Source organism: Rhizobium sp. 62_C5_N11_2 (assembly GCF_051811185.1).
In the GTDB taxonomy this organism is placed as follows: Bacteria; Pseudomonadota; Alphaproteobacteria; order Rhizobiales; family Rhizobiaceae; genus Rhizobium; species Rhizobium leguminosarum.
In genome coordinates, this window is the sequence record NZ_JBPWPW010000001.1 from 2178315 (window position 1) to 2403368 (window position 225054).

The following is a 225054-nucleotide window of genomic DNA, read 5'->3' on the forward strand; positions in this document are numbered from 1 at the left end:
TCGACAGAGCCGCCCTGCCCGCCGCCCATGGCGAGTTTGCGCTTGGCGTCAGCCAGTTCCTTTTCGAGCTTGCGGCGCTCGTCCATCAGCGCCTCGACACGTGACAGAACTTCGCCCGGCTGCACCTTCAGCGAGGCTGCAAGCGTCTTCACACGCTCGTCCTGTTCGGCCAGATATTCGCGCGCCGATTCGCCGGTGACGGCCTCGATACGACGAACGCCGGCGCCGACGGCGCTTTCACCGAGAACGCGGATCAGGCCGATCTGACCAGTGGCCCCGACATGCGTGCCGCCGCAGAGTTCGATCGAATAAGGCTTGCCGGCCTTGGCGCCACGCACGCCCTCGCCCATCGCCACGACGCGGACTTCATCGCCGTATTTCTCGCCGAACAGCGCCATCGCGCCTTCGGCGATCGCATCGTCGACGCTCATCAGCCTCGTGGTAACCGGCGAATTCTGCAGCACGATCTCGTTCGCCATATCCTCGACGATCTTCAGCTCCTCGGCCGACATCGGCTTCGGATGCGAGACGTCGAAACGCAGGCGCTCGGGCGCGACCAGCGAACCCTTCTGCGCCACATGGGTGCCGAGCACCTCGCGCAAAGCCTCGTGCAACAGGTGGGTCGCAGAGTGGTTGGCGCGCAGCCGCGAACGGCGGGCATGATCGACCGTCAGCACGACCGCATCGCCGTCCTTGACCACGCCGTCGATGACAATACCCTGATGCACGAACAGGCCTTCGCCTCTCTTCTGCGTATCTGAAATCTCGATCTTGGCGTGGTCGGACGAGATCACGCCGGTATCGCCCATCTGGCCGCCGGATTCGCCGTAGAACGGCGTCTGGCTGACGACGATCTGCACCTTGTCGCCGGCCTTGGCCTCGGTCGAAACCGCGCCATCTTTGACGATCGCCTGCACGACGCCTTCGGCCGTTTCGGTGTCGTAGCCCAGGAATTCGGTCGCACCGTGTTTTTCCCTAAGCTCGAACCAGACGGTTTCCGTCGCCTTCTCGCCGGAACCGGCCCAGTGCGAGCGGGCTTCGGCCTTCTGGCGCTGCATCGCATCGGTGAAGCCGGAGATGTCGACGCCGATCTCACGGGCACGCAGTGCATCCTGCGTCAGATCGAGCGGGAAGCCGTAGGTGTCGTAGAGCTTGAAGGCGGTCTCACCATCCAGCATATCGCCCTTGGAAAGATCCGTCGTCGCGTCCGACAGAAGCGACAGGCCGCGTTCCAGCGTCTTGCGGAAGCGGTTTTCCTCCAGTTTCAGCGTTTCCGAGATCAGCGCCTCGGCGCGCACCAGTTCCGGATAGGCACGGCCCATCTGCTGCACCAGCGTCGGCAGCAGCTTGTAGACCAGCGGTTCCTTGGCGCCGAGCAGCTGTGCATGGCGCATGGCGCGGCGCATGATGCGGCGCAGAACATAACCGCGGCCCTCATTCGACGGAAGCACGCCGTCGGCGATCAGGAAGGCCGAGGAGCGCAGGTGGTCGGCGATGACGCGGTGGCTGGCGCTGCCTTCCGCCTTGGCGCCCATCGTCTCCTCGATGGTGCCGATCAGCGTGCGAAAGAGATCGGTGTCGAACACGCTCTGAACGCCCTGCAGAATGCAGGCCATGCGTTCCAGCCCCATGCCGGTATCGATCGACGGGCGGGGCAGCGGGTTGCGAACGCCGGGTTCGGTCTGCTCGAACTGCATGAAGACGAGGTTCCAGAATTCCAGGAACCGGTCGCCATCTTCCTCCGGTGAGCCCGGAGGGCCGCCCCAAACATTCTCACCCTGGTCGATGAAGATTTCCGAGCACGGGCCGCAGGGGCCGGTATCGCCCATCTGCCAGAAATTGTCAGAGGTCGGGATGCGGATGATCTTGTCGTCGGAAAAGCCGGCGATCTTCTTCCACAGCGTCGCAGCTTCTTCATCCTCGGAATAGACGGTCACCAGCAGGCGGTTCTTCGGAAGGTCGAAGCCTTCGGTGACGAGCTTCCAGGCAAGCTCGATCGCATTCTCCTTGAAATAGTCGCCGAAGGAGAAGTTGCCGAGCATCTCGAAGAAGGTCAGGTGGCGTGCAGTATAGCCGACATTGTCGAGGTCGTTGTGCTTGCCGCCGGCGCGCACGCATTTCTGCGAAGTGGTCGCCGTCGAATAGGGACGCTTTTCGAGGCCGGTGAAGACGTTCTTGAATTGCACCATGCCGGCATTGGTGAACATCAGCGTCGGGTCGTTGCGCGGTACGAGCGGGCTCGACGGAACGATCTCATGGCCGTTCTTCTTGAAATAGTCGAGGAAGGTCGACCGGATTTCGTTCACACCGCTCATGCTATGCCCTTCAATGCTGCCGGAGGCAGGTAAATTTAAATTCATCGGCTTTTAACGTTCGCCCCCGCCACTGTCCAGCAGACAAACAAAACCGGCCGCATTCTCATCAGGAATGCGGCCGGTTGGAACTGTCCGATGAGTTTAAGCGCGAAAATTACATTTCCGCAGTGGCATCGCCATCGCCGTCATCCGGGTCCGGTCCGCCATTCTGCAGGAAGCGGTCGGCGATCAGGCCGGCATTCTGGCGCAGCGACAGTTCGATCTCGCGGGCGAGATCCGGATTATCGCGCAGGAAAGTCTTGGCGTTTTCACGGCCCTGGCCGAGACGCTGGCTGTTATAGGAGAACCAGGCACCCGACTTTTCGACGATGCCGGCCTTGACGCCGAGATCGACCAGTTCGCCGGTCTTGGAGACACCCTCGCCATACATGATATCGAACTCGACCTGCTTGAAGGGCGGCGCCATCTTGTTCTTGACGACCTTGACGCGGGTCTGGTTGCCGATCACCTCTTCGCGCTCCTTGACCGCCCCGATGCGGCGGATGTCGAGGCGCACGGAAGCATAGAACTTCAGCGCATTGCCGCCCGTCGTCGTTTCCGGCGAACCGAACATGACGCCGATCTTCATGCGGATCTGGTTGATGAAGATAACCATGGTGTTCGACTTGGAGATCGAAGCGGTGAGCTTGCGCAGCGCCTGGCTCATCAGTCGTGCCTGCAGGCCGGGAAGGCTGTCGCCCATTTCGCCTTCGATTTCGGCGCGCGGCGTCAGTGCGGCGACCGAGTCGACGACGAGAACGTCAACGGCGCCGGAGCGCACCAGCGTATCGGTGATTTCGAGCGCCTGCTCGCCGGTATCGGGCTGCGAGATCAGAAGGTTCTGCAGGTCGACGCCAAGCTTGCGGGCATAGACGGGATCGAGCGCATGTTCGGCATCGACGAAGGCGCAGATGCCGCCCTTCTTCTGCGCTTCGGCAATCGTCTGCAGTGCAAGCGTCGTCTTACCGGAGCTTTCCGGCCCGTAGATCTCGATGATGCGGCCCCTCGGCAGGCCACCAACGCCGAGTGCAATATCGAGGCCAAGCGAGCCGGTCGAGATCGTCTCGATCTCGACAACATTCTCGTTGGAGCCGAGTTTCATGATCGAGCCCTTGCCGAACGACCGCTCTATCTGTGAGAGTGCCGCTTCAAGCGCCTTGCTTTTGTCCACCGATTTGTCCTCTACCAGCCGCAATGAATTCTGAGACATCCGATCCACCTTTAGGTTATTGAAGCCGCTCAAGCAATGTCGAGTTTGTACCCTATTTGTTCCATTCTCGCAATAGGCGATCAAATAGTTGAAAGAAAAAGGTAAAACGACACGTGTTCTGCATTTGTTTTATCAATGAAAAGCAACGACTTAGGCCAAAAGTGCCGACTCGGCCGCGGCAGGGCGCACCGTATCGATTCGTCCTTCGGGCATCGGGAGAGCGGATCGGATGAAGAAAAAGATTCTTGTTCTCGGCGGTGCGCATATCGACCGGCGTGGCCGAATCTCGGGCGGGACGGCGCCTGGCGCCAGCAATCCCGGCACCTGGTTCGAGGAGCCGGGCGGCGGTGGCTTCAATGCGGCGCGCAACCTCGCAAGGCTTGGTTTTCAGGTGACGATGATCTCGCCGCGCGGCGGCGATCCGATGGGCGAGACGGTCGGAGAAGCTGCCGATTTCGCCGGCATCGACGACCGGCCCTTCGTCTTCCTCGACCGCAAGACGCCGAGCTATACGGCGATCATCGAGAAGGACGGCAATCTGGTGATCGCCCTTGCCGACATGGATCTTTACCGCTTCTTCGTGCCGCGGCGTCTCTCCATCCGCTGGGTGCGGGAGGCCTTCGCCGCCCATGATTTCATCCTCTTTGACGCCAACCTGCCGGAAGAGACGATCGCGGCGATCGTCGCAAAGGCGCATTCGCTCGCCAAGCCCGTTGCGGCAATCGCCATCTCGCCGGCCAAGGTCGTCAGGCTGAAACCCTGCATCGGGGATATCGATTACCTGTTCCTGAATGAGGCTGAAGCCGCCGCCCTTGCCGGTGAGCGGCCGGAGGAGGCTGCGGGCTGGCCGCCGTTGCTGAACGATATTGGCATCAGGAACGCCGTCGTCACCCGGGGCCGGCGCGAGCTCGTCGCGCTTTGCGATGGCCGCGCCGTGACGTTGCAGCCGCCGATCGCCGACACTGTCGCCGATGTCACGGGTGCCGGCGATTCTCTTGCGGCCGGCACACTCGCCGCCTTGATATCAGGCTTGCCGCTCGAAGAAGCCGTCCGCCACGGCACCGCGGCCGCGATACTGACCGTGCAGTCGCGGCACGCCGTCAACGAAAATCTGACGCCCGAGCTGCTGAATGGGGCGCTTGCCCTTGTTCCCAAGGTCAGAATTCTGCATTGAAGCGGCTAATTAAATAGTTGAGCATGATGTCGTCCGAAAACCGCTCACACTTTTCGGCATCATGCTCTGTCGATCACAGGACAAGACCATGACCAAGCCCATCTCCCCTCTTTTGCCGATCGCCTATTCGAAGGAAGTCGCCAGCGCCAAGCAGCGCGGCGCGCCTGTGGTGGCGCTGGAATCGACCATCATCACCCACGGCATGCCCTATCCCGGCAATATCGAGATGGCCCGCAGCGTCGAGGCGATCATCCGCGAACAGGGTGCAGTGCCGGCAACGATCGCCGTCATTCACGGCACGCTGCATATCGGTCTTGAAGCCGCGGAACTGGAGCAACTCGCCAAGGCGACCGAAGTGATGAAGGTGTCGCGCGCCGATCTCGCCTTCGCCATCGCCGAGCGCCGCACCGGCGCCACCACGGTCGCGGCGACGATGATCGCGGCGGCGCGCGCCGGCATCCGCGTTTTTGCCACAGGCGGCATCGGCGGCGTGCATCGCGGCGCCGAGGAAAGCTTCGATATATCAGCCGATCTCGAGGAACTGGCGCGCACCGGCGTCATCGTCGTCTGCGCCGGCGCCAAGGCGATCCTCGATATTCCAAAGACGCTGGAAGTGCTGGAAACCCGCGGCGTGCCTGTCGTCACCTATGAGAGCGAGGAATTCCCCGCCTTCTGGTCGCGCTCCTCGGGCATCCGTAGCCCGCTGTCGCTGAACAGCCCGGCCGCCATCGCCAATTTCCAGACGGTGCGCGAGCAGCTCGGCGTCGACGGCGGCATGCTCGTCGCCAATCCGGTGCCTGAGGCCGACGAGATCGCGCGCGAGGAGATGGAAATCTATATCGAGCGGGCACTCGACAGCGCCGAGCGCGACGAAGTGACCGGCAAGGCGGTAACGCCCTATCTTCTGTCGACCATCTTCGACCTGACGGACGGCCAGAGCCTCAAGACCAATATCGCGTTGGTTGAGAATAATGCGCGGCTTGCGGCTGAGATTGCGGTTGCGTTGAGTGAATGAAGGTTGACGGGCTGGCAGGTATCAATTTTTAGCAGAGAGGTGGTGCCGTTCCAGCCCCCCTCTGCCCTGCCGGGCATCTCCCCCACAGGTGGGGAGATTACAAGCGGCAAAACCTTCGCATCGCATCAACGTTTCGCCGAGCTGCATGGATATTTGGTTAGGGAGCCAGTGCACCCAGCCGATCTCCCTCCTTGTGGGGGAGATGCCGGCAGGGCAGAGGGGGATGCGGCACGGCACAGCGTGCCCTCCGACAGCACCTCACTCACCCATCCAGCGTCTCCTTCACCACAACAGCGAGCTGCTTCAGCGAGAAGGGCTTCGGTAGGAAGCCGAATTTCGCCTCCGGCGGCAGGTTGCGGGCAAAAGCATCTTCGGCATAACCTGAGACGAAGATGAACTTCATGTCGGGATAGGTCTTGCGCAGCTCGCGCAACAGCGTCGGACCGTCCATTTCGGGCATCACGACGTCGGAGACGACGATGTCGACCTTGCCGTCGAGTTCTTCCAAGATGCTGAGTGCCTCGACGCCCGAGCCCGCCTCGTGCACGGTGTAGCCCCGCGTTTCCAGCATGCGCTTGCCGCCGCGGCGCACAGCCTCCTCGTCCTCGACGAGAAGGATGACGGCCGATCCCGTCAGGTCCTCCGGCTGCTGCGGCGATACCGGCAGCGGCACCACTTCGGCCCCGGCGATGGCGCCGTCGATCGAGCCCGCTTCGGCGGCCACCGCCGGCTCCGGAATGTGCCGCGGCAGGAAGACGCGGAAGGTTGTGCCCTTGCCGACTTCGGATTCCGGCTGGATGTAGCCGCCCGACTGTTTGACGATGCCGTAGACCATGGCGAGGCCAAGCCCGGTGCCCTTGCCGACATCCTTGGTGGTGAAGAACGGCTCGAAGATCTTGTCCATGATCTCGGGAGCGATACCGGTGCCGTTATCCGCGACTTCGACCAGCACCATGTCCTCGGCCGGCATGTAGGAGTAGTTGAAGGCGGAGACCTCGGCGGCGGTCAGATTGCGGGTGCGCAGTGTCAGCGTGCCACCCTCGGGCATCGCGTCGCGCGCATTGACGCAGAGATTGATCAGCACCTGCTCGAACTGCGAAAGGTCTGTTTTGACAGGCCAGAGGTCGCGGCCATATTGCACGTCGAGTTTGACATTGGTGCCGGAAAGCAGCCGGTCGACCAGCATGCGCAGGTCGCCGACGACATCGGTCAGGTTCAGCACCGAGGGCCGCATCGTCTGCTTGCGCGAGAAGGCGAGCAGCTGGCGCACCAGCACGGCGGCACGGTTGGCGTTGCGCTTGATCTCTATCAGGTCGGCGAAGCTGGCATCGGCGGGCCGCGCCTGCAGCAGCAGATGGTCAGAGGAAAGCAGGATCGCCGTCAGCACGTTGTTGAAATCATGCGCGATGCCGCCGGCGAGCGTTCCCACAGCATTCATCTTCTGCGTCTGCGCCATCTGTGCTTCCAGCGCCTTCTGCTCGGTCACCTCGACAGCGTAGACGATCGCCGCCTCCTCGGGCGCCTCGTCGCTCTGGTCGATGACGGCATTGACATAGAAGCGGAAATAGCGCGCCTCGTCGGTCGGTGTGCGGGTGTCGAGCGGCGCAATGTCGCCCTGCCGGTCCTTGGCCGCCGCCAGCGCCGCGGCGAGCTGTGGCCGATCGCTCTCCTGCACGATGGTTTCAAGATGCGGCGCCTTTTCGAGGTCATCGCGCGAGACGACACCGGAGAACATCTTCAGGAATGGTGCATTGGTGCGCAGGATACGCCCGTCGCCGTCAACCGAGGCGATTGCCATCGGTGTGTTGTTGAAGAAGCGGGTGAAGCGCATGGCAGCGGCCGAAGCGGACTGGCCGCCGGCATCGCTCTTTTCACGCGCCAGCACGATCGTCCGGCTTTCGCCGGGTGCGCCGTCGCGCATCGAGGTAACGCTGTGGATGATCTGCACAGGCAGGCTCTGGCCATTGCTCTTGCGCAGGTCGAGATCGAGCGTCACGGTCTTCTTCAGGCCGGGTTCGGCCTGCACCGACTGAATCAGCGCCAGCCCCTCGCCCGCCACGACGTCGCCGATCGTCATCGAGCCCGGCACGAATTTGGTGAGGTCGAGGCCCAGCCACTCGGCAAGCGTCGCATTCAGGTAGAAGATCTCGCCCTTCCTGCCGGCAGAAAAGAAGCCGGCCGGCGCATGGTCGAGATAGTCGATCGCGTTCTGCAATTCCTTGAAGAAGCGCTCCTGGTCGTCGCGCTCCGTGGTGATGTCGGTGATCTGCCAGATCTGCAGCGGCCTGCCGCCGCTTTCCTCCGGCTGCAGCAGCCGCGCCTTCAGCCGGTACCAGTGGGCGCCGGAGCTGTTGCTGCCAGGCCCGACGGCACGCAGCAGGCGGAACTCCTCGCGGCCCTCCTTGCCCTCGCGCAGACCATTGACCAGCCTGTAAAGCGCCTCGTTGGATTCGCGATGGCGCGACAGCAGCGTTTCCAGCGTCTGCACCTCGGTCGCCTTGCGCGCGCCGGTCAGCGCGCCATAGGCCGCATTGGCATAGATGATCCGACCTTTTTCGTCGGTGATCAGCGTACCGTCGGGATGGCTGTTGAGGAAAGCGCGCGCCAGACTGTCGGACTGGCGCTGCGGCATCACCTCGATGAAGCCGATGACCGAGGATACCAGGAAGAAGATGCCGACCATGGCGAGCACGCCGAGACCGCCAAGCACGACCTCGTTGTCGAGCGACTTTTTGAAGAAGACGAAGGCGCCGGCGGCAGCGATCAGCACGAGCGCCAGCAGAAGAATGCGCAAGACCGTGCCAGAACGCCCCCCACGATCCACAAGCGGTGCGTTATAGTCGTCGGCCTGACGCGGTTTCGTCATATATTCCTCACATAAGCCCTCCCGCTTCGTAGCACGAACACGAAGCAGGAATCAGGCACTCTTTCCTTCTTAGCAATTTGCTGCGTCGGCAAAAACACCGCTAGCCGGCAAGACTGCTTGAATTCACAGGCAACAGCGCCATCTGCCCCAGAAGCCCAGCTGCTGCCCGTGCGCAAGGTCGCCGAGTTCCTCTAGCAGCGGAACACGAAATCGCGTTCACCCGTGACTGGACAGGATCGGCGGCCCTTGCCTAAGGAACGGAAAAGTCGTCAATGTGTGCCGAATGCGAAATGGAGTGAGTGACTATGTTGGATGATGTTGTCGGAGCTTATGGCAGCCGTTTCCTGCTTGCCGCCGGTGGCGTCGGTCTGGCGCTTCTCCTGCTCATCATCGTGCTCTGGGTGATCCGCAGCCGGGCGCCCTCGCCCTTCGTGCGCGGCGGCCGCAACCGGCAGCCCCGGCTGCAAGTGCTGGATGCCGCAGCCGTCGATGCCCGTCGCCGTCTGGTGCTGGTGCGCCGCGACGACGTCGAGCACCTGATCATGATCGGCGGCCCGAGCGATATCGTCATCGAGAGCCGTATCCTCCCCGCAGCGGCCGAACAGCCGGACAGTGCCAGCCGCCCGCAGCCCGTCGAGCAGCGTCCGATATCCGTCGCGCGGCCGGAAACGCCGCCGATCTCGCCACCACGCCCGCCGGTCGCAGCCCGTGTCGAGCCGGCCGCCGAACCCACTTTCTCTGCGCCGGTTTCGCCGGAGCCGCGCCCGCGCCCAGAGCCGTCGGCCCAACCACCGGCCCCGCCTGCCGTGGCACCGCCGGTGGTCACGAGCCCTCTTCCGGCAGAGCCTGTGACAGCTCCGCTGTCGGCCGAACGCGACAATCCTCTGCGTGCCGTCCCGCCCCAGACGCGCCCGCCGGAGCGCCCCGCCGCTCCCCCAGCCGCGCAGCCAGCACCATTTCACGATGCCTCAAGTGCCGCCGAGATCCTCGATGCCGCCCGCCAGCGCGTGCTGCCGCAACAGCGAATCGAACCCGAGGTCTCGGCCCCGTCTGTCCAGGACATGCCGGCGGCCGCACGCGCCGCACCTGCAACGGCCGAAGACGAGCCGGCTGCGCAGCCGGCAGCGGCGATCCGTCATGAATTCCAGCGGGTGCTGGAAGAGGAAATGTCGAACAATCTGACGGCCGAACGCATCGTGCCGGCGCCGGCAAACCAGGCGCCTCGCCAAGCGGTGCCGCAGCCGGGCAACCTGCCACGCCGTGATCCCGAGCTTGCCCCGATCACCGGCGCCGATACCGAGCTGCAGAAGGAAGTCGCCCGCATCTTCGGCGAAATGAGTGTCAATCGCGACAAGTGAAGGCAAACGCGCCTGCCTGACATCGGATTGCCAGAGCCCCCCTTCCTTCATCATCACGTTGCATAAATGCCGCATTGCCCTGGCTTTCAGCACACGAACGGCTTGGGGGCTGCCTTTCATGCCAATCATTTGTTATCCCTAGGGTTGAAGAGCGTTGGCGCACTCGAGGTGGCACTTTGCCTAAGTAAATACCGGTCTCACTCCAGTTTCACCCGTACTGCCGCAGAGCGACACGCTGGCGGCATGCGAACATGTTCATCGGGTGGTGGCGAGAGACCGGTTTGGCATTGTTACAATGTGCCATGTGCAGCTCCGCTGTCTCAGCTCTTCAGCCGCCCACAACATCGCCACACCGCGCCCGCAAGGGGTTTTCTCATGCACCATCTTGGTGGACTTCCGAACGGAAGACCAAGACGGTATGTGCAATACGCTTCAGGTCCGATGGACCATTATTCCCAAGACAGCTCCCCAGCCTTGGATTGCATGCGGTGGATGCGGAGGCCTGAGAGCCTTCCAATCCAGCGGCAAGATCCGGCTCAACGCCAACGGTCGCAAGCTTGATGCTTGGCTTATCTACAAATGCCTGACCTGTGAAAGGCCATGGAACCGGCCAATCATCGAGCGCCGCAATGTTCGCGACATCGACCCTGCAATCCTTGACGCGTTACAATCCAACGATCCGGACTGGATCCGGGCGGAAACCTTCAACCTGGATGCTCTCCGGCACAAGTCGCAACGTGTGGACGAGTTTGCTGAATTTGAAATCGCGAAAGAAATCCAGCGCGAAACTGCACATTGGACGAGTTTGGCAATCGAACTGATAGTCCCGTTTCCAACCAGCATACGGCTTGACCGTCTGCTCGCGTCCGAGTTGAAAGTTTCGCGCTCGCGGCTGCAGGCTCTTCATGATGAAGGCATGGTTCGCACAGATCCTGACCGATCAGACGTCATGCGGCGACGAATCAGGAATGGCACCCTTATCGTGATCGACCTCGCCATGCAGGCCGATCGAGAGCAATCGTGGAAACCTCTGGCATCAGGAGATCGGCTGTAATCACGGAATCTGCGGCCACAACGGCTCGATCCCGGGCCTTTGTGGCTTGTTCCCCAACACGCGAGGACAATGGATAACAAAAAAGCGCCGCGATCTGATCGCGGCGCTTATTCTGCTCTCATGCCTGCATGAAAACTCTCATTCGTCGCGATAGACCTTTTCGCGGCGTTCGTGACGCTCCTGCGCCTCGATCGACAGTGTCGCGATCGGGCGGGCGTCGAGGCGCTTGAGGCCGATCGGCTCGCCAGTTTCCTCGCAATAGCCGTAGGTGCCGTCTTCGATGCGCTGCAGTGCCGCGTCGATCTTCGAAATCAGCTTTCGCTGCCGGTCACGGGCGCGAAGTTCGATCGCCCGGTCTGTTTCCGACGACGCCCGGTCGGCGAGGTCGGGATGGTTTGCGCTTTCCTCGGCCAGATGGTCGAGTGTCTCGCGCGCTTCTCTAAGGATATCATTTCTCCATGCAACCAGCTTCGCCCTGAAGTAGGCACGCTGGTTTACGTTCATGAATTCTTCCTCTTCCGAGGGAACGTAATTGCTAAGATCGATCTTCTCACTCAACGCGATTCTCCTGAAGAACATCTCATCTGGCCGGGTGTATATCCCAAGCGCTAGTCGCGATTCAAGCCAAATACGACAGGTAAACAGATTTTTAAATCTGTCACAGTTTTCGGCTAACAGACTATTTTCTCATCATTATTCCGGCTTGCGTTTTTTGCTTCGCCTTCAAAACGCCGTGTTATCAGCCGCGTTTTGGGCAGCTGGAGCATCGCTGACGGTTGACGCCGGCCGATTGCAACCGCTACTGAAAAAGCCCGCTGGATCCTGGATTTGCCCATGACCGTACCCCTGCCTCCGCCCAACCGCATCTATCTCCTGCGCCATGCCGAGGCCGCCTGGGCCGAACCCGGGCAGCGCGATTTCGACCGGCCGCTGAACGAAAAGGGCTTTGGCGATGCCGAAATCATCGCCGACAAGGCCGCCGACAAGGGCTATCGTCCCGATCTTCTGATCAGTTCGACCGCGCTGCGCTGCCGCGATACCGCCGATGCGGTGTACCGGGCGATGGGCCTCACGCTCGAGGTTCGTTATGTTGACGCGCTCTATAATGCCACGGTCGACACCTATCTCGAGATCATCGATGCGCAGGACGAATCTGCCGTCATGCTGGTCGGCCACAATCCGACCATGGAGCAGGCGCTGGAGGCGCTGATCGGTCACGAGGCGATGGTAAGCGCCCTTCCCGGCGGCTTCCCGACGGCAGGCCTTGCCGTCGTCGATTACGATGCTTCCGCCGCCGTCTGGCGCCTCACCGATTTCGTGGTCGTCTGAAGACTTTCGCGCCGCTTCTTTTGCGGGCGGCGCGCCCTCCCTATATTGCGAGGCAGTCACCAACCGGAATCGCGCCTTGCCGCCACGCCTGACATCTTTTGCCGATGACGCCCGCATCGCCTTCGACAATCTCGCCGATCGGGCGAGCGGCCTCGTCAATCCGACCGTGCGGCTCGGCGTCACCGGCCTCTCCCGCTCCGGCAAGACGGTCTTCATCTCCTCGCTGGTCCACAATCTCTTGAATGGCGGCCGCCTGCCGCTGTTCGAGGCGGTGCAATCCGGTCGCGTCTCAGCGGTGCGGCTGGAACCGCAGCCGGACGATGCCGTGCCGCGCTTTCAATACGAGGACCATATCCGCGCACTGGTGAAGGACCGTATCTGGCCGGATTCGACCCGGGCCATATCCGAACTGCGCATCACGCTGGATTATCAGAGCGCCAGCGGCTGGAACCGGCTTTTTTCGCCCGGCCGCCTGTCGATCGATATCGTCGATTATCCCGGCGAATGGCTGCTCGACCTGCCACTGCTCGGCAAGGATTATCGTACCTTCAGCGAAGAGACGATTGCGCTTGCCGAAACCGGCGTCCGCTCCGAGCTTTCACGCCAATGGCTGGCGCTGACGCGCACCGCCGATATCCATGCCGGCGCCGACGAGATGGTCGCCCGCGATCTCGCCACCTCCTTTGCCGATTATCTCAAGGCCTGCAAGGCCGACGAGCGCTCGCTTTCCACCCTGCCGCCCGGCCGCCTGCTTCTGCCCGGCGATCTCGACGGGTCGCCGGCATTGACCTTCGCGCCGCTAGCGCTGCCGCCGGACGGACGTCCCGGCCGCGGCTCGCTCTGGACGATGATGGAGCGGCGCTACGAGGCCTACAAATCGGTCGTCGTCAAACCTTTCTTCCGCGAACATTTCGCCCGGCTCGACCGCCAGATCGTCCTGGTCGATGCACTGCAGGCGATGAACCGCGGCCCCGAAGCCGTGCAAGATCTGGAACGCGCGCTGACCGATGTGCTCGCCTGTTTCCGCCCTGGCACCAATTCGCTGCTCTCCTCCCTGCTCGGGCGTCGCATCGACCGCGTGCTGGTCGCCGCCACCAAGGCTGACCATCTCCACCATGAAAGCCACGACCGGCTCGATGCCCTGACCCGCCGCCTAGTGGATCGCGCCATCGACCGCATCGGCATGGCAGGCGCCGGAATCGACGTCATGGCGCTTGCCTCCGTGCGCGCCACCCGCGAAGCGACCGTCAAACGTGATGGCCATGAACTGCCGGTCATCGTCGGCACGCCGATGGAGGGCGAAACCATCGCCGGCGAGCGCTTTGACGGCCAGAGAAAGACCGCGATCTTCCCCGGCGACCTGCCTGAGGATCCGGAAAGCCTGTTCGATCGCCTCGCCGCGGGCGACACCGGTCTGCAACTGCCCGATGTCAACGTCGTCAGATTCCGCCCGCCGCAACTCGAGGAAACCGGCGGCGGCATCAAGCTGTCGGTGCCGCATATCCGCCTCGACCGCGCCATGCAGTTCCTGTTCGGAGACCGTCTCGCATGAGCAAGCCCCCGTCCGATCCGCCGCGCCGCGCACCCGCTGCCTTCACCTATGAGGACGAGGCTGCCGAGCTGCGCGACAACGGCCGGCAAGGAGAGCGGCGGCGCAAGCCGGAAAGCTTCTCCGAAAATATCGTTGTCATACCTGACGAGGACGATCCCTTCCTCAATCCAGAGAAGGATCTGAGCGCGGTCCCCGTTGCAACGCCGCTGAGACGTCGAACCTCCTTCGGCAAGATCGCCGCCGGCGCCCTCGGCATCCTGCTGTCGCTCGCCATCGGCCTCTGGACCGATAGCCTGATCCGCGATCTCTTCACCCGCGCCGACTGGCTGGGTTATGCAGCCCTTGCCGTGCTGGCAATCGGCATTCTTGCCGTGCTGGCCCTCGTCATCCGCGAAACATCAGGCATGATGCGCCTTGCCGCCGTCCAGAAGATCAAGGCCGAAGCCGAGGCGGCGATACTCGAGACTCGGCCGGCCAAGGCGCGCGCAGTCGTCGCCCAGCTGACCACGCTGCTGTCGGCAAATCCTGAGACATCGAAGGGTCGCGCGACGCTGAAGGCGACCGAAGGCGAGGTCATCGATCCCCCACATCTGATTGCGCTAGCCGAACGCGAACTGCTCGCTCCCCTCGATCGCAAGGCCAGGGCGCTCATCGTCAACGCCTCCAAGCGTGTCTCGATCGTCACCGCCGTCAGCCCACGCGCCGTCGTCGATCTGCTCTATGTGCTCTACGAGGCGGTACGCCTCATCCGCGCCATGGCCGAGCTGTACGGCGGCCGTCCCGGCACGCTCGGCATGTTCCGCCTGCTCCGTGACGTGCTGGCGCACCTGGCCGTCACCGGCTCGATCGCCGTCGGCGACAGCCTGGTCCAGCAGGTGCTCGGCCATGGGCTTGCCTCGAAGCTCTCGGCCCGACTCGGCGAAGGTGTCATCAACGGCCTGATGACCGCCCGCATCGGAATCGCGGCGATGGATCTCTGCCGCCCGCTTGCCTTCCACGCCCTGAAGCGGCCGGGAATCGGTGATTTCATCGGCGATCTCACCCCCTCCATGTCGCCTCGCGGCAACAATCCTTGAACGAAGCAGCGATTCCGCAGCTTTCGCCTCCCCTAGGGTAATGCCAGAGAAATTTTAGCAGATTCAATGCTCTAGTGACGACATTTTAAAATCATCACCGCGCAAAAACCCTGTATTGCCTTGCATTTCGGCACAATCGAAAGGAAGGATTAACCATTCTTCGGCAAAACTTGCAGCCAGTTCGTGAGTGGTGTTTGCCAAGGAAAATCCATGTATTCGCGCAAGTTTCTCATCGTATGCGGCCTGGCCGCCGCGGCATTGTCTCCCGTTGCAGATGTCGCTCCGGCAGCCACCGCTGCAACCCGTGACAAGGCCTTCTTCGATTCCGTCGCCGGCTCCTGGAAGGGCCCCGGCGAAATCGTCGCCGGCAAGTACAAGGGCACGAAATTCACCTGCAACCTGATCGGTGAGCCCACCGGCGACAGCAGCGCCGGCATCAAGCTCGACGGCACCTGCCGCGTCGGCGTCTTCAAGCAGCCGATGACCGCCGTCATCTCGCAGTCGGGCTCTAGCTACAAGGGCAAGTTCCTCGACGGTGCCGCCGGCAAGGGCCTTGACGTCGTCTCCGGCGCCGTCAGCGAGGATACCGTCGTTGTCGGCATCAACCGCGCCAAGCTGAATGGTGCGATGATCGCCCGCGTGCGCGACGACAAGACGATGAACGTCACCGTTTCGGTCAAGGTCGAAAGCCAGATGATCCCGGTGATCGGCCTGACGCTGACCCGCCAGGTCGACGAGATGGCCGTCGGTTCTATCCAGTAGACAAACCGCACAGCGGATTTTCCTGAAGCGGCGGGTTTCCCGCCGTTTTCCGTTTCAGCTTCCCTGCTTCAGGCGCTCCGCCACCAGTCTCGATTGTTGTCGGCAACCTCGATGCCGGTCACCTCGGCATCATCAAGCCAGTCACTCACCGCCCTGCCCCTGACGAGAAGACCCGGCGCGATATCGGCAAGCGGCATCAGCACGAAACCGCGATCGGTCATCCGCGGATGCGGCAGTTCCAGCCGCGGCGCGTCCTGGATCACGTCGCCATAGGTCAGCACATCAATATCCAGCGTCCGTGGTCCCCAACGCTCGATGCGTTCGCGTTTCATCTCACGTTCGATCGACAGGCAGACATCGAGTAAAGCCTCGGGCTCCAGGCTGGTCTCGACGGCAGCGCAGGCGTTGAAGAAGAAGGATTGGTCGGTCTTTCCCCAGGGGGGCGTGCGATAGAGCCGCGACACCGCCGTAACCCGGCAGTCGTCCCGCCCGTCCAACCTCTGCAGCGCGGCCGCCATCGCCTTCACGGGATCGCCGATATTGCCGCCGAGACCGAGTGTGGCGGATTGCAATGCGGCCTCAGGCAAAGTGCTCAACGCTCACCTGCACGAAATCGAGCACGCCGGGCACCGGTGCGTTCGGCTTGCGCACCGTGATCTTCGCCCGCCGGATCTGCGGGAATGTCTCGCAAAGCCCCTTGGCGATATCGAGCGCCAGCGACTCGATCAGGTAGCGCCGCTTGCCGGTGACGATCTGCTCGATCACGGTGAAGGCGATGCCGTAATTGACGGTATCGTTGATCGAATCGCTTTCCAGCGCCTCGCCGGCGACGACATCGAGTTCGGCATCGACGAAGAAGCGCTGACCGAGGAATTCCTCCTCGTCATGCACGCCGTGGCGCGCAAAGAAGGCGCAGTTCTGCAGCGTGATCGTGTAGGTGGTCATGTCGGCCGCTTCCTCTCGAATTCCTGGCGCGCATTGAGCATAGCATCGACGATATCGAGCGCATCCCTGTTGATTGCGACATTGTGCACCCGAAAAACCGCAGCCCCTTGAAGTCTAAGCAACGCGCTGGTCACAGCCGTCGCCGCATCCCTGTCCTGTGCCTCACGGCCCGTCACCGCGCCGAGGAAGCGTTTGCGCGACGTGCCGGCGAGCAGCGGCAAGCCGAAACGGGAAAGTTCAGAAAACCGCGCCATCAGCTCCAGGTTCTCCTCCGCCGTCTCCTTGGCGAAGCCGAAGCCCGGATCGAGTACGATGCGGTCGCGGTTGACGCCTGATGCAGCGGCGATCGCAAGCGACCGTTCGAGAAAATGTACCTGATCGGCAATCACATCGACGAGTTTTACCCTATCGCGGCCGGTGTGCATGATGCAGAGCCCGGCTCCGGTCACCGCGGCGATATTGGCGATATCGGGCTCCTTCTGCAGCCCGAAGACGTCATTGACGATATGGGCGCCAGCTCCGATCGCAAGCCGTGCCGTCTCGGCGCGATAGGTGTCGATCGAAATCAGCGCCTGGGTGCGCCCGCGTAGCGCCTCGATGACGGGCAGCACGCGCGCCTGCTCCTCGGAAGGGCTGACGGTTGCTGCGTTCGGCCGGGTCGATTCGCCGCCGATATCGACAATGCCGGCACCCTCGCTCACCGCCCGCAGCGCCTGCTCGACCGCCGCATCGACGGTTTCAAAGCGACCGCCGTCTGAAAAGGAGTCCGGCGTCACGTTGATGATCGCCATGATCGTCGAACGACGGCCGAGTTCGATCTCCCGGCCATGGCCGACACGCCATATACTGCCTTCGAGCCCTGTCACCAGACTTATCCCCTTGAGGACGAAAAAAGCGCCATCCGATATTGCGCTTGCGGTGGCTATGCCCCAAGCTCCTGTCGATTTCAACACGGGTTGCGTTCAGAATGCCGCTTGCAGTGCGTTATATGGTCCTTCCTATCGCCTTTTCCATTGCTCTTTCCCTTTGCAGCCCCGTGGCAGCCGAAGTGATCGCATCGAAAAGCTATTCCTATTTCGACATTCGCGGCAAAACAGCGGATGAGCTCGATCGCGAACTCAGCCGGCGGGGCCCGACGGCGAGCGGTTCCTCTGCCCGCCATCCCGGCGCCACGAAGATCCGCTTCGGCGGCGAGGCAACCTATATCCAGGATAACGGGCGCTGCCGCGTCGGCAACGTCAAGGTCACGGTCCACACCCAGATCATCCTGCCGCGCTGGAGCAGCCGCAAGGGCGCCAGCAAGGAGCTGTCGATGATCTGGGACGCGCTGTCGAGCGATATCAAGCGCCACGAGGAGCGCCATGCCGAGATCGCCCGCGATCAGGCCCGCGCCATGGAGCGCGCCATTCGCGCGCTGCGCCAGCAGCGCAGCTGCGAAGCCATGCAGGAACTCGTCTCCAACGAATCAGCTCGCGGTATAGAGGAGCACGACCGGCAGCAGGCGCGATTCGATCGGGTCGAGGCCGTCAATTTTCAGAAGCGAATGTTGAGGTTGCTAAATAATCGAATCAACGGTCGAGCCGGCGAAAAATAAGGCTTTTTCAATCTGGTTGCGAGCGGAAAACCTGAGCTGCACAACGAAACTTGTGCGAAACTTGCACCCTCCCCAGCGATTGAATGGTCATTTTTCATCCTGGCAGACTCAACCGGAACGCGTTAATATGAACACATTCGAAAGTTCAGCTACGGCATCTGCACTTTCATCGCTGGGTTCTCCTGGCGCGTTCCGAAGCCGCGGATGTTCCTCCCTCATCCGTAGGTAATGCGCCCGCCTCGCCTCGCTCGCTCAAGCGCGCGAGGCGTCTTTTTTGATATCGAATGTTTCGGCGACGTTTGAAGCGTAACGTGCTTCAGGCCTGGCGTTCCGGCACGTGGACCACGAGCCCGTCATAGACAGCCTTCATCCGGATCTGACAGGACAGCCGCGAGGTCGGGCGCACATCGAAGGCGAAGTCGAGCATGTCCTCTTCCATCGCTTCCGGCTGGCCGACCTTTTCCGTCCACTCCTCATCGACATAGACATGACAGGTCGCGCACGCGCAGGCGCCGCCGCATTCGGCCTCGATGCCGGGCACCGAATTGCGCACGGCATTCTCCATCACGGTGGAGCCTTGGTCGACGTCGAGGTCGAAGCGCGTGCCGTCGAAGGCGACGATGGTAAGTTTGGGCATCAGGACTATTTCCGGTCTTCAGGTGGGTGGGCGAATTTTCTTCCGACAATTCGACGCGTCAGTCAATATTGGCGAAATCCGCCATAGCCTCGCAGATCGGGCCTTCGCCCGCCGTCTTCAAAGCGTCATACGGGACGTCGCAAAAAGACCCGCGGTTCCGCAATGGAACAACGGGCCTCGTTAAAACACTATCTCCTGCACGTCGTCCAACAGTGTGCAGCGGTTTTGGGACAATGACATGCATTAAATAAAGACTTAGAGATCAGCCGCGGCAGAGCTTCAGGATGAAATTCTCGGCGTCGATGACGGCGGCACCCAGCGCTGCCGTCGCGCCGGCATCGCCGCCGGTTTCCTCGACCGCTTCCGCCGTCTGCGACACGCGGAACGCGCCGACTGAGCTTGCCGCGCCCTTCAGCCGATGCGCGGCTGCCCCGATACGGATGGTTTCACCGCTCGCAATATCCTGTAGACATGCACGGGCCTGGCGCGCAAACATCTGAAGGACTTCGATTTCCAGCGTCTTGTCGCCCATCGTCTGCTTTGCGAGATGGACCAGATCGATCGGCCGGACCTTCGAGGGACATGGTCCCTTTGCATTATCCGGCGCCTCGAATACGATGTTCAATGCTGCCATCTGGGCTGCCATTGCCAATTCTCCCGTCTCTGTCGTCCGCAGTTGCAACAGTTCTGCGTCAGGAGGGTGGCTATCACGTTAAATTCCGGCACACTCAGGGTGGAAATCTCGCCATATGGTTAACGTCCGTTAAACATCCCTAAATTATTGGTTTTTAAGCGGTGTCTAGGATTCAAAGATGTTAACAACGGGTTAACGGGCCGTGAATCTCAAGCCTTCATTAATTGTGTGAAGAGCCCAGATGTGTCACTACGATACTGGTGGAGCGGGTTTATGGTACGCGCCTTTGCCGAGCGAGTGGATAATGGTAGTGTTTTGATACCTTCCGTTTGAAAAAGCGGCTATCTACTCTGAAATGACATGCTTATCCGTCCTTCGTTGGGATGGGAGGCTGGAACGGCAAAGTTGTTCCCGGGTGAGGCGGAAGCCCCGGATGCGCGGTTGGGCCGGCTGACAGTAACGAGGCATACCCGAATGGCGAACAACAAATATAACGAGTCGATTGAGGACAAGGCGTTCAAGGCATTGGACGAGGCGCTCCAGATCGACTTCAGCAAGGATAACGTACCGTCTCGCCGCGGCGACGCGCCCCAGGCCCCGGAGGCTAATGTGTCTGATCCAGTGAATGCGCGCAATCAGCAGGCCCAGGAAGAAGCGCAGCGCCGCAGCCGCCGCGGTGCCGCCGGCGAGCAGGCTTCCAGGGGCCCGACCTTCGCGCCCGCCAACGATGCCAGCCGCAATACGCCCGCCTCGATCCTGAAATCCTTTGACGGCGCCTCCAGCCGCTCGGCGGTGCGTACCGCCACCCTGTTTTCTGTGCTTTGGGTCATGGCCGGCCTCGGTCTGATGTCGCTGCTTTATTCTCCGCAGATCTGGCAGATCCGTTCGCTCGCCGATCTCGTCGCCCTGCCCGGCGTCATCGCCGGCCTCGTCGGCATCGTCATTCCCATGATGATGTTCTATGCCTTCGCCATTATGATCTCCCGCGCCCAGGACATGCGCAACGCCGCCCGCTCCATGGCAGAAGTGGCATTGCGCCTTGCAGAGCCGGAAACCATCGCCTCCGAGCGCATCATGACGGTCGGCCAGGCCGTGCGCCGTGAGGTCTCGGCCATGAATGAGGGCATCGAGCGCACCATCGCTCGTGCCTCCGAGCTGGAAACGCTCGTCCATTCCGAAGTCAATGCCCTTGAACGTTCCTATGCCGACAACGAGTTGCGCGTGCGCGGTCTCGTCCACGAACTCGGCTCCGAGCGCGAAGCGATCGTCAACCATGCCGACCGTATCCGCACCTCGATCGGCAGCGTACACGATCAGTTGAAGGAAGAGCTCTCGCTTGCGACCGAAGAGATCGCGGTACGGCTTGCCACATCGGGCGAAGCCTTCGCCTCGCTCATCGATACACGCGCCGCGACGATCCTGGAAAAGTCGGACAGCGCCCTGCAGTCGATGGGCAGCCTGCTCGCAGCCAAGACAGATACCCTGTTGCAGACACTGAACGCATCGGGTTTTGCGCTGGCTACCGAATTCGACAACCGCCTCGAAGCCCTCTCCGTCAATCTCAACGATCATGGCGAAAGGCTGCTCAGCCAGTTCGAGACGCGCGCCTCGACCATGGACAGCAGCACGGAAAAGCTGAATGCGGCGCTGAACGAGCGTACGCACCAGCTCAATGAGATCCTGATCGCCCGCACCCGCGAGATCAACGAGAGCCTGACGTCAGGCGAACGCACGATCGGCGGCACGCTTGACGACGTGCTGTCGAAGTTGAACAGCGCGCTCGACGAAAAGGGTGCAAGCTTCCGCCAGAGCCTGCAAACGACCGCCGACGACGCCGTCATGGATCTCGACGTGCGCTCCGGCTTCTTCGAGGAGCGGCTGCAGACGACTGTCGCCCAGTTGTCGACCGCCTTCGACGAACGCGTCGCCGAATTCACCAGCGCCTTCGACAAACGCACAGGCTCGCTCGACACCAAGCTGATGGAGAGCCTCGCTCGTATCAACGAGACGCTGACCGGCGGCTCGGATTCGATCGACGGCATCCTGAATTCCGGCATCGACCGCCTTGGTTCGTCGATGACCGACCAGTCGCTGGCGCTCGCCACCACGCTCGCCACCGGCCACGAAGTCCTGGAAAGCACCCTCGGCAGCCGCGCGGACGAAATCACCACAGTACTCACCAGCCGCACCGGCGAACTGACCTCGGCGCTGCAGAGCGCTACGTCTGACATCGCGCTGACGCTTGCGACCGGTACCTCCGAGCTGCAGAACAACCTTCAGACACGCTCGGCCGAATTCCGCGACACTCTGCGCACCACCACCACCGATCTGACGACTGCCGTTGCCGCCGGCACCGAGCAGGTGACCACTGCCTTCGGCGGTCGCGCCGAGGAGCTAAGCGGCGTGCTTACTGCCCGTGCGGCAGAAATCAGCGAAGCGCTCGGCACGGCCCACGGCCGTATCGACAGCGTCATGGCAGAGCGCGGTGGCGCGCTGGTCGAGGCGCTGACCACCCATCACGGCCGCTTCGAGGAAGCCTTGGCGACGCGCTCCGACGCCATCATCAATGCCGTCTCCGGTACCCATGACCGTCTTGCCGAGACGCTCGACGAAAAGGCGATGACGCTGGCCATCTCTCTGAACGAGAGCCAGGCCCGCATCGAGGACACGCTCGAGACCCGCTCCGAAGCGCTGCTGCATGCGGTATCAAGCACGCATGACCGCCTCTCCGAGACGCTCGACGAAAAGGCGATGGCTCTCGCCATTTCGCTCAACGAAAACCAGGCTCGTATCGAGGATACGCTCGAGACCCGCTCCGAGGCCTTCCTCAACGCCGTATCAAGCACGCATGATCGCCTGTCAGAAACGCTGGACAGCAAGGCGGCCGCCCTTACGACCTCGCTCGACCAGCGCCATGCCCGCATCGAGGATGCGCTTGGAGCGCGCGCCGAGGCGCTGCTGAACACCGTGTCCGGCACGCGAGATCGCCTTGCCGAGACGCTCGACGAGAAGGCCATGGCGCTGGCCAATACCTTGAACGAGAGCCAGGCCCGCATCGAGGACACGCTCGAAACCCGTTCCGCGGCCCTTCTGAACGCCGTCTCCGGCACTCATGATCGTCTCTCGGAGACTCTGGACGGCAAGGCGGCAGCTTTTGCCACCTCGCTGAGCGAAGGCCAGGCCCGTATCGAGAATACGCTTGAAACCCGCTCCGCAGCTCTCCTGAACGCTGTCTCCGACACCCATGATCGCCTCTCCGAGACGCTGGACGAAAAGGCGATGACGCTCGCCATTTCGCTCAACGAAACTCAGACGCGTATCGAGGACACACTCGACGAAAAGGCGACGGCGCTCGCCGCCTCCCTGAACCAAGGCCAGAGCCGCCTGCAGGACACGCTGGAGAGCCGCTCGGAATCCTTCCTCAATGCGGTCTCCGCCACCCACGACCGCCTGTCCGAGACACTCGACGACCGGGCGATGGCGCTTGCCATCTCGCTGAACGAGAGCCAGAGCCGTCTCGAGGAGACGCTGACAACAGGCGCCGAAGCGATCACCAATGCGGTCTCCGGCACGCACGAAGGCCTGAACGGTGTGCTCGACCAGAAGGCCGCCGCCCTTGCCGCCTCGCTGAATGAAGGCCAGGCCCGCCTCGAGGAAGCCTTGGGGCACCGCACCGCCGCGATCATCGGCGCCGTGACGGCAACCCACGACCGGCTCACCGATACGCTCGATGAAAAGACCATGGCGCTCGCCATTTCGCTCGACGATAACCAGAGCCGCTTCGACAGTGTGCTCGAAGCCCGCAGCAACGCCATTATGGAGGCCGTCTCCGGTGCCGAGGCACGAGTCGCCGGCGCCTTCTCCGACAAGACCGATGCGATCCGCACCGCCTATACCGACAATCAGCAGCGGCTCGAAAATGCGCTTTCCGAACATAGCGCCGCCCTCTCGGGCGTTCTCGATACGGGCGGCGCCCGCTTCGAGGATCTCGTCGGCGGTTTGACCGGCCGCATCGAAGGCCGTCTGACCGATGCACATACACGGCTCGGAGGCCTCGCCGACGAGGCCGCAGCGCGCATCGAGGGTGGGCTCGCCTCTGCCCATGAGCGCATCCGCACGACGCTCGAAGACCGCGCCAACGCCATCGACCTATCGCTGAACCAGGCCCATGCGCTGATCAGCGATACGCTGGCCGAACAGGCTACCAGCATCGGCACATCGGTGGCGACGAGTGTCGGCATGCTCGAATTGTCGCTGGAGCACCGTGAAGCCGCGATCCGCCAGGCGATCGATGCCGGCGCCCAGACATTGGAAGATCGCATGCATGCCGGCGCCGGCCAGATCGCCAGCCGCTTCCAGGAGGCGGCACATGCGATTTCGAGCTCCACCCAGAATTTCTCCGCCCATCTCGATCGGTCGGTCGAAAGCCTGACGGGCCGTTTTGAAGAAACCGGATCACGTGTGGAAACCGGTCTCGCAGCGATCGAGACCCGCATCCGCGACGGCGTCGGCGGCGTTGCCGAAAAGGTCGAAGCGGCCACCGGCCAGCTGTCCGGCGTGCTTGCCGACGGCGTCTCCCGTCTCGGCGCGCTCAGCGACGATACCACTCGGCGCATCTCGGCGACGCTCGAAGGCAGTGCCGCAAACCTCACCCAGGCGATCGACAGCCGCACCGCCAATCTGGCCGAGACGCTGGACAGCCGCACCACCAGCCTGACGGGCGCCATCGAGGGCCGCACCGCGAGCCTCGGCGAAACGCTCGACCGCGGCAATGAACGCATTGAGGAACGCCTCTCCACCATGGACCGTGCGTTGACCGTCGGTCTCGAGGCCGTCAACCGCACCATCGAAGGCAAGGCCGCCGGTCTCGCCTCGACGCTGCGCAGCGCGGTTGCCGACGCGGCCCAGGGAATGGAAGGCGAAGCGACGAGAACCACCGAACTGCTTGGCAAGACCGGCCAGCAATTCGCCGAGGATCTCAATGCGAAAAGCGACGAATTCACCCGCACCATGGATGAGCGTTCGTCGCAGATCGTCACCCGTGTCGCTGAAGCTCAGAACCGGCTGGCAAGCCAGGCCGCTGCCGTCGCCCAGACCTTCTCGGAAGCCGGTAACGCCATCGTCAACAAGGTCGCCGAGGCCGAGACCATCGTCGGCACGCAGGTCAATGCCATCTCCAAGGTGTTGTCGGATGCCGGCCAGTCTCTGGAGACACGCGGCAATGCCATCCGCTCGACACTGTCGGGCGCCGGCAGCGAGATTTCCGCCACCATGGCGGATGTCGACCGGGCGCTCGAAGCGCGCAGCAGCGCCATTCGCACCAATCTCGAGGAGCGTGCCCGCGAGATCGATACGACGTTCTCCGACATCGACCGGGCACTGGAAACGCGCGGCAACTCGATCCGCTCGACGCTCGAAGAGCGCACCCGCGACCTCAACTCGATGCTATCAGGCCGTTCGGTCGAATTGACGCGCATCCTCGACGAAACGGCCCGCCCGATCATCGACCGCTATACCGATGCCGGCGAGCAGGCCGCCGCCCGCATCACCGCCGCGGCCAATCTCAGCGCCGACCGTCTGCGCGCCGAAAACGAAGCACTCGCCAGCGCCGTTGCCGCCCGCACCGAGAATGTCGCCAATGCCGTCAGCGCCATCGAAAACAGCCTGGTCGGCAACGTCAACGGCCTCGTCCAGCGCATGTCGGAAAGCAGTGCGGCGATGGCGATGATGATGAACCGCTCCGCCGAACAACTGGCCAGCGTCGACGGCCTTCTCGGCGACACCACCACGCGCTTTGCCGACTCCGCCACCAAGGCCGCTGAAATGGTCTCCGCCTCGACCAGGCTCCTCGAAGGCAAGATCGACCGCCTCTCCGACATCTCGGGCCAGACGCTGGCGCAGGTCGGCGGGATCATCGGCCGCTTCGACGAACACTCCAAGGTCCTGACTCAGGCCTCGCAGCTTCTCGGCGCCGCCCAGTCCAACCTCGCCTCGACGCTCGAAGAGCGCGAGAGCGCGCTGCAGACACTCTCCGTCGGCCTCGTCCAGCGCTCCGCCGAGATCGAAAAGACCATGCAAGGCCTCGGCAGCATGATCGAGACTGTGTTCGAGCGGGCAGAGCAACGCTCCAACCAGGTCACCGGCAATCTGCGCCAAGGTGTGCAATCCTCCTTCGCCGATATCGGCCGCATTCTCACCGAAACCGAGAAGCGTGCCCAGGAAGCGGCAGAGACGATGCGCGAGGCGATCACCCGCGCCGGCGACGAGGCCAATACGACGATCGACGGCACCTTCGCCAATGTCGAACGCCGTTCCGGCGATCTCTCCAATCGCATTCGCGGCGGTCTCACGGCCTCGCTGTCGGAAGTCGAGCGTATGCTCGGGGAAGCCGGCCGTGCCTCCGACGGTGCCGCCCAGAACATGCGGGAAGCGCTGCGCGAAGCGATCGATGATGCCGTCGGCCGCTTCTCCGGCGCCACCGAGGATATCCGCCGCTCCGCCGCCGACATCCGTAACGAGCTCGACGCCACTCGCGCCGAGCTGAAGCGTGGCGCCTTCGATCTTCCCGAGGAAGCCAAGGAAAGCGCCTCGGCCATGCGCCGGGCCGTCGCCGAGCAGATCAAGGCGCTGCAGGATATCTCCCAGCTCGTCGGCCGCTCCAGCCAGCAGCTCGAGATCTCCGAGCCTGTCGCCCGTACGCTCGCTCAGGTGCAGCCTGCCCCACGTCCCGCCCAGCCGGTCGCAGCCCAGCCGCCGCAGCCGGCAGCACCCCCGCCGATCGAAGCGGCAGGTCTGCGCGGAACGATCGCACCATCTGCGCCGGCTGCCGCTCCCCAGCGCGCCGCCCCGCAGCCTGTCCCCACTCGCCAGGAAACAGGCCGTCAGGAGCCGGCGCGTCCGGAAAGCGGCGGCTGGATCAGCGACCTCCTGCGTGGCGCATCGCGTGAGGAGGCCGCCGACGAGGCGGCTGCCCGCGTTCCGGCCCGCCCGGCGGAAACTGCCGCACCGGTCGCGCGCAGCAACGACAGCCGCAATCCACGTCACGTCGTCGAATCGCTGAACTCGCTCTCGGTCGATATCGCCCGCGCCATCGACCATGACGCCTCGGTCGATCTCTGGCGCCGTTACCAGCGCGGCGAGCGCGACGTCTTCACCCGCCGCCTCTACACGCTGAAGGGCCAACAGACCTTCGACGAGATCAAGCGCAAATACGACCGCGAACCGGAGTTCCGCACCGCCGTCGACCGCTACATTGGTGATTTCGAAAAGCTGCTCGCCGACGTCGCCCGCACCGACCCGAACCGGACGGTGACGCAGTCCTACCTCACCTCGGATACGGGCAAGGTCTACACCATGCTCGCCCACGCCGCAGGCAGGCTCGGCTGAGCCTGACTGGTGCCCGCAATTGGAAAGCCGCTTGACCACGTGTCGGGCGGCTTTCGCTCTTTGAAGCGCGAGTGTTGTCCATTCGCCATCCAGCCGCGGAAACCTCGCCCGAAATGACCAAGGCCCTTCTGATCATCGACGTCCAGAATGCCATCCTCTCCGGCAAAGCCTCGCCGGAGCGGCAACCTGATATTGATGCCGCACTCGACGAGACCGTCGCACGGCTGGCCGTGCTGCAGGAAAAAGCTCGGCAGGCGGGCGCGCCGATCGTGCTCGTTCAGCATGACGGCGACAGCGGCCATCGACTGGCCACCGGCACGCCGGGTTGGGCGCTGCGCGACGAGATCGCGCCGAGGCAGGCCGACGTCGTTGTGCGCAAGAAAAGCGCCGACTCCTTCTTCGAGACCGATCTTGCAGAACGCCTGGGCGAACGATCGGTCACACACCTCGTCGTCGGTGGATGCATGTCGCAATTCTGCGTCGACACGACAGTCAGGCGAGCCGTGTCGCTCGGATATGATGTGACGTTGATTGCCGATGGCCACACGACAGGCGACACGGCGACCTTCACCTTCTCCGAGATCATTGCCCACCACAATGAAACACTCGATGGTTTCGATGCGGGCAAGGCGACGGTAGAAATCCGCCTCGCCGCCGAGATCGACTTTTCATAAATTTTCAGACCACCGGGAACCGGGACCGTTTGGCGGTCCCGGTTCCCGATATCTCATCGATCGGCGGCTACGCTCCAGTTATAAATGCACCGATCGAGGCCGATGGCGATCTCAAGCACCAGCACGTCGTGGTCGACGGCCGCTCCCTTCTTCGGCTGCGACCGGTAACGCTGGGGAAAATCCGTGCGTCGCGAGATCGAGCAGACCTCCATCCACTTGTCGCCATTGTCGACCTCGATATCCATCGTCACCTCGGAATAGGCCGGCAGCCGATCGGAGGGTACGATCCGCGTCGGCAGATGGATCAGCGATGCGATCATGCGGCGGACCGGCTCGAGGCAGGCGGCGTGATAGTCGTTGCCGCTGTCGGCCGTGAAGGCGCACTGGAATTCGAGCTGCCAGAATTCCTTCAGCCGCATTTGCTTGGTCGGCTGCTCCTGCTCGCGACGATAGGATCTGCCGGCCTGCCAGACGCAGAGGGGCAGCCGTGTTTTCGAGTGATTGCCGAGAATATGCTGCATGTAGATGTAGGTCGACGGCGTCGTCTCCGGTCTCAGCACCAGCATAGTATCGCTGGCGGAGAGCTGTTCCTGAACCCAGATATCGGCGTTCGAATAGGCGCTTGAAACCAGCGACCGCGGCATCAGGGCCGGCGCCTCGACCCTCCTGACATCCCAGGCCGGATTGACGGATCTAAGAAAACTGCGGACCTCTTGCGAGAGGAAGCCGACCATATGATCGCGCAGATTGATCTCGCGCTCCTCCCAATGGACGAGCGAATTGACATGATAAATATTGAGCACGGTGCCTGTCTCCCTGGCAGCCTTGATTGACGTGGTGAGGGGCTTTACGTCCAGCAGCGCGCCGGACGCCTGAGCGCCCCAACGTCACAGCAGGACGCGAAGACCTCGTCCGCCAAAAGCGCGCGCGATCGCGACCTGCAGGCAGGTGCTGATATGACGGGAGAAAGGCGCGCGCTTCATGCTCATGGCGAGTTTTCTACGAGCCGAGCGCATCATTGTCAAAACCGAAGAGGGTGAGACAAAAGGAATCAGTTGTGGATGACCCTTTTTTATTGCCCCCTGTCCTTCATTCCGTCACAAACTTTTCTGATCCGCTCACATTAAAGCGAATGGCTCACTCCACCATCCAAACGATAGAGACAGCAACATTGATGACCAAGACGACATCCCGGCTCCTTGCCACCGCGCTCTCTTCCGTTTTCCTGATGGGCGCTTTCACTCTGGCTCAGGCAGGCCAGGCAAGCTTCGTCGTTGATGTGCAGTCCGGTCAGGTCCTTGAAGGCTCCAATCAGGACGATCTGAACTATCCGGCGTCGCTGACCAAAATGATGACGCTCTATCTCGCCTTCGAGGCCCTGCATGACGGACGCCTCAACTGGGATCAGAAGCTCACCATGTCGGAAAATGCCGAGAGCAAGGAGCCTTTCAAGCTCGCCGTCGGCGCCGGCCGCAAGGTGACGCTGCGCGAAGCGGTCGAAGGGATTGTCGTGCTGTCCGCCAACGATGCGGCTGTGGCGATCGCCGAGCAGCTTGGCGGCTCCGAACCGGCTTTCGCCAAGGCGATGACCGACAAGGCACGTCAGCTCGGCATGAAGGATACGGTCTTCAAGAATCCATCGGGCCTTCCCGATCCTGAGCAGGTCACCACCGCGCGTGATATGGCGACACTCGGCGTTTCGCTGATGCGCGACTTTCCAGAGGAGTTCAAGCTCTTCTCCATGCGCGGCTTTCAGTTCCGCGGCATGAAGCTGCGCGGACATAACAACCTCATGTATCGCTATAACGGCGTCGACGGCATCAAGACCGGCTACACCGACGCATCAGGCTACAATGTCGTGACGTCGGCGCTGAAGGATGGCCGCCGCGTGGTCGGCGTCGTCATGGGCGAAAAGACCGCGAGCATACGCGACGACAAGATGGCAAGCCTGCTGGACAGCACTCTCTCGCCGTCATCGACCGCCACAGCTTCCACGACACCGGGCAGCCAGCCGGGAGCGACGATGACGGATTCGCAGCCGACCAAATAGGCCCGATGAGCAGACACCTGCCGGCAGGTTTTTGCTAGCGCATCGGCCCGAAAATCGGAATCGATTTTCGGAAAGCACGATACGAGGATTGAAAGAGTTAGAGCGTCCTTAATGCGTCCGAAAGGACGCACGGCGCTCTAACGGGTTATCTGAAAGCCACTTCCAGATGCTGCCGGTCTTGCGCGATCACCCTGCAATTCGTTTCGAATCCTTCGCCTTTGATGGCCAGAATGAATTCCGAAGGAATGCCTGATGTATTGGAGACCGAAATGCCGGCGCTCTCCGATCCAATGGATTTGACTGTGCAGTCGATGGTCGAGCGTCGATCGTTGAACAGGATCGAACCCGCCTTCAGCACCCGCCGTCGAGCGCCAATGGCGTGATCGGCGTGGATGGAACTCCACGACACGCAACGATTCCGTCCGCCATGCTTGGCCTGATACATCGCCGCATCCGCCTGAGCCAGCAGGGTTTCGATCTCTTTGCTTACGATCGAGAGTGCCGAAGTTCCGAAGCTGGCTGTAACGGTCAGAGCGCCATGATCGCCGCGAATGATCTGAGAGGCGATGGCGGCTCTGAGTTTCTCGGCGACGGCGACGGCACCTTCCCGATCGACATGCGGCAGGATGACGGCAAATTCCTCGCCGCCAAGACGGCCGAACAGATCACCGGCTCGAAGGGTCGCCTTGCAGGTCGATGCCACCACCTTGAGAACCTCGTCTCCGGCGGCATGTCCATGCGTATCGTTCACCTTCTTGAAATGGTCGATATCGAAGACGATGCATGAGAGGTCGTGCTTGTGCCGCAGAGCGAGCGAAATGAGCTGATCGGCCTCCTGCTTGAAGGCACGCCGCGTCATCGCCTCGGTGAGGCTGTCGATGGCGGCCGACTGCATGAGCTCGATGCGGTCCATCGCAGCCCCCGCCAGTTCCTCGAGAATGCCGAGATCTCTGTTGCCGAACGATCGTGGCCTGCGGTCGATCGCGCATACCGTTCCGATCATGTGCCCGACTTTTGTTCTCAACGGCACACCGGCATAAAAACGAATATTGTCCTCGCCCGTCACCGAAGGATGCTGTGAAAACCGCGAGTCCTTGGTAGCGTCCTGCACGACCACGGGCCTTTCACAGTCCACGACGTAGCGGCAGAACGTGTCTTCGCGCGACACTTCGTCGGCCGGAAGGCCGGAGCAAGCCTTGTACCATTGCCGATGCGCATCGATCAGCGACACGATGCCGATGTCGATGGAAAAGATTTCCTTTATCAGGCGTACGATGCGCTCGAAGCCCTCGTCCCTCGGAGTGTCGAGGAGATCGAGCTGCTGCAGCGCAGCCAGGCGATCATTTTCGCGTTGGATCGCCTCCAATGACGATTTCCCGAATACTCGTGCAGCCACCATGCAGCATGCCTCCTGACAGCGATAACATGATGCGTTCCACAAATTCATGAAGAAATTGAATACGATGACGACCCCTATGCCATGGGATCAAATAATTTTCACAATCGACAACCCCCGATATTCACGGGGTGGCCTCGGAATTCCAGTTCAGATTGAGCGCAGTGTCCAACTGACGATCTCGGAGGCAACCGTGGAGAAGGCGCGGTCGAGGCCTTTGACGAAGCCGTCATTGTCGCCGCCGGCCGGCGCCATGGCGCGGAACACCTTCTGAGTGCGCACCGAGCCATTGCGATCGTTGAGGATCTTGGCGGAGATCTCGACCACCGCCTGGTTGCCGTTCGAAGCATCGATCTCGAAGGAGCGGATATCGGTGACGATCTGGTAGTCGATCGCCAGCCCCTGCCCCGGCATGCCGACGCCGCCGAGCTTGCCCGAGTTCTCGAAGGCTTCCACCAGCTTCGACTGCACGATGCGCGGCAGCTTGTCGCCCCACTGCGCCTTTGAGAGATACTGGATTTCCGAAGGCGAAACACGGATGACGATCTGCTCACTGTCGAGCGACCTTAGCGCTGTGGGACTGGCGATCAGGATCTGGCGGGATTTGGCCGCGGGTCCGCTGCCATCGACGGCGGCGGGCAGGTCGTAGGTGTCGTTCTTGGCCGCGGTGCCGCACCCCGAAAGAATCATCGCCGTCAGCGGCAGCGCGATCACCGTTCCCCTGATCCGAGAACGGCGCGACAACAGATGCGATGCGACCATATTAGGCTACCCTTGATTTCCCAGTTAACGCCGCGTCCGGCCGTCATATTGCTTCACCGTGTCCCCGCCGAAGATCAGGCGCTGCGGATTGCGGTCGAAGTTGGTGATCGTATCGTTCAGATTGCTCACGGTTCCGCGCATGTCGTTGACGAGAGTCTGCACGTCGCGCAAGCCGCCGCTCGAGAATTTCTGCAGATTGTCGGCAATCGGCCCAATGCGCGAATTCAGGTTGTCGGCGACCTTCTTGAAGGATTCCAGCGTATCGCGCGCTTCAGTGAACAGCGATTGCGTATTGTCGGTGCCGAGCAGCGCATCGACCTTGATGAGAATGCCGTCGATGCGGGTCGAGGCCGAATTCAGCTTGTTGGAAAGCTGCGACACGTCCTGGATCGTCTGGTCGATATCTTTCTGACGCGCCGAAACCGTGTTGGCGACATCGCGGATCGAGGCGACGGCGGCGCGCGCATCCTTGGTCGCCTGCGAGATATCGTCGACGGAGCCCTTCACCTTCGCCGGATCGATCTGGGCAACGAGCGTATCGACGCGGTCGAGTGTCGCCTGCGCCTGCTTGCCGAAATCATTGAAGGTGGTGGCCGTTTGGTCGAACTTCTGGATCGCGCCCTTGAGGTCGCCCGAGGCATCGGCGACATTGGCGGTAATCTTCTCGGCATTGGAAACGATGTTGTCGATCTTCTGCGCATCGACCGCCTTGACCAGCGATTCGACGGCTTGAAGCGTCGAATCAACACGACCGGAAACCGCCTTCACCGTCTCCGAGAGCTGGCCGACGCTCTGCAGGAAGGAGTCGATATTGCCGGAATTCTTGGCCAGTGCATCCGAGAACGTTTCGGCATTCTTGAACGTCTCGGTCAGCGGCCCGCGCGAATCCTCGATGAAACCTTGAAGTTCACCGACAGCGTCGTTGGCGCGATCGAGAATCTTGTCGGCCGTCGCCAGAAGATTGGTGACGCTCGACTGGTCGGCGACGATGACGGCGCGTTTGCCGTTGTCGATCGCATGCTGGAGGATGCTTTCCTCGCCCTTGCGGCCGCCTGACAGTTCGATATAGGCAGCCCCGGTCAAACCCTGGATTTCCAAGGCGGCCTTGGTGGAGGGGTAGATCGGCGCATCGGTGCGCACCTGGGTGAAGGCCAGCGAATATTGCGGATCGTCGGCATCGATCGACAGCGTTTGCACCGAGCCGATCTGGATGCCGTTGAAGCGCACCGGCGAGCCGACGCTGAGGCCGTTGGCCGAGCCCGGAATACGAACGATCAGTTCCGTCATCGGGCCGCCGCGGCCATATTCGGCCATCCAGTAGACGAAGCCGAAGGCAGCTGCGATCACCAGTACCGTGAAAAAACCGACAATCGTGTAATTGGCTTTGGTTTCCATCTTATCCGGTCACTTTCCGCTGCTGTCGTGCCGCGCGGCAGCAGCGTTCTGCGGCACGATCGACCGCGCGCGTTTGCCCTTGAAATAGGCCTGCACCCACGGATCGTCATAGGCCAGCATGTCGTCGATCGTGCCTTCCACCATTACTCGCTTCTTTCCGAGCACGGCAATACGGTCGCAGACCGAAAACAGGCTGTCGAGGTCGTGCGTGACCATATACACGGTCAATCCCAGACTATCGCGCAGGTTGGCGATCAATTCGTCGAATTCGGCCGCGCCGATCGGGTCGAGGCCGGAGGTCGGCTCGTCCAGGAAGACGAGTTCCGGATCGAGTGACAGCGCGCGCGCAAGGGCTGCGCGCTTGATCATGCCGCCGGATAGTTCGGATGGATATTTGTCGGCGGCATCGGCTGCAAGCCCGACCATACGGATCTTCAGATGCGCCAGCTCGTCCATCAGCGAGGTCGGCAGGTCGAGATACTCGCGCATCGGCACCTGAATGTTTTCCTTGACTGTCAGCGACGAGAACAGCGCCCCCTGCTGGAACAGCACGCCGAGCCGCATGTCGAGCGCGTTGCGCTGCGGCTCGTCGAGTTCGTCGAAATCCTGGCCGAGGATCTTGATCGTGCCGGAGCGGCGCGGCAGCAGCCGGAGCACGGTGCGCATCAGCACCGATTTGCCGGTGCCGGACGCGCCGACGAAGCCCAGGATCTCGCCGCGGTAGATATTGAGGTTCAGATTGTCGAGCACGACCTTGGAGCCGAAGCCGACGGTGACGTCGCGCGCCGACAGCACGATGTCCCTTTCGTCCTTGTCTTCCGTATCGATCGGTTTCTCGTCCACGCGGTCCGCCATCCTAGAAATCGATCGCTGCATAGAACATCGCAAAAAGCCCGTCCATCAGGATGACGACGAAAATCGCCTTCACCACCGCGGCCGTCACATGCTGGCCGAGCGATTCCGCGCTGCCACCAACCTTCAACCCCTCGACGGCGGCGACGATGCCGATGACCAGCGCCATGAACGGCGCCTTGATCATGCCTGAAAGCACCGTCGACAGGGTCACCGCCTCATGCAGGCGCGACAGGAAATTGGCGAAGGTGATGCCGGAATAGCCCCAGGCGACGGCGGCAGCACCCCCGAGCGAGGCGAAATTTGCGAGCACCGTCAAGAGCGGCAGCGCGATGGTCAGCGCCACCAGCCGCGGGAAGATCAGCACGCCGATCGGGTTCAGCCCCATCACCTTCAGCGCGTCGATCTCCTCGCGCATCTTCATCGAGCCGATTTCGGCGGTGATGGCGCTGCCCGAACGGCCGGCGATCATGATCGACGTCAGAAGCACGCCGATTTCGCGCAATTGCAGGATGCCGACGAGATCGACGACGAAAACCTCCGCGCCGAAATAGCGCAGCTGGAAGGCGCCCTGCTGGGCGATGATCGCCCCGATCAGGAAAGACATCAGCAAGATGATCGGAACGGCGCGAACGCCCATATGGTCGATCTGGTTGACGATGGAGGCTGGCGAAACGCCGCTGCCGCGGCCGAACTTCATCTGCGCGCCGCGCACCGCCGAGCCGAGGATATACATGGAGGCGGCGAAATTGTCCCAGAGGTCGTAGGTCATCTTGCCGATCGGCGCGAAGATGCGCGCGGCAAGCGATACTTTTTCCGTCTGCTCCGGCTCGGGCTTGGCCGGCTCCTCGGAAAACATCTCCAGCATTTCGTCGATATGCGGGTTGGTGCCTTCGAAGCGAACCGTACGCCCGCCAGCCTCTTCTTGTTTCTTCAGCCGGCACAGCAGCCAGATGCCGGCTGTGTCGATCTCCGCAATGTCCGAGAGGTCTACCGTCAGGTCGCCGGTCTTCTTCTGCAGGAGCTTTTCGAAATCGCGCAGCACCAGATGGATGTAGGCGCTGCGCCAATTTCCCTGAAGACGCACACGCTGTCCCGAGCCATCAGCCTGGTCGTCCACTTGCAGTGAGGCGGCGTTGCGATTCTCGGCGTTCAAGATACTTGTGTCTTTCAAGGCTTACAGCGACATTGCGCGAATCGCGAAGCAGATCGTTCGCCCGGCGCGTCAATATACAGAAGCACCGTGCAATTTCCATGCTTGCAGGAGAGCAATAATGCCGCGCACCCTCGATATCCAGATGAATTCCTTTCCGATTGCCGGGACCTTCACCATCTCGCGCGGGGCAAAGACCGAAGCCGAGGTCATCACCTGCACGCTTGTCGAAGAGGGAGCGCAGGGGCTCGGCGAATGCGTGCCCTATCGCCGCTACGGCGAGACGATGGAGAGCGTTTTCGCCCAAATCGAGGCGGCTCGACCGCTGATCGAGGCCGGCATCTCGCGCAGCGACCTGCTGTCCGCCATGCCGCCGGGTGCGGCCCGCAACGCCGTCGATTGCGCCCTCTGGGACCTCGAGGCGAAGCAGACAGGAGACAGCGTCGCCGCCCGCCTCGGCCTTTCCGCTCCGCAGCCGCTCACCACCGCATACACCATCTCGCTCGGCGAACCGGAGGTGATGGCCGCCCAGGCGCGCGAGCATGCCGGCCGCGCCCTGCTCAAGGTCAAGGTCGGCACCGGCGACGATGAAAGCCGCATCCGCGCCGTCCGCGCCGCCGCGCCCGATGCCGAAATCATCCTCGACGCCAATGAAGGCTGGCCGGAAGCGGTGTTGGAACGTCACCTCAATATCGCGGCGCAAGCGGGTGTGGCCCTCGTCGAGCAGCCGCTGCCGGCCGGCCGCGATGGGCTGCTTGCTGAAATCCGCCGCCCGCTCCTCGTCTGCGCCGACGAGAGCGTCCACCACACCGGCGATCTCGCAAGCCTTGCCGACCGCTACGACGCGATCAACATCAAGCTCGACAAGACGGGCGGCCTGACGGAGGCGCTGTCGATGAAGGCCGAGGCCGAACGGCTTGGATTCAGCATCATGATTGGCTGCATGGTCGGCACCTCGCTTGCCATGGCGCCCGCCGTTCTGCTTGCTCAGAATGCCGATTTTGTCGATCTCGACGGTCCGCTGCTGCTTGCCCGCGACCGCGAACCCGGTCTTCGTTACGCCGCTTCCCTGGTCTTTCCGCCCGAAACCACCCTCTGGGGCTGAAGATAATAGGCTGAGATGACGAGGCCGAGGCCGGAGAACGCGACCACGGCCATGACGTAATAGCTGACGACGCCGAGCCAGGCATAGAGATAACCCGACGCCAGGGTCATCAGCGCCATCGCCATGCCGACATAGAAGAAATAGGCGCCCTGCGCCGAGGATTCCTGCGTTTCCTGCACGGTCGCCACGATCCGCCGCTGCACGCCGGTATGCACGAAGGCGTAGGTAAAGCCATGGAAACATTGCAGCAGGAAGAAACCGGCAAAGCCTGTATTCATCGGAAACAGGATCCAGCGGCAGACGCTGATGGCGCAGCCGAAGCGGATCAGCGTCCAGGCATCGAAGCGACGGTTGAGACGCTTCGACAGGAAGAACACAGTCACTTCCGAAGCGACGCCGGCGCTCCAGAGCAGGCCGACCTGCGTGCCGGAGAAGCCGAGATGATGCCAGTAGATCGAGGAAAAGGCGTTCAGCACCGCATGGCTCGACTGCTGGATGGCGACGCCGATCAGAAGCAGCAGAAGGTGCGGCTCGCGCAGACCGCTGCCGGTGGCTGCCGGAATGTTGATCGGCTGGCCGCGCCGTCGCGTCGGTCCGATGCGCGGACAGAAGATCGCCATGACAACGGTCATGATAAAGCCGAACACCATGACCGGCAGCACCATTTCGCCGCCCCACCGGCTGATCAGCTGGCCACCGACCAGCGTCGAGACGATGAAGGCGATCGAGCCCCACACGCGCATCGATCCGTAATCGAGCCCCCAGCGGCGAACGCCCGAGATGACGATCGATTCGACGACGGGCACATAGGGCGCAAAGGTGGCGCCCTGCAGCGCATAGACGATCGTCACGGGCCAGAAGGTCGTCGTCCAGAACAGCGCGATCGCCGTCAGCAGCGACAGGCAACCCGACCAGAGCAGCACGTCGGCGCGCTCCTTCAATCGATCGGCGATCATGGCGACGACAGGCGCCACCAACACGCGAACCACCATCGGTATGGCAAGGATGATGCCGATCTCGTGGTCGCTGAAGCTGTGGGTTGCGAGCCACACGGGAAAAAACGGCAGGACGATGCCGTTGACGAGCAGCGGCGCGCAATAGGAAAGCGCGCTGAGCATGCGGAAGCGCGGAGGCGCTCCCTCACCCGTCGGGGAATTTTGAGCGGGAATCATGGGTGGACCTGAAGGAAACTGGACGTTGTCCTAACACACCACCCTGGAGGCGACTATTGCGAGAAATAGCCGTCCTGAAACGTTTTAGAAAATAAATAGGGCCTGTCGCCTAACGGTAACGGCTAAATTCGAGGGAGCGCAGGAGCGGATGCGCCGGCGCCAAAATCAGGCGGCCTGTGGAGCCAGTTCTGCGTCTTCCCGCTCGACGGCGGCAAGTGCTGTCACACTGCTGGCGAGCGCCCGCCAGGTGATCAGTTCGAACGTACCGTCCTCGTGCTCGGCGACCGCCGTGCAACTTTCCACCCAATCACCAGTGTTGATGTAACGGATACCGTCCATATCCTGGATGATGGCATGATGGATATGTCCGCAGATCACCCCATCGGCGCCATTTTTGCGGGCTTCCTCTGCCACGACGCGCTCGAATTCGCCGATGAAATTGACGGCATGTTTGACCTGCAGCTTCGCCCAGGCCGAGAATGACCAGTAGGGCATGCCAAGTCGACGCCGCACCGCCGCCAGGATGATATTGATGCGGATCGCCGTGTCATAGGCCCAGTCGCCGAGATAGGCGAGCAATCGGGCATTGCGGACCACGACGTCGAACTCGTCGCCATGCAGGATCAGGTATTTTCTGCCGTCGGCGCCGTCATGCATCATGCGCTCGACGACTTCGATGCCGCCAAAATGCATGCCCGGGAAGGCCCGCAGGAATTCGTCGTGATTGCCGGGAATATAGACGACGCGCGTGCCCTTGCGCGCCTTGCGCAACAGCTTCTGGACGACGTCGTTGCAGACCTGCGGCCAGTACCAGCTGCGCTTGAGACGCCAGCCGTCGACGATGTCGCCGACGAGCACGATCGTATCGGCCTCGTGGTGGCGCAGGAAATCCAGCAGGAAGTCGGCCTTCGCGGCCTTCGAGCCGAGATGGACATCGGAAATGAAGAGCGTGCGGAAATGTCTGGGTTCCATCATGTCTTTCACGAGCTGCCGCTCATGTCCCATCTTTCATCTAGCCTTCCAAAATCAGACTCGTGTTTCAGGAAGATGACAAGGCCAGGAAAAGCGCTGCAAACCTGTTCATTCCGCGCTGGCAGGATGCCTGTCGCCGCACGGGCAGGAGCCCCGTCGCCGCCAGGCCTACCGGCCATGTTGCCCTGCGCATTCAGGGCGTTCATGATGGCGGCGATTCATATCCGACAATGCGGGATGGCTGATGCGTCTTTTTCTCGTTCGCCACGGCGAATCCCTCGGCAACATCAACGAACAGGCTTACCGCCAATTCGGCGATCACAACGTGCCGCTGACGCAGTGGGGCCATCGGCAGGCACTCGAGGCAGGCGGCGTGATCGCCTCCTATCTCAAGGCATTGCCGAGCGCGGGTTTCGGCAAGCTGCAGATCTGGTACTCGCCCTTTCTGAGGACGCGGCAGAGCAAGGATGCGCTGCTCGAAGCCCTGCCGGAAAGCGTCGTCGGCGATATCAGGGAAGATTATCTGCTGCGCGAGCAGGATTTCGGTCTCTTCACCGAAATCTATGACCACGCCGAACAGAAGCAGAAGTTTCCCGAGGAGTTCGAGAAATGGGCGAGGCTGCGCAGCAACAGCGGCAAGTTCTACGCGCGGCCGCCGGATGGCGAAAGCCGGGCGGATGTGGCCCAGCGGGTGCGCCTGTTCCTGCAGACCGTTATGCACGATGCCGAAAATAGCGACCACAACGTTGTGATCGTCGGTCATGGCGTCACCAACCGGGCGGTCGAAATGAATTTCCTGCACCGCCCCGTCGAGTGGTTCGAGCGCTCCGACAATCCTGGAAACGCCGATATCACGCTGATCGAGGGGACGCGCTCGCAAGGATACGAGTCGATCCTGCTGCATCAGGCCGCCGACCGGCAGCGGGGACAGGAGGGCGAACTGCGCGATGCCTATGGCGCAGACGTGACGCTTACGCCGAAGCCCGGCGGTTAGCTCCTTACATCGAACCGCCGCAAAGGTCTGTGGCGGGTTGCGTAAGGCAACCCGCCAACTCTTCACCTCAGCTCGGCGACGTCACCGGCGCAGCTTCCTGCCCGGCCGGAGCCTCATCATTCACAGTCTCCGGCCGCTTCGTCCTCAAGAGGCGCAGCACGAAGACGAAGAAGACAGGAACGAAGAAGATCGCCAGCACCGTCGCCGAGATCATGCCGCCAAGCACGCCCGTGCCGATGGCATTCTGGCTCGCAGCACTTGGCCCGGTGGCGATCGCCAGCGGCACCACGCCCAAGGTGAAGGCAAGCGAGGTCATGATGATCGGCCGGAAGCGCAGACGGGCGCCTTCGATCGCGGCATCCATCAGCGATTTCCCCTCGGCAAAACCGTCCTTGGCGAATTCGACGATCAGGATGGCGTTCTTCGCCGACAGCCCGATGATCGCGATCAGGCCAACCTTGAAGTAGATGTCGTTGGACATGTCGCGGCTCATCACCGCGAGCACGCAGCCGATGACGCCGAGCGGCACGACCAGCATCACCGACAACGGGATGGACCAGCTCTCGTAAAGCCCCGACAACAGCAGAAAGACGAAGAGAATGCTGAGGCCGAACAGGAACGGCGCCTGCGATCCCGATCTGAGCTCTTCCAGCGACTGGCCGGTCCATTCGAAGCCGAAGCCTTCGGGAAGTTCCGAGGCCAGCCGTTCCATTTCGACAATTGCCGCGCCCGATGAATATCCAGGCGCCGGAGCGCCCGAAATGCGCACTGAGGGGTAGCCGTTATAACCGACGATCTGCGCCGGCCCTTTCTGCCATTCGGCGACGGCAAAGGACGACAGCGGCACCATGCCGCCGCTCGCATTGCGGACATTGAGCTTCATCAGGTCTTCCGCCTGGAGCCTGCTCTTGTCCTGCGCCTGCACGATGACGCGCTGCATGCGGCCCGAATTCGGGAAGTCGTTGACATAGCTCGAACCGAGATTGGCGGTGATCGTGCTGTTGATGTCGGCGAAGGCAACGCCGAAGGTATTTGCCTTTTCGCGGTCGATGACCAGCACGAGCTGGGCCGAATCAGGCATGCCCTCAGGGCGGATACCGGCGATGATGGGATTCTCAGATGCCTTGCCGAGCAGCATTCCCGCCGCCTCGGTCAGTGCCGCCTGGCCCTTCGCGCCACGATCCTGAAGGCGGAAGGTGAAGCCGTTGGTTGTGCCGAAGCCTTCGATCGGCGGCGGCGACAGCGCGAAGGATGTCGCATCCTTCAGGCCGAACAGCTGCATATTGGCGCGGTTGGAAATCTCCTGCACCGAATTGCCGGCGCCGCGTTCGGCCCAGTCCTTGAGCGTGACGAACACCAGGGCGGCGTTCGGTCCCTGCCCGGAGAAGCTGAAGCCCTGGATCGCGACGACATTGGCAACGGCCGGCTCCTTCTTGAAGATCGCCTCGATGCTTTCGAGCGAGGCCACCGTGCGGTTGCGGCTCGCCTCCGGCGGTCCCTGCACGTCGACGATCAGGAAGCCCTGATCCTCATCCGGCACGAAGCTGCTCGGCAGGTTGACGAAGAGATAGCCAAGGCCGACGAGCAGCGCGACATAGACGGCCATGACCCGCCAGGAGCGCTTGGCCAGTCCCCCGACGGTACGGGCATAACGGCCGGTCAGCCGGTCGAAGTTGCGGTTGAACCAGCCGGCGATGCCCTTCTTCTCGTGATGTCCTTTGATCGGCTTCAGGAAGGTGGCGCAGAGCGCCGGTGTCAGTGACAGCGCCAGGAAGGCCGAAAACAGGATTGAAACAACCATGGTCAGGCTGAACTGGCGATAGATGATGCCGGTTGAACCCGGGAAGAACGCCATCGGCACGAAGACGCAGGAAAGAACCAGCGTAATCCCGAGGATCGCGCCGGTGATCTGCCGCATCGCCTTCTTGGTGGCTTCCTTCGGTGACAGCCCTTCCACCGCCATCAGCCGCTCGACGTTTTCCACCACCACGATGGCGTCGTCGACGAGAATGCCGATGGCAAGCACCATCGCGAACATTGTCAGCACGTTGATTGAGAAGCCGGCGGCATACATGACAGCAAGCGTCCCGAGCAGCGCGACGGGAACGACGAGCGTCGGAATGATTGTGTAGCGGAAGCTCTGCAGGAAAATGAGCATGACGACGAAGACGAGCGCGACGGCTTCTGCGAGCGTATGCGCCACCTTCTCGATAGATGCCGAGACGAACGGGCTGGTATCATAGGGAACGGAATATTCAACTCCCGCCGGGAAGAAGCGTGAGAGCTCCTCCATCTTCGCCTTGACCAGGTTGGACGTGTTGACGGCATTGCCCGTCGACGACAGCTGGATGGCGATGGCAGCACTCGGCTGCCCGTTCAAGCGGGTGGAGAAGCTGTAGCTCTCGCTGCCCTCTTCAATGCGCGCGACATCCCGCAGCCTGACATTCGATCCGTCGGCATTGGCGCGCAGCACGATGTCTCCGAACTCCTTGATGTCGGTCAGTTGCCCCTTCACCAGCACCGTCGCCGTCAGGTCCTGCGAGATCGGATTGGGCGCCGCGCCGATCTGGCCAGCTGCGACCTGGGCGTTCTGCGCCGATATCGCCGCGCTGATGTCGGATGCGGTGAGGTTCAGGCCGACCATCTTGTCGGGATCGATCCAGATGCGCATCGCCCGCTGCGACGCGAACAGCTGCGCGCGGCCGACGCCGTCGAGACGGCGCAGCTCGCCGATGACGTTCCGGTTGAGATAGTCGCCGAGCGCCACCTCATCGGTCTTCCCGTCCGTCGAGGTCAGCGAGATGAACATCAGGAAGCCGGACGATGCCTCCTCGACGGTGATGCCCTGATCCTTGACGGATTGCGGCAGCCGCGGTTCGACGCGGCGGATGGCATTCTGAACGTCGACGGAGGCCTGGTCGATATCGGTGCCGGCCGCAAAGGTCGCGGTGACCGTCATTGCGCCCGATGTATCCGACGTCGACTCGAAATAGGAAAGGTGCTCGACCCCGTTCAGTTCTTCCTCGATCTGGCGGGTGACGCCCTGATAGATATCCTGCGGCGATGCGCCGGGATAACTGGTGGTTATACTGAGCTGCGGCGGCGCGACCTTGGGATATTGGGCGACCGGCAGGAACGGCAGCGCGATCAGGCCGGCGATGGAGATGAAGATCGCAAAGACCCAGGCCAGGATCGGGCGATCGATAAAGAAACGTGCCATCGACCTTACTCCGGCTTCTTGGCGTCACCGGACGCGAGCTGGCCATCCCGCCATTCTTCCGACGCGACCTTTGCGCCCGGCTGCAGTTTCTGCACGCCGTCGACGACGAGACGTTCGCCTGATGACAGGCCGCTTTCAACCACCCATTCATTGCCGGCGGATTGACCAAGCTCAACGTCGCGCGGTTGCGCCACGTCTCCCTCCTGGACGACATAGACCTGCGCCTTGCCGTCAGCCGTGCGGATGACGGCGCGCTGCGGGATAAGGATTGCCTTCTCCCGGACGGCCTGCTCGATGCGGACCCTGATATAAAGGCCCGGCAGCAGGTCGCCCTTGGGATTAGAGAATTCACCGCGAAGGGTGACCTGGCCCGTCGTCGCATCGACGCTGGCACTGCTAAAGAGAAGCTTACCGGCTTCGCCATAGACCGTGCCATCGTCGAAGACGAGCTTGATGTCGGCCTTGCCTGGTTCGGTCGATGTGAGGCGGCCGTTCTCGACCGCCCGCTTTAGCGCCAGCAGGTCTCCGGAGGATTGCGTGAAGTCGGCATAAACGGGGTCGATCTGCTGGATCATCGCCAGCGCGTTGCCGGCGTCGGCCGTCACCAGCGCGCCTTCCGTCACCAGCGCGCCGCCGATGATGCCTGATATAGGCGCACGAACTTCGGTATAGCCGAGATTGATCTTCGCTTCGTCGAGTGCGGCCTGCGCCAGCGCAACATCGGCATCGGCCTGGGCAAGGGCGACGGCTGCCGCATCATATTCGATACCGCTTGCAACATCGCGGTCGCGCAGCGACTTCTGCCGGTCCAACTGCTGGCGGGCATTCAGCTGCGTCGCCTTGGCACGCTCGAGGCTTGCCTCGGCACTTGCCACCCGAACCCGGAACAGCGCTGGATCGATACGGTAGAGCACATCGCCTTGCTGAACGAGGCTGCCCTGCTCGAAGATCCGCTGCTGCAGGATGCCCGAAACCCTGGACCGCACTTCCGAGACGCGCGTTGCGGCAATGCGGCCGGGCAGTTCGCTGACCACGGGAAGTGGGCGGGCACTAAGCGTCAGGACGCTGACGGCAGCAGGCGGCATCGCGCCGCCTTCCTGTGCGTGAGCCGGCAGGCCTGCGCCCAGAAAAAGTCCCAGCGTTAGCGCGTAACACAATGATTTCGTGTGAAGAAGCATGTTCAAAAGCCTTCCGATGGTCCCGCCGGGATCCAAAAAAGCACAGCCCGCCGAAATGACGTTCGGCGGGCCTCCTCAGCCGACAGATAGTCGATCTTTTTTCGCTTTGCAAGATACCTACCGGTCGGTATGATAGCATTATCATATTTGGAGTTCCCATGGCCCGGCGATCCCGGGAGTGATACTGATCCTCTCGGGCGCCTCGGCGCGAAGCTTATCTCGAACACAGGTCATGCATTGGTAGATAGCCCCCGCAACAGAAAGAAACAGCCGGACGTCGTGCGGCAAGCTCTTCTCGATTGCGCCACCAAGCTGGCGCTCGAGCATGGTCTGGCCGCCGTCAGCCTACAGGCGGTCGCCAGCGCAGCCGGCGTGACCAAGGGAGGGTTGTTCCACCATTTCCCCAATAAGCAGGCGCTTATAGAGGCCGTGTTCGACGGCATGATGGAAAACCTCGACCGCGAGATCGATCAGGAACTGGAAAGGGACAAGGGCGGCCACGGCACATTCACCCGCGCCTATGTCCGCACCCTGTTTTCTGACCGCGCCCTCAACAACAGCCCGTGGTCGGCGCAGACGATGACCGTGCTTGCCGACCCCTACTCTAAAAGCCTCTGGCATAGATGGATGAATGACCGGCTTGTCAGGCACGCCGAAACCGACGCCGGAATGCGGCTCGAAATCGTTCGCCTGGCGGCGGACGGAGCATGGCTTGCTCATGTTCTGAGGCCTGACGACCACACCGGTTCGGACGACACGGCGTTGTTGCAGGAATTGATCGAACTCACCGAAGGGTGACAAGCGATTGGCGCCTCATCCCGCGCCCGAGTTTATCACCCGAGCGCGGGGATGGTCGGGCTAGGCAGCTCGCACCGCCGCCATCGGTTTCACGTTCTGATTCATCCGGAACAGATTGTTCGGATCGTAACGCCGCTTGATTTCGGCAAGGCGACCGTAGTTGGCGCCGTAAGCACTTTCGACCCGATCGACCTCGTCTTCCGGCATGAAGTTGATGTAGGCGGTGCCGACCGAATGCGGCTTGGTTGCCTCGAAGAGTTCCCGCGCCCAACCGATACAGCTTCCATCCATCCCGGCTTCCCGCCAGCGCGCATGCACATTCATGACGAAATGCGAGCTTCGTTGCGGAAATGCGGTCGCCTCGGTGGGTACGCGGCCAGCGGCACCACCGACATGGCCGATGAAGATCTCGCACTCCGGTCCGGGCAGCTTGCGCACGGCGTTGAGCAGGACGTCGATCGCCGCATCCGAGAGAGAGGCGAAATCCTGGCTCTTCCAATAATTGCGCGCACCGGGCGTGAGCAGCGGGTCGAATGCCTGTTGCCAGCCGGTGAACGGCACTGGGCCGACGACGTCGGCAATCGGATTTCCGATCGCGCGCAATCTGGCCGTTGCCTTTTCGCCCGCCGCAATGTCTCCGCAATAGCACATGGCCAGCACCACGATCTCCTTGCCGTGCCATTCGGCCGGAAGGAACGGCAGCGGCGGCGCCTGACGCATCACCACCCAACAGGTCAGTTCGTCAGGGGCCGCCTCCAGCGCCTGCCGGTACTCCTTGAGCACCTTTTCAGCATCGGCGAAGGGATGCACGACGAGCCCGGCCAGAACCTCTGTGTTGAGAGGGTTGAGCTGGAATTCGAAAGAAGTCACGACGCCGAAATTGCCGCCGCCGCCGCGCAGCGCCCAGAAGAGATCCGGCATTTCTTTTTCGCTCGCCTTGACCAGCTCGCCATCGGCCTTCACCACATCAACCGAAAGCAGATTATCGAGCGTCAGCCCGAATTTGCGGGTCAGCCAGCCAAAACCGCCGCCGAGTGTCAGGCCGGCGATGCCGGTCGTGGAATTGATGCCGGTCGGCAGCACCAGCCCGAAGGCCAGCGTTTCCTTGTCGACGTCGGCGAGTGTCGCGCCCGGCTCGATCCTGGCGCGCTTGGTCTGTGGATCGACCCGCACCGATTTCATCGCTGACAGGTCGATGACGATACCGCCCTCGCAGACAGCATTGCCGGCGATGCCGTGGCCGCCGCCACGCACCGAAACGAGCAGATTATTGTCGCGTGCAAACCGCACCGCCCGCACCACATCGGCAGCACCGGCGCAGCGCGCGATAAGCCCGGGCCGGCGGTCGATCATCGCATTCCAGATCGTCCGCGCTTCGTTGTAATCCATGTCCTTACTGGTCAGGAGACTGCCGCGAAATCCGGCGGCAAAAGCATCGATGGCCACGTCATTGACCATCGTCTGCCCCCTTTGCAGGGTCGTGAGGTTCAAATTGTCCATGATTTCCTCCATGCGACCGGCGCCCCGCACCGTCGCAGCCGGCATCCTGCGCCTGTTGAGGTCGTCAAACAAGTTTTCCAAAAGGATTAGCCATTGGCATCAGGGTCGAATGGTCGTCCCGCGGGTCCCCCCGCCCATCTCACGAAAACTTCTCCCATCCCTCATTTCCATACTGTCGCCCGTATCCGATTGATGTATGGAGGGAACTCCCCAAAAGACGTGCACGGAGGCGGCGATGGATCACCCGGAAAAATCGAAGACGGAAAAGAATCTGACGAGCGGCGATCTCGACGAACAGGCGCTTTTCTTCCACCGCTATCCCCGCCCCGGCAAGCTGGAGATCCAGGCGACAAAGCCGCTCGGCAACCAGCGCGACCTGGCGCTTGCCTATTCGCCCGGCGTTGCCGCCCCTTGCCTTGCCATCCGCGACAATCCCGAAATGGCGGCCGAATATACCTCGCGCGCCAATCTCGTTGCCGTCATCTCCAACGGCACCGCCGTGCTTGGCCTCGGCAATATCGGTCCGCTCGCCTCCAAACCTGTTATGGAGGGCAAGGCGGTGCTCTTCAAGAAATTCGCCGGCATCGACGTCTTCGATATCGAGATCGACGCGGCAGGTGTCGACCAGATGGTCTCGACCATCGCTTCGCTGGAGCCGACTTTCGGCGGCATCAACCTCGAAGACATCAAGGCGCCGGAATGTTTCGACGTCGAGCGGCGCCTGCGCGAGAAGATGAAGATCCCCGTTTTCCACGACGATCAGCACGGTACTGCGATCATCGTCGCCGCCGCGATCCTGAACGGGCTGGAACTCGCCGGCAAGAACATCGCCGACATCAAGATCGTCGCCTCCGGTGCCGGTGCCGCCGCCCTCGCCTGCCTCAACCTGCTTGTCATTCTCGGGGCAAAACGCGAAAACATCTGGGTCCACGATCTCGAAGGCCTCGTCTATGAGGGCCGCACCGAGCTGATGGACGAATGGAAATCCATCTATGCCCAGAAGAGCGACACGCGTACGCTGGCCGAAAATATCGGCGGCGCCGACGTCTTCCTGGGGCTTTCCGCCGCCGGCGTGCTGAAGCCGGAACTATTGGCGCAGATGGCCGACAAACCGTTGATCATGGCGCTTGCCAATCCGACGCCGGAGATCATGCCGGATCTCGCCCGTGCTGCCCGCCCCGATGCGATGATCTGCACCGGCCGCTCGGATTTCGCCAATCAGGTCAACAACGTCCTCTGCTTCCCCTATATCTTCCGCGGCGCGCTCGATTGCGGCGCCGAGACGATCAATGAGGAAATGAAGATGGCGGCCGTACGCGCCATCGCAGCCCTTGCCCGCGAAGAGCCGTCGGATGTCGCCGCCCGCGCCTACTCCGGCGAGACCCCGGTTTTCGGCCCCGATTATCTGATCCCCTCGCCCTTCGATCCGCGCCTGATCCTGCGCATCGCGCCTGCGGTCGCAAAGGCCGCCGAACAGAGCGGCGTCGCGCGCCGCCCGATCCAGGATTTCGACGCCTATCTCGACCAGCTGAACCGCTTCGTCTTCCGCTCCGGCTTCGTCATGAAGCCGATCTTCACTGCGGCCAAGGCCGCCGAGCGCAAGCGCGTCATCTTCTCCGAAGGCGAGGACGAACGCGTGCTGCGCGCCGCCCAGGTGCTGCTCGAGGAAGGCCTTGCCGAACCGATCCTGATCGGCCGCCCGCAAGTCATCGAGACACGCCTGAAGCGCTACGGCCTGCGCATCCGGCCGCTGCAGGATTTCGAGGTCATAAACCCGGAAGACGATCCGCGCTTCCGCGAATATGTCGATCTCTATTTCTCCCTTGTCGGCCGCCGCGGCGTCATCCCGGAAGCCGCCCGCACCATCGTACGCACCAACACCACCGTCATCGGCGCGCTGGCGCTGAGACGCGGTGAGGCCGATGCGCTGATCTGCGGCCTGGAAGGCCGTTACGAGAAGCATCTGCGCGACGTCCGCCTGATCATCGGCAAACGCAAGGATGTCCGCGACTTCTCAGCCCTCAGCCTGATGATCTCGCAGCGCGGCGCCACCTTCTTCACCGACACCTACGTCACCTTCAATCCGAACGCCGAAGAGATCGCCGAGGCGACGGTGCTCGCGGCCGAGGAAATCCGCCGTTTCGGCATCACCCCGCGCGCCGCTCTGGTCTCGCATTCCAATTTCGGTTCGCGTGAATCCGAAAGCGCCACGAAGATGCGCAATGCGCTGCAGCTCGTGCGCGAAGCCGCACCCGACCTCGAGGTCGACGGTGAGATGCACGGCGAAAGCGCCATCACTGAAGCGTTGCGCAAGCGCGTCATGCCGGACACGACGCTGCACGACGAGGCGAACCTCCTGGTATTCCCGAACCTCGATGCCGCCAACATCACACTGGGTGTGGTAAAGTCGATGACGGACGGTCTGCATGTTGGCCCGATCCTGCTCGGCACCGCCCTGCCCGCCCATATCCTCGCCCCCTCGGTCACCTCCCGCGGCGTCGTCAATATGGCGGCACTCGCCGTCGTCGAGGCATCGCAACCGGCCTGAGCCGGCTCAGACTGCTGACAAAGTCGGCCACCCTTTCGTCATGCTCGGGCTTGTCCCGAGCATCTGCAGCCGGTTGATATGCAGCAGATATCAGGCCGGGGCCCGGGATAAAATCCTCTGGTGCGAGCGGCCCTTGAAGCCGCTCCGATACATGTCCTGATGCCATATCAGGCACCTCGTAACGACAGACGCCCTTTATCCGCAAGCGCATCCGCGCGCTCGTTGCCGGCAATGCCGGAATGGCCCTTGCACCAGGCAATGGTCACCAGACCATTCTGGGATAGTTGAAGATCGACCGCTTTCCACAATTCCGCATTGGCGATCGTTCGGCTTCGGGCAGTCCCGTTCGGATTGCTTTTCTTCCAGCCGTTGTTCTTCCAGATATGTCGCCGGCTGTTGCAGCCTTTGACGGCATAGACGGAATCGGACCAGATAGTCGCGGGCTCGCCGCTTGCTCCGCTGTTGATCCAGATTGCCGCCCGGAGGACGGCGGTCAATTCCATCGAATTATTGGCGGAATCCTCGACGCCACCGAAGCCGGAGGCGATCTCTGCGGCATCACGATAGGCGACAAATGCCCAGCCCCCGTGCCCGGAACCGGGTTCATAACAACCGTCCACGAAGAGGTGAAGGCCGTGTTGGGCTTCGGGTATCCCGACTGTCGCAGCAGGGGAGCGAAGTTCGTTGGAAATACCTGACATTTTCGCCGTCCTTCTCGCCTTCGCCGCGCCCACCGCAAGACCACTGCGGCTTGCGGCGACCTGCCCCATATCCCACGTCTTGATCACCTCCCGCGGCGGCGTCAACATCGAAGCACTGGCCGTGATCGAGGCGTGGTAAGTGCGGTATCATAAAGAATGCACCGTCTGTAACCTACCCGGCGCCAAGCGGCATTGCAGCGACCGGAGTTCTCCCTATCCCTCGTTGGGGGGGGTAGTGGCGGAGGTAGCTATGAAAGCTGATCTGGCGAGCGAGAAGAAGAATCAAGTCCCGGAAAATTGAAAGAAGAAAGTCCCGCTTTTGGCGGCACAACAAATTCTCCCCACAGATGGGTCGCCCGCATTTGCTGGATAAGATCGCGAAAATGCGCTAGGAATTTCTCCAAGCTTATTAAGAGAAACACGTTAAGAGACAACGCGCGGCGATCGAGGCCGCAATCGACCGATCGATTCTTTGCTCATTCCGGGACGACGCCGTGAAACGCCGAAACCTGTCTCTTGCCCTTCTCCTTGCCTTTGCGGCGCCTGCCGCCGCGCAAAACAGCGCCGTCTGTGAGGACCTGCGCGGTCGCCTTGCCGACTTGCCGCGATCGATCGGCAATGGCAACGGCCCGGAAGCCCGCCAATATTCCAGCGCCATGGCCGAGCAGAACCTCGAGCTGCGCAAGGTTCGCAACGAGCTGCGCAGCAATGGCTGCACCTCGGGCAGCATGGTGGTGATCGGCGGCGAGAATGACGATTATTGCGCCGAACTTTCGCAGTCCGAAGCGCGCATGATCGACAATATCCACTATCTCCAGGACCGCCGCAACGAACTGGCCGACCAGAACGGCGCCGATGACGACGCACGCCGCGAACTGGTCGCGGCTCTCGACCGCAATGGCTGCAACAGCGAAAACTTCTATGCCCCGAGCGATCGCAGCGCCGCCGACCCCGCGCCAAGCGTCGAGGAACAGGCGCTACGCACCGATACTTTCATTCCGCTCGGCGGCGGCGAAGAGGTCGATCCGCGTTACGGCCTGCCGCGGGCCGAGATGCTCTCGCCGGTCAGCACCATGTGCGTGCGCAGCTGCGACGGCGGCTTCTTCCCGATCAGCTCGAACGCCACGTCGGTCGATTTCGGCCGCGATGCTCAGACCTGCGCCAAGATGTGCCCGGGCATCGAGACCGAACTGTTCTATCGTGACGTGACGAGCACCGAAGCCTCGAACATGATCTCGGTCGCGACGGGCACGCCCTACAGCGCCATGAAAAATGCCTTTGCCTACAAGAACCGCACGCCCGGGGAAAAATCCTCCTGCGCCTGCAATCTCACAGCCTATTATGAGGAGATGCGCGGCAAGCAGGCGGTAAGCGAACCGCCGCAGCAGGGCTCGATCACCACCATCCGCACCAATCCCCCGGCGAAGGATGCCGCAGCCGCCGCGCCGCAACCATCCGTTCCCGAGCGCCCCTACGATCCCACACAGAACCGCGTCCGTCAGGTCGGCCCGCAGTTTCTGGCCGGCGATCAGGGCTCGATCGACCTCGCCAATCCGGCAACGCCAGGCCCGCAGCCACAACAGCAGCAGTGATTGAACAGCTGGAACTGCGGTGATGGAGCAATAGCGGCGTTGTGCCAGGCCGCATGAGATGACGGCGATGTCACGTGAACGTGCGGCGGGATGTGAATGCGGGTCGCTTGAGCATGGTCAGTAGGTCGTACGACCGCCGCTCAGGTCGAACGTCGATGCGGTCGTGAAGGAGTTCTCCTCGGAGAGCAGCCAGACGACCATCGAAGCGATCTCGTGAAGTTCAACAAAACGGTCGCGCGGAATGCGGACGCGCATATATTCGATAAACTCGGATGTCAGCCCGTCCAATATAGGTGTCTTTGCTGTGGTTGGCGTTACCGCGTTCACGGCGATTCCTGTCTTTGCGAGTTCCTTGCCAAGAGACTTGGTGAAGCCCAGCACACCAGCTTTCGCTGCGCTGTAGGCGGCGATGTTCGGATTTCCTTCTTTGCCCGCAACCGAAGAGATGTTCACAATCCGCCCGTAGTCGCGCTTTAACATGACCGGAACGACGTGCCGGCAACAATTGAAGGTTCCCGTGAGGCAGACATCGACGACGTCTTTCCATTCACCGAAATCGTATTCGATCGTGGGCTTGACCGGACCGGTAATCCCGGCGGAATTGACGAGGCCGTCGATACGGCCAAAAATCTCCTCGGTCGCCGCCGCCGCATTTTTCACTGATACGGGATCTGCGACGTTGACGCCGAAAGCGACCGTGCCAGATCCGAGAGCGGAAGCGCTGTCCTTCGCCATGTTTTCGTTCAGGTCCCAGATGGCCACCTTGCCACCGGACTGGATGACGCGCTCTGCGATAGCGTAGCCGATGCCGCGCGCACCGCCTGTGATCACGATGATCCGTTCCTTCAAGTCGATCATGTTCATTGGGCCGTTATCCTCCGAGTGAGCCACCGATAGCCGAATATCTATTGGAAATTCCGGGATTTCGCCTTCAGCGTATCGATATGAAGGTCAGGAATTTATCCCGAGTCCGAAACTATGCCGAGCCCATTCCCTAAAGCCCGAGATTTCCGGTAATCAAGGATTAAAAGCTCGGCATAATTTGAACGCTTTGGAAGACCGGGTATGCCCGAAGCGGAAATCTTTGTCTGCATCCGTTACTCCGAAAGGCATTCTGCAGCCCCCTTGTGTATAGACATTGGCGCACGCTATTCGAACAGTAGGAGATGCTATGAACAGCAATCTTAAAGAGCTATCGTTTCAACAGGTTGATGTTTTTTCCTCGGAGCGAATGGGTGGAAATCCACTTGCGGTGGTAGTGGATGCGGACGATCTTGATACATCAACGATGGCCAAGTTTGCCAACTGGACCAATCTAAGCGAGACGACCTTCCTCCTAAAGCCGACGGTCCCGGATGCTGATTATCGCGTCAGAATTTTCACGCCGCATCAGGAGCTACCCTTTGCCGGACACCCGACTTTGGGTAGCTGCCACGCATGGCTGACCTTGGGCGGAAAGCCAAAGCAGCCAGTTGTCATCCAGGAATGTCAGGCGGGTTTGATCCGGATCAGAAGAGACGGCGATATCCTCTCATTTCTGGCTCCAGATTTGATCAGGACTGGACATATCGATAACGATCTAATGAAACGAGTTATGAGCGGTCTAAGTCTGTCACCTGAGATGATAGTCGATGCGAGTTGGGTAGACAACGGTCCCTGTTGGATGGCCTTGCTCCTGAAAAGCAGAGACGATGTCCTACGCGTCCGTCCGAACTACCAGAGTATTTCCGGACTAAGGGTAGGCCTGATTGCACCATGTTTGGGGGACGTCGATGGTGTGGATTTCGAGGTCCGCGCCTTCACCGCCGCTGGTTACGAAGACCCAGTCACTGGTAGCCTAAATGCGGGTTTGGCAAAATGGCTCATTTCCGCAAATCTCGCGCCGCCTTCATACATAGCTGCGCAAGGGACGGTCTTGGGCAGGTCAGGGCGGGTACATGTCCGGCTCGAATCTGAAGATATTTGGGTTGGCGGCAATGTCGTTACCTGCATAAACGGAAAAGCTATCCTCTAAGACAGTCATCGACCTGAGGCCGATGACTGCAATTGGCGCTTTCCTGCCTACTGAAAGTTCCTCGATAATTGGTGGGGTCGGCATGGACGTCGCGGCCCTCACCGCGATGTCCCTAGCTCCGGCAGGGATCAGAGTTTGTCTAAAAACGCCAATAGCTTGTCGCCAGCCCTGAACCGGCCAGGCGATTGTCCATTATACGGATCGATCTTGGCTAGAGCGGCCTCCTTGATCCTGCTCTCATTGATCCTTTCACTTGGCAGCGCTTCGCGGTATAATTAGAGCGGGCTAAAATAGAAAATGGGACGGCCGTCAAAACAGAAAACCTTCCGTCTTTGGGCCGGGGATCAACTATGGGGGTCGAAAATGCTTAGCGGCTTTAGCAGGGCCTGCGCGCTAATCCTTTTGTCAGGGAACTTCGCTTTCGCCCAATCGGATCAGATAGAGCCAAACGCTGGAATGTGGAAGACGTGGGTAATCACGTCGGGCAAAGACTTCCGAGTCCCGCCCCCACCGGATACTTCTGCAACCGAGTTGGAGCAGGTCCGCGAACTTGTCGCAAAGAACGATGCGCAGGTCGCCGCCAAGATCACATTCTGGGACGCCGGTTCGCCCGGCTATCGATGGATTGACCTGGTCAACAACCGTCTTCTCGCAAACCAGACGATCCCCAATGCGCATCGCGTCTACACCTATTTGACGATGGCGGTCTACGACGCCACCATCGCGGCTTGGGAGTCGAAATACTTCTACAATCGCCCCCGCCCGAGCGAGGTGGATACGACACTGCCGACTGCGCTGCCTACGCCTCGGAGTCCCGCTTATCCATCCGAACACGCGGCCGCCGCCGCCGCCGCCGCGACCGTTCTTGCCTATTTCTTTCCCGACGAGGCGTCGTCGTTCCAGGCGATGGCCGAAGAAGCCGCACAGTCGCGTGTCCTTGCCGGTGTCCAGTTCCCAAGCGATTCATCCGCCGGCCTGGAACTGGGGCGACGCGTGGCAGAGCAAGTGATTGCGCGGGCAAAGGCCGACGGCTCCGATGCCGTCTGGACCGGCACCGTGCCGACCGGGCCGTGCATGTGGGTCGGAGACAAACCCGCCAATGCAACCATGCCAAACTGGAAGCCGATCCTGCTCGAGACAGCCGATGAATTCAGGCCACCGACTCCGCCCGACTGCAAGTCTGCGGCCGTGAAGGCCGAGACGGATGCAGTCCGCCAGTTTGAGCGAAAATTCCCCAACAGCTACAAGGCGTTCTACTGGCAAAGCCCATCCGGCCTGTTCACCGACTGGTATGACTATGCCAGCAAGTGGATGTTCGAGGACAAGACGGATTCGAACCCGCCGCGCGCCGCACGGGCTTACGCGATGCTCGCAACGGTCTACTACGACGCCTACATTGCAAGCAACGACGGGAAATACGCTTATTGGTACCTGCGGCCCAACATGCTTGACCCGAGCATCACTCCCCTGTTCGCAGTGCCGGCCCATCCCAGTTATCCGTCGAATCACTCCACGTTGTCGACTGCCCGATGCGAGGTGCTTGCCTATCTGTTCCCCGACCAGGCGGAGTTCATCCGAACGGTCGGCAAGGAAGCGGGCGATTCCCGCATCTGGGCCGGCATCCACTATGAAATGGACAACCGGGCCGGTGCCGCACTTGGCAAAGCAGTCGCCGGGAAATTCATCGAGCGGGCAAAAAAAGACGGGGCAGACTAGCGGAAGGGCCGCTAGCGCCTTTCTCCTGAAATGTCGCAATCCTAAGCGAGGGGTTCTCGGTGGAACGTTCCGTTCACTCAGCAGCCGACGTGCGAGGCAGCAACGTTTCTCAAACGATGCGGATGCGGCGCGTCACCTGGCCATTGCTTTCCCAGTATGTGTGCTTTTTGGCGATCAAGGGATCGTCCATCGCCGGTTGAATTTGCCCTGCGGTACTGATCGCGCGCGAGGTCACCGTGTGTTCTCCAGGCGAGGGATTTGGCCAATCCAGTGACCAAATCTTCCAGGCGTATTCGGCCTCCTCGCTGTGATCGATGACTGCCGGCATCCAGGGCCCTTGATCAATTTTCAGTTCGACCCGGTCGATCGGTGCACCCCAGGCTGCGCCGACGACCCGGTGACCCGAGTCGTTGCGCGTGACCTTGGCGGGCGCGGATTTCAGCAAGGCCCGGCCGACCGAGGTCTCGGCCCGCACGGTCTCGCCGTTGTGCTCTTCCTCCCGGATGGTGACATAGTCGCGGCCCATCAGCAGGCTCATGAAGCGGGTGTCGCGAACCTCGATGCCCTTCAGCCACTTGACGTTGGCAATCCCGTACCAGCCCGGAGTTATCAGCCGCAGCGGGAAACCGTTGGGGGCAGGCAGGGTCGCCCCGTTCATTTCGTAGCAGAGCAGATTGTCGGGGTTCATCGCGTCGGCGAGCGACATGCTGCGAGCGAAGTTCTGTTGCATCTTGATGTCGCGAATCGTGACCTCGCCTTTGTCGGTGCCGAAGAAGACGACCTCTAGGTGTTCAGTCCCCATCCATCATGGAAGACGAGTTCATCGAGCGGCAGCCGCTGCCGCCAGCCTTTGACGGACAGTTCCGGCTCGTCATAGAGCCGGTCGACGAAACCGGCACAGAGCCAGGCGACCACCTCGACATGCTGGGGTATGCCGAGAATGCTCTTCAGCTCGCCTTCATGAAAGATGCTGACCCAGCCGATCCCGACCCCTTCCGCCCGCGCCGCAAGCCAGAGATTCTGGATGGCGCAAACTGTGGAATAGCTATCCATCCTGGGATTGTGCGTGCGCCCCAGCACGACGCTGCCGCTGCGGGTAGGATCGCAGGTCACGCATATGCCGAGCGGCGCCTCGACAATGCCTTCAAGCTTGAGCGAGCGGTAGACCTGCCGCCGTTCGCCTTCGAACATCAGCGCCGCCTCCTCGTTGGCCCTCGCAAAAGCATCCCGGACGCGCGCCCGCACGGTTGCGCTTTTCACCAGAATGAAATTCCACGGCTGCATGAAGCCGACGGAGGGTGCATGATGGGCTGCCGTCAGCAGCCGCTGCACAAGATCATCCGGCAAGGGATCGGGCAGGAACTGGCTGCGAACGTCGCGTCGCGTCATGATCGCATGATAGACGGCCTCGCGTTCGGCCAAGGAAAAACCGGACGCCGCTGAAAGGGCATCCTCATCAAAGGGTCGCATCGTCAAATCCCCAACAACGCAACCGCCCCGCCGTCCGCGCGGATCGGTCTATCTAGCCAGGCCGGTCTTCTGACTCGGCGTCATCCGTCTGCCGCAGCCTTCCCGGCGAGAAGCCAGTGGCGTGATGAAGCGGCAAGCGTCGGCCTTACAGCGTTGGGCACGTTCCGGCTTTGCACCGGATTCCCGATTCTCCCGCCTGGACGGCGGGCACCTGACAGCGCATCTATTTCAGGAAAGCGCGGCGGCGGCAAGCCGGCCCTCATACCGCCGACACGTTGCATGCGACATCGACTTCATGGACAGAGGCGCATCGCTGCCTTAGAAACAAACCGATCCTGACCGACGCCCATGGCGCCGCACTTTTTCTCTTTGCACTTTGGTTGCCCGTGCCCCGCCTCACGCCCATGATCCTTGCGGTCGCCCTGTTCATGGAACAGATGGATTCGACCGTGATCGCCACCAGCCTACCGGCGATCGCAGCCGATATCGGCACCTCGCCGATCGCGCTGAAGCTCGCCGTTACCAGCTATCTCGTGGCGCTGGCGATCTTCATCCCGATCAGCGGCTGGATGTCCGATCGTTTCGGCGCACGCAACATCTTCCGCATGGCGATCTTCGTTTTCATGATCGGCTCGATCGCCTGCGCCTTTTCCAATTCGATCACGGCCTTCGTCATCTCACGCCTGATCCAGGGCGCCGGCGGCTCGATGATGACGCCGGTCAGCCGCCTGCTGCTGGTCCGGGGAACGCCGCGTCACGAACTCGTCGATGCCATGGCCTGGCTCACCATTCCAGCGTTGATCGGTCCGATCATGGGTCCGCCGATCGGCGGCTTCCTCACAACCTACCTCACCTGGCACTGGATCTTCTGGATCAACGTCCCGATCGGCGTGCTCGGCATCATCCTCGTCACCCGTTTCCTGCCGGCGGTTGAGCCACGCAGTCCCCGGCCGATGGATTTCCCCGGCTTCTTCCTTTGCGGCCTAGGCTTCTCCGGCTTCGTCTTCGGCCTGTCGGTGATCAGCCTGCCGGCCGTGCCCGTTGTCTACGGTTATGTCACGGTTGCGATCGGCATCCTTGCCGGCCTCCTCTACCTCCTGCATGCGCGCCGCGTGCCCTATCCGCTTCTCGATCCGAAGATGTTCCGCTACCCGATGTTTCGGGCGGCGATCCTCGGCGCCTCGAATTTCCGCATGGGACTTGGCGCCCTGCCTTTCCTGATGCCGCTGATGCTCCAGCTCGGCTTCGGCCTGACGCCGCTGCAATCGGGCTCGGTCACCTTCGTCAGCGCGCTCGGCTCCATGGGCTCGAAATTCGCCGCCTCGCGCACCTTCAATGCCTTCGGCTTCCGCACGGTGATCTCCCTCACCACCTTGCTGGCGGCGATCTTCCTCGGCATCAACGGCCTGTTCACCGCCGAAACGCCACTGTTCCTGATCATGGCCTGCCTGCTGATCGGCGGCCTGTTCCGCTCCATGGCTTTCTCGGGCGTCAACGCCATGGCCTTCGGCGATGTCGATGGTGCCGACAGCAGCCAGGCAACCGCAATCAATGCCGTTGCCCAGCGTATCTCCATGGCGATGGGTGTGGCGATCGCCGGCGGCATCCTCGAAATTTCCAGCAGCTTTCACGACGGCAGGCTGCTGGTCTCGGATTTCCACATCGCCTTCTTCAGCGTCTCGGCGATTTCGGCGCTGGCCTGCATCACCTTCCTGCGCCTGCCCCACGATGCTGGCGCTGAACTGACGGCGCACGGCCGCAAGCGCCGGCACGTCGAGCCGGAAGAGGCCGTGGCTGAAAATAGCTGATCTCCCTGACGCCACGGAAACCCTGCTACACCCACCGGTTCGCAAGGCTCGGCGCCGGCGGGAGCAGGCGCGAATGGCACGCGTGTGCTCAGCATTCCTTTCTACTTTATGATTTATTCACACATCAAATACACACTGCGTTTGCGCGTTTTGGGTTGCTATCAGGACATGGGCATGAGCGCTCGTGATGCGACCGTCAGCGTCGATGCCCGTATTGATACGCCAGTCGGGAACATGTCCGACTGAGCCGCAATTCTAGGCCGCCGCGGAATGTTCCATTTTTTGAAAACGATGCCTCTGACAGCCAAGCTGGCGGCGATTATCGTTGCCGTAAACCTCTGCGGCATTTCCGCTTTCGCCACCTATACCTGGATGTACGAAACCCGGGCGTTGATCGATGGCGCCAAGGCGAACTGGTCCAAGGATGCGGAGCAGTTTGCATCTCTGGCCGCCGGCGGCGTGAAATGGGGGAAGGCGAACGCCGTTCGCGAGGCTTATTCGCTCTACCGCGACGACCCCTCGCTCGATCTTGTACAGTTTGCCGCATTCAACGCGGAACCGGCATCAGTCGATACGTGGACACGCGACGGCATCAACGGTTTGCCTGCACCCGCCGATCTGGCGAAGCGTCTCAGCGCGAAACCGGAAAAGACGACTGTCGATGATAGCGGAACATCCGCCGGCGTGGTCACGATCATCGCGCCGCTTCCGCTGGATAAGGCAGGCAAGGCCACCGGCTACATCGTCACGAACTGGTCTGTCGAAAAAATCGCTTCCGAAGTCAGGCAGAAAGTTCTCATTTCGTTGCTCACGCAGTCCGCGATCACCGCCATGGCCGTCGTTGCCTTCCTTCTCGCCATGCGCAGCCTGGTCGGCCGGCCCATCAGGGTGATCAGCGAACGAATTAGCGCGTTGCAGAATGGCGATCTGGTCTCTCCCGTCACCTACAGGGAAAATGGCGACGAGATCGGCTTTCTGGCGCGTGCATTGGAAGTTTTCCGTCACGAGGCGATTGCGAAGGTCGAGAGAGAGCAGGCCGCTGCCGAGCAGAGTGCTTCGCTCGACGCCGAACGGGCGCGCAACGCATTGTTGACCGAAGAGGCCAGCAACACGCAACGGCTGGTCATGAACGCTCTCGCAAATGCATTGGAAGGGCTCGCCGCCGGCGACTTCTCGATACACCTGGCCGATGTCGGTCCCGAATTCGATAAATTGCGGCAGGATTTCAACAACATGGTCGATGCGGTCGCGGCCGCTCTGACAGAGATCAAGACCGCTTCCGTGGCGGTTGAAACCGGCTCGAGCGAGCTGGCGACCTCCGCAGATCAACTCGCCAGGCGGACCGAGCAACAGGCAGCAGCATTGGAACAGACCGCCGCCGCATTGGATGAGGTGACCACGACGGTCAGAACATCGTCGCAACGGGCTGAAAATGCCGGGCAGTTGGTCGAGGAGACAAAGCGGAGCGCCCATGTCTCGGCGACGGTGGTGCGTGATGCGATCGGGGCGATGGACCGGATTCAAACCTCGTCGAGCCAGATCGGCCGCATTATCGGCGTCATCGACGAAATCGCCTTCCAGACGAACCTGCTGGCGCTGAACGCCGGCGTCGAGGCGGCGCGCGCCGGCGAAGCCGGCAAGGGTTTTGCGGTTGTCGCGCAGGAAGTGCGTGAGCTCGCCCAGCGGTCTGCAAATGCAGCCAAGGAAATCAAGAACCTGATCAATGTGTCGGGCGACGAAGTTGCTGCGGGCGTCGGGCTGGTGAACCAGACCGGCGATGCCCTCCTGAAGATTGAGGAGCAGATCAACCGCATCAGCGACAGCATCGCTTCCATCGTCCAATCCTATCGCGAACAGGCGACGGGCCTGCAGGAAATCAACAGCGCGATCAACCAGATGGATCAGACGACACAGCAGAACGCGGCAATGGTCGAGGAAACCAACGCAGCCTGCCACGAACTGCTGTCGCAAGGACGCCTGCTGCAGGACTCGGCCGGCAGGTTCATCGTCGGCGCGTCTGCGGCAAGCCAGCCCAAAGCCGTTCAACCCACCCGCCAATCTCGTCCCGAGCCGAGAGCCTTCGTGCAGCGGCATGCAGGAAATGCCGCCGTTGCCGCTGCTCCCGGGGCCTGGGAGGAGTTCTGACGTCGTCTTCGCCCGATAAGCCTTAGTTCTCAACAACCTATAATCAGGAAGGAAACAGTTATGAAGAAACTCGTGCCCGCATTTCTTTCGGCCTGCACCGCATTTGCCATGCCGATGGGCGTATCCCTGGCACAGGATGCCAAGCTTGCCCCGATCTCCGACTACGTGACGAGCGACGTAAAGCCCTGGCTGAACGACCCTGCCATCATCGAGGCCGTCAAGGCGCAGAATGCTGCCAACGCCAATCTCAGCGCTGCCGATATCGACGCCCTCGACAAGAAGTGGCGTGCCGAAGTCGATGGCTCCGACCACGCCATGATCGACGGCGTGCTCAACAATGCGCTGTCGAAATTCCTTCAGGGCAAGAAGGAAGCTTCTGGCGGCAAGATCACCGAGATCTTCGTCATGGACGCAAAGGGGCTGAATGTCGGTCAAAGCGACACCACATCCGATTACTGGCAGGGCGATGAGGGCAAGTTCCAGAAGTCCTTCGGAGCCGGCAAGGACGCCGTCTTCGTCGATGAGATCGAAAAGGATGAATCGACCCAGACGCTCCAGTCGCAGGCAAGCGTCACGATATCAGACGACACGGGAACGCCGATCGGCGCCATCACCGTCGGCGTGAACGTCGACGCCCTGTGATCTCAGGAACTGCGTTTTCTAGAACAGTGCGAATGACCGTCGCCCGAGAGCATCTTTAGAGCGACAGGTTTAAACAAAGCTTAGAGCGCGTCGCATGCACGAGATCGAGCGCGACGCGCTTCTTGCCTCGCCGGGGTATCCCTCCGTAGAAGCCGTTGCCGTCCCCCGGAGCGCTGGATTTTCAGACAGAAAATTCTACGTGACATCACACAGGCGTGGCGCTACATACGCCCCATGTCGATCACATCAATCAACGCCTTGGGATTTTATTGGTACCGCTGCTCTCAGCGGATGCGGGTCCATGCGTAACTGAATTCGACGCGACGACAACCCGAACAGCCGCTAGTCTACCTGGCGGCTTTTTTGTTCCGCACGGTATGACCAAACAGGAGCCATACCGTGTCTGATACCATTGATGATCTGCGTATCGTCGAGATCACCCCACTCACCAAACCTGCCGATATCATCGCGGAAATTCACCGCAATGCTACTGTCACGGACACCGTGACCAGCAACCGTGATGCGATCCATAAGATCCTCCAGGGCGAAGACGATCGCCTGATCGTCGTCATCGGCCCCTGCTCCATCCATGACCCCGTTGCGGCTCGGGAATATGCCGCACGGCTGGAGGAACAGCGACGCCGCTTCGCCGACGATCTCGAGATTGTCATGCGCGTCTATTTCGAAAAGCCTCGCACGACCGTCGGCTGGAAGGGCCTGATGAACGACCCGCATCTCGACGGCAGCTACCGGATCGAGGAAGGGTTGAGGATTGCGAGACGCCTGCTGCTCGATATCAATGCGATGGGCCTTCCGGCCGGCGTCGAATTCCTCGACACGATCACGCCGCAATATATTGCCGATCTCGTCAGTTGGGGTGCGATCGGCGCGCGCACGACCGAAAGCCAGGTCCATCGTCAGCTTGCCTCCGGCCTTTCCTGCCCGATCGGCTTCAAGAACGGCACCGATGGCGGCGTTCGCGTCGCGCTGGATGCCATCCTCGCAGCCTCGCAGCCGCATCACTTCCCGGCCGTCACCAAGGACGGCCAGGCAGCAATTGCCTCGACGACTGGCAATGACGACTGCCACATAATCTTACGCGGCGGCAAGCGGCCGAACTATGAAGCGGCCGATGTCGAAGCGGTCACCGGCGAAGCCATCAAGCTCAGTGTCGCCCCGCGCATCCTCATCGATGCCAGCCATGCCAACAGCGGCAAGGATCCGATGAACCAGCCGCTCGTCGTCAAATCCGTGGCCGCGCAGATTGCCGCCGGCAACAGCGACATCAAGGGCATGATGATCGAAAGCAACCTCGTCGCCGGCCGCCAGGACCTCGTTCCCGGCAAGCCGCTGGTCTATGGCCAGTCCATCACCGATGGCTGCATCGACTGGGATATGTCGGTCGCGGTGCTGGAAGATCTGGGAAAATCAGCCCGCGAGCGGCGCCGGACCTAGTCAGCCGGAAAATAGCGGACATAGGCCAATTCTTCGCCATCAGGAGACCAGCAGGGCACGTTGATTGTGCCCTGCCCCCCGAAGAGCTCGAACAGCGTCTTCAGATTGCCGCCGTCCATATCCATCAGCCGCAGCCGCACGTCGAGATCGCGCGGATGGTCGAAAACCGAGGGGTCGTAGGAGAGGATCAACACCTTGTCATTCGAAGGCGACGGATGAGCGAACCAGTTGCCCTGATTGTCGGAGGTCACCTGCTCGAGCCCGGTGCCGTCGGGGTGGATGCGCCAGATCTGCATCAGCCCGGTGCGGCTGGAATTGAAATAGATCCATTGCCCGTCGGCGGAATAATCCGGCCCGTCATTGCGGCCTTCGCCATGCGTCAGCCGCGTCTCGGCACCGCCGTCGACGGAGATGGTGTAGATATCGAAGACGTCGTCGCGGATGCCGCAATAGGCAAGCTGGCGCCCATCCGGCGACCAGCCATGCCAGTAGGACGGCAGGTTCTGAGTGACAAGCCGCGGCGTGCCGCCTTCGATCGGCAAGGTATAGATCGCCGACTTGCCGAATTCGGTCTTGTCGGAGATGACAATCTTCGTCCCGTCGGGCGAAATGCCGTGATCATTGTTGCAGTTGACGGCAAAGCCGGTATCGACCCTGACCATCTCGCCGCCATCGAGCGGCAACCGGTAGAGCAACCCGTCGCCGTTCAAGAGCAGGTAGGAACCATCGGGCGAGAAATTTGGCGCCTCGACCAGTTTCTCCGTCTGCCAGACCTCGCGGGCCCTGCCCGTCTTGACGTTGTAGATCTCGACCGAGCTGCGCATGTTTCCTCCCGATATTTCTATGGTCTCAGCGGTCCCGGAACCGATTGGTGATGGGATAGCGCCGGTCGCGACCGAAATTCTTCTTGGTGATCTTTACCCCCGGCGCCGATTGCCGCCGCTTGTATTCGGCGAGATAGAGCAGATGCTCGACCCGGTGGACGGTCGCAACATCATGGCTGCGCGCGACGATCTCCTCGACCGCCATTTCCTTCTCCACCAGGCATTCGAGAATATCGTCGAGAACGGGATAGGGCGGCAGCGAATCCTGGTCCTTCTGGTCGGGACGAAGCTCGGCCGAAGGCGCCTTGTCGATGATATTCTGCGGGATCACCTCGCCCGACGGCCCTAGCGCACCCGGCGGTACGTTTTCGTTGCGCCAGCGGGAAAGCGCATAGACCTGCATCTTATAGAGATCCTTAATCGGATTGAAGCCGCCGTTCATGTCGCCGTAGAGCGTGGCGTAGCCGACCGACATTTCCGACTTGTTGCCCGTCGTCACCACCATCGAGCCGAACTTGTTAGAGATTGCCATCAGGATGACGCCCCGCGCCCGGCTTTGCAGGTTCTCTTCGGTAATGCCACTGTCCGTGCCTTCGAAAAGGCTGGCGAGCGCGCTGCTGAAACCCGTCACCGGCTGTTCGATCGGCACGATATCGTAACGGCAGCCGAGCGCCTTGGCGCAATCGGCCGCGTCCTTCAGCGAATCCTCGGAGGTGTAGCGGTAAGGCAGCATGACGGTGCGCACCCGTTCTTCGCCAAGTGCATCGACGGCGATCGCGGCGCAGATCGCCGAGTCGATGCCGCCGGAAAGGCCGAGCACGACGGTTTTGAAGCCGTTCTTGTTGACGTAGTCGCGGAAGCCGAGCAGGCAGGCGCGGTAATCGGCTTCCTCGCGCTCTGGAATATGCGCCATCGGCCCTTCGGCACAGTGCCAGCCGCTGTCGCCGCGCTTCCATGTCGTCACCGCCAGCGCTGTTTCGAACTGGCTCATCTGGAAGGCGAGCGACTTGTCGGCATTGAAGGCGAAGCTCGCGCCGTCGAAGACGAGTTCATCCTGGCCACCGAGCTGGGCGGCATAGATCAGCGGCAGCCCGGTCTCGATCACCTGCTTCAGCACCACCTGATGGCGGATATCGACCTTGCCGCGATAATAGGGCGAACCGTTCGGCGACAGCAGGATTTCAGCCCCGCTTTCAGCCAGCGTCTCGCAGACGCCGAGATCGCCCCAGATATCCTCGCAGATCGGAATGCCAATGCGCACGCCGCGGAAATTCACCGGCCCCGGCATGGCACCCTGGTCGAAGACCCGCTTCTCGTCGAACTCGCCGTAATTCGGCAGGTCGATCTTGTCGCGCACCGCAATCACCTTGCCGCCGTCGAGCACGGCGACGGAATTGTAGCGCCCGGTCGCGTCCTGCCTGGGAAAACCGATGATGACGCCCGGTCCGCCATCGGCAGTGTCCGCAGCCAGGCTCTCGACCGCCTTCCAGCAGGCACGGATGAAGGCGGGCTTCAGCACTAGGTCCTCCGGCGGATAGCCGGAGATGAAAAGCTCGGTCAGGACGAGCAGATGCGCGCCCTCCCGGCCCGCGTCAATACGCGCCTCGCGCGCCTTGGCGAGATTGGCTGCGACATCGCCGACCGTCGGGTTGAGCTGGCCGATGGCGATACGGAAGATATCAGAAAGAGCGTTTTCCTGTGTCATGTCATTTATTTAGCCTGCGCTTTTCGCGACCGCAACACGTTCGCGTCGAAAGCGACACTTCGCGACGACGAAAATTTTATGAACGGATCGCGCATGGCGCAGCGCGGCATCGATACGCATTGCAATTTGTTAGCGGAGCGGAATACTGGCGCCGAAAGCGACCGTATCGACAACCGGCATCGGAAACAGGCAATGTCTAATCTTTCGGACTTCGTGCACCATCATTTCGACAAGCCGGCCGACGAACTCGGCGACGTCGAAAAGCGCGTGCTGGCGAAAGCGCACGAACGCAAGGTCATCTCGACCGACGTCAACGCCGCCTTCTCAGCCGACGCCTCCTTCGGCGAGCGCATCGCCGACAGCATCGCCCGCATCGGCGGCTCCTGGTCCTTCATCATCGCCTTTTTTGTCTTCCTCGTCGCCTGGACGGTGATCAACACCATCATTCTGGTGAGCGGCGCCTTCGACCCCTATCCCTTCGTCTTCCTGAACCTGATCCTGTCGATGCTCGCCGCCATCCAGGCGCCGATCATCATGATGTCGCAGAACCGTCAGGCCGAGCGCGACCGCTTCGAGGCCGCCAAGGATTACGAGGTCAATCTCAAGGCCGAGCTCGAAGTGCTCTCCCTGCATCAGAAGATCGACATGCATGTACTGACCGAGTTGACGGGGCTACGCGAGGACGTGGCCCGCCTCAGCGCCGCGCTTGCCGCCAAGGGTTAATGCATGTCTCCCAAAAGTGTGCAGCGGTGGGGATAACGACATGCATCACATAAAGACCTAAAGGGCGTCGCATGAATCCAATGCGACGCCCTTTAAGTCGGATTCACCGCATATTGCGGCAAGCCGTCCGATATCTCGTAGAAATCGCCCTTGTCGGCGCAGTAGATATGGTGGCCGAAGGCAAGGCCGCTCGGCGAGTCAAAGGCGCCAGCCATGACCGAAATCTCCGCCGATCCGTCCGCCTGCCAGAAGAGCGCGGAGCCGCAATTCGAGCAGAAGCCGCGCTGCGCCTCCTCGCTAGACCGGTACCAGCGGACCGCTTCAGTGCCTTCCACCGAAAGAGCCGCGCGGGCTACGTTGACCGCAGCGTAATAAAGTCCCGTCTGCCGGCGGCATTGCGAGCAATGGCAGCCGACGACAGGCCCGGGCTTTGCCGCACTTGAAAATCGCACGGCGCCGCAAAGGCAGCCGCCTGTATGCTGTTCGGTCATCGTCGCCCCGCTGTTTCCAAGGGAACGTTGCCGCCGATCTGCTCCGGCGTCAAATCCATTTCCCTGAACGAACCATCAGGAATCTTGAAGGCCGCCGGCCCTGTGCCAATCACGCCAACACTTCGGCGCGGAGCAGGAAGTAGCATTTCCTTATGCGCGCACCTCCCCAGCCAACACGGAAACACACCGCAGGTTGTATCATAAGGAAAATTCCTCAATAAAATGCTATTTTTCTAACAAAACAAAGGCACTTCATGATAATCTAATACATCCAAAACGTTTATTAGATAATCCAAAATTAACCTCCGCGGCTCTAGAGTCACAACCGTTGATCGATACTCTGCACGGTCAGCCTGCGAGGTGAAAAATGAGAATTTTCCAACGTTTCCCTTCGAACGAACGTGGCGCCGCAGCAATCGAATTCGCCATCGTCGCGCCGCTCTTCCTTCTGGTGGTACTGACGATGATCGCCTACGGCATCTATCTGAGCGCATCCCATGCAGTGCAGCAGCTGACCGCCGATGCCGCGCGCACCGCCGTTGCTGGCATGACCAGCCAGGAGCGATCGCAGCTGGTCAATGATTTCATCAGCCAGTCGACCATCGACCATCCGCTGCTCGAAAAGAGCAAGCTGCATGTCACCGTTACCACCGACCCCGGCAATGCCAACCAGTTCACCGTGACGGCGGAATATGACACCGTCAATCTGCCGATCTGGAACCTCTACACCTTTCCCCTGCCCGACCACATGATCCGGCGCTTCGCGACCATCCGGATGGGGGGCCTGTGAGATGCCGATGTTCAGGGCCCGCCTAAGTCGCTTCGCCACCGATGCATCAGGCAATATCGCCATCATGGCAGCAATCTCAGCCCCGCTCATCCTCTATTCGCTCGGCTTGGGCGTCGATTACGGCATGATGACGCTGCAGCAGCGCCGCCTGCAGCAGCTGAGCGATATCGGCGCCATCGTCGCCGCCGCCGACATCAGCCACGCCGCCGACAACCTCGTCGCCAATTTCGATCAGAACGGCCTCAACATCGCCGTCCGCACCAACACGGGTTATGCGACGAAGACGGGCTCGCTGCCGGCAACGGCTGATCTCAAGCAATTCGACGCCGTCGCCGAATTCACTCCCGGCACCTATCTCGCCGATGCCTCGGTGCCGCTCGGCAGCCGTTTTGCCGCCGGCATCCAGCCCTATGACGCCGTCAAGGTCGGCATCACTCAGAAGGCGGAGCTGATCTTCGCCACCGCCTTCGCCGCCGCTCCCAACCTCAGGGCGGTCGGCACCGCCTCGGCCTCCAAACTCGCTGCCTTCTCGATCGGCTCGCGGCTGGCAAGCCTCAATGGCGGCGTGCTGAACACGCTGCTCGGCAGCCTGCTCGGCACCAGTCTCTCGCTGAAGGTCGCCGATTACGAGGCGCTCACGTCAGCCGATATCAAGCTGCTCCCCTTCCTCGATATGCTGGCGACCGATCTCAACCTCACCGCCGGCACCTATGACGAGTTGCTGGCAACCGACATCTCCTATCCGCGCCTGCTGAAAACGCTCGGCAAGACTGGCGGCCTGACACTCACCGTCACCAAGGCGCTCGACGCGATCGAAAAGGCGCCCGGCACCTCGCAGGTCAAGATCAGGCTCGAGGATCTCTTCAACCTCGGCCCGACCGGCGAGCGCCTCATCGGCAGCGGTTCTCACCTCTCGGCCGAGGCGAGCGTGATGGATATTGTTTCGGCGGCAGCCGTTGCGGCAAACCAGGAGAAGCAGGTCGCAGCCAATCTCAACGGCTCCGTGCCTGGACTTGCCACGGTCAAGCTGACGCTTGCGATCGGCGAGATGCCGAAGGGCGCCGCTTCGAGCGGGATCGGCGCCACCGGCGCCACCGTCCGCACCGCACAGGTGCGCCTGGCTCTCGATGTTTCGGCGCTCGGCGCCAATTCGCTTGCCGGGCTGAAGGTGCGCGTACCCCTTCATCTCGAAGTCGCCCATGCCGAGGCCAAGCTTGCGAGCATCTCCTGTCTTGGCGGCGGCGCCAGAAACGCCAGCGTCGGCGTCGATGTCGTGCCCGGCGTCGCGGAACTGTCCCTCGGCGACGTCGATCCCAACGCCTTCGTCAATTTCGGCAGCGCGCCGCGTGTCAGCCGCTCCACGATGATGAACGCGCCGCTGCTCAGCGTCTCCGGACTCGCCCATGTCAACCTGGCCAATCTCAGCAAGACCAAGCTGACCTTCCAGCCGGCCGACATCGCGGCAAAGACCATCAAGAACGTTTCGACCAAGGACACGCTGACCTCTGCCATGGCGTCGCTGGTGAAGGAGACCGATATCCAGGTCAGTATTCTCGGCCTCGGCATCGGCCTATCGAAAACAGTGGTGCAAAGCGCCGTCGCCGATACACTCACGGGGTTGACCAAGCCGCTCGACGAGCTGCTCTTCAACCTCCTGACGCTGCTCGGCATCAAGGTCGGCGAAGCCGACGTTCGCGTCACTGACGTACGCTGCCAGCAATCGGTGCTGGTGCAATAAGACCCCTTCCATCACCCGTACCTTGTCGAAAATTGCAGCGGGAACCTGTTGCCTGTCGACAACACCCGCCAACCTCGTCCCATCGCTGCATTGAATCGGCGGCGGTTGTCGGCGATACTGAGGGTTCAATCAACCTCAGGAGACTGACATGAGAGCGAACCTGTCCAAACAGAAAGGAAACATCCCCCACAAGGACACTCAGCTTCATGAACATTCGGTTCTCCCGTGCGAGGAAAAACTCGCGACGCCATAACCCCTTCGTAAACCTCCTTCGCGATCATCCGATTTCCGCCGACCGTGGGCGGCGCTGGTCGCGCATGCACAAATTCCTCTCCTACTATCGCCCGCATATGCCTCTGCTGCTGGCGGATCTGCTTTGTGCCATCCTCGTCGCTGGCACGGCGGTCGCCCTGCCGCTCTGCGCCAATGTCGTCACGAGCCGGCTTCTGGCTCTACCCGATGCGCCGCAGGCCTTCGGACAAATCCTTGCCATGGGCGGCATCATGCTCGCCGTTCTGGCCGTCCAGATCGTCGCCATCTTCTTCGTCGACTACCGCGGCCACGTCATGGGCGCCCGCATCGAGGCCACGGTGCGGCAGGAACTATTCGAGCACTGCCAGAAGCTCTCGTTCAGCTTCTATGACCGCCAGCGCACAGGCCAGCTGATGAGCCGCATCACCAATGACAGCCTGTGGCTGGGTGAGCTCTTTCACCACGGCCCCGAGGATCTTTCCATCGCGGTGCTGAAATATGGCGGCGCCATGCTGGTGCTGTTCTTCATCGATCCGCCCTTGGCAGCCCTGATCCTGATGCTCACCCCGGTGGCGGTGGCCTATGCGCTCTATTTCAACCGGCGTATGAACCGCGCGCTCGAAGCCAGCAAACGGCAGATCGCCGCCGTCAACGAGCGCGTCGAAGATGCGCTTGCCGGCATCCGCGTCGTCCAGTCCTTTGCCAACGAGGCGCTGGAGAAGGAACGTTTCGCCGAGCAGAACCGACGCTTCCTGCAAAGCCGCGCCGAGGGCTACCGCAGCGAAGCCTGGTTTTCGGTCGGTACCGAAACCTTCGCCCAGCTCATCACGATAATTGTTATCGTCATCGGTGGCCTGCGCATTCTGACGGCAGAACTGACCGTCCCCGATATGCTGACCTTTCTGCTTTGCGTCGCTGTGCTGGTCGATCCGGTGCAGCGGCTCGCTAATTTCGTGCGCCTCTGGCAGGAGGGCTACACCGGCTTCATCAGGGCCATGGAGATCCTGGAGATTGCCCCCGATATCACCGATCGACCGGCCGCGCGTCCGATGCCGGCGCCCAGGGGAGAGATCAGTTTTTCCGATGTCGCCTTCGGCTACGAGGCCGATGGCCCGCGGGTGCTCGAGCAGCTGTCGCTCACCATCGCGCCCGGTGAGTTCGTCGCCCTGGTCGGCCCGTCGGGCGTCGGCAAAAGCACGCTTTGCGCGCTGATCCCGCGTTTCTACGATGTCGAAGCAGGGGCGATCCGCATCGATGGCACCGATATCCGCGAGGTGACGTTGGCCTCGCTCCGGCGCCATGTCGGGGTGGTACAGCAGGATGTCTACCTCTTTGCCGGCACAGTGGCGGAAAACCTGCGCTACGGCCGGCCCGACGCCAGCGATGCCGAGCTGGAAGCGGCCGCGCGCGCCGCCAATGCGCACGACTTCATCATTGCCCTGCCCCATGGCTATGGCACCGATATCGGCCAACGCGGCGTCAAGCTCTCGGGCGGCCAGCGCCAGCGCATCACCATCGCCCGGGCCTTCCTCAAGAATCCGGAGATCCTGATCTTCGACGAAGCGACCAGCGCGCTCGACAACGAGAGCGAACGGGCGGTACAGCAGGCACTGCTCAGCCTGGCGAACGGCCGAACCACCCTAGTCATCGCCCACCGCCTGTCGACCGTCCGCCACGCCGACCGTATCCTGGTCCTGACGGCTGATGGAATCGTCGAACAGGGCACCCATGATGAGCTCATGGCGCAAGACGGCGTCTACGCCAACCTGCACAGCGTCCAGGCCAGCATCTGACAGCAAGTTCCACCTTCGCAGCATAAAAAAGCCCGGCATCGCCGGGCTTTTCTTCATCCATTTGGGGCTACTGCATAATTCCTCATATCGGAATCGATTTAAGGGTAAAATTATGCAGCAATCCAAAGTGCTACAGCGTCCTTTGCGCGTCTTTTCAGACGCGCGGCGCTGTAGTCTCAGCCGTTCGCGACCATGCGCTTTTCGTCGCGGCCGCCCTTCATGCGCTCGGCAAGCAGGAAGGCGAGTTCGAGCGCCTGGTCGGAGTTGAGGCGCGGATCGCAATGGGTGTGGTAGCGGTCCTGCAGGTCTTCTGCGGAAACCGCGCGAGCGCCGCCCGTGCACTCGGTCACGTCCTTACCGGTCATTTCGACATGAATGCCACCCGGATGCGTGCCCTCGGCGCGGTGGATCTGGAAGAAGCTTTCGACTTCCGACAGGATCCGCTCGAAGGGACGGGTCTTGTAATTGTTGAGCGTAATCGTGTTGCCGTGCATCGGATCGCAAGACCAGACGACCTTACGACCCTCGCGCTCGACGGCGCGGATGAGGCGCGGCAGGTTGTCGGCGACCTTCTCATGGCCGAAGCGGCAGATCAGCGTCAGGCGCCCGGCTTCATTGGCCGGATTCAGGATGTCGATCAGCTGCAGCAGATCGTCTGCCTGCAGCGACGGGCCGCATTTCAGGCCGATCGGGTTCTTGATGCCGCGGCAATATTCGACATGCGCATGGTCGGCCTGGCGCGTGCGGTCGCCGATCCAGATCATGTGGCCTGACGTGGCATACCAGTCGCCCGACGTGGAATCGACGCGGGTCAGCGCCTCCTCGTAGCCGAGCAGCAGTGCTTCGTGGCTGGTGAAGAAATCGGTCTCGCGCAGGCTCGGATGGTTTTCCGAGGTGATGCCGATCGCCTTCATGAAATCCATGGTTTCGCTGATGCGGTCAGCGAGCTTGCGGTAGCGCTCGCCCTGCGGGCTGTCCTTGACGAAGCCGAGCATCCACTGATGGACGTTTTCGAGATTGGCGTAGCCGCCCATCGCAAAGGCGCGCAGAAGGTTCAGCGTCGCGGCCGACTGGCGATAGGCCATGGCCTGGCGTTCAGGATTCGGAATGCGCGACTCCTCGGTGAATTCGATGCCGTTGATGATGTCGCCGCGATAGGCGGGCAGCGTCACGTCACCCTGCTTCTCGACATTCGACGAACGCGGCTTGGCGAACTGGCCGGCGATGCGGCCGACCTTGACGACTGGAAGCTGAGCGCCGAAGGTCAGCACGACCGCCATCTGCAGGAAGGCGCGGAAGAAGTCGCGAATATTGTCGGCGCCGTGTTCGGCAAAGCTCTCGGCGCAGTCACCGCCCTGCAGCAGGAAGCCGTTGCCTTCGGCGACGTTGGCAAGATGCTTCTTCAGGCGGCGCGCCTCGCCCGCGAAGACGAGCGGCGGATAGCTGGCGAGCGTGGCCTCCGTTGCCGCCAAAGCGGCTGCGTCGGGATATTCGGGAACCTGCAGGATCGGTTTTTGCCGCCAGCTGCTCGGGGTCCAATTGTCTGCCATCTCACTCACCCGTTCTCACATCCATACCTTAGGATGCCTCAATATGCGGCGGCTTATAGACCTTTAGGTCAGGCTTGCAAAGACCAATCGCCGACAGTTGTCGCCTCACCGGCGCCGCCCGGCATTCTCTGATTAAATCCGCATATACCATGTCGATTTCCCCATATTTTAGACTTTCAATGTAGAACCGCAAAGAGTTCAACATCGGGGACATGGCATGGCGATCCTTCCGTCCGGTTTCATATCGGATCGCTCGGGCAATTTCGGCGTCATGACGGCACTGCTGGTGGTGCCGCTCTTCGGTGCGGCCGGCATGGCCGTGGATCTCGCCCATGCGCTCAGCCTGAGGACACAGCTTTACGCCGCTGCCGATGCCGCCGCCGTCGGTTCGATCGCCGAAAAATCCGGCGCAGTCGCAGCCGCGATGACCATGAGCGGCAACGGCACGATCTCACTCGGCAAGGACGACGCCCGCAGTATCTTCATGTCTCAGATGTCCGGGGAGCTGACCGACGTTCATGTCGACCTCGGCATCGATGTCACCAAGACCGCCAACAAGCTGAATTCGCAGGTTTCCTTCAGCGCGACGGTGCCCACCACCTTCATGCGCATCCTCGGTCGGGACTCGATCACGATCTCGGGCTCCGCGACGGCCGAATATCAAACTGCCGCTTTCATGGATTTCTACATCCTGCTCGACAACACGCCTTCAATGGGCGTCGGCGCAACCGCGACCGATGTTTCGAAACTGCAGGCCAAAACAGGCTGCGCCTTCGCCTGCCATCAGATGGACCAGAGCACCAACAATTATACCATCGCCAAGAGTCTCGGCGTCGCCATGCGCATCGACGTCGTGCGCCAGGCAACCCAGGCGTTGACCGATACGGCCAAGACCGAACGCGTCAGCAGCGATCAATTTCGCATGGGCGTCTATACTTTCGGCACCAAAGCCGAAGACGCCAAGCTGACGACGATCTCCAGCCCTACCTCCGACCTGACGAAGGTGAAGAATTACACCAACGCCGTCGACCTGATGACCATTCCCTACCAGAACTACAATCAGGACCAGCTCACGAGCTTCGATAGCGCCCTGACCCAGATGAATACCATCATCGATCCGGCCGGTGACGGCACGTCGAATATCAGCCCCGAAAAGATCCTGTTCTTCGTTTCCGATGGCGTCGGCGACAGCTACAAGCCGTCGACATGCACCAAGAAGACGACCGGCGGCCGCTGCCAGGAACCGATCGACACCTCCTTCTGCAAGCCGCTGAAGGATCGCGGTGTCAAGATCGCCGTGCTCTACACCACCTACCTGCCGTTGCCGAGTAACGATTGGTACAACAAATGGATCAGCCCCTTCCAGAGCGAGATTCCGACGAAGATGCAGGCATGCGCTTCGCCCGGCCTCTATTTCGAGGTGACGCCGACCCAAGGTATCGCCGATGCGATGAAAGCGCTTTTCCTCAAGGTCATCCGGGCGCCGCGCATCACCAGCTAATGCATCGGCTCGAATATCGGAATCGCTTTTCGGAAAGCACGATGCGTAAGTTCAAGTGTTAGAGCGTCCTTTGTGCGTCCGCAAGGACGCACGGGGCTCTATTCGCCCGGAAGTGTGCAGCGGTTCCGGGTCAACGACATGCATAAAACAAAAAGCTAAAGCCCGTCGCCGCTTAAAGCCGCTTGCCGTCGCGGATCCGATAGCTCGGCGCATACATGGTGACGAGCTCTTCGGCGGCCGTCGGATGCAGCGCCATCGTCCGGTCGAAATCGTCCTTGGTGCAGCCGGCCTTCAGCGTGATGCCGAGCAACTGCGCCATCTCGCCGGCATCGTGGCCGAGGATATGGGCGCCCACCACCTTGCGGCTCGCCGCATCGACGATCAGTTTCATGATCATCCGCTCGGCCCGGCCGGAAAGCGTGGCCTTCAGCGGTCGGAACTGGGCGCGGTAAACCTCGAGCTCGCCGTAACGTTTGCCCGCATCCTCTTCCGAGAGGCCGACAGTGCCGATCTCCGGCTGTGAGAAGACGGCGGTCGGGATCAGCTCGTAATCCGGCCGGGTCGGATTGTTCTTGTATTCAGTCTCGATGAAACACATCGCCTCGTGAATCGCCACCGGCGTCAGCTGTATCCGGTTGGTGACATCGCCGAGCGCATAGATGTTTTCGACATTGGTGCGGGAATATTCATCGACGATAACGGCGCCGCGCTCGTCGACCGCGACGCCGGCCGCCTCGAGGCCGAGGCCTTGGGTGTTCGGATCGCGCCCGAGCGCCAGCATGACGACGCCGGCTTGCAGCGTGCCGTTGTTCAGCGTCTCCAGAATGAGCCCGTCCTCACCCTTGGAAACCTTCTGCAGCGTGTCGTGGCAGAGGATGCGGATGCCCTTGGCGACCATTGCCTCGTGCAGCCCACGCCTCAGATCTTCGTCGAAGCGCGACAGGATCTCGGCGCCGCGATAAATCAGCGTCGTCTCGACGCCGAGGCCATGGAAGATATTGGCGAATTCGACGGCAATATAGCCGCCGCCGGCGATGACGATCGATTTCGGCAGCTCTTCAAGATGAAAGGCCTCGTTGGAGGAGATGCAGAGTTCGTGGCCGGGAAGGGCTGCATGCGGGTTCGGCCGTCCGCCGGTGGCGATCACGATCGTCTTGGCCGTCACCGTCTGTCCAGTCTTCAGCAGCCGCACCGTATGGGCATCGACGACCTCTGCGCGCGTTTCCAGGATTTCGGCATTGGCGCCGGCGAGACCTTTCTTGTAGAGGCCTTCCAGTCGGGCGATTTCAGCATCTTTGGCCGCCACCAGCTTTTTCCAGTCGAAGCTGCTTTCGCCGACCGTCCAGCCGAAGCCCGCTGCATCCTCGAAATGCTCATGGAACTGCGAGGCGTAGACGAAGAGCTTCTTCGGCACGCAGCCGCGGATCACGCAGGTGCCGCCGTAGCGGTATTCCTCGGCGATCGCCACCTTCTTGCCGAGCGAGGCGGCGACACGTGCGCCGCGCACGCCTCCGGAACCGCCACCGATGACGAAGAGGTCGTAGTCGTAGGAAGACATGAGGAGCTCCGGAAGGGAATCGCAGGAAGGATATTGCTGATATAGGGGCGATCATCACGAAAACAAAAGCCCGCTCCTGCGTCATCCCGTTCCCATCGCCGAATCTTCATTGTAAACGGCTGCGATTGACCCGGTCGCCGAAGGCTGGCAGGCAATCCATAGGATGGAAAAGAATGCCGGAGCAAAAGATGGATCAAACTCTCTTCGCCAATCTGTGCCGGGCTGGCAAATTCAAGGAAGCGCTCGGCCTCGCCATTCAGGGCCATGAGGACGAAAAATACACCCCGAGCCGCTTCTCGATCGACAAAAAGACGAGACTGCCGATCTTCTACCGCGGCAACAAGCGCGTGGAGCCGGATGAGGACGGTGTGTGGCAACTTGCAAAGAACCCGAACGCGTAGGGACTGAGTTCCGGCGCATATGCGATGCCAATTGCGTCTGCCGAGCGATTGTTGCTGTCAGCGGGTAATGCGGAAATCCGTCGGGTTCTTCTCAAGCTGGGCTGCTTCCGTCTCGACGCCCGAAACCGACGCCCCCGAAGGCCCGCGCCTGAAACGCTCGATCATCGTCGAAATGGCGATGTCGGGTCCTGCGATCACAGCGACGACGGCCCCGTCCTCTTCATTGCGAACCCAGCCCGTCAAACCGAGCCGTACCGCCTCATCGCGCGTCCAATAGCGAAAACCGACACCCTGCACCTTGCCGGATATCCGCACTCGCACAGCCTTGTCATGATCGGACATCTGCAGTCACCTGAAACCTCGCCGGCGGCATTGGCCGTATCATAGCAAAAAAGCCCGGACGATACCGGGCTTTCGCAAATTTGATGGGCGAACTTTACTGCTGGGCAGCCGGTGCTGGAGCCGGAGCGGCCGGGCTGTCGGTTGCCGGCGGCGGCGCCTTGATGACCTTGGAAAGCTCGGCATTGCTCTGCTTTTCCAGGTCGCGGGAAATACCCTGCGCCCAGATATCGGCAGCCTTCGCCGTCTCGCGCGAGGCGACCGGGCCGTCACGCAGCAGCTTCTTGCCGACGTCGGAATTGTAGAAGTCGGCGATCGCCTTCAGCTCATCGACGGTGAAGGTCTTGGCATAGGTGAGCGCCGCCTCCTTCTCCAGATCGCCGCGGCGCGGCGCCAGCGCCAGCGCCTGCGCGTCGACCGTCGACGAAATGATGTCCTGGTAGTTCGGCGAATCCTGGATCAGGCCGGCCTTCAGGCGCTCGGCGAGACCGGGCAGAATGTTGTCGAACTGGGCAGTGGCGCCGATGGCGTCGATCGCCGCGCGAGACGCCTTCAGCTGCTCCTCGGAGACTTCCTGCGCGTTGACGGCGGAGCCGAAGGCAAGCCCGGAAAGAAGGACGGTCGCAGCGGCGAGACGGCCAAGACCTGCAATGTTCATCATGAGTATACGCTCCTGTTATCTGTTTGCCTGCAGTGTGCGCACACCCGCAGGACCGGCAATGATCGCAAGTGCCGCCATATTGATAAAGAGCCCGTGTTCGACGACGCCGGGTATGGAATTCAGCTCGCTCGAAAGCGCCTCTGCATCAGGAATGCGGCCAAAAGATGCATCGATGATGTGATGGCCGCCATCCGTGGTAAACTCTCCGTCACCCGACTGGCGCAGAGCGAGTTCACCCGATAGGCCGAGCCGGGCCGCGACCTTTTCGATCGCGATGCGCGTCGAGACGAGCCCGAATGGATTGACCTCGATCGGCAGCGCGAAGGCGCCGAGCGTTTCGACCAGCTTGCTCTCGTCGGCAATGACGATCATTCGCTCGGAGGCGGCCGCGACGATCTTTTCGCGCAGCAGCGCACCGCCGCCGCCCTTGATCAGCCTGAGCCCCGTATCGACCTCGTCGGCGCCATCGATGGTCAGGTCGAGTGCCGGCAGTTCGTCGAGCGACTTCAGCGGCACGCCGAGTTCGACGCAAAGCCGCGCGGTTCTTTCGGAGGTCGGGACGCCTTCGACCCTGAAGCCGCCCGCGACCTGCTCTGCCAGCAGGCGAACGAATTCTTCCGCCGTGCTGCCGGTGCCGATTCCGAGACGCATCCCGCTTTCGACATGGGCGAGCGCGGCCTCGGCGGCCTTGATCTTCATTTCGCGGGCATCCATGCGCCGCCAGCTCCGATTATTGCGTTGGATGTGCTGTTTACACGGCTCGCCTGGCAAACGAAAGTCAAAATCATCACGGAAAATGAAAAGCCGAAACAGAGGCCTGCGGCCTTCCCGGCCGTCGCCGGACGTTGCTTTCCGCCGCGCGATCGCCTACCTCAGGACGATCCATCGCTCCTCAAGACGACCATCGCTCAAAGAGACATGCCCTTGACCCCTGCCCCCGCTCGCCCGGCGCTCGTCGTCTTCGATCTCGACGGCACCCTTCTCGATACCCATGTGGACCTGGTCGAGAGCCTGAACCATACGATCGCGGTCCTTGACCTCGAACCGGTCAGCTACGACGACCTCACCCATCTCGTCGGCCAGGGTGCGCGCGTGATGATCGAGCGCGCCTGCCGGCTGCGCGGCCATCCGCTCGAAGGCGACGCCCTGCCGCTGCTGGTCGAGCGTTTCGTTGCCCATTATGCCGGCAACATGCCCGGCCGTACCGAGCCCTATCCTGGCCTGGTCACCGCCATGGACCGGCTCAGATCCGAAGGTTACCGCCTCGCAGTCTGCACCAACAAGATGGAAAGCCTGGCACTCGGCCTGCTCGACAAGCTCAACCTCGTCCGATATTTCGATGCCATCACTGGCGGCGACACCTTCCCCGTGCGCAAGCCCGACGCCCGCCACCTCACCGGCACTATCGAACGCGCCGGCGGCGACATCGCCCGCACGGTAATGATTGGCGACAGCATCAACGACATCGCCGTTGCCAAGAATGCCGGCGTGCCCTCGATTGCCGTGCCGTTCGGCTATTCCGACGTACCGGTTTCGAGCCTCGATCCGGATGTTATCATTACCCATTTCGATGAGCTGACGCCGCAGCTGGTAGAAAGGCTGCTACAGGAATATGCGGAGAAGGTTGCCGTCTGAAGTTTGGCGATCAGCCGTATGTCTTTGCGATCGCGGCCCCCTCATCCAACCCTTCGGGCCACCTTCTCCCCGCTGGGGAGAAGAGGGGAACTAGCGGCACGGCTGCAACCGCACGAAACAGTTTGATCAGAAGCGAGGCGTCTCCGCAACGTCCCTTCTACCCAGCGGGGAGAAGGTGCCGGCAGGCGGATGAGGGGGCCATACGGCGCGCCCTCTCCTCTTATTTCTTGCACGCAGACACCCCAAAACAAACCGGGCGGCCCAAAGACCGCCCGCCAGCATCACTAATCAGATCCGACTATCAGATCTGCGCGCCACGCGCCTTGGTCGTCGCATCGAAGGCCTTGTCGACATAGGCGTCGCGGCCGTAGACGTCGTCAAAATATTCCACCACGCCGTCCTTGTTCGGCCAGGCAGTGAAGTAGGATACGTAGACCGGGATCTTCTGCGGCACACGTACGGCATGGTTCTGCCCGCTGGCGATCTGCTTGGCGACATCGTCGACCGTCGTGCCAAGCACGGCAGCCGCCATCGCACGCGGATCGGCAAGGCGCACGCAACCGTGGCTCAGCGCCCGCATGTCGCGCTTGAAGAAGCTCTTCGACGGCGTGTCGTGCATGTAGATCGCGTGGCTGTTCGGGAACAGGATCTTCAGTTCGCCGAGCGCATTGTCGCTGCTCGGCGGCTGGCGCACCGAGACATTGTCCGTCGAGCCATACCAATCGACGCTCGATGAGGCGACGGCATGGCCGTTCACCTCGACTTCATAGCCGAGCTGGTCGAGATAGTTCGGATCCGAGCGCAGCTTCGGCAGCATCTCGTTGATGATGATCGACTGCGGCACGCCCCAGAAAGGGTTGAACTCTACCGTCTCGATCTCGTCATCGAAGAAATAGGTCTGGTTGTTCTTGCCGCCGACCACCACGCGCATCGACAGCTGTTCCTTGCCGTCATTGTGGTAGTAGACCATGTAAGCGGGCTGGTTGATCATAACATAGCGTGAACCGAGATCCTCCGGCAGCCAGCGCGCCTGCTCCATGGCGACGACGAGCTTGTCGATCTTCGAAGCATTGGTGTCGCCGCCGGTCATGGCGCGCACCGTCGCCTGGCCGATGACGCCATCGGCCTTCAGCCCGCGCTCCTTCTGGAAGTCCTCGACCAGGGAAACGATGTCAGGCGAATAGTCGCTGCTGCCGGCATAGGCGGCAATCGTTGCCGCATGATCGGTCCGCAGCGTTTCGGAACCGTGCTTGCCGATTGCCTTGACGATATTGGCGATCTCGGGCGAGCTCTCGCCAGGTCTCAGCAGCTTGTCGAGCGAAACGACGATTCGCTCTTCGTTCCCACCGTCGGCGGCACGAAGCTTTGCAAGCTCTGCCTTCAGCGCCAGGAATTGCGGGCTATCGGGCGAGCGGCTGGCGATATAGGCGCCGACGTCGGGGCTCATGCGAGCAAGCTTCAGCACCGGGGCCAGATTGACCACCTTGCGCTGGAAATCGTGATAGCCGGAGATCTTGTTCGGATCGATGCGGCCCCGCACCGTGTCCTGCACGAAAGCCAGCACTTTGGCAGAGAGTTCGAGTTCGAACTGCGTCAGCGCACGGTCGCGGAAGGCGGGATCGGGATTGGCCGGGTCGATATCAGGCGTCTGGACGACGTAATCCGCCGGGTCGAGGCCGACGAAGCCCGCATCGGCAAGCACCAACATCGCCGACTTGGCACGGTCGTTGATCTGGTTGCCATCGACCCAGACGAGCGGATTGCGGCTGTCACCGTAATAGGCTTCGAGCGCCTTTGCAACGTCAACATTTGCGCGCACCTTGGCCTGCGCCAGGAAGCGGCGCTGCACGGCGGGTTCGGCGCTGGCATCGCCGCTGCCCGAAACATCGGCGACTGCGCCGGTGACGACGGGATCGGCAAACTTGCCGGTATCGACGAATTGCAGCGTCTCGGTTTTGTAGGTGTAATAACGCGGACCGCTCACCTTCGGCAGCGGCGCTTCAGGGTCGAGCCCGCCGAGCGATCCGCCAATGCCGCCGCGCTGGCCCACACGGCCGGGCGGCATCTGGTCCATGAAGATGGTGCTCTGGGACCGCTGCCTGTCGCCGCGCAGCATATCCATCAGTGTATAGGCATGCGCGGGTGTGGCACTCATCACTGCCACGCCGCAGGAAATTGCCAATGCGGATGCCGCGCTTTTCAAAACGAACGTCATATATCTTCCAGTCCCGGTGTCATGCTGTTCTTGTCACGAGCGCAAGGCCCAAGCTCAAATCCCGCGAAACTCAAGCAGCGTAGGGCCTCATTGATCAGAAACCGGCCTGCGCCGCCAGCGCCGGCGGACTCAATTTTATGTGACGGAGATCCTGCATGGCGCCGCCCAGCAGTTCACACAAAATTATGAAATTATTAGTTAATTTTTTACCGAATTTTCTCCGGCAGACCAGTGGGGTGAAAACGCCCGGATGCATAAAATTTCCAAAGTGGCCTAAAAGGCACGCCGAAAAGCCTGCGGAAACATGACTTCCGATTTCAATATTTCGCACGGCGTCCAGTTTTCTTGTCGGGCTTTCCAACCTATAAGACCTCATCTTTCGAAAATGCCCGAAAACAGCATGTAAAGGGAAGGCAAGGCTGATGACCGCAACCCGCACCGAAACCGATACTTTTGGCCCGATCGACGTCGCCGCCGACCGATATTGGGGCGCCCAGGCCGAGCGTTCGCTCGGCAATTTCAAGATCGGCTGGGAAAAGCAACCGCTATCGATCGTGCGCGCGCTCGGCATCGTCAAGCAGGCGGCCGCGCGCGCCAACATGTCGCTCGACCAGCTCGATCCTGGCCTCGGCAAAGCCATCGTCGACGCCGCCCAGGAGGTGATCGAGGGCAAGCTGAACGACCACTTTCCGCTAGTGGTCTGGCAGACCGGTTCGGGCACGCAGTCCAATATGAATGCCAACGAGGTGATCTCCAATCGTGCAATAGAAATGCTCGGCGGCGTCATGGGTTCCAAGAAGCCGGTGCATCCGAACGATCACGTCAATATGAGCCAGTCGTCGAACGACACCTATCCGACGGCCATGCACATCGCCTGCGCAGAGCAAATCGCCCATCACCTGCTCCCGGCCCTCAAGCACCTGCATGCCGCCCTTGACATGAAGGTCACCGAATTCAGCCACATCATCAAGATCGGCCGCACCCACACCCAGGATGCGACGCCGCTGACGCTCGGCCAGGAATTTTCGGGTTATGCCGCCCAGGTCGGCTCCGCCATCAAGCGCATCGAAATCACCCTGCCCGGCCTTTGCGAGCTCGCCCAGGGCGGTACTGCCGTCGGCACCGGCCTCAATGCGCCGGTGGGCTTTGCCGAAAAGGTCGCCGAAGAGATCGCTGCCATAACAGGCATGCCCTTCGTTACCGCGCCGAACAAGTTCGAGGCGCTCGCCTCGCATGACAGCATGGTCTTTTCCCATGGCGCCATCAATGCGGCCGCCGCCGCCCTCTTCAAGATCGCCAACGACATCCGCCTGCTCGGCTCCGGCCCGCGCGCCGGCTTGGGCGAGCTGGCGCTGCCGGAAAACGAGCCCGGCTCCTCGATCATGCCCGGCAAGGTCAATCCGACCCAGTGCGAGGCGCTGACGCAGGTCTGCATCCATATCTTCGGCAACAACGCGGCTCTGACCTTCGCCGACAGCCAGGGCCATTTCGAACTCAACGTCTACAATCCGATGATGGCCTATAATTTCCTGCAGTCGGTGCAGTTGCTCGCCGACGCCGCCGTCTCCTTCACCGACAATTGCGTCGTCGGCATCGAGGCGCGCGAGGACAATATCAAGGCCGGCCTCGAACGCTCGCTGATGCTGGTAACGGCACTTGCCCCGAAGATCGGCTACGACGCAGCCGCCAAGATTGCCAAAACAGCGCATAAGAACGGCACGACGCTAAAGGAAGAGGCCCTCGCCAGTGGCTTGGTGACATCGGAAGAGTACGACGAGATCGTGCGCCCGGAAACGATGATCGGGCCGAAGTAGGAAGGTCGCATAGGCCACAGCCCCTCACCCGCCTGCCGACACCTTCTCCCCGCTCGCGGGGAGAAGGGGATATGCCGCAACGCCTCGACTCCCTCCAGCCTATAGCAAGGCAAACAGCGAAAAATTGTCCATCACGACAGAATTGCCCATGAAGTCGAAACGGATTTCTTCGATGTCTTCGAGATTGACCTCGAGAGTGGGGCCGGTGACCTCGAGCTCCTGCTGATAGACGATCTGGCCGTCGTTCAGCGCAGTGAGCGTCAGGTGAAAGGGCGCTGCCGACAATTCGGCAATCGAAACGCTCTGAAAGGTGAACTCCCCGCCATCGAGCATTTTCAGGCTTACGGGCGCAGAACCCGGCGATAGAACGGTATCGCTGAAACCGTCTTCGGTGATGGCGTCGACACCCGGGATGGTATCATAGACATACCCGTTCAGAAGCGTCAGGTCGTGGCTGCCATTCACTGAAAGTGCAAAGTTGCGATAGTCAGGCAGAGAGAAATTATCGGCCCTCGACAAGACGCCCATATCGTCGAAATCCAGGACCTCGTGGTATTTATCGCCTTCGTTGACGCCGTCGATCGCGAGCGTCAGCACGCCGAGGTCCGTGCCCCCTGAGCCATCGGACATCTTGAAGCTCAACTTCTCGATGAGCTGATCGTATTTCGTTAAATTTTTCACGACGTCGAGTGTGTAGTCCAACTCGTACTCGAAGTGACCGTCAGGTTTCAGTCTGAAGGTTCCGTATTCGCCCCTTATGATCGTTTCGTGGTCAGGCCCATGTTTGGCGTCGATGCGCATGCCATTGACGAAGCGAACATACATGTCCGCTCCCTCGGGATCGCTGGAGAGGCGCAGCAGATTCCCGCGGATCCAATTGTCTTCGAAAAAAACGAGAAGGTCGTCGACAGCAGTTGGCTTTGCATTTGTCATTCGAAGCCCCGGCAGGTTAACGCTGCCGGGAATATGAACTGGCCTCGAACAGAAGGCAACCTGGAGTCGTCTTTGTCGAGGCGATTACGCTAGCCTCACCCACTGCGCGCGGTGCAGCCCGCGCGACCCTGGCTTAACCGGCCGGACTCCGACGCATCCTGATTGCTTTTGCCCCGCGGCGGATTTAGACCGGTTCCAATCTAGCGACGCCCTACCAGAAAGGTCACTTCGATGGCTGACGATCTCTTCCCCCTCGGCAAGGATGCCACCCCCTACCGCAAGCTCAGTGGCGACCATGTCTCGGTCGATACGTTCAAGGGCCAGGAGATCCTGACCGTCGAGCCGGAAGGCATCCGCCTGCTGGCCGAGACTGCCTTTGCCGACATCAACCACCTGCTGCGCCCTGGCCATCTCAGGCAGCTCGCCTCGATCCTCGACGACCCCGAGGCCACGGACAATGACCGTTTCGTTGCTTACGATCTTCTGAAGAACGCCAATATCGCCGCCGGCGGCGTGCTGCCCATGTGCCAGGATACCGGCACGGCGATCATCATGGGCAAGAAGGGCCGCAGGGTCTGGACCGAGGGCGAGGATACGGCGGCGCTGGCCCGCGGCGTCATGGATGCCTACGAGAAGAAGAACTTGCGTTATTCGCAGCTCGCGCCGGTCAAAATGTTCGAGGAGAAGAATACCAGGAACAATCTGCCGGCCCAGATCGACATCTACGAGGAAGGCACCGACGCCTACGAATTCCTCTTCGTCGCCAAGGGCGGCGGCTCAGCCAACAAGACCTTTCTCTACCAGGGCACCCCCTCGCTCTTGACCCATGACCGGATGATCGATTTCCTTAAGGAGAAGATCCTGACGTTAGGGACGGCAGCCTGTCCTCCCTACCATCTGGCGATCGTCATCGGCGGCACCTCGGCCGAGATGAACCTGAAAACCGTCAAGCTCGCCTCCACCCGCTATCTCGACGAGCTGCCGACCGAAGGGTCCGAGAGCGGCCACGCTTTTCGCGACATCGAGATGGAGAAGGAAATCCACAAACTGACGCAGCAGATGGGCGTCGGCGCTCAGTTCGGCGGCAAGTATTTCTGTCATGACGTGCGTGTCATCCGCCTGCCCCGCCACGGCGCCTCGCTGCCGATCGGCCTCGGCGTCTCCTGTTCCGCCGACCGTCAGGCCAAGGGCCGCATCACCCGCGACGGCATCTTCGTCGAACAGCTCGAAACCGATCCGTCGAAATACATGCCCGAGATCGATGAGGCGAAACTGTCGGAATCGACGGTGCGCATTGATCTCAACCGGCCAATGGCCGAGGTGCTCGCCGAACTCTCCCGGCATCCCGTCAAGACCCGCCTGTCCTTGACCGGCACCATCATCGTTGCCCGCGACCTCGCCCATGCCAAGATCCGCGAACGGCTGGAAAAGGGCGAAGGCATGCCCGATTACCTGAAAAACCACCCGGTCTATTACGCCGGCCCCGCCAAGACGCCTGTCGGCTACGCCTCCGGCTCCTTCGGCCCGACGACGGCCGGGCGCATGGACAGTTACGTCGACCAATTCCAGTCCTTCGGCGGCTCGATGGTGATGCTTGCCAAGGGCAACCGCTCGCGCGCCGTGCGCGAGGCCTGCAAGAAGCACGGCGGCTTCTATCTCGGCTCGATCGGCGGCCCCGCCGCCCGTCTTGCCCAGGACTGTATCCGCAAGGTTGAAGTATTCGAATATCCCGAACTCGGCATGGAAGCGGTTTGGAAGATCGAAGTCGAAGACTTCCCCGCCTTCATCGTCATCGACGACAAGGGGAATGATTTTTTCCAGGAACTGAATTTGGGGTGAGTGGGCGGGCTGCGTTGCCGCCAGCTCTACCGCGGCGACGCCTTATCCGAGGCGCTTGTGTTCTGCGCTGTGACCGCCTCGCCCACGCTCACCACATCCCCGGCATCGACCCTTGCCAGGATCTCCGTGCGGAAAGCGCCGGCGAAGAAGCCGGTGTGCTCCAGCAGCAAGACGCCGGCGGCGACGACGGTGAAGGTCAGGATGGCGAAAGAAATATGACGGGAGGTTTCCATGATCTCACGCCCTGATTTGCGGGCTACGATCGGGTCCGTTGCAGAAAATACGATCCCAAAGATGTCGAGACTGCAATACGAAACGGCCAAAACCAACTGTCGACAAGATGAATACGGTCTCCGGCAGAGAAGAACTGTAAGTTTTTCAGACACTGTACCCGCTCAGCGAGTATGCACTGCGTCAGTAAAGATACGTTTTTCCATGGAGAATCATAGGCCTGATCGAAGTATTAGCTCATGGGGCATTTGTCGTATGTAATCTTTGGTATATATCGCTTTAATCTTTTCCCAAGAAATTTAAGCTAACAAATAGAATATTGCCTTTGAATATATGAGGAGTTCGCCGGATGAATACGGCTGTCGCGCCCAAGGTGCCGGTTCCCGACGTTGCGGGTCAGATCACCTATGCCATGCGCTCCATGGGCGTCGCGCCGATACCGCGCAATTACCAACTCTTCTACGAGGCCTATATCGGCTCCAATCCAGCCCTCACCCGCGAGCTGGCGGCCCTCGGCGGCCAGGTGACCCAGGCCGAACTCGATGCGCTCGGCGCACAGCACTTCACCCACAGCCCGGCCCGTGTCTTCGACGATGCCCATACGCGCATTGCCGGCGAACTCGATGGCCTGCTGCGCATTCTCAGGCAGGAGCAGAGCTCGCTGGAAAGCTACACCAGACTGCTCGGCGAGACCCACAAGCGCATCACCTCCAAGAGCAACGCCAGCGTCGAACTGATCGAAAACGCCATCGATCTCCTGAGCCAGGCGACCGGCGACACCATGGCGCATGGCGAACGCACGGTCGAGGACGTTGTCCAGCGCTCGCAGGAGATGGATCAGGTCCGCAAGGAACTCGACGAATACAAGCGCATCGCCAACACCGACTCGCTGACGCGCCTTTCCAACCGCCGCGCCTTCGACGACCGCCTCGCCGCCATTTTCGACAATTCGAGCATGCGGCCGGTGACGGCACTGCTGCTCTGCGACATCGACAATTTCAAGAAGATCAACGACACCTACGGCCATCCGGTCGGCGACAAGGTGCTCGCCACCGTCGCCTCCGTCATCCGCAGCAATGTCCGCCGTGACATCTTCGTTGCCCGCACCGGCGGCGAGGAATTCGCCCTTATCATCGATGGCAACACGCCCGAGGAAGTGACCGCGATCGCCGAGCGCATTCGTCGCACGCTGGAGACGACGCCCTTCAAGAACTCCCGTACGCGGGTGAATTACGGTCCGGTCACCGTCTCGATCGGCATCTGCATGGCATCCAGCGCCGGGGATGCCGGCGAACTCTATAGCAAAACCGACATCGCCCTTTACGGCGCCAAAAATGCCGGCCGCAACTGCACCATCCTCTATCAAGACGGCATGCAGAAGGATTTCACCAAGAGCTGGCTGATCTACAAGACCTGACGGCAGTCCCGCGCCGCACGCACGCTGTCACTGGCAGGTGACGGTTTAGTGTTGTCGACAAACCTCGTTGTTACTCGGCATCATCCTCGGCGCAGGGCCGAGGATGAAAGAGAAGTTGGCCGACTTTGTCAGTAGTCTGAGCCGCCGGTGACGATGCTTTACCACATCGTCTTTGCCGCCCGCCCCGGCCATTCCCGGTCGTAGGTTTCCTGGTCGAAATCGCCGGTCGCGGCCTTCAGCATCTGTCCTGGCGTCGGCAACGTCGCCGGATCGGCGAAGTGTTCTCCATTCCAGAGCTCGGCCCGCATCACGGCCCGCGCGCATTGGAAATAGACCTCGTCGATAGAAATGACGACGACGGTGCGCGGATGTTTGCCGTCCATCTCGAAGCTTGAAAGCAGCGCCTCATCGTCGGAAACGACGCCCCGGCCGTTGATGCGCATCGTCGTGTTCGAGCCGGGGATCAGGAACATAAGCGCCAGCCGCGGATCGCGCACGATGTTGGAGAGCGAATCGACCCGGTTGTTGCCGCGCCAGTCCGGCAGATGCAGCGTCTCGTCGTCGATGACACGCACCACGCCACCGAGATCGCCGCGCGGCGAACAGTCGAGTCCTTCCGGCCCGACGGTCGCAAGCGCGGCAAACGGTGAGATCTCAATCATCTCACGATAGAGCGGGGTCAATTGCTTCGTCACCTTGGTAACGGAGGCCGGCGAAAGTCCGGCGCCATAGATCGTGTTGAGCTCTTCGATGCTGCTGATGATTTTCATGAGGCGTCCCGCCGCGGCTTGATCTTCGCGACGGACGCTACAATGCCGCGCGCCTTGCCGGAAGCTCAAAAAACGGAATGATCTCCGCATCTTTTTTGATGCTTTCATCAAGAGCTTCACCCACGCCCCGATCGCCTTCGAGAAATGCCGCGATCGCGGCAAGAACCGGTGCGGCGCCGATGATGCGACGGTGGCCGAAGCCGTTCGCCCAGAGAAGCCGAACGCCCTTTCCCGCCGCGCCGTAGCGCCTGGCATGGAGAGACGACACCTCCTTGTCGTCCTCGGCATGGATGACGAGCACGGGGCGGCCGATCTCGCCCGCCGCCTCGCCGGCGTCGAAGTCCTCCAGTCTCCGTCCAGTGACGCGATGAACCTCATTCTCCAACGCCGCTTGCGCTGCAGGGAGAAGGCCGATCATCCCGCCGAAATCGGTAAACAGCCAGCCCATCTCGCTCGGCGCGCCGATCAGCACCAGTCTCTCGCCGGTGACAGGCGCCACGCCAGGCAGCAGCCCCGCTGCCGAGACCATCAGCGCCGCACCGCCGAAGGAATGACCGATCGCCGCATCGAATGCGCCAAACCGCGCTTCGGCCGCCGCAATCGTCTCGACCGCAAGCCCCATATGCAGGAAGCGCCCCCCGGAACGGCCGTGGCCGGGAAAATCGAGCGCCACGACCTCCGCTCCCGTTGCCGAAAGCATCGAGACGAGTTCGGCCATATATGCGGCGCTAGAGCCCCAGCCATGCGTCACCAGGTAGCGCTTGCGTTTGCCCCTCGCCCCGCCGTTCAGCCGATAGGCATGCGCTTGGCGCCCGCCGGCAAGCCTGAGGTTGAAGCGTTCGGCGCCGGCAAGCCGGGCCGCACCCGCTGCATGCGCCGCCTTCGCCTTTGCTCCCTTCGGCTTTGTCGACGGCGTCCGGCAGAACAGCTGGAACGCCGCTCTGCCTGCCAGATCAGGCGAAACCGCCTGTAGAGCCGAAAACCCGAGGCGGGTGACGTCAAGCACAAAGTTTGTCATAGTGGGATTCCAAAAGACTGTTCAACACTGAACAATAAAGTACAACGATGAACAAAAATCAATCCCTTCCCTGGGATCATCCGCGTTTTCGCAGTTGGATCGCGGTGGCTCGCGCCTGCCAGCTGATGCAGCAGTCATTGGCCCGCTCGCTTGCCGATCTCGACATCAAGCCGCCGCACCTCGATATCCTGGTCAATCTCTACCGTTTCGAAGGCATCTCGCAGCAGGAGCTGGCGCGCAAGCTGCTGGTCGGCCGCTCCAATATGAGCATGCTCTTGCCGCAGATGGAGAAGCGCGGTCTGCTCCTTCGCCGCGATGACGAGCGAGACAAGCGCGTGCTGCGCCTCTATTTGACACCAGAGGGTCGGAAGCTCAGTGAGGAAGCCATGGCCATCCAGACCGGCCTCATCGACCGCGTGCTATTGGACGAGCCGATCGAGCAATGCATGGCGACCGCCGATTCGATGGAGCGGATCATCACGGTGCTGATGAAAGATCTGCGCGACGAGGACTGATGCTCAATGCAGCGTCGGCGCAGCCGTCGTGCCGGTCAGCGAGCGATATTCCCAGGCGGCGACGATGATCAGCACCAGCGTCGCCAGAATGCCCATCAAATAGACCTCGATGAAGGGTGCTGCGAAGGCGAGCAGGATCAGAAACACGAGGCCGGCCAGATGTGATAGCGGCAGCTGGCCGCTGGTCGCGCCCTTGAACCAGAGATTGCCGATCAGGAACAGGCCGGAACCGCCGAGCACGGCCGCAGCGATGCCGAGATTGCCGGTCTCATGCGGATGCGAGAACATGAACTCGACCGCCACCGCATGGACGATGATGCCGGCAAGAATCGGAATATGCCCATAGGTGAAGGCCTGCCGCGCCAAGCTGCCCGGCGTCTCTTCATGCTCGATGCGGTGGGCGGCGCGCCCGTGGCCGAAGCGGAAATAGAGCCACCACATGGCGACCGTGCCGATGAAGCCGGTGACGAACACGACGCTGGTCAGCCCGGAGAACGGCAGCTCCGAAAAGGTGCGGCCGGAAACGAGGATCGCTTCACCGAGACAGATGATGACGAAGAGCGCGCAGCGCTCGGCCATATGCGCGCCGGAAACGTCCCAGTCCCGCGCCGTCGAGCGGCCGAGCCCCGGCACGGCAAAGCCCGCGGCCGGCCCGGCATATTCGATCGCCAGTGCAATCACCCAGGCGATCAGCCGGGCTTCATGCTCGAGCAGCCCGCCGGCAATCCAGAAGACCCCGGCAACCACGAGCCAGGTGGTGATGCGGACGAAATTCAGCGTGTTGGGGCGGTCGACGCGCGTCATCGCATAGGTCGTAAACAGCGAGCGCCCGACCTGCATCGCCACATAGGCGCCGGCAAACAGCAGCCCCTTGTCGCCGAAGGCCTCGGGGATGGAGGCAGACAGCAGCAACCCGAGCATCATCAGCGCCACCAGCATGCCGCGCACCGGCATTTTCTCGGGATCGAGCCAGTTCGTCACCCAGGCGGTGAAGATCCACACCCACCAGACGGCGAAGGTCATCAGCGCCGCTTCTGCAGCACCGAGCGGCGTATAGTGGGCGGCGAGCGCATGCGAGAGCTGCGAGATCGAAAAGACGAAGACCAGGTCGAAGAACAGTTCGAGGAAGGTCACCTTGCTGCCGCTGGCGCTGCCCTTGGCGCGCAGCCAGTTCTTTCCGTTCGTTTTCGCCATATGGCCCCCCGATGGCTGGAATTATGTGTGGATTGAAAGCGATAGCGGCGCTCTCGTTACCCTCAGCGCGGCTTCTCCGCCGTGTCGCGGTTCATGCCCTTTTCGCTGAGCTCGTCCTCGTAGGCGGAAAACAGCTCAGCGCCGCGTTCGCCGAGCTCGCGCAAATAGGTCCAGGTGTAGATGCCGGTATCGTGCATGTCGTCGAAGCCGATCCGAACGGCGTAATTGCCGGTCGGCATCATCGAGATGATCGCGACATTGCGCTTGCCGGGCACCGTCACCTTCTGCCCCGGCCCGTGGCCCTGCACCTCGGCCGAGGGCGACAGGACACGCAAGAGCTCTGCCGACAGGTCGAAGCTCTGGCCGTCGTTGAAGGTCACCACCAGCCGCTGCCTGTCTTTCGAGACGCGAAGTTCGCTCGGCCAGATATCGCTCATCATTTTGTCCTCTTCTCATGCGAGGAGTAGGCGCTGATCTTTTTCAGCGCAAGCTGAAATTGGCATGCTCGAGCGGGCTGTTTCCCTTGACGCGACAATAGCATATGCCCACATTGACTGGAGTACGGAGATACAGGTGAACAGCAGAGTTGGAACGATAGGCAATGCATCGCCGCTGGTGGCAGGTGCGGACCCGATGATCGACCCCTTCGGGCGGGCGGTCACCTATCTCCGTGTCTCCGTCACCGACCGCTGCGATTTCCGCTGCACCTATTGCATGGCGGAGAACATGACCTTCCTGCCGAAGAAGGATCTCTTGACGCTGGAAGAGCTCGACCGGCTCTGTTCCGCCTTCATTGCCAAGGGTGTCGGCAAGATCAGGCTGACCGGCGGCGAGCCCTTGGTGCGCAAGAACATCATGTATCTGGTGCGCCAGCTCGGCCAGAAGATTGGTTCCGGCCTCGATGAGCTGACGCTGACGACCAACGGTTCGCAGCTTTCCCGCCATGCCGAGGAGCTTTATGATTGCGGCGTGCGTCGCATCAACGTTTCGCTCGACACGCTCGATCCCGACAAGTTCCGCAAGATCACCCGCTGGGGCGATTTCGCCAAGGTCATGGAAGGCATCGATGCCGCTCAGAAAGCCGGGCTGAAGGTCAAGCTCAACGCTGTGGCGCTGAAGGATTTCAACGATGCCGAGATGCCGGAGCTCCTGCGCTTCGCCCATGGCCGCGGCATGGATTTGACCGTCATCGAAACTATGCCCATGGGCGAGATCGAAGAAGACCGCACCGACCAGTATCTGCCGCTCTCGAAACTGCGCGCCGATCTCGAAGACCAGTTCACCCTTGTCGACATCGATTACCAGACCGGTGGCCCGGCGCGTTACGTTAGGGTGGAGGAAACCGGCGGCCGCCTCGGCTTCATCACGCCGATGACCCATAATTTCTGCGAGAGCTGCAACCGCGTGCGCCTCACCTGCACCGGCACGCTCTACATGTGTCTTGGCCAGAACGACGCCGCCGATCTCCGCGCGGCACTCCGCGCCACTGAAGACGATGCCCTCCTCCTGGCCGCCATCGACGAGGCCATCACCCGCAAACCCAAAGGCCACGACTTCATCATCGACCGCACGCATAACCGTCCTGCCGTGGCGCGGCATATGAGTGTCACCGGTGGGTGAGGCGCGGTCCCGCAAAGCGGGAGCGATCGATCCAGTGAATCGATCGCAGCGCCGAACGCCCTGAGCCCCGCGAAGGGCCGGGATACGGTACGGCAAACTCCCCTAACCATAGCCGCCGCACCAAGACCCAAAAGAGGACGCGCGTCGGTGCCACATCCCGCTTCTCCCGAGCGGGGAGAAGTGCCGGAGCGATAGCGAGGCGATGAGGGGGTAAGCGACGACAGGAGCGCATGCACTGAGCGCAAGCGAAGGGCAATGAATGGTGTGCCGTGCAGCCCCCTCATCCGACCCTGCGGGCCACCTTCTCCCCGAGGGGAGAAGAGGGAGCAAGCCGCAGCGCCGCCACCAACCCCATCACCCAGGCTTACGCGCACAAATCGCAAACCGCTCCTGCACCATGCGCTCGAGTCCGCGCAGGAACGGCATCTTGCGCGCCTGCGCCCAATGGATATCCCTAAGCTTGCGGTCGACGACGATGTCTGTAAATCCGGCTTGGCGCAGAAGTTCGACGACCGCTTCGGCCGGCATCTGGCTGGAGAAATGCACGCGTGAGCGGATCTTCTGGTGCCGCGCCATCATCTCCGGCGTCATGTGGCTCGCCGCCGGCTTGCCGGTCACCTTCGTCCAGAGCTTCTGCAGGCCCTTGACCCAGGTTTCCCTACCCATATTGCCGTCGAGGATCAGCACCTTACCGCCCGGCTTCAGTACCGCGAACCATTCCTTGAAGGCAGCAGCCGGGTCCACCAGCGTCCAGACGAGATGCCGGTTGGTGATGACGTCGTAGCTTCCCCGTGGTTCCATCGTGTTTTCGGCGTCGCCGGACACGAAGCGGATATCGGTGCCGCGTTTCTTCGCCTTGGCGCGCGCCTGCGCCAGCATTGCATCCGACCAGTCGAGGCCGGTGACTGCAAAGCCGGCACCATGCATCAGATGCGAGATGACGGCGGTGCCGCAGGCAAGATCGAGTGCCGCGCGACCTTGGCCCTCACCCAGATGCTTTCTGATCAGCCGCTGCCAGCCTTTCCGCTCCGCTTCCGAAAAGATTTCATGGCCGACGCTCTGATCGAAGGTCGCCGCCCGTTCCGACCAGAAGTCGCGGATTTCATCGCGGATGGAGTAGTTCGTGTTCATGGAATTCATCTGAGGCACCCCGGCATCGGATCAGTTTGGAAACGCTCTAAAACATATAACTTGATTCATAAAGTCATATTTCTTATGCCTGCGGACATTATTCAGACCTCGGGGGAATTTCCAGATGAATTTCGTGAAAATACTCGCAGTCTCCGCAGCGGCGATTGCGAGCCTGATGCCGCTTTCGGCCTGGGCGCAATCCTTCACCGTCAAGGATGTCGCGGGCCGCGAAGTGACCTTCGACAAGCCGGTCGAACGTGTGATCCTTGGGGAAGGCCGCATGCTCTACGCCGTCGCACCCATCGAGAAGGAGGATCCCTTCGCCAAGATCGTCGGCTGGCGCAACGATCTCTGGACCACCGACAAGGACGGCTTCAACGCCTATGTCGAGAAGTTTCCGAAAGGCAAGGACCTGCCCTTCCTCGGTAACCTCACAGACGGCACGCTGCAGACCGAGACGGTCATCAAGCTTCATCCCGATGTGCTGCTGCTGCCGATCGGCAACAAGACGGCGGCTGACGAGGTGAAGCTCGAAGACATGCTGAACGGCATCGGCGTGAAGATCGTCTACATCGATTTCCGCGAGCATATCCTCGCCAACACCGAGCCGAGCCTGAAGATCCTCGGCCAGATCTTCGGCCATGAGGATCGCGCCGAAGCCGTCGCCAGCTTCTGGAAAGAGCAGATGGCCCGCGTCACCGACAAGCTGAAGGCCGCCAATCCGCCGAAGCCAAATGTCTTCATGTATCGCGCCGCAGGCCTGGTCGAATGCTGCGGCACCTTCGGTCCCGACAATTTCGGCCTGATGGTCGATTGGGCCGGCGGCCACAATCTCGGCTCCGATTTCCTGCCGGGCTATACCGGCTCGATCAATGCCGAGCAGGTCGTCGCCTCCAATCCTGACGTCATCGTCGTCACCGGCTCCAACTGGAGCCAGACCAAGAATGCCAAGGATTATGTGAATGTCGGTCCCAATGCTGCCGCCACCTTCGACGACAGCCGCAAAGCGCTGAACATGCTGATGGAAAACCCTGCCTTCACCGGCTCCAGGGCGGTTGCCGGCGGCAATGTCCATGCGATCTGGCACCAGTTCTATACCAGCCCCTACCAGTTCGTCGCCGTCCAGCAGCTGGCCAAGTGGTTCCATCCGAACCTCTTTGCCGATCTCGATCCCGATGCCACCTTCAAGGAATTCCACGAAAAATTCCTGCCGGTCGCCTATCAGCCGGGTTACTGGGTCGACGCCAAGGCGGGTCAGTAACCCGACATGGCCGAGATCGCCGCCATATCGATCGAAGCCGAAGCCGGGAGGGACCGCTACCGCGCCCTCGCCCGGCGCAAGCTTCTGATCCTTGCCGCCATGACGGCAGCGCTCTGCCTGTCCTTTGCGGTCGATCTCGCCTGGGGCCCGGCCCGCTATAGTCTCAGTGAAGTCGTCGCTGCCCTTCTCGACCCCTCCTCGGTTTCGGATCAGGTGCGCGCCGTCGTCTGGGGCATCCGCATGCCGGTTGCCGTGATGGCGATCGTCGTCGGTGCATCGCTCTCCGTCGCCGGTGCGCAGATGCAGACGATCCTCGCCAATCCGCTCGCCAGCCCCTTCACGCTCGGCATTTCGGCAGCAGCAAGTTTCGGTGCCGCGCTTGCCATCGTCACCAGCGTTCCGCTTCTGCCTGTGGCAGCCGGGCTGCTGGTGCCGGTCAATGCCTTCATCATGGCGCTGATCGCCACACTCTTCATCCATTTCATCTCGCAAGCCCGGGGCGTCTCGGTGCAGACGGTGGTGCTGCTCGGCATCGCGCTGGTCTTCACCTTCAATGCGGCTCTCGCGTTCCTGCAATATCTCGCCTCCGAACAGGCGCTGTCGGCCGTCGTCTTCTGGACGATGGGCAGCCTCACCAAGGCCACCTGGCCGAAGATCTGGGTGACGCTTGCCGTCCTGTTGGCAGCACTTCCGCTCTTTGCCCGCAACGCCTGGGCGCTGACCGCCATCCGCCTCGGCGAGGACAAGGCTGCAAGCTTCGGCGTCAATGTCCGCCGCATCCGGCTCGAAACCATGCTGATCGTCTCGCTGCTTGCCGCAGTGCCTGTGAGCTTTGTCGGGACGATCGGCTTCGTCGGCCTCGTCGGGCCGCATATCGCGCGCATGATCCTCGGCGAGGATCAGCGTTTCTTCCTGCCGGGATCGATCCTGTCGGGCGCGCTGCTGCTCTCTCTGACCTCGATCGTCTCGAAGTCGATCATCCCCGGCGTCGTCTTCCCGATCGGCATCATCACCGCGCTGGTTGGCGTACCCTTCTTTTTCTCGCTCATCCTCTCGAACAGGAGCCGATCGTGGTAGCGCTTCAATTGCAGGCGGTCGGCGCCTATCACGGCCGCAAACTCTTCGTCGAAGACGTGACGACGCCGGTGATGAAATCAGGCGAGGTCGTGGCGGTGATCGGCCCGAACGCCGCCGGCAAGTCGACGCTTTTCAAGCGCATCACCGGCCTGCTCAAAGGGCCTGGCCATGTCGTCGTCGAAGGCTCGAAGACAAAAAACGCCATCAGCTACATGCCGCAGGATACCTCGGCAAACGCGGTGCTGACAGTCTACGAATCCATCCTGCTTGCCCGCAAACAGGGCCAGTCCTGGGCTGTCAGCGACAGCGACCTGCGCTTCATCGACGAGATCATGAAGGCGCTTGATATCATCGCCATCGCCTTCCGCGATCTCGGCGCGCTGTCCGGCGGCCAGCGCCAGTTGGTCTCGATCGCCCAGGCCCTGGTGCGCGAGCCTGAGATCATGCTGATGGACGAACCAACAAGCGCGCTCGACCTCCACCGCCAGGTCGAAGTCCTCGACTTCATGCGCCGCCAGGCCCGCGCCAAGGGCATGATCGTGCTGATTGCCATCCACGACCTCAACCAGGCGCTACGTTTCGCCGACAAGGTCCTGGTCATCGCCAACGGCCGCATGCACGCCTGCGGCACCCCCCGCGACGTCGTCACTGCCGAGATGTTGCGGGAGATCTACAGGGTCGAGGCCCGGGTGGAGAAATGCTCGATGGACCATGACCATGTGATTGTGGATGGGACAGCGCATTGAGGTTGGCAAAATCAGTCTGCCTCATCAGTCGATCAATCGCTGCGCGGTAAACTTGTCGGTAACAAGCATGTCGATAACCCCCACACGGAGCGCCCCTGCGATAGCGTCAGTCTTTTTGGACCCACCGGCAAGAGCAATGACCCGGTCCACCCGTTCGAGATCCTCGAGTGGAAGCCCTATGACCCGGTCGTCCAGGGGTGTCTTGACCGGCTTGCCGTTTTTATCGAAGAAGCGAAGTGAGATATCGCCGACGGCTCCCGCTTCCGCGAGATCAGAGAGTTCGCGAGACGAAAAGATGTTGCCGGACCGTGCGAGAAGTTCGGACGGTTCGACTGCTCCGATTCCGACGATCGCAAGCGTTATGCTGCCGAACAAGTCCATCGTCTCCCGAACGTATGGATCGGCCTGCATAAGAAATTTTGCCTCTCTGGACGTCGTAACGCCCTGCACAGCGAGCAGTTTTGGCTCAGCGCCGGTCAGGCGAGCAAGCCGCGTGGTAAGCTGCGTCGCATGCGTCTGCACTGAAGGATCGCCCATGCCTCCAAGGGTTTGGACGACGTATTTCGCCTGAGCGCTCTTCAGCGGATGAATGTTCTCGACCATCTTGGAGATGGTCTGGCTCCAACTCGAAACGCCGATGATCTCCCCTGGCGCAAGCGTCACCTCCAAGAGATGAGCCGCTGCCTCTCCGATACGGGCCATGATGGCTCCGTCCCGATCTTCCGTGCACTCCACGACGATCGCCTCCGGCAAATCATATTTCTCGCGAAGCGCGCCCTCGAGCTCGCTGTAGGTGCCAACAGGGGGCGTCACGCTGGTTCGGACAATATCTTCAGCCTCTGCACGCTTGAGCATGCGCGACACCGTCGCCTGCGACAGGCGAAGGTGCTCTGCGATCTCCGCCTGTCGCCGTCCCTCCAAATGGTACATCTGGGCGACCCTTGAAATGAGGCGGAGTTCATTGAGGCGAGTCATCGCTAATCCTAGGGTGAATTTTTATTCATCATTAGCCGTTGTTTCGCGGGACGTCGAGCGGGCAAGTGCATCACTCCATGTATTCAGAAGCACCGCTCGATCCACGGGTTCCGGGTCAATGATATGCGAGCTCCGGGGCAGCTCTGCGATAACATGAAGATCGCTCCACAAGCCAAGTGAGAGACCCGCGAGATATGCGGCTCCCAAAGCCGACGCCTCGGGTGCTTCGCATTGGATCACGGGATGTTCGATGAGGTTCGAGACACACTGCATCAGGAACCGGTTTTGGCTCGGTCCGCCGTCTACATAGAGCGCCCCGAGCTCGCCGCCGCTTTGTGCACGCATGGCGGCGATCACGTCGTGCACCTGGAAGGCGATCGAGTCGGTTACCGACCGCGCCATTTGCGCACGTGTCGTATTGAAGTTGATCTGGGAGAACAGGGCACGGGCGTCCGAGTTCCAATAGGGTGCGCCCAGTCCCACGAATGCTGGCACGAAGCCCGGTCCGCCCGGTTCGGCGCTCGCCGCAAGTTCGACAAGGGCCGCCACGTCTGAAAGGCCGAGAATGCCTGCCATCCAGGGGAGACTGGCGGCGCAAACGAGAATATTGCCTTCGAAAGCGAAAGTCGGCTTTCCATGGAGACGCCATGCGACGGTCGTTGTGACGCCGTTGCGTGGGGGAATGAATCGCGGAAGCGTCGTCATGATAGAAGAGCCGGTTCCAAAGGTTACCTTGCCATCACCCGGCTTGAATGCGCCATGGCCGAACAGCGCAGCATGGCTGTCTCCGATCGCGGCCATTATCGGAGTTCCATCCGGCACGCCTGGCAACCCTTGCGTCCTGCCGAAGTCGGCAGAGCTGTCGAGTACCTCGGGGAGAAGCGCGATATCCACACCGAAAATCTCGCCAAGTTCCTTGCTCCATCTCTGCTCCTGGAGATCGAACAACTGGCTCCTGGCGGCATTGGAAGCATCGCAGACATGCCGGCGCCCACCCGTCAGGCAGTGGACGAGCCAACTGTCGACCGTTCCCAGCCGCACCGATCGCCCGGCCGGCATACGGTCGAGCAGCCATCGGAATTTCGAACCCGGGAACATCGGATCCAGTGGCAGGCCTGTGAGCGCCTGCACACGGTCAAGGTGGCCTTCGACAATGAGACGTTCGCAATCCTGTGCCGTTCGACGGCACTGCCAGCTTACCACCGGTCCAAGTGCTTCTCCCGTTTCGGCGTCCCAAGCCGTGACTGACTCGCGCTGATTGGAAATCGCCACGGCCTCGACAATGACGTCGGGGGCGGCCTTCACGCAGGCGTCGATCGCCTCGCAGACGGATGCGTAGAGCCGCCGTGGGTCTTGTTCGACCCAGCCTGGTTTCGGATAGGTGATGCCGACTGGAGCCGAACCTCTGCCAACAATTTCTCCCTTTTCGGAAACGAGAACTGCCTTTGAATTGGTGGTGCCCTGGTCAATTGCCAGAATTGCCCGCATTCTATCCTCCCCAGATCAGACGGCAGCCGGGACGACAAAAGGCATCCGGGCTGATCACGTGATCCCAGTTACTTGCGCCTGATCAGCGACTGCGCCGCGTCGGCGATTGCGGACGGCGCCATCCCGAATTCGTCGAGCAGGAACTCTGCCGAACCGGTCGGAGCATAGACGCCGGGAACTCCGAGACGTTTCATCGGGACTGGAGCATTGTCGACCACCACTTCGGCGACCGCGGAACCGAGCCCGCCAAAGATCGAATGCTCTTCGGCTGTGACGATCGCTCCGGTTTCCTTCGCCGCCGCGATGATGGCGTCCTCGTCGATCGGACGAACCGTTGCAAGGTTGAGCACTCTGGCGTTGATACCGCGTTCTGCGAGGATCTCGGCAGCCTTTAGGATTCGATGAGTCAAAGTGCCGTTTGCGATAAGGGTGACGTCAAAACCCTGGCGAAGGAGGTTTGCCTTGCCAAGTTCGAACTTGTGACCCTCCGGAAGGAGATCAGGCACACCCACGCGAGACAGGCGCAGGAAACAGGGGCCGTTGTAGGCCGCGGCCCACTCAACCGCAGCAGCTGTTTCGATGCGGTCACAAGGCGCAATGACCGGGAGATTAGGCAGAACCCGCGTCCAGGCGAAGTCCTCGATTGAGTGATGGGTCGGGCCGAGTTCGCCATACGCCATTCCAGAAGAAATGCCGACCAGCTTGACGTTGGCATTCGAATACGAAATATCGGCCTTGATCTGCTCCAGCGACCGTCCCGTTAGAAACGGAGCGGCGGCGCACACGAACGGAAGGCGTCCGCCATTGGCGAGGCCTGCTCCAACCCCCACCATGTTCTGCTCGGCGATACCGACATTGACGAGGCGCTCTGCAAACTTCGCCTTGAAGCCGCCGAGTTTGGAGGAACCTACGGAGTCGTTGCAGACGGCAACGATTGTTTCGTTTTCGGCTGCCAGCCGCTCAAGCGTAGTGGCGAATGCGTCGCGGCAATCGTAGAGCTTGGGTGCGTTTATTGGCGCGTTCATTACAGTGCCTCCGACAATTCTGCCAATGCGATTTCGTATTGTTCCTTGCTCGGTACCTTGTGGTGCCAGTCGACTCGGTCTTGCATGAACGAGATTCCATGCCCCTTGTTGGTGTGGGCGACGATGCAATGCGGCCTCGATCCCCGGTGTTCGAGGGCTGAAACGACTTCGCTCATATTGTTCCCGTTGATCTCGCTGACTTCCCAATCGAAAGCTTCAAGCTTCGGACGAAGCGGGGCGAGATCGTTGGTTTCCGCCAGGGCGGCGCCCTGTTGGAACCTGTTGTGGTCGATGACCAGCGTCAAGTTATCGAGCTTGAACTGCGCGGCCGCCATGATCGCTTCCCAGTTGGAGCCCTCCTGCATCTCACCGTCGCCGGTGACGACATAGGTGTGATATTTCGCGCCCGAGAGCTTGGCGGCTTTTGCCATTCCTATTGCGACTGGAAGACCGTGGCCGAGCGGCCCGGTATTCGTTTCGACGCCAGGGACCTTGTTGCAATTTGGATGCCCGTTCAGCCTCGAATGCGGCTGCAAAAAGGTCGAAATCTCTTCCTCCGGGATGAAGCCACGTTTTGCGAGCGTCACATACAGAGCGCATGCAGTATGTCCCTTCGAAAGAACGAACCTGTCGCGGTCGGGGTGCTTCGGCTGATCGGGCCAAACATTCAGCACACGAAAATAGAGGGCAGTCAAAATGTCGATAACCGACATCTCCCCGCCAATATGGCCGGCCCCCGCTTCAAAGACCGCCTGGAGATCGCGCAATCGGATCTCGCGAGCGACCCGCTCGAGTTCTGTCGTATTCATGGATTCCTCTCATGCATAAATATTCAGTTATCAATATTTTTGCACAAGACGCCGATTAGTCAAGCCCCTTAAGCGGTACACCGGCAGTTGCAAGCCCAGAAAATCCTATTGACAGCCGAAAGGCAACTTGTTAATGAATTTTCCGGCATAAGTGAATATTTATTCTCAGAACGAATTAGCGATCAGCCTACGCATAGGGAGGAACAATGGTGGCGCTTGATATCAATGAACACAGGCTTTCGTCCGGCGCCTGGTTGAGCAAGCTCAAGGGCGCCACCGGCCCACTCGTGGGGCTGCTCGCGCTTTGCGTCTTTCTGAGCGTCAGCACCGACACGTTTCTGTCGGTTCGGAACGGCCTCAACATCCTCGATCAGATCACGGTTCTCGGCATCATGGCCGTCGGAATGACCTTTGTCATTCTGATCGGCGGCATCGATCTCTCCGTCGGCTCGGCACTCGCTCTTGCGATGATGGTCATGGGCTGGACTGCGAATGTCGCCGGCCTACCGCTGCCGGTCGGGATCGCTTTTGCTCTGGTCGCATCGGGCGTTTCGGGGCTGATCGTCGGACTACTGGTGACGCAGTTCAGGGTTCCAGCGTTTATTGCCACTCTTGCAATGATGTCCGCGGCTCGCGGCGTCGCAAATATGATCACGGACGGCCAGCAGATCGTGGGATTCCCCGACTGGTTCATGATGCTGGCAATCGATCGCCATTTCGGCGTGTTGACCGCCACTGTGTTTCTCATGCTTGCGGTTGTTCTTGCGGCGTGGCTTTTCCTGCACTTCCGGTCCGAAGGTCGCATGCTCTACGCGGTGGGAGGAAATCCGGAAGTCGCTCGGCTGGCGGGTATCAACGTCCCGCTCGTGACGATTGGCGTCTACGTCGCAAGTTCAGTCCTTGCGGGGCTCGCAGGCATCGTACTCGCCGCCAGGCTGGACTCCGTCCAGCCGTCCAGTGGTCTGGGCTATGAGTTGGACACCATCGCTGCGGTCGTCATCGGCGGGACTTCACTCTCGGGGGGCGCGGGCGGTATCGGAGGAACACTTATCGGTGTTCTTATCATCGGCGTCCTTCGCAACGGGCTCAATCTTCTCAACGTCTCGCCCTTCCTGCAGCAAGTGATCATCGGCATCGTCATCGTGCTCGCGGTCGGCGCGGAGACTATTCGTCGGCGTCGCGCCTGACGAACGGGGTCCGCCGCATTGGCGGGCCTGGAATTCCGCTCCAAGGGTTTGGGGCGGATCAATACCCCGAGGGGGAGGACATACCCGAGGGTTCCATCAAACAACGGAGGAAATACAATGAAAATAGCGCGCACCATGCTCGCGTCTGCTGCACTGCTGGGTCTCATGCTCGGCCCCGTACACGCGGCGGAACTGAAGAAGCTCGGCTTGGCCGTTGCCAACCTTCAGGCAAACTTCTTCAACCAGATCAAGCAATCGGTCGAAGCCGAAGCCAAGAAGCGCGGCATCGAAGTCATCACGGTCGACGCAAAGGGCGACGGGCCGACACAGGTCAATCAGATTCAGGACCTCCTGACCCAGAAAATCGACGCGCTGATCTACATTCCGGCAGGTGCGGCCGCTGCGACCGTTCCGGTCAAGCTCGCGAAGAACGCTGGTATTCCGGTCGTGAACGTTGACCGCAACGCCGAGGGAGCACCCGGCGATACATTCCTTGCAACGGATTCCGTCGCGTCTGCCAAGGCCGTGTGCGACTACATCCTGAAGGAAGCCGGCGGCAAGGGGAAGATGGTCATCATCCACGGCCAGAAGGGCACGACGCCGGAAGTCGATCGTTCGAAGGGCTGCGCTGAATCTCTCAAGGCATATCCGGACGTCAAGGTTGTCGCCGAGCAGTTCTCGAACATCTGGAGCCAGGACGAAGGATTCCAGATCATGCAGAATATGCTGCAGGCAAATCCGGACGTTTCGATCGTGTTCGCCCAGGCCGACGGCCTCGCCCTTGGCGCCGCACAGGCGATCAAGGTCGCCAATCCTTCCCAGAAGATCGTGGTTGGCGGCTTCGATGGTGACACCGCAGCTCTCGAAGCGCTCAGCAAGGGCGTCTTCAACGTAACTGCGACCCAGCAGACGCAGAAGATGGGCCGCGATGCGGTTGAAAACGCCGCCAAGCTTGTCGCCGGAGAAAAGGTGCCGCCGATCCAGCTCATGGATGCCACGCTGACAACCAAGGAAAACGTCGCAGGCTTCATCGCCAACCATCCGTAATGAAGTTGAGGTCTTGAGGAGGTGTGCCATGACTGATCCAGTTCTTTCCCTGAGGGGCATATCCAAGTGGTATGGGCCGCTCCAGGTTCTGAAGAATGTCAGCTTGGACGTCTATCCGGGCGAAGTGGTTGCACTTCTCGGTGAAAACGGAGCGGGCAAGTCAACGCTATCGGGCATCATCGCCGGGTCCCGCACACCGTCCGAAGGATCAATGACATGGCTGGGGCAGCCTTATGCCCCAGCCACCCCAAGGGAAGCGATCGACAAGGGCGTTGTCCTGATCCACCAGGAGCTGCAGCTTCTGCCGCAACTGTCGATCGCGGAAAATGTCTTCATCGGACGCTGGCCGATGAAGAACGGCGTCGTCGATCGTCCCCAAATGGTTCGCCGGGCCCACGACCAGCTCGCTCGCTTGAACCTTCACATACCCGCAACGCGGACGGTCGCCGGCCTTTCCACAGCAAATCAACAACTCATCGAGATCGCCAAGGCGCTGGCTCTCAACGCCAAGCTACTGATCCTCGATGAGCCGACAGCCGCCCTTGGCGGCGCGGAGACGGAAGCTCTTTTCGAACAGGTTAGAAAGCTTCGGTCAGAGGGTGTCGGCATCGTCTACATTTCCCACCGCATGGAAGAGATCAAGCGAATAACCGACCGGATCGTCGTTCTTCGCGATGGCGAGCGTGTGCAGGAATTCTCCGACAGCGCGACACCGGTGCGAACGATCGTCGAGAGCATGGTCGGACGCCCGCTTGACCGCTTGTTCCCTGCCCTGCCGGTTCCGACAGACCATCCAGTACTCCAGGTGTCGGGGCTGAGCTCGCCGGACAACTCATTCCGTGACGTTACCTTCGATGTGCGCGCCGGGGAAATTCTCGGGATCGCCGGATTGGTCGGCGCCGGCCGCACGGAACTTGTCCGCGCCATTTCGGGCGCGGACCCAATCAGTGCAGGTTCGATCAAGCTGGAAGGCGAAGAACTCAGGCTGCGCGATCCGGCGGACGCGATCGCCAAGGGCATCGTGATGGTCCCGGAAGACCGCAAGGAGCAAGGCCTGGTTGTCGGGCACCGGATCGGCGAGAACATTATATACGCCAATCTTGACAAGCTGGGCGGGCGTTGGATTACGCCGCGCGTCAAGCGCTCGTTTGCGGAGAAGGCCGTTGCCAAGTTCGGCGTGAAGGGCCGTGCGGAGCAATATGCCTCGGACCTGTCCGGCGGCAACCAGCAGAAGGTCGTCATCGCGAAATGGCTGATGCGCGATCCTAAGGTCGTCGTACTCGACGAACCGACGAGAGGCATCGACGTCGGCGCCCGAGCGGGCATCTACGACATCATCGTCAATCTTGCCAAACGGGGCGTGGCGGTCATCGTCGTAAGCTCGGACCTCGAGGAAGTTCTCGGAGTCTCCAATCGCATTCTCGTGCTTGCGCAAGGCAAACAGGCAGGCATTCTCAATCGTGACCAGGCAAATGACGTTTCGGTCATGGAGCTAGCCACCATCTAAACAGACAGAGAAAGGAAGAGCGGTGTCCGACATCACTCTGAACGCCCCGAAGCTTTTCGATCTCAGCGGCCAGGTTGCCATCGTTACCGGAGCAGGAAGCGGCATTGGGCAGCGCATTGCCATCGGCCTTGCACAGTGCGGCGCCGACGTGGCGTTGCTCGACCGTCGAACCGACGACGGGCTGGCCAGGACGGCTGAACATATTCGCGCCGCTGGCCGCCGTTCGATCCAGATCGCGGCGGATGTCACGAGCAAGTCTTCCCTTGGAGAGGCAATAGCACGGACCGAGGCAGATCTCGGCGCATTGACACTTGCAGTCAACGCGGCGGGCATCGCTAACGCGAACGCGGCGGAAGAGATGGAGGAGGACCAATATCAGACGTTGATGGATATCAACCTGAAAGGCGTCTTTCTTTCCTGCCAGGCCGAGGCTCGCGCCATGCTGAAGAATGGACGCGGCTCCATCGTCAACATCGCTTCCATGTCGGGTGTGATCGTAAACCGAGGGCTGAGCCAAGCGCACTATAACGCCTCCAAGGCGGGCGTGATCCATATGTCGAAGTCTATGGCGATGGAATGGGTCGACCGCGGCATTCGCGTCAACACCATCTCCCCCGGATACACGGCAACGCCCATGAACACCCGTCCGGAGATGGTTCATCAGACCAAGCTCTTCGAAGAGCAAACGCCAATGCAGCGAATGGCAGCGGTGGACGAGATGGTAGGCCCGGCAGTGTTCTTGCTGTCGAATGCGGCAAGCTTCGTGACCGGCGTCGATCTTCTCGTCGACGGCGGTTTCTGCTGCTGGTGATGGCGAGGCGAAAGCTCATTGCCGGCAACTGGATAATGAACGGTCTCGCTTCCTCCCTAGCTGAGATCGAGGCGCTGAAGGGAATAACGGGCAAGACGGCGTGCGATATCGTCGTCTGCCCGCCCTTCACGCCGATCGAACGGGCTGTCGAACGGACGGCGCCCAAGACTGCCTGAATTCGCCGAGCTCCAATAATCATCGCAGGGCAGGTCACGCCCAGATTTGCTGTTTACCGGGAAGGAAAGAGCATGAAACGCTTCGAAGATAAGACGGTCGTGATCACGGGAGGCAGCCGCGGCATCGGCGCTGCCATCGCCAGACGCTTTGCGCGCGAAGGCGCCAATCTCGTCGTTTCGGCCAACGAGGAGCTGGTCCACGGCGTTGCCGAACAGATCCGGGCCGAAGGCGGCAAGGCGATCTCCTTCATCGGCGACGTTACCGACAAGGCAAGCGTCAAGGCCCTCTACGATGCCGCCGAGAAGGAATTCGGCTCGGTCGACGTCTCGATCCAGAATGCCGGCGTCATTACCATCGCCCGGGTCGAGGACCTGACCGAAAACGAGTGGGACAAGGTGATGGCCGTCAACACCAAGGGCGTCTTCCTCTGCGCCCAGGAGGCGATATCAAGAATGCGCAAGCACAAGCGCGGCGGCCGCATCATCAACACCGCCTCCGGCCAGGCCCGCGACGGCTTCATCTACACGCCGCATTATGCCGCCTCGAAAATGGGCGTCGTCGGCATCACCCAGAGCCTGGCCAAAGAAGTCGCGACCGAGAAGATCACCGTCAACGCCTTCTGCCCAGGCATCATCGAGACCGACATGTGGGCCTATAACGACCAGGCCTGGGGCAAGCTGCTCGGCAACTACGCCCCCGGCGAACTGATGAAGGAATGGGTCGAGGGCATCCCGATGAAACGGGCCGGCTCCGGAGAGGATGTCGCCGGCCTGGTCACCTTCCTCGCCAGCGATGACGCCGCCTATATCACCGGCCAGACGATCAATGTCGACGGCGGCCTGATCATGTCCTGATGCATGTCGCCTAAAAGTGCGCAGTGGTTTGGGACAACGACATGCATGGAAGGACCAAACCACCAACCAAGCACTGAAGGCGAGCCGGTCGTCGCCTCCATGTGAACAGTGTGTCCATCGGCGTTAGGGCAGCTTTGCATTTTTGCCCGGTCGACTGACCTTGCCATCCGCCTGTCTTTGATCCTATCTTTGAAATGTTCTCAGGGCGGGGTGTAATTCCCCACCGGCGGTATCAGGAGTGATCCTGGAGCCCGCGAGCGCTTCCGGCACCACAGCGCCGCGCGTCTTTCAGACGCGCAAACGACGCTGTAGCACTTTGAATTGCTGGAAGGTCAGCAGATCCGGTGAGATGCCGGAGCCGACGGTATAGTCCGGATGGAAGAGGACAACACGGGCAGTCGCACTCCATCCCGGAGTCGGCTGACGTTTGTTCGCCCAAGGGCAGAAGGCTCGCTCACGGATTGAGCCGAGCAGACCATGTCAGCCCGCTGACATAACCCTTGAAAGGCCAGACAGCATGACTATCGCAACAATTGAAGATGCCATATCAGCCATTGCCAGCGGCCAGATGGTCGTCGTCGTCGACGACCAGAACCGGGAAAACGAAGGCGATATCGTGGTCGCGGCCGACGCCGTCACTCCTGAGGCAATCGCCTTCATGATGACCCACGCCCGCGGCCTCGTCTGCATTGCCATGGAAGGCGAGCGCCTCGATGCGCTCGATATTCCGCTGATGGTGCCCAACAACACGGAATCGCACAAAACCGCCTTTACGGTCTCCGTCGATTATCTCAAGGGCACGACGACGGGCATCTCGGCTGCCGACCGCGCCGCCACCGTCCGCGCCCTCGTCGACGATCGCGCAAAGCCAGATGAATTCGCCCGCCCCGGCCACATCTTTCCGCTCCGCGCCAACCCCCGCGGCGTGCTCGGCCGCCCCGGCCATACCGAAGCCGCCGTCGATCTCGCCCGCCTCGCCGGAAGGGTCCCCGCCGGCGTCATCTGCGAAGTCGCCAACGACGACGGAACCATGTCCCGTCTGCCCGAACTCACGCTCTTCGCCGAACGCCACAACCTCCCCCTCGTCACCATCGAGGACCTGGTCGCCTACCTCGACCGCCTGGCGGAAAGAGACATACGCGAAGTCGCCTGATCGATGCCTTAGTTGCGGCGGCATAGCCCGCCGCAACTAAGAACGTGCCGCAGTGATGACACTGACGGCACCTTCCCTTGCCCGCTCTATGTCCGGCTGATCGAAACCCCACCATCCGCCAGCATCGCCGTGCCGGTCACGAAGCTCGACATGTCGGAGGCGAGGAAAAGCGCCGCATTGGCGATCTCTTCGGGTTGCGCCATGCGTTTCAGCGCATGCAATCCCTCCACGAAAGCGAGCACCTCCGGCGTGGCATCGGGCGCGTTGGTGATGCTGGCGGGCGTGTCGGTGCCTCCGGGAAGCAGTGCGTTGACACGGATCTTCTGCGTTCCGAATTCGGCGGCGAGCACCTGCACGAAGCCGATCAGCCCCGCCTTGCTCGCCGCATAGGCGGCCATGCCAGGCATGCCGACGGTGTGGCCGACGAAAGTCGAGGTGAAGATCAGCGATCCGCCGCCTTTTCCCATCGCCGCCGACTGGTGCTTGGCGCCGAGGAAGGCGGCGGTGAGATTGGTCTCGATCGTCTCGCGCCAGCCCTCCAGCGACAGCCCGGCGACCGGCCCCATCTCACCGAGGATGCCGGCATTATTGAAGGCGATGTCGAGCCGGCCGAAACGCGAAACTGCCGTCTCGACGAGCCTTGCCTGCAGCGCCTCGTCCTTGACATCGCCTAATATGGCGACGGCCTGACCACCCTCCGCCTCGATTTCCGCGATGACGGCATCGAGCGCATCCTGCCGCCGGCCGGTGACTACGAGCTTGGCGCCTTGCCGTGCAAAGAGTTTCGCCGCTGCGCGGCCGATGCCGGAACTTGCGCCGGTAATGATTGCGATCTTGTCGTTGAGAAGTGTCATATCGGTCTCTCCTGGGTTGTTACGAGACCTGAGATGCTCAAACATCAGGCGATGCAGCCACCCGTTTCCCGCGCAGGACGAGAAAAACGCCTATGGCCGAACCGGCAACGCGACGGACGTCCTCATCGACGCCTTGATCGCGGCGTCGGAAATATCGGAATTCACGTTATAAAACAGGCATTTGTCGGACTTCCGCCCACACGCCTGCATTGACATCAGTGCCATTGTGCACCGCATCATCGATTTATGCCTGGTGTGACATTCATCCGATTCCCTTCATGCATCTTCGCGACTAAAAGGGGCGCACAGGTAACGGGAATCTCTTCATGCCGCGGTCACGCAATACTCAGGGCGCCATCTATATGAGCATGGCGATGGCCGGCTTTTCCGCAAGCGACGCCCTATCCAAATCGGTGATCGCCCATATGAACGCCGGCGAGATCATGTTCCTGCGCGGCCTCTTCACCAGCCTGCTGGTCTATCTGATCGCCTGGAAAATGGGCGCGCTGCGCTCCTGGCGGGTCATGCTGCAGCCGATGATTATCTTCAGGATCATCTGTGAGACGCTCTCCGCCGTCACCTATATCACCGCGCTCGGCTTGATGCCGATCGCCAATGCCTCGGCGATCCTGCAGTCGCTGCCGCTGGTCGTCACCTTCGGTGCAGCGCTGTTCTTCGGTGAGCCGGTCGGCTGGCGGCGCTGGTCGGCGATTCTCGTCGGCCTCGTCGGCGTGATGATCATCATCCGCCCCGGCCCGGAAGGATTCACCGCCGCCGCCCTGCTCTGCGTCGCCGCGGTGCTGACGACGGCCGGCCGCGATCTCGCCACCCGGAGCATCAGCCCGGAAATTCCCTCGCTGATGATAACCGTCATCACTGCCATGTCGGCCTCCTTCTTCGGCGCACTGCTCATCCCGCTGCTCGGCGGCTGGCAGCCGGTCAGCGCCACCTCGCTCGGGCATCTCGTGCTCGCCTCGGTACTGGTGCTCGTCGGTTACCAGTCGGTCATTCTCGCCATGCGTACCGGCGAAATCTCCTTCGTCGCGCCGTTCCGCTATACCAGCCTGATCTTCTCCTCCCTGCTCGGCTTCCTCTTCTTCGCCGAAGTGCCTGACAGCTGGACGCTCGTCGGCGCCGCGATCGTCATCGCCTCCGGCCTCTATACGTTCTATCGTGAGGCCAAGCGCCGCGTATCGCCGATCGCGCAGGAATCCGCGCCGCGCGCGCCGGTCTGAGGAAGGATGATGGCTGAATTCTCGCTTGGCAGATCTGATATAGCAGGCGTCGTATTGGCTGGCGGCCGCTCGCAGCGCATGGGCCGCGACAAGGCAGGCGTGATGCTCGGGGCCGAGAGCCTGCTCCACCATGTGCTGACCCGCCTCGCGCAACAGGCCCCGCTCGTTGCCGTCAATGCCGATGCCGCCGCCGAGGGCGTGCCTGTCGTTCCCGACCGTTTTCGCGGTAAGGCCGGGCCGATGGCCGGCATCCATGCAGCCATGGTCTATGCCGCCGGCCTGCCCTCGATCACCCATGTCGTCACCGTCTCGGTGGATTGCCCGTTCTTCCCGGCCGATCTCGTCGCCCGGCTGGCGGCTGCGATCGAGCACCCGTCGCAGATCGCCATTGCCGCCTCCGAGGGCCGCAGCCATCCCGTCTTCGGGCTGTGGCCGGTGACGCTGGCCGCCGATCTCGAAGCCTGGATCACCACCGACGAGAAGCGCCGCGTACGCGACTTCCTGTTACGGCATGACGTTACGGAAGTGGCGTTTCCGCTGCATCCGACCCGCGCCAGCCTGCTCGACCCTTTCTTCAACATCAATACGCCCGACGATCTCGTCGAGGCGGAACGCTGGCTGGAGGCCCTTCGCGGATGACCGCACCGAAAATCTTCGGCATCGCCGGCTGGAAGAACTCAGGCAAGACGGGGCTCGCCGTCCGACTGGTGACGGAGTTCACCCGCCGCGGCTACAGGATCTCGACGATCAAGCACGCCCATCATGATTTCGACATCGACAAGGTCGGGGCCGACAGCTACCGCCACCGCCAGGCCGGCGCCCACGAGGTCACCATCGTCTCCGGCACCCGCTACGCCATCATGCACGAGCTGCGCGGTGCCCCCGAACCTGAGTTCGAGGAGATCCTCGCCCGCCTCGCCCCCTGCGACCTCGTGCTGATCGAAGGTTACAAGCGCGAGCCGATCCCGAAGATCGAGGCCCGCCGCCTGGAGGCGGCAAATCGTGAACCGTTGGCGCCGAGCGATCCCCATATCTGCGCTATCGCCGCCGATCATGCCGTCACGGATACGGCCCTGCCGGTCTTCGATCTGGACGACACAGGCGCCATCGCCGATTTCATTGCTGGCATCGTCGGCCTTGGACAGGCCACGGCTTAATTCTTAAATCGGAATCGATTTAAGGACACAATGATGCAGCGCTTAAAAGTGTTACAGCGTCCTTTGCGCGCCTGAAAGGACACGCGGCACTATGGGCGCTGAGCCCCGTGCACCACTGCCGGACCTGAGAAGCTGAATTGTTTCGCTTGCCATCGCCTTGGCGATTTCCTTGGCGAGCTGAGCCTGATCATAGGGCTTTGCCAATCTCGGAAGATCGATATCGGTGCCGGCGGGAAGATCGGCGTAACCTGTCGCCAGCACGATCGGCAATGCCGGATAAATGTCCCGTGCGGCCTGGGCCAGCTGTGCACCGGTCATACCAGGCATCGAATAGTCGGTTATGACAAGGTCGAAATGCTGACCGCTGCTGATCAGTTCCAGCGCCTGCGCGCCGGAGTTTGCTTCGACGACCTCGTGGCCGAGATCTTCAAGCATGTCGACCGAACTCATGGCGATCAAGGCATCGTCATCGACCAGCAGGATCTTCAGTCTGGATGCAGCTTGCGGAACGGGCAGTTCCGCTTCGATCACCCGCTCGGGGCGCTGTTCGGTTGCGGGAAGCCACAACTCAGCGGTCGTCCCGACCCCAAGTTCGCTTGTCAGACGAAGTGCGCCATTGAGCTGAACGGCAAGCCCGTGGATCATCGATAAGCCGAGGCCCGTGCCCTTTCCGAGTTCCTTGGTCGAGAAAAACGGATCGACCGCCTTCTTCAGCGTCTCCGCGTCCATGCCGGTGCCGCTATCGGCCACCGCCAACACAAGATAGGCGCCCTTGTCGAGAGTGCCGTCATCGCCGGCCACCTGCGCATCACGCAGCGATATGGACAGCGTCCCGCCATCCGGCATCGCATCGCGGGCATTGACCGCAAGGTTGAGCAGCGCCAGTTCGAGCTGGTTCGCATCGACCAGCGCCGGCGGCAGGGTTGCCGGCAGGATGGTTTCGATACTGATCGAGGATCCCACAGAGCGCCGCAGTAGATCTTTCATGCCGGAGACCAGCTCGGCCAGATCGATCGGCTTGACCTGCAGATCCTGCTGTCTGGCAAAAGCCAGCAGCCGCTGCGTCAGCGCCGCCCCGCGCCGCGCACCCTGAACCGCCCCGTCGACCAGACGCGTCGCCTTGGCATCTCCGGCAACATGCTTGCCGAGCAGCTCCAGATTTCCGAGAACGACCATCAGCAGATTGTTGAAATCGTGTGCGACGCCGCCGGTCAGTTGGCCGATCGCCTCCATCTTCTGTGATTGGCGAAGCTGCTCCTCGGCTCTTTCACGCTGGGACACTTCCTCGAGCAGGGTCTGGTGAGCCGCATTGACCTCTTTGGTCCGTTCCCTCACGCGCTCTTCGAGGTTTTCATTGAGCCGTCTCAGGTTTTCCTCAATGGTCTTGCGGACAGTGGTATCGGAGCAGACGCCGACGAGTTTCATGGCGGAACCATATCTGTCGGAATAAAGCTGCGCGTGGACCTCGGTCCAATGCAGCGATCCATCCGGCCAGATCGTCCTGTGCTCGATCGAATAGTCGCGCCCAGTATCGATCGTCTGGCGCAACCGTGCCAGCACAAGATCCCGGTCGTCGGGGTGGATACTTGCGATCAGATCGTCGCGTGTGACATCGTCATCGGGGCTTCGGCCGAAGATTGCTTTGCAGGTCGCCGAGGCCGACAATGCCATCGAGGACAGCTCCAGCTCCCATGCCCCGAGACGACCGGCGGCGAGAGCGGTCTGCAACCGCCGCTCTCCCTCGCCCAGAGCCTCAAGCCGGGTTCGCGCTTCATATTGGCGCAGGCGCCCCTTTAATGCGGTCCGGGCCACGCTGATGAACGAGGTCGCATGGAACGGCCTTTCCAGGAAGGTGACGTTGCCAAGAACCTCGGAAAGCCTGGCAGCGGCCGGATTTCGTTCAGGTCCGCCACCACGTGTGGTGAGCACGATGAACGGTAGGTCAGACCAGCTCGGCTGGGCCGAAACCCAGGCGGCGATCGGCTTGAGATCGCTCGAGCGAACGGCCTCCTCCGTCAGGACGCCAAGCGCGACGTCATCGCTGAGCGATGACGCGAACATAGGCAGGTCGGTGGTGGCAATCGATGCCAATCCGGCCTCATCGACCAATGATCTCGCCACCCAGGCATCGCGACCGACGGGGGTGTAGATCAATGCTTTCGGTTTGCCGGAATTAGGAATTGCCGCTATCCCCGCCATCGGTCGCAAGGAGCGGCGTTGAGGTCGTGACAAATTCGGGAACGCCGCGAAGCACGCCCTGGAACCCGACGAGAGGATCGCCGAACCTCAAGCCGGAAGCGTCGATGCGATACTCCCGGATGGTATCCTCGTGAAAGCCGGTCCTCTTCTTGATCACCGAGACTGCCCGCCGCACCTTTCCGGCCGCCTCGAAGTAACGCAGCAGAATGACGGTATCGGCGAGATAGGTAACGTCGACAGGTGCCTTCATGTCACCGACCAGCCCGTGCTGGGCCACGGTGAGAAAGGTGTTGGCGCCTTGCCTGTTCAAATATTGCAGCAGCTCATGCATATGAAGGATCAGCGAATTCTCGTCCGGCATCGAAGCCTGGTAACCGTTGATACTATCGATGATGACGGTTTTCGCATCCGACTTGTCGACGCAATTGCGCACGCGGTGGGCGAATTCGCCCGGCGACAGTTCGGCGGCATCGAGCTGTTCGATGTGGATATGACCCGCGTTTCGCATGGCTTCGAGATCCATTCCGAGCGCCTTCAGCCGCGTGAAGAGCAGGCCCAGCTCCTCGTCAAAAATGAAGGCCGCCACTTTCTCGCCGCGCGCGACCGCAGCCATCAGGAATTGAAAGGAGAACGTGCTTTTGCCGGTGCCGGCGGGACCAAGTATGAGTGTACTGGAACCTCGCTCCAGGCCACCTCCGAGAAGCAGATCCAGTTCTGCAATATTGCAGGAAATCTGATCACGGGCGTAACTCGACCTGTGTTCGGCGGCGACGAGCCGCGGAAAGACTTTAACCCCGCCAGTCTGGATGATGAAATCGTGATAGCCGCCGCGGAAGGCCTGTCCGCGATATTTTATGACCCTGAGACGTCGGCGTTCGGAGCCGTAGCTCGGCGCCATCTCTTCGAGATGGATGACGCCGTGCACGACGCTGTGCACTGTCTTGTCGAGCACCTCGGACGTCAGATCATCGAGCAGAAGGACTGTCGCGCCTTGTCGGGCAAAATAATGTTTGAGCGCGAGGATCTGCCGGCGGTAGCGCAACGAGCTTTGCGCGAGCAGCCTTATCTCCGACAGACTGTCGAGAACCACGCGACGTGGCTTGATCCGCTCGAAAGCGGCAAAGATTTCCTTTGTCGTCTCCCCGAGTTCAAGATCCGACGAATAAAGCAGGCTCTGCTGCTGGTCGGCATCCAGCAGGCTTTCCGGAGGCACGACCTCGAAGACCTCGATATTCCCATCGATCACCATGCCGTGCGATGCGGCACCGGCCCGAAGTTCGCTCTCGGTTTCCGAAAGGGTAATGTAGAGCCCCTGCTCGCCGAGCCGCGCACCTTCGATCAGGAACTGCAGCGCAATCGTCGTTTTGCCAGCTCCCGGATTCCCCTCCAGGAGAAAAACGTGCCCCGGCGAGAGGCCCCCCGCCAGAACTGTATCCAAACCGGACACGCCGGTCCGAGCTTTCGTGGCAGGTGCCGCAGTATTCATTCACTGTTTCCTTCAATTTCAAGTGTGAATTAGCGGCGAGTGATGGAATGTCAAATCACTGGCAGGCATGAGTTCGCTTCCGGCAAGAGCCGATCACTCCTGGTTCGGATATATGCCTGTCCGGGCGGCCCGACATAGTGGGCGTCTATCCTCGATAGCGAAGTGCATCGACGACGAGGGCGAATGCCGGCGACGTATGCCGGCGGCTCGGATAGTAGAGATGGTAGCCGGAAAACGGCAGACACCAATCCTCGAGGACGCGCACCAGCCGCCCGTCGGCAAGATGCGCCTCGACCAAGTCCTCCGGCATATAGGCCAGCCCAAGACCAGCCAGCACCGCGTTCAGCCGCAGGGCTATATTGTTGAAGATCAACTGTCCTTCGACCCGAACCCTGAGCTCGCGCCCGTCCTTCTCGAACTCCCACGCATAAACGCTGCCATAGGTCGGCAGACGCAGATTGATGCAATTGTGATCCGTAAGGTTCTGCGGCGTCAGCGGCTTCGGCCTGGTGTCGAAATAGGCGGGAGCGCCGACCACGGCCATCCGCATGTCGGGGCCGATGCGCACCGCGATCATGTCCTTCGCCACCTGTTCTCCAAGCCGCACCCCCGCATCGTAGCGCTCCGCGACGATGTCGGTCAGACCGTAGTCGACGATGATTTCGACATTGATATCGGGATAATCAGGCAGGAGCTTTTGCAAGGCGGGCCAGAGGACGGCATCGGCCGCATGCTCGCCGGCATTGATGCGGATGGTGCCTGCCGGCTTCTCCCGGAAGGCGCTCAAGGCAGCCAACTCACTCTCGATCTCGTCGAGCCGCGGTCCGATGGAGCCGAGCAGGCGTTCGCCGGCCTCTGTCGGCGCGACGCTGCGGGTCGTTCGGGTCAGCAATCGCAGTCCAAGCCGCTCCTCGAGCCCGCGGATGGTGTGGCTGAGCGCCGATTGCGACACACCCAGCTTGCCCGCCGCCTTGGTGAAGCTCTGTGCGCGTGCAACGGCGAGGAAGGCGATGAGGTCGTTGACGGCGGGGCGCGGCATTCATGAAACTTTCTCATGGGTTCTTGCCGTTTATACCATCTAATCGCGACCAAACACACGCGCTAAATACCTTGCTGCTCGAGTGGACCTGTCCACCCCGACATCGAAAGGAAGACAAAGATGGATATCAAGCGAAGCGGTTCGCAGCCTTCGGCCAAGGGACCAGCCGACTGGTTTACCGGCAGCGTGCGTGTCGACCCACTGTTTGCCGTGACCCGCCCCGCACGCGCGGCTGGCGCCAGCGTCACCTTCGAGCCCGGAGCCCGCACCGCCTGGCACACCCATCCGCTCGGCCAGACGCTGATTGTCACATCGGGCTGCGGTCGCGTGCAGCGCGAAGGCGGCCCGGTCGAGGAGATTCGCGCCGGCGACGTCGTCTGCTTCGCAGCGGGTGAACGCCATTGGCACGGCGCATCGCCGACGACGGCGATGACCCATATCGCCATCCAGGAACAGCTCGACGGCAAGGTCGTCGACTGGATGGAGCATGTCACCGACACGCAATACCAAGGTTAGAAGAGGAAACTTCTATGCAGAAACGTGAACTTGGAAAGAGCGGACTTCATGTCTCAGCCATCGGTCTCGGCTGCATGGGGCTGAGTTACGGTTATGGCCCAGCGACAGATATTCAGGAAGCGACCGCACTGATCCGGCGGGCATTTGAACGCGGCGTGACCTTCTTCGACACGGCCGAGGCCTATGGCCCCTATAAGAACGAAGAGCTTCTGGGAGAGGCCTTGGCGCCCTTTCGCGAGGAGGTGGTGATCGCCACGAAATTCGGTTTCAACTTCGATGCCAATGGCGGCCAGAGCGGCATGAACAGCCGGCCGGAACAGATCCGCGCGGTGGCCGACCAGGCGCTGAAGCGTTTGAAGACCGATGTCATCGATCTCTTCTACCAGCATCGCGTCGATCCCGATGTTCCGATCGAGGATGTCGCCGGCACGGTCAAGGCGCTGATCGCGGAAGGCAAGGTCAGACATTTCGGCCTCTCGGAAGCAGGCGCCCGGACGATCCGCCGCGCCCATGCCGTCCAGCCGGTGGCAGCACTACAAAGCGAATATTCGCTGTGGTGGCGCGAACCCGAGCAGGAAATCCTGCCGACGCTGGAAGAGCTCGGCATCGGTTTCGTGCCCTTCAGCCCGCTTGGTAAGGGCTTCCTGACTGGCGCGATCAGTGAAACGACCACCTTCGACAGCAAGGATTTCCGCAACGTCGTGCCACGCTTTTCTCAGGAGGCGCGAAAGGCCAACCAGGTGCTCGTCGATCGTCTCGGAGAAATCGCCGCCCGCAAAAAGGCAACCTCCGCCCAAGTGGCTCTCGCATGGCTGCTGGCGCAGAAGCCCTGGATCGCGCCGATCCCCGGCACTACCAAGCTGCATCGCCTCGAGGAGAACATCCAGGCCGCTGAAGTCGAACTGACGGCTGAGGACCTTGCCAGCATCGAAAGCGCGCTCGCCACGATCAAGGTGGAAGGCGATCGTTATCCCGCGCATCTGCAGGCAAGGGTCAACCGTTAAACGCGGCCGACGGGCCATGAAGGCTACGTCTCATCGCCAAGGCTAGAACACCAGAAGAGAATCGGCTGCAGTCACTTGCGGCCGATTCTTCATAGATTGGATCATCGTCTCGGCGCCGGCGCATTCTCCTGGAAAGCCGGTATCGCCTCCAGTCTGGCGACGATCTCCGCGATATTGGGCCAGCTGGCGAGATCGAAGCCGAGGCGCCGGGCGCTGATCGCCTGCGGGAAGAGGAAGATCTCGGCAATACCAGGCTGATCCCCAACGGCGAAGGCTCCCGGCCTGCGGCCGGCGATCATCGTCTCGACCGCGGCCATTCCCTCGCCGACCCAATGACGATTCCAGGCAGTAATGGCATCGGCATCCGCCTGGAAGACCTTGCCGAGATGCAGGCCGATCCGCGGCGGCAGCAGCGCATGGATCTCGGCTGCGATCGCAAGCGCGATCGACCGCGCCTGCGCCCGGCCTTCCGCGGTGTCAGGCAGCAATGGAGGCTCGGGCTGGATCTCGTCGAGATATTCGACGATCGCCAGCGACTGGGTAAGGAGGACACCGCTATCCGTCAGCAAGGCCGGCACGAGCCCCTGCGGATTGACGCTGCGATATCCGGCCTGCCGGCTCTCGGCATCCTCACCGAGGATGCTAACCGGCAGCGCTTCTGCCGTCAGTCCCTTGAGGGCGAGCGCGATGCGGACGCGAGATGTCGCCGAGGAAATTTCATTCTGATAGAGCTTCACGGTCTTTCTCCTTTGGTGAGGTCAGAAGAGGAGTTGTCGACCCCGGGATCGGCTGGAGCGGCCTCTGCTCCCCCCGAAGGCGAAGCTGCGGATGCCGCCGTTACGAGGCCCGCAAGCGGCGAAGGCTCCTGCGAGCTTACGTCGTAGATGCAGGGCGCGGCGAAGACCACCGCTCCCAGAATGCAGATGATCATCAATCTCATAAAAACCTCCATCGACGGGGCCCGATCGGCCTCGACCTGCTTGTTTTCGGCGCCGGTTCCCTGCCCGCCGCAGCCAAGGCCGGCGAAAAATCCATCCATCAGGCAACGGTCAATTCGACATGGATATTGCCGCGCGTGGCCTTCGAATAGGGGCAGGTCTGGTGAGCCTCTTCAATGAGGGTTCGTGCCACATCCGCTTCGATCCCGGGCAGGCTGACCTTGAGACGGGCCTGCAGGAAATAGCCGCCATCGGCGGTTCCCAAATCGACCTCGGTGTCAACGGCAAGATCGGCTGGAAGCTTGACCTTTTGATTAGCCGCGGCGAAACCGATCGCGCCGATGAAGCAGGCAGACCAACCGGCGGCGAAAAGCTGTTCGGGATTGGTGCCGGCGCGGTTGCTGCCCGGAGGCGAAAGCTTGATATCAAGCTGGCCGTCGTCGCTGTGCGACGCGCCGTCGCGCCCGCCCGTCGTGTGGGTCTTGCCGGTATAGAGAACCTTGTCGATCTTTGTCATGGAACACTCCTTGTGTTGCGTCGCTCCAGGCGACTGGCCGCGCTACGCGGCCGGGTTGACGGAGTGTGGTTTGACCGACGGATATATCCGCCATGTTTCCGAAATCGCCCGAAATGTCACAAAACGTAGCATCCGATATCGAGGACATCCTTACATACAAACATCTCGAAATTTTGCGGTGACTGCCGACGTCAACGGATGGTGACTTCTGCCGCCAGACCACCGCCGGCGCGATTGTAGAGCCGGAGTGATCCGCCGATCTTGGCCGTCAGCTGCTGGGCGATCGCAAGACCGAGACCGGTGCCGCCGGTCTCCCGGTTGCGGGATTGTTCCAGCCGGAAGAAAGGCTGCATGGCGGCTTCCAGCATATCGTCCGGAATTCCCGGCCCGCGGTCCATGACTGATATGACGATATCGTTCTCGGCGCTGCGCGCGACGCTGATCTCGGCAGCGCCGGCAAACTTCAGCGCATTGTCGATGAAATTCGACAGGATGCGGCGAAGAGCATGCGGCTTGGTGAAGGCAGCACCCTGAACCAGGCCGACCACGGTGACGGCCTTTCCAGTATCCTGGTAGTCGTAGGCTATGCTGTCGATGAACGAGGCGAGATCGATGCGGGCACTCTTCTCGCCATTGCCATGCGCGCTGCGTGCATAGGCAATGCCGTCCTGAACGAGGCGCTGGATCTCGCCGAGATCGTGCACCAGCTTGTCTTTCTCCGGCGAATCCTCCGCCATGTCGGCGCGCAGCCGCATGCGGGTGATCGGCGTCTGCAGGTCATGCGAGATGGCCGCCAGTATCTGGACGCGCTCTTCGAGGTAATGGGCGATCCGCTCCCGCATCGCGTTGAATGCTCTTGCCGCATGCGCGACCTCGCTCGGCCCCGCCTCACTCATCGCCGGACCGTCCTTGTTCGGGTCAAGCGCATCGGCGGCGGCGGCAAGCTCGCCGAGCGGCCGGATCGCCTGGCGAACCGCAAACCAGGTGCAGAGGATGAGCAGCGCCATCTGGACGACGAAGACGTAGGGCAGCCATGCGGCAATCGGCATGACGCCCTTCGGCGTGACGTCGATCGTCAACGGGCTTCCGTCGCTGAGCGTCAGATGCGCCTGCAGCCGGTTCACATCGCCAGGAATTCGTTCGATCCGGATCGGAAAGCGGTGCCCGATGGCCTCCTCGATCTTTCCTGAGATTTCCGCCCCTTTGCTTGACGTGTCAGGCACGCCGGGAAGGCCGGGCCCGAGCACGAAACGATAATTGCCGCGGCTCAGCCGATCGAGCAGATCGCCGCGTTCGCGGGGCGGAAGCCGATCGAGAACGGCAATCGACGTTGCAACGTCGCTCTCCAGCGTGCCGAGCATCACGGCTTTGGCCGACATGTAGCGCTCCATATAGAGCACACTGAACGACAGCCCGTAGGCCAAGGCCAATCCGATCAGCAGGATGAGAAAGATCCGCGACCGCAACGTGCTCGGCCACGTCAGGCCCGAACGCAAGCGGATTGCCGCCTTCATTGGCGCAGCTCCAAGATTTCGACCGGAACCGAAAACACATAGCCTTCGCTGCGCACCGTCTTGATGTAGGTCGGTTCGCGCGCATCGTCGCCCAGCCTCTGACGCAGGCGGCTGACCAGGAGATCGATAGACCGATCGAAGAGATCGGCGTCGCGGCCCTGCGTCAGGCTCAAAAGCTGGTCGCGATTGAGCACCCGCTGCGGATGGTCGATGAACACGCGAAGCAGACGGTATTCGGCGCCGCTGAGCGCAATCGCGGTCCCTTCCTTGTCGAGAAGGTGCCGGGCCACCGTATCGAGCCGCCAGTCGCCGAAAGTCAGCAATTGGCCGGCCTCGCTGATCTGCAGGTTGGGCGGCAACATCCGCGTGCGCCGCAGCACCGCCTTGATGCGGGCGAGCAGTTCCCGCGCGGCAAAGGGCTTGGGAAGATAGTCATCGGCGCCCATCTCCAATCCGAGGACTCTGTCCATCTCGTCGGTGCGGGCCGTCAGCATCAGGATCGGGATCGCCTTGTGCCGGCCGGCGCGCAGTTCACGGCATAGCACCAGCCCGTCATCGCCGGGCATCATCACATCGAGCACGATCAGGTCGACTGCATTGGCTTCGAGAAAACTGCGCATCTGGCGCCCGTCAGCGGCAACGCTCGTGCGCAGGCCGTTCTTCTGCAGGTAGCCCGATACCAGCTCGCGGATTTCGCGATCGTCATCGACGATCAGGATGTGATCGACATGATCCATATTTCCCTATTCCTTACCGATAGAAGCGGCCCCCGCCCTCCGCCTCGATGTCGAGGCGGTTGACGCGAGCTACGCATATTCCGCCGGTCGGAGCAACGAGGCTCCGCGACCGGCGGCGCCGACATTAGAAGCGATCGACATCTATGACAGCTTGCGCGAAGGCCTGCGGCGCTTCCTGAGGCAGGTTGTGGCCAATGCCGCCGTCGATCGTCCGATGCTCGTATTTGCCGGAAAATTTTCCGGCATAGGCGGAAGGCTGCGGATGCGGCGCACCGTTTGCGTCGCCCTCCATGGTGATGGTCGGCACCGAAATGACAGGCGTTGCGGCGAGCGTCGTCTCGTAGGCATCGTACTTGGCCTCACCTTCGACAAGCCCCAGGCGCCAGCGATAATTGTGTATGACGATCGCGACGTGATCGGGATTGTCGAAGGCAGCGGCCGATCTGTCGAATGTCGCATCATCGAAGTTCCACTTCGGCGATGCCGTCTGCCAGATAAGCTTTGCGAAATCATGCGTGTTGCTCTCGTATCCCTGACGACCGCGTTCGGTAGCGAAATAGAACTGGTACCACCAGGCAAGTTCGGCTTTCGGCGGAAGCGGCTTCTTGTTGGCCTCCTGGCTGCCGATCAGGTAGCCGCTTACCGATACCATCGCCTTACAGCGCTCGGGCCAGAGCGCCGCCATGATGTTGGCGGTCCGCCCGCCCCAGTCGTAGCCGGCAATGACAGCCTTCTCGATATCGAGCGCATCAAGCAGCGCGATCATATCGGCGGCGAGCGCTGACGGCTGGCCATTGCGCGGCGTCTGGTCGTCCAGGAAGCGGGTCGTCCCGTAACCGCGCAGATAAGGCACGACCACCCTGTAGCCTGCCGAGGCAAGCAGCGGCGCGACATCGACGAAACTATAGATGTCATAGGGCCAGCCGTGCAGCAGCAATACGACAGGGGCATCCGCCTTTCCCGCCTCGGCATAACCGATGTCGAGCACGCCTGCCTTGACCTGCTTCAGCGCTTCGAAGGACGTGTTGGTTCCGGGCTTTATAGCTGGCACCGATGCGGCAGTCGCAGACGACTGGGCGGCGGCCGTGCCGGCCACGCCGAACTCGACGGCCGCAAGGGCGACTGCCGTCATGCCGAAGAAACGGCGGCGGTGGTGGTTGATTTGCTCTGACATCGGTCTCTCCTGTCGAATGGATCACGGTCGCGAAAAGGCGCTCTACTTGTATCCCCGATATGTCGTAAGCAACCGTTTTTTGAATACGGATGTAGCTTCCGGCCGCCTGGATACATTCCGATACAATCGCGCTGCCTCGGCAAGTGGTCGCATTGGCCGCAGCCGTTTCCTCGCCACTGCAGCAGTTTGTATCGCTTTGTATCGCCGGTGCGCGACCCCGACACTTCGGTACATTTTCCCGCAAAGCCGGACACATCGCGGATACTTCACACCGGCCATATCCCGCCGTTGCTGGTTCAGGCCCATCGCCGTCCAGAGCCCGATCAATCGGTTTCAAAGGAAACGATGATGACACTTCTGATCATTGCCTATCTTGGAGGCGCGCTGACGATCCTCAGCCCGTGTATCCTGCCCATCCTCCCCTTCGTCTTCGCCCGCGCCGGACAGCCCTTCGTCAAGAGCACGCTGCCGATGCTGGCGGGCATGGCTGCCACCTTCGCGCTGGTCGCCACGCTTGCCGCAGTCGGTGGTAGCTGGGCCATTCGCGCCAATGAATATGGCCGGCTTGCCGCCATCGTCCTGCTTGCTCTCTTCGGCGCAAGCCTGCTTTCGCCGCGCATCGCAAGCACGCTTGCCCGGCCGATCGTCGACCTTGGCAACAATCTTATGAACGCCACCGGCGGCGGGCGCGGCACCACGACAGTGAAGAGCGCGCTTCTTCTCGGCGTCGCCACCGGACTGCTCTGGGCGCCCTGCGCCGGTCCGATCCTCGGCCTTGTGCTGACCGGAGCTGCATTGCAGGGCGCCAATCTGCAAACGACCTTCCTGCTGATTGCCTATGCCGCTGGTGCTGCAACTTCGCTTGCCGTCGCCCTGCTTGTCGGCGGCAAGCTCTTCGCCGCCATGAAACGCTCGCTCGGCCTCGGCGACCGGATACGCCAGGTGCTCGGCGCTGCCGTGTTGGCGGGTGTCGCCGTCATCGCGCTTGGACTGGATACCAGCCTGCTGGCGCGGATTTCCTATGCCAGCACCGCGTCCCTGGAACAGGCCGTGCTTGACAGGCTGCATGCGAAGCCCTTGGGCGGCGCATCCTCCGAAGTGGCGAGCAAAGACATGGTGATCGCAGCCGCCGATACGAAGAAGCCCTTCCGCAGCGATCTGCCCGTCGAAGGTTACGCGCCTTCACTCGACGGCGCGGTCGAATGGCTGAACTCCAAGCCGCTGACATCAGAGCAACTGCGCGGCAAGGTCGTGCTCGTCGACTTCTGGACCTATTCCTGCATCAACTGCATTCGCACCATCCCTTATGTCAGGGCCTGGGCGGAAAAATATGCGAACCAGGGCCTCGTGGTGATCGGCGTGCACGCCCCGGAATTTGCCTTCGAGAAGAAGGTCGACAACGTCAAGAAGGCGATCGGCGACTTCCAGATCGGCTATCCCGTCGCGATCGACAATGATTACAGCATCTGGCGCGCCTTCGAAAACAGCTACTGGCCTGCCGCCTATCTGATCGATGCCAAAGGCCAGATCCGCTACCACCATTTTGGCGAAGGCAATTACAACAGGACCGAAAAGGCCATTCAGGACCTGCTGCGCGAAGCCGGCAGTCAAACGACGGAAAGTGCGCCGGTCGTGCCGGATGCCAAGGGCGTGGAGGCGGGCCCCGACCTCCGCAACATCCGCTCCGGCGAAACCTATCTCGGCTACGGACAGGCGGCGAACTTCGCCTCTCCGGAAGGGCTGCAGCCAGACACGCCGCATAACTACTCGATCGCCGAACCCGGCCTCAACGGCTGGGGCCTGTCCGGAACCTGGACCGTCGGCCGGGATCAGGCGACGCTTGATCAGCCGAGCGGCGGCATCACTTATCGCTTCAGCGCCCGCGATCTGCATCTCGTTCTCGGGCCTGGCGCCGGCGGAAAGCCGATCCGCTTCCAAGTGAAGATCGACGGCAAGGCGCCAGGACCTGACCACGGCGCAGACATCGATGCAGACGGCAACGGTACGGTGACCGCGACCAGGCTTTACCAGCTCGTCCGCCAATCCGGCACGGTCGCCGCCCACAACTTCGAGATCAGCTTCCTCGATCCTGGTGTGCAGGCCTACGCCTTCACCTTCGGCTGAACCTGAGACGCATCAATATCCCGATCATCAACACGACCCAAAGGAGTAATAGTCATGAACAGACATCTTGCTTTCACGGCAGCCCTCGCATTCGCCACCACCACCATCGCATTCGCAGCAGAGGCTGCCGAGGTCAAGAACATCGTGATCGTCCACGGCGCCCTGGCCGACGGCTCTGGATGGCGCAAGGCGACGGACATTCTCCAAAAGCGCGGCTTCAACGTCACCATCGTCCAGCAGCCCATCACCTCGCTCGACGACGATGTGGCGGCGACCAAGCGCGTTCTCGACCTGCAGGGAGGACCGACCCTGCTCGTCGGCCACAGCTATGGCGGCATGGTCATCACCGAAGCCGGCAATGATCCCAATGTCGCGGGCCTCGTCTATGTCGCGGCGTTCCAGCCCGACAAGGGAGAAAGTCTGCTCAGCCTTGCCAGCTCGAAGCCTGCCGGCAGCATGGATATAAGGGAAACGAAGGACGGCAAATATCTCTATCTTGATCCGGGCGCCTTCGCCGCGGATTTCGCAGCCGACCTTCCGCAAGCGGAAGCCGCTTTCATGGCAAAGTCACAGGTCTTTGCCTCGAAGCAGGCATTCTCCGCCAAGATCACCCAACCGGCATGGCGGACCAAGAAAAGCTGGTCGATCGTCGCTACCGAGGATCGCTCCATCAACCCCGAGCTCGAGCGTGACATGGCAAAACGTGCCGGAAGCGACGTGACCGAGATCAAGGCCAGCCACGCCGTCTTCGCCTCCCAACCGGAAAAGGTTGCCGATGCGATCGAAACGGCAGCAAGGAAAGCCGGCGAGTAGCGCGCGCAGCCAGGAATGTTCCTAAGCAGTCGCGAGGATGAAGCCTCTGGTCGGAAGGGTACCCGACCAGAGGCGTGACGAAGTCGCCCCGTTGGCCCTGCCGGCCGAGAATGTCGCTCTCGTCGTCACCCCGCTCCCCGCAGCAGAAGTCGGCACCATCTATACAACTTTGTGACCATTCCATCAAAAAATGAAAAATAAGTCACGAATTCCCATTTCAAATTGACGGCTTTCCCTATAAAATTGCGACGATATTCCATGTCGCGCGCAACCGCCCGGTGCAGAAGCTGTATCTCGGCGCAAATGCCGGATCGTAGATCAAGGGAGAAACCAGATGGGAATGGCAGTCCCTTGTTAAATTTTCATCAGAACACTATTGCAGTGTGAACGATAAGGGAGACATGCGATATGGATAGTCGCAGGGGCCGGCGCATCGCAGTCTTATCCGAGGCCCTTTCACGACATCGCATTCTGCACATCAAGAATGCTGCCGAGATACTGGGCGTCTCGGAGATGACGGTTCGGCGTGATGTCAGCGCCAATGCAGGCCAATTCGCGTTTCTCGGCGGCCATATCGTTCCGGCTGTCGAAGCGGAAAACGATCCTTATGAAATTTCCAGGGCCGCCGACAGTCATGCCGCTGCAAAACGACAAATTTGCACACAAGCCATTGATTACATTCACCATGATGACACGGTCTTTTTCGATTGTGGCACCACCTTACCCTATCTGGTCGATCTTCTCCCAGACCGGATTCACATAACGGCGATCTGCTACGCCATGAATGTCGCCGATCGTCTAACGCGAAAACCAAACGTTCGCCTTGTTATGCTCGGTGGTCTTTACCACCCCGCATCGGCGAGCTTTTCCGGTGCCTCGGGGCTGGAAATGCTCGACCAGCTTGTGATCAACGTGGCATTTCTTTCTGCAGCCGGTGTCGATGCCCGGCGTGGCGCGACCTGCGCGCATTTTCACGAAGCGGAAATCAAGAAAAAGGCGATGTCTCGGGCACGAAAGAATATTCTTCTCGCCGACAGCAGCAAAATCGGCAAGCTGAAACCAGCCTTTTTCAGCGACATGAAGTCATTCGATGTGGTCATCACCGAAAACGGCATGAACGACTTCGACTGAGAAATCCGCATTTTTTCGGCGTCTGTCCGAAATCTAAACTTGACGCGGTAGGACAGTGATGCAAACCTAACAAACAATGAAAAGAAAATCACATTAGAGCCAGTTGTGAAGCTTCCGCTGCGTGCATCTGCACGGATGCAACAAGACCTTCACGCTCTGACCGGGAGGATTCTATTTGGAAACCGTTGCTGTTCACAATGCGGCAAACGCGACGCATCATGGAGCCCCTTCGCGATCGCCGGACGGCACCCATAACCGGCCGCGCAATACCGGTATGGAACTCGATCTGTCGTGGGTGCTTGACACCCGGGTCAACCTGTCTGCCACCGAGCGCCGCATAGCCTCGCTTCCCGGACGCCGCACCGTCAAAAAGGACGCACAGGCAGCTTGGCTCCTGAAGGCGGTGACCTGCATCGATCTGACGACATTGAACGGCGACGATACCCCCGAGCGCGTCAAACGGTTGTGCGCGAAGGCGATGAATCCGATACGCGCCGACATTCTGGATTTGCTTGGCATGAGCGGCCGTTCGATCACCACCGGCGCCATCTGCGTCTACCATCGTTTTGTCGCAACGGCCGTCGAGGCGCTTGGAGATTCCGGCATTCCGGTCGCCGCGGTTTCGACCGGGTTCCCTGCCGGTCTCAGCCCGCACCACCTCAAGGTCAAGGAAATCGAGGCGTCGGTTGCCGATGGCGCGAAAGAAATCGACATCGTCATCACCCGCGAGCATGTGCTGACCGGCAACTGGACAGCACTCTACGAGGAAATGCAAGAATATCGCGCCGCCTGCGGTAATGCGCATGTCAAGGCCATTCTAGCGACCGGCGACCTGAAGACGCTCCGCAATGTCGCCAAGGCCTCGCTGGTCTGCATGATGGCGGGAGCCGATTTCATCAAAACCTCAACCGGCAAGGAAGGCGTCAATGCGACGCTGGCCGTGACATTGACCATGCTGCGGGCGATCCGCGCCTATCAGGAGCGCACCGGCATCAAGATCGGCTACAAGCCGGCCGGTGGCATTTCCGCGGCGAAGGACGTGTTGAACTACCAGTTCCTGATGAAGGACGAACTGGGGCGCGAATGGCTGGAGTCTGATCTCTTCCGCATCGGTGCATCGAGCTTGCTTGCGGATATCGAGCGGCAGCTGGAGCATCACGTCACCGGTGCCTATTCGGCCCTCAACAGACACCCGATTGGATGATCCAGATGACTGTTGCAAAGTATTTCGACGAAATGTCCTACGGCCCTGCCCCTGAATCCGATATCGAAGCTCGCGACTGGCTAGCGCGCCACGCTTCCGGTTTCGGTCACTTCATCAATGGCGCGTTCGTGGCCTCCGCGTCGGGCAAGAACTTCGACACGTTCGAGCCGGCCACCGGCAAGGTCCTGGCGAAGCTCGCGATCGGCGGCGCGGCGGATGTAGACAATGCGGTTGCTGCGGCCCGCAAGGCACAGGCGTCATGGGCGCGCCTGCCGGGCCACGCGCGGGCGCGCCATCTCTATGCGCTTGCCCGGATGATCCAGCGCCATGCGCGTCTGATTGCTGTGGTCGAGGCTATCGACAACGGCAAGCCGATCCGCGAGACCCGCGATCTCGACGTGCCGCTGGCAGCTCGTCATTTCTATCATCACGCCGGATGGGCGCAAATCCAGGACACGGAATTTGCCGATCATGTGCCGGTGGGCGTCATCGGCCAGATCATCCCGTGGAATTTCCCATTCCTGATGCTGGCCTGGAAAGTGGCGCCGGCTTTGGCGCTCGGCAACGCCGTCATCCTGAAGCCTGCCGAATACACGTCGCTGACGGCGCTTCTCTTTGCCGAACTGGCATCCGCAGCGGGCCTTCCGCAGGGTGTGCTCAATATCGTGACGGGAGAAGGCGAAACAGGCGCGCTGCTCGTCGGGCATGAGGATATCGACAAAATTGCCTTTACCGGATCGACCGAAGTCGGGCGCGTTATTCGCGAGCGTACCGCGGGTAGCGGCAAATCGTTGACGCTGGAACTCGGCGGCAAGTCACCTTTCGTCGTTTTTGACGACGCCGATATTGACGGCGCCGTGGAAGGCGTCGTCGATGCGATCTGGTTCAACCAGGGACAGGTCTGCTGCGCCGGCTCGCGGCTACTGGTCCAGGAAGGCATTGCCGATCTTTTCCATGAGCGGCTGAAGCGCCGCATGCAGACATTGCGGGTCGGTCAGCCTTTGGACAAGTGCATCGATATGGGTGCGATCATCGCGCCCGTGCAGTTGACGCGTATTGAAGCGCTGGTGAAAAAGGGAGTTTCAGAAGGCGCGACACTGCATCAGGCTAAGATCGACCTGCCGAAGGGCGGCAGCTTCTACCCGCCGACGCTTCTCAGCGGCGTGCAGCCGACATCAATCGTCGCGACCGAGGAAATCTTCGGGCCGGTTGCGGTCTCCATGACTTTCCGCACACCGGAAGAGGCTATCCAGCTTGCCAATCACACCCGCTACGGCCTCGCCGCCAGCGTCTGGAGCGAGACGATCGGCTTGGCGTTGAACGTTGCGGCAAAGCTCGCAGCCGGCGTGGTCTGGGTGAATGCCACCAATCTTTTCGATGCCGCCGTCGGTTTTGGCGGCAAGCGCGAATCCGGATTCGGCCGCGAAGGCGGACGGGAAGGTTGCTACGAATATCTGAAGCCGAAGGCTTGGGTCGGCCGCAAGGCGCGAGCAGCAATGCCCGCCCTTTCGCAGGTGAAGCCGGTTGCCGGCGATTTTGCCCTGCCCAGTATCGACCGGACGGCAAAGCTCTTCATCGGTGGCAAGCAGGCGCGCCCGGACGGCAATTATTCCCGTGTCATCACCTCCCCCAAGGGCAAGGCGATCGGTGAGGTCGGCGAAGGCAACCGCAAGGACATCCGCAATGCAGTGGTTGCCGCACAGGCCGCCTCCGCCTGGTCGAATGCGACCACGCATAACCGCGCCCAGATTCTCTACTACATCGCCGAGAACCTCAGTGGTCGCGCCGACGAGTTCGCCTCACGGATAACAGCGATGACCGGAGCTTCCGCCGCCAATGCAAACGCCGAGGTCGACGCCGCGATTTCGCGTCTCTTCACCTACGCAGCCTGGGCGGACAAATATGAAGGCAGCATTCACCAGCCGCCGCTTCGCGGCGTAGCTCTGGCCGTGCCGGAAGCCATCGGCGTCGTTGGCGTCATATGCCCGCCGGAAGCGCCGCTGCTCGGCTTTATCAGTCTGGTTGCGCCGTTGATTGCCACCGGTAATCGTGTCGTCGCGGTGCCGAGCGAGCCCTTCCCGCTTTCGGCCACGGATTTCTATTCCGTTCTGGAAACGTCGGATGTGCCTGCCGGTGTCGTCAATATCGTCACCGGGTCGGCGATCGAATTGGCAAAGATCCTTGCCGCGCACAATGACGTTGATGCGTTGTGGGCATTCGGCTCCGCGGAACTTTCGACGACAGTGGAGAAGCTGTCTTCGGGCAATCTCAAGCGAACCTTCGTGGACAATGGCAAGGCGACGGACTGGATGGACAGAGCCGCTGCCGAAGGCGCGCAATACCTTCGCCGCGCAGTGGATGTGAAGAATATCTGGATCCCCTACGGAGAATAAGGGCACCGGAATGCCCCTCCCGAAGAATGGAGAGGGGCACCCATAGCATCACTTGTTGGCAGCGACCGGGCGGACCAGTGCCGTGACGCGGCGGATGGTGACGCGGCGGTTTTCCTGCTCAGGGGCCGACGTGTTGACCTTGAGGTAGTGCTCACCATAACCCTGCGTCGCAAGGTTCTCCGGCGCGATGCCGTAGACGTCGGTGAGCACGTTGGCGACGGATTCCGCCCGCTGGTCGGAGAGGATGAGGTTACTCTGGTCTGAGCCGACAGCATCCGTATGACCCTCGATCAGGAAGGTCTCGCTCGGATCCTTCTCGAGCACCTGGCTGATCGCATCGGCGACCTTGCGCAACGTGCGCGCCTGGGTCATCGGAATGTCCGCGCTACCAGTCGCGAAGGTGATCGTGTCGAGGTCGATGCGGCGCACCTTGTCGCGGATACGAGCCGAATACTTCACCTCATCCAGCGAATAGACGCGTTCCACCGGCTCGACCGGCGGCTCGCTCAGGAACTCGTAATAGTCCCGGTTCGGGTCGCTGCGGGTGTCGATGATGTAGTCGCTGAGCGGTACGCGCAGCCGCATCGGCGGCAGGTCGGCGCCCGGATCCTCGAAATAGTCGCGGTCCGGATCGTCATAGAGGTCCTGCGAATAATAGAGCACGTCCTCGCGCCCGCGGGCATCGACACGCGACCGCTGGATGATGTCGCCATAGCGGTTGCGGATCGTCACGATGCGATAGCCTTCCGGCCGCGTGATCGTCTCGCGGTAGCGGTCACCCGAAAGCTCCTCGTAGCTCGGCCGCTCGCCGTCGCGCAAGAAGCGCCTGTCGTCGTCGCCGCGCACGATCGTCCTGTTGTCGTACTGGATGATCACACGGCTGTCGTCGCCACGGTCGTCGAAGCGCGCGCCATCGGGACGGACGAATTGCGGCCGCTCATCGAGCTTCCTGCCCTTCTCGCGGGTCACCGCCTCGAGCTTTACCGGCGCCGTCGCCTGGCCGCCGGTGGCAGCCTGCGCATCGGCATCTGAGGTCGGCACCTTCACTTCCTGGCTGTCGGCGCGCTGCCTGTCGCGGTCGCGGCGGCCTTCGCGGCCCTTGCTGCGGTCGGCATCCTTGTCGCTGTCGAGCACGGCTGCGCCGTTCTCGACCGGCAGCACGACGGTTTCGTTGCTCTTGGCCGGATCTGCGGCGATCTTCTTGCGGCGCTCCAGCTCCTCGGGAGAAGCCTTTTCCGGTGCTGGAATGGCCTGCTCCACCTGCTGGCCGCCGCTGGCATCCGGTTGCGGCTGAGCAGTGTCAGTGGCGGGCGCGGCTGGCTGTGCGCCGGCGGGCTGTTCACCGGCGGGCTTTGCCGCCGTACCATCCTTGGGCTTTTCGGCCGGCGCAGCTTCCGGGGCCGCTGCCTTATCTTCGGTCGTCTTAGCCGCAGGGGCATTTTCTGCAGGTGCTGCAGTCTCACCCTTTGGCTTCTGCTTGGCAGGCGCCTCTGCTGCGGGTTTCACCTCTGGCTTGGCTTCGGGCTTGGCCTGTTCTTCGGTCGGTGTCACCGCCTCGGGAGCGGCAGTCTCAGCCTTGCCCTTGCCCTTGCCTTTATCTTTGCCTTGGGCCTTATCCTGCCCCTTCTCCCGCTTGCCGCCTTCCGGCTTGGCTTCAGGTTGTGCCTGTTCCGTTTCCGGCTGAGCTTCCTTTGCTGCCGGCTGCTGTTCGGGCTGCGGCTGAGCCTCCGGCTCGGCCTGCTGCGTCTCCTGCTTCTTCGGCTTCTTCGGCTTTTCCTGCGTTACCGGCTGCTCTTCCTGCTGCGGCGCGGCCTCCGGCTGGGCCTGCTGTTTGGCTTTCCGCTCGGGCTTGCTTTCAGGCTGCTCCGCGGGCACCTCCTTCGGTGCCTCCGCCTTCGGCGCTTCCGGCTCTGCCTTGGGTTCAGGCGCTTCCTTCCGCTCGGCCTTCGGCTTTTCGGCAGGCGCTTCCTGCTGCGCCGGCTTCTCGGCGGCCGGCGCCTGTTCGGCCGGGGCTTCCCCCTGTTCCTTGTGCTTTTTCTTCTTCAGCAACTCCTCCTCGGAAGGCGCATCCTGCGCCACCTCGAAGCTGCCCGGCTCGACCTGCCGCACGGCCGCAGCCTGCGTCGCAACGTCGCGTACGGCCGCCATCGCCGATGCCGGCTGCAGCGCCAGCGAAAGAGAAAGCAGCGGAAAAGTCGCGCTCGCGAACAATCTTGATTTCATGCCCATCGGGTTTCCTCGATCCTGTTTGAGCTTCTTGAAGGCCGCAAGGCCCTGGTTCCGCCCCTAGCTTCGCATTGAGGCGAAACGGCGGAATGGCAATCGCCGAGCCGCCGATTTGTTCCGGTTCTAGGGAGGTCGGGATTAACCTCGCGTGAATGTTGCAGTCTGCCGACGTTCATCTCGCCCGCTATTTGCACCGCCCAATTGCGGTGGGATTTGTGTTGCAATTCTATCAAAAAAAGTCTGATTATCGCCGCAAGGCGGTCTCAGCACCGTTGAACTGCGGCCGTCAGCCCAAGAGAAAAAGGAGCGGCGGCTACCAACAGAGAGGATCCTCATGCTTAATCCTACCCGTATTTTCGCGGCAGCCTCGATCGCGGCGATGTCCCTTTTTGCCGGCTCGGCCATGGCCGATGGCGAGAAATATGTGATCGGCACCGATTCGACCTATCCGCCCTTCGAATTCGTTGATGCCAGTGGCACAATCCAGGGCTTCGACATCGACATCACCAAGGCGCTCTGCGCTGAAATGAAGGCCGAATGCTCCTTCGTCAGCACCGACTGGGACGGCATCATCCCGGCGCTCAACGCCAAGAAATTCGACATGATCGTTTCCTCCATGTCGATCACGCCGGAGCGCCTGAAGCTCGTCGACTTCTCCAACAAGTATTACAACACCCCGCCGGCCATTGCCGTGCCGAAGGATTCGACGATCACGGATGTCGCCGGCCTCAAGGGCAAGGTGATCGGCGCGCAGACCTCCACGACGCATGCCAACTATGCGGAGAAACATCTCGCCGACACTGAGCTGAAGCTCTATCCGACCGCTGACGAATACAAGCTTGACGTTGCCAGCGGCCGCGTCGACGCCGTCATCGACGACGTCGTCGTTCTCTCCGAATGGGTGAAGTCCGACGCTGGCGCCTGCTGCAAGATTCTGACGACCCTGCCGGTCGACAAGGAAATCAACGGCAACGGCGCAGGCATTGCCATCCGCAAGGGCGACCCGCTGAAGGAAAAGCTGAACACGGCGATCGCTGCGATCCGCGCCAGCGGCGAATACAAGAAGATCCAGGACAAGTACTTCGACTTCGACGTTTACGGCGAATAAGAAATTCGTTATCTGGCCGATGAAGGTAATGGCGGAAGGCTTGCTCTTCCGCCATTTTTGTTTGACAAAGATGGCAAGATTAAAACGGCAAAAGCCGTGAGGGGAATTCTCGCATGGGCGGATTATTTTCCGCGCTGGGCTCCTTCTGGAGCTGGATTGTGCACATCTTCGATCCGCTGTGCGGACCCGTTGGCATCTTCACTTGGCTGGCGCCGTCGACAATTCTTAGCTGTGGTGATACCGGTTGGGGCGACGAGATCGCGCTTGGCCTGCAGATCACCGTTTCGGTGGCGATCGTCACCCTGCCGATTGGCCTTGCCATCGGTTTCCTGGTGGCGCTCGGTCAGCAGTCGGAGGAGAAGCCGCTGCGGCTGGCGGCCGGCATCTACACGACGATCTTCCGCGGTCTGCCGGAGCTTCTGACGCTCTTCATCATCTATTACGGCATGCAGATGCTCATTCAGTCTCTGCTGACCTTCGTCGGCTATGACGGGCCGCCGGTCGAGATCAATGCCTTCCTCGCCGGTGTCATCGCGCTTTCGGTCGTCTTCTCGGCCTACTGTTCGGAAGTGCTGCTCTCGGCCTTCCGCGCCATCCCCAAGGGACAATATGAGGCGGGAGACGCACTTGGCCTGCATCGCGGCCGCACGCTGCGCCTGGTCATCCTGCCGCAACTCGTGCGCATCGCGCTGCCGGGCCTGACGAACCTCTGGATGGTGCTGCTGAAAGACACCTCCTACGTCTCGATCATCAGCCTTGCCGATATCCTTCGCCAGACGAGTGTCGCCGTGCGCGTGACCAAGGAACCCTTCTTCTTCTATGGCCTGGCCTGTTGCCTCTATCTGGTGCTCGCCATCCTCTCTTCCTTCCTGCTCGTCTATGTCGAGCGTTGGGCCAAGCGTTCGGAGATCAGTCGATGAGCTATGCCGAAACGCTGATCCCACCGCAGCCCGCGCCCCGCGAGGTGATGAAGCCGATGACGCCGGCGCGCATGGCCGGCTATATCTTCGTCGCCGTCTGGGCTCTGCTCGCAGCGCTTCTTGTCTTTTCCGTCGTCAATGGCTGGGATCCGGAAAAATTCACCCGTTACGGGCCGCGCTACCTCCATGGTCTCTGGATAACGCTGAGCCTCGTTTTCATTTCCGTCATCTGCGGCGCCATCCTGTCGCTGCCGCTTGCCGTGGCGCGCATGTCGAAGAACCGGGTACTGAATGCGCTGGCCTACGGCTACATCTATTTCTTCCGCGGCACGCCGCTGCTTGCCCAACTGTTCCTGGTCTATTACGGCCTCGGCATATTCCGGCCGCAGCTTGAGGCCGTCGGCATCTGGTGGTTCTTCCGCGATGCCTGGTATTGCGGCCTCTTTGCCATGACCATCAATACCGCGGCCTACCAGGCGGAAATCCTGCGCGGCGCGATCGAAAGCGTGTCGCATGGCCAGCACGAGGCGGCCGCCGCACTCGGCATCCACAAGTTCATCGCTTTCCGCAAAATCATCCTGCCACAGGCTCTCATCGTCGCACTTCGTCCTTATGGCAACGAGATCATCCTTCTGATCAAGGGCTCGGCGGTCGTCGCCATCATCACTGTGCTCGACCTGATGGGCGAGACCCGCTACGCCTTCTCCCGCACCTTCGACTACCAGACCTATCTCTGGGCGGCGATCTTCTATCTCGTCATCGTCGAGGCCTTACGCCATCTCTGGGCCTGGATCGAACGCCGCCTGACCCGGCATCTCAAGCGCTGATGCGTGACGCCGAAACGCGTGTCGCAGTTTTGGGATAACGGCATGCATGCGACAAAGCCGACTTGGCAGCACTCTCGGCACGATGCTGCCAAGTCATTGATATAAAAAATAAATTGTCCTTTTATGAAGTATCTGTAAAGATTTCATTAACCACTCGCATGCTTCCATATCACGTAGCGCTAATAAGCGCGCGAGTGGGAACAAGAAGAAGTGGAATGCGATGCACAAGGACATGGAAAAACAATTGCAGGGCTACGGTCTGACGACCGCCCAGATCCTCTACCACCTGCCGGACCACCCGGCGATCCTGCAGACCTATGTCTGGCAGGACTACGACCTCGCCCCCGATTTTCCCGAAATGCGCGGCTTCCTGAAATTCTGGGAAGAGAAGCTCGACGGGCCGCTGCATTCGGTGCGCTACATCCACCGCAAGCTGATCTCGGCAACCGAGTGGCGGGCGCTGAAGGGCGAGTTCATCCTGCACTGATCGGCTCTGCAGCAGGATGCCGAAAAGTGTGAGCGGTTCGGGCGGCATGTTCTGGCCGCGTCAGACATGCGCCTCGCCATGGCCGAATTCGCCTTCGTCGCGATCCGGGCGAAGCGCGAAACCGAGCATGCCGAGATAGAAGGCGACGACAATGGCAATGACCGCAAGGCCGGGAACCGGCCCGAGCACGGCATTGTCGATGACATAGGCCCATGACTGCGCCTGCAGCGCCGGCATGCCCTCCGTCTGCAGTTTCGGCGTCGAGATCTTCAGGCACCAGGCGAGCAACAGGATGAAATACATCCAGCCGTAATTGCGTTTGAGCCGGCGGTGCATCGCCTCCTGATAGCTGAGCAGGAAGCGCGGTTTGCGCAGGCTGCGGGCGACCACCATCGCCCATTCGCCGCCGGCCCCGGCCTCCGGCGCCAGAATCTCGGCGAAATAGCAGCGCTCGATCTGGCGAATGCGGGCGCGGTAGATATCGAAGAAGCGGTAGCGCCGCGCCTCGATCATCAGCAGCAGCGTCACCAGCATCATCCCGAACAGCAGCACTCCGTGATGCGAAGTCGGCGTCGACAGCGAGACCGAAAGCAGTGCTGCGACCACGGTGATCGCCCAGTTGGAGGTCCGGTCGATGCGGTCGCGCCAACTTGTCATCCGTCCGAGTTCACCGCGGTAATAATGAATGAGCGTGTTGGTAACCTCGCTTGGAGTACTTGGCAGCAAAGGCCGTGCGTCCTCTCCTTCCCGTACCAATGACGTCCTGTCTTCCTCCATTTTCATGGCTCGTTCCTCCCTTCGTCTTCTTTTCGGCCATTCTGCGCCCGCAAGCGCACCATTGCAAAACATCGAAAGCCGCCTTAGACGCATGCCTGAAACAAAAGGACGATGGACTGCGATGGCAAAGAAGATCGACGAAGAAGCCCTTGGCGAGGCCTATAACCGCGCGCTGGCGCTGGAAAAGGCCGGTGATGTCGACGCGGCCGTTGCAGCCTATGAGGAAGTCCTGGCAATCGATCCCGACGATCACGGCGGTGCGGCCGTGCGCATTGCCGCGATGGGCCGCGGCGAAACGCCGGTCAAGGCGCCCGACGCCTATGTCGAGACCTTGTTCGACCAGCATGCCGAGGTTTTCGAGGACGTGCTCGTCGAGCAGCTCGGCTATCACGTGCCGATGCTGGTGCGCCAGCGCCTGCAGGCGCTGAAGCTCGGACCGTTCAAGCGGCTGCTCGATCTCGGCTGTGGCACAGGCCTCACCGGCGGCGCGCTGCGCGACCTCTGCGCCGATATGACCGGCATCGACATATCGGAGAAGATGGTCGAGATCGCCCATGAGAAGGACCTCTACGAAACGCTCTTCGTCGCCGAGGTCGAGGATTTTCTCGACGACAACGACGAGGAAGCCTTCGACATCATCTCCGCCACCGACGTGCTGCCCTATCTCGGCGCGCTCGAACCGCTATTCTTCGGCGCCGCCGAGAACCTGACACCGGGCGGCCTGTTCATCTTCTCCTCGGAAACCCTGCCCGAGGAAATACTCGCCGGCCGTGCCTATATGGTCGGCCCGCACCAGCGCTTCGCCCATGCCGACGCCTATGTGAGAGAACGCCTGACGGCCACCGGTTTCGAACTCGTCGAGATATCGGATATCAATGTGCGCATGGAAGACGGCCAGCCGACACCAGGCCATCTGGTGATCGCCCGATATATCGGCTGAAGCTAATGCACCTGATATTTGCCTGACGGAATAGTTTCGCAGTTGGCGAAGTATCTGTTGCATGATGCGCCATGACCTGATAGTTAGTCGATCGGTAAAGTTTACCGCAACGATAGGAAAGGTCGCCGCATGTCGCTCGTGCTTTATGGGCATCCGCTCGCCTCCTTCTGCCACAAAGTGCTGATCGCGCTTTATGAAAACGGTACCCCTTTCGAAAATCGCATCGTCGATCTTTCCGACGAAAGCTCGCGCGCCGATCTCTTCCGCTTCTGGCCGATCGGCAAGATGCCACTGCTGCGGGACGAGGCGCGCGACAGCACCATTCCCGAGACATCGATCATCATCGAATATCTTGAGCAATATTATCCGGGGCCTCTTCGCCTGCTGCCGGTGGAGATCGACCGGACGCTGCAAGTCCGCCTTTGGGATCGTTTCTTCGATCATTATGTCCAGGCGCCGATGCAGACGCTGGTTAGCAATCTCCGGCGTCCTGAGGGCACGGCGGACGAAATCGAGGTCACGGCCGCCAAGGCGACGCTTGCCACCGCTTACTCGATGATCGAAAAGCAGCTCGCCGACAAACCCTGGATATCCGGTGACAGCTTCACTATGGCCGATTGCGCCGCCGCCCCCGCGCTCTTCTATGCCGAGACGCTGATCCCCTTCACCGCGGAACAGCCGAACCTTCGCGCCTATTACGATCGGCTGCTGGCGCGCCCGTCCTTTGCAAGGGCACTGGAAGAGGCCCGCCCCTACTTCAAGTTCTACCCCTACAAAGAGAAGCTGCCGGCCCGCTTCCGGGATGCAGCGGGATGATCGACAGCCAGGCGGATCTCGACCGCATGTTTCATGCGCTTTCCGATCGCAGCCGCCGCGGCATGATCGATCGCCTCGGCCGCGGCCCGGCCTCCGTCACCGAACTGGCCGCGCCGCTCGCCGTTGCCCTGCCGACGGTGATGAAACATCTGCAAGTGTTGGAGGAGAGCGGCCTCGTGCTCTCCGAAAAATCCGGCCGGGTGCGAACCTACCGCCTGCAACAGGATGCGCTTGCTGCCGTCGAGCGCTGGGTAGAACAGCGAAAGATCCGCTGGACGAGCACCTTCGACAGGCTGGATCAATTTCTCGCCAATGAAACGGAGAGCCTTCCCGAATGACGACACCATCCGCCGAACACGCCACTCTCGTCATCGAGCGTCACCTGAAGGCGCCAGTCGCTCGCGTCTTCCGCGCCTGGTCGGCGCCGGAGGCCAAACGCCAATGGTTCGCCTGCCACGGCGAGTGGGTGGCGCTGGACTATGGGCTCGATTTCCGCCCCGGCGGCACGGAAAGGAACTACGTCGCCGATACCGACGGCCTTCTGCACGCCTATGATGCCCACTACATCGATATCGTGCCCAATGCCCGCATCATCTATGCCTATGAGATGAAGCTCGGCGAAACCCGCATCTCCGCCTCGCTCACAACCGTCGCCTTCGAAGCCGAACCCGGCGGCACCAGAATGGTCTTCACCGAACAGGTGGTCTTCCTCGACGGCTACGCCGACAACGGCGCCCGCCTCCAGGGCACCGAAATCGGCCTCGACAATCTGGAGCTCTTCCTCGAGCGCGAGGAAAGCCCGATTCACTGACGCATATCGCCAAATCGAGTTCGATGCGACGCGTTTCAGGCGATGTTGCCAAGCATCAAGCGCTGCTTGGTTTTTTTCGGGAGCTGGCGGGGCGAGCCGCAGCCCGCGTTGACGTGTTGAGTGCTGCGGCGGCGCGAACGAGCGTCTTCAACGCCTGCTCGTCAATCTCATCACCTTCGTGGAAATCGATGGCGCGCCTGGTATTGCCGTCAAGGCTGGAGTTGAAGAGGCCTGAAGGGTCCTCCAGCGAAGCGCCTTTGGCGAAGGTCAGCTTCACCACGCTTTTGTAGGTCTCGCCGGTACAGATGATGCCGGCGCGCTCCCACACCGGAACGCCTCTCCACTTCCATTCCTCGATCACATCGGGCTCGGCCTGCCTGATCAGAGTTCGGACCCGAGCGAGCGTCTGGCCTCGCCAATCGCTCAACTCCTCGATTCTCGCATCGATCAAACGAGAAGGAGAGTCTTCGTCCTTCTCTTCGCTGGAGCCGCTCTTCTTCATGGTTGCCGTGGCTTTCTTCATCGATATCGCTCCTCCATCCCTTAAGTGCTGATGACCTGGCGTCCGCTCACATTCGTTCACCGGGCAATTGGCTGGCTTGCTCCACCCAGGCGGCGAGCTGAGCCTCGTCGAGTTGGTCTGCCTCATGGATGTGGAAGTAACGCACTTCCTTTTGTTTGGACTCGCCGGGCGGGATGGGACTGAGCGACTTGCCGCGGAAGAAAGCGAGTTTGATGTAGTTCGCGAAGCAATGGACACCGAGGAACCAGCCCTGCCCTTCTATGCCATAGAGGGGCGAGTTCCATTTGACTGCCTTATGCACATCAGGAACGGTACGGGTGACGAGCGCGTCGAGACGGCGCCCGACATCGCTTTTCCAGCCCGGCATGGCCGCGATATAGGCCTGCACGGGAGCATCTCCGTAACCCTTGACGATCTGCGGATTGCCGCCTGAGAGAAGAACTGGATTTGTGATGGCTGCCTCGGCGGCAGTCTTTTTTGCGACTCTCGCAGAGGTCCTCGACGTCCTGCCAGCCATTCTGTTTACCCCTATCCGCTGCTGCGTCCCGCGCTGCGCCATCTGGCGGCATAAGGCAGGACGAACAAGTACAGACCGGTGGGTAATAGCAAGGCGAGCGGAAGAAGCGCCAAAAGCCCCACCCCGACGGAGGATCTCTCCTGCACCATGGCGATGATATTAATTATGACGGCCAGCGTAAAGGCAATGGACAGCCAACGGTGGATCTGCCGACACCAGTTATTCCAATTCACGGGAACCTCCTGCGAAAACGAGCCGAAGCCATGGCGTATCCGTTGGCATCTGTCTCACTCGATCCGCGCCAGCACCTGCTCCAGCTTTGCGAAGAATTGTTGCCAGCCGCTCCTGGCGCCCCCGTAAGCCTGCCGCTGATCCGGCCGGAAGCCCGATTGCTCCATACGCAGGTGCGTGCCCGCGCCCGTAGGGGTGAGAGTCCAGGTGACGACGCTTGCCAGATCATAGGCAGCCCACGTGTAAGACAGGGTTTTGTTCGGCTCGACTTCCAGGACCTGGCAATCGACGGATCCCCAATCCGCGCTGAGCTTAAAACGGTGATCCACGACCGGCACGAAGTCATTCTTCATCAGCCAGTCCGCGATCAGATGCGGCTGGGTGAGCGCGCGCCAGATCTTTTCCGGCGGAAAAGGGATCTCTCGCTCGACGACGACGGAACGGGTTTCAGTCGATGTTTCGGTCATTGGTCCATCCTTTTCAGTAGATCTTCCAGCTGGTCGAACCGATTTTGCCAAAAACCAGCCATCTCACTTGTCCAGTCGACCAGCGGCGCCAGCGCACCGAGCTGCGCGCTATAATGCGTCTGGCGACCTTCGTGACGGTCACGCACCAATCCGGCCTGCTTCAGGATTCCGAGATGTTTCGAGACGACCGGTTGCGAGACCCCAGCGCGTGCCGTCAAAGCCCCGACCGTCTTCTCTCCTTCGCGGCACAGCCGTTCGAAAAGAGCCCGCCGCGTCGGATCGGCGAGCGTTCTGAAGAGCAAGTCTTGAGCGTTTGACATCTACAATCCATACCCCACTGACTATGGATTAACGTATAGCCATAGAGGTATAGGTGAGTCAAGCTGGACGTGAGACGACTTAGGGAAACTGTTGTTGCTGATTTTAGCGCACGTGGCAGCGCGCCTCGGCAGAGACGGGTGAATGTCTCATACCCAGGCGCCTATGCATTTCCGCCATTGATCATGCAGCTTCGCAAACGGCGCTGGGATCAATGCCCGCCGTCGGTGCCGAGGATCGCGGCAAGCAGCCGGCCTTCGAGCTCGGCGAGGCCGGGATGGCCGTGCCGGCGCGGATGTGGATAAGGAATGGGAAGATCGAGCGCGATCCGCCCCTCGTCGAGCACGATGACCCGGTCGGCGAGATGCACCGCCTCGCTGACATCATGGGTGACGAGCACGGCGGTGAAACCGAGTTCGCGCCAGACGCGGTTGATGAGTTCCTGCATGCTGATCCGCGTCAGCGCATCGAGAGCGCCGAGCGGTTCATCAAGCGCCAGCACGCCCGGCCGGCTCACCAGCGCCCGCGCCAGTGCCACGCGCTGCCGCTGACCGCCGGAAAGGCGCGCCGGCCATTCTCCGGCCTTCTCGCCAAGCTGGACTTCGGCAAGCACGGCGTCGGCCGCCTTCAGCGCCGCCCGTCTATCGATGCCGTCGCCGAGCCCGACGACGACATTGTCGGCGACACTGAGCCAGGGGAGCAGCCTTGGCTCCTGAAAGACGATGCGCGCATTGGGGCTGGCCTGTGCGCCGTCGGCATCCTCGAAATGCAGCTCGCCGGCACTCGGCGCGTCAAGGCCCATCAGGATGCGCAGCAGCGTGCTCTTGCCGCAGCCGCTCTTTCCGATCACGGCAACGAACTGGCCGGCCGGAATATGCAGATTGATGCCGCGCAGTACGCGGTTGGCCCCGAAACTCTTTTCAAGCCCCGTCAGGCTGATCGCCGCTGCCCCCGCAGGCGCATTGCGCTCCGGCGCAGGTGTATAGGCTGGCTCTTCGGCGACGGCGTGAAAACGCTCATGCGCGATCGATGTCATGGCGTCTCTCCTATTTCTGATAGACCGGGTTCCAGGCGAGCAGCCGCCTCTCCAGCACTCGGGCGATGACATCGGCAAGTTTGCCGAGCACGGCATAGATGACGAGGGCGAGTACGACGACGTCGGTCATCATGAATTCGCGGGCATTGTTGGCCATATGGCCGATGCCCGAGGATGCGGCGATCGATTCCGATACGATCAGCGTCAGCCACATGATGCCGAGTGCATATCTGAGGCCGACGAAGATCGACGGCAGCGCGCCTGGAAAGATCACCTTGCGGAACAGCGTCCAGTTGCCCATGCCATAGACCTTGCCCATCTCGATCAGATCGCGATCGACATTGCGCACCCCGTGATAGGTGTTGAGATAAACGGGGAAGAGCACGCCGAGCGAGGTGAGAAACAGCTTCGATTCCTCCCCGATCCCGAACCACAGGATGACGAGCGGGATCATCGCCAGATGCGGAATGGTGCGCAGCATCTGCAGCGTCGTATCGGTCAGTTGTTCCGAAATGCGCGATACACCGTTGGCGATGCCGAGCAGGAAACCGATCGAGCCGCCGACGAGAAGGCCGGCAAAGGCGCGGCCGGCGCTCACCAGCACGTCATTCGGCAACTGGCCGGAAACCGTCGTCGACCAGAAGGCCAGGCCGACATCGGCCGGCGACGGCATGATGCGCGATGAGATCCAGCCGGCCGAGGAGGCAAGCTGCCAGAACGCCACAATCGCCACCGGCACCAGATAGGGCGTCAGCTTGTCCAGGCCGGGCAGCGGCAGGCGCAAACCCGCCTTTCCAACCTTTTCGGAAGCGACCGACCGTACGAACGGAGTATCGAAAGTCGACATGCATTGTCCTCGCGCTTATCGAAAGCAGGATGCCGCAAGCCGTAAGCGGCTTGCGGCGGTGTCACGCTCTGCGTCTTCGTTCGAACTCAGGAGCCGGAGACGACTTTCAGATTGCCGCCGTGGCTGCCGCCTGCGAAGATCTGCTTGCGGCCGAACTCGTTGTTGAAGCCCAGGCGCTGCTGCTCGCGAGTGATGCCAAGCTCGGGGAAAAGCAGCTCGGCGACGCGATAGGCCTCTTCGAGATGCGGATAGCCGGAGCCGATCACCGTATCGATGCCGATCTCCTGATATTCGCGAAGGCGCGCGGCCACCGTCTTCGGCGAGCCAACCAGCGCCGTGCCCGCACCGGCGCGCACCAGGCCGACGCCGGCCCAGAGGTTCGGAGAGACTTCGAGCTTGTCGCGGCGTCCGCCATGAAGGGCGGCCATGCGCTTCTGGCCGACCGAGTCGGACTCGTGGACAAAGCGCTCCTGCGCCTCGCGGATCGTATCGTCGTCGAGATGACAGATCAGCCGCTCGGCTGCCTCCCACGCCTCATCATCGGTTTCGCGCACAATGAAGTGCAGACGAATGCCGAAGCTCACCTCGCGGCCGCGTTCGCCGGCGGCCTTGCGCACCTTGGTGATCTTCTCGGCAACCTGTGCCGGCGGCTCGCCCCAGGTCAGGTACTTGTCGACGCGGCCGACGGAGAAATCGATACCGGCATCCGACGAGCCGCCGAAATAGAGCGGCGGGCGCGGGTTCTGCACCGAGGGGAAGCCAAGGCGCGCATTGGTCGCCTTGATATATTTGCCGTCGAAGCTTGCCGTTCCCTTTTCCAGCAGTTCCTCAAAGACGGTGAAGAACTCCTCGGCATGGGCGTAGCGCTCGTCATGCTCGAGATGGATGCCATCGCCGGCAAGCTCCGCCGGGCTGCCGCCGACGACGATGTTGAGCAGCAGCCGGCCGTTGGAGATGCGGTCGAGCGTCGTCGCAAGACGCGCGTAATAGGCAGGCGATGCCGTGCCGGGGCGGATCGCCACCAGGAACTGCAGCTTCTCGGTCTTTGCGGCAAGGGCGGCGGCGGTCACGAAGGATTCCTCGCAGGCAACCCCGGTCGGCAGCAGTACGCCGGAATAGCCGAGCCGGTCGACAGCCTGGGCGATTTGCGTGAGATACCCAATCTCTGGCGCACGGTTGAGCTCGGAGGAGCCGAGATAGGTGCCGTCGCCCGATGTCGGGATGAACCAGAGGAAATTGATAGGTTTGGATGTACCTGTATGGGAGGTGGTGGTCATGGAAACGGTCCTTTAGCTGCGAAATTCGAAAATCAACTCGCGCGGTGGAGATGGCCGCTGGCAAGCGGCAACAAGCAGACTGTCTGCCCACTCGGCGCCGCCGCCGCGCGAATGCTTGGGAGGATCGCGGTGGCGGCGGAGGCTGTAGTAAGGCCGGCTGTCCATCTATGCGTGAGCATCTGAAATATCCCTGTCGATCGGATGGTGGCTGGCCGACGCCTTTCAGTGTCCGCGTCGATCGTCAGGATACTGACATAGACCACTAATTAGATCGACAATATCAATTTGCTATTATAATCCGTTTTGGAGAATATTTTTCCGGTTCGGCGGCATGAAGACCCTCTCCATGCCGCCTCGCAGAAATCTTAGCCCTGGTCGAAAAATCAGCTCGCCTTGGGACGCCAGACGATGTCGCCGGTCGTAAGCTTCTTCGGCAGGATACCGAGTCCATAGAACTCGTCTGCGAGCGCCTGCTGATAGGCGGCGGCGGCATCGGTGATCGTCGAGACGCTGCCGAGATCGGCGCCCTTGCGCGTCAATGTCACGCGCGTCACGTCAGCCGGCACGCCGGTGATTTCGGAAAGCTCCTTCACCGTTTCGTCGAGATTGCTCTGTGCCGACTTTCCGACCTTGGCAAGCTCATCGATCACCTCGACGACCACTTGCCCGTTAGCATCGGTGAAATCACGGTTGGCGAGGAAGAAACTGTAGGAGTCGACGATGCCTTCGGCGGTCGTCAGGATACGTGTCTCCGGATCAGCTTCGGCAATCGCCAGATAAGGATCCCAGATCGACCAGGCGTCGATGCTACCATTCTTGAACGCGGCGGCAGCATCCGGCGGCGAAAGATCGACCTGCTCGACATCTTCGGGCTTCAGGCCTGCCTTGCGCAGAACCTTGACGGTTACATTATGCGCGCTGGAGCCGCGCTTGAAAGCGACCTTTTTACCTTTGAGGTCTTCAAGCGTCTTGATGGGCGAATCCTTGCGCACGAGGATGGCCGAGGCTGCCGGGCTACCCTTGTAGAGACCGACATAATAGAGCTGCCCGCCGGCCGCCTGGGCAAAGAGCGGCGGCACATCGCCGGTCGCGCCGAAATCGAGAGCGCCGGCGCCCAATGCTTCGAGAAGCGGCGGGCCGGAGGTGAATTCCGACCAGCTGACGGTAATGCCACGATCGGCAAGCCGCTTCTCAAGTGCGCTGCGACGCTTGGCGAGCGCCAGCACGCCGTTCTTCTGCCAACCGATACGGAACTCGCTGGCAGCAGCGCGTGCCGGCCTGACAGCCGGCAGGATTGCCGTGGCCGCGGCCGCTGCGAAAAGCCCGAGCGTTTGTCGACGTGAAATCATGACTTTCCCCTTTTTCATGGTGCCAAGCCTGTTTTCGGCTGGTCGACCTGTCAGTGATGAATGCCATGATGATGAAATCTATAATTTATATCGACAATTTTATTTGCGAGATTCGGCCTTTGCTGAAATTTTGCGGCCCGGAAATCGCCCTTAAGCGGATTTTTTTCGCGCGTCCGCTATGCCGGCTACTATTCCGCTTCCTTCCCAACCTTCGGCGGCCAGACGCTCCCGGATAAAGGTGGGGCCGCCGGCAAGACGGTTCGCAAGCAGGCTTGCGGGATCGACGATGCGCCAATAGGGCGTGACCGTCGAAACCGGCTCACCCTTCTCCAATGCGCCGAAGGACAGTTCGGCGATCGCGCGCAAATGCCGCTGCACGGTTACCGGGCAACAGGCATCCGCCCGATATTGGTCAGCGAGTCGACGGCGGAGAACGCCGACATCGGTAAGGACACCTTCCGGTGCTGATCGAATCTGCTCTGCGACCATCTGCAGCGATGGAATGAGCATAGCCTGCATTCCGCTGCGGCCTTTGCGCCGCGGCTTGATCGTCGGATTTTCGCTCATGTCACCCTCCGGAAACATTGTGCCCTCTCCCCGATCTAGGGCTGCTCCGAATGGTGGCCAGCCTCATATGCGTCAATCCGAAGGAAGTCCGTCTTCACGGGCTTTTCTGCTCCCGCCGTTTCGGTTAATCCTCGGACCCGCACTTGAGGAAAAGGATAGGACATATGGCTAAAGTCGCGTTCATCGGTCTCGGCGTCATGGGTTTCCCCATGGCGGGCCATCTGAAGACGAAGGGCGGCCACGATGTTACCGTCTACAACCGTACCGCCGAAAAAGCCGCCGCCTGGGCCGAGAAATTCTCCGGCAAATCCGCCTCCACCCCGGCCGAGGCCGCCGCCGGTGCCGATTTCGTCTTCGTCTGCGTCGGCAATGACGAAGATCTCCGGTCGGTGACATTGGGCGAGAACGGCGCCCTGCACGGCATGAAGCCAGGTTCGGTGCTGATCGACAACACCACCGCCAGCGCTGAAGTCGCCCGCGAACTTTATGCCGCGGCAAAGGAAAAAGGTGTCGATTTCATCGACGCTCCTGTCTCCGGCGGCCAGGCCGGCGCTGAAAACGGTGTCCTGACCGTCATGTGCGGCGGCGACGAGGCCGTCTTCGAACGCGCCAGACCTGTCATCGACGCCTATGCCCGCATGGTTGGTTTGATGGGACCGGCAGGCTCGGGCCAGTTGACCAAGATGGTCAACCAGATCTGCATTGCCGGCCTCGTCCAGGGACTTGCCGAAGCGCTGCATTTCGGCAAGCGTGCTGGCCTCGATATCGAAAAGGTGGTCGAGGTGATCTCCAAGGGGGCAGCCGGCTCCTGGCAGATGGAAAACCGCCACAAGACCATGAACGCAGGCAAGTATGATTTCGGCTTCGCGGTCGACTGGATGCGCAAGGATCTCGGCATCGTGCTCACCGAAGCCCGCCGCAACGGCGCCAAGCTGCCGGTCACCGCCGTCGTCGACCAGTTCTATGGCGACGTGCAGGCAATGGGCGGCAATCGCTGGGACACATCCTCGCTGCTCGCCCGCCTCGAAAAATGATCGGCCCCTCCTCCGATGCGGCCGAATTGATCGCGCATCTCGAAACGCTGCGCTCGGAGGAGAATGTTGCCGGCATGGCGCGCTTTGGCATCGTCACCGATCGCGCCCTCGGTATCTCCAATCCCGATATCAGGGCGGTCGCCGGACTGGCGAAGAAGGATCACGCCAGGGCAATGCAGCTCTGGCGAAGCGATATCCGCGAAGCCCGCCTGCTCGCCCTCTACACCGCCGAGCCGAAGCGGTTGACCATGGAAGAGGCTCGAAGTTGGGCCAATGATTTCAACTCGTGGGAGATCGTCGATTGCGCCGCCGATCTCTTCGTTGAAGCCCAGCTGGACGAGCTCATCTCAGACTTCGCCGCAGACGAGCGTGAATTTATCAGGCGCACCGCCTTCGCCATGATTGCCGGTGCCGCGGTTCACTTAAAAAAGGAACCTGATGCGACCATCCTTGCCTGGTTGCCGCTGATCGAGGCCCATGCCGGCGACCCGCGAAACTTCGTGCGCAAGGCGGTCAACTGGGCGCTGCGCAGCATCGGTAAGCGCAATCTCACCTGCCATGCGCCGGCACTGACGCTCGCAAAGGCCCTGGCGGAAAGCCCTGACAAAACTGCCCGCTGGATCGGCAAGGATGCCGTCAGGGAGTTGGCCGGCGAAAAGCTATTGGCACGGTTGATATAAGGCGAATGCCGGCTCGCGTGGCGCTGTAAGTCAATGCTGTTTTGATTTTTCGACCAGGAAATCGATCAGGACCCGCACCGCCGGCGGCATGCCCTTGGCTGTCGTGAAGACGATATAGAACTGGCTCTCCTCCGACTGCCATTCTGGCAGCACCCGCACCAGCTTGCCTGCCTGGAGATCGGCCTCGCAGGCACTTTCGAGCAAAAGCCCGAAGCCGAGGCCGGCACGGGCCGCGTCGAGGATAGCGGTCATGCTGCGGCAGGTGAGCCGTGGCTGATGCCGAATCACCCGCTTGGCGTCATTCGGACCGACCAGTTCCCAGGTATGGAACGATACCCATGACGTCATTGCCAGCGTCGGCAGGTCGGCGAGTTCGTCCACGTAACGCAAGGTGCCAGTGCGCTCGACGAGCGACGGACTTGCAACCAGGATACGCCTGATACGGTCGAGCTTGCGCATCGTCAGACTCGTCTGCGTCTCCGGCTCGTTGGTCGCTCTCACTTCGAGGTCGATTCGTTCGTTGATGAGGTCGGCCCGCCGGTCGGAGCCGATGATCTGCAGCTTGATCTTCGGATAACGTTCCAGGAATTCGGGCAGGATTCCCCCAACCGAGATGTCGACGAGGCCAAGCGGGCAGCCCATGCGCACCACACCTTGCGGGTCGGACTGAGCCTCGCTGACGATCGACTTGGCGCGATCGGCTTCCTGCAGGATGGTCTGGCATCTTTCGTAGAAAGCTTGGCCGATCTCAGTCACCCGGAAGTGACGGGTCGAGCGCTCTATGAGCCTTGCACCAAGCCCTTCCTCAAGCCGGCTGACCCGCCTGCTGAGTTTCGAACGTGGTATTTTGAGATCGCGACTTGCAGAAGCGAAACCGCCGCTGGAGACGACAGCGGCGAAATAATAGTAGTCGTTGAGATCGTCCATAAGAACAAGCTATCCGCGAGTAGGAATGAATGCCGGCCCCCAGCAAGGGTTGTATCCTCTCTCCCAAAAAGCGGTGATCACATTGTCGGCATTGGATTTTCTTTTCGCGACCTGTTGCGACAAAGCCAGCCAACACCGCATAGGAAGACAGACCAACAGCCGTCCGCGCGATAAATCTATCGGTGGATCCAGCTCGTTTGAAAGATTGAAAACGGGGTGCCTCAAGAAACGAGGCGGGCAGATGCCGACGTGCGATACGCAACGTACCTGTTCGGCTCACCTGAAAAGACGATCCTGAAAGACTGCCTTGAAGACTGTGCGTCAAAAACGCTGCAAGGACGGTCCGGCAGGGAAGACCGGACCCGTCCCCGTAGCTGATCGGAGGTCACTCGGATCAGAAACTGATTTAAGTGCTCCCGGTCCGAAGACCGGGAGCATATCCACCAAGTGGATTAGAACGAACGCTGCAGACGGAAGTAGCCCGTCGTGGAGTCGTCGCCATCATCCGGATCGAGGTACTGAACCGAAGCCTTGGCGTAGAAGTTGTCGACGATCTGGTAATCAACGGTCAGACCGACCTTCCATGCATCACCGGCACCGTCGTAATCGCTAGGAACGGTGTCAAACGCGCTGGCACCGCCGATGTAGTTGCCGTAGTACTGAACACCCGGGGTGATTTTCAGCTTGTCGGTTGCCTTGATGGCGTATTCGGCAGCAACTGCCCATTCAGCCGTCGAGTAGTAGGAGTTCGGGCCGGAAGAGTACACAGCAGCGAGGCCGAGCGTACCGGGACCGATGTCAACCGTACCCATTGCACGGACAGCGCCGTCTTCGTTGTCGACGTCCCAGCCGCCAGTGACCTGGTAGCTGAACGCGCCGGCAGTGCCGCCGATGCCGAAGGCAACGCCGACATTGTTCGGACCATCGTTCGGAACAAGGAGGCCGGTGACGGGATCCACGTCACCCTGATAAACGCCGTCTTCCAGTTCATCGACGCTGATACCAGCGTAGAAGGTGCCGCTTTCATACTGATAGCGGATGGAGTTGTGCAGCGTTACGACCGAGCCGATGTCGTCGGTTTCGCCAGAGAGACCATCGTCCCACCAGCTGTAGAACAGACCAGCGCGGAAGCCCGCGATGTCGAGGTAAGCGGAATCGAGAATGGCGTCCTGAGCCGTGGCGTTGTCAGCATTGAACTGCATGACGATGACGCCGGTCAGCGGACCATATTCGGTGTCGCTCTTGGCCGTGAACTGAACCTGACCGCGGGTGACGGCATCCCAGTCCGAATCGCCGCCGACGTCTTCGCCAACGTTAACCTGGAAACGGATGTAGCCTTCGATCTTGAGGCAGGTTTCGGTGCCCGGGATGTAGAAGTAGCCGGTGCCGTAAGCGTCGCAGACGCGAACATATTCAACCGGTTCCGGCTCAGCAGCAACAATAGCGTCAGCTGCAAGAACCGGCGTCGATGCAGCAAATGCTGCTGCTGATGCAAGCAAAACCATTCTGATGTTCATTTACCAATCCATTCCTTTGTCGATCGGGGCTGGCTTCAGATCGGGTAGTCGATTTGAAGCCGGCCCAGTTTGAACAGCCATCTCGGCGTGCGGATCGATCGAACCGCCAAACCGTCATCACATACAAGGCCCTATCAAGCAATTCTCGATACACGCCAGATGGGTTCTCACGGGCAAGTTTCCCCGACAACGTGATTTTTATACAACAATTTCAAATATTTATACGAAAGACATGCCAAACGGCTCCGCGACGGAAATCTTCCATCGCAAGCCGCAAACCCTAAACCCCTTTGTCAAATTCTCCACCGTCCGACCCCCGTCGAACATACTGGTGAAGCGCATAAATTCTACCGCCGGCTAATGAGCACAAACAAGGTGGCGGTTTAGAACATAGTGTCCTGAATTCGATACCAATGAGACAAAATTATGACATATCGCCCACTGGTTTCATCAAACATAACCCGGGAATCCTTACCAGGCTATTCACTTTTCCAGGAAATTCGGTCGATTTGAGCGTTTTTTCGCTATTTTTGAGGCTTTTTTTTGCAATAGCAGATCGCACATACTTAAACCCGGCCTTTGCCGAACCGGCAATCCCACGTGCAGCCGGAGTGCACACGCCGCCTCTAAGGGCATATCTGAGGTCGCAGACTCACGCCCGGTCTCAGTCCTCATTGGATTTTGCATTATCGCGTGCGGTCACGGCCGCACGCTTGACCTCAATCCTCGTTTGATTTGGCATTATCGAGAATCATGTAGTCGAGCGGCAACTGCGTCGAATACTTGATCTGCTCCATCGCAAAGGCGGAGGAAACGTCGCGAATCTCGATCTTGGCGATCATCCGCTTATAAAAGGCGTCATAGGCGGCAATATCGGGCACGACGACTCGCAGGAGATAATCGACATCACCGCTCATCCGGTAGAATTCGACCACTTCGGGGAATTCGGCGACCACCTCGGAAAAGCGGCGCAGCCATTCGATCGAATGAGTGGCAGTGCGAATCGACACGAAGACGGTGACCTTGGTGTTGACCTTCTCCGGATCGAGGATGGCGACTCGGCGCTTGATGACGCCGTCTTCTTCCATCTTCTGGATGCGCCGCCAGCACGGCGTCGTCGAAAGCCCCACTTTCTTGGCGAGATCGGCAACGGCAAGCGTCGAATCTTCTTGCAGAAGACGCAGTATTTTTCGGTCGAGGCGGTCCATGCGCACAACAGTCCTTTCGAATTATTTTCTTTGTATAACTCGATTCCGCGCAACTAAAAGAATTTTGTTTCAGGAAAGCAGCATTTTCGTCCGTTCCTGCAAGACCGGGAGCAATTCTTTCTCGAACCAGGGATTGCGCTTCAGCCAGCCGCTATTGCGCCAGCTCGGATGCGGCAGCGGCAGCACCGCCGGCGATCGGTTGGACAGAAGACAGTCACGCCATGCCCGCACCGTCTCGGTCATATTGTCCCGCCTTTCACCGGCCATATGCCAAGCCTGCGCATATTGGCCGATGACCAGTACCAGTTCGATCTGTGGCATGGCCGAGATCACCCTTTGCCGCCAGAGGGGCGCGCATTCGCGCCGCGGCGGCAGATCCGCGCCCTTGCCGTCGTAGCCAGGAAAGCAGAAGCCCATCGGGACAATAGCGAATCGGTCGCGGTCATAGAAGCTTGCCCTGTCAACGCCAAGCCATGACCGCAGCCGGTCGCCTGAGGCATCGTCGAACGGCAGCCCGCTCTCATGCACCCGAAGCCCGGGCGCCTGCCCGGCGATCAGGATGCGTGCGCTCGACGAGATCACGGCCACCGGGCGCGGCTCGTGCGGCAGCCGGTGCGCGATGCCTTTTGCCGGCGCGTCTCGACAGATGCGGCAGGAGGCGATCTCCCGCCGCAGCGTCTCCAGCATGGCTTCGTCGGTCATGACTTTACTCCCATCCGACGATCCGCCCGATGAGGTGCAGGGCGCCGTCGAAACCGGAACTCTGGCGCGCATGGTCGCGCACATCGCGTGGCCGCTCGAAAGTCCCGGCCCAGAGGCCCGCCTTTTGAGCCTTCGCGTCGGCCTCCTCCTTGGCATAACCGCCATAGGAGATGGCCATACCCTGGCGCACCATGGCGGCATTGATGTCGCCGCCCGCCCCGCTCCGGCAGATGACGAGCAGCCTGTCGTAGCGGTCGTGCCGGCTGCCCTGACAAAGCGTTCCAGATGCCAGCACCATGCCCTGCAGCGCCTCGCGCGCCGCGCGGCCACAGGCCCAGGCCTTCCCTTCCCGCTCGCAGCTCTGGTTGAGCTCCGGCGCATCGATGCCTTCGAGGCGCAAACGTTCGGCTCCCAATGTCAGACTGTCGCCGTCGGCGGCATGGAAAGCACCCATATGCTCGATTTTTGCCGCATCATTGAGCTTGGCGGCGATCAGCGCCACGAGCGCCAGCAGGGCAAAAGCGGTCACGCCGTCGCGAATCAGGCGCAGGCCCCGTGTCACGCTTTCGCCTCCTTAAAAAACAAATCCTTGGCAAAGATGGCAAACATCTTCTTAAGAATTGTCGATTAAGCTCTTATCCACCCTGGGATGAAGTTTCAACGTGCACATGAGTACCGGCGTAAGCACATCGACCGACAAGATCATCGTCGACAGGTCGCGTAGCCACCGCAATAAGGCCGTTTCCAAGGCCGTGCGGCAGACGCGCGAACGTCTTCAGTCCGGTCATGCGTCAAATTCCTCCTTCGATCGTGACGTGCTCAACATGTATGTGGCATCGGTGCTGCAGGGCGCGACGATCATGCCGCTCTTCGTCGTCATCATCACCGCGCTTGGCGTTTATTTCACCCAGAATACGCAATTGCTCTTCTGGGCGCTGCTGACACTCACCTGTCACACCGGCAATATCCTGCTGGCGCGGCGCGCGCGCCGGCAGGAAATCACCTCCGAGAGCGCCCGCAAATGGCGCCGCCTGCTGCTGCTCGGCCAGTTCCTGCTCGGCTGCTGTTGGGCCGTCTTCGCGCTGCAAGGCTGCGACACCTGCGAGCCGTCGAGCTTCATTCTCTATAAGGGCGCGACGCTGCTGATCGCGCTCTCCGTCACGGCGATGTCGAACTTCATGCTGACGCCCGCCGTGCTCGCCGCCTTCTCGCCCGCGGTCCTGGCGCTCGCCGCCAAGAGCGGCCTGTCGCGGGACCTCCTCGAAATCAGCCTGACTGGGGCCTTCACCACCACCCTGGTCTTCTTCAATTATATCAGCGACCGGCTCTTCAAGTCGAACCTCAGAATTCTCTCATACCAGTCGGAGAAGGACGACCTGATCGCCGAGTTGGAAGTGGCGAAATCGATGTCGGACGAAGCTCGCCGCCGCGCCGAAGAGGCAAACCTCGCCAAGTCCCGCTTCCTTGCCTCCATGTCGCATGAGCTCAGAACCCCGCTCAACGCCATCCTCGGCTTTTCTGAGGTGATGTCGGCCGAAGTCATGGGGCCGCTCGCCAATCCGACCTACAAGGAATACGCCGGCGATATCCACCGCTCCGGCCAGCATCTGCTCGATCTCATCAACGAGATCCTCGACCTGTCACGCATCGAGGCCGGCAAATACGAGCTGAGCGAGGAGGCGATTTCGCTGCTCGATATCACCGAAGATTGCATCGGCATGGTCCAGTTGCGCGCCCGCGCCAAGAACATTGCCATTTCGGACCAGTTCGAGCGGCAGCTGCCGGCCATCTGGGCCGACGAGAAGTCGATGCGCCAGGTGGTGCTCAACCTTCTCTCCAATGCCGTCAAGTTCACGCCGCAGGGCGGCGAGATCCACGTCAAGGTCGGCTGGACAGCTGGTGGCGGACAGTACATCTCGATCAAGGACAACGGCCCCGGCATTCCGGAAGAAGAGATTCCCGTCGTTCTGTCGGCCTTTGGCCAGGGCTCGATCGCCATCAAGAGCGCCGAACAGGGTACCGGCCTCGGCCTGCCGATCGTCCAGGCGATCCTTGCCAAGCATGATGGGCAGTTCCTGCTGAAATCGAAGCTGCGCGAGGGCACCGAGGTCATCGCCATCCTGCCTGCCAAGCGCGTGCTCCAGAGCCTGCCGGCCGTCGAGGAGGCTCAGGCCGTCTTGCGCAAGCGCAAGAGTTTTGCCTGATTCAGCTAAAGCATGATGCCGAGAAGTGTGAGCGGTTTTTCGGGCGACATCATGTTGGATTTTTTGATTTGGATCCGGATTCAAATTTTCGGCCGATCCAGCGTGAAATCATCCAGATCCAAAGAACAGGTGTTTGCCGAGGACGAAGCCGAGATAGAGGCAGCAGGCGGCAATCATGCAGGTTACCGCGAAGGAGCCGAGATCCTTGGCGTGTTTGCCGACGATCGAAATCTCCGGCGAAATCCGGTCGATCACCTCTTCAACGGCGGTATTCATCGCCTCCATCGAAAAGAGCCCGAGAAACAGAAGCACCGCGACGACGATCTCGCCGGCAGTGGCTCCCACCAACGCCAGCGCAGCGATCGAAACGATGAAGAAGCCAAGTTCCTGGCGGAAGGCTGCCTCTTTCAGCACTCGCAGGAAGCCCGCCCAGGAGTAGCTGGCGGCGGCGATGAAATGCCGAAGTCCGGTCTCTTTCGTCACCGCAGGCTTCGTCAAGATGCCCTCTCCTCTTCCCGTTGCATCACAGACCGGGAGAGGCTTTGCCGCCTCCCCTTCGATGAGCGAATACGCAAATACCGAATCCATTTGGGCGGCGCAAGCGAACGCGTGCGGATCGACGGCGCCGGCCGCGGCCTTAATGCTTATTCGACACACCCGCCTGGGCGAAGGTCGCCATGCCGGAATGGCAGGCGGCGGCGGCCTTGACGATGCCGGCGGCAAGCGCCGCACCGGTGCCTTCGCCAAGCCGCATGCCGAGCGCCAGAAGCGGCGTCTTGCCGAGCATCTCGATTGCGCGAAGATGTCCGGGCTCGCCGGAGACATGGCCGATCAGGCAATGATCGAGCGCGGACGGATTGGCGGCCTTCAGAATCGCTGCCGCCGCGGTCGCGACATAACCGTCGATCAGCACCGGGATGCGCTCCATGCGAGCAGCAAGAATGGCGCCGGCCATTGCCGCGATCTCGCGGCCGCCGAGCCGGCGCATGATCTCGAGCGGATCGTCGAGATGGTCACCATGCAGCGCCACCGCCTTTTCCACCGCCGCGATTTTGCGCTCGAGCATCTCACCTTCCGAACCGGTGCCGGGTCCCACCCAGTCACGCGCCGAACCGCCGTAGAGCGCATAGTTGATCGCCGCCGCAATCGTCGTATTGCCGATGCCCATCTCGCCGATGCAGAGCAGGTCGGTGCCGCCGGCGATCGCCTCCATGCCGAAGGCCATGGTCGCGGCGCAATCGCGCTCGGAAAGTGCTGCCTCCTCGGTGATATCACCGGTAGGATAATCGAGCGCCAGATCGAAGACTTTCAGTCCGAGATCATAGGCGACACAGATCTGATTGATCGCAGCACCACCCGCTGCGAAGTTCTCGACCATCTGTTGCGTCACCGTTGGTGGAAAGGGCGTGATGCCCTGCTTGGTGACGCCGTGATTGCCGGCAAAGATCGCCACCAGCGGCCGGTTGACGGCAGGTGTGCGGCCGGTCCAGGCGGCAAGCCAGAAGGCGATCTCCTCGAGCCGTCCGAGCGCGCCCGGCGGCTTGGTCAGCTGCGCGTCACGTTCGCGCGCGGCCACCAGCGCGCGGGCATCCGGCCCCGGCAGGTCACGAAGCAGGGTACGGAAATCGTCGAACGGCAGGCCTGAAACGCTCATCTGTGCGGTTTTCCTATAAATCCGGGTATTTCTTGTTTTTTCCACGCAAATCAGCTTCTTTGCGGATGGCAACTCTCTTAAAGCGGGCGGACGAGGCGAACAACTCCAAAAGCGCAGCCGCGACCATAAGCCGAGATGACCTCCGGCAGAACGAAGCAGAATGAAGATCAATGACTATGCGGTCGATACCGCCCGCGCCGTCGCCTTCCTCAGCCGCATTCCCATGCCGCAATCGCTGTTCAAAGGCTATGACGGCAGGCTCGGCCCGCTGGTGCGCGCCTTTCCCTTCGCCGGCATCGTCATCGGCTTCATCCCTGCACTCGCCCTCCTCCTGCTTTTGGGGCTGCGCGCCGATCCGCTGATGGCAGCCCTGATCGCGCTTTCCATCCAGGTCTTCGTCACCGGCGCGCTGCACGAGGACGGCCTGGCCGATACGGCCGACGGCATCGGCGGCGGCAAGAGCCGCGAGCACAGCCTCCTCATCATGAAGGACAGCCGGATCGGCACCTATGGCGCGATAGCGCTGATCCTCTCCTTCGCGATCCGCGCAGCCGCGCTTGCCGCCATCGCCCGCCATTCCGCGCCCCTCACTGCCGCGCTTGCCATTCCCGCTGTCGCGGCGCTGAGCCGCGGCGCCGTCGCCTGGCACTGGCAGCGGTTGGCGCCGGCAAAGGCCGATGGCGTGGCCGCCTCGACCGGCCAGCCGGACGAGGCGGCGATGCAGTTTGCGCTCGCCTCAGCCGGCCTCGTCGCAGCACTTCTGATCTGGCCGGCCTTCGGCCTGCGGCCGCTGGTCGCAAGCCTGCTCGCCACCGGCATCGCAGGGTTTGCCTTCACCGCCTTCATCCGCCGCAAGCTTGCCGGCCACACTGGCGACACGCTGGGCGCAACGCAGCAGATTTGCGAGATCGCTACCCTTTGCGCCCTTGCCACGGCTCTTTGAAACTCCGATATATCCACCATGCAAACACCCTGCGTTCACGTCTGCTCCCTGGTTTCAGCCACCGGATTCTGCGCCGGATGCGGCCGGACTCTTCAGGAAATCGGCAGCTGGATGAGCTACTCCGACACCGAGCGAAGACGGATCATGGCCCTGCTGCCGGCAAGGCTTGCAGGCGCCGTCAGTGTGTCGAACCACATGAAACCAAGCCTCGCCCGCGGGCCGGAGCGGCCTTTATGATCCGTTTGACCGTCTTCCTCGTCGTGATCGGCATCGGCCTTGCCGTGCTGATCGTCAACAATGACAGCGGCCGCATCCTCGGCCTGCAGAGCGATGACTTCGGACGCGTCGTCTATCTACTGCCGATAGCGCTGATGCTGTCGGCTGGCATCTGGGCGAGCCGGCGCAGCGTCGGCGAAACGATGCGCCAGATGATGATCTGGCTGGTCATCATCTTGGCGCTCGTGACTGTCTATCTCTATCGCCAGGAAGCGCTCGGCGTCGGCAACAGGCTGCTCGCCGGCCTCGTTCCCGGCCACGCCGTCGTCGTCACCACAAGCGAGGGCGGCCAGGAGATCATTCTGCACAAGCTACTGAACGGCCATTTCGAAGCCGATGTCGCGGTCAATGGCCAGACGATCGAGATGCTCGTCGATACCGGCGCCAGCATGGTGGCGCTGTCGCGCGAAGATGCCGAACGGATCGGCATCGACCTCTCCCGCCTCACCTATTCCATGACCGTCATGACCGCCAACGGCCGCGGCCGTGCAGCACCCGTCACCCTCGACCAGGTGGCGATCGGCCCGATCATCCGCAACAATGTCACAGCCAGTGTCGCCGAAGACGGCCGGCTCGACCAGAGCCTGCTTGGCATGAGCTTCCTGGAAACGCTGGGCTCGCTGCAGATGCAGACCGACGAACTCCGCATGCGCGACTAATGCGGCTCAGCCGCTTTACGGCGGCAACCGGATCTGGCAGCTTGGGCGCAAGAACAACAAGACCACAAAGAGCAAAAAGAAACTCCTAGTCGGGTGGCACCGCATGTTCGACCCGCCTTCGCCTTGGGCGAGGCCTTGATCCATGGGTGCGACAGGAGTTTCGCAATGAATTCAGTCTGGCCGATCGTCATTGGCGGCGTTCTGCCCGCCCTGTTCTGGGGCATCACCGCCATCTTCCAGAAGCAGAGCGCCACATCAGCCACCGGCTCCGCCGTCTATCTGATCGCCTTTGGCGCTGCCTGCGCGCTCGCCGGCCTGATCGCAGCACTGATCTGGCGCCCTGCCCCATGGACCGCCGAAGGTCTCGGTTTTGCTGCCACATCAGGCGCCTGCTTTGCCGTCGGCACCGGCCTCATCAGCTTTGCGCTTTTCACTTACGGTGTCCCCGTCTCGAAACTCGCGCCGATCTGGAGCTGCAACGTGCTGGTGACGCGGGCAATCGGCGCCGTCTTTCTCGGCGAAGCCTCCGAGCTCGACACAATGAAGCTCGTCGCCGGCACCCTCCTCATCATCTCGGGCGCCCTTCTCGTCAGCAGCGCCTGACGGGAACGGACGCAGCAGCATAAGATAAGCAGTTCGCCGCCAAATGCTCCTGCGTTGCAGCGTGTTCTGCTTTGTTGCTATCCTGCGTTCAAGGCGTCTCGGCGCGCCATACTGGAGCCCGATATGAATCCACGACAATTGAAGACATTCCTCGCAGTGATCCGGCACGAAAATCTCACGCGCGCCGCTGCCGAGGTCAGCCTCGCCCAATCGAGCCTCAGCGACCAGATCCAGGCGCTCGAAGAGGAATTGGGCGCAGAGCTCTTTCTCCGCTCCCGGCAGGGCGTTGTCCCGACGCCGGCAGGTGCGGTCCTCAAGGCCTACGCCGAAGAGATACTGGCGCTAAACGACGAGGCGAAGGACGCCGTCAATGCTGCAGCCGGCAGCGCCGAACAGTCGATTACCTTGGGCACGCTCGAAACCATAGCCGCCGAAAGGCTAGCGCCCTGGCTGTCACTCTTTCGCAAGAAGAACCCACGCGTCGGCCTCAAGCTTAAGGTCAACGGCAGCGGCGAATTGCTTGCGCAATTGCAACACGGCTCGATCGACGTCGCCTTCACCTTCGATCGCGGGCAGCAGGATGAACGCTTCTTGACGCGCCGCATCTGCAGCGAACCGCTGGTGCTGATTGCCGGCCGCGATGCGCAAGCCCGGCCACCGGAAAGCCTCACGGCACTCAGCACCGTGCCCTTCGTCGCCACCGAAACCGGTTGCGTCTACCGTCACCTGTTCGACACCGCCTTTGCCGAAGCACACATTGCAGCACCATCAATCGTCACGGAAGCTGACAGCATCGCGACGATCATCCGACTCGTTGCATCCGGCCCCGGTTATGGCCTCGTGCCGCGCCTTGCGCTCGGCCCGGCCGCCACACGGGGCGACGTCGTCGAACTGCCCTGGCCGGGCAAACCACCCGCAGCCTCGCTGGTGATGATGTGGCGGCGCAGGCGCGTGCAGTCGCCGGCGCTTACCATCCTGCTGCAATCTGCAAGCGAAGAACTCTCGCCGCTCAGATCAGCCGATGCCCGCCTTCGACATGCAGGATAGTGCCTGTCGTGAATCCGTTGCCGATCAGGAAGCGGATCGCATCGGCAATATCATCAGGCCGTCCAACGCGCCCCGCCGGCAGGCGCTGCGCCATCGCGTCGAGCGTCGCCTGCTTGGCGTCGCCGACCACGAAGCTCCAGATCGGTGTATCCACCCACCCGGGCGACACCGCGTTGATCCGGATCGGCGCTAGTTCGACTGCAAGTGCCCTGACCAGGCCCTCCAGCGCCGCATTGACGGCGGCGACCACCGATCCACGCGCCGCGGGCCGGTAGGCCGCAACACCTGACGTATAGGTGATCGATCCTGAGGGCGGCAAATGGGCGGCACCATATTTCGCCAGCATCAGCGGCCCGTAGAACTTGCTCTCGACCACCCTTTGCGCCGCCGCAAGCTCGATCGAAGGCAGCAGCTGATAGGCTCCTCCGATATCGGCCGCCGTGCTGACGATGTGATCGACCGGCCCGCCTTTGCGGAACAGCGCCGCGACCTCTTCCTCCCGCGATATGTCGACGGCAATCGTCGCCACTCCAGGATAGTCACCGAGAGCGCGGCGGGCCGCCGCAAGCCTATCTTCGCTGCGTCCTGCAATCGTCACCGCCGCCCCTTCCCCGAGCAAACGCCTCGCCAGCGCCAGCCCCATTCCGGAACTGCCGCCAACAATAATGATCTTCGCGCCTTCGATCCTGATATCCGTCATCTGCCGTCTCCTTCTTGGCTGACGCAGCAGATGCCTCAGGCCGGAGCGGAAGAAAAACGGAAGAAACCGATGACATCATCGAGTTTTCCGATGGTTGTTTCAGAGACGATCAGTTGCGCAGCCGGTAACCGGTCTTGAAGATCCAGGCGAGTGTTCCCAGGCAGATCACCAGGAATACCGTGATCATCGCCAGGCTGATCGCCGGATTGACATCGGCGATCCCGTAAAAGCTCCAGCGGAAGCCGCTGACGAGATAGAGCACCGGATTGAGGTGGCTGACCACCTGCCAGAAGGGCGGCAGCATGCTGACCGAATAGAAACTCCCGCCGAGGAAGGTCAGCGGCGGCACGACCAGCATGGGAATGAGGTTCAGCTGTTCGAAATTGCCGGCCCAGATGCCGATCATGAAGCCGAACAGACTGAAGGTGATCGCTGTCAGCAGGAAGAACAGGATCATCATGAAGGGATGCTCGATCCTGACGTCGACGAAAAGATTGGCTGTCAAGAGAATGATGAAGCCGATGAGCATCCCCTTGGTCGCCGCCGCCCCGACATAACCGAGCAGGATCTCCGTCATCGCCACCGGCGCCGAAAGTACCTCGTATATCGTGCCGGTGAATTTCGGGAAATAAATGCCAAAGGAGCCATTGCTGATGCACTGGCCAAGCAGCGTCAGCATGATCAAGCCGGGTGTGATAAAGGCGCCGTAGGACACGCCCTCCACCTCCTGGATACGTGAACCGACCGCGGCACCGAAGACGATGAAATAAAGCGAGGTTGAGATCACGGGCGAGATGACGCTCTGCAGCAGCGTGCGGCGCGTGCGCGCCATCTCAAAGAAATAGATCGATTTGACCGCCTCGACGTTCATTTGCCCGCTCCCACCAGCGCCACGAAAATATCCTCGAGCGAGCTTTGCCGCGTCGAGAGATCCTTGAAATGAATGTTGTTCTCGCCGAGTCGGGTCAGCAGTGCCGCGATGCTTTCCTGCTCGTTGTCAGAATCGAAATCATAGATCAGCCGGCTGCCGTCCGCTTGCAGCGTCAGCCCATTGCCGGCAAAACAATCCGGCAGCCGGCTGAGCGGTTCGGTGAGATCGAGAATGAGCTGCTTGCGACCGAGCTTGGCCATCAGCGCCGCCTTGTCCTCGACGAGCAGCAATTCGCCGCCGTTGATGACGCCGACGCGGTCGGCGATTTCCTCGGCCTCTTCGATATAATGGGTGGTCAGGATGATCGTGACGCCAGAGGCCCTAAGCTCTTCGACGACATGCCACATGTCCTTGCGCAGCGTCACGTCGACGCCGGCAGTCGGCTCGTCAAGGAAAAGAATATCCGGCTCATGCGAGAGCGCCTTGGCGATCAGTACCCGTCGCTTCATGCCGCCAGAGAGTTGGCGCAGCATATTGTCCTTTTTGTCCCAGAGCGAGAGCGCGCGCAGCACCTTCTCGATATGGGCAGGATTGGCCTTCTTGCCGTGCAGACCGCGCGAAAAGCTCACCGTATTGAACACCGTTTCGAACTGATCGGTGGTCAGCTCCTGCGGCACCAGCCCGATCATCCCGCGGGTGGCGCGGAAATCCTTCACGACGTCGTGGCCGGCGACCAACACCCGGCCGCCGCTCGGATTGGCGATGCCGCAGATGATCGAGATCAGCGTCGTCTTGCCCGCACCGTTTGGCCCAAGCAGCGCCAGGATCTCACCCTTTTCGACGTCGAGATTGATGCCCTTCAGGGCCTCGAACCCATTGGCATAGGTCTTGGTGAGGTTCTGAACGGAAATGATGGGGGCCATGCGGGACTCTTGCGGATTCTCGGAAGTTACTTCGGCCGCTATATAGTCCCTTTGTAACGCTTTAACATCCTTAAGCCATGAACACTGCATTCACGCTGCTAACACAGTTGGCCCGCTGACCTGTTGACGCGGGCGAAGTAGCCGGCGTCGGCTTTCGCGAAAGAAAAGCAGCGCCGGCTTCAGATGTCATCATCCGGTGATATTCATGCCCGATAAGGGAGCCGAGGCCAGCACCGGCATCCGCGCCCGCCGCCCACCCCTTTGCGGAGCCGTCTCCGGGTGTTCTCGTTGCGCCCCTTTTTCGCTGCCTCTGCATGTAGTCAAAGTTATTGTTCAGTCACGAAGTGCTTGGAACCGGCCAGTATCCCCTGTTCAGCCGCGTTCCGTCTTAGCCGGCCCTGCGCCGGCTTTCTTTTTATGTGCCTCTTCTCCGCTCCTCGCTCTTTCCGTGATCCATTGCGGATGAAAGCGACCAAGGGTGCACCCTTACAGCTCGTCGTAATTGAACCAATCGAAATCCGCTGCCTTCGCCCGGCCCGACGTATCGAAAGCGAATACGCCAGCGAAGGCGCCGGTGAAGGAGCCGTGTTCGCCACGTCCGCCCTCGTCGGAAATCACGCCGGCGTCAAGAATCGGGCCGATCGGCTGCCAGGCGCCCTTGCCTTCTGTCTGCCAGAAGAATTGCAGGTCGTTCTCGCGGATTTCCATGGCGAGCTGAACGCGGCCCTCGGCGGCGATCGAAACCCCGCTGTCGGCGGGAAAGCTCAGGCGTCCGTTCGGGTAGTCGCCGTTGCAGGAGAGGATCGTCACGCAGCGGCCGAGTGTTTCGTGCAGCGTCACAGCAACCGCGTGGAACTTGTGACGGTTGTAGTAATGCGTCAGCCCCGCCACCTGCTGATAGGTGTCGGGCGAGAACTCGATCACGGTCTCGGCGCGGAAACTGTGGTGTTCCTGGCGGCGGGCGACCAGCGACTGTTCGAACCAGGAGCCGATGCTTTCGCGCGCAATCAGGCGCAGATGGCCGGGACGATCCGTCAGGTTAAAGATGCGCTTGGGCTCGGGCGTGCGCAGCCACTGGAAATCGGCAGGCAATGTGCCGCTGTCGAAGTTGTATTCGCTGCGCATCGGCTTTTCCACGGGAACCGCGCCAAAGAGGCCCGGCACATCGACATCGGGCACCGCGGTGCCGTTTTCAAGATAGAGCCAGTCATCGTCGCGCCAGACGCATTTCTGTAAGGATGTCTCGCGCCCCAGCGTGCAGCGCCGTTTCGGCGGTAGCGGCCGGCCGCAGAGATGGGTGTGATAGGCCTCGCCCTCCGGCGTCTCGACATATTGGCCATGCCCTGCTCGCTGCAGCACTGCGCCCGGATGATCCTTGGAGGTGATGAGATGCATGTTCGGATGCATCTCATAGGGTCCGTCGATCTTTCGCGACCGCGCCATGGTGACGGCATGGTCGTAGCCGGTGCCGCCCTCGGCGGTCGTCAGAAAATACCAGCCATTGCGCTTGAAGAGATGCGGGCCCTCGACGAGGCCGAGCGGGCTGCCTGCGAAGATGTTCTTGATCGGCCCCTTCAGCGCCTTTGCCGCCGGATCCCATTCCTGCAGCAGGATGCCGTCGAAGGCCGGCGATTTCGGCGAGCCGCCATAGCTTTCGGTGCGGTGGTTCCACTGCATGTTGACGAACCACTTGCGGCCGTCATCGTCATGGAAGAGCGAGGGATCGAAGCCGGAGGAATTGACATAGACCGGCTCGGACCAATCGGCCTCGATCGTAGGTGCCGTGACGATGTAGTTCGGCGCATCCTTGAAATTGCCGTCGTAACGCTTGACGTCGGTATAGACCAGCCAGAACTGCCCGTCGGCATAGGACAGGCACGGCGCCCAGATGCCGCAGCTATCCGGATTGCCGCGCATGTCGAGCTGCGATCTCCGCTCTAGCGGCCGGCGCACCAGTGTCCAGTTCACCAGGTCCCGCGAATGGTGGATCTGCACGCCGGGATACCATTCGAAGGTCGAGGTGGCGATGTAATAATCCGCGCCGACGCGGCAGATCGACGGATCGGGGTTAAACCCGGGCAAGATGGGGTTGCGGATCATGACAGGGTCTCCTCCGACCGGCGGTGCTTTTTTGCTGTACGTACATCAGATTATAGCAGAAAAAGGCCCGGAAGACTTGCCTCCGGGCCTGACGTGACTATTCGCGTTCGGCGGACTTGGCCCAGAGGTTGATGTCGGCCTCGCGGGCATAGACGTCGATCTCGGCAAGCTCCTCGACACTGAATTCGAGATTGTCGAGCGCCTTGACGCAATCGACGATCTGCGACGAGCGGCTGGCGCCGATCAGCGCCGAGGTCACGCGGCCGCCGCGCAGTACCCAGGCGATCGCCATCTGCGCCAGCGTCTGGCCGCGCCTTTCGGCGATCTCGTTGAGCTTGCGGATATTGTCGATGATCGAGGGGCGGATGTAGTCGCGCTTGAGAAAGTGGTTCTGCGCCGCGCGGCTGTCTTCGGGAATGCCACCGAGATATTTCGTCGTCAGCATGCCCTGGGCAAGCGGCGAGAAAACGATCGAGCCCATGCCGACCTCATCCAGCGTATCGAGCAGCCTGTCGTCCTCGACCCAGCGGTTGAGCATCGAATAGCTCGGCTGGTGAATCAGGCACGGTGTGCCGAGTTCCCCAAGGATCTTTGCGGCTTCGCGCGAGCGCTGCGAATTATAGGAGGAAATGCCGACATAGAGTGCCCGGCCGGAACGGACGATATGATCGAGCGCGCCGCAGGTCTCTTCCAATGGTGTTTCCGGGTCGAAGCGGTGCGAATAGAAGATATCGACATAATCGAGGCCCATGCGCTTCAGGCTTTGGTCGCAGGAGGCGATCAGGTATTTGCGGCTGCCCCATTCGCCATAGGGTCCCGGCCACATGTCGTAGCCGGCTTTGGAGGAGATGATCAGCTCGTCGCGAAGCCCAGCGAATTCGGTGCGCAGGATCTCGCCAAAGGCAGTTTCTGCACTGCCGGGCGGCGGGCCGTAATTGTTGGCGAGGTCGAAATGGGTGATGCCGAGGTCGAAGGCCGTGCGGCACATGTCGATCTTGCGGTCATGCGGCGTGTCCCCGCCGAAATTGTGCCAGAGGCCGAGGGAGACGGCCGGCAGCTTCAGACCGGAACGGCCCGTGCGGTTATATTTCATTTTCGAATAGCGGTCTGCGGCTGGTTGCCAGCTCATAAGACTCTCCTTGCTAAAATATCTACACAGTCGTCATGCTCGCCTTGTGTCTAGCATCTGCCGCCCTGCCTGTAGATCCTCGGCACAAGGCCGAGGATAACGACTTTGACGGTGTCTCGCGGTCCAACGAGATACAGGCATTCTTCCTGTTACTTCAAGAGCGCCTGCGCTTCTTCGATGCCGAGGGCGGCCGGTTGCGTGCAGGTCGTCGTCAGGTCAATGAAACGGCCCTCCTCGCCCGATTTCAGGATCGAGGTCATGACGTCGACGCCGTGCAGCGTGCGGTCGAGCGAGCAGCGCGCATCGCGCCCCTCGATCAGCGCCATCACCATGTCGGCAAGGCCGGCGGTGCGGTAGTTGGCGCGCGCGCCGTTCGGGTTTTCCTGGTTGATCTTGCCGAACGGATGCTCCCAAGTCTCCAGCGGCTTGATGTCCTTGTCGCGGCCGCTGGCCTCGACGACGCCGCCGAAGAAGTTCGGGTCCGGTACGTAGAGCGAGCCATCGGTGCCGTAGAGCTCCATGTTGGCATGGCGGTGCGACCACACATCCCAGCTCGCCGTCAGCGTCACCGTGGCGCCGTTGACGAATTCGAGCAGCGCCTGGATCGTCGTCGGCGTCTTGACCGGGATGATCTCGCCATTGCGCGGCTCGCTGGTGATCGTGCGGGTGGGCGACGCCATCGAGGTCATGCCGCCGACACGTTTGACCGGGCCGATCAGATTGATCAGATTAGCGATGTAATAGGGGCCGAGATCGAGGATCGGGCCGCCGCCCGGCAGGAAGAAGAAATCCGGGTTCGGATGCCACATCTCCATGCCGGGGCTCATGACGTAGCAGGCGCCCGAGGTCACCCGGCCGATGCCGCCGTCATCGATGAACTTGCGGGCGAGTTGATGGGCGCCGCCGAGGAAAGTGTCGGGCGCGCAGCCGACGGCAAGGTTCTTCTGCTTGGCGATGCGGCGAAGCTCCTCGCCCTCTTCGAGCGAAAGCACCAGCGGCTTTTCGGAATAGACGTGTTTTCCGGCCTCGAGGATCGCCTTCGATACCCGGAAATGCGCATCCGGGATCGTCAGGTTGACGACGACGTCGATCTCGTCATTGACGAGAAGCGCGTCGATCGTCTGCGCTTTGACGCCATATTCCTGGGCCCGCGCCTCGGCCGCCTGTGCGTTGATATCGGCGCAGGCCAGCACCTTCAGCCCCTTGAAGAGCGGTGCCAGCGAGAAGTAAGTGGTGGAGATGTTGCCGCATCCGATGATGCCGACGCCAAGTTCCTTGGTCATGATGAAGCCTCAGTAGGTCTGGAAGGATGCGATCGAGCGGCTGATATTGCGGTCGATGTCATTCGGGTTATCGTGTTCGACGACGTAGTGCTTGGCCTTGGTGGCGCGCAACGCCGTCATCAGCCTGGCCCACTCGACCTTGCCGTGACCGACATCTGCCCAGCCGCTCTCATCCGTCGCCTCGCCGACCGGTGCGATGTCCTTGACATGGACCGCGGTGATGCGCGGTCCGAGCTTCTCGACCCAGGCGAAGGGATCGGCGCCGCCGCGGATAACCCAGGCGATATCGGCTTCCCAGGAAATGTCTGGCGCGCCTTCGAAGATGTGCTCGATCGGCCGCGAGCCATCCTGCAGCTTGAAGAATTCGAAATCATGATTGTGCCAGCCGAATTCGTAGCCGGCAGCCTTGTAGGGCTTGCTGATCTCCTGCAGGCGTTTGCCGAAGGCGGCCCAGCCGGCAGCGTCGGACGGGCGTTCCTCGGCCGCCAGATGCGGCGCATAAATCGAATCCATGCCGAGGATCTTGGCAATGTTCAGCGACTTCTCAACCTCCTTCTCGAGAAAGTCGGGGCTGAAATGGCCGCTCGCCATAACCAGGCCATTCTTGTCGAGCTCAGCGCGAAGGCTCTTCAGCCCGGCATCGTCGAGATCGGCATAGATACCGCCGAAGCCCTCGACTTCGGCATAGCCTGATTTGCCAAGTTTTTCGAAAATCGCCGAATAAGGCTGGAAGTTGCGGGCGCTATAGAGCTGGTAGCTGAGTTTCGTCATTATGTTCTCCTTGGGCCTCGTGCCCATTCTTGCAAGATCAATCCGCCGACTGGCAGGAATACAGGTCGTAGAATCGGAACTCCGGAAGCGCGCCACGATCAAGCGGCCGTGCCGGGGTAAAGGTGATGCGGCGGCTCTCGCCGGCCGCGAGATCGAAGGCATTGTCGGAATATTTTCCGTCCGTCTCGGTCTCGATCATCACGAAGAGCGCAAGTCCCCTAGCGGTGACGTTGATGTCGACGGAGCCATTCTCCTCGACATATTCGTGGGTGACAGCAAGCCCCGCGGGCTCCAGCTCCAGCGCCTTGTAGGTACCGTTGACGTAATGCCCCTCGCCGCCCGTGCCGTTCGACGCGGTGAAGTGCCAGGCAAGCAGCGTTCCCTCGGGAATATCGGAAACGTCGATGCTCGCGGCAGTGACGGCCGCATCCGGCGAACACACGGCCTGCACGTCCTTCAGGTGCCGGCGTTCGCCCTTTACCGTCAGGATCGAGACTGCAAGATCAACGCTGACATCGGCAAGCGTGTCGTTGACCAGCGAGAAGCGGATCGTCTTTCCGTCATCGGAAGGAATGGCAGCGACCGCGACCGGTTGGAAGAAGCGCTTGACGAGATAGTGCATCGCCTTCCAGCGGCCGCCATAGTCGAGGCTCGACCAGGAGGCGACCGGCCAGGTGTCGTTGAGCTGCCAGTAGATCGTGCCCATGCAATGGGGTTTGAGCGACCGCCAGTATTCCACCGCCGTCTTGATCGCCAGCCCCTGCTGGATCTGGGAGAGATAGACGAAGTTCGGAAAATCCTTGGGGAAGCGGAAATAGCGGAACATCGTGCCGGCGATGCGCTCGTTACCGCCGGCATTCTTCTGGTGCAGCTCCATGACGGGGGAAGCGACGTTCATGTCCTTCTCCTCGGCATAGGTCCTGATCACAGGCAGCGACGTATAGGACTGGAAGCCGAATTCCGAGCAGAAGCGCGGACGCACCGAACGGTAATTGTCGAACGACTTGTTCTCGTGCCAGACCGACCAGTAGTGCATGTCGCCGGACCCGTCCGCATGCCAGGCATCGCCGAAATCGAGATAGCCGGACGCCGGGCTCGACGGCCACCAGAGCGCGCCGGGCAACGCCTTCTTCACCGCCTGCTCGATGGTGCGGTTGAGGCGATCATAGGAGACGAGATAACGGTCGCGGTCCTTGCGGGATTCTTCGAACCAGGTGAGCGCCCCGACCAGCTCGTTGTCGCCGCACCAGAGCACGATCGAGGGATGCGAGGAGAGCCGGCGCACCTGGTAATCGACCTCGATCGTTACATTGTCGAGGAAGTCCTCGGTCGAGGGATAGAGGTTGCAAGCGAACATGAAGTCCTGCCAGACCATGAGGCCCAGCCGGTCGCAGAGATCGTAGAAATGATCCTGCTCGTAGAAGCCGCCGCCCCAGACGCGGATCATGTTCATATTGGCGGCTTTGGCCGATTGCAGCAGGTCCTCTGTCTTCTCGGGCGAAGACAGCGAAAAAAGCGCGTCGGCCGGGATCCAGTTGGCGCCGCGGCAGAAGATCTCGCGGCCGTTGACCTTGAAAGCGAAGCGGCTGCCTGATGCATCCGGCGTGGTGATCAGTTCGATGGTGCGAAGACCGATCTGCTTGGTCACCTCATCCGTCGGCAATTCGACGGATAGTCTGTAGAGCGCCTGCTCACCGCTGCCAGACGGCCACCAGAGGCGTGGATTGTCGATATGGAAGAGATGGTTGACATGGGTCTCGCCATTGACGCCGACATCCAGGCGCACGCGCTCGCCGTCGAGCTCGAAATAGACCTGGGCAATGTCCGGCCCCTTGGAAAACAGCGTCGCCGTCACTTTGAGATCGACCGAACCGTCATTATTGTGGGTCTGGCGGGTGACGACGTGTTCGATGCGCGCCGTTTCGAGCTTTTTCAGCGCGATCGTCCCGTAAAGGCCGAGCGGCGCAATGGCGATGTTCCAGTCCCAGCCGAAATGGCATTGCGGCTTGCGCAACATGTTGCCGTCGGGGATTGGCGAATTGCCGGTGCTGTAGGGAATGTAGAAGGGCTGCTGCTTCTGCCGCGCAGCGGCAACGGCGATGCTGGAGGCAAAGACGATGCGGATGCTGTTGTCGCCTGATTTCAGCATGCTGGAGATATAGGGCCGGTAGCGGCGGAAGCTATTATCGGCTTCGAGCGCCAGGAAGCCGTTGACGTGGACGCTGGCGACCGTGTCGAGATAGTCGATATCGAGATACCAGTCGCCTTCGACCTCAGGAAGCGTGAAGCTGCGCTCGACCGCCCATTCGCGCTCGCTGACCCACTGCACCCTTTCCTCGTTGCGGCCGAAATAGGGATCGGGGATCAGTCCTGCCCGGTGGAGCGCCGTGTGCACGTCGCCCGGCAAGATGATTGTAGTGCGGATCTCGCCATCGACAGAGGCAAGCTGCCACGAACCGGAAAGGTCGATGTTGAAACCGTTCTTCGGCAAGGATGTCATAGTCGTATCCCGATCGGGCCGCTCCTGGGATCGCCGGACAAGCCGGACCGCGGCCGAATTTGGCTGGCCTGATGGCCGATTGGAGGTAGGGCGGCGCCATTTCGGCCCCGCCCGCAGAGTTCTCTAGAGACGCAGTTCGCTTTCGGCATCGAAGACCGAGGCGACCGTCATGTCGAAGCTGAGCTTCACCTTGGCTCCGACGTTGAAGCGGCGTGCGCCGTTGACACGTACCGACATCGTGTGACCGGCATGTTTCAGCCACAGCAGATTGTCCGCGCCCATCGGCTCCTCGATATCGACTGTGGCGTCATGTTCTTCGCCGCCGGTATTCTCGTTGACCTTGATGTGTTCTGGACGGACCCCGAGCACCACTTTGCGGCCGGGCTGCAGCGTCTCGCTAGCGTCGTAGGCAGCGAGCGAGAAAATGACGCCGTTGGCCAAAAAGGCAATGCCGTCGCCTGATTTGACCAGCTCGCCATGCAGGAAATTCATTGACGGCGAACCGATGAAGCCGGCGACGAACAGATTGCGCGGCCTGTTGTAGATCGTCGTCGGATCGTCGAGCTGCTGGATGATGCCGCTCTTCATGATGGCGATGCGGTCGGCAAGCGTCAGCGCCTCGATCTGGTCGTGGGTGACGTAGATCATCGTGTTCTTCAGCGACTGGTGCAGGCGCTTGATCTCAACGCGCAACTCCGAGCGGAGTTTGGCGTCGAGGTTGGACAGAGGCTCGTCGAACAGGAAGACGTCGACGTCGCGCACCAGCGCCCGGCCGATCGCCACGCGCTGGCGCTGGCCGCCGGAAAGTTCGGCCGGCTTGCGCTTCAGGAGCGGCTGAATCTGCAGGATTTCGGAGGCGCGCGCCACGCGCTTGTCGATCTCAGCCTGCGGCACCTTGGCGACGCGAAGACCGAAGGACAGGTTCTTCTCGACGGTCATCTGCGGATAGAGCGCATAGGACTGGAACACCATGCCGATGCCGCGGTCCTTAGGCTCTTCCCAGGTAACGTTCTTGCCCTTGATGAAGATCTGCCCTTCCGACGCATCGAGCAGGCCGGCGATGCAATTCAGCAAGGTCGACTTGCCGCAGCCGGACGAGCCGAGCAGCACGAGGAATTCGCCGTCGTTGATGTCGAGGTTGAGATCCTTCAGCACGCTCACCGCACCGAAGTTCAGGGACAGATCCTTGATGGAGACGCTTGCATTCATATTCATGAGATCAACCCTTCACTGCGCCGGCGGCGATGCCGCGGACGAAAAGCCGTCCCGACACGAAGTAGACGATGAGCGGCACGAGACCCGTCAGGATCGTTGCCGCCATGTTGACGTTGTATTCCTTCACGCCCTGGACGGAATTGACGATGTTGTTGAGCTGCACGGTCATCGGATAGGTATCCGGCCGGGTGAACACCACGCCAAACAGGAAGTCGTTCCAGATGCCGGTTACCTGCAGGATCATCGCGACCACGAAGATCGGCAGCGACATCGGCAGCATGATCCGCAGGAAGATCTGCCAGAAGCCCGCCCCGTCGACACGCGCCGCCTTGAACAGTTCCTCCGGCAGCGACACGAAATAGTTTCGGAAGAGCAGCGTCAGGATCGGCATGCCGAAGATCGAATGCACGATCACGAGGCCGCTCAGCGTGCCGTAGATGCCGATTTCGCGCAGGATGATGACGATCGGATAGATCATCACCTGATAGGGAATGAATGCGCCGATGATCAGGATCGAGAAGAAAAGCTCAGATCCTCTGAAGCGCCAGTTTGCCAGCGCGTAGCCGTTCACCGAGGCGATCGCGATCGAGATGATGACCGATGGCACCGTGATGCGCACCGAATTCCAGAAACCGCGCGACAGGCCATCGCAGTTGAGCCCGGTACAAGCCTGCGCCCAGGCTTTCACCCAGGGCTCGAAGGTGATCTCTACCGGCGGCGAAAAGATGTTGCCGAGCCGGATCTCGGGCATACCCTTCAGCGACGTCACCACCATCACGTAGAGCGGCAACAGATAGTAGAGCGCTGCGATGATAAGCGTGCCGTAGAGCATGATGTTGCGCGCCGACACCGCCGGGCGCGGCCTGGGGCCGCTGGGGCCTTCGGCGAGTTTAGGCGCGACGGCGTCGATGCCGGCCGCGGTGGTGTTGAGAGTTCCTACATCAGCCACGCTTGCGCCCTCCGCCGAATTCCAGATAGGCCCACGGAACGATAATGATCGCGACTGTGACGAGCATCATGGTCGAGGCAGCAAAGCCCTGCCCCAGGTTCTGCGCCTGGAACATGTAATCGTAGACATATTTCGCCGGCACTTCCGAGGAGATGCCCGGTCCGCCCGATGTCTGCGCGACCACGAGGTCGTAGACCTTGACGATGCCGGAGGCGATGATCACGATCGTCGTGATAAAGACCGGCCGCATCATCGGGATCACGATGAAGAGATAGGTCCTCCACATCGGAATGCCGTCCACGCGCGCCGCTTTCCAGATGTCCTCGTCGATCCCACGCAGGCCGGCAAGCATCAGGCACATGACGAGGCCCGTTCCCTGCCACAGCGCCGCGATCAGAATGCCGTAGATGACGATTTCAGGCGTATAGAGCGGATTGAAGGTGAAACTCGTCCACCCCATCGAGCGCACCACCGCCTGAATGCCGAAATCGGGGTTCAGAACCCATTGCCAGACGAGGCCCGTCACGATGAAGGACAGCGCGAAGGGATAAAGAAAGATGGTGCGGAAAGTGTTTTCGAAACGGATCTTCTGGTCCATCAGTGCCGCGAGCATGAAACCGATGACCAGGCTGAAAATCAGCGAGAGGATGCCGTAGACAGCCAGATTCTCGATCGCCGTCACCCAGCGGGGTGCCGCCCAAAGGCGCTGGTACTGATCGAAGCCGACAAAGCTCAACCGCGGAAGGAGCTTGGAATTAGTGAATGAATAAAAGACCGTCCAAAACGTGCCGCCGACAAAGATCACCAGCGCCGTCAGGATCATCGGAATGGACGCAATCTTGGCATTCAGATTGCGCAGTAACTTATTTGGCCGGCCTGCTCGCGCTTGACCCGTCATGAATACTTCTCCTCAAATCGCAGCTGCGACCAGTGACAGATCGGCAAGGCGCCGCCTGTCGTCTCCACCTCTGAAACCTGCTGAAGATACCAGAGAGACGCCGCCGCCCGCCGGACCATCACCGACCGTCCGGAACGATCCGGCCCCGATGGGAGCCGGACCGCAAGGGCAGCGAATCTGCTGATCAGTCAGCTGAAGCGATGATCCCGGCGAAACGCTTCTGAGCGTCTTCCGGCGTCATCGACGGATTGGCGAAGAATTCGGAGAAAAGGTCTTCCTTCTGCTTCTGGCTGTCGGCCGAAAGCAGCTGGTCGGTGCCTTGGATCACGTTGCCCTTGGCCAGGATGTCGAGACCCTTCTTCATGCAATCGTTGGCGGCAGCGAGATCGACGTCGCCGCGAACCGGCAGCGAACCCTTCTTCAAGTTGAAGGCAACCTGGGTCTTGGGATCGAGCAGGGTCTTGGCAAGCACGGCCTGCGCCTTGGACTTTTCTTCGTCCTTCAGCAGCGGGAAGTAGAAGGCGTCGCCGCCAGTAGAGATGATCTCGTTCACGCCGAGGCCCGGCAGGCAGGTATAGTCGGTACCGGCCTTCTGACCGGCGAGCGCGAACTCACCCTGCGCCCAGTCGCCCATGATCTGGCCGCCAGCCTTGCCTGTGATGACAAGGTTGGTGGCCTGGTTCCAATCCTGGACGTTGCTGCCTTTGGCCATGCGCCGAGCGTCGTCGGCCGCCTTGAACACCTTGGCGATTTCGGGCCCGGCGGCAACTTCCGCGTCCTTGTCCTTGAAGACCTTGTTGAAGGTATCCTTGCCGGCAACCGCAACCATCAGCACGTCGAAGGCGCCTGTCGCCTGCCACGGCTGACCGCCGACGGCGAGCGGAATGATGCCGGCCTTTTCGAGTGCCGGAGCCGCAGCGACGAATTCATCCCAGTTCTTCGGAACCTCGACGCCGGCCTTCTTGAAGGCGGCGTTCGAAAGCCACAGCCACTGCCAGGAGTGGATGTTGACGGGAGCGCAGTAGATCTTGCCGTCGATGGTGCAGGAATCGAGCAGGCTCGACGGACGAATGATATCCTTCCAGTGCTCGGCGGTCGCCACATCGGTCAGGTCGCGCATCAGGCCGGCCTGGACGAGTTCCTCGGCCTGGCGGCCATGGTTGAACTGGGTGGCGCCCATCGGATCGCCGCCGGTGATGCGGCTGATCATGATCGGACGGGCAGTGCCGCCGGAACCGGCGATAGCACCGTCGACCCAGTGGTTGCCGGTGGCGTCGAATGCCTTTGCCAGCTCGGCGACGGCAGCGGATTCGCCGCCCGAAGTCCACCAGTGCGTGACTTCGAGATCGGTGGCGTTGGCGGCGCCGAACGGAAGCGCGACCGAAGCGGCAAGCACGGCCGCCATTATACGGATTTTCATGAGTTCTCCTCCCTCACTGAAACGTTGCCGGAAAAACTTAGATCAATCGATTTCTCCACGCAACTGCCCGCAGGCAAATTTTTCCGCGATAACGGGAAATGCTACTTCTGCCTGTTTCCATCGGAAGCGCCGCATCCCCTGAAGCGAAATGCAGTCGGCCGTTCTCGCACATGCGTTTTCAATTTATCTATTTGAATAACCATAATAATTTTACACGATAAATTGAGCCGTGCGATTCAGCCTCTTCGCAATCGCAAAAAAACAAAGCACGAATTGCCGATTCAACCTATGCGTACAATGTTGCAACGCACACCACAAAAAGCACTCGACATTTCTACTGTATCGTTACAGATTGCATTCCTCAGGGAGGCGCGATTTTGGCAGGCGGCGGGCTTACGACGCTGGAAAAAGCCTCTATAAGCGACACCAATTCGCGCGAGGCAGGCCTAAAGGGATGGAAAACAAGGGAAATTTCGAGAACACGGCATCGACGCCGGCAGCGCGCGAGCGCCCGACGTTGAAGACGATCGCCTACATGACCGGCCTTGGCGTGACGACGGTGTCGCGCGCGCTGAAGGATGCGCCGGATATCGGAGCGGAAACCAAGGAGCGGGTGCGCATGGTCGCCCGCCAGCTCGGCTACCAGCCGAACAGAGCAGGTGTGCGCCTGCGCACCGGCAAGACCAACGTCATTGCCCTCGTTCTCAGCATCGACGAGGAGATCATGGGCTTCTCGAGCCAGATGGTCTTCGGCATCTCCGAGGTGCTATCCGGCACGCCCTATCATATCGTCATCACGCCGCATTCCCACAGCAAGGACCCGATGCTGCCGGTGCGCTATATCCTTGATACCGGCTCGGCGGACGGCGTCATCATCTCCCGCATCGAGCCGGATGATCCGCGCGTGCGGCTGCTGAGCGAGCGCGGCATGCCCTTCGCCACACATGGGCGCACCGACGCGGGTCTCACGCACCCGTTCCACGATTTCGACAACGAGGCCTTCGCGCATCAGGCGGTGGAAAAGCTCGTCAAGCGCGGCCGGCGCCGCATTGCCCTGCTGCAGCCGCCGAGCAAGCTCACCTACTACGCCCATATCCGCATCGGCTTCCAGACCGGCCTGCATGATTACGGCGCCGAGGAAGTGCCGCTGCGCGTCAACACCGACGCCCCGCTCGCCGACATCCGCGACATCGTCGAGGTGATGATGCGCTCGGCCAACGCCCCCGACGGCATCGTCTGTTCGGCCGGTAGCGCGGCAATCGCCGTCAATGCCGGCATCGAGGCCGCCGGCAAAGCGCTCGGCCGCGATCTCGACATGGTTTCCAAGCAATCGGTACCGATCCTGAACTGGATCCGCCCCGAGATCATCACCGCCCAGGAAGACGTGCGCCAGGCCGGCCGCGAAATGGCCAAAGCCGTCATCGCCCGTATCGACGGCGTCGAACCGGAACTGCTGCAGAGCGTCAGCCAGCCGACTTGGCCGGAGAGCGGCAGGTAGGCGGTCGGTTGAGGGAACGGACCGCCGGGCTCAAATCCGACGATCAGCTTTGGATCATCACAGGTCTTCGACGACGAAATTCACCAGTCGCCCCGGGACCAGAACTTCCTTGACCACCATTCTGCCGTCGAGCAAGGCCATGACAGCGGGTTCCGATCGCGCCGCCGCCAGCAGCGCCTCGCCGAGGTCGGCTGCGGCTTCGAAGCGGTGGCGAACCTTGCCGTTGATCTGCACCACATATTCGCAGGTCTCAAGCTCGATCATCGCAGGGTCGAAGGTCGGCCAGGAAACCCATGTCAGTGTTACCCCGTGACCAAGCTTGCTCCATAACTCCTCCGCGATGTGAGGCGCAAAGGGTGCCAGCAACAGCACGAATGTCTCCACCACTTCGCGCGGACGCGCGGCTTCTACCGTCAGTGCATTGGCCAGTTCCATCAGCCGGGAAACCGCGGTGTTGAACCGCATTGCGTCGATATCCGCCGTCACGGTCTTCACCGTCTGGTGGCGCAAGCACAGAAGCTGCGGGCTCGGGGCCGCCTCCTGCACCGCTGAGGAGAGTCCGTCGCTCTCGTCGCAAACAATACGCCAGGCGCGCTCTAGAAACCGGCGCACACCGATCACGCCAGCGGTCTGCCAGGGTTTTGCCGCATCCAGAGGCCCCATGAACATTTCGTACAACCGCAAGGCGTCGGCCCCGAACTGATCGACGACATCGTCGGGATTGACGACGTTCAACCGCGACTTCGACATCTTCTCGACGGCGCGCTGCACTTCGACCGGCCCAGCGAACCATCTGCCCTGCTCTTCGACGACGGAAGACGGCGCGTAATACCGGCCCGCCGCATCGCGGTAGGAATGAGCAAGGATCATGCCCTGGTTGAACAGACGCTGGAACGGCTCTTCCGTCGAAACGACCCTGATATCGTAGAGAACCTTGTGCCAGAAGCGGGCATAGAGCAGATGCAGGACCGCATGCTCGGCACCGCCGACGTAGAGATCAACCGGCATCCAATAGCGCTCGGCCTCGCGCCCGACGGGCTCGCGGGCGTTGCCGGGATCGAGGAATCTGAGAAAATACCAGCAGGAGCCCGCCCATTGCGGCATCGTGTTAGTCTCCCGCCGTGCCGGAATCTCGGTGGCCGGCACGATCGTTTCGACCCAGGCATGCGCACGGGCAAGCGGCGGTTCGCCGTCCGGCGTCGGGGCGTAGTCGTCCAGCTCAGGCGGCAGCAGCGGCAGGCATTCCTCGGGCAGCGGCATCACCGAGCCATCCGCCAGATGCAGCACCGGTATCGGCTCGCCCCAGTAGCGCTGGCGGGAAAACAGCCAATCGCGTAGGCGATAGGTGACTTTAGGCCAGCCTGCGCCACTCGCCTGCAGCCAAGCAATCATGGCTTTCCTGGCCTCCGGCGCGGCCAGACCATTCAGGAAGTCGGAATTAACCATCCTCCCCTCGCCCTCAAAGGCCGCCTTTTCGATGTCGTCCGCACTGTCGATCACGCGAATGATCGGCAGGCCGTGCGCGCAGGCAAAGGTGTAGTCCCGCGCGTCATGGGCCGGCACCGCCATCAAGGCGCCGGTGCCGTAGCCCGCCAGGACGTAATCGGCCACCCAGATCGGTAGCCGGGCGCCGGTTGCGGGATTGACGGCATAGGCGCCGGTGAAGACGCCGGTCTTCTCGCGTCCAGCATCGGTACGCGTCGTTTCCTCCAATGCCTCGGCCTCGGCAATATAGGCGGCAACCGCCTCTCTTGCTTCGGGCGTGACGGTGGTGGCGACAGCGGGATGCTCCGGTGGGAGCACGATATAGCTTGCTCCGAATAGGGTTTCGGGGCGCGTCGTGAAGACGGTAATGCCCTCCGTGCCATGCTCGAGCGAAAAACGGATTTCGGCCCCTTCAGAACGCCCGATCCAGTTGCGCTGCATGGTTTTCAGGCTTTCGGGCCAATCGAGGCCATCCAGTCCCTCCAGCAGTCGGTCAGCATAAGCCGTGATGCGCAGCATCCACTGGCGCATCCTGCGGCGGATGACGGGATCGCCGGTCTCGACGTAACACCCGTCCTTGACCTCCTCGTCGGCGAGCACGGCGTTCTGTGCCGGGCACCAGTTGACTGCGACCTCGGCTTGATAGGCGAGGCCCTTCTCGAACAGCTTCAGGAATATCCACTGTGTCCAGCGCAAGTAGGCAGGATCGGTGGTGGCGAACTCGCGGCTCCAGTCATAGGAGAAACCCAACCTTTGCACCTGTCCGCGAAACGTCTCGATATTGCGCTTCGTCGTGACATCGGGATGCACACCGGTCCGCATGGCGTGGCGCTCCGCCGGCAGGCCGAAACTGTCCCATCCCATCGGATGCAGGACGTTGAAGCCGCGCATGCGTTTGTAGCGGCACATTATATCAGTGGCAGTGTAGCCAAGGGGATGGCCAACATGCAGGCCCGCGCCCGAAGGATACGGAAACATGTCGAGCGCGTAGAATTTCGGCCTGGCGGGATCGATTTCCGCGCGAAAAATATGGTGATCGGCCCAATAGGCCTGCCACTTCGGTTCGATCGTCCTGGGATCATAAGGCATGCATCACTCCTGGCGCCGACCGGCTCTGGCGGCGGCGTGTCCTGAAAAGTGGAGGCGTTCTTTGGTTCAGGAGCAGCTACGGCTGCCGGTGCTCCGGTGACGTCCGGCAGCCGCGGCTAAGTCGAAACGCGTGCGGAGTTGCGACGCAGAACGTCCGCGCGACGCTCCGGACGAAAAAAGCGCGATGTGGCTTTGGAAACGATCTGGTGTCCATGGACGGTGACTCAAGGCAAATAAGGAGAAAGCAAACGACGTGTTAACCCGGCTCCGATCAGGAGGCCGTGGTGGTAAGTCGTGCGTCGCGTGCGCGAACGTCTGCTGCTTGAGTTGCCATAACCATCAACCAAGAGTGCCCGATATGATCGCTTCTGCCAAGAGTGCATTCGCGCGAAAATCAGGATCTGTTCAAATCCCGCGGCGCGCTCTTTACCAGTTGATCGAGCACCGCCGCGACCTTCGGGTTGCGCACCTCGCCGCGCCGGCTAATCGCATGGATGCCGCGGTAGGCGGCTGGCGCCAGCGGCTTGACGGTCAGGCCTTCGCGAAAATCTCGAAGCGCCAGTCCGGGCATCACCGAAATCGAGCATCCGGCTTCGACAAGCGCGAACACGACTTCGAAACTGTCGCTGAAGCCATTGATGACGGGCTCGAAACCAATGTCGCGGCAAGCCTTGCGGATGGTCATGGAATAGGCGCTGGAGGCGACGTCGAGCGCCCAATGTTCATCCCTCAGCTGGGCAAGTTCGATGACGGGCTCGCTCTCCAACCTGTGGCCAGCGGGCAGCAGCACGAAGAGCTGGTCGCGGCAGAGGAACAACGTGTCGGCCGTGCCCTCCAGCGTATGCGGATCGAAGGATATGTCGTCGGCAACGACGATGTCGGCCTGCCAGGCCCGGAGCGCGGCCACGCCTTCGGCAGGTCCCATCGTCGTCATGACGATGTTGAGATGCGGATGGTGGATCGCGAGCTCGCGCATCGCGGCCGGGATGAAGGAGGACGCCGCGGAGGGTTGGGCGGCGATCCTCAAGTCGCCGGCGACGATGTTCTGCAGCTCGGCAATATCGGTTTTGGCTTCCTCGACGACGGCGAATATCCGGTCGGCATGCAGGACGAGCCTCTGGCCGGCCGGTGTCAGCATCACCCCTCGCCCGCGCCGCTCGACGAGCGGGATTCCCACTTCGTCCTCCAGTTGGGCGATCTGCTGAGAAACGGCCGATGAGGAAATACCCAGTGCGTCGGCGACCGCCGCCATCGTCTCGCGGCGCGAAAGCTCGCGAAGTGTGCGCAATCGGAAGAAATCCGGCCTGTTTCCCCGGCCGATCATTTGGCCATAATTTCTAACCTATATACTTACTTTAATTAAGTGGACCTGAAGAAAGCTGCACCTTAGCCTTGGATTCGCAAGCGGGCATCGGTTCGAAAAAAGCCAAGATTGCCGGCCATCTCATGAGACGAACCAGGGGGATATCGACAGGATGCAGCAAAGCGGCGTGCCCTATTTCAGCCAATGGGAAACACCCGGCATGACGTTGCCGGTGCTTGCCGAGGGACAACAGGCCCTGCTCGGCGACCCGCTCTGGCATCAATCGGGGGCCGCAACGATCGAGGAATATGCGCGCTGGGCAGTCAATGTCTGCGGCATGGCCTGCCTGAAGATGATTCTTGCCGCACGCGGCGAGATCCATCCGACACTCGAGCTTGCCCGCGCCTGCACCGCCTATGGCGGTTATGTCGTCAACGAAATCGATGCCTCGATCAAAGGGCTGATCTACGCGCCCTTCGTCCGCTTCGCCACCGACCGTTTCGCACTTAGCGCGGAGACGATGACCGGCGTCGAGACATCAGCCATTCCCGAGCTTCTGTCGAAGCGCCGGTTCTTCATCGCCTCGGTGAACTCGGGCATCCGCTGGCCGGAGCGCGAGCCGCCGTCGAAGGGCGGGCATCTGGTGCTGGTGACGGCGGCCTCGCAGGGGGCAATCCGATTCCACAACCCGTCCGGCCACGACGCGGCGAGCCAGGCCGATGTGACGCTGCCGCTTGCCGTCTTCGACCGCTTCTTCGCCAATCGCGGCATATCGGTCGACGCCTGACCTTTTCAACACCAGATCGTTTCGGAGGCTTTCATGACCCCTTCCCCACACAGGCTGCGCATTGCCGTGCTCTTCGGCGGACGCTCGGCCGAGCATGAGGTTTCCGTGCTCTCGGCAACCAATGTCATGGGCGCGCTCAAGCCCGAAAAATACGATGCCGTCCCCATCTTCATCACCCGCGCGGGACAATGGCTGCTGAGCAGTTTCGAAGACGGCATATTGGCGACACCTTCATCAGGCACGGGAATCTGCCTCGTGCCGGGCGGACGGGGCCGGATGCTGGCGATCCCGGCCCACGGCGCGCCGCATGAACTGGCAAGGATCGACATCCTGTTTCCCGTGTTGCACGGACCCCACGGCGAAGACGGCTCGGTGCAGGGGGTAGCGGAGGTGGCCCGCGTTCCGCTCGCCGGCTGCGGCATTCTCGGCTCCGCCGCAGCACTCGATAAGGACATCGCCAAGCGCCTGCTGAGGGCGGCGGGCCTGCCGGTAGCGCGTGCGGTGACGATCCATCAGGGTGCTGCCCCTTCGCTGGCAGCCCTCGAAGGTGAACTCGGCCTGCCGCTCTTCATCAAGCCGGCGCGGCAGGGATCGTCGGTCGGTGTCGCCAAGGTCCATGCCAGCCAGGAATTCGCGCCCGCCCTTACTGAGGCGTTCCGCCACGATCGCACGCTGCTCGCCGAAGAATTCGTGCGCGGCCGCGAGATCGAATTCAGCGTGCTGGAGGATGCGGCAGGAGAACTCTTCGTCTCCCGGCCGGGCGAGATCGTGCCGGCGGAAAGCCACGGCTTCTATAGTTACGATGCCAAATATATCGACGAGAAAGGTGCGGCGCTGAAAGTGCCGGCCGAACTGCCTGAGGAAGTCGAGGCTGCCATGCACGACGCGGCCGCAAGAGCCTTCCGGGCCGTCGGTTGCGACGGCATGGCCCGCATCGACTTCTTCCTGACTGATGACATGCAGTTCCTGGTCAATGAAATCAACACCATCCCCGGCTTCACCAATATCAGCATGTATTCCAAAGCTTTGGCGGCAAGCGGCGTCGGATACGCCGAAATCATCGACAGGCTCGTCGACCACGGCCTGGCGCGCGCCGGACGCGTCGCCTAGGCGGGAGCTCGAACATGAACAGGTCGGTCTTGATGTCGGGATGTTCCGGCGGCGGGAAATCGACGCTGCTTCAGGAGCTTGTTGCCCGCGGTCATGCCGTCGTCGAAGAGCCCGGCCGGCGCATCGTCAAGCAAGAACTTGAAGGCGACGGCGCAGCCCTGTCCTGGGTCGACATGGTGGCCTTTGGGCGCCGCGCGATCGAGATGGCGATCGCCGACCATGCAGCGGCGTGTGAGCAGACCGGCTGGATGTTTTTCGATCGCGGGCTGGTCGATGCGGCGGCAGCGCTTCAGCACCTCACCGGAGAACCTATCCTGGAAAAATTGAGCGTAGCCCACCGCTGTCACCAGACGGTTTTTCTGACCCCGCCATGGCCCGAAATCTACACGACCGATCCCGAGCGGCGCCATGGCTTCGACGAGGCTGTCGACGAATATGGTTGGCCGCGATCTATCCGACGCTCGGCTACGACATCATCATACTGCCGAAAATCGCGGTCGCAGACCGGGCGGATTTCATCCTCGACTGCCTCTCTCGGGAAACGAGGCAGCAGTAGACGCGATCATCAGGGTCGTGCCTCTCGGCCGCCCTCTCCGAGGGCTCAGCGCCTGCGAAAGACGCACCACTGGAACGACTGCCGGCCACCAGCGGGTGTCGTGTGCTCCTCGCGCCAGTCGCGCTGAAGCGCGAAGGTGGACGAGAATTCACTCGCAAGCGCTACCGCGTCGTAGCGCTGGACCGGCAGGCCGCTGCACCGTTCCGGCCCGTCCGGCGCGAAGGTGGCGATGATCACGGCGCTGTCCGGCGCCGTGCCGGTTTCGAGCGCATGCCGATAGGCCAGCCGCTGCTCGGGCTCGGTGAGGAAGTGAAAGACGGCGCGGTCGTGCCACACATCGTAATGCCGGTCGGGTTGCCATGAAGTGACGTCAGCAACCACCCAGGCGATCCGGCCGGCTTCATCCCGTAGCCGCGCCTTGGCGACCTCGAGCGCCGGCGCGGCGATGTCGACGACGGTGAGGTCGGACCACCCGCGCTCAATAAGACGGTCGACAAGGTTCGATGCGCCGCCGCCCACATCGATCAGCGAGGCCGTGACCGGCAGTTGCAGCTCGTCAAGCGCTCGCAAGGAAGGCCCGGGCGTCGGCTGATACCAACTGACGCTGTCGGCAGCTTTCGTGCGGTAGACCTCGTCCCAGTGTTCCCGCTTCGCGCCTGTCATCCGATATCCCCATCTCTTGCGGAGCCCGACATCCTAACAGATCAACATGTAGGGACTGAGACGTCCGCAACCAATGCAGTTCCCAAGACCACTTCCGCATTTCAGGAAGGGAGGTGCCGGTAAACGAGATCGGCGGGATCGGTTCGGGGTGCTGCGGGATCGAGACGCGCTCCCAGCCGTTCCGCAACCGCAACGGATGCGGCATTGCCGGGAGCGATATAGCTGACAAGCGATGGCAGCTTGAGTGTCGCAAAGGCCCAGTCGCGCAGCGCCAAGGCCGCTTCGGTAGCATAGCCCTTGCGCTCATATTCCGCATAGACGAACCAGCCGAGCTCCTTCTCTGGAAAGAGCGGCCCGTGATTGATCCCTACCTGACCGACGCATTCGCCAGTTTCGCTGAGCTCCATCGTCAGCGCTCCGTGGCCGAAAAGCTGCCAGAGAACGACGTCGTGACAGAACATCCCCCACGCCGCGCGCAGATCGAACGGGCCGCCCATTCCGAGCGATCGCGGCGACGCCATCAACTGCGCATAGGCGGCGAAATCGTCGATATCTGGCATGCGGAGCCTGAGACGCTCGGTTCGGATGGTCATCGCGCCCGTTTCGGACATCTCGCCGCCTTCTCTGTCAGCTTGGTTTTGAAGTTTCGGCCGTTGAACGGAATATCCTAGCTTTCAAATGCCGGGGCGAATTGCAACGTCCCGCTTGGCCGGGATCCGCGAAAAACAATCCGCTGCACGAGCCGCGTATCGAGGTCGAGATACTTCAGTTGCCCGTCGCTGCTGAAACCGACACGGCTATAGATGTCGGGATTGCCGATCAACGCGCATCCGCTGGCACCCATCTCGTTCAGCAGTTCGAGACCTCTTGCAATCATCGCCTTACCGATGCCTTGCCGTTGTCTCTCCGGCTTGACCGATATCGGCCCCAGCCCGAACCAGCCATCATGCGCGCCGTCGATCGTGACCGGGGAAAACGCGACATGCCCCAGGATCTCGCCGTGCTGCTCTGCGACCAGCGATATTGTCAGATCACCGTTTTCACGAAGTCTTCGAACAATCTCCGCTTCCGTCCCGTCGCTGTAAGACATCGGCTTGAAGGCGGTCGAGGTCAGATCATGGATCGCGTCGAAATCCTCCGGCGTTTCGTCTCGGATAAGCATCACGGTCAATTCCTCGGGCGCGTTGTAGCGTATAAATAACGTCTTATCCTATTGAAACGAAGTGTCGTAGACCCACGCGAATCTCGCGCGAATCGGTTGCCCCTCTTCCGCAGAGGATTTTCCGAGGCTATAGACGGAGAGGCGTGGGCACCGTCCTGCTGATCGAAACATCGAAGCGTGAAATCTCTGCCGGCACCGTCCGAAGGGTGTGAGCGTCTTCGCAACCAGAGGTTCTGCGATGAATAATATCGCCGATCACGGTGTTCGTTTCGGACGAATTGCCGCCATGCTGCCAGTCAAGGACATGACCAAAGCCTACGATTTTTATGCCAATGTCCTCGGCTCCCAGAAAATATTCGAGAACGGAAATCCTGTCGGCTTCATGATCCTGAAGCGTGATCGCGGGGAGCTGCATCTCACCTTGCAGCCGAGCCACAAGGCTGCGGACTTCAATGTTGCGCACCTGATGGTGGACGATGTCGATGCCCTGCACACGGTTTGCCGGCAATACGGGTTAAGAATCATCAAAAGCCTTCAGCACAAGAACTACGGATTGCGGGCATTCGTGTTTGAAGATCCCGACGGGAACCGCATCGACGTCGGTCAACCGATCTAGCCCGATCGCCGCAATTGGATGCCTTGCAGACTATCCGATCGGGCCTGCGCAGGGAGCGCCACCCCAGCGGATCGTAGATGGAGAATTTGAGGGCACAATGACGAAAAAGCCCGGCGCGACGGCCGGGCTTTTCCTCGATCTCTTCTCAGCGACCTCAGAAGGTCGACGCACCGCTGCCCCAGGGGCCGTGGTGAAAATCCTTGCCGTCCAGGCGGTCGAAACCGTGGGCGCCGAAGAAGTCGCGCTGCGCCTGGATGAGGTTTGCCGTTCCCCTGCCCTGGCGATAGGCGTCGAAATAGGTCAGCGCCGAGGTCAGCGCCGGAATCGGCAAGCCGGCGGCAATCGCGGCACCGACGACGCGGCGTAGCGCCGGGATCGATTCCTTGACCATGTCGGAGAAGGCAGGCGTGACGATCAGGTTGGCAGCATCCGGCGCCTTGGTGAAGGCCGAGGTGATCTCGTCGAGGAACTGCGAGCGGATGATGCAGCCGGCGCGCCAAATCCTGGCAATCGTCGGCATCGGCAGCGACCAGTTGAACTCGCGCGATGCTTCCGCCATCACCGCAAAGCCCTGCGCATAGGCGCCGATCTTGGCGGCAAACAGCGCCAGTTCCAGATCCTTGTTGAGTTCGGGGCCGTAAGCGATCGGGAAGGACACAGCCTGCGTGCCGAAGATCTTTTCAGCGGCTTCGCGCTGCGACTTCATCGAAGAGAGGCTGCGGGCGGCGACGGCGGCTTCGATCGCCGTTGCCGGAATGCCCATATTCTGCGCCTCGATCGCCGACCACTTGCCGGTGCCCTTCTGGCCTGCCTTGTCGAGGATCATGTCGACCATCGGCCCGCCGGAGACCGGATCAGTGGCCGCAAGCACCTTCTCGGAGATTTCAATCAGGTAGGAGTTCAGCCGGCCCTTGTTCCATTCGCCGAAGATGCCGGAGATTTCTGAGGCGCTCTTGCCGAGGCCGTCGCGCAGGATGCCGTAGATTTCGGCGATCATCTGCATGTCGGCATATTCGATGCCGTTATGGATGGTCTTGACGAAATGGCCGGCGCCGTCATTGCCGAGCCAGGCGACGCAGGGCTCGTCATTGTAGCGGGCGGCAATCGATGTCAGCACCTTCTCGACGCGCTTCCAGGACTCTTCTGTGCCGCCGACCATGATCGACGGGCCGTGGCGCGCACCTTCTTCGCCGCCGGAAACACCCATGCCGATGAAGGTCAGATCGGTATTCTTCAGCCGGTCGAAGCGGGCGACGGTGTCGCGGAAATTGGCGTTGCCGGCATCGATCATGATGTCGCCCTTGGAGAGATGCGGGCGCAGCAGCTCCATCTGCTGGTCGACAGGCTCGCCTGCCTTGATCATGATGATGATCGGACGCGGCGGCCGGATCGCATCGACGAACTCTTCGATCGTCTTGCAGGGAATAATCTGCTTCTTCAGATCGCCGGCGCTTTCGTAGAATTCGTCGGTTTTCTCCGGCGTGCGGTTGAACACCGCGATTTTATTGCCTTTCTCCGCGATGTTGAGCGCCAGGTTGGAGCCCATGACCGCAAGACCGATCAGTCCGATTTCTGCCTTTTCCACGACAAACCTCCGATGTGTCATTTGGACCGGTGTTGTGGCACTGTCTCGGTCAAACGGCAAGTCTCGCAAGGGTCTAATCGGTTCGCAAAAGCCAATGAAATGAAGCTTGCAATATCGCCGCTTGTCCGACAACCCGCCGGCTGGCGCCTACTCCGGAAACCCTAGTTTTTTTCGTGCGCCCCGCCCGCAATGCCCTATCTGTTATCATCAGTGCCTCGGGAGATATCGCATTGGCATCGGGAAGACGAAAAGATACGGCTCTCCTGGCGGCCCGCGCCGGCTGCTACCGCGAGTCTATGCCGCCGCCGGCGCTGCGACGCCATTTCAGCCGCCTCTGGTCGCATGCGCTTCATGACGGACCGCCGGCAATGGTGGCGATCGTGCCTGACGGCTATTGCGATCTCCTCTGGATCGACGGCCGGCTGGTTGTCGCCGGTCCCGACAGGACAGCGTCCTTTCCCGTCATCCGGCCGGGCGCGACAGTCATCGGCGCACGTTTTGCGCCCGGCGCCGCAGCACCCTGGCTGAAGACGCCGCTTTCGGCTCTGGTCGGCTGCTCGGTGCCCCTCGCTGACATCGGCCGGAAGGACACCGCCGAATTCGAAGCGCGGCTTGCGGATTGTCCCGACCCCTCGGCCGCCAGGGCGCTGTTTAGCCGCCTGCTCGAAGAGACCGCGCGCGATGAGGAGGAGCCCGCCCGCGATGCCGCCATGATCTTCGCCGCCGCCGACAACGCTCGCCCGGCGTCCAGCCTGCTCGAGCACCTCGGCATGAGTGAGAGGCAGCTGCGCCGCCGCTGCCACCACCATTTCGGCTACGGCGCAAAGACGCTGGAACGGATTCGCCGGTTCCAGCGTTTCCTCGACCTCTGCCACAGGTCGGGCGCGATGCCGCTTGCCCGCCTTGCTCTCGAAGCGGGCTTTGCCGACCAGCCCCACATGACACGCGAGGTCGGCGAGCTCTCGACGCTGACACCTGCCGTCATTCTCGACCAGCTCAGCATACGGCAAAGAGCCGATTGACCGTTTTGTTCAAGACGCTGCTGGCCGGTCTGTTATTCTGACGAAACCAAATGCCAGGGACCTGCAAGCCATGTCGACAATGCCCGCGAAAATCATCCACCTGTCGATAGAGCGCGACTGGCGCGACGTCTATGACTTCGCCGGCAAGCCGGAGAACATGCCGCTCTGGGCCTCCGGCCTTGCGACCGGCTTAGAGCCTCACGGCGCCGACTGGATCGCCCACGGCGCTCTCGGCAGCGTCAAGGTGAGCTTCGTTCCTGCCAATGAATTCGGCGTGATCGACCATACGGTGACGATCGAATCCGGCCTCAGGGTTTATAATGCTCTGCGCATCGTGCCGAACGGCGATGGCTGCGAGGTCATGTTCACGCTGCTGCGTCTGCCCGGCATGACCGACACGCAGTTTTCCGCCGATGCCGCCCATGTCGAGAAGGATCTCGCCATGCTGAAAGCCCTGATGGAGAGATAGATGGCCGAGAAGACAGAAAACCACGACCGCCGCATCGACTATGTCGAATTCAACGTCGCCGACATTGCCGCCGCCAAAGCCTTTTACGGCTCGGCCTTCGGCTGGCGCTTCACCGATTACGGCCCCAATTATTGCGAATTCGACGATGGCCGGCTGAAGGGCGGCTTTACCGATTTCGGACCCGTGCGGCCGGGCGGCGGCCCGCTGGTCGTCGTCTATGCCAGCGATCTGGAAGAAGTGCTGACCTCAGTCGAAAGAGCCGGCGGCACGATCTGCCGGCCGATCACCGATTTTCCCGGCGGCCGTCGCTTCCACTTCCTCGACCGCGATGGTTACGAGCTCGCCGTCTGGGCGGCGGCTTAGCCAGACTACCCAAGGCAGCCGAGTTGGTCAGGCTGCCTAAGGCTGCCGACCGGGATCAGGCAGCCTGCGACAGCCGATCGAGATCTTCCATGACGAGCAGGGCGCCAATCACCGTACCGCCCGCATCGCGCAGCGGCGACATGCGACAGCGCACCTGCCGCGATTTGCCGCTGCCGGCCGAGCGCTCATAGGAATAGTCGATCTGTTCGCCGGCAAAACAGGCATCGAGCTTATGCTTGGCGCATTCGGCAAACCGCTCCTCGCCGATGAATTCGGAAAGGTGGCGGCCGATGAGCTCCATCGGCTTCCTGTTGAGATGGGCGCTGTTGGCTGGATTGGAATAGAGGTAGCGATAGTCCCTTGTCAGCACCGCCACGCGATCCGGCAGGCTTTCAAGGATTACCGCGTTGAGGAACTGGCCATTGTCGGTATCAGGCACATAAGCCGGCGGCGGCTCGATGCGCACATCCTGCGGCGAAGGCACGCGCCAGTCCGGCCCATGCGCCCCGAAATAGCGGTCGAGCAGGTAGGAAAGCACCGACGTGTGCTCCGTGACGCTGGCGCTGTCGTCGGCATCCTGGCTGATCAGATGGCTCACAAACTGCAGTTGCATGTAAACTTCGAGCAGATTGACTGCCCGGTAGGCGAGGATTGCCTCGACCAGCGGCTCGACATGGCGGTCGAGCGCCGTGACGCGCTGGTCGTCGCCCAGGCGTATGGCTTCCTCGATTTGCACGCAACGCAAGGAAAAAGCTCGAAAAAGCTCCAGCAAGACGCCTCCACTCCCATTTTCCCAAGAGACGAGTCCGAAACCTCATATGGCTGCATTTCCCAAAAATGCGCCTTCCGGTAGACATTATTCGCGTCTTGGTGGTGACGGGTAACATGAAGTGCCCTCAGTTTCAATCCGAGAGCACCTGCCGCTTTTCACCGCTGATAAATGAGGGTGGACGTTTTTGGAGCATGATGCCGAAAGTGTGAGCGGTTTTCACGCGACATCGTGCTCTAATTATTTAATCATCCTGCTCTAAGGCGCGAGCGTCTGCTTGATTTGCCAGCGGTCGTGATACCAGAGCCACTGTTCCGGATATTCCCGCACCCAGCTTTCCACCTTGTCGTTGAGCAGCTGGGCGGCCGCCGGCAGGTCGAGATTGCCATTGGCGTCGCGCGGCATGTCCAGCCGTGGCTCGATTTCCAGCCGGTAGCGATTTCCCGGCAGACGGATGCAACGCGCCGGATAGACTTCGCAGTTGAACTGGCGCACCAGCTTTGGCAGCAGCGGATTGGTCTTCACGTCGCGGCCAAAGAAGGTGCCCTTCAGCCCCTTGCGGAATTTCTGATCGACCAGCACGCCGACGCCCTGACCTGCTTCCAGCTGACGGGCGAGCGCGAAGGAGGAGCCGGCATGCGAGGGCACCAGCTTGCCCATGCGCGCGCTCCGGAAGTCGAACACTTTCTTGGCGACATAAGGATTATTCGGCGGCCGAAAGAGCACGGTTACCGTGAGCCCGAAGGCGGCACCCGCCACCGGCAGCAGCTCAAAATTGGCGGTATGGCCGGTAAAGACGATGAAGGGGCGCGGATTGTCGCGCAGGTCGAGGAAGATAGGGATGCCCGACACCTCCACCCTGCCCGGCTCCGACTTTTCGGGATCATAGTCGAACAGCTGGTCGAGGAAGACGTATTCCGCAGCAAGCCGGCCCATATTGCCCCAACTGGCGAGCGCGATCTCCTCGATCTCGGCCTCGCTCTTCTCAGGAAAGGCGTTGCGCAGATTGGTCAGCATCAGTCTGTGGCGGCTGGTCAGCCGGCCGAGGCGGCGCATCATCCTGTCGGCGAAGCGGATCGCGCCATCGGCCGGAAACAGCTTCAGGAAATTCAGAAAGCCGAACATCATCTGCGCCACCAGCCATTGCTGGAAATTCCTGAGCGCCAGAACGATCCGGGTGATGAACAGCTTCACGCGGTCAATCCATCTTCAGGATGATCTTGCCGAAGATCTGGCGCGATTCCATCCGCTCCAGTGCCCGATCGATATCGCCGAAACTGACCTCGGTATCGATGACCGGATGGACGAGCCCGCGGCCCATCTTCTGCATCGCATCCGCCATGTTCTCCATGCGGCAGCCGAACGAGCCGAAGAGCTTCAGCTGCTGCTGGAACAGCATCATCAGGTTCATCTCTGTGGAAACACCCGAGGTCGAGCCGCAGGTGACGAGCCGCCCGCCCCGCTTCATGCAGAGCATCGAGCCTGCCCAGGTGTCCTTGCCGACATGTTCGAAGACGACGTCAACGCCCTTCTTCTTGGTGAGTTTGCGCACCACGCCCTCGAAACGGTCGGTGCGGTAGTTGATGACGTGATCGGCGCCGAGCGCCTTGGCCTTCTCGATCTTGTCGTCCGAGCCGACCGTGGTGATGACGGTGCAGCCGATCTTCTTGGCAAGCTGGATTGCCGCCGTGCCGATGCCGGAGCCGCCGGCATGGACGAGGATCGTCTCGCCCGGCTCAAGCTTGGCATTGTCGAACAGCATGTGCTCGACCGTGCCGAAAGTGACCGGAGCAAGCGCCGCGCCGATCGCGTCGACGCCGGGAGGAGCCGGCACCAGCAGGCGCGCCGGCAGGTTGACCTTCTCCTGCGCAAAGCCGTCGAGATGGAAGCCGTGCACGCCCGAGACATGTTCGCAGAGATTATCGCGGCCTTCGCGGCAGGGGCGGCAGAGGCCGCAGGTGCGCGCGCCGTAGATGGAGACGAGCTGGCCCGGCAGCACGTTGGCGACGCCCGGGCCGATCGATTCCACCACGCCGGAGGCTTCCGCACCGATGACCAGCGGCATCTTGCGCTTGGCGAATGCCATGCCGCGCCAGCCCCAGACGTCGATATGGTTGAGCGCCACCGCCTTGACGCGCAGCGTCACCTCGCCAGCGGCTGGAGCATCCGGTTCCGGCAGATCGGTGATCTCAAGCTTGCGGTCGTCGATCAGTTGCAAAGCGCGCATGGCAAAATCCCTCGCCTGAAGGCGTCATCTCGTCTCGAAAATTTGTCGGGAACCGCTTAAGCCGGTTCGAGCGCCATGACAAGGCTGGCATTCTGCCCGCCGAAGCCGAAGGAGTTGGAAAGCACGGCTGAAACCTGTGCTTCCCGCTTCTTGTTCGGCACGACATCGAGAACGATCGACGGATCGGGGTTGTTGTAGTTGATGGTCGGCGGCAGCGTTCCGGTCAACATCGTCTGCAGCGAGAACACCGCCTCGACGGCGCCCGCCGCCGTCAGCGTATGGCCGATCATTGACTTGTTCGACGAAACCGGAATCCCGACCAGCCGCTCGCCGAACACAGCCGACATCGCGCCATACTCCATCTTGTCATTCTCCGGCGTCGAGGTGCCGTGCGCATTGATGTAGCCGATGCCGCTCTCGTCGATGCCGGCATCGGCAAGGGCTGCACGGATCGTCGCGATTGCCGGGCCGCCATCGGGCGACGACCGGGTGCGGTGGAAGCTGTCGGCCTTGTCGCCGGCGCCTTTCATGATGCCGAGCACCTTGGCGCCGCGGGCGACAGCTGATTCCAGCGATTCCAGCACCAGGGTCGCCGCACCCTCGGCGATGACGAAGCCGTCACGATCCTTGCTGAATGGCTTGGAAGCCTTGGTCGGCGGATCGTTCTGCGTCGAAAGGGCTGACAGCAACGAGAATCGGATCAGTGCTTCGGCACTCAGCGATCCGTCGGTCGCGACCGTCAGCGCGCGATCCGTGCGGCCTTGGCGGATTGCCTCGATGCCAAGCTGGATCGCCGTGACGCCGGAGGCACAGGCTGTCGACAGCGTCACGGGAAGGCCGCGGGTGCCGAACCGGTCGGCAAGGCGCTCGGAAATCGCGCCGAACAGAGCCGCCTCATGGAAGGCTGGGTCCGGACGCTGGCGCAGCGCCGTCAGGAAACGCTCATAGGCATCACCCGGATGGTCGGAGGCCGGCGAACGGTCGGCAAGCTCGAAGCGCGCGCTCCATTCCGGCTCGATCGGCGGGGCGGCGAGGAATAGCGGACCGTTGAAATCACCGGAAAGGCCGGCATCGGCCAGCGCCTCGATCGTCGTCTCGCGCGCAAAGGCATAGGAGCGCTCGACGGCGTTCGGCACCGGAATGCCGATGAAATCGACGGTGCCGGCGATCCGCGTCGACAGGCCCTCGGTCGGGAAGCGGTTGATCTCGTGGATGCCCGACGTGCCTGACGAAAGCGCTGCCCAGTTGTCGCTGAGGCCCTGGCCGAGCGAGGTGATGATGCCCATGCCGGTAACCGCCACGATCGGACGGCCGAGGTGATCTCTATAAGCGGAAGCTGTCATATCTCTCACTCCTCACGCATCTGCGGAAAGAACGGCAACGCCCTCGCCGCGCTGGTGTCCGACCGTGGTCACGACGGCGGCGGTGGCCCCTGCCCGCATCGGCGCCTCATGGGCGGCATCGAAGGGCGGAACCTTGGCCTTGCCGTCGACGGCAAGGGCGGCGAGCGCAAGACCCAGCGTAAACTGCGTCTCAATCGTATGGCCGGTGACGCCGCCGAAGCCGCGGATCGCAAAGTCCGGCAATTGATGTTCGAGCACCGCCCGCTCACGGGCGGCAAGATCGTGCATGCCGGTCGATCCGGAAAAGATCGCCGTGCTTTCGGCCGCAAGCCCGGCAGCCGGTGCCAAAAGCCGCTCCAGCCGGACTTCGAGATTGCCGGAATTGCGGTTGCCACGGTCACCCTCGACCGCGTCGATGACCGCATAGATATGGGCGCCGCGGGCTTCGGCGTGTTTGCGCGATTCGAGCACCAGGAAGGCGCCTGCCGAACCGGTGATCATGCCGCCGCCGTCGCTCGGCTTGCGCGACCAGAGCGGCACCCAGTCGCCGCGCGCATGGGCGCCGATCGCTTCGGTGAGCAGGATCATATCCGGCCGTTCGGCCGCGAAGGCGCCTCCAACAAGCGCATGCGAGGATTCGCCTGATTTGATGCGGTAGAAGGCGGTCTCGACGGCGGATATGCCGGCCGCTTCCTCGCCCATGAAGGTGCGCGACGAGCCGGTGACCTTGTGCACGATCGAGATATTCCCGGCGAGCAGATTGGAAAGCTGGGCGAGGAACAGCGTCGGCCTGAGCTCCGTCGTCAGCTTCTCGTTGAGCAGCAGCTCGCGGTCATTGCGCTTCAGCGCTTCGTCGACGATTAGTGTGTCGACATTGATGTCACGCTCGCCGCCGCCGGCCGCCACGATCATGTCCATCGTGCCGCAGGCTTCGATATCATCCTTGAAACCGGCATCATCGAGCGCAAGGCCGGCGGCGAAGACGCCGATGCGCTGCCAGTTCTCCATCTGGCGCTGATCACCGCGCTTGGCGATCTGCTGCGACCAGTCGATCTCGGGCAGTGGATGCACCGGATAGGGCTTGAACTTCTCGATCTCGACGATCGCCTTCGGCGTGCTGGCGGCCGAAAGCAGCGCGATATGCGCATCCTTGCCGACGCCCTGACAGGTGACGATGCCGATGCCCGAGATGACGACGTCGTTTGCAGCCTTGCTCATCCAATCACTCCCTGCGCCGCGATCGCTTCGAGAAGCCCGATCTCGCCGGCACGTTTCTTCACGATATCGCCGAGCGGCACCTCGGAAAACGGCATAGTGCGGAGTTTCAGCTGCGCATCGCAGACCTTCTTGCCGCCGCTGGTGATTTTAGCCTTGGTGACCGCGAACCCCGAACCGTCATGCTCGAGCACCGCCTCGATGTCGAGCACGGCTTCCGGTTCAACGAAGGTGCGCATCTTGGCGCCGTCGACTGTCATCAGGAAGGGCATGGCGGCAAAATTGGTGACGGCAAGCACCAGCATGCCGGAGGCCTGCGCCATGGTCTCGATCAGGAGCACGCCGGGAACGAGCGGCATGCCGGGAAAATGACCCTCGAAGACGGGGCTCTGCGCCGGCACGACGGATCGCGCCCTAAGCGTGCCCTTCTTCAGGTCCACCGCTTCGACGCGGTCAATCATCTGGAAATATTCCAGCAGCATTCGGATCCTCCGGCCCGACGGGCCAGATCCGCCCGCCGGTGACGCCTACTTAGGAACAAAATCGCCCGGCCGCCATATTCAGGGCGGCAGGGCGTTCAAAAAAGACTGTTATATCGCTCAGGCCTTGGCTGCTTTGAGCTCGTCGATCTTGGCGCAGAGGTTCTTCAGCACGAAGTATTCTTCGGTGGAAACCTTGCCTTCATTGACTTCCTGCGTCCACTTTTCGAGCGGGATCTTGATGCCGAATTCCTTGTCGATCGCGAAGACGATGTCGAGGAAATCGAGGCTGTCGATACCAAGGTCGTCGATCGTATGGCTCTCCGGCGTGATCGTCGCGCGGTCGATCTCACTGGTTTCTGCAATAATGTCGGCAACTTTATCGAATGTAGCGGTCACGCGCTGTACCTCATGAAATGACGATTTAAACCCCCTCATAGGCAAATCCATTTCAAAAGCCAATGCTTTCGTCCCGGCGTTGGGGCAATTTGCCGGCTGGGTGTTGCCTAAACAGCAATGGAATGCCGGCCTTTGCCGTCACCCAAGGCGCGAGGCGATGCCGCTGCAGAGAACCCGTCTCGCCAGCGAGGGCGAAGAAGCCGTCCGAATCAACCCGCGGACGGCCTCATCTCGACGCCGCACTTTCAATAACAGCCAGGGCACGCAAACTTTGATCTGGATCAAATCGCGATCCCGGCGAAATTGATAATCATCAAGCCGCGCTGGAAGAAATCGGGATAGCCGAACCCGCAATCGCGGCGTAATCGTCTAGGGCATGCCCGGCATGCGCAGCTACGCCCGGCACATGCGGATTTCGAAGGGATCAGGATATGGACGTCGCACATAGTGGGGTTCTCGAGGTTGGTATCCCCGTCGCCTGCCGTTCCTGCCAGGCGCGGCACGGCGTCGTCTGCGGCGTACTGTCGAGCGGTCAGTTGAAGGACCTCGGCCGCCACTCGCTGCGCCGCAAGGTCGATGCCGGCTGCGAGATCATCGCACAAGGGTCGGAAAGCTCTTTCTATTCGAACATCATGCGCGGGGTGGTGAAGCTCTGCAAGGTGATGCCGGACGGGCGCCAGCAGATCGTCGGCCTGCAATTCGCTCCCGATTTCGTCGGCAGGCCCTTCGTGCGCGAAAGCACGCTGTCGGCCGAGGCTGCGACCGATGCCGAAATCTGCGTCTTCCCGCGCAGCCTGCTCGACCGCATGATATCGGAAACGCCGGAACTGCAGCGTAGCCTGCACGATCAGGCGCTGAAGGAGCTGGATGCGGCGCGTGAATGGATGCTGACGCTCGGCCGGCGCACCGCCGAGGAGAAGGTCGCAAGCCTGCTCCACCTCATCGCCACCCATGCCGAACCGCAAACCGCCACAAGCACCGCCTTCGACCTGCCGCTATCCCGCGCCGAGATCGCCGATTTCCTCGGTCTGACGATCGAAACCGTCAGCCGCCAGATGACCAGGTTGCGCAAGAGCGGCGTCATACGCATCGAGAACTTCCGGCATATCATCGTCCCCGACATGGATGAGCTGGAGAGGATGATCAGTGCGTAAACTGGGGTCAGCTGCCGATTTCGGGGGCAGGCGCTGATCTGAGATTAGCGCGTAAAACAGGATCCGATACCGAACCCGGATTCACGCGCTGATCCGAGATTAGCGTGTGATCACGACGCGGGTATTGGCAAGGCCGGCCTGCCGCGCCAGCGAGAAGAACTGCGCCGCATTGTCGGGATGCAGGCGAACGCAGCCATGCGAGGCCGGCCGACCCAGGCGTTTCAGGTCGAAGGTGGCGTGAACGGCGTAACCGCCGTTGAAGAAGACGGCAAAGGGCATCGGCGCGTTGTCGTATTTTCTGGAGCGGTGATCGCGCGACAGCCACTTGGCGCTCCACGAACCGGTCGGCGTGACATAGCCGTTGCGCGCGGTCGAAACCTTCCAGCGATACTTGACGAAGCCGTTCTCGGAAACGGTCATCATCTGCTTACCGATGCTGATATTGGCGACCAGCGTTGCTGCCTGAGCGGCAACGGGAGAAAACTGCAGCAATAAACTTGCGGCCGCAGCCGCCAAAATCGTCTTCATCATAGCCCTCTTCGAACTCGCGCAGCTTAATTGCGCCCTCACGAAAGAGAGACTACGGCAATACTTGTTATATTGCTTTAATCCGAATGGTAATCACAATTTTAACGAGCCAAAGCAGGAGCAAGCGCCGGAAGATAGTGGCACCTGCTCACTGGAGCTTGCGTGCCGCCGAAGGCTTCTTGAGCCCTTGGTAGGCCTTGTTCATCTTCTCGCGGATTGAGGCCATCGTGCCGAGATTATGCCCGCAGGCCGCACAGGTGATGATGTCGGTCTCCCGGATCTCGGGCCGCTCGAACTTCATCTTGGTGCTCTTGCACTTCGGGCACGGTAATTCAACCTGAACTGTCATCGCTCTACTTCCGGTCTGACGAGATATGAGGCGGTCGGAATAAACGTTTGAGCCTGACCTGTCCACTGGGGCATGCACGGCACAACCCTACAGAAAACACAAAAACAGCCCGAACGTAACACCGGCGAGCACCATGCAGCTGGCGTAGAACACCGATACGCCGTCCTCGATGTCGCCTGAGGTCGCCACGTCGCGGCCGGCGTCGTTGATCATCGGTTCACGCACGATGACGCCGCCATAGATGCGCGGCCCGGCGAGCTGGACGTTCAGCGCACCCGCCATGGCCGCCTCCGGCCGACCGGAATTCGGCGAGCGGTGTAAGGCCCCGTCCCGCATCGCCACGCGGATCGCTTCACGGCCCGCGCTTGTTCCCCGCCGGATCCAGGCGCCGGCGGCAATCAGCAGGATGGAGAGGCGAGCGGCCGGCCAGTTGGCGACATCGTCGAGCCGGGCGGCTGCCCAGCCGAAGTCGATGTATTTTTCAGACTTATGGCCGATCATCGAATCCGCGGTGTTCAGCATCTTGTAGGCGAAGAGCCCCGGCAGCCCGAAGATGGCATACCAGAGCGCCGGCGCCACAACGCCGTCGGAGAAATTCTCGGCAAGGCTTTCGATCGCCGCGCGGCAGACGGCCGGCTCGTCCAGCGTCTCGGGATCGCGTCCGACGATGCGGGAAACGGCGGCTCGTCCGCCGGCAAGCCCTTCGTGGCGTAAGGCGACAGCGACGGCCGCGACGTGATCGGCAAGGCTTTTTTGCGCCAGGAAGATCGCCACCAGCCCGGTCTCCAGCAAGATGCCGACAGGGCCGAACAGCGCGAAGAACCGGTTGAACACGAAGCCTGCGGCCACCGCCAAAAGAAGCAGCGCCAGGATGGCGGCAATACCGTTCATTCGGCGTTGCGAGCCCGTGAGGCTTGCCGGGTTGAGCTGCCGCTCGGCATAGGAGATCGCCGCGCCGAACATGACAACGGGATGCGGCATCCGCGACCACAGCCATTGCGGATCGCCGGCGATCCGGTCGAGCAGCAGCGCCAGAAGCAGTACGAGAAGGTTTTCGTCGATCGTCATCGCTCAAATCTCTGAAGGGCTTCGCCAAGCCGCCTGTCTGCCGCCGGATCGGGCGGCAGCCCGAAACGCAGCCACTCCGGCGCATAGTCGAACTTGCGGACGAGAATATGATGGCGGCAGAGATGTGTGTAAATGTCGTCGGCTCTCGCATCGGCGACAAGGGTGAAGAGCGCCGTGCCTCCTGAAAGCTGCAACCCGGCGCCCGTCAGCACCCCATGCAGGCCGGCGCAGCGTTCATTGATGCGGCCGCGAATCGGAGAAACGTCCGAGCGCAGCAGCGAAGCTGCAATCGAAAGAGCCGGGCCGGAGACCGCCCAGGGGCCGAGCCAGTCTTCGAAACGCGCGAGAATATCGCTGCGCGCAATCGCAAAACCGAGCCGCAGGCCGGCAAGCCCGAAGAACTTGCCGAAAGAACGAAAGATCACCAGATTGGAAAGCTGCGGCGCGCGGGATGCAAGGCTGAGCGCCGGATCGGTATCGCCAAAGGCTTCGTCGACGACGAGAAGTCCGTCCGCTGCCTTCATCCTGTCGTGCAGGGCAATCAGCGTTTCGGCCGGCCATATCAACCCATCAGGATTGTTCGGATTGACGACGACAGCCAGCCGATGTCCGGCTCCGATCGCGGCAATATCGTCGACCGCATCGACGGCAAAACCGGCCGAGGCGAAGGCGCGCGCATACTCGCCATAGGTCGGCGATACCACGGCAACCCTGTTGTCCGTCACGGCAACCCTGTTATCCGTCACCGCGACACTGTTGTCCGTGCCGCCAACCAGCCTATCCGCCTCGACGAGGCGCGGCAGAAGCTGGATGACCGACTGCGTACCTGGCACCGGCAGCGGCAAGATCTCGCCGCTGCGGTAATGATCTCGCGCCGCACGCCTTGCCTCATCGAGGAGATGCCGGTCCGGCAGGCGATGCCAGGCCCTTGCCGGAATGTCAGGCAGGGCGACGGGGCACGGATTGATGCCCGTGGAAAGATCGAGCCAATCTTCCGGTCTACCGCCGAAGGTAGCGGCAGCGGCGGTGATGCCGCCGCCGTGGACGATCGGTGCGCTCATCCTGCAGCTCCGGCAAGATCGATCAGATGCATGTAGGAGCCTGCCACCTGGTCGCGCCTGAGACCAGCGGCGCCCAGATCGGTTCCGAGCGCATCCTGCACCTGAAAAAGCCGTTTGCCCTCGCCCTCGGAAACGACGCTGGAATAGTGGAATTCATGGGCCGTCATCATCCGAGCAAAGAAGGCGCCGTCGAGGGGCACAACACGGCGATAGCCGAGATGGCGCTTTCGCTCGGCATAGGTGGTGACGACGGGCAGCAGGCCGAGCATTTCATGGCGATGCCCCTTTGCATCGATCAAGCCCTCGCCAAGCACCATGTAGCCGCCGCATTCGCCATAGATCCGGATGTCGCGCGCTGCCGCATCGAGCATGCCGGCGCGGAAATTCTGCGCCTCTGCCAGCCGCCCGGCATGCAGCTCGGGATAACCACCGGGCAGATAGATCGCATCGGCATCACCAGCCGGCGCCTCGTCGGCAAGCGGCGAGAAGAAGGAAATCGCAGCACCCCGGCGGCGCCAGCCGAGCAGCATATGCTCGTAGGAAAAGGCAAAGGCGACATCGCGCGCCACGGCGATGCGGGCACCCAGTGGCGGCAACCGGTCGATATTGGCGGCCGACGGCCGGTTGAGCCCCTGCCTGGCGATGCGCAGCAGGAATTCGAAATTACATTCCTCGGAGACGGCATCCGCCGCATGGTCGATGAAATTGTCGAGGGTTGCGTGTTCGCCGGCCTGGACGAGGCCGAGATGGCGCTCCGGCAGGGAAAGCGCCTTGTCGCTGCCGATGACGGCGATGACAGGCATCCGGATAGCTTCGAGCGCCTGCCGCAGCATCGCCTCGTGCCGGTCGCTGCCGACCTTGTTGAGGATGACGCCAGCAACCCGCACATCGGCACGGAAACCGGCAAAACCAGTAACCAGCGCCGCCACCGACTGCGACATGCGCGAAGCATCGACGACCAACACCACGGAAAGCCCAAGCTGGGCCGCCAGATCGGCCGCCGTCCCCCTTCCGTCGGCCGCCCCATCGAAAAGCCCCATCATCGCCTCGATGACGAGGATGCGGTCGCCGGAACGGTGAAGGGCCGCATTGGCCGAGATCAGCTCCGGGCGCATCGCCCAGGGATCGAAATTCAGACAGAGCGTGCCGCTCGCTGCCGCATGGAAGGCGGGATCGATATAGTCAGGGCCGGCCTTGCCGGGCGCGACCGCGATGCCGCGCCGGCGAAGCGCTCGGAGCAGCCCGAGCGTTACCGTCGTCTTGCCGGCACCGGAGGAAGGGGCTGCGATCAGGAGGCCGCTCATGCCCGCACCTTGCCGGACCGGCGGAATGGATCGGGTTGTAGGCGCCGCCCCGCCAGCGCACCAAGCCAGTCGAGCGAGGCTCGGAGCCGGACCACCTCACCGACGACGACCACCGCCGGCGGCTCCAGCCCGGAGACAGCGACGGCCTCGGTCGCCTCCCCGAGCGTCGTTTCCAGCACCTGTTGCCGGCCAGTGGCCGCATTGCAGACGAAGGCGACGGGTTCCGACGCCAACCGTCCCGCGGCGATCAGCCGGGCGCTGATCTCGGCGATATGCTTCATCGCCATGTACATAACGATGACGGGCGAGCCCTGGCCTATCGCCTCCCAGTTGATCCTGTCGGGCACGATGCCGGACGAATCATGGCCGGTGAGGAAGGTCACGGCATGGTTGATGTCGCGATGCGTCACCGGGATGCCGGCATAGGCGAGCCCGCCGATACCGGCGGTGATGCCGGGCACGATGCGGAAGGGGATGTTGTGCTCGACCAGCGTCAGCGCCTCTTCGCCGCCGCGACCGAAGACGAAAGGATCGCCGCCCTTCAGCCGCAGCACTCGCTTGCCGGCGCGCGCAAGCTCCACCAGCCGCAGCGAGATGTCGCGCTGCTTCGCCGAAGGCTTGCCGCCGCGTTTACCGGCATATTCCACAAGCGTTTCCGGCCGCGCCAGCGCCAGGCATTCCTCGTTGACCAAAGCGTCGTGCACGATGACGTCGGCCTCGGAAAGCGCCTTGGCGGCGAGCAGCGTCAAAAGCCCGGGATCGCCGGGACCGGCGCCGACGAGCCAGACGCTGCCCGGCTCAAGCGCCGGAAAATTGGAGAATGCGGCATCGATCATCCTGCTGATCTAGGCCCCGCAAAGGGCAAGGTCAACGCCGCGCCCATCGCCTCACTTGAAGTTGCTGAGAAGATCATGAATCACTTTGTGAAGCGTCGGATTCAAATCCTCGGAGAACCCGTACAACGCAATGAATATATTACAATATATCCCGAAGGCCGGCCGCGATGCTGCCGGCCCTCAAGCGTGTCAGGCTGCAAGCAGCGTATTACGGATGAGGTCCAGGACCCTTTCCGACTCGATGCCTGTGCAGACGATCTGGCTCGGCAAGCCATCCCAAGCGCCATCAGGCGGAAAACGCCGCCCATCTGGCCTGACGATCGTCTGGCCATCGGCGATGCCGCCGCAGACGACACGCACTGCACCCGATATTGACGAGAACAGCTCCGGCACCACGACATAGACGCAGGCGCAGCTGTCATGCACCATCATGCCGTCTTCAACCGCGTGCTTGTAGAAATCGATGTAGGACTGCGAGAGTGCGTCGAGCTGCTTGACCGCCTTGTCGCCCATAGCCGCCATATCGCCGAGATAGCTGCGGCTCATCGTGGTGATCGCGGTGACGTCGAGGCCAATGACGGCCACCTTCCAGGGCGCGGTCATGACGATGTCGGCAGCCTCAGGATCACCGTGGATATTGGCCTCGGCGACGGGCGAGACATTTCCCGGCACATAGAAATTGCCGCCCATGATGACGACGTCCTTGGCCAGCGTCGCAATCTCGGGATCCTCCTTCAGCGCCAGCGCCAGATTGGTCATACGGCCAACGGCGACGAGTCGCACTTCGCCCGGGTGGGCGCGCACCGTGTCGATGATAAAACGATGCGCCGGGCGCGGATCGAGCGGCAGGTCGATCGTCTCGGGCACGTCGATATCACCGAGGCCGTTCTCGCCATGCACCATGGCGGGCCATGGCCGCTCCGCGCGCGAGGAATCGATAGTGACGCTGGCGCCTTTGGAAACGGGTGCCGGTATATTCCATTCACGCTTGAGGAAGAGCGCATTGCGCGTCGTCGTCTCGACCGAGGCGTTGCCGAAGACCGTGGTGATGCCGAGAAGGTCGATTTCGGGATGACGATGCAGGAAGAGAAGCGCCATGGCGTCGTCGACGCCAGGGTCGGTGTCATAGATGACCTTGTGCATGAGATATCCTCTAGATGTGAACCGTGAAGCTGCCGGACGGTGCCGCGAATTGGCGCCACCATAACGCCCACTAGGCTTTCTGCAACCCGCTGCGGGCAACTGCCGCCGTCGCATGCGCAGATTTGATCTTGGCGACAGCAAGCTCGGCATCCGGCCCCGCAGCCGCCAGCGCAGCTGCCTCGGCGACCCCATGGCAGCCGACGCGGGCAAAGACGATCGCAGAGGGATTCGCGAGCCGCGGCGTCTCCTCCTCCAGCCGCAGCGCATCGAAGAAGACGCCAGGCACGGAAAAATGCGCAGCAACCGCAAGGATCGCCGGCTCCAGTCTTCGGCTGTCGATCGAGGCGATGGCTGCGAGTTCCGCCGCGCCGATACCGGCTACGTCGAGCGCCTCGATCGCAAGCGCCAGCACCTCGGCAGGCGACGTCCCGCGCTCGCAGCCGAGGCCGAGCACGTGGTGCCTCGCCGTATCGAAAGAGAGATCGCTCATGGAAACCGTCGAATGCGCCCTGCCCGTGTCGTTGCAGCCATTGCAGCTTGGCGCGGCAAATGCAACAAGGCCGTCTGAAGTCCCTCCCCCGGAATACCACCTTGCCCGATATCGCTTTCCATCTGCTTCCGCTGCTCTGCGCGGCGGCCTTTTTTGCCGGTTTCGTCGATTCCATTGCCGGCGGCGGCGGCCTCATCACCGTTCCCGTCATGCTGATCGTAGGTATTCCACCACTCCAGGCCCTCGGCACCAACAAGGTGCAGTCTCTCTTCGGCGCCGCCTCGGCCACGATAGCCTATGCCCGCAGGGGCCATGTGCAACTTGCCGAACAACTGCCGATGGCGCTGATGGCCACCATGGGCGGCGCGCTCGGCGCGGCACTCGCGACGATCGTTCCAGGCCAGGTGCTGCAGGCCATCATGCCGGTACTCCTGGTGGCGATCGCCGTCTTCTTCGCCGTCAAGCCGAACCTCAACGACCTCGACACCCACCGCCGCATGACTCCCTTCGCCTTCGGTCTGACGCTGGTACCTGTCATCGGCTTTTATGACGGCGTCTTCGGCCCCGGCACGGGCTCCTTCTTCATGTTGGCCTTCGTCACGCTCGCCGGCTTCGGCATGCTGAAGGCGACGGCCCACACCAAGCTTCTCAATCTCGGCTCGAATTTCGGCGCGCTAATCGTCTTCGCAAGCTTCGGCGCGATACTCTGGAAGATCGGCCTGTTGATGGGTGTCTGCCAATTCCTCGGCGCGCAGCTGGGCTCGCGGCTTGCCATACGCATCGGCGCAAAGCTCATCAAGCCGCTGCTTGTGATCGTCTGCGTCGCCCTTGCGGTAAAGCTGCTCGCCGACCCGGCAAATCCGCTGCGCCTGTGGCTCGGCGTCTGACCCAAACCCTCGACCATCTTCCATTACCTCTGGCGTAATTGATAAGGTGCACCGCCTTCCCGCATGATCGGGCTGCCTGGAACTGATGGGCGATCAGAAGGAGATGACCCGATGAACGAAGCAAACACCAACGCAGAGCGCTATCTCGCCATCTGGAATGAGACGGATGCCGCTCGCCGCCGCGCTCTCATCGCCGAGAGCTGGAGCGAAGCCGCAACCTATATCGACCCACTGATGCGCGGCGAAGGCCATGAGCAGATCAATTCGCTGGTCGAGGCCGTGCAAAGCCGCTTCCCCGGCTTCCGCTTCGCCCTGATCGGGGCGGCCGACGGCTACGGCGACAACCTGCGCTTCTCCTGGGGCCTCGGCCCGGAAAATGGCGCAGCGCTGATAAAGGGCACGGATTTCGCCGAACTCCAAGGCGGCAAGCTGAAATCCGTCCGCGGGTTCATAGATTTGCTGCCGGAAGCCGCCTGATGACGCCGACCGCCCGCTCGCTTGGAGACCATTTGCGCGAATGGCGCCAACGTCGCCGCATGAGCCAGCTCGAGCTCGCGCTGGAGGCGGAGATCTCGCAGCGCCATCTGAGCTTCATCGAGAGCGGGCGCTCGACACCGAGCCGCGACATGCTGCTGCATCTTGCCGAACGGCTCGACGTGCCCCTTCGCGATCGGAACCCGCTGCTGCTCGCGGCGGGTTTCGCTCCTGTTTTTGCCGAACGCGCGCTCGACGATCCCGCAATGGAACCGGCCCGTCTCGCCATCGACATAGTGCTGAAAGGGCACGAGCCCTTCCCAGCAATCGCCGTCGACCGCCATTGGACACTCATCGCGGCCAATGCGGCCATCGCTCCGCTGCTCTCAGCCGTTGCTGACCAGGCTCTGCTCACGGCACCCGTCAACGTACTGCGCCTCAGCCTGCATCCACAAGGATTGGCGCCCCATATCAAAAACCTTTCCGAGTGGCGCGCCCACCTTATCGGCAGGCTGCGCCAACAGTTCTCGGCTTCGGGCGATCCAATGTTGGACAAGCTTTTGAAGGAGTTGTTGTCCTATCCAGCGCCTAAAACTGCTGGCGAGGTCCATACCGACTATGCCGGCATCGCCGTTCCCCTTCAGCTTTGGACCAAGGCTGGCTTGCTTTCCCTGATCTCGACAACAACGATCTTCGGCACGCCCGTCGACATCACTTTGTCGGAACTCGCGGTCGAATCTTTCTTTCCGGCGGATGAGGAAACGGCTGCCATCCTGCGCAGCCTCGCGCTCAACTGACCGTCTCAAAACTCGACGCCCGGTTGGCCCTTGATACCGGAGCGGAAGGGATGTTTGACGAGTTCCATCTCGGTCACCAGATCGGCGATTTCGATCAGTTCTTCCTTGGCGTTCCGGCCGGTCAGCACGACATGCGTCATGGCGGGCTTCTCGCTCTTCAGGAAGGCGACGACATCGTTGATGTCGAGATAATCGTAGCGCAGCGCGATGTTGATCTCGTCGAGCAGCACCATGGAATTACTTTCGTCGCGGATCAGTTCCTTGGCCTTTTCCCAGGCGGCCGCGGCTGCGGCGACGTCGCGGGCGCGGTCCTGCGTTTCCCAGGTGAAACCCTCGCCCATCGTGTGGAACTGGCAGAGATCGGAGAAATGCTTCTCGATCAGGTCGCGTTCGCCGGTCCACATCGCGCCCTTGATGAACTGCACGACGGCCGACGGCTTACCGTGGGCGATATGGCGGAAGATCATCCCGAAGGCGGCTGATGACTTACCCTTGCCTTTGCCGGTATGGACGATGATCAGGCCCTTGCCGTCGGTCTTGGTCGCCATGATCTTGTCGCGCGCGGCCTTCTTCTTCGCCATCTTCTCGGCGTGGCGGGCGTCGTCCTTGCCGCTCCCGGCTTCTCCGATCTCGCTGTTCGTGGTCTCGTCGCTCATTGGTTCACCTCATTCTGTTGTCTGGCGGCCAGGTCGAACCGGGCCGAATTGCTGCGCGGCGTCCAGAGACTGCGGTCGATTGCTTCAAGCAGCCGCTCCTTCATCTCGTTATATGCAGCCGGATTCTTCTCGATCATGAAATCGCGCACGCCGGCATCGGCGACGAAGGCCTGATAAACGGCCTCGAAATGATGCGCGCCGACCGCACCCGTCGTCGCCGAAAAAGCGAAGAGATAGTCGACGGTGGCGGCAATCTCTGCCGCTCCCTTGTAGCCATGGCGCATAACGCCTGCGATCCATTTCGGATTGACGACGCGCCCGCGCACGACGCGGCCGATCTCCTCTTCCAGCGAGCGGATCACCGGATTTTCCGGCCTGGAATGGTCGTTATGATAGATCGAAGGGCGCGCGCCGGCGAGCTGCTCGGCGGCGGCGGCCATGCCGCCCTCGAACTGGTAATAGTCGTCGCTGTCGAGCAGGTCGTGCTCGCGATTGTCCTGGTTCTGGATCACAGCCTGCACCGAGCGCAGCCGCTCCTCGAACAAGCCGCGTTCGGCCCTGCCCTCCTCGCCTGCGCCATAGGCATAGCTGCCCCAGACGAGATAGGCCTCGGCGAGATCGGCGCGCCGCTCCCAGCCCTTTTCATCGATCAGCGCCTGCAGGCCGGCGCCATAGGCGCCGGGCTTCGAGCCGAAGACGCGGTAACCCGCCCGGCGCTTTGCCGAGACTTCGTCCAGACCGACGGCGCCAAGCCTTGCCGCCTCGCCGCGCATGCGTGTTGCGATCGGATTGTCGGCCTCGTCCTCTTCAAGCGCGCCGACGGCACGGATTGCCTTGTCGAACAGCGCGATCTGCTCGGGAAAGGCATCGCGGAAGAAGCCGGAAATCCGGAGCGTCACGTCAACGCGCGGCCGCCCGAGCATCGCCGGCGGAATGATCTCGTAGCCGGTGACACGGCGCGAACTCATGTCCCAGAGCGGCTTGACGCCGATCAGCGCCAGCGCCTGGGCGATATCGTCGCCGCCGGTGCGCATGTTTGACGTGCCCCAGGCCGTCAACCCGAAGGAGACAGGCCACTCGCCATGATCCTGCACATAGCGGCGCACCAGCAGTTCCGCCGATTTTTTGCCGAGCTCGTAGGCGGCCGGCGTCGGCACGGCGCGGCTATCGACCGAATAGAAATTGCGGCCGGTGGGCAGCACATCGGGCCGCCCGCGTGTTGGTGCCCCGGAGGGTCCGGGCGCCACGAACCGGCCGTCGAGCCCTTTTAGCAAACCTTCGATCTCGGCCGGGCCACAGGCGAGGATGGAGGGTTTGAGGCGGATCTCGATCTCGGAGAGCACCGCCCGTGTCGCCTTCCAGTCCTCGGGGCATTTGCTCTCGCCGGAAACGAACTTCGCCGAGAGTAGTTCGATGCGCTCGACAGTGTCTCCGTTGGTTCGCCATGGGGCATCGAGAACATCTGCGAGGATATCAGGACGTGGACCGGCCCAAACGGCAGCCATGTCGGTGTCGAGAGGGTCGAAGGAGGAGGCACCCCGCACGCCGCCGCCCAATCCCGCATCCGCCGCGATCGCCCGCTGCAAACTCGCATCACCGCCCTCGCCCAGCCCGCGCGGCACCCGCGCCAGCGCCACGGTCAGGTCAGTCAAGAGCCGTCCTTCAGGCGAGACCCCGAACACATGCAGTCCATCGCGGATCTGCATCTCCTTGAGGTCGCAGAGATAGGCGTCGAGCTTCTTCAGCGCCTCGCCCTCGCTTTCGCCGCTCGCGATACCGGCATCACGGTCGAGGCCGATATCGGCAACGAGCTCGAGGATCTGGCGGCTGAGCAGCCGGATACGGCGGGGATCGCCGCCCGACGCCTCGTAATATTCGTCGACCAGCGCCTCCAGATCCTTCAGCGGCCCGTAGCTTTCGGCTCGCGTCAACGGCGGCGTCAGATGATCGATGATGACGGCCGCACTTCGGCGCTTGGCTTGCGTGCCCTCGCCCGGATCGTTGACGATGAAGGGATAGAGATGCGGCAGCGGCCCGAGGATCGCCTCGGGATAACAGCTTTCTGACAGCGCCAGCGCCTTGCCCGGCAGCCATTCGAGATTGCCGTGCTTGCCCATATGTATGACGGCATGCGCGCCGAACTCGCGGCGCAGGAAAGCGTAGAAGGCGAGATAACCGTGCGGCGGCACGAGATCCGGCGAATGATAACTCTCTTTCGGATCGATATTATAGCCGCGTGCTGGCTGGATGCCGACGAGCACCTCGCCGAAGCGCGCAAAAGGCAGGGCGAAGACGCTTTCGCGAAAATACGGATCATCTTCGGGATCGCCCCAGCGGGCTCTCACCTCATCCTGAATCTTACTGGGAAGCGATTCCAGGAAGCTGTTGTACAGACTCAGGGAAAGCGTCTCGCGGATGATCTTTCCGTCGGAACCGGAATTGGTCGGTCCTTCCATCAGGTGGCGGATCAGCGCATCGCCGTCGGCGGGAATCTCGGCGACCGGATAACCCGCCGATCGCATGGCGCGAAGCACCTCGACGGTGCCGGCCGGCGTATCCAAGCCGACGCCGTTTCCGAGCCGGCCGTCGCGGTTCGGATAGTTCGCCATGACGAGCGCGATGCGCCGGTCGCCGGCGAAAGTCTTCCGCAGCCGCGCCCAATTGGCGGCAAGCTCAGCCGTATAGCGCACCCGGCCGGCATCGGCCTGGCTGGCGACGATGTTCGTCTCGACCAGCGCATCGTAGCGCGCCGCCGTCTTGAAGGAGACCGCCCGCGCCAGCACCCGGCCATCGACTTCAGGCAGTGCCACGTTCATGCCGAGATCGCGCGCCGACAAGCCCTGCGGAGAAGCCGCCCATGCCTCCTTCGACGAGGCCGACAGGATCGCCTGCAGCACGATCGCCTCATTCGCTTCCAGCACCGTCGGCTGCCGGTCCGCACCCGGTGCCGAGACCGCAAAGCCCGTCGTGTTGATGACAACGTCGGGTTTCAGCGCCGAAAACACGCTTTCGAGAATGCCGGTGGAGATGGGATCCTTGAGGCTATAGGCAAAGACCGGCAGCGGCCGGAGGCCGAGTGCGGCCAGCGCCTCGACAAGCGCTTCGATCGGCCCGGTCTCGCCGCTCTGCACCAGGGCGCGGTAGAAGCTGATGGCGACTGTAGGGGATTCAAATCCCTCCTCCGCTACCATCCCCGCACCCGAAGACATATCTAAAACGACCCGCCGCCACTCCTCGACCCCGATCAACCCCCGCCCCGGCCACCAAATACCTGCCTTCATCAAAGGCACAGCCGGTGCCGGCTTATCTGTGCCCGACAGCATCGCCCCGGCATAATCGAGAAACGCCCGCGCATTAGCATCGCCGCCCTCGATCAGATAGGCCCAGAGCGCGTTGAGATCGTCGAGATCAACATTGGAGAAAGGAACCAGCCCCGCATCTGGCCTGGCATCACCCGGCAAGACCGCAATCAGTGCACCGGCGCGAGCCGCAGCCGCATGCAGCGCTTCCAGCGCATAGTGGAAATAGCTGGCGCCGCCGAGCGCACGCACGATGATCAGCTTCGCATGCCGCGCGGTGCGCTCGACATAGGTATCGACCGACATCGGATGCTTGAGGCTCATCAGACTGGCGAGCCTCAGCGAAGGTGCTGTCCGGCGATCGCGATGGGCGGCTGCGATCGCGGCAAGCTCGCTGTCGGCCGCCGACAGGAACAGGATATCGCCCGGCGTCTGCCCAAGGTCGATTGCCTCCTCGCCGTCGCTGATCGTTCCCTGCTGGGCCAGAAGCAGATGCATCGGTCTATGCCAGCGCTTCGATCGCCGCCCTCACCGCGTCCTGGTCCATTTCGTGCAGGCCAATGACAACGAGGCGTGTGCCGCGCTTTTCTCCGGCTGCCCAGGCGCGGTCGAAATAATGGTCGATGCGGCTGCCGACGGCCTGGAGCTGCAAACGCATCGGCTTGCCTGAAACGTCGACGAAACCCTTGAGACGCAGCACGTCATGGGCTGATATGATGTCCTTCAGCGCTTCGACGAAACCGGCGGGATCGGCAATGGCTCCGAGATCGACGACAAAGCTGTCGAATTCGTCGTGATCGTGCGGCGCGCCATCCTCATGCTCCAGCTCGTGATGCGACTTGCGATTGGCGACATCGTCCTCCGTGCCGATGCCAAGGCCGAGCAAGATGCCGGCTGACACCTCGCCATTTCTCGCCTCGATCATCACGGGCTTGCGCACCGTGCGGGAGGCGACCTCGTCGCGCACCCTGATAAGGCCCGCGGCGTCGATCAAGTCGGTCTTGTTGAGCACGATGAGGTCGGCGCAGGTGAGCTGGTCCTCGAACAGCTCCTCGATCGGGCTTTCGTGATCGAGCGATTCATCCTCGGCACGGCGCGCATCGACGGCATCATGGTCGTCGGCGAAACGGCCGGCGGCAACGGCAGCACTATCGACCACCGTGATGACACCGTCGACGGTCACCTGGGTGCGAATGTCGGGCCAGTTGAAGGCGGCGACCAGCGGCTGCGGCAAAGCAAGGCCCGAGGTTTCGATGACGATATGGTCGGGCCGCTGTTCGCGTTCGAGCAGCTTCGTCATCGTCGGGATGAAGTCGTCCGCGACCGTGCAGCAGATGCAGCCATTGGTGAGCTCGATAATGTCGTCCTCAGTGCAATTCTCCGCACCGCAGCCCTTCAGCACGTCGCCGTCGACGCCGAGATCGCCGAATTCGTTGATAATCAGCGCAATCTTCTTGCCGCCGGCATTGGTCAGCAGGTTGCGGATCATCGTCGTTTTGCCGGCACCGAGGAAGCCGGTGATGACGGTTGCGGGAATCTTCTGCTGGTTCATGGACTTAACCCTTCATTTTCAGCGGCAGGCCTGCCGCGATGAAATAGACTTCGGCGGCCTTCGCCGCGATCGATTGGTGCAGCCGGCCGGCATGATCGCGAAAATCCCGCGCCATGCGATTATCCGGCACGATGCCGAGACCGACCTCGTTGGAAACGAAAACGAGCCGCGCCTTCGCGGCGGGCAGGAAATCGGCAAGTGCGGCAAATTCCACCGCCATCTCACGCTCCTCGATCATCAGATTGGTGACCCAGAGCGTCAGGCAATCGATCAGCACGATGCGCCCTTCGCCATCGATGTCGGTAAGCTTGCCGACAAGATCGAGCGGCTCCTCATGCGTCGTCCAGGACGGACCGCGATCGGCCTTGTGTTGCGTTATGCGCGCCTGCATCTCCTCGTCCCAGGCCCGCCCGGTGGCAAGGTAGTGGCGATCCAGATCGGTCGCGGTGACGAGGGATTCGGCGAACCTGGACTTGCCGGAGCGCGCGCCGCCGAGGATGAAGACAGTGTTGGAGGGGGCAGCCGTCATGCCGGCGTTGCCTTCTGAATAGATGCCGCGCAAGCCGCTACGGAAGACGCCGGCGGCTGTAAGGCCCCGCCAAATCGCGCCGCACCAGGCTGCGCTGAATTCAATCGTTCAGCCAAGACAACCTCCGTGCTGGCAACGGGCATAGTGCCCAGGTGTGGGCTTCGCGCCCGGCACGCATGGCAGGTCTCCTGGCTCGCGGTTATCGGCCGCGATCGGGGCAGACCGGAAACCGGTCGCCCTGATCGTGCCAGCGGATCATCCTCGCCTTCCCGGCTGCATCAGTGAAAAGGTGGACGATTCGTAGACTTGAGAGGCGTCCGACCCCGGTTGATCACCATGCATATCCAGTGGCTTTTCCGGCATGCCGCCCGTCCCGCCCGCCTGCACGATTGCAGGCTGCCGGCAGAAAGGGCTTAACGCCGGATGGAAGACCCTGACCGCTCTACAGTCGCGGGGTCGGCTGTGATGAAGGCGCCCGGCTTGGGTCCGCCGCGTCACATTCCCTTTTCATCCGGAAGGGCGTAACACCGATCCGGAACCATCCGTTATGTCGGGATGGTCGGGCGACCATCCGTTGAGGGATGGTTAGGCAAGCTCAGAGGTGAAGTCAACCGGCCTTGGCGACCGGGCAATGGCCGGCCAGAGGAAGCAACTCCGCCAACACGACTTACTCTACCTAAAATATCGTCATTTATCAGAGACTTACGTCATAAAAATTTGTCCCAGCCGCCGGCTTTTCGCCGCAATTGCGTCGCAAGCGGACTGCGCGACCATCTCCGCCCTTGACCGGGCCTCTCCCCGCCTAGTTGTCTAGCCATGCTTATGAAATTGGATCGGCGCCGTTTTCGTGCGCTGCGTGTTTTCTTCGATCCGGGACGCCTGCGGGCGCTGACCCGCCGTAGCGAGGTCGGTCTGTCGCTGGCGGGCGCCGTCGTCGGCATCATCTCGGGTCTCGCCGTCACCGGCATGAGTTACGTCTCCAACGAGCTGCATCAGCTGGTCTTCGGCATCGCCGACAGCGAGCGGCTGAGCTCGTCCGAGATCGAGAACAAGATGCTGCTGCTCACTGCCCCCGTCATTGGCGGCGCCCTGCTCGGCCTGTTGCTCCTAGTGCTGGCGAAACGACGCAAGAAGCCGATGGTCGACCCGATCGAGGCCAATGCGCTGCATGGCGGCCGCCTGTCCTTGACCGACAGCATCATCGTTGCCGTGCAGAACCTGATCTCCAACGGTTTCGGCGCCTCCGTCGGCCTGGAGGCCGGCTATACCCAGCTTGCCGCCGGCCTCGCCTCCAAATTCGGCCTGAAGCTGCAGCTTCGCCGCTCGGACCTGCGCACCCTCGTTGGCTGCGGCGCGGCGGGCGCCATCGCCGCCGCCTTCAACGCGCCGCTGACCGGCGCTTTCTATGCCTTCGAGCTGATCATCGGCACCTATACGATCGTGTCGCTGACGCCTGTCGTCGTCTCCGCCCTTGTCTCCACCCTGATCGCAAGGCTGCTTGCCGGCAGCGATTTCACCATCGATATCGGCAGCTTCGGCTCGGTCGTGCCAGCCGATTATATCCCGGCACTGCTGCTCGGTGCTTTCTGCGCCGGTGTCGGCATCCTGATCATGCAGGGCGTCGCCTTTGTCGAAGAGCTGGCGCGCAAGAGCTCGATCGCCCCACCCTTCCGCCCGGCACTCGGCGGCATCATCGTCGGGCTGTTGGCGATGATCTCACCGCAGGTGCTCTCGGCCGGCCACGGCGCGTTGCATCTGAACCTTTCCCGTGAGGTGGCGATCCCGACGCTGATCGGCCTCTTCCTCTTGAAATCCTTCGCCTCGGCGATCTCGATCGGCTCCGGCTTCAGGGGTGGGCTGTTCTTCGCCTCGCTGTTCATGGGCGCCCTGCTCGGCAAGCTCTTCGCCTATTGCGGCCCCTATTTTGCCGATGCGACGCTGACGCCCGTCATCTATGCCGTGGTCGGCATGAGTTCGCTCGCCGTCGCCGTCATCGGCGGGCCGCTGACCATGACGTTCCTGGCGCTCGAAATCACCGGCGATTTCCTGATCACGGCACTGGTGCTCGCCGCCGTCATCACCTCCTCGCTCGTCGTCCGCTCGACCTTCGGTTACTCCTTCGCCACATGGCGCTTTCATCTTCGCGGCGAAAGCATTCGCAGCGCCCATGATGTCGGCTGGATCCGCAATCTGACGGTCGACAAGCTGATGCGCGCCGATGTCAAGACGGCAAGGGCAGGCATCTCTCTGGAGGAATTCAAGCAGGCCTTCCCGATCGGCTCGACCCAGCGCGTCATCCTCGTCGAGGAGAGCGACAAATATGTTGGCCTCGTGCTGGTGCCGGAGATCTACGCCAACCCGACCGACGCCCAGGACGAGGGCAAGACGCTTGCCGATTTCATCCACTACCGCAACGATTTCCTGCAGCCGCAGATGAATGCCAGGCAAGCGGCGGCGATCTTCGACAAGAGCGAAAGCGAAGCACTCGCCGTCGTCAACAACCTGATCGAACGCAAGGTGATCGGCCAGCTCAGCGAAAGCTATACGCTGCGCCGCTACAGCGAAGAACTCGACCGCCGCCGCCGCGAGGTCTCAGGCGAGATCTGAGCGTCGTCGCGCCGATCGGATCGACGCTTCAGGATACGGCGTCGGCGAGCTTGAACACGTCGGCCCGCTTCGAAACGCCGCGCAGCTCGAACGATCCCAGATACTCGCAGGCCACGGCGCAGGTGGCCGCGAAGCTCTCCGACATCAGCAGGTGTTGTTCAAGCGTGCCGCAGAGCTTTTCTAGCCGCGAGGCCTCGTTGACGGCCCTGCCGATCACCGTGAAATCGAGCCTGCCACGGGCGCCGACGTTCCCGTAGAAAACCTCGCCGAGATGCAGGACGACATCGACGCCGATATCGGGGCCGCCGTTTTGCGTCCGCTCACGGTTCAGCGCCTCGTTTGCTTTCAGCAGATTCTTCGTAGAAGCCAGCGCGGCCATGCAGGCCTTCTGCGGACCCTCGGCGTCGGTCGGAAAGATCGCAAGCACGCTGTCGCCCATGAACTTGAGGATCTCGCCGGAATTTTCCTCGACATGCCGGTCGATCAGCTCGAAATGTTCGTTCAGAAACCCGACGATCTCGCTGGGTTGATAGACCTCGGTCAAGGCCGTAAAATTTCTGAGGTCCGCAATCAGGATCGCCGCATTGATGGAGCCGCCGGTTCCCCTCTGGGTCTCCCCGGCCAGAATGCGCGCGCTCGTCCTAGCGCCGGTATAGACCGCGAGGATATCGGTGGCGGTTTTCGATGCCGCCACACGGTAAGCCGCCAGACCCAGCGCCGGGACAAGCGCTTTGACGATCGCCAGCTGATCACCGGAAAATCCGCCCGGCGCATCGCTGGTCAGGGAGAAACCGAGCCCGCGCAACGCGACCTCCTTCGGAAATTCGCAAAGGCTGACCAGATGGTCCGTGCCGCCGGCAAGCGCAAATTCCGCGAGCTGCGGATAGTCGAGCCCCTCGCCCCTGGCCAATATCCAGCGCCCTGTTCTCTCGCCGCGGTTCAGCAGGTAAAATATCGGTGTTTTCTCGAAGTTGCGCTCTTCTACGCTGCCATGCGCTGCATTTTCGAGAACGGTTGCACCGCCCCGCACGAAATTGGCCGAGACGCCGCGATACATGGGATGAAGGGATGGCATGGTAATGCTGGCCCGCCAGATCGGAATGCCATCGGCGATCAGCCGCTCGCACAGGCCGGCGACGAGATCGCCAATATGCTCGCTGGTGAGTCCCTGCTCTATAAGCCACTGAATATGATCGTTAATTTTCGAACCTCCGCATGGGATCGGGACCCGGGAATGACCGTTTTCGCCACCAAAGCCCGGCAACACGAACCGCAGATACGCGCTGAAAGAGCGATATCACGCATCCCGTTCATTAGCCTGCTTCGCGTCGCTATACCACTCCTGGGCGAATGGAAGTGATACGGAATCCAATGATGACAACAAGGAGCGCCGGCGCTTTTCCTCAACCGTTCGGCTTCACTTCGATATGTAAAGGGCTGCTCGGTTAGCGGAATCTGTTCCAGTCTCCGTCCCGCGAGGCGACGAACGGGATCTCGCCTCTCGACACCGCAATGTCCTTCAGCATGTGGTCCGAAACGCCCCAAGCCGATTTTCCACCGATCGCCGTCGTCGCCACAGCATGAGGCTACGAGCCGGAGACAACAGCAGCAGCACCGCTTTGCGCAGTCGCAGTTCGAACCCGCCTGACAAGAGCTTCTCGTTCATGATCCTCCCCATCGAGTCGTGCGCCGATCATAAAGATCGGTGCGCCCTGCGAGCCGGTCGGCGCCTCGTCCGCCGGCCGGCTCCCGCGCCCCAGCGCAGACCTCGGAATCGAGATCGGTTTGGTGAAAGGGTTATGCGCGGATTGAAAAGCGACAGAGCGTGGTTGGCGCGCCCTATCGAACGCGGTCTTAACGCGCGGCCGAATGAGGGCCGATGAGCGTGGTGATCTCCGTCACGCGGTCCGCTGGAAAGCCACCCTTTTCTGCGTGCCGATAGACCGCATCGGCGCTCTCGGCCTCATGAACGCAGTACATCTTGTCCCCCGTCACATAGCTGGTGATCCAGGTATACGGTTCGCCGAGAGAGGCCACGACGGCGTTGGATTTCGCCGAGATCTCTCGCAGTCTTTCCTTGTCCATGTCCCCGAGACCTGGAATGTTTCGTTCGACAACGAATTGCGGCATTGTTTTATCCTTCCATGATGTTTTGAGTGACGCAGCGCTTCATCAACCGTGCGCATGCCGGCAGCTGACGTCGGGGTTCATGTCGGCGAACGGTCCCTTCGGATTGTTCTTCCAAGCCCAGACGTGCAGCTCGTAGAAAGCCGGAAGGCCGTAGCGGTTCGGTGCGTTCGTAAAACTGAACAGCTGGCCGCCGAGATTGGCGGGGCCTTTCGTCGTGATGTATTCGACAGCGACGAGTTTCATCTTGCCGTGTTCGTCAGGCTCGTACATCACAGCCTCCGGCTTGGAGAGATCAATGGCCTCATCTTTGATGAGGTCGGCACTGACATAGTGGATACCCATCGCACCTCCATCTATGCCGCTGGTGCATGGGATCGGCGAATAGCCTTCCTTGATGGCCTGGTTGACGTCCCGGAGGCGCGCATTGGCCTCCCGAACCAGTTCCGGCAGGCCGCCGCCGCCGAGCGCTGCAGCCGGAAGAACTGCCATAATGAGAAGCGCCGCGATTGGCGCTTTTGTCGCTTTCATGAAGATTGCCCTCCAATTTCTGGTTGTCCAAGCCGATTGGATTCCGGCCGGCATTGCGTTGTAAAAAATCCGCGCGATGAAACATCTCCCGCATGGGGGATGAAATCTTCCGCAAATCCCGGAAATGAAGGCGCCATGGCCGGCGACAATTGACCGTGCTGGCCGGGCTGATGCAGGATTGTGATCATGGAACAGCAGCTGTCGGAAATTATTGGCGCTATTTATGATTGCGTGGCCCGGGAGGATACCTGGCCAAACGCTCTTCGTCTGATCAATGGCCAGGTCAATGGTTTTCTAACCACGCTTGCCGTCTTCGACACGACCACGCGTTCCGCACGTCTGGCCCAGATCGCCTGCGACGACGGAGAGGCCATCCGCACCCTCGTCGCGCATGCGAAGGACGTCCCGTTCTTCCACCTTCTTCACCGAATGGAGATCGATCAGCCGGATACGCTGGAGCGGATGTTTTCCCTCTATGGACCCGATGGCGAAGCCGTCTGGAAGAGCGGTGCGCTATACCAGAACTTTCATGCCAGGTATGGGGTTCTAAACTCGATCGACATGGCCGTGCTGAAGCGCCCGACCCGTGTCGGGACGATCAACATTTCGGTGCAATACGAACCGAGCGAACGACGCGTCTTCGACATCGTCGGGCTGCTCGGCCCGCATATCCGCCGTGCCGTGACAATCCACGATATGTTCGAGATGGAGCGCGCCGAAGCCGCCGTCCTCAGGGAGGTCATCGACGCTCTCGACCATGCGGTCTTCATCGTTGCAGAAGACATGACGATCCTCTTCGCCAATGATGCCGCCGAAGCACGGCTGCGCGAGCAGCAGGTGGTGCACTCGCTTTCAGGCCGGCTGGCGGCTCGCTACAGTTATGCAGGCGCCGCCCTTTCCAACGCCGTGACGCTTGGCGCGCGCGACGAAATCAGTCTCGCAGCCGCTGGGATCGATGTTCCCCTTGCCTCGGCCGAACGCCCCGCCGTCGCTCACGTTCTGCCGTTGCAGCGGCGCACCGAAAGGGGACGCTTCGAAAGTCGGGCCGCGGCGGCTGTCTTTCTCGCCGCGGCTGGAACGGTGATCCAGTCGGCCGTCGAAGCCGTTGCCGCGCTTTTTGCTCTCACGCCTGCCGAACGGCGCGTGGTCGGCTACGTGTCCGAAGGCATGACGCGATCCGAGATCGCAAATGCACAGGGCGTTGCCGACGGCACCGTGAAATCGCAATTGGCCGCCATCTACGACAAGACGGGAGCGGAAGATCAGCGCAGCCTGCAGCAGCTCGTCCGCGAACTTAGCCCACCTGTCAGGCGCGCCTAAGAAGTCGACATTAAACTTCGGCCGACTGGCAGCAGACGCGAAAAAGCACGCCGGCGCCACGGCAGCTGCGGGCTCCGCTCACATCCTAACCGTCATGCCGCCGTCGACCGTCAGTACGTGGCCGTTGACAAAGGAAGCGGCGGCGCTTGCGAGAAAGAGCGCCGCGCCGGCGATCTCGTCCGGCCGTCCCCAGCGTTGAACCGGAATGCGCTGGCGCACGAAGGGCATCAATTCCTCGTTCGCAGCCATCGCCGCGTTCGTCTCGGTGGCAAACCAGCCGGGCGCAATTGCGTTGCTGGTGATGCCGTGCGGGCCGAATTCGACCGCCATGCCACGCATCAGGCCGGTCAGGCCCTGCTTGGCTGCCGGATAGACGCAGTCGCCGGGCATTACGACATGGCCGCTGATCGAGGTCACCGCGATCAGGCGACCGTGATTGCGCCGCTTCATCAACACGGCAGCGTCGCGCGAAAGCGTCATCGCCGCCGCAAGGTCGGTGCGCAGCAGCTCGATGATCGCATCATCGTCGAATTCGGCCAGCGGCCGCCTGTCGCGGGCGCCGACATTGTTGATCAAAATATCGAGACGACCATGGATCTTGTCGATATCGGCCATCGCAGCACGCTGTGCCTCGCGGTCGGCGACATCGAATGCGGCGGCCTCCGCCGTGCCGCCAGCGGCACGGATGGTCCTGACGGCGCCTTCCAGCGTCGCCGCCCTGCGTCCGTTGACGATGACATGCGCGCCGGCCTCGGCAAGGGCGCGCGCCATCTCTAAGCCCAGACCACGGCCGCCGCCGGTCACGAGCGCCACCTGACCTGCCAGTGAAAATCTATCCAATATGCTCATGGTTTTCGTCGCTCTCAACCGGGTCCGTCGCGACAATTAATGGACTCAGTCAACTAATTTGGCAATAGCCGAACGACGAGACCGGATGACGGTGAGGCAGCCCGTCCGGTACACATCCGGCCTAACCGAGCAGCCCGGCCAACCAGCGCGAATCGAGGTGGCGTTCCAATTCCCCGGCGACGTCGTCGAGCGCCTGCTCGACGCTCTCGCGGTAATTCCTCCGCCCACCTGATAGGCCGAAGCTTTGAAGCAGCCGGTCGCGATAGGCGTCGCTGCCGAAGAGCCCGTGCAGATAGGTGCCCATGATCCGACCGTCGGCCGACAGCGCGCCGTCGGGCGCGCCGTCAATGATCGCCGAGGGCCGATCGCAATCCGGGCCGCGAGTGATGCCGAGATGGATCTGGTAGCCGGCAAGCGGCGCGTCATATTCGGTCGAGCGAGCCTGGCTGTTGCGCACGGTCTTCTCCGGCGCCATCTCGGTCTCGATGTCGAGCAGCCCAAGCCCCGGCGTCTCGAGCGTCCCGCCCTCGATGCCGAGCGGATCGCCCACTGTCCGGCCGAGCATCTGGTAGCCGCCGCAGATGCCGATCACCCGGCCGCCGCGCCTGACATGCGCCTTGAGATCGCGGTCCCAGCCCTCAGCCCTGAAGTCGGCGAGATCCGATATCGTCGATTTCGAGCCGGGAAGCACAACGAGGCTCGCATCGGCAGGTATCCGCTCGCCTGATCGCACGAACACCAGCTCGACATCCGGCTCGGTCCTCAGCGGATCGAGATCGTCGAAATTGGCGATGCGCGGCAGCACCGGCACGGCGATCTTCAGCGCGCCCGTCCCGCCCCTCGCCAGCCGTTCGAGCACGACAGAATCTTCGGCCGGCAGGCGTCCCGCACCCGGCAGCCACGGCACGACGCCGAAGCACGGCCAGCCGGTAAAGCCCTCGATGGCGCGGATGCCGTCGTCAAACAGCGAGACGTCGCCGCGGAACTTGTTGACGATATAACCCGCAATCATCGCCCGGTCGCCATCGTCGAGGATTGCATGCGTGCCGACCAGCGAGGCGATGACGCCGCCGCGGTCAATATCACCGACAAGCACGACAGGCACGCCCGCCTGCGTCGCAAAGCCCATATTGGCGATATCGCCGGCCCTGAGATTGATCTCTGCCGGCGATCCGGCACCCTCGACGATAACGAGGTCGGCGCCCGCAGCCACTTTTTCGAAGCTCTCGAGCACGGCGCCGAGCAACTGTGGCTTCAGCCGCTGGTAGTCGCGCCCCTTCGCCTGGCCGAACACCCTGCCCTGCACGATGATCTGGCTGCCATTCTCCGATTGCGGCTTAAGCAGCACCGGATTCATGTGCACCGAGGATGGCGTGCGCGCGGCCAGCGATTGCAGCCACTGCGCCCGGCCGATCTCGCCGCCGTCATCGGCGACCGCCGCATTGTTCGACATATTCTGGGGCTTGAACGGCCGGACCGTCAGCCCGCGATTGGCCGCCAGCCGGCAGAGGCCTGCAACCAGAACCGTCTTGCCGACATCGGAGCCGGTTCCCTGCAGCATGATCGCTCTTGCCATGGTGGCCCGCATCCGCCTCTCGTTCAGGCGAGGCCTACAATAGGCGGTAATCCCGGGTCAAGACTTGCCCCAAAGTTCCGTGCCGCAAACGCGAAAACCGCGCATGGCCTTGGCTCTGCGCGGTTTGCCGAAAACTCAGGCGTCTTCGCCCCTACACGGCGAAGCTCGCTTTCTCCGGTACGCACTACCTGAACCAGAGAAGCGGCGGTCATTGCTGCCACGACCCAACTGATAACGGCACATTCTTACCGGAGGGTTATTGAAGGCTTACGCAAATGTTAATTTTGATCTTTTTTGACATTCTCGTCGAAATTTCTGCCGAAGATCCGCCGCCGATCGCGAAGAGCGTGCATTTCGCCCAGGGGCGCCATTTTCGGGATCTTCACATAAATTCTTCGAATTCAATCATTTAGTCACGCAACCATGAGCAGAAGATGGTTGATTTCTGCGAGCGAACGCGTAGGCTCCGTCATAATGCGCCATTGTTGAACATGGCCTGCGACGAGTTGCCGGAGCCGCAAGGACGGACGGTGCCATGAACCGGAAAGCCTGTTGCTGTATCGCCCGGCAGGCGTTTTCCCCTCAGGTGCCAGAGATTTATGTCGGTTGATTTCAGAGCCTGCGCGTCCGCCTAAGAAGAATTCGGGGAATGACGATGAAGACGTTTCTGATTCCGGCCGTCTTTGCCGCGGCTCTTTCTACCGTTGCGCCGGCTGAAGCAGCCGAATGCGGCACCGTTTCGATCGCCGAAATGAAATGGGCCTCGGCAGGAATTGCGGCGAGCTTCGACAAGATCATCCTGGAAAAGGGCTACGGCTGTTCCGTCACCATTGTCGATGGCGACACCCTGCCGACCTTTGCCTCGATGAATGAGAAAGGCACCCCTGACATCGCCTCGGAATACTGGATCAATTCCGTCAGGGCCCTGCTCGATCAAGCCGTCAACAGCGGCCGGCTGGTGCAGGGGGCCGAAATCCTGGCTGACGGCGCCGTCGAGGGTTGGTGGATCCCGAAATTCATCGCCGACGCCCACCCCGACATCCGCTCGGTCGAAGACGCGCTGAGACATCCCGAGCTCTTCCCCGCCGAGGACGACCCATCGAAGGGCGCAGTTTACAACTGTCCCGCCGACTGGAGCTGCCAGATATCAACCACCAACCTGTTCAAGGCGCTTGCTGCCGACAAGAAAAGCTTCGAGCTTGTCGAAACCGGCAGTCCCGAACAGTTGGATGCCTCGATTGCCCGCGCTTTCGAAAACAAGGTCGGCTGGCTCGGTTATTACTGGGCGCCGACCGCCATCCTCGGCAAATATGACATGACGCGCCTGAGCTTCGGCGTCGGCCACAACAAGAACGAATGGGACCGCTGTACCGCAGTTGCCGGCTGCGCCAGGCCGCAGCTGAATTCCTACCCGGTCTCGCGCGCCTTCACACTGATGACCCGGTCTTTCGCCAGCCGTGCCGGACCTGTTACGACCTATCTCAAGACCCGCAAATGGGACAATGAGACGATCAACCAGGTGCTCGCCTGGCAGGACGAAAACCGCGAAAGCAACGAGGATGCCGCGATCTATTTCCTTCGCAATTACGAGGGCCTGTGGACGAAATGGGTGCCTGTCGATGTAGCCGAGAAGGTCAAGGGGAGCTTATAACGACAAGACACGAGCAAGCATGGACGATTCGATGACAGGCAATGTTCCCTTTCCCGACCGCGATACCGTTGCGGAAAAGCTTGCCGCGCTGTCGGAGACCGACAAGTCGTATGTGGCGCTACTGATGGAAAACGCCGCCCAGGACGACAACCTGCTCGACGGCCTGCGCCGCCATCTCGATCTTGCCGCCGGATCGCGTTTCCTGAACTCGCTGAAGCTCGAAAATCTGGGAATTTGGCTCGGAACCCAGGCGCCGGACCGGTTACAGATCCGACTGATGGAAACCGCCCGCTCCAGCCAACATCCCGCCTACCAAGCCTTCCGGACCGGTCTCGACCGATCCGGCGGGCTGGAAAAGGTTTATCCCCCGGTCATCCGTTAGGATGGTCCGGCCCCGGTCATCCGTTAGGATGATCCGACTCCGGTCAGCACCTGATCCGGCGATTCTGGCAGCGATCTGAACGGTCGTTACTTCTTCGCGGCGCGGTCGACTGAGCGGCCGGCATCCTGCGTGGCGTTCACGGTATTTGCTGTATCCTTTCCTATGCCGCGGATCGTGTTTCCGCAGGAGGAAAGGGCAAGAAGAACCATCAAGGCTGCGGCAATTTTGGCCGTTGTCGTCATCTCGGATATCCTTGTTTGAAATCAACCCCGAACGGCGACAATTGCCGTCCGCGCCAATAACGCACGACAAACCAAAAGGTTCACCGGCTAGAAGGATACCTGTCACACTATCCGCGCATAATCCTTTGCGAAAATCGAATGGGATTTTCGGGGATTAGGCGGCGACCGCCTTTGCTCTCTCGGCAAAGGCGCCGCGAATGCTGTCGGCCACCGTCTCGATCGGCCCCGACACCTGCGAGGCGGTTAGTAGCCGGATATCGAAGGCGCCGAGTTCCGGCAGCCCTTCCTGAGGCCCCAGGATCGCCATGTCCTCGTTGACATAGGACAGCGGCAGTGGCGCGATGGCGAGATCGGAAAGCACGGCGGCGCGCTGCGCCATCGTGTGGCCGCTGAGATAGGCGACGCGATAATGCCGCTTGTTGCGTTCGAGTTGGGAGAGCGCCTCCTGGCGCCAGATGCAGCCATCCTCCCAGATCGAGATCGGCAGGGGATCTCGGCGATGCGCCGAACCGCACCTGGCGCCAGCCCAGACCAGCCGCTCGCGGAACACGACCTCGCCGCCCGTCGGGAACGGCCGTGTCGCACAGTTGATCAACGCGAGGTCGAGCCGCTGCTCCTCCATGCGCTTCTTCAGTCCGATGCTCATGTCGATCGTCACATCGACCATGATGCCGGGATAGCTCTCGGCGAAACTCTTCAGGATGCTCGGCAGCAGCCGTTCGCCGATATCCTCAGGCGCGCCGAGCCGCACGACGCCGCTAAGCTCCGGCATGATGAAGCGCGACACCGCCTCGTTCGACAGCGCCAGGATGTTGCGCGCGTAGGACAGCAACATCTCGCCGTGGCGCGTCAGCGACACCGAGCGGGCGTCGCGCAGAAACAGCGTTGCCCCCAGTTGTTCTTCAAGTTTCTTGATCTGCATCGACACCGCCGATGGCGTGCGGAAGACCGCCTCTGCGGCGGTCGAAAAATTGCCTGTCTCTGCGATAGCCACGAAGGTACGCAGCACCTCGTTATCAAGCAGCGGAATGGGACGGCGAAAGGGAATGCTCATCGTCGCATCTTTCAATTTTTCTGATTCATAACCCCATATCATTTTGTTTGATTGAATGTCAATTGACCCTCATATTTCGGGCGTCGGCAGCTAAATGCAGCAAAGGAGGCCCGACATGCCTCAAACAAACATCTGGAATATCGTACAGGCCCTTTCCGCATTCAAGTCGCAGAGGCGCAGGGATGCGAACCATGAGCATGCGCTCCGAGAGCTAAGGCGCTTTCCGCCACATCTGCTGGCAGATTGCCAGCGCGAGCTAGAGTTGACCGTCCCGGAGCGCCGCGCGTGCGATGGGACGCGGTAGAGACGCTTCATCCCTTTGAATCCGCTCAGGATCTGGGCACATCGATGCCGGTCAACTCGCAACGTCTTACTCGACTTGCGCCGCAGCGGATGATCGACGGTCGAACGCCGATCACATCCCGCCCAGCAGTTTGAACGCTATGATCCACATCGTGAAAGCGACGAGCGTTTCCAGCATGCGCCAGGATGAGGGTTTCGAGAAGATCGGCCTCAGCCGCTTTGCGCCATATCCGAGCGAAAAGAAGAACAGGAAGGAACCCGTCACCGCCCCTGCCGCAAAGGAAGCCTGCTCTCCCGGATATCGCGTCGATATCGTGCCGAGCAGCACGACCGTGTCGAGATAGACGTGGGGATTGAGCCAGGTGAGTGCGAGGCAGGTCGCCAGCGTCTGCCGAAAACTCGACGACTTTGCTTCCCCGGTCGTCAGAGCAGCGGACGACCGCAAGGCGGAATAGAGGCTTCTTGCCCCGTACCAGACCAGAAATGCGGCTCCGCCATAGCGCATGACCGGGTCGAGCCAGGGCATGAACCTGGCGATCTGCTGGAGGCTGGTCACACCAAGTACGATCAGCGCGGCATCCGATACCGCGCATGCGAGGCAGACAGCAAAGACATGTTCGTTTCGCAAGCCTTGCCGGAGGATGAAGGCGTTCTGCGCGCCAATGGCGACAATCAGGCTGAGGCCCATCATCAAGCCGGTTATATAGATCGAAAAATTCATCTCTTCGGCCAACGCCCCTCATTTCGGTAAGGTTGCGCTATCGCGATTGGGAGAATTAGGCTAGTTAATCTGACTTACCTAGATTAAGTGAAACTAATCCATGCTCGACTATTCCGCTCTTCGTGCCGTCGCAACCATTGTCCAGACAGGCAGCTTCGAGAGAGCCGCGACCGTCCTGAGCGTGACCCCGTCGGCCATTTCGCAGCGCGTGAAGCAGCTCGAGGAGCGTCTCGGCGTCGTCCTCATCGTCAGAGGCACGCCGTGCACGGCGACGGAAAAGGGAGAATGGCTCTGCCGCCATATGGAGAATGTCGGCATGCTCGAAGCAGAACTCTTCGGGCAGCTGCCGGCCCTCATCGATCCCGACGAACCTCGCCAAAGGGTCACGCTTCAAATCGCGACGAACGCCGACAGCCTCGGGACATGGTTCGTCGAGGCCATGTCGAGTTTCGCCAGGAGCTCTTCCTATCTGCTGAACGTCGCCGTCGACGACCAGGACCACACCGCCGAATGGCTAGAGCGCGGGCGGGTGATCGCCGCTGTCACCAGCCTGGAAAAGCCGGTCCGCGGATGCCGACGTTTTGCACTCGGCATTCTGCATTACCACGCAACTGCAACGCCCGATTTCGTCGCACGGCACTTTCCGCATGGCGTGACATCAGAGGCAATCCGCAACGCCCCGGCGCTGACCTTCAATCAGAAGGACAGGTTACAAAGCAGTTGGGTGCGGCGGATGTTCGGACGCGATCTCGACTATCCTACCCATTGGCTGCCGTCGCCGCAAAGTTTCGTCGAAGCCAGCCTACAGGGCATGGGTTGGGGGATGAACCCGACCCAGCTGACCCGCGAGCATCTCGCGTCCGGACGGCTGGTCGAGCTGGTGCCCGACACACCGCTCGATGTCCCGCTCTACTGGCAGATAAACCGCCTCGCCGCCGATCGCCTGGCGGATCTGACGCGCGAAGTCGTCACAGTGGCCAAGCGCCGTCTTTGACGCGTCACTCAAGAATGCAGCAGAACCGGGTCCCTTTTATCAAACGTAAGCCGTGCGGCTGCCGAACTCACTGGTCTCGTCAAAATTCGTCGTGCCGATACGCTCGCTTTCGCCGGAAAATTCTCCAGGAGCGTCACCGGCAGGCTTCGATGCAGCAGACGCCTGAGTTTGGCTGCTCTCGCTCGCTTCGAGCTTGGCAATCTTCGCTTCCAGCGTATCGATGGATTTTTCGATCGTGGCCTTCTCTTGCTCGTCCTGCGTTTCCGACAGGGCTGCCTTCTTTTCGGCAAGCTGTGCCTCGAGAGAGACAAGCTGATCCGACGAACTGGAAGACGAGGTTGTAGCGGCTGAACTCAAAATGGTGGATGCAGAACTGGAAATTGCGCTGACCATGAGCATGACTTTCGATGGTGGAATGTCATCGTTCTAGCCGCGGATGGTAAAGGTTCGATAAATAAAGTACCGGATAGTACCAAAATAACGGGGATGGCCACGCAAATAGCGCGCGCCTATGCGATGGCGATGATTTCCAGTTCCTGGCCGCCTGTCTCCACTACATCGCCGACAGCCTTGCCCATCAGCAACCGCGCCACCGGGGAAACGTAGGAAATCGATCCGGCCTTGGGATCGGCTTCGTCCTCTCCGACGATACGATAGGTCTGCACGCGCCCGTCGTCACGGCGGAAAGTCACCGTGCTGCCGAAGGCGACGGTGTCGATTGACGTAGGGTCAGGCACGAGCTGGGCGGTGCGAAGTCTTGCGGCTAAGTAGCGAAGATCACGCAAGGGACTGGCTGTCTGCCGCCGCCGTTCGTTCACGTCGTCGATGGTGCTCGCGCCATCATAGGCCTCGCGAGCCTCTTTGAAGCGCAGCTCGAGAGCCTTCAGTCCTGCTTCCGTAACAAGGTTCGGATGCGCCGAAATCGGACGATCGGGCAGCAGGGTTTCCGAAGCGGTTTCGAAACTCTCTTCCTTGGTAAAAGCGACGGCCAATCTCGGACTCCGTTTTAGCGCGATGCGCTCTTCTAGCTGATGGGCAATTGCCGCGAAACGATTGTCGGAACCATACACCGACCGCGGACGAACCGCCAATCTCGGTTGATAGG

At 61.5% G+C, this 225054-nt stretch carries 210 protein-coding genes, 2 pseudogenes and 3 riboswitches (1 of these 215 cut by a window edge); of the genes and pseudogenes, 90 read left to right on the plus strand and 122 right to left on the minus strand.

Annotated features, from left to right (window positions below):
* Both alaS and recA read right to left on the minus strand, forming a co-directional pair.
* A protein-coding gene (gene alaS, locus AB8B31_RS11045) for an alanine--tRNA ligase (protein WP_028732999.1) crosses the window boundary here: on the minus strand, window positions 1-2315 show its 5' portion. The gene continues 340 nt to the left of window position 1, outside the view; only the first 2315 of its 2655 coding nucleotides appear in the window; its start codon is at window positions 2313-2315; the stop codon falls past the left edge of the window.
* Between the two features lie 154 nt (window positions 2316-2469).
* Window positions 2470-3564, minus strand: coding sequence for a recombinase RecA (recA, locus tag AB8B31_RS11050; RefSeq protein WP_003540131.1), 1095 nt, complete (start codon window positions 3562-3564; stop codon window positions 2470-2472).
* 229 nt (window positions 3565-3793) lie between these two features.
* Between recA and AB8B31_RS11055 the strand changes: the two genes are divergently transcribed.
* Window positions 3794-4738 carry a carbohydrate kinase family protein gene (locus tag AB8B31_RS11055; RefSeq protein ID WP_028733000.1) on the plus strand — a complete coding sequence of 315 codons (945 nt, stop codon included), beginning with the start codon at window positions 3794-3796 and terminating at the stop codon, window positions 4736-4738.
* An 88-nt stretch (window positions 4739-4826) separates the two neighbouring features.
* Entirely contained in the window at window positions 4827-5753 is a 927-nt protein-coding gene (locus AB8B31_RS11060) for a pseudouridine-5'-phosphate glycosidase (protein ID WP_018445184.1), read from the plus strand.
* 262 nt (window positions 5754-6015) lie between these two features.
* Here AB8B31_RS11060 and cckA read toward each other — a convergent pair whose 3' ends face one another.
* Window positions 6016-8619 carry a cell cycle histidine kinase CckA gene (gene cckA / locus AB8B31_RS11065; RefSeq protein ID WP_018445183.1) on the minus strand — a complete coding sequence of 868 codons (2604 nt, stop codon included), beginning with the start codon at window positions 8617-8619 and terminating at the stop codon, window positions 6016-6018.
* 299 nt (window positions 8620-8918) lie between these two features.
* Here cckA and AB8B31_RS11070 point away from each other — a divergent pair, with 299 nt between their 5' ends.
* Both AB8B31_RS11070 and AB8B31_RS11075 read left to right on the plus strand, forming a co-directional pair.
* On the plus strand, window positions 8919-9977 hold the full coding sequence (locus AB8B31_RS11070; protein ID WP_028733001.1) for a flagellar biosynthetic protein FliO: 1059 nt from the start codon (window positions 8919-8921) through the stop codon (window positions 9975-9977).
* 418 nt (window positions 9978-10395) lie between these two features.
* Complete coding sequence (locus tag AB8B31_RS11075) at window positions 10396-11031, plus strand: DUF1062 domain-containing protein (protein ID WP_018445181.1); 636 nt, start codon at window positions 10396-10398, stop codon at window positions 11029-11031.
* A 138-nt stretch (window positions 11032-11169) separates the two neighbouring features.
* Here the strand turns inward: AB8B31_RS11075 and dksA are convergent, their stop codons facing one another.
* Window positions 11170-11589: an RNA polymerase-binding protein DksA gene (gene dksA, locus AB8B31_RS11080; protein WP_017964517.1), complete on the minus strand. Its 420-nt coding sequence runs from the start codon at window positions 11587-11589 to the stop codon at window positions 11170-11172.
* A gap of 276 nt (window positions 11590-11865) precedes the next feature.
* Between dksA and AB8B31_RS11085 the strand changes: the two genes are divergently transcribed.
* From AB8B31_RS11085 to AB8B31_RS11095, 3 genes are all read left to right on the plus strand, one after another.
* Window positions 11866-12360, plus strand: a complete 495-nt coding sequence (locus AB8B31_RS11085; RefSeq protein WP_018445180.1) for a SixA phosphatase family protein — start codon at window positions 11866-11868, stop codon at window positions 12358-12360.
* Window positions 12361-12436: 76 nt separating this feature from the next.
* Window positions 12437-13912 (plus strand): YcjX family protein, encoded by a 1476-nt coding sequence (locus tag AB8B31_RS11090; protein ID WP_018445179.1) that lies wholly within the window; start codon window positions 12437-12439, stop codon window positions 13910-13912.
* Window positions 13909-14988 carry a YcjF family protein gene (locus AB8B31_RS11095; RefSeq protein WP_028733002.1) on the plus strand — a complete coding sequence of 360 codons (1080 nt, stop codon included), beginning with the start codon at window positions 13909-13911 and terminating at the stop codon, window positions 14986-14988. Before AB8B31_RS11090 ends, AB8B31_RS11095 begins: the two co-directional genes overlap by 4 nt.
* A gap of 63 nt (window positions 14989-15051) precedes the next feature.
* On the opposite strand, the gene AB8B31_RS11100 is transcribed toward AB8B31_RS11095, so the two are convergent.
* Window positions 15052-15189, minus strand: coding sequence for a hypothetical protein (locus AB8B31_RS11100; RefSeq protein WP_157214121.1), 138 nt, complete (start codon window positions 15187-15189; stop codon window positions 15052-15054).
* 9 nt (window positions 15190-15198) lie between these two features.
* On the opposite strand from AB8B31_RS11100, the gene AB8B31_RS11105 reads away from it, so the two are divergent.
* Window positions 15199-15750 (plus strand): hypothetical protein, encoded by a 552-nt coding sequence (locus tag AB8B31_RS11105; protein WP_003540146.1) that lies wholly within the window; start codon window positions 15199-15201, stop codon window positions 15748-15750.
* 68 nt (window positions 15751-15818) lie between these two features.
* Here AB8B31_RS11105 and folK read toward each other — a convergent pair whose 3' ends face one another.
* The 3 genes from folK to folP are packed head-to-tail and all read right to left on the minus strand — an operon-like array spanning window position 15819 to window position 17561.
* Window positions 15819-16337, minus strand: coding sequence for a 2-amino-4-hydroxy-6-hydroxymethyldihydropteridine diphosphokinase (gene folK, locus AB8B31_RS11110; protein WP_026230490.1), 519 nt, complete (start codon window positions 16335-16337; stop codon window positions 15819-15821).
* Complete coding sequence (gene folB / locus AB8B31_RS11115) at window positions 16330-16695, minus strand: dihydroneopterin aldolase (RefSeq protein WP_003540148.1); 366 nt, start codon at window positions 16693-16695, stop codon at window positions 16330-16332. Before folB ends, folK begins: the two co-directional genes overlap by 8 nt.
* Complete coding sequence (folP, locus tag AB8B31_RS11120; protein WP_018242230.1) at window positions 16692-17561, minus strand: dihydropteroate synthase; 870 nt, start codon at window positions 17559-17561, stop codon at window positions 16692-16694. Before folP ends, folB begins: the two co-directional genes overlap by 4 nt.
* A 101-nt stretch (window positions 17562-17662) precedes the next feature.
* Between folP and AB8B31_RS11125 the strand changes: the two genes are divergently transcribed.
* Window positions 17663-18289, plus strand: coding sequence for a DUF922 domain-containing Zn-dependent protease (locus tag AB8B31_RS11125; protein WP_018242231.1), 627 nt, complete (start codon window positions 17663-17665; stop codon window positions 18287-18289).
* A 316-nt stretch (window positions 18290-18605) separates the two neighbouring features.
* Here the strand turns inward: AB8B31_RS11125 and AB8B31_RS11130 are convergent, their stop codons facing one another.
* Window positions 18606-18926 carry a 2Fe-2S iron-sulfur cluster-binding protein gene (locus AB8B31_RS11130; protein WP_003540151.1) on the minus strand — a complete coding sequence of 107 codons (321 nt, stop codon included), beginning with the start codon at window positions 18924-18926 and terminating at the stop codon, window positions 18606-18608.
* Window positions 18927-19188: 262 nt separating this feature from the next.
* Window positions 19189-19572, minus strand: a complete 384-nt coding sequence (locus AB8B31_RS11135; RefSeq protein WP_017964526.1) for an Hpt domain-containing protein — start codon at window positions 19570-19572, stop codon at window positions 19189-19191.
* A 462-nt stretch (window positions 19573-20034) separates the two neighbouring features.
* Between AB8B31_RS11135 and AB8B31_RS11140 the strand changes: the two genes are divergently transcribed.
* On the plus strand, window positions 20035-26946 hold the full coding sequence (locus AB8B31_RS11140) for a hypothetical protein (RefSeq protein ID WP_131702682.1): 6912 nt from the start codon (window positions 20035-20037) through the stop codon (window positions 26944-26946).
* Between the two features lie 113 nt (window positions 26947-27059).
* Window positions 27060-27620, plus strand: a complete 561-nt coding sequence (locus tag AB8B31_RS11145; protein ID WP_028733004.1) for a cysteine hydrolase family protein — start codon at window positions 27060-27062, stop codon at window positions 27618-27620.
* Between the two features lie 53 nt (window positions 27621-27673).
* On the opposite strand, the gene AB8B31_RS11150 is transcribed toward AB8B31_RS11145, so the two are convergent.
* The gene (locus AB8B31_RS11150) at window positions 27674-28423 is read right to left on the minus strand and encodes an aminoacyl--tRNA ligase-related protein (protein WP_018242234.1); all 750 of its coding nucleotides are present in this window, start codon (window positions 28421-28423) and stop codon (window positions 27674-27676) included.
* Between the two features lie 371 nt (window positions 28424-28794).
* Between AB8B31_RS11150 and AB8B31_RS11155 the strand changes: the two genes are divergently transcribed.
* The gene (locus tag AB8B31_RS11155; RefSeq protein WP_018242236.1) at window positions 28795-29670 is read left to right on the plus strand and encodes a D-alanyl-D-alanine carboxypeptidase family protein; all 876 of its coding nucleotides are present in this window, start codon (window positions 28795-28797) and stop codon (window positions 29668-29670) included.
* A gap of 145 nt (window positions 29671-29815) precedes the next feature.
* Here the strand turns inward: AB8B31_RS11155 and AB8B31_RS11160 are convergent, their stop codons facing one another.
* The 5 genes from AB8B31_RS11160 to AB8B31_RS11180 all read right to left on the minus strand — a co-directional run bounded on the left by AB8B31_RS11160 (window position 29816) and on the right by AB8B31_RS11180 (window position 35249).
* Complete coding sequence (locus tag AB8B31_RS11160) at window positions 29816-31069, minus strand: sensor domain-containing diguanylate cyclase (RefSeq protein ID WP_028733005.1); 1254 nt, start codon at window positions 31067-31069, stop codon at window positions 29816-29818.
* A 147-nt stretch (window positions 31070-31216) separates the two neighbouring features.
* On the minus strand, window positions 31217-31828 hold the full coding sequence (locus AB8B31_RS11165) for an ABC-type transport auxiliary lipoprotein family protein (protein ID WP_028733006.1): 612 nt from the start codon (window positions 31826-31828) through the stop codon (window positions 31217-31219).
* Window positions 31829-31852: 24 nt separating this feature from the next.
* On the minus strand, window positions 31853-33223 hold the full coding sequence (locus AB8B31_RS11170) for an MlaD family protein (RefSeq protein ID WP_018072308.1): 1371 nt from the start codon (window positions 33221-33223) through the stop codon (window positions 31853-31855).
* Between the two features lie 9 nt (window positions 33224-33232).
* Window positions 33233-34078 carry an ABC transporter ATP-binding protein gene (locus AB8B31_RS11175; RefSeq protein WP_003559847.1) on the minus strand — a complete coding sequence of 282 codons (846 nt, stop codon included), beginning with the start codon at window positions 34076-34078 and terminating at the stop codon, window positions 33233-33235.
* Between the two features lies 1 nt (window position 34079).
* Window positions 34080-35249 carry an ABC transporter permease gene (locus tag AB8B31_RS11180; protein WP_018242240.1) on the minus strand — a complete coding sequence of 390 codons (1170 nt, stop codon included), beginning with the start codon at window positions 35247-35249 and terminating at the stop codon, window positions 34080-34082.
* Between the two features lie 100 nt (window positions 35250-35349).
* Between AB8B31_RS11180 and dgcA the strand changes: the two genes are divergently transcribed.
* Window positions 35350-36333, plus strand: a complete 984-nt coding sequence (gene dgcA, locus AB8B31_RS11185) for an N-acetyl-D-Glu racemase DgcA (RefSeq protein WP_018242241.1) — start codon at window positions 35350-35352, stop codon at window positions 36331-36333.
* On the opposite strand, the gene AB8B31_RS11190 is transcribed toward dgcA, so the two are convergent.
* Both AB8B31_RS11190 and AB8B31_RS11195 read right to left on the minus strand, forming a co-directional pair.
* Window positions 36285-37505, minus strand: coding sequence for an MFS transporter (locus tag AB8B31_RS11190; protein WP_018242242.1), 1221 nt, complete (start codon window positions 37503-37505; stop codon window positions 36285-36287). The genes dgcA and AB8B31_RS11190 overlap by 49 nt on opposite strands.
* Before the next feature lie 165 nt (window positions 37506-37670).
* The gene (locus AB8B31_RS11195; protein WP_018242243.1) at window positions 37671-38510 is read right to left on the minus strand and encodes a UDP-2,3-diacylglucosamine diphosphatase; all 840 of its coding nucleotides are present in this window, start codon (window positions 38508-38510) and stop codon (window positions 37671-37673) included.
* A gap of 211 nt (window positions 38511-38721) precedes the next feature.
* Between AB8B31_RS11195 and AB8B31_RS11200 the strand changes: the two genes are divergently transcribed.
* The gene (locus tag AB8B31_RS11200; protein ID WP_028733008.1) at window positions 38722-39471 is read left to right on the plus strand and encodes a histidine phosphatase family protein; all 750 of its coding nucleotides are present in this window, start codon (window positions 38722-38724) and stop codon (window positions 39469-39471) included.
* Between the two features lie 67 nt (window positions 39472-39538).
* Here AB8B31_RS11200 and AB8B31_RS11205 read toward each other — a convergent pair whose 3' ends face one another.
* Window positions 39539-42691 (minus strand): efflux RND transporter permease subunit, encoded by a 3153-nt coding sequence (locus tag AB8B31_RS11205; RefSeq protein ID WP_128408737.1) that lies wholly within the window; start codon window positions 42689-42691, stop codon window positions 39539-39541.
* 5 nt (window positions 42692-42696) lie between these two features.
* Window positions 42697-43869, minus strand: a complete 1173-nt coding sequence (locus tag AB8B31_RS11210) for an efflux RND transporter periplasmic adaptor subunit (protein ID WP_032998449.1) — start codon at window positions 43867-43869, stop codon at window positions 42697-42699.
* A 237-nt stretch (window positions 43870-44106) separates the two neighbouring features.
* Here AB8B31_RS11210 and AB8B31_RS11215 point away from each other — a divergent pair, with 237 nt between their 5' ends.
* On the plus strand, window positions 44107-44667 hold the full coding sequence (locus AB8B31_RS11215; RefSeq protein WP_026230488.1) for a TetR/AcrR family transcriptional regulator: 561 nt from the start codon (window positions 44107-44109) through the stop codon (window positions 44665-44667).
* A gap of 60 nt (window positions 44668-44727) precedes the next feature.
* Here AB8B31_RS11215 and AB8B31_RS11220 read toward each other — a convergent pair whose 3' ends face one another.
* Window positions 44728-46167, minus strand: coding sequence for an FAD-binding oxidoreductase (locus AB8B31_RS11220; protein ID WP_028733011.1), 1440 nt, complete (start codon window positions 46165-46167; stop codon window positions 44728-44730).
* A gap of 235 nt (window positions 46168-46402) precedes the next feature.
* Between AB8B31_RS11220 and AB8B31_RS11225 the strand changes: the two genes are divergently transcribed.
* Entirely contained in the window at window positions 46403-48715 is a 2313-nt protein-coding gene (locus tag AB8B31_RS11225; RefSeq protein WP_018445155.1) for an NADP-dependent malic enzyme, read from the plus strand.
* A gap of 167 nt (window positions 48716-48882) precedes the next feature.
* Here AB8B31_RS11225 and AB8B31_RS11230 read toward each other — a convergent pair whose 3' ends face one another.
* A complete protein-coding gene (locus AB8B31_RS11230) occupies window positions 48883-49416 on the minus strand; it encodes a ribonuclease H family protein (RefSeq protein WP_028733012.1) in 534 nt (177 codons plus the stop codon).
* Between AB8B31_RS11230 and AB8B31_RS11235 the strand changes: the two genes are divergently transcribed.
* Both AB8B31_RS11235 and AB8B31_RS11240 read left to right on the plus strand, forming a co-directional pair.
* The gene (locus AB8B31_RS11235) at window positions 49400-49555 is read left to right on the plus strand and encodes a hypothetical protein (RefSeq protein WP_162804580.1); all 156 of its coding nucleotides are present in this window, start codon (window positions 49400-49402) and stop codon (window positions 49553-49555) included. The two genes, AB8B31_RS11230 and AB8B31_RS11235, sit on opposite strands and share 17 nt — an antisense overlap.
* A 355-nt stretch (window positions 49556-49910) precedes the next feature.
* Window positions 49911-51008 carry a DUF2865 domain-containing protein gene (locus AB8B31_RS11240; protein WP_028733013.1) on the plus strand — a complete coding sequence of 366 codons (1098 nt, stop codon included), beginning with the start codon at window positions 49911-49913 and terminating at the stop codon, window positions 51006-51008.
* A gap of 117 nt (window positions 51009-51125) precedes the next feature.
* Here the strand turns inward: AB8B31_RS11240 and AB8B31_RS11245 are convergent, their stop codons facing one another.
* On the minus strand, window positions 51126-51872 hold the full coding sequence (locus AB8B31_RS11245) for an SDR family NAD(P)-dependent oxidoreductase (RefSeq protein ID WP_018242250.1): 747 nt from the start codon (window positions 51870-51872) through the stop codon (window positions 51126-51128).
* 307 nt (window positions 51873-52179) lie between these two features.
* On the opposite strand from AB8B31_RS11245, the gene AB8B31_RS11250 reads away from it, so the two are divergent.
* Both AB8B31_RS11250 and AB8B31_RS11255 read left to right on the plus strand, forming a co-directional pair.
* Window positions 52180-53022, plus strand: a complete 843-nt coding sequence (locus AB8B31_RS11250; protein ID WP_131702684.1) for a PhzF family phenazine biosynthesis protein — start codon at window positions 52180-52182, stop codon at window positions 53020-53022.
* A 531-nt stretch (window positions 53023-53553) separates the two neighbouring features.
* Window positions 53554-54738 (plus strand): phosphatase PAP2 family protein, encoded by a 1185-nt coding sequence (locus tag AB8B31_RS11255; RefSeq protein ID WP_018242252.1) that lies wholly within the window; start codon window positions 53554-53556, stop codon window positions 54736-54738.
* 109 nt (window positions 54739-54847) lie between these two features.
* Here AB8B31_RS11255 and AB8B31_RS11260 read toward each other — a convergent pair.
* Both AB8B31_RS11260 and bluB read right to left on the minus strand, forming a co-directional pair.
* Window positions 54848-55525: pseudogene (locus AB8B31_RS11260) on the minus strand (molybdopterin-dependent oxidoreductase); the annotation flags it as partial.
* Window positions 55522-56208, minus strand: a complete 687-nt coding sequence (gene bluB / locus AB8B31_RS11265) for a 5,6-dimethylbenzimidazole synthase (protein ID WP_028733016.1) — start codon at window positions 56206-56208, stop codon at window positions 55522-55524. The pseudogene AB8B31_RS11260 and the gene bluB, both read right to left, overlap by 4 nt.
* Before the next feature lie 42 nt (window positions 56209-56250).
* Window positions 56251-56438: riboswitch (cobalamin riboswitch) on the minus strand.
* 174 nt (window positions 56439-56612) lie between these two features.
* On the opposite strand from bluB, the gene AB8B31_RS11270 reads away from it, so the two are divergent.
* From AB8B31_RS11270 to AB8B31_RS11285, 4 genes are all read left to right on the plus strand, one after another.
* On the plus strand, window positions 56613-58016 hold the full coding sequence (locus AB8B31_RS11270) for an MFS transporter (RefSeq protein WP_028733017.1): 1404 nt from the start codon (window positions 56613-56615) through the stop codon (window positions 58014-58016).
* Between the two features lie 270 nt (window positions 58017-58286).
* Window positions 58287-60161: a methyl-accepting chemotaxis protein gene (locus AB8B31_RS11275; RefSeq protein ID WP_028733018.1), complete on the plus strand. Its 1875-nt coding sequence runs from the start codon at window positions 58287-58289 to the stop codon at window positions 60159-60161.
* 60 nt (window positions 60162-60221) lie between these two features.
* Window positions 60222-60803, plus strand: coding sequence for a hypothetical protein (locus tag AB8B31_RS11280; RefSeq protein ID WP_028733019.1), 582 nt, complete (start codon window positions 60222-60224; stop codon window positions 60801-60803).
* A 399-nt stretch (window positions 60804-61202) separates the two neighbouring features.
* Complete coding sequence (locus AB8B31_RS11285; protein ID WP_028733020.1) at window positions 61203-62258, plus strand: 3-deoxy-7-phosphoheptulonate synthase; 1056 nt, start codon at window positions 61203-61205, stop codon at window positions 62256-62258.
* Here the strand turns inward: AB8B31_RS11285 and AB8B31_RS11290 are convergent.
* Both AB8B31_RS11290 and AB8B31_RS11295 read right to left on the minus strand, forming a co-directional pair.
* The gene (locus AB8B31_RS11290) at window positions 62255-63082 is read right to left on the minus strand and encodes a TolB family protein (protein WP_028733021.1); all 828 of its coding nucleotides are present in this window, start codon (window positions 63080-63082) and stop codon (window positions 62255-62257) included. The two genes, AB8B31_RS11285 and AB8B31_RS11290, sit on opposite strands and share 4 nt — an antisense overlap.
* Before the next feature lie 25 nt (window positions 63083-63107).
* Window positions 63108-64787, minus strand: a complete 1680-nt coding sequence (locus AB8B31_RS11295) for an NAD+ synthase (protein ID WP_028733022.1) — start codon at window positions 64785-64787, stop codon at window positions 63108-63110.
* A 192-nt stretch (window positions 64788-64979) separates the two neighbouring features.
* On the opposite strand from AB8B31_RS11295, the gene AB8B31_RS11300 reads away from it, so the two are divergent.
* Window positions 64980-65510, plus strand: a complete 531-nt coding sequence (locus AB8B31_RS11300; protein ID WP_026188414.1) for a DUF1003 domain-containing protein — start codon at window positions 64980-64982, stop codon at window positions 65508-65510.
* Window positions 65511-65602: 92 nt separating this feature from the next.
* Here the strand turns inward: AB8B31_RS11300 and AB8B31_RS11305 are convergent, their stop codons facing one another.
* Window positions 65603-66001: a GFA family protein gene (locus tag AB8B31_RS11305; RefSeq protein ID WP_439007439.1), complete on the minus strand. Its 399-nt coding sequence runs from the start codon at window positions 65999-66001 to the stop codon at window positions 65603-65605.
* Between the two features lie 367 nt (window positions 66002-66368).
* Between AB8B31_RS11305 and AB8B31_RS11310 the strand changes: the two genes are divergently transcribed.
* From AB8B31_RS11310 to AB8B31_RS11320, 3 genes are all read left to right on the plus strand, one after another.
* Window positions 66369-66791 carry a TadE/TadG family type IV pilus assembly protein gene (locus AB8B31_RS11310; protein ID WP_018242263.1) on the plus strand — a complete coding sequence of 141 codons (423 nt, stop codon included), beginning with the start codon at window positions 66369-66371 and terminating at the stop codon, window positions 66789-66791.
* A gap of 1 nt (window position 66792) precedes the next feature.
* Window positions 66793-68529, plus strand: a complete 1737-nt coding sequence (locus tag AB8B31_RS11315) for a pilus assembly protein TadG-related protein (protein ID WP_439007440.1) — start codon at window positions 66793-66795, stop codon at window positions 68527-68529.
* A 206-nt stretch (window positions 68530-68735) separates the two neighbouring features.
* Entirely contained in the window at window positions 68736-70574 is a 1839-nt protein-coding gene (locus AB8B31_RS11320) for an ABC transporter ATP-binding protein (protein WP_028733024.1), read from the plus strand.
* A 176-nt stretch (window positions 70575-70750) separates the two neighbouring features.
* Here the strand turns inward: AB8B31_RS11320 and AB8B31_RS11325 are convergent, their stop codons facing one another.
* Window positions 70751-72124 carry a class II 3-deoxy-7-phosphoheptulonate synthase gene (locus AB8B31_RS11325; RefSeq protein ID WP_018445137.1) on the minus strand — a complete coding sequence of 458 codons (1374 nt, stop codon included), beginning with the start codon at window positions 72122-72124 and terminating at the stop codon, window positions 70751-70753.
* A 217-nt stretch (window positions 72125-72341) separates the two neighbouring features.
* Here AB8B31_RS11325 and AB8B31_RS11330 point away from each other — a divergent pair, with 217 nt between their 5' ends.
* Window positions 72342-73625, plus strand: coding sequence for a pilus assembly protein TadG-related protein (locus tag AB8B31_RS11330; RefSeq protein WP_018445135.1), 1284 nt, complete (start codon window positions 72342-72344; stop codon window positions 73623-73625).
* Window positions 73626-73797: 172 nt separating this feature from the next.
* On the opposite strand, the gene gor is transcribed toward AB8B31_RS11330, so the two are convergent.
* The gene (gene gor, locus AB8B31_RS11335; protein ID WP_018445134.1) at window positions 73798-75183 is read right to left on the minus strand and encodes a glutathione-disulfide reductase; all 1386 of its coding nucleotides are present in this window, start codon (window positions 75181-75183) and stop codon (window positions 73798-73800) included.
* A 188-nt stretch (window positions 75184-75371) separates the two neighbouring features.
* Between gor and AB8B31_RS11340 the strand changes: the two genes are divergently transcribed.
* Entirely contained in the window at window positions 75372-75584 is a 213-nt protein-coding gene (locus AB8B31_RS11340) for a hypothetical protein (RefSeq protein WP_028733025.1), read from the plus strand.
* 57 nt (window positions 75585-75641) lie between these two features.
* Here the strand turns inward: AB8B31_RS11340 and AB8B31_RS11345 are convergent, their stop codons facing one another.
* The 3 genes from AB8B31_RS11345 to rpiA all read right to left on the minus strand — a co-directional run bounded on the left by AB8B31_RS11345 (window position 75642) and on the right by rpiA (window position 77298).
* Window positions 75642-75926, minus strand: a complete 285-nt coding sequence (locus tag AB8B31_RS11345; RefSeq protein ID WP_018445132.1) for an acylphosphatase — start codon at window positions 75924-75926, stop codon at window positions 75642-75644.
* A 94-nt stretch (window positions 75927-76020) separates the two neighbouring features.
* Window positions 76021-76584 (minus strand): DUF2059 domain-containing protein, encoded by a 564-nt coding sequence (locus AB8B31_RS11350; protein ID WP_018242272.1) that lies wholly within the window; start codon window positions 76582-76584, stop codon window positions 76021-76023.
* 15 nt (window positions 76585-76599) lie between these two features.
* Window positions 76600-77298 (minus strand): ribose-5-phosphate isomerase RpiA, encoded by a 699-nt coding sequence (gene rpiA, locus AB8B31_RS11355; RefSeq protein ID WP_018445131.1) that lies wholly within the window; start codon window positions 77296-77298, stop codon window positions 76600-76602.
* Between the two features lie 204 nt (window positions 77299-77502).
* Here rpiA and AB8B31_RS11360 point away from each other — a divergent pair, with 204 nt between their 5' ends.
* The gene (locus AB8B31_RS11360) at window positions 77503-78219 is read left to right on the plus strand and encodes an HAD family hydrolase (RefSeq protein WP_018445130.1); all 717 of its coding nucleotides are present in this window, start codon (window positions 77503-77505) and stop codon (window positions 78217-78219) included.
* Between the two features lie 301 nt (window positions 78220-78520).
* Here AB8B31_RS11360 and AB8B31_RS11365 read toward each other — a convergent pair whose 3' ends face one another.
* Together AB8B31_RS11365 and AB8B31_RS11370 are read right to left on the minus strand one after the other, a co-directional pair.
* On the minus strand, window positions 78521-80434 hold the full coding sequence (locus AB8B31_RS11365) for a L,D-transpeptidase family protein (protein WP_018446358.1): 1914 nt from the start codon (window positions 80432-80434) through the stop codon (window positions 78521-78523).
* 94 nt (window positions 80435-80528) lie between these two features.
* The gene (locus AB8B31_RS11370; protein ID WP_128408843.1) at window positions 80529-80795 is read right to left on the minus strand and encodes a hypothetical protein; all 267 of its coding nucleotides are present in this window, start codon (window positions 80793-80795) and stop codon (window positions 80529-80531) included.
* Between the two features lie 61 nt (window positions 80796-80856).
* Between AB8B31_RS11370 and fumC the strand changes: the two genes are divergently transcribed.
* Entirely contained in the window at window positions 80857-82248 is a 1392-nt protein-coding gene (gene fumC / locus AB8B31_RS11375; protein ID WP_018242277.1) for a class II fumarate hydratase, read from the plus strand.
* Between the two features lie 99 nt (window positions 82249-82347).
* On the opposite strand, the gene AB8B31_RS11380 is transcribed toward fumC, so the two are convergent.
* Entirely contained in the window at window positions 82348-83181 is an 834-nt protein-coding gene (locus AB8B31_RS11380; protein ID WP_028733026.1) for a VCBS domain-containing protein, read from the minus strand.
* 231 nt (window positions 83182-83412) lie between these two features.
* On the opposite strand from AB8B31_RS11380, the gene AB8B31_RS11385 reads away from it, so the two are divergent.
* Entirely contained in the window at window positions 83413-85020 is a 1608-nt protein-coding gene (locus AB8B31_RS11385; RefSeq protein WP_028733027.1) for a fumarate hydratase, read from the plus strand.
* Between the two features lie 26 nt (window positions 85021-85046).
* Here the strand turns inward: AB8B31_RS11385 and AB8B31_RS11390 are convergent, their stop codons facing one another.
* A complete protein-coding gene (locus AB8B31_RS11390; RefSeq protein ID WP_018242280.1) occupies window positions 85047-85253 on the minus strand; it encodes a hypothetical protein in 207 nt (68 codons plus the stop codon).
* A 347-nt stretch (window positions 85254-85600) separates the two neighbouring features.
* Between AB8B31_RS11390 and AB8B31_RS11395 the strand changes: the two genes are divergently transcribed.
* Window positions 85601-86668, plus strand: coding sequence for a GGDEF domain-containing protein (locus AB8B31_RS11395; RefSeq protein WP_018242281.1), 1068 nt, complete (start codon window positions 85601-85603; stop codon window positions 86666-86668).
* Between the two features lie 158 nt (window positions 86669-86826).
* Here the strand turns inward: AB8B31_RS11395 and AB8B31_RS11400 are convergent, their stop codons facing one another.
* Together AB8B31_RS11400 and AB8B31_RS11405 are read right to left on the minus strand one after the other, a co-directional pair.
* Complete coding sequence (locus AB8B31_RS11400; RefSeq protein ID WP_018446361.1) at window positions 86827-87438, minus strand: pyridoxamine 5'-phosphate oxidase family protein; 612 nt, start codon at window positions 87436-87438, stop codon at window positions 86827-86829.
* Between the two features lie 37 nt (window positions 87439-87475).
* On the minus strand, window positions 87476-88456 hold the full coding sequence (locus AB8B31_RS11405) for an alpha/beta hydrolase (protein WP_028733028.1): 981 nt from the start codon (window positions 88454-88456) through the stop codon (window positions 87476-87478).
* Window positions 88457-88503: 47 nt separating this feature from the next.
* On the opposite strand from AB8B31_RS11405, the gene AB8B31_RS11410 reads away from it, so the two are divergent.
* The gene (locus AB8B31_RS11410) at window positions 88504-88971 is read left to right on the plus strand and encodes a MarR family winged helix-turn-helix transcriptional regulator (protein ID WP_018446363.1); all 468 of its coding nucleotides are present in this window, start codon (window positions 88504-88506) and stop codon (window positions 88969-88971) included.
* 3 nt (window positions 88972-88974) lie between these two features.
* Here AB8B31_RS11410 and AB8B31_RS11415 read toward each other — a convergent pair whose 3' ends face one another.
* Both AB8B31_RS11415 and AB8B31_RS11420 read right to left on the minus strand, forming a co-directional pair.
* Window positions 88975-90165 carry a low temperature requirement protein A gene (locus tag AB8B31_RS11415; protein ID WP_028733029.1) on the minus strand — a complete coding sequence of 397 codons (1191 nt, stop codon included), beginning with the start codon at window positions 90163-90165 and terminating at the stop codon, window positions 88975-88977.
* Window positions 90166-90227: 62 nt separating this feature from the next.
* On the minus strand, window positions 90228-90602 hold the full coding sequence (locus AB8B31_RS11420) for a gamma-butyrobetaine hydroxylase-like domain-containing protein (RefSeq protein WP_032980674.1): 375 nt from the start codon (window positions 90600-90602) through the stop codon (window positions 90228-90230).
* A 136-nt stretch (window positions 90603-90738) separates the two neighbouring features.
* Here AB8B31_RS11420 and moaA point away from each other — a divergent pair, with 136 nt between their 5' ends.
* On the plus strand, window positions 90739-91785 hold the full coding sequence (moaA, locus tag AB8B31_RS11425; RefSeq protein WP_028733030.1) for a GTP 3',8-cyclase MoaA: 1047 nt from the start codon (window positions 90739-90741) through the stop codon (window positions 91783-91785).
* A 354-nt stretch (window positions 91786-92139) separates the two neighbouring features.
* On the opposite strand, the gene AB8B31_RS11430 is transcribed toward moaA, so the two are convergent.
* Window positions 92140-92925 (minus strand): class I SAM-dependent methyltransferase, encoded by a 786-nt coding sequence (locus tag AB8B31_RS11430; RefSeq protein ID WP_028733031.1) that lies wholly within the window; start codon window positions 92923-92925, stop codon window positions 92140-92142.
* Window positions 92926-93040: 115 nt separating this feature from the next.
* Here AB8B31_RS11430 and AB8B31_RS11435 point away from each other — a divergent pair, with 115 nt between their 5' ends.
* The 3 genes from AB8B31_RS11435 to AB8B31_RS11445 are packed head-to-tail and all read left to right on the plus strand — an operon-like array spanning window position 93041 to window position 96000.
* On the plus strand, window positions 93041-94177 hold the full coding sequence (locus tag AB8B31_RS11435) for an ABC transporter substrate-binding protein (RefSeq protein WP_028733032.1): 1137 nt from the start codon (window positions 93041-93043) through the stop codon (window positions 94175-94177).
* A 6-nt stretch (window positions 94178-94183) separates the two neighbouring features.
* Complete coding sequence (locus AB8B31_RS11440; protein ID WP_028733033.1) at window positions 94184-95254, plus strand: FecCD family ABC transporter permease; 1071 nt, start codon at window positions 94184-94186, stop codon at window positions 95252-95254.
* Window positions 95248-96000 (plus strand): ABC transporter ATP-binding protein, encoded by a 753-nt coding sequence (locus tag AB8B31_RS11445; protein ID WP_028733034.1) that lies wholly within the window; start codon window positions 95248-95250, stop codon window positions 95998-96000. Before AB8B31_RS11440 ends, AB8B31_RS11445 begins: the two co-directional genes overlap by 7 nt.
* 24 nt (window positions 96001-96024) lie before the next feature.
* On the opposite strand, the gene AB8B31_RS11450 is transcribed toward AB8B31_RS11445, so the two are convergent.
* The 4 genes from AB8B31_RS11450 to AB8B31_RS11465 all read right to left on the minus strand — a co-directional run bounded on the left by AB8B31_RS11450 (window position 96025) and on the right by AB8B31_RS11465 (window position 100297).
* Window positions 96025-96975 carry a sugar-binding transcriptional regulator gene (locus AB8B31_RS11450; protein WP_018242292.1) on the minus strand — a complete coding sequence of 317 codons (951 nt, stop codon included), beginning with the start codon at window positions 96973-96975 and terminating at the stop codon, window positions 96025-96027.
* A 21-nt stretch (window positions 96976-96996) separates the two neighbouring features.
* Window positions 96997-98463 carry an FGGY family carbohydrate kinase gene (locus AB8B31_RS11455; RefSeq protein ID WP_028733035.1) on the minus strand — a complete coding sequence of 489 codons (1467 nt, stop codon included), beginning with the start codon at window positions 98461-98463 and terminating at the stop codon, window positions 96997-96999.
* 68 nt (window positions 98464-98531) lie between these two features.
* The gene (locus AB8B31_RS11460) at window positions 98532-99488 is read right to left on the minus strand and encodes a transketolase family protein (protein WP_028733036.1); all 957 of its coding nucleotides are present in this window, start codon (window positions 99486-99488) and stop codon (window positions 98532-98534) included.
* Window positions 99488-100297, minus strand: coding sequence for a transketolase (locus AB8B31_RS11465; protein ID WP_028733037.1), 810 nt, complete (start codon window positions 100295-100297; stop codon window positions 99488-99490). Before AB8B31_RS11465 ends, AB8B31_RS11460 begins: the two co-directional genes overlap by 1 nt.
* Window positions 100298-100503: 206 nt before the next feature.
* Here AB8B31_RS11465 and AB8B31_RS11470 point away from each other — a divergent pair, with 206 nt between their 5' ends.
* From AB8B31_RS11470 to ribB, 7 genes are all read left to right on the plus strand, one after another.
* Window positions 100504-101484, plus strand: coding sequence for an ABC transporter permease (locus tag AB8B31_RS11470; protein ID WP_018446373.1), 981 nt, complete (start codon window positions 100504-100506; stop codon window positions 101482-101484).
* A 117-nt stretch (window positions 101485-101601) separates the two neighbouring features.
* The gene (locus AB8B31_RS11475; RefSeq protein WP_028733038.1) at window positions 101602-102531 is read left to right on the plus strand and encodes a sugar ABC transporter substrate-binding protein; all 930 of its coding nucleotides are present in this window, start codon (window positions 101602-101604) and stop codon (window positions 102529-102531) included.
* Between the two features lie 28 nt (window positions 102532-102559).
* Complete coding sequence (locus tag AB8B31_RS11480; RefSeq protein ID WP_028733039.1) at window positions 102560-104038, plus strand: sugar ABC transporter ATP-binding protein; 1479 nt, start codon at window positions 102560-102562, stop codon at window positions 104036-104038.
* 22 nt (window positions 104039-104060) lie between these two features.
* Window positions 104061-104849, plus strand: a complete 789-nt coding sequence (locus AB8B31_RS11485) for an SDR family oxidoreductase (protein WP_028733040.1) — start codon at window positions 104061-104063, stop codon at window positions 104847-104849.
* 35 nt (window positions 104850-104884) lie between these two features.
* Window positions 104885-105025, plus strand: coding sequence for a hypothetical protein (locus AB8B31_RS11490; RefSeq protein ID WP_162710255.1), 141 nt, complete (start codon window positions 104885-104887; stop codon window positions 105023-105025).
* 72 nt (window positions 105026-105097) lie between these two features.
* Window positions 105098-105880, plus strand: coding sequence for a glucose 1-dehydrogenase (locus AB8B31_RS11495; protein ID WP_018446376.1), 783 nt, complete (start codon window positions 105098-105100; stop codon window positions 105878-105880).
* 192 nt (window positions 105881-106072) lie between these two features.
* Window positions 106073-106271, plus strand: a riboswitch (FMN riboswitch).
* Between the two features lie 126 nt (window positions 106272-106397).
* On the plus strand, window positions 106398-107033 hold the full coding sequence (gene ribB, locus AB8B31_RS11500) for a 3,4-dihydroxy-2-butanone-4-phosphate synthase (RefSeq protein ID WP_032998443.1): 636 nt from the start codon (window positions 106398-106400) through the stop codon (window positions 107031-107033).
* 86 nt (window positions 107034-107119) lie between these two features.
* Here the strand turns inward: ribB and AB8B31_RS11505 are convergent, their stop codons facing one another.
* A complete protein-coding gene (locus tag AB8B31_RS11505; RefSeq protein WP_028733041.1) occupies window positions 107120-107887 on the minus strand; it encodes an SDR family oxidoreductase in 768 nt (255 codons plus the stop codon).
* A gap of 326 nt (window positions 107888-108213) precedes the next feature.
* Between AB8B31_RS11505 and AB8B31_RS11510 the strand changes: the two genes are divergently transcribed.
* From AB8B31_RS11510 to mobB, 3 genes are read left to right on the plus strand one after another with little or no spacing between them, the layout of a single operon-like run.
* Window positions 108214-109122 (plus strand): DMT family transporter, encoded by a 909-nt coding sequence (locus AB8B31_RS11510; protein WP_028733042.1) that lies wholly within the window; start codon window positions 108214-108216, stop codon window positions 109120-109122.
* Between the two features lie 9 nt (window positions 109123-109131).
* Entirely contained in the window at window positions 109132-109761 is a 630-nt protein-coding gene (gene mobA, locus AB8B31_RS11515; protein WP_028733043.1) for a molybdenum cofactor guanylyltransferase MobA, read from the plus strand.
* Window positions 109758-110279, plus strand: a complete 522-nt coding sequence (gene mobB, locus AB8B31_RS11520) for a molybdopterin-guanine dinucleotide biosynthesis protein B (RefSeq protein WP_018242306.1) — start codon at window positions 109758-109760, stop codon at window positions 110277-110279. Before mobA ends, mobB begins: the two co-directional genes overlap by 4 nt.
* A gap of 51 nt (window positions 110280-110330) precedes the next feature.
* On the opposite strand, the gene AB8B31_RS11525 is transcribed toward mobB, so the two are convergent.
* The 3 genes from AB8B31_RS11525 to AB8B31_RS11535 all read right to left on the minus strand — a co-directional run bounded on the left by AB8B31_RS11525 (window position 110331) and on the right by AB8B31_RS11535 (window position 115003).
* On the minus strand, window positions 110331-112478 hold the full coding sequence (locus AB8B31_RS11525) for an ATP-binding protein (protein WP_080671783.1): 2148 nt from the start codon (window positions 112476-112478) through the stop codon (window positions 110331-110333).
* On the minus strand, window positions 112453-113964 hold the full coding sequence (locus tag AB8B31_RS11530; RefSeq protein WP_018242308.1) for an ATPase domain-containing protein: 1512 nt from the start codon (window positions 113962-113964) through the stop codon (window positions 112453-112455). Before AB8B31_RS11530 ends, AB8B31_RS11525 begins: the two co-directional genes overlap by 26 nt.
* Window positions 113965-114109: 145 nt before the next feature.
* A complete protein-coding gene (locus tag AB8B31_RS11535; RefSeq protein WP_027684430.1) occupies window positions 114110-115003 on the minus strand; it encodes a LysR family transcriptional regulator in 894 nt (297 codons plus the stop codon).
* A gap of 120 nt (window positions 115004-115123) precedes the next feature.
* Between AB8B31_RS11535 and AB8B31_RS11540 the strand changes: the two genes are divergently transcribed.
* Both AB8B31_RS11540 and AB8B31_RS11545 read left to right on the plus strand, forming a co-directional pair.
* Window positions 115124-115519 (plus strand): (R)-mandelonitrile lyase, encoded by a 396-nt coding sequence (locus AB8B31_RS11540; RefSeq protein ID WP_028733045.1) that lies wholly within the window; start codon window positions 115124-115126, stop codon window positions 115517-115519.
* A gap of 14 nt (window positions 115520-115533) precedes the next feature.
* Entirely contained in the window at window positions 115534-116523 is a 990-nt protein-coding gene (locus AB8B31_RS11545; protein WP_028733046.1) for an aldo/keto reductase, read from the plus strand.
* Between the two features lie 101 nt (window positions 116524-116624).
* Here AB8B31_RS11545 and maiA read toward each other — a convergent pair whose 3' ends face one another.
* The 6 genes from maiA to AB8B31_RS11575 form a co-directional block, all read right to left on the minus strand.
* On the minus strand, window positions 116625-117260 hold the full coding sequence (gene maiA / locus AB8B31_RS11550; protein WP_028733047.1) for a maleylacetoacetate isomerase: 636 nt from the start codon (window positions 117258-117260) through the stop codon (window positions 116625-116627).
* The gene (locus AB8B31_RS11555) at window positions 117257-117463 is read right to left on the minus strand and encodes a hypothetical protein (protein WP_128408842.1); all 207 of its coding nucleotides are present in this window, start codon (window positions 117461-117463) and stop codon (window positions 117257-117259) included. The genes maiA and AB8B31_RS11555 overlap by 4 nt, the downstream gene beginning before the upstream one ends.
* Window positions 117464-117561: 98 nt before the next feature.
* Window positions 117562-117978, minus strand: coding sequence for an organic hydroperoxide resistance protein (locus tag AB8B31_RS11560; protein ID WP_028733048.1), 417 nt, complete (start codon window positions 117976-117978; stop codon window positions 117562-117564).
* A gap of 191 nt (window positions 117979-118169) precedes the next feature.
* On the minus strand, window positions 118170-119492 hold the full coding sequence (locus AB8B31_RS11565; RefSeq protein ID WP_028733049.1) for a sensor histidine kinase: 1323 nt from the start codon (window positions 119490-119492) through the stop codon (window positions 118170-118172).
* Window positions 119489-120229: a response regulator gene (locus AB8B31_RS11570; RefSeq protein WP_028733050.1), complete on the minus strand. Its 741-nt coding sequence runs from the start codon at window positions 120227-120229 to the stop codon at window positions 119489-119491. The genes AB8B31_RS11565 and AB8B31_RS11570 overlap by 4 nt, the downstream gene beginning before the upstream one ends.
* 124 nt (window positions 120230-120353) lie before the next feature.
* Entirely contained in the window at window positions 120354-121403 is a 1050-nt protein-coding gene (locus AB8B31_RS11575; RefSeq protein ID WP_028733051.1) for an alpha/beta fold hydrolase, read from the minus strand.
* A 348-nt stretch (window positions 121404-121751) separates the two neighbouring features.
* On the opposite strand from AB8B31_RS11575, the gene AB8B31_RS11580 reads away from it, so the two are divergent.
* The 5 genes from AB8B31_RS11580 to AB8B31_RS11600 all read left to right on the plus strand — a co-directional run bounded on the left by AB8B31_RS11580 (window position 121752) and on the right by AB8B31_RS11600 (window position 129068).
* A complete protein-coding gene (locus tag AB8B31_RS11580; protein WP_028733052.1) occupies window positions 121752-123527 on the plus strand; it encodes a cytochrome c biogenesis protein DipZ in 1776 nt (591 codons plus the stop codon).
* A gap of 54 nt (window positions 123528-123581) precedes the next feature.
* The gene (locus AB8B31_RS11585; protein WP_028733053.1) at window positions 123582-124340 is read left to right on the plus strand and encodes an alpha/beta fold hydrolase; all 759 of its coding nucleotides are present in this window, start codon (window positions 123582-123584) and stop codon (window positions 124338-124340) included.
* A gap of 408 nt (window positions 124341-124748) precedes the next feature.
* Window positions 124749-125471, plus strand: coding sequence for a DeoR family transcriptional regulator (locus tag AB8B31_RS11590; protein WP_018446394.1), 723 nt, complete (start codon window positions 124749-124751; stop codon window positions 125469-125471).
* Window positions 125472-125646: 175 nt separating this feature from the next.
* Window positions 125647-126675, plus strand: a complete 1029-nt coding sequence (gene deoC / locus AB8B31_RS11595; protein WP_018242321.1) for a deoxyribose-phosphate aldolase — start codon at window positions 125647-125649, stop codon at window positions 126673-126675.
* Between the two features lie 5 nt (window positions 126676-126680).
* Entirely contained in the window at window positions 126681-129068 is a 2388-nt protein-coding gene (locus tag AB8B31_RS11600) for an aldehyde dehydrogenase family protein (protein ID WP_018242322.1), read from the plus strand.
* A 48-nt stretch (window positions 129069-129116) separates the two neighbouring features.
* On the opposite strand, the gene AB8B31_RS11605 is transcribed toward AB8B31_RS11600, so the two are convergent.
* Window positions 129117-131297 (minus strand): OmpA family protein, encoded by a 2181-nt coding sequence (locus AB8B31_RS11605; protein ID WP_018242323.1) that lies wholly within the window; start codon window positions 131295-131297, stop codon window positions 129117-129119.
* A gap of 331 nt (window positions 131298-131628) precedes the next feature.
* Here AB8B31_RS11605 and AB8B31_RS11610 point away from each other — a divergent pair, with 331 nt between their 5' ends.
* The 4 genes from AB8B31_RS11610 to AB8B31_RS11625 all read left to right on the plus strand — a co-directional run bounded on the left by AB8B31_RS11610 (window position 131629) and on the right by AB8B31_RS11625 (window position 134636).
* Window positions 131629-132402 (plus strand): transporter substrate-binding domain-containing protein, encoded by a 774-nt coding sequence (locus AB8B31_RS11610; protein WP_018242324.1) that lies wholly within the window; start codon window positions 131629-131631, stop codon window positions 132400-132402.
* 113 nt (window positions 132403-132515) lie between these two features.
* Complete coding sequence (locus tag AB8B31_RS11615) at window positions 132516-133322, plus strand: ABC transporter permease (protein WP_028733054.1); 807 nt, start codon at window positions 132516-132518, stop codon at window positions 133320-133322.
* The gene (locus AB8B31_RS11620) at window positions 133319-134149 is read left to right on the plus strand and encodes an ABC transporter permease (RefSeq protein WP_018446398.1); all 831 of its coding nucleotides are present in this window, start codon (window positions 133319-133321) and stop codon (window positions 134147-134149) included. Before AB8B31_RS11615 ends, AB8B31_RS11620 begins: the two co-directional genes overlap by 4 nt.
* A 220-nt stretch (window positions 134150-134369) precedes the next feature.
* Window positions 134370-134636 (plus strand): usg protein, encoded by a 267-nt coding sequence (locus AB8B31_RS11625; protein WP_018242327.1) that lies wholly within the window; start codon window positions 134370-134372, stop codon window positions 134634-134636.
* Window positions 134637-134696: 60 nt separating this feature from the next.
* Here the strand turns inward: AB8B31_RS11625 and AB8B31_RS11630 are convergent, their stop codons facing one another.
* Entirely contained in the window at window positions 134697-135419 is a 723-nt protein-coding gene (locus tag AB8B31_RS11630) for a DUF2270 domain-containing protein (protein WP_026230663.1), read from the minus strand.
* A 115-nt stretch (window positions 135420-135534) separates the two neighbouring features.
* Here AB8B31_RS11630 and AB8B31_RS11635 point away from each other — a divergent pair, with 115 nt between their 5' ends.
* The 4 genes from AB8B31_RS11635 (at window position 135535) to AB8B31_RS11650 (ending at window position 137980) form a co-directional block, all read left to right on the plus strand.
* Complete coding sequence (locus AB8B31_RS11635) at window positions 135535-136353, plus strand: class I SAM-dependent DNA methyltransferase (protein ID WP_018446400.1); 819 nt, start codon at window positions 135535-135537, stop codon at window positions 136351-136353.
* 129 nt (window positions 136354-136482) lie between these two features.
* The gene (locus tag AB8B31_RS11640) at window positions 136483-137169 is read left to right on the plus strand and encodes a glutathione S-transferase family protein (RefSeq protein WP_018446401.1); all 687 of its coding nucleotides are present in this window, start codon (window positions 136483-136485) and stop codon (window positions 137167-137169) included.
* Window positions 137166-137507, plus strand: a complete 342-nt coding sequence (locus AB8B31_RS11645; protein WP_028733055.1) for an ArsR/SmtB family transcription factor — start codon at window positions 137166-137168, stop codon at window positions 137505-137507. The genes AB8B31_RS11640 and AB8B31_RS11645 overlap by 4 nt, the downstream gene beginning before the upstream one ends.
* The gene (locus AB8B31_RS11650) at window positions 137504-137980 is read left to right on the plus strand and encodes an SRPBCC family protein (protein ID WP_028733056.1); all 477 of its coding nucleotides are present in this window, start codon (window positions 137504-137506) and stop codon (window positions 137978-137980) included. The genes AB8B31_RS11645 and AB8B31_RS11650 overlap by 4 nt, the downstream gene beginning before the upstream one ends.
* A gap of 55 nt (window positions 137981-138035) precedes the next feature.
* Here AB8B31_RS11650 and AB8B31_RS11655 read toward each other — a convergent pair whose 3' ends face one another.
* The 10 genes from AB8B31_RS11655 to AB8B31_RS11700 all read right to left on the minus strand — a co-directional run bounded on the left by AB8B31_RS11655 (window position 138036) and on the right by AB8B31_RS11700 (window position 145112).
* Complete coding sequence (locus AB8B31_RS11655; protein ID WP_018446403.1) at window positions 138036-138503, minus strand: DUF1801 domain-containing protein; 468 nt, start codon at window positions 138501-138503, stop codon at window positions 138036-138038.
* A gap of 46 nt (window positions 138504-138549) precedes the next feature.
* Entirely contained in the window at window positions 138550-139020 is a 471-nt protein-coding gene (locus AB8B31_RS11660) for a DUF1801 domain-containing protein (protein WP_018446404.1), read from the minus strand.
* Between the two features lie 11 nt (window positions 139021-139031).
* Complete coding sequence (locus tag AB8B31_RS11665) at window positions 139032-139253, minus strand: hypothetical protein (protein WP_028733057.1); 222 nt, start codon at window positions 139251-139253, stop codon at window positions 139032-139034.
* 54 nt (window positions 139254-139307) lie between these two features.
* Window positions 139308-139718 carry an SRPBCC family protein gene (locus AB8B31_RS11670; RefSeq protein WP_018242336.1) on the minus strand — a complete coding sequence of 137 codons (411 nt, stop codon included), beginning with the start codon at window positions 139716-139718 and terminating at the stop codon, window positions 139308-139310.
* Window positions 139715-140038 carry an ArsR/SmtB family transcription factor gene (locus AB8B31_RS11675; RefSeq protein ID WP_018242337.1) on the minus strand — a complete coding sequence of 108 codons (324 nt, stop codon included), beginning with the start codon at window positions 140036-140038 and terminating at the stop codon, window positions 139715-139717. Before AB8B31_RS11675 ends, AB8B31_RS11670 begins: the two co-directional genes overlap by 4 nt.
* Before the next feature lie 209 nt (window positions 140039-140247).
* Entirely contained in the window at window positions 140248-141072 is an 825-nt protein-coding gene (locus tag AB8B31_RS11680) for an ABC transporter ATP-binding protein (protein ID WP_018446407.1), read from the minus strand.
* A gap of 10 nt (window positions 141073-141082) precedes the next feature.
* On the minus strand, window positions 141083-141919 hold the full coding sequence (ssuC, locus tag AB8B31_RS11685; RefSeq protein WP_018242339.1) for an aliphatic sulfonate ABC transporter permease SsuC: 837 nt from the start codon (window positions 141917-141919) through the stop codon (window positions 141083-141085).
* Between the two features lie 86 nt (window positions 141920-142005).
* Window positions 142006-143196 (minus strand): FMNH2-dependent alkanesulfonate monooxygenase, encoded by a 1191-nt coding sequence (gene ssuD, locus AB8B31_RS11690; RefSeq protein WP_131702686.1) that lies wholly within the window; start codon window positions 143194-143196, stop codon window positions 142006-142008.
* 383 nt (window positions 143197-143579) lie between these two features.
* Complete coding sequence (locus AB8B31_RS11695; RefSeq protein WP_028733059.1) at window positions 143580-144545, minus strand: aliphatic sulfonate ABC transporter substrate-binding protein; 966 nt, start codon at window positions 144543-144545, stop codon at window positions 143580-143582.
* Between the two features lie 150 nt (window positions 144546-144695).
* On the minus strand, window positions 144696-145112 hold the full coding sequence (locus AB8B31_RS11700) for a hypothetical protein (RefSeq protein ID WP_050578512.1): 417 nt from the start codon (window positions 145110-145112) through the stop codon (window positions 144696-144698).
* Window positions 145113-145276: 164 nt separating this feature from the next.
* Between AB8B31_RS11700 and AB8B31_RS11705 the strand changes: the two genes are divergently transcribed.
* Window positions 145277-146146 (plus strand): NAD(P)-dependent oxidoreductase, encoded by an 870-nt coding sequence (locus AB8B31_RS11705; RefSeq protein ID WP_028733061.1) that lies wholly within the window; start codon window positions 145277-145279, stop codon window positions 146144-146146.
* Window positions 146143-146826, plus strand: a complete 684-nt coding sequence (locus AB8B31_RS11710; RefSeq protein ID WP_028733062.1) for a DNA alkylation repair protein — start codon at window positions 146143-146145, stop codon at window positions 146824-146826. The genes AB8B31_RS11705 and AB8B31_RS11710 overlap by 4 nt, the downstream gene beginning before the upstream one ends.
* A gap of 30 nt (window positions 146827-146856) precedes the next feature.
* Here the strand turns inward: AB8B31_RS11710 and AB8B31_RS11715 are convergent, their stop codons facing one another.
* From AB8B31_RS11715 to AB8B31_RS11735, 5 genes are all read right to left on the minus strand, one after another.
* Window positions 146857-147753: a LysR substrate-binding domain-containing protein gene (locus AB8B31_RS11715; protein WP_018446412.1), complete on the minus strand. Its 897-nt coding sequence runs from the start codon at window positions 147751-147753 to the stop codon at window positions 146857-146859.
* 452 nt (window positions 147754-148205) lie between these two features.
* The gene (locus AB8B31_RS11720) at window positions 148206-149270 is read right to left on the minus strand and encodes a porin (protein ID WP_018242347.1); all 1065 of its coding nucleotides are present in this window, start codon (window positions 149268-149270) and stop codon (window positions 148206-148208) included.
* 719 nt (window positions 149271-149989) lie between these two features.
* Window positions 149990-150478, minus strand: a complete 489-nt coding sequence (locus AB8B31_RS11725) for an Lrp/AsnC family transcriptional regulator (RefSeq protein WP_003540387.1) — start codon at window positions 150476-150478, stop codon at window positions 149990-149992.
* A gap of 69 nt (window positions 150479-150547) precedes the next feature.
* Window positions 150548-151180 (minus strand): uracil-DNA glycosylase family protein, encoded by a 633-nt coding sequence (locus AB8B31_RS11730; RefSeq protein WP_028733064.1) that lies wholly within the window; start codon window positions 151178-151180, stop codon window positions 150548-150550.
* Window positions 151181-151184: 4 nt separating this feature from the next.
* On the minus strand, window positions 151185-151742 hold the full coding sequence (locus AB8B31_RS11735) for a thermonuclease family protein (RefSeq protein ID WP_028733065.1): 558 nt from the start codon (window positions 151740-151742) through the stop codon (window positions 151185-151187).
* Between the two features lie 106 nt (window positions 151743-151848).
* Here AB8B31_RS11735 and AB8B31_RS11740 point away from each other — a divergent pair, with 106 nt between their 5' ends.
* The gene (locus tag AB8B31_RS11740) at window positions 151849-153384 is read left to right on the plus strand and encodes a sensor histidine kinase (RefSeq protein ID WP_018447330.1); all 1536 of its coding nucleotides are present in this window, start codon (window positions 151849-151851) and stop codon (window positions 153382-153384) included.
* A 108-nt stretch (window positions 153385-153492) separates the two neighbouring features.
* Here AB8B31_RS11740 and AB8B31_RS11745 read toward each other — a convergent pair whose 3' ends face one another.
* Window positions 153493-153882, minus strand: coding sequence for a diacylglycerol kinase (locus AB8B31_RS11745; RefSeq protein WP_003560069.1), 390 nt, complete (start codon window positions 153880-153882; stop codon window positions 153493-153495).
* A gap of 139 nt (window positions 153883-154021) precedes the next feature.
* Window positions 154022-155038, minus strand: a complete 1017-nt coding sequence (gene cobT, locus AB8B31_RS11750) for a nicotinate-nucleotide--dimethylbenzimidazole phosphoribosyltransferase (protein ID WP_011652311.1) — start codon at window positions 155036-155038, stop codon at window positions 154022-154024.
* A gap of 160 nt (window positions 155039-155198) precedes the next feature.
* On the opposite strand from cobT, the gene AB8B31_RS11755 reads away from it, so the two are divergent.
* From AB8B31_RS11755 to AB8B31_RS11775, 5 genes are all read left to right on the plus strand, one after another.
* A complete protein-coding gene (locus AB8B31_RS11755; RefSeq protein ID WP_028733066.1) occupies window positions 155199-155981 on the plus strand; it encodes an adenosylcobinamide-GDP ribazoletransferase in 783 nt (260 codons plus the stop codon).
* Window positions 155982-155999: 18 nt separating this feature from the next.
* The gene (locus tag AB8B31_RS11760; RefSeq protein WP_018242352.1) at window positions 156000-156218 is read left to right on the plus strand and encodes a DUF1289 domain-containing protein; all 219 of its coding nucleotides are present in this window, start codon (window positions 156000-156002) and stop codon (window positions 156216-156218) included.
* Complete coding sequence (locus AB8B31_RS11765) at window positions 156215-156916, plus strand: TIGR02281 family clan AA aspartic protease (RefSeq protein WP_003560075.1); 702 nt, start codon at window positions 156215-156217, stop codon at window positions 156914-156916. Before AB8B31_RS11760 ends, AB8B31_RS11765 begins: the two co-directional genes overlap by 4 nt.
* Window positions 156917-157081: 165 nt before the next feature.
* Entirely contained in the window at window positions 157082-157519 is a 438-nt protein-coding gene (locus AB8B31_RS11770; protein WP_028733067.1) for an EamA family transporter, read from the plus strand.
* A 123-nt stretch (window positions 157520-157642) separates the two neighbouring features.
* Complete coding sequence (locus AB8B31_RS11775) at window positions 157643-158566, plus strand: LysR family transcriptional regulator (protein WP_028733068.1); 924 nt, start codon at window positions 157643-157645, stop codon at window positions 158564-158566.
* On the opposite strand, the gene AB8B31_RS11780 is transcribed toward AB8B31_RS11775, so the two are convergent.
* From AB8B31_RS11780 to AB8B31_RS11835, 12 genes are all read right to left on the minus strand, one after another.
* The gene (locus AB8B31_RS11780) at window positions 158529-159266 is read right to left on the minus strand and encodes an SDR family oxidoreductase (protein ID WP_028733069.1); all 738 of its coding nucleotides are present in this window, start codon (window positions 159264-159266) and stop codon (window positions 158529-158531) included. The genes AB8B31_RS11775 and AB8B31_RS11780 overlap by 38 nt on opposite strands.
* Before the next feature lie 109 nt (window positions 159267-159375).
* A complete protein-coding gene (locus tag AB8B31_RS11785) occupies window positions 159376-160137 on the minus strand; it encodes an ABC transporter permease (protein ID WP_018242356.1) in 762 nt (253 codons plus the stop codon).
* On the minus strand, window positions 160134-161060 hold the full coding sequence (locus AB8B31_RS11790; protein WP_027684383.1) for an ABC transporter ATP-binding protein: 927 nt from the start codon (window positions 161058-161060) through the stop codon (window positions 160134-160136). Before AB8B31_RS11790 ends, AB8B31_RS11785 begins: the two co-directional genes overlap by 4 nt.
* Before the next feature lie 486 nt (window positions 161061-161546).
* A complete protein-coding gene (locus tag AB8B31_RS11795; protein WP_028733070.1) occupies window positions 161547-163160 on the minus strand; it encodes a glycoside hydrolase family 43 protein in 1614 nt (537 codons plus the stop codon).
* A gap of 97 nt (window positions 163161-163257) precedes the next feature.
* The gene (gene mgrA / locus AB8B31_RS11800) at window positions 163258-164289 is read right to left on the minus strand and encodes an L-glyceraldehyde 3-phosphate reductase (protein WP_028733071.1); all 1032 of its coding nucleotides are present in this window, start codon (window positions 164287-164289) and stop codon (window positions 163258-163260) included.
* Window positions 164290-164438: 149 nt separating this feature from the next.
* On the minus strand, window positions 164439-165572 hold the full coding sequence (locus AB8B31_RS11805) for a Gfo/Idh/MocA family protein (RefSeq protein ID WP_028733072.1): 1134 nt from the start codon (window positions 165570-165572) through the stop codon (window positions 164439-164441).
* 9 nt (window positions 165573-165581) lie between these two features.
* Complete coding sequence (locus AB8B31_RS11810) at window positions 165582-166343, minus strand: sugar phosphate isomerase/epimerase family protein (RefSeq protein ID WP_028733073.1); 762 nt, start codon at window positions 166341-166343, stop codon at window positions 165582-165584.
* A 37-nt stretch (window positions 166344-166380) separates the two neighbouring features.
* Window positions 166381-168843 (minus strand): beta-mannosidase, encoded by a 2463-nt coding sequence (locus AB8B31_RS11815; RefSeq protein ID WP_131702688.1) that lies wholly within the window; start codon window positions 168841-168843, stop codon window positions 166381-166383.
* 123 nt (window positions 168844-168966) lie between these two features.
* Entirely contained in the window at window positions 168967-170058 is a 1092-nt protein-coding gene (locus tag AB8B31_RS11820; protein ID WP_003540428.1) for an ABC transporter ATP-binding protein, read from the minus strand.
* A gap of 4 nt (window positions 170059-170062) precedes the next feature.
* Window positions 170063-171007, minus strand: coding sequence for a carbohydrate ABC transporter permease (locus tag AB8B31_RS11825; protein WP_018242363.1), 945 nt, complete (start codon window positions 171005-171007; stop codon window positions 170063-170065).
* On the minus strand, window positions 171000-171905 hold the full coding sequence (locus AB8B31_RS11830) for a carbohydrate ABC transporter permease (protein ID WP_018242364.1): 906 nt from the start codon (window positions 171903-171905) through the stop codon (window positions 171000-171002). Before AB8B31_RS11830 ends, AB8B31_RS11825 begins: the two co-directional genes overlap by 8 nt.
* Before the next feature lie 184 nt (window positions 171906-172089).
* Window positions 172090-173325, minus strand: coding sequence for an ABC transporter substrate-binding protein (locus tag AB8B31_RS11835; protein ID WP_018242365.1), 1236 nt, complete (start codon window positions 173323-173325; stop codon window positions 172090-172092).
* Between the two features lie 454 nt (window positions 173326-173779).
* Between AB8B31_RS11835 and AB8B31_RS11840 the strand changes: the two genes are divergently transcribed.
* Complete coding sequence (locus AB8B31_RS11840) at window positions 173780-174823, plus strand: LacI family transcriptional regulator (RefSeq protein WP_018242366.1); 1044 nt, start codon at window positions 173780-173782, stop codon at window positions 174821-174823.
* A 57-nt stretch (window positions 174824-174880) separates the two neighbouring features.
* Here the strand turns inward: AB8B31_RS11840 and leuS are convergent, their stop codons facing one another.
* Window positions 174881-177397 carry a leucine--tRNA ligase gene (gene leuS, locus AB8B31_RS11845; protein WP_130652565.1) on the minus strand — a complete coding sequence of 839 codons (2517 nt, stop codon included), beginning with the start codon at window positions 177395-177397 and terminating at the stop codon, window positions 174881-174883.
* 394 nt (window positions 177398-177791) lie between these two features.
* On the minus strand, window positions 177792-178721 hold the full coding sequence (locus AB8B31_RS11850; RefSeq protein WP_018242368.1) for a LysR family transcriptional regulator: 930 nt from the start codon (window positions 178719-178721) through the stop codon (window positions 177792-177794).
* Window positions 178722-178872: 151 nt separating this feature from the next.
* Between AB8B31_RS11850 and AB8B31_RS11855 the strand changes: the two genes are divergently transcribed.
* The 3 genes and pseudogenes from AB8B31_RS11855 (at window position 178873) to AB8B31_RS11865 (ending at window position 181153) form a co-directional block, all read left to right on the plus strand.
* The gene (locus AB8B31_RS11855) at window positions 178873-179487 is read left to right on the plus strand and encodes a C39 family peptidase (protein WP_018242369.1); all 615 of its coding nucleotides are present in this window, start codon (window positions 178873-178875) and stop codon (window positions 179485-179487) included.
* A 33-nt stretch (window positions 179488-179520) separates the two neighbouring features.
* The gene (locus tag AB8B31_RS11860) at window positions 179521-180597 is read left to right on the plus strand and encodes a D-alanine--D-alanine ligase family protein (RefSeq protein ID WP_130652566.1); all 1077 of its coding nucleotides are present in this window, start codon (window positions 179521-179523) and stop codon (window positions 180595-180597) included.
* A 14-nt stretch (window positions 180598-180611) separates the two neighbouring features.
* Window positions 180612-181153: pseudogene (locus AB8B31_RS11865) on the plus strand (AAA family ATPase).
* A 45-nt stretch (window positions 181154-181198) separates the two neighbouring features.
* Here AB8B31_RS11865 and AB8B31_RS11870 read toward each other — a convergent pair.
* The 3 genes from AB8B31_RS11870 to AB8B31_RS11880 all read right to left on the minus strand — a co-directional run bounded on the left by AB8B31_RS11870 (window position 181199) and on the right by AB8B31_RS11880 (window position 182978).
* Window positions 181199-181816 carry a class I SAM-dependent methyltransferase gene (locus tag AB8B31_RS11870; protein ID WP_018242371.1) on the minus strand — a complete coding sequence of 206 codons (618 nt, stop codon included), beginning with the start codon at window positions 181814-181816 and terminating at the stop codon, window positions 181199-181201.
* 101 nt (window positions 181817-181917) lie between these two features.
* Window positions 181918-182427: a GNAT family N-acetyltransferase gene (locus AB8B31_RS11875; RefSeq protein WP_047621428.1), complete on the minus strand. Its 510-nt coding sequence runs from the start codon at window positions 182425-182427 to the stop codon at window positions 181918-181920.
* Between the two features lie 56 nt (window positions 182428-182483).
* Entirely contained in the window at window positions 182484-182978 is a 495-nt protein-coding gene (locus tag AB8B31_RS11880) for a GNAT family N-acetyltransferase (protein ID WP_018242373.1), read from the minus strand.
* A gap of 238 nt (window positions 182979-183216) precedes the next feature.
* Between AB8B31_RS11880 and AB8B31_RS11885 the strand changes: the two genes are divergently transcribed.
* Window positions 183217-183594: a VOC family protein gene (locus AB8B31_RS11885; RefSeq protein ID WP_130652567.1), complete on the plus strand. Its 378-nt coding sequence runs from the start codon at window positions 183217-183219 to the stop codon at window positions 183592-183594.
* 154 nt (window positions 183595-183748) lie between these two features.
* Here AB8B31_RS11885 and gndA read toward each other — a convergent pair whose 3' ends face one another.
* On the minus strand, window positions 183749-185200 hold the full coding sequence (gene gndA / locus AB8B31_RS11890) for an NADP-dependent phosphogluconate dehydrogenase (RefSeq protein ID WP_018242375.1): 1452 nt from the start codon (window positions 185198-185200) through the stop codon (window positions 183749-183751).
* A 209-nt stretch (window positions 185201-185409) separates the two neighbouring features.
* Between gndA and AB8B31_RS11895 the strand changes: the two genes are divergently transcribed.
* The 3 genes from AB8B31_RS11895 (at window position 185410) to AB8B31_RS11905 (ending at window position 187033) form a co-directional block, all read left to right on the plus strand.
* Window positions 185410-186201 carry a helix-turn-helix domain-containing protein gene (locus AB8B31_RS11895; RefSeq protein ID WP_047621431.1) on the plus strand — a complete coding sequence of 264 codons (792 nt, stop codon included), beginning with the start codon at window positions 185410-185412 and terminating at the stop codon, window positions 186199-186201.
* Between the two features lie 70 nt (window positions 186202-186271).
* Window positions 186272-186670, plus strand: coding sequence for a polyketide cyclase (locus AB8B31_RS11900; RefSeq protein ID WP_028733086.1), 399 nt, complete (start codon window positions 186272-186274; stop codon window positions 186668-186670).
* A complete protein-coding gene (locus AB8B31_RS11905) occupies window positions 186671-187033 on the plus strand; it encodes a VOC family protein (RefSeq protein ID WP_018242378.1) in 363 nt (120 codons plus the stop codon). It begins immediately after the preceding gene.
* Between the two features lie 55 nt (window positions 187034-187088).
* Here the strand turns inward: AB8B31_RS11905 and AB8B31_RS11910 are convergent, their stop codons facing one another.
* The 7 genes from AB8B31_RS11910 to AB8B31_RS11940 all read right to left on the minus strand — a co-directional run bounded on the left by AB8B31_RS11910 (window position 187089) and on the right by AB8B31_RS11940 (window position 193465).
* Window positions 187089-187805, minus strand: a complete 717-nt coding sequence (locus tag AB8B31_RS11910) for a PAS domain-containing protein (protein ID WP_018447306.1) — start codon at window positions 187803-187805, stop codon at window positions 187089-187091.
* A 255-nt stretch (window positions 187806-188060) separates the two neighbouring features.
* Complete coding sequence (locus AB8B31_RS11915) at window positions 188061-188996, minus strand: lipid A biosynthesis lauroyl acyltransferase (protein ID WP_018242380.1); 936 nt, start codon at window positions 188994-188996, stop codon at window positions 188061-188063.
* 4 nt (window positions 188997-189000) lie between these two features.
* A complete protein-coding gene (locus tag AB8B31_RS11920; protein WP_018242381.1) occupies window positions 189001-190029 on the minus strand; it encodes a zinc-binding dehydrogenase in 1029 nt (342 codons plus the stop codon).
* Window positions 190030-190085: 56 nt separating this feature from the next.
* On the minus strand, window positions 190086-191372 hold the full coding sequence (locus AB8B31_RS11925) for a beta-ketoacyl-ACP synthase (RefSeq protein ID WP_018242382.1): 1287 nt from the start codon (window positions 191370-191372) through the stop codon (window positions 190086-190088).
* Window positions 191373-191384: 12 nt separating this feature from the next.
* Entirely contained in the window at window positions 191385-192590 is a 1206-nt protein-coding gene (locus tag AB8B31_RS11930; protein ID WP_047621432.1) for a beta-ketoacyl-ACP synthase, read from the minus strand.
* Complete coding sequence (locus AB8B31_RS11935; RefSeq protein WP_018447301.1) at window positions 192587-193069, minus strand: 3-hydroxyacyl-ACP dehydratase FabZ family protein; 483 nt, start codon at window positions 193067-193069, stop codon at window positions 192587-192589. The genes AB8B31_RS11930 and AB8B31_RS11935 overlap by 4 nt, the downstream gene beginning before the upstream one ends.
* Window positions 193070-193186: 117 nt before the next feature.
* Window positions 193187-193465 carry an acyl carrier protein gene (locus tag AB8B31_RS11940; RefSeq protein ID WP_003540486.1) on the minus strand — a complete coding sequence of 93 codons (279 nt, stop codon included), beginning with the start codon at window positions 193463-193465 and terminating at the stop codon, window positions 193187-193189.
* Between the two features lie 431 nt (window positions 193466-193896).
* On the opposite strand from AB8B31_RS11940, the gene AB8B31_RS11945 reads away from it, so the two are divergent.
* A complete protein-coding gene (locus AB8B31_RS11945) occupies window positions 193897-194619 on the plus strand; it encodes a Crp/Fnr family transcriptional regulator (RefSeq protein WP_018447299.1) in 723 nt (240 codons plus the stop codon).
* A 99-nt stretch (window positions 194620-194718) separates the two neighbouring features.
* Here the strand turns inward: AB8B31_RS11945 and AB8B31_RS11950 are convergent, their stop codons facing one another.
* The 8 genes from AB8B31_RS11950 to AB8B31_RS11985 all read right to left on the minus strand — a co-directional run bounded on the left by AB8B31_RS11950 (window position 194719) and on the right by AB8B31_RS11985 (window position 201398).
* Complete coding sequence (locus AB8B31_RS11950; protein ID WP_196767180.1) at window positions 194719-195150, minus strand: L,D-transpeptidase; 432 nt, start codon at window positions 195148-195150, stop codon at window positions 194719-194721.
* A 145-nt stretch (window positions 195151-195295) separates the two neighbouring features.
* Entirely contained in the window at window positions 195296-195496 is a 201-nt protein-coding gene (locus AB8B31_RS11955) for an ECs_2282 family putative zinc-binding protein (RefSeq protein ID WP_018074603.1), read from the minus strand.
* An 87-nt stretch (window positions 195497-195583) separates the two neighbouring features.
* Window positions 195584-196564 (minus strand): adenosylcobinamide-phosphate synthase CbiB, encoded by a 981-nt coding sequence (cbiB, locus tag AB8B31_RS11960; protein WP_018447296.1) that lies wholly within the window; start codon window positions 196562-196564, stop codon window positions 195584-195586.
* Window positions 196561-197625 carry a threonine-phosphate decarboxylase CobD gene (gene cobD, locus AB8B31_RS11965; RefSeq protein WP_028733093.1) on the minus strand — a complete coding sequence of 355 codons (1065 nt, stop codon included), beginning with the start codon at window positions 197623-197625 and terminating at the stop codon, window positions 196561-196563. The genes cbiB and cobD overlap by 4 nt, the downstream gene beginning before the upstream one ends.
* Complete coding sequence (locus AB8B31_RS11970; protein WP_018447294.1) at window positions 197622-198929, minus strand: cobyrinate a,c-diamide synthase; 1308 nt, start codon at window positions 198927-198929, stop codon at window positions 197622-197624. The genes cobD and AB8B31_RS11970 overlap by 4 nt, the downstream gene beginning before the upstream one ends.
* Entirely contained in the window at window positions 198926-199765 is an 840-nt protein-coding gene (gene cobA / locus AB8B31_RS11975) for a uroporphyrinogen-III C-methyltransferase (RefSeq protein WP_130652569.1), read from the minus strand. The genes AB8B31_RS11970 and cobA overlap by 4 nt, the downstream gene beginning before the upstream one ends.
* A 189-nt stretch (window positions 199766-199954) precedes the next feature.
* A complete protein-coding gene (locus AB8B31_RS11980) occupies window positions 199955-200908 on the minus strand; it encodes a nucleoside hydrolase (RefSeq protein WP_130652570.1) in 954 nt (317 codons plus the stop codon).
* Between the two features lie 70 nt (window positions 200909-200978).
* On the minus strand, window positions 200979-201398 hold the full coding sequence (locus tag AB8B31_RS11985; protein WP_018242391.1) for a cobalamin biosynthesis protein: 420 nt from the start codon (window positions 201396-201398) through the stop codon (window positions 200979-200981).
* 101 nt (window positions 201399-201499) lie between these two features.
* Here AB8B31_RS11985 and AB8B31_RS11990 point away from each other — a divergent pair, with 101 nt between their 5' ends.
* From AB8B31_RS11990 to AB8B31_RS12000, 3 genes are all read left to right on the plus strand, one after another.
* A complete protein-coding gene (locus AB8B31_RS11990) occupies window positions 201500-202285 on the plus strand; it encodes a TSUP family transporter (protein WP_130652571.1) in 786 nt (261 codons plus the stop codon).
* A 63-nt stretch (window positions 202286-202348) separates the two neighbouring features.
* Window positions 202349-202762: a nuclear transport factor 2 family protein gene (locus AB8B31_RS11995; protein ID WP_182563285.1), complete on the plus strand. Its 414-nt coding sequence runs from the start codon at window positions 202349-202351 to the stop codon at window positions 202760-202762.
* Entirely contained in the window at window positions 202762-203556 is a 795-nt protein-coding gene (locus AB8B31_RS12000) for a helix-turn-helix domain-containing protein (protein ID WP_130652573.1), read from the plus strand. The genes AB8B31_RS11995 and AB8B31_RS12000 overlap by 1 nt, the downstream gene beginning before the upstream one ends.
* 5 nt (window positions 203557-203561) lie before the next feature.
* Here the strand turns inward: AB8B31_RS12000 and cobO are convergent, their stop codons facing one another.
* From cobO to cobU, 4 genes are read right to left on the minus strand one after another with little or no spacing between them, the layout of a single operon-like run.
* Entirely contained in the window at window positions 203562-204212 is a 651-nt protein-coding gene (gene cobO / locus AB8B31_RS12005; RefSeq protein ID WP_130652574.1) for a cob(I)yrinic acid a,c-diamide adenosyltransferase, read from the minus strand.
* Entirely contained in the window at window positions 204209-208009 is a 3801-nt protein-coding gene (gene cobN / locus AB8B31_RS12010; RefSeq protein WP_130652575.1) for a cobaltochelatase subunit CobN, read from the minus strand. The genes cobO and cobN overlap by 4 nt, the downstream gene beginning before the upstream one ends.
* Before the next feature lie 4 nt (window positions 208010-208013).
* On the minus strand, window positions 208014-209063 hold the full coding sequence (cobW, locus tag AB8B31_RS12015) for a cobalamin biosynthesis protein CobW (protein ID WP_130652576.1): 1050 nt from the start codon (window positions 209061-209063) through the stop codon (window positions 208014-208016).
* Window positions 209064-209067: 4 nt separating this feature from the next.
* Entirely contained in the window at window positions 209068-209592 is a 525-nt protein-coding gene (cobU, locus tag AB8B31_RS12020; protein ID WP_028733104.1) for a bifunctional adenosylcobinamide kinase/adenosylcobinamide-phosphate guanylyltransferase, read from the minus strand.
* Between the two features lie 161 nt (window positions 209593-209753).
* A riboswitch (cobalamin riboswitch) is annotated at window positions 209754-210150 on the minus strand.
* A 258-nt stretch (window positions 210151-210408) separates the two neighbouring features.
* On the opposite strand from cobU, the gene AB8B31_RS12025 reads away from it, so the two are divergent.
* On the plus strand, window positions 210409-212199 hold the full coding sequence (locus AB8B31_RS12025; RefSeq protein ID WP_130652577.1) for a chloride channel protein: 1791 nt from the start codon (window positions 210409-210411) through the stop codon (window positions 212197-212199).
* Window positions 212200-212227: 28 nt separating this feature from the next.
* Here AB8B31_RS12025 and AB8B31_RS12030 read toward each other — a convergent pair whose 3' ends face one another.
* The 3 genes from AB8B31_RS12030 to AB8B31_RS12040 all read right to left on the minus strand — a co-directional run bounded on the left by AB8B31_RS12030 (window position 212228) and on the right by AB8B31_RS12040 (window position 214857).
* Window positions 212228-213466, minus strand: coding sequence for an adenylate/guanylate cyclase domain-containing protein (locus tag AB8B31_RS12030; protein WP_312864662.1), 1239 nt, complete (start codon window positions 213464-213466; stop codon window positions 212228-212230).
* A 587-nt stretch (window positions 213467-214053) separates the two neighbouring features.
* Window positions 214054-214329, minus strand: a complete 276-nt coding sequence (locus tag AB8B31_RS12035; protein WP_028733108.1) for a DUF4242 domain-containing protein — start codon at window positions 214327-214329, stop codon at window positions 214054-214056.
* Window positions 214330-214371: 42 nt separating this feature from the next.
* Complete coding sequence (locus tag AB8B31_RS12040; protein WP_028733109.1) at window positions 214372-214857, minus strand: hypothetical protein; 486 nt, start codon at window positions 214855-214857, stop codon at window positions 214372-214374.
* Between the two features lie 186 nt (window positions 214858-215043).
* Between AB8B31_RS12040 and AB8B31_RS12045 the strand changes: the two genes are divergently transcribed.
* Window positions 215044-216177, plus strand: coding sequence for a helix-turn-helix transcriptional regulator (locus tag AB8B31_RS12045; protein WP_065277800.1), 1134 nt, complete (start codon window positions 215044-215046; stop codon window positions 216175-216177).
* A 78-nt stretch (window positions 216178-216255) separates the two neighbouring features.
* Here the strand turns inward: AB8B31_RS12045 and AB8B31_RS12050 are convergent, their stop codons facing one another.
* Together AB8B31_RS12050 and AB8B31_RS12055 are read right to left on the minus strand one after the other, a co-directional pair.
* Complete coding sequence (locus tag AB8B31_RS12050) at window positions 216256-217026, minus strand: SDR family oxidoreductase (RefSeq protein WP_130652578.1); 771 nt, start codon at window positions 217024-217026, stop codon at window positions 216256-216258.
* Window positions 217027-217147: 121 nt separating this feature from the next.
* Complete coding sequence (locus AB8B31_RS12055; protein ID WP_130653545.1) at window positions 217148-218602, minus strand: cobyric acid synthase; 1455 nt, start codon at window positions 218600-218602, stop codon at window positions 217148-217150.
* Window positions 218603-219251: 649 nt separating this feature from the next.
* On the opposite strand from AB8B31_RS12055, the gene AB8B31_RS12060 reads away from it, so the two are divergent.
* Window positions 219252-220253 carry a glycine betaine ABC transporter substrate-binding protein gene (locus AB8B31_RS12060; RefSeq protein WP_018447275.1) on the plus strand — a complete coding sequence of 334 codons (1002 nt, stop codon included), beginning with the start codon at window positions 219252-219254 and terminating at the stop codon, window positions 220251-220253.
* A gap of 19 nt (window positions 220254-220272) precedes the next feature.
* Window positions 220273-220635, plus strand: coding sequence for a hypothetical protein (locus AB8B31_RS12065; protein ID WP_028733111.1), 363 nt, complete (start codon window positions 220273-220275; stop codon window positions 220633-220635).
* An 86-nt stretch (window positions 220636-220721) separates the two neighbouring features.
* Here the strand turns inward: AB8B31_RS12065 and AB8B31_RS12070 are convergent, their stop codons facing one another.
* Window positions 220722-220877 (minus strand): hypothetical protein, encoded by a 156-nt coding sequence (locus AB8B31_RS12070; RefSeq protein ID WP_003540537.1) that lies wholly within the window; start codon window positions 220875-220877, stop codon window positions 220722-220724.
* A 154-nt stretch (window positions 220878-221031) separates the two neighbouring features.
* Window positions 221032-221973: a LysR family transcriptional regulator gene (locus AB8B31_RS12075; protein WP_018242411.1), complete on the minus strand. Its 942-nt coding sequence runs from the start codon at window positions 221971-221973 to the stop codon at window positions 221032-221034.
* 73 nt (window positions 221974-222046) lie between these two features.
* Between AB8B31_RS12075 and AB8B31_RS12080 the strand changes: the two genes are divergently transcribed.
* Complete coding sequence (locus tag AB8B31_RS12080; protein ID WP_018242412.1) at window positions 222047-222235, plus strand: hypothetical protein; 189 nt, start codon at window positions 222047-222049, stop codon at window positions 222233-222235.
* 111 nt (window positions 222236-222346) lie between these two features.
* Here the strand turns inward: AB8B31_RS12080 and AB8B31_RS12085 are convergent, their stop codons facing one another.
* Window positions 222347-222955, minus strand: a complete 609-nt coding sequence (locus AB8B31_RS12085) for a LysE/ArgO family amino acid transporter (protein WP_032994612.1) — start codon at window positions 222953-222955, stop codon at window positions 222347-222349.
* A gap of 100 nt (window positions 222956-223055) precedes the next feature.
* Here AB8B31_RS12085 and AB8B31_RS12090 point away from each other — a divergent pair, with 100 nt between their 5' ends.
* A complete protein-coding gene (locus AB8B31_RS12090) occupies window positions 223056-223949 on the plus strand; it encodes a LysR family transcriptional regulator ArgP (protein WP_130652579.1) in 894 nt (297 codons plus the stop codon).
* 39 nt (window positions 223950-223988) lie between these two features.
* On the opposite strand, the gene AB8B31_RS12095 is transcribed toward AB8B31_RS12090, so the two are convergent.
* Together AB8B31_RS12095 and greA are read right to left on the minus strand one after the other, a co-directional pair.
* Complete coding sequence (locus AB8B31_RS12095; RefSeq protein WP_047621447.1) at window positions 223989-224348, minus strand: hypothetical protein; 360 nt, start codon at window positions 224346-224348, stop codon at window positions 223989-223991.
* 110 nt (window positions 224349-224458) lie between these two features.
* Window positions 224459-224941: a transcription elongation factor GreA gene (gene greA / locus AB8B31_RS12100; protein WP_047621449.1), complete on the minus strand. Its 483-nt coding sequence runs from the start codon at window positions 224939-224941 to the stop codon at window positions 224459-224461.
* Between the last annotated feature and the right edge of the window lie 113 nt (window positions 224942-225054).

What these genes read in the sequence shown, in the direction of transcription:
- mobA (WP_028733043.1), top strand. Translation starts at nt 109,132, where the DNA reads ATGGCTGAATTCTCGCTTGGCAGATCTGATATAGCAGGCGTCGTATTG.
- AB8B31_RS11250 (WP_131702684.1), top strand. Translation starts at nt 52,180, where the DNA reads ATGAACAGCAATCTTAAAGAGCTATCGTTTCAACAGGTTGATGTTTTT.
- cobN (WP_130652575.1), bottom strand. Translation starts at nt 208,009, where the DNA reads ATGCATCTGCTTCTGGCCCAGCAGGGAACGATCAGCGACGGCGAGGAG.
- AB8B31_RS11075 (WP_018445181.1), top strand. Translation starts at nt 10,396, where the DNA reads ATGTGCAATACGCTTCAGGTCCGATGGACCATTATTCCCAAGACAGCT.
- AB8B31_RS11870 (WP_018242371.1), bottom strand. Translation starts at nt 181,816, where the DNA reads ATGACAGGCGCGAAGCGGGAACACTGGGACGAGGTCTACCGCACGAAA.
- AB8B31_RS11405 (WP_028733028.1), bottom strand. Translation starts at nt 88,456, where the DNA reads ATGACAAACTTTGTGCTTGACGTCACCCGCCTCGGGTTTTCGGCTCTA.
- AB8B31_RS11410 (WP_018446363.1), top strand. Translation starts at nt 88,504, where the DNA reads ATGAACAAAAATCAATCCCTTCCCTGGGATCATCCGCGTTTTCGCAGT.
- AB8B31_RS12080 (WP_018242412.1), top strand. Translation starts at nt 222,047, where the DNA reads ATGCCTCAAACAAACATCTGGAATATCGTACAGGCCCTTTCCGCATTC.
- AB8B31_RS11855 (WP_018242369.1), top strand. Translation starts at nt 178,873, where the DNA reads ATGCAGCAAAGCGGCGTGCCCTATTTCAGCCAATGGGAAACACCCGGC.
- AB8B31_RS11480 (WP_028733039.1), top strand. Translation starts at nt 102,560, where the DNA reads ATGACTGATCCAGTTCTTTCCCTGAGGGGCATATCCAAGTGGTATGGG.
- AB8B31_RS11780 (WP_028733069.1), bottom strand. Translation starts at nt 159,266, where the DNA reads ATGACGGATATCAGGATCGAAGGCGCGAAGATCATTATTGTTGGCGGC.
- AB8B31_RS11135 (WP_017964526.1), bottom strand. Translation starts at nt 19,572, where the DNA reads ATGGCAGCCCAGATGGCAGCATTGAACATCGTATTCGAGGCGCCGGAT.
- AB8B31_RS11575 (WP_028733051.1), bottom strand. Translation starts at nt 121,403, where the DNA reads ATGTCAGAGCAAATCAACCACCACCGCCGCCGTTTCTTCGGCATGACG.
- cobD (WP_028733093.1), bottom strand. Translation starts at nt 197,625, where the DNA reads ATGAGCGCACCGATCGTCCACGGCGGCGGCATCACCGCCGCTGCCGCT.
- AB8B31_RS11345 (WP_018445132.1), bottom strand. Translation starts at nt 75,926, where the DNA reads ATGTCCGATCATGACAAGGCTGTGCGAGTGCGGATATCCGGCAAGGTG.
- AB8B31_RS11905 (WP_018242378.1), top strand. Translation starts at nt 186,671, where the DNA reads ATGGCCGAGAAGACAGAAAACCACGACCGCCGCATCGACTATGTCGAA.
- AB8B31_RS11095 (WP_028733002.1), top strand. Translation starts at nt 13,909, where the DNA reads ATGAGCAAGCCCCCGTCCGATCCGCCGCGCCGCGCACCCGCTGCCTTC.
- AB8B31_RS11535 (WP_027684430.1), bottom strand. Translation starts at nt 115,003, where the DNA reads ATGCCGCGCCCCGCCGTCAACGACCTCATCGCCTTCCTCGCCGTTGCA.
- AB8B31_RS11245 (WP_018242250.1), bottom strand. Translation starts at nt 51,872, where the DNA reads ATGAACATGATCGACTTGAAGGAACGGATCATCGTGATCACAGGCGGT.
- AB8B31_RS11220 (WP_028733011.1), bottom strand. Translation starts at nt 46,167, where the DNA reads ATGGACAATTTGAACCTCACGACCCTGCAAAGGGGGCAGACGATGGTC.
- AB8B31_RS11565 (WP_028733049.1), bottom strand. Translation starts at nt 119,492, where the DNA reads ATGAAGGCGGCAATCCGCTTGCGTTCGGGCCTGACGTGGCCGAGCACG.
- gor (WP_018445134.1), bottom strand. Translation starts at nt 75,183, where the DNA reads ATGTCTTCCTACGACTACGACCTCTTCGTCATCGGTGGCGGTTCCGGA.
- AB8B31_RS11985 (WP_018242391.1), bottom strand. Translation starts at nt 201,398, where the DNA reads ATGAGCGATCTCTCTTTCGATACGGCGAGGCACCACGTGCTCGGCCTC.
- AB8B31_RS11395 (WP_018242281.1), top strand. Translation starts at nt 85,601, where the DNA reads ATGAATACGGCTGTCGCGCCCAAGGTGCCGGTTCCCGACGTTGCGGGT.
- AB8B31_RS11835 (WP_018242365.1), bottom strand. Translation starts at nt 173,325, where the DNA reads ATGAAAATCCGTATAATGGCGGCCGTGCTTGCCGCTTCGGTCGCGCTT.
- AB8B31_RS11400 (WP_018446361.1), bottom strand. Translation starts at nt 87,438, where the DNA reads ATGAAAATCATCAGCAGCATCGAAGAGCTCAACACGATCTATGGCGCC.
- AB8B31_RS11470 (WP_018446373.1), top strand. Translation starts at nt 100,504, where the DNA reads ATGGTGGCGCTTGATATCAATGAACACAGGCTTTCGTCCGGCGCCTGG.
- AB8B31_RS11630 (WP_026230663.1), bottom strand. Translation starts at nt 135,419, where the DNA reads ATGAAAATGGAGGAAGACAGGACGTCATTGGTACGGGAAGGAGAGGAC.
- AB8B31_RS11660 (WP_018446404.1), bottom strand. Translation starts at nt 139,020, where the DNA reads ATGGCTGGCAGGACGTCGAGGACCTCTGCGAGAGTCGCAAAAAAGACT.
- AB8B31_RS11560 (WP_028733048.1), bottom strand. Translation starts at nt 117,978, where the DNA reads ATGACAAAGATCGACAAGGTTCTCTATACCGGCAAGACCCACACGACG.
- AB8B31_RS11210 (WP_032998449.1), bottom strand. Translation starts at nt 43,869, where the DNA reads ATGCTTCTTCACACGAAATCATTGTGTTACGCGCTAACGCTGGGACTT.
- AB8B31_RS11530 (WP_018242308.1), bottom strand. Translation starts at nt 113,964, where the DNA reads ATGAATACTGCGGCACCTGCCACGAAAGCTCGGACCGGCGTGTCCGGT.
- AB8B31_RS11340 (WP_028733025.1), top strand. Translation starts at nt 75,372, where the DNA reads ATGGATCAAACTCTCTTCGCCAATCTGTGCCGGGCTGGCAAATTCAAG.
- AB8B31_RS11305 (WP_439007439.1), bottom strand. Translation starts at nt 66,001, where the DNA reads ATGACCGAACAGCATACAGGCGGCTGCCTTTGCGGCGCCGTGCGATTT.
- AB8B31_RS11435 (WP_028733032.1), top strand. Translation starts at nt 93,041, where the DNA reads ATGAATTTCGTGAAAATACTCGCAGTCTCCGCAGCGGCGATTGCGAGC.
- AB8B31_RS11300 (WP_026188414.1), top strand. Translation starts at nt 64,980, where the DNA reads ATGTCTAATCTTTCGGACTTCGTGCACCATCATTTCGACAAGCCGGCC.
- AB8B31_RS11160 (WP_028733005.1), bottom strand. Translation starts at nt 31,069, where the DNA reads ATGGTGGCTGCACGAGTATTCGGGAAATCGTCATTGGAGGCGATCCAA.
- AB8B31_RS11775 (WP_028733068.1), top strand. Translation starts at nt 157,643, where the DNA reads ATGAATCCACGACAATTGAAGACATTCCTCGCAGTGATCCGGCACGAA.
- AB8B31_RS11505 (WP_028733041.1), bottom strand. Translation starts at nt 107,887, where the DNA reads ATGACACTTCTCAACGACAAGATCGCAATCATTACCGGCGCAAGTTCC.
- AB8B31_RS11350 (WP_018242272.1), bottom strand. Translation starts at nt 76,584, where the DNA reads ATGATGAACATTGCAGGTCTTGGCCGTCTCGCCGCTGCGACCGTCCTT.
- AB8B31_RS11590 (WP_018446394.1), top strand. Translation starts at nt 124,749, where the DNA reads ATGGATAGTCGCAGGGGCCGGCGCATCGCAGTCTTATCCGAGGCCCTT.
- AB8B31_RS11610 (WP_018242324.1), top strand. Translation starts at nt 131,629, where the DNA reads ATGCTTAATCCTACCCGTATTTTCGCGGCAGCCTCGATCGCGGCGATG.
- AB8B31_RS11625 (WP_018242327.1), top strand. Translation starts at nt 134,370, where the DNA reads ATGCACAAGGACATGGAAAAACAATTGCAGGGCTACGGTCTGACGACC.
- AB8B31_RS11875 (WP_047621428.1), bottom strand. Translation starts at nt 182,427, where the DNA reads ATGTCCGAAACGGGCGCGATGACCATCCGAACCGAGCGTCTCAGGCTC.
- AB8B31_RS11620 (WP_018446398.1), top strand. Translation starts at nt 133,319, where the DNA reads ATGAGCTATGCCGAAACGCTGATCCCACCGCAGCCCGCGCCCCGCGAG.
- cobO (WP_130652574.1), bottom strand. Translation starts at nt 204,212, where the DNA reads ATGAGCGACGAGACCACGAACAGCGAGATCGGAGAAGCCGGGAGCGGC.
- fumC (WP_018242277.1), top strand. Translation starts at nt 80,857, where the DNA reads ATGACCGCAACCCGCACCGAAACCGATACTTTTGGCCCGATCGACGTC.
- AB8B31_RS11390 (WP_018242280.1), bottom strand. Translation starts at nt 85,253, where the DNA reads ATGGAAACCTCCCGTCATATTTCTTTCGCCATCCTGACCTTCACCGTC.
- AB8B31_RS11955 (WP_018074603.1), bottom strand. Translation starts at nt 195,496, where the DNA reads ATGACAGTTCAGGTTGAATTACCGTGCCCGAAGTGCAAGAGCACCAAG.
- AB8B31_RS11125 (WP_018242231.1), top strand. Translation starts at nt 17,663, where the DNA reads ATGCCGCTTGCAGTGCGTTATATGGTCCTTCCTATCGCCTTTTCCATT.
- dgcA (WP_018242241.1), top strand. Translation starts at nt 35,350, where the DNA reads ATGCCGCGCACCCTCGATATCCAGATGAATTCCTTTCCGATTGCCGGG.
- AB8B31_RS11820 (WP_003540428.1), bottom strand. Translation starts at nt 170,058, where the DNA reads ATGAATATGAATGCAAGCGTCTCCATCAAGGATCTGTCCCTGAACTTC.
- AB8B31_RS11930 (WP_047621432.1), bottom strand. Translation starts at nt 192,590, where the DNA reads ATGAGCAAGGCTGCAAACGACGTCGTCATCTCGGGCATCGGCATCGTC.
- AB8B31_RS11420 (WP_032980674.1), bottom strand. Translation starts at nt 90,602, where the DNA reads ATGAGCGATATCTGGCCGAGCGAACTTCGCGTCTCGAAAGACAGGCAG.
- AB8B31_RS11770 (WP_028733067.1), top strand. Translation starts at nt 157,082, where the DNA reads ATGAATTCAGTCTGGCCGATCGTCATTGGCGGCGTTCTGCCCGCCCTG.
- AB8B31_RS11330 (WP_018445135.1), top strand. Translation starts at nt 72,342, where the DNA reads ATGGCGATCCTTCCGTCCGGTTTCATATCGGATCGCTCGGGCAATTTC.
- AB8B31_RS11155 (WP_018242236.1), top strand. Translation starts at nt 28,795, where the DNA reads ATGACCAAGACGACATCCCGGCTCCTTGCCACCGCGCTCTCTTCCGTT.
- AB8B31_RS11440 (WP_028733033.1), top strand. Translation starts at nt 94,184, where the DNA reads ATGGCCGAGATCGCCGCCATATCGATCGAAGCCGAAGCCGGGAGGGAC.
- AB8B31_RS11275 (WP_028733018.1), top strand. Translation starts at nt 58,287, where the DNA reads ATGTTCCATTTTTTGAAAACGATGCCTCTGACAGCCAAGCTGGCGGCG.
- AB8B31_RS11640 (WP_018446401.1), top strand. Translation starts at nt 136,483, where the DNA reads ATGTCGCTCGTGCTTTATGGGCATCCGCTCGCCTCCTTCTGCCACAAA.
- AB8B31_RS11605 (WP_018242323.1), bottom strand. Translation starts at nt 131,297, where the DNA reads ATGGGCATGAAATCAAGATTGTTCGCGAGCGCGACTTTTCCGCTGCTT.
- AB8B31_RS11190 (WP_018242242.1), bottom strand. Translation starts at nt 37,505, where the DNA reads ATGATTCCCGCTCAAAATTCCCCGACGGGTGAGGGAGCGCCTCCGCGC.
- cobW (WP_130652576.1), bottom strand. Translation starts at nt 209,063, where the DNA reads ATGAACCAGCAGAAGATTCCCGCAACCGTCATCACCGGCTTCCTCGGT.
- AB8B31_RS11270 (WP_028733017.1), top strand. Translation starts at nt 56,613, where the DNA reads ATGATCCTTGCGGTCGCCCTGTTCATGGAACAGATGGATTCGACCGTG.
- bluB (WP_028733016.1), bottom strand. Translation starts at nt 56,208, where the DNA reads ATGCGACCCTTTGATGAGGATGCCCTTTCAGCGGCGTCCGGTTTTTCC.
- AB8B31_RS11060 (WP_018445184.1), top strand. Translation starts at nt 4,827, where the DNA reads ATGACCAAGCCCATCTCCCCTCTTTTGCCGATCGCCTATTCGAAGGAA.
- AB8B31_RS11995 (WP_182563285.1), top strand. Translation starts at nt 202,349, where the DNA reads ATGATCGGGCTGCCTGGAACTGATGGGCGATCAGAAGGAGATGACCCG.
- AB8B31_RS11760 (WP_018242352.1), top strand. Translation starts at nt 156,000, where the DNA reads ATGCAAACACCCTGCGTTCACGTCTGCTCCCTGGTTTCAGCCACCGGA.
- AB8B31_RS11495 (WP_018446376.1), top strand. Translation starts at nt 105,098, where the DNA reads ATGAAACGCTTCGAAGATAAGACGGTCGTGATCACGGGAGGCAGCCGC.
- AB8B31_RS11430 (WP_028733031.1), bottom strand. Translation starts at nt 92,925, where the DNA reads ATGAATTCCATGAACACGAACTACTCCATCCGCGATGAAATCCGCGAC.
- mobB (WP_018242306.1), top strand. Translation starts at nt 109,758, where the DNA reads ATGACCGCACCGAAAATCTTCGGCATCGCCGGCTGGAAGAACTCAGGC.
- ssuC (WP_018242339.1), bottom strand. Translation starts at nt 141,919, where the DNA reads ATGTCGACTTTCGATACTCCGTTCGTACGGTCGGTCGCTTCCGAAAAG.
- AB8B31_RS11225 (WP_018445155.1), top strand. Translation starts at nt 46,403, where the DNA reads ATGGATCACCCGGAAAAATCGAAGACGGAAAAGAATCTGACGAGCGGC.
- AB8B31_RS11555 (WP_128408842.1), bottom strand. Translation starts at nt 117,463, where the DNA reads ATGAGATTGATGATCATCTGCATTCTGGGAGCGGTGGTCTTCGCCGCG.
- cckA (WP_018445183.1), bottom strand. Translation starts at nt 8,619, where the DNA reads ATGACGAAACCGCGTCAGGCCGACGACTATAACGCACCGCTTGTGGAT.
- AB8B31_RS11970 (WP_018447294.1), bottom strand. Translation starts at nt 198,929, where the DNA reads ATGAGCGGCCTCCTGATCGCAGCCCCTTCCTCCGGTGCCGGCAAGACG.
- AB8B31_RS12040 (WP_028733109.1), bottom strand. Translation starts at nt 214,857, where the DNA reads ATGAAAGCGACAAAAGCGCCAATCGCGGCGCTTCTCATTATGGCAGTT.
- AB8B31_RS11880 (WP_018242373.1), bottom strand. Translation starts at nt 182,978, where the DNA reads ATGCTTATCCGAGACGAAACGCCGGAGGATTTCGACGCGATCCATGAT.
- AB8B31_RS11705 (WP_028733061.1), top strand. Translation starts at nt 145,277, where the DNA reads ATGGCTAAAGTCGCGTTCATCGGTCTCGGCGTCATGGGTTTCCCCATG.
- AB8B31_RS11710 (WP_028733062.1), top strand. Translation starts at nt 146,143, where the DNA reads ATGATCGGCCCCTCCTCCGATGCGGCCGAATTGATCGCGCATCTCGAA.
- AB8B31_RS11785 (WP_018242356.1), bottom strand. Translation starts at nt 160,137, where the DNA reads ATGAACGTCGAGGCGGTCAAATCGATCTATTTCTTTGAGATGGCGCGC.
- AB8B31_RS11795 (WP_028733070.1), bottom strand. Translation starts at nt 163,160, where the DNA reads ATGATCCGCAACCCCATCTTGCCCGGGTTTAACCCCGATCCGTCGATC.
- cobU (WP_028733104.1), bottom strand. Translation starts at nt 209,592, where the DNA reads ATGACGGCTGCCCCCTCCAACACTGTCTTCATCCTCGGCGGCGCGCGC.
- ribB (WP_032998443.1), top strand. Translation starts at nt 106,398, where the DNA reads ATGACTATCGCAACAATTGAAGATGCCATATCAGCCATTGCCAGCGGC.
- AB8B31_RS11200 (WP_028733008.1), top strand. Translation starts at nt 38,722, where the DNA reads ATGCGTCTTTTTCTCGTTCGCCACGGCGAATCCCTCGGCAACATCAAC.
- AB8B31_RS11580 (WP_028733052.1), top strand. Translation starts at nt 121,752, where the DNA reads ATGACACTTCTGATCATTGCCTATCTTGGAGGCGCGCTGACGATCCTC.
- AB8B31_RS11945 (WP_018447299.1), top strand. Translation starts at nt 193,897, where the DNA reads ATGGACGTCGCACATAGTGGGGTTCTCGAGGTTGGTATCCCCGTCGCC.
- AB8B31_RS11615 (WP_028733054.1), top strand. Translation starts at nt 132,516, where the DNA reads ATGGGCGGATTATTTTCCGCGCTGGGCTCCTTCTGGAGCTGGATTGTG.
- AB8B31_RS11085 (WP_018445180.1), top strand. Translation starts at nt 11,866, where the DNA reads ATGACCGTACCCCTGCCTCCGCCCAACCGCATCTATCTCCTGCGCCAT.
- AB8B31_RS11850 (WP_018242368.1), bottom strand. Translation starts at nt 178,721, where the DNA reads ATGATCGGCCGGGGAAACAGGCCGGATTTCTTCCGATTGCGCACACTT.
- AB8B31_RS11325 (WP_018445137.1), bottom strand. Translation starts at nt 72,124, where the DNA reads ATGGCAGACAATTGGACCCCGAGCAGCTGGCGGCAAAAACCGATCCTG.
- AB8B31_RS11320 (WP_028733024.1), top strand. Translation starts at nt 68,736, where the DNA reads ATGAACATTCGGTTCTCCCGTGCGAGGAAAAACTCGCGACGCCATAAC.
- AB8B31_RS12060 (WP_018447275.1), top strand. Translation starts at nt 219,252, where the DNA reads ATGACGATGAAGACGTTTCTGATTCCGGCCGTCTTTGCCGCGGCTCTT.
- AB8B31_RS11175 (WP_003559847.1), bottom strand. Translation starts at nt 34,078, where the DNA reads ATGGCGGACCGCGTGGACGAGAAACCGATCGATACGGAAGACAAGGAC.
- AB8B31_RS11730 (WP_028733064.1), bottom strand. Translation starts at nt 151,180, where the DNA reads ATGACCGACGAAGCCATGCTGGAGACGCTGCGGCGGGAGATCGCCTCC.
- AB8B31_RS11635 (WP_018446400.1), top strand. Translation starts at nt 135,535, where the DNA reads ATGGCAAAGAAGATCGACGAAGAAGCCCTTGGCGAGGCCTATAACCGC.
- AB8B31_RS11935 (WP_018447301.1), bottom strand. Translation starts at nt 193,069, where the DNA reads ATGCTGCTGGAATATTTCCAGATGATTGACCGCGTCGAAGCGGTGGAC.
- AB8B31_RS11385 (WP_028733027.1), top strand. Translation starts at nt 83,413, where the DNA reads ATGGCTGACGATCTCTTCCCCCTCGGCAAGGATGCCACCCCCTACCGC.
- AB8B31_RS11765 (WP_003560075.1), top strand. Translation starts at nt 156,215, where the DNA reads ATGATCCGTTTGACCGTCTTCCTCGTCGTGATCGGCATCGGCCTTGCC.
- AB8B31_RS11655 (WP_018446403.1), bottom strand. Translation starts at nt 138,503, where the DNA reads ATGAAGAAAGCCACGGCAACCATGAAGAAGAGCGGCTCCAGCGAAGAG.
- AB8B31_RS12045 (WP_065277800.1), top strand. Translation starts at nt 215,044, where the DNA reads ATGGAACAGCAGCTGTCGGAAATTATTGGCGCTATTTATGATTGCGTG.
- AB8B31_RS11380 (WP_028733026.1), bottom strand. Translation starts at nt 83,181, where the DNA reads ATGACAAATGCAAAGCCAACTGCTGTCGACGACCTTCTCGTTTTTTTC.
- AB8B31_RS12070 (WP_003540537.1), bottom strand. Translation starts at nt 220,877, where the DNA reads ATGACGACAACGGCCAAAATTGCCGCAGCCTTGATGGTTCTTCTTGCC.
- AB8B31_RS11650 (WP_028733056.1), top strand. Translation starts at nt 137,504, where the DNA reads ATGACGACACCATCCGCCGAACACGCCACTCTCGTCATCGAGCGTCAC.
- AB8B31_RS11720 (WP_018242347.1), bottom strand. Translation starts at nt 149,270, where the DNA reads ATGAACATCAGAATGGTTTTGCTTGCATCAGCAGCAGCATTTGCTGCA.
- AB8B31_RS11840 (WP_018242366.1), top strand. Translation starts at nt 173,780, where the DNA reads ATGGAAAACAAGGGAAATTTCGAGAACACGGCATCGACGCCGGCAGCG.
- AB8B31_RS11920 (WP_018242381.1), bottom strand. Translation starts at nt 190,029, where the DNA reads ATGCGCGCTTTGCAACTGATCGACGACCGCAAGCTTGAGATCACCGAT.
- AB8B31_RS11315 (WP_439007440.1), top strand. Translation starts at nt 66,793, where the DNA reads ATGCCGATGTTCAGGGCCCGCCTAAGTCGCTTCGCCACCGATGCATCA.
- AB8B31_RS11365 (WP_018446358.1), bottom strand. Translation starts at nt 80,434, where the DNA reads ATGACGTTCGTTTTGAAAAGCGCGGCATCCGCATTGGCAATTTCCTGC.
- AB8B31_RS11725 (WP_003540387.1), bottom strand. Translation starts at nt 150,478, where the DNA reads ATGGACCGCCTCGACCGAAAAATACTGCGTCTTCTGCAAGAAGATTCG.
- AB8B31_RS12085 (WP_032994612.1), bottom strand. Translation starts at nt 222,955, where the DNA reads ATGAATTTTTCGATCTATATAACCGGCTTGATGATGGGCCTCAGCCTG.
- AB8B31_RS11105 (WP_003540146.1), top strand. Translation starts at nt 15,199, where the DNA reads ATGTATTCGCGCAAGTTTCTCATCGTATGCGGCCTGGCCGCCGCGGCA.
- AB8B31_RS11295 (WP_028733022.1), bottom strand. Translation starts at nt 64,787, where the DNA reads ATGACACAGGAAAACGCTCTTTCTGATATCTTCCGTATCGCCATCGGC.
- AB8B31_RS11415 (WP_028733029.1), bottom strand. Translation starts at nt 90,165, where the DNA reads ATGGCGAAAACGAACGGAAAGAACTGGCTGCGCGCCAAGGGCAGCGCC.
- AB8B31_RS11810 (WP_028733073.1), bottom strand. Translation starts at nt 166,343, where the DNA reads ATGACGAAACTCAGCTACCAGCTCTATAGCGCCCGCAACTTCCAGCCT.
- AB8B31_RS11680 (WP_018446407.1), bottom strand. Translation starts at nt 141,072, where the DNA reads ATGACATCGATCGCGCATGAGCGTTTTCACGCCGTCGCCGAAGAGCCA.
- AB8B31_RS11465 (WP_028733037.1), bottom strand. Translation starts at nt 100,297, where the DNA reads ATGAATACGACAGAACTCGAGCGGGTCGCTCGCGAGATCCGATTGCGC.
- AB8B31_RS12095 (WP_047621447.1), bottom strand. Translation starts at nt 224,348, where the DNA reads ATGCTCATGGTCAGCGCAATTTCCAGTTCTGCATCCACCATTTTGAGT.
- recA (WP_003540131.1), bottom strand. Translation starts at nt 3,564, where the DNA reads ATGTCTCAGAATTCATTGCGGCTGGTAGAGGACAAATCGGTGGACAAA.
- rpiA (WP_018445131.1), bottom strand. Translation starts at nt 77,298, where the DNA reads ATGGATGCCCGCGAAATGAAGATCAAGGCCGCCGAGGCCGCGCTCGCC.
- AB8B31_RS11950 (WP_196767180.1), bottom strand. Translation starts at nt 195,150, where the DNA reads ATGATGAAGACGATTTTGGCGGCTGCGGCCGCAAGTTTATTGCTGCAG.
- AB8B31_RS11055 (WP_028733000.1), top strand. Translation starts at nt 3,794, where the DNA reads ATGAAGAAAAAGATTCTTGTTCTCGGCGGTGCGCATATCGACCGGCGT.
- AB8B31_RS12025 (WP_130652577.1), top strand. Translation starts at nt 210,409, where the DNA reads ATGCTTATGAAATTGGATCGGCGCCGTTTTCGTGCGCTGCGTGTTTTC.
- AB8B31_RS11830 (WP_018242364.1), bottom strand. Translation starts at nt 171,905, where the DNA reads ATGACGGGTCAAGCGCGAGCAGGCCGGCCAAATAAGTTACTGCGCAAT.
- AB8B31_RS11700 (WP_050578512.1), bottom strand. Translation starts at nt 145,112, where the DNA reads ATGAGCGAAAATCCGACGATCAAGCCGCGGCGCAAAGGCCGCAGCGGA.
- AB8B31_RS11670 (WP_018242336.1), bottom strand. Translation starts at nt 139,718, where the DNA reads ATGACCGAAACATCGACTGAAACCCGTTCCGTCGTCGTCGAGCGAGAG.
- AB8B31_RS11165 (WP_028733006.1), bottom strand. Translation starts at nt 31,828, where the DNA reads ATGGTCGCATCGCATCTGTTGTCGCGCCGTTCTCGGATCAGGGGAACG.
- AB8B31_RS11475 (WP_028733038.1), top strand. Translation starts at nt 101,602, where the DNA reads ATGAAAATAGCGCGCACCATGCTCGCGTCTGCTGCACTGCTGGGTCTC.
- AB8B31_RS11130 (WP_003540151.1), bottom strand. Translation starts at nt 18,926, where the DNA reads ATGCCCAAACTTACCATCGTCGCCTTCGACGGCACGCGCTTCGACCTC.
- AB8B31_RS11310 (WP_018242263.1), top strand. Translation starts at nt 66,369, where the DNA reads ATGAGAATTTTCCAACGTTTCCCTTCGAACGAACGTGGCGCCGCAGCA.
- AB8B31_RS12050 (WP_130652578.1), bottom strand. Translation starts at nt 217,026, where the DNA reads ATGAGCATATTGGATAGATTTTCACTGGCAGGTCAGGTGGCGCTCGTG.
- AB8B31_RS11205 (WP_128408737.1), bottom strand. Translation starts at nt 42,691, where the DNA reads ATGGCACGTTTCTTTATCGATCGCCCGATCCTGGCCTGGGTCTTTGCG.
- AB8B31_RS11715 (WP_018446412.1), bottom strand. Translation starts at nt 147,753, where the DNA reads ATGGACGATCTCAACGACTACTATTATTTCGCCGCTGTCGTCTCCAGC.
- AB8B31_RS11460 (WP_028733036.1), bottom strand. Translation starts at nt 99,488, where the DNA reads ATGAACGCGCCAATAAACGCACCCAAGCTCTACGATTGCCGCGACGCA.
- AB8B31_RS11510 (WP_028733042.1), top strand. Translation starts at nt 108,214, where the DNA reads ATGCCGCGGTCACGCAATACTCAGGGCGCCATCTATATGAGCATGGCG.
- AB8B31_RS11290 (WP_028733021.1), bottom strand. Translation starts at nt 63,082, where the DNA reads ATGCGCAGCTCGGTCGAGATCTACAACGTCAAGACGGGCAGGGCCCGC.
- cobA (WP_130652569.1), bottom strand. Translation starts at nt 199,765, where the DNA reads ATGATCGATGCCGCATTCTCCAATTTTCCGGCGCTTGAGCCGGGCAGC.
- cbiB (WP_018447296.1), bottom strand. Translation starts at nt 196,564, where the DNA reads ATGACGATCGACGAAAACCTTCTCGTACTGCTTCTGGCGCTGCTGCTC.
- AB8B31_RS11455 (WP_028733035.1), bottom strand. Translation starts at nt 98,463, where the DNA reads ATGCGGGCAATTCTGGCAATTGACCAGGGCACCACCAATTCAAAGGCA.
- AB8B31_RS11145 (WP_028733004.1), top strand. Translation starts at nt 27,060, where the DNA reads ATGACCAAGGCCCTTCTGATCATCGACGTCCAGAATGCCATCCTCTCC.
- AB8B31_RS11140 (WP_131702682.1), top strand. Translation starts at nt 20,035, where the DNA reads ATGGCGAACAACAAATATAACGAGTCGATTGAGGACAAGGCGTTCAAG.
- AB8B31_RS11885 (WP_130652567.1), top strand. Translation starts at nt 183,217, where the DNA reads ATGAATAATATCGCCGATCACGGTGTTCGTTTCGGACGAATTGCCGCC.
- AB8B31_RS11980 (WP_130652570.1), bottom strand. Translation starts at nt 200,908, where the DNA reads ATGCACAAGGTCATCTATGACACCGACCCTGGCGTCGACGACGCCATG.
- AB8B31_RS11525 (WP_080671783.1), bottom strand. Translation starts at nt 112,478, where the DNA reads ATGGCGGGGATAGCGGCAATTCCTAATTCCGGCAAACCGAAAGCATTG.
- AB8B31_RS11230 (WP_028733012.1), bottom strand. Translation starts at nt 49,416, where the DNA reads ATGTCAGGTATTTCCAACGAACTTCGCTCCCCTGCTGCGACAGTCGGG.
- AB8B31_RS11280 (WP_028733019.1), top strand. Translation starts at nt 60,222, where the DNA reads ATGAAGAAACTCGTGCCCGCATTTCTTTCGGCCTGCACCGCATTTGCC.
- ssuD (WP_131702686.1), bottom strand. Translation starts at nt 143,196, where the DNA reads ATGACCACCACCTCCCATACAGGTACATCCAAACCTATCAATTTCCTC.
- leuS (WP_130652565.1), bottom strand. Translation starts at nt 177,397, where the DNA reads ATGCCTTATGATCCCAGGACGATCGAACCGAAGTGGCAGGCCTATTGG.
- gndA (WP_018242375.1), bottom strand. Translation starts at nt 185,200, where the DNA reads ATGACACATCGGAGGTTTGTCGTGGAAAAGGCAGAAATCGGACTGATC.
- AB8B31_RS11790 (WP_027684383.1), bottom strand. Translation starts at nt 161,060, where the DNA reads ATGGCCCCCATCATTTCCGTTCAGAACCTCACCAAGACCTATGCCAAT.
- AB8B31_RS11740 (WP_018447330.1), top strand. Translation starts at nt 151,849, where the DNA reads ATGAGTACCGGCGTAAGCACATCGACCGACAAGATCATCGTCGACAGG.
- AB8B31_RS11195 (WP_018242243.1), bottom strand. Translation starts at nt 38,510, where the DNA reads ATGGGACATGAGCGGCAGCTCGTGAAAGACATGATGGAACCCAGACAT.
- AB8B31_RS11900 (WP_028733086.1), top strand. Translation starts at nt 186,272, where the DNA reads ATGTCGACAATGCCCGCGAAAATCATCCACCTGTCGATAGAGCGCGAC.
- AB8B31_RS11695 (WP_028733059.1), bottom strand. Translation starts at nt 144,545, where the DNA reads ATGATTTCACGTCGACAAACGCTCGGGCTTTTCGCAGCGGCCGCGGCC.
- AB8B31_RS12075 (WP_018242411.1), bottom strand. Translation starts at nt 221,973, where the DNA reads ATGATATGGGGTTATGAATCAGAAAAATTGAAAGATGCGACGATGAGC.
- AB8B31_RS11490 (WP_162710255.1), top strand. Translation starts at nt 104,885, where the DNA reads ATGAACGGTCTCGCTTCCTCCCTAGCTGAGATCGAGGCGCTGAAGGGA.
- AB8B31_RS11755 (WP_028733066.1), top strand. Translation starts at nt 155,199, where the DNA reads ATGAAGATCAATGACTATGCGGTCGATACCGCCCGCGCCGTCGCCTTC.
- AB8B31_RS11675 (WP_018242337.1), bottom strand. Translation starts at nt 140,038, where the DNA reads ATGTCAAACGCTCAAGACTTGCTCTTCAGAACGCTCGCCGATCCGACG.
- AB8B31_RS11570 (WP_028733050.1), bottom strand. Translation starts at nt 120,229, where the DNA reads ATGGATCATGTCGATCACATCCTGATCGTCGATGACGATCGCGAAATC.
- folB (WP_003540148.1), bottom strand. Translation starts at nt 16,695, where the DNA reads ATGACCACCTACACGATCACGCTGCAGAACTGCGCCTTCTTTGCGCGC.
- AB8B31_RS11645 (WP_028733055.1), top strand. Translation starts at nt 137,166, where the DNA reads ATGATCGACAGCCAGGCGGATCTCGACCGCATGTTTCATGCGCTTTCC.
- AB8B31_RS11545 (WP_028733046.1), top strand. Translation starts at nt 115,534, where the DNA reads ATGCAGAAACGTGAACTTGGAAAGAGCGGACTTCATGTCTCAGCCATC.
- AB8B31_RS12090 (WP_130652579.1), top strand. Translation starts at nt 223,056, where the DNA reads ATGCTCGACTATTCCGCTCTTCGTGCCGTCGCAACCATTGTCCAGACA.
- AB8B31_RS11805 (WP_028733072.1), bottom strand. Translation starts at nt 165,572, where the DNA reads ATGACCAAGGAACTTGGCGTCGGCATCATCGGATGCGGCAACATCTCC.
- mgrA (WP_028733071.1), bottom strand. Translation starts at nt 164,289, where the DNA reads ATGAGCTGGCAACCAGCCGCAGACCGCTATTCGAAAATGAAATATAAC.
- AB8B31_RS11600 (WP_018242322.1), top strand. Translation starts at nt 126,681, where the DNA reads ATGACTGTTGCAAAGTATTTCGACGAAATGTCCTACGGCCCTGCCCCT.
- AB8B31_RS11585 (WP_028733053.1), top strand. Translation starts at nt 123,582, where the DNA reads ATGAACAGACATCTTGCTTTCACGGCAGCCCTCGCATTCGCCACCACC.
- AB8B31_RS12065 (WP_028733111.1), top strand. Translation starts at nt 220,273, where the DNA reads ATGGACGATTCGATGACAGGCAATGTTCCCTTTCCCGACCGCGATACC.
- AB8B31_RS12035 (WP_028733108.1), bottom strand. Translation starts at nt 214,329, where the DNA reads ATGCCGCAATTCGTTGTCGAACGAAACATTCCAGGTCTCGGGGACATG.
- AB8B31_RS11860 (WP_130652566.1), top strand. Translation starts at nt 179,521, where the DNA reads ATGACCCCTTCCCCACACAGGCTGCGCATTGCCGTGCTCTTCGGCGGA.
- AB8B31_RS12055 (WP_130653545.1), bottom strand. Translation starts at nt 218,602, where the DNA reads ATGGCAAGAGCGATCATGCTGCAGGGAACCGGCTCCGATGTCGGCAAG.
- AB8B31_RS12000 (WP_130652573.1), top strand. Translation starts at nt 202,762, where the DNA reads ATGACGCCGACCGCCCGCTCGCTTGGAGACCATTTGCGCGAATGGCGC.
- AB8B31_RS11360 (WP_018445130.1), top strand. Translation starts at nt 77,503, where the DNA reads ATGCCCTTGACCCCTGCCCCCGCTCGCCCGGCGCTCGTCGTCTTCGAT.
- AB8B31_RS11925 (WP_018242382.1), bottom strand. Translation starts at nt 191,372, where the DNA reads ATGACAGCTTCCGCTTATAGAGATCACCTCGGCCGTCCGATCGTGGCG.
- AB8B31_RS11815 (WP_131702688.1), bottom strand. Translation starts at nt 168,843, where the DNA reads ATGACATCCTTGCCGAAGAACGGTTTCAACATCGACCTTTCCGGTTCG.
- AB8B31_RS11540 (WP_028733045.1), top strand. Translation starts at nt 115,124, where the DNA reads ATGGATATCAAGCGAAGCGGTTCGCAGCCTTCGGCCAAGGGACCAGCC.
- AB8B31_RS11170 (WP_018072308.1), bottom strand. Translation starts at nt 33,223, where the DNA reads ATGGAAACCAAAGCCAATTACACGATTGTCGGTTTTTTCACGGTACTG.
- AB8B31_RS11450 (WP_018242292.1), bottom strand. Translation starts at nt 96,975, where the DNA reads ATGACTCGCCTCAATGAACTCCGCCTCATTTCAAGGGTCGCCCAGATG.
- cobT (WP_011652311.1), bottom strand. Translation starts at nt 155,038, where the DNA reads ATGAGCGTTTCAGGCCTGCCGTTCGACGATTTCCGTACCCTGCTTCGT.